212 protein-coding genes, 2 tRNA genes and 9 pseudogenes (1 of these 223 cut by a window edge) are annotated in these 227,395 nt (G+C 70.6%); 88 read left to right on the top strand and 135 right to left on the bottom strand.

Annotated elements, in window-relative coordinates:
* The 3 genes in view from ACZ6TI_RS25590 to ACZ6TI_RS25580 are tightly spaced (at most 46 nt apart) and all read right to left on the bottom strand, a layout consistent with a single transcriptional unit that may run on beyond the window.
* Positions 1-393, bottom strand: partial view of a 4-hydroxy-3-methylbut-2-enyl diphosphate reductase gene (locus tag ACZ6TI_RS25590; RefSeq protein ID WP_465347659.1) — the start only. The gene continues 579 nt to the left of window position 1, outside the view; the window shows 393 of its 972 coding nt (coding positions 1-393); the start codon lies at positions 391-393; its stop codon lies off the left edge, out of view.
* A 39-nt stretch (positions 394-432) separates the two neighbouring features.
* On the bottom strand, positions 433-1,065 hold the full coding sequence (locus ACZ6TI_RS25585) for a hypothetical protein (RefSeq protein ID WP_465347658.1): 633 nt from the start codon (positions 1,063-1,065) through the stop codon (positions 433-435).
* A gap of 46 nt (positions 1,066-1,111) precedes the next feature.
* The gene (locus tag ACZ6TI_RS25580; RefSeq protein WP_465347657.1) at positions 1,112-1,639 is read right to left on the bottom strand and encodes a hypothetical protein; all 528 of its coding nucleotides are present in this window, start codon (positions 1,637-1,639) and stop codon (positions 1,112-1,114) included.
* A 52-nt stretch (positions 1,640-1,691) separates the two neighbouring features.
* On the opposite strand from ACZ6TI_RS25580, the gene xseA reads away from it, so the two are divergent.
* Both xseA and ACZ6TI_RS25570 read left to right on the top strand, forming a co-directional pair.
* The gene (gene xseA, locus ACZ6TI_RS25575) at positions 1,692-2,930 is read left to right on the top strand and encodes an exodeoxyribonuclease VII large subunit (RefSeq protein WP_465347656.1); all 1,239 of its coding nucleotides are present in this window, start codon (positions 1,692-1,694) and stop codon (positions 2,928-2,930) included.
* The gene (locus tag ACZ6TI_RS25570) at positions 2,927-3,133 is read left to right on the top strand and encodes an exodeoxyribonuclease VII small subunit (RefSeq protein ID WP_465347655.1); all 207 of its coding nucleotides are present in this window, start codon (positions 2,927-2,929) and stop codon (positions 3,131-3,133) included. The genes xseA and ACZ6TI_RS25570 overlap by 4 nt, the downstream gene beginning before the upstream one ends.
* Positions 3,134-3,136: 3 nt before the next feature.
* Here the strand turns inward: ACZ6TI_RS25570 and ACZ6TI_RS25565 are convergent, their stop codons facing one another.
* Positions 3,137-3,748 carry a DUF4245 domain-containing protein gene (locus ACZ6TI_RS25565; RefSeq protein WP_465347654.1) on the bottom strand — a complete coding sequence of 204 codons (612 nt, stop codon included), beginning with the start codon at positions 3,746-3,748 and terminating at the stop codon, positions 3,137-3,139.
* A gap of 100 nt (positions 3,749-3,848) precedes the next feature.
* Here ACZ6TI_RS25565 and glpX point away from each other — a divergent pair, with 100 nt between their 5' ends.
* The gene (glpX, locus tag ACZ6TI_RS25560; protein ID WP_465347653.1) at positions 3,849-4,901 is read left to right on the top strand and encodes a class II fructose-bisphosphatase; all 1,053 of its coding nucleotides are present in this window, start codon (positions 3,849-3,851) and stop codon (positions 4,899-4,901) included.
* Between the two features lie 291 nt (positions 4,902-5,192).
* Here glpX and ACZ6TI_RS25555 read toward each other — a convergent pair whose 3' ends face one another.
* The 6 genes from ACZ6TI_RS25555 to ACZ6TI_RS25530 all read right to left on the bottom strand — a co-directional run bounded on the left by ACZ6TI_RS25555 (position 5,193) and on the right by ACZ6TI_RS25530 (position 10,812).
* Positions 5,193-6,752: a hypothetical protein gene (locus ACZ6TI_RS25555; protein WP_465347652.1), complete on the bottom strand. Its 1,560-nt coding sequence runs from the start codon at positions 6,750-6,752 to the stop codon at positions 5,193-5,195.
* A gap of 73 nt (positions 6,753-6,825) precedes the next feature.
* Positions 6,826-7,497, bottom strand: a complete 672-nt coding sequence (locus ACZ6TI_RS25550) for a rhomboid family intramembrane serine protease (RefSeq protein ID WP_465347651.1) — start codon at positions 7,495-7,497, stop codon at positions 6,826-6,828.
* Positions 7,498-7,549: 52 nt separating this feature from the next.
* Positions 7,550-8,314, bottom strand: a complete 765-nt coding sequence (locus tag ACZ6TI_RS25545) for a S1 family peptidase (protein WP_465347650.1) — start codon at positions 8,312-8,314, stop codon at positions 7,550-7,552.
* Positions 8,315-8,391: 77 nt separating this feature from the next.
* On the bottom strand, positions 8,392-9,108 hold the full coding sequence (locus ACZ6TI_RS25540) for an aggregation-promoting factor C-terminal-like domain-containing protein (RefSeq protein WP_465347649.1): 717 nt from the start codon (positions 9,106-9,108) through the stop codon (positions 8,392-8,394).
* A 42-nt stretch (positions 9,109-9,150) separates the two neighbouring features.
* Positions 9,151-9,297: a hypothetical protein gene (locus ACZ6TI_RS25535; protein WP_465347648.1), complete on the bottom strand. Its 147-nt coding sequence runs from the start codon at positions 9,295-9,297 to the stop codon at positions 9,151-9,153.
* 102 nt (positions 9,298-9,399) lie between these two features.
* On the bottom strand, positions 9,400-10,812 hold the full coding sequence (locus ACZ6TI_RS25530; protein ID WP_465347647.1) for a PhoH family protein: 1,413 nt from the start codon (positions 10,810-10,812) through the stop codon (positions 9,400-9,402).
* A gap of 270 nt (positions 10,813-11,082) precedes the next feature.
* On the opposite strand from ACZ6TI_RS25530, the gene otsB reads away from it, so the two are divergent.
* On the top strand, positions 11,083-11,886 hold the full coding sequence (gene otsB, locus ACZ6TI_RS25525) for a trehalose-phosphatase (protein ID WP_465347646.1): 804 nt from the start codon (positions 11,083-11,085) through the stop codon (positions 11,884-11,886).
* Here otsB and ACZ6TI_RS25520 read toward each other — a convergent pair.
* Positions 11,883-12,653, bottom strand: coding sequence for an isoprenyl transferase (locus ACZ6TI_RS25520; protein WP_465347645.1), 771 nt, complete (start codon positions 12,651-12,653; stop codon positions 11,883-11,885). The two genes, otsB and ACZ6TI_RS25520, sit on opposite strands and share 4 nt — an antisense overlap.
* Before the next feature lie 32 nt (positions 12,654-12,685).
* Positions 12,686-13,768, bottom strand: a complete 1,083-nt coding sequence (locus ACZ6TI_RS25515; RefSeq protein WP_465347644.1) for an NAD(P)/FAD-dependent oxidoreductase — start codon at positions 13,766-13,768, stop codon at positions 12,686-12,688.
* Positions 13,769-13,852: 84 nt separating this feature from the next.
* On the opposite strand from ACZ6TI_RS25515, the gene ACZ6TI_RS25510 reads away from it, so the two are divergent.
* Positions 13,853-15,454 carry a methyl-accepting chemotaxis protein gene (locus ACZ6TI_RS25510; RefSeq protein WP_465347643.1) on the top strand — a complete coding sequence of 534 codons (1,602 nt, stop codon included), beginning with the start codon at positions 13,853-13,855 and terminating at the stop codon, positions 15,452-15,454.
* Here the strand turns inward: ACZ6TI_RS25510 and ACZ6TI_RS25505 are convergent.
* Positions 15,422-16,276 carry a hypothetical protein gene (locus tag ACZ6TI_RS25505; protein ID WP_465347642.1) on the bottom strand — a complete coding sequence of 285 codons (855 nt, stop codon included), beginning with the start codon at positions 16,274-16,276 and terminating at the stop codon, positions 15,422-15,424. The genes ACZ6TI_RS25510 and ACZ6TI_RS25505 overlap by 33 nt on opposite strands.
* A 37-nt stretch (positions 16,277-16,313) precedes the next feature.
* Positions 16,314-18,119, bottom strand: coding sequence for a phosphoenolpyruvate carboxykinase (GTP) (locus ACZ6TI_RS25500; RefSeq protein WP_465347641.1), 1,806 nt, complete (start codon positions 18,117-18,119; stop codon positions 16,314-16,316).
* Between the two features lie 289 nt (positions 18,120-18,408).
* Here ACZ6TI_RS25500 and ACZ6TI_RS25495 point away from each other — a divergent pair, with 289 nt between their 5' ends.
* From ACZ6TI_RS25495 to ACZ6TI_RS25485, 3 genes are all read left to right on the top strand, one after another.
* On the top strand, positions 18,409-19,155 hold the full coding sequence (locus ACZ6TI_RS25495; protein ID WP_465347640.1) for a sigma-70 family RNA polymerase sigma factor: 747 nt from the start codon (positions 18,409-18,411) through the stop codon (positions 19,153-19,155).
* Positions 19,156-19,207: 52 nt separating this feature from the next.
* The gene (locus ACZ6TI_RS25490; protein WP_465347639.1) at positions 19,208-19,723 is read left to right on the top strand and encodes a GtrA family protein; all 516 of its coding nucleotides are present in this window, start codon (positions 19,208-19,210) and stop codon (positions 19,721-19,723) included.
* A gap of 62 nt (positions 19,724-19,785) precedes the next feature.
* Positions 19,786-20,355, top strand: a complete 570-nt coding sequence (locus tag ACZ6TI_RS25485) for a GtrA family protein (protein WP_465347638.1) — start codon at positions 19,786-19,788, stop codon at positions 20,353-20,355.
* On the opposite strand, the gene ACZ6TI_RS25480 is transcribed toward ACZ6TI_RS25485, so the two are convergent.
* The 3 genes from ACZ6TI_RS25480 to ACZ6TI_RS25470 form a co-directional block, all read right to left on the bottom strand.
* On the bottom strand, positions 20,352-20,924 hold the full coding sequence (locus ACZ6TI_RS25480) for a PH domain-containing protein (protein WP_465347637.1): 573 nt from the start codon (positions 20,922-20,924) through the stop codon (positions 20,352-20,354). The genes ACZ6TI_RS25485 and ACZ6TI_RS25480 overlap by 4 nt on opposite strands.
* 4 nt (positions 20,925-20,928) lie before the next feature.
* The gene (locus ACZ6TI_RS25475) at positions 20,929-21,747 is read right to left on the bottom strand and encodes a biotin--[acetyl-CoA-carboxylase] ligase (protein WP_465347636.1); all 819 of its coding nucleotides are present in this window, start codon (positions 21,745-21,747) and stop codon (positions 20,929-20,931) included.
* Positions 21,748-21,977: 230 nt separating this feature from the next.
* Positions 21,978-22,916, bottom strand: coding sequence for a hypothetical protein (locus ACZ6TI_RS25470; RefSeq protein WP_465347635.1), 939 nt, complete (start codon positions 22,914-22,916; stop codon positions 21,978-21,980).
* 119 nt (positions 22,917-23,035) lie between these two features.
* Here ACZ6TI_RS25470 and ACZ6TI_RS25465 point away from each other — a divergent pair, with 119 nt between their 5' ends.
* Entirely contained in the window at positions 23,036-24,586 is a 1,551-nt protein-coding gene (locus tag ACZ6TI_RS25465; RefSeq protein ID WP_465347794.1) for an acyl-CoA carboxylase subunit beta, read from the top strand.
* A gap of 67 nt (positions 24,587-24,653) precedes the next feature.
* Positions 24,654-24,938 (top strand): hypothetical protein, encoded by a 285-nt coding sequence (locus ACZ6TI_RS25460; RefSeq protein WP_465347634.1) that lies wholly within the window; start codon positions 24,654-24,656, stop codon positions 24,936-24,938.
* Here ACZ6TI_RS25460 and ACZ6TI_RS25455 read toward each other — a convergent pair.
* From ACZ6TI_RS25455 to ACZ6TI_RS25445, 3 genes and pseudogenes are all read right to left on the bottom strand, one after another.
* A complete protein-coding gene (locus ACZ6TI_RS25455) occupies positions 24,924-25,664 on the bottom strand; it encodes a M50 family metallopeptidase (RefSeq protein WP_465347633.1) in 741 nt (246 codons plus the stop codon). The genes ACZ6TI_RS25460 and ACZ6TI_RS25455 overlap by 15 nt on opposite strands.
* Before the next feature lie 45 nt (positions 25,665-25,709).
* Positions 25,710-25,859, bottom strand: coding sequence for a hypothetical protein (locus tag ACZ6TI_RS25450; RefSeq protein ID WP_465347632.1), 150 nt, complete (start codon positions 25,857-25,859; stop codon positions 25,710-25,712).
* 3,208 nt (positions 25,860-29,067) lie between these two features.
* Positions 29,068-30,225, bottom strand: a pseudogene (locus tag ACZ6TI_RS25445) (serine/threonine-protein kinase); the annotation flags it as partial.
* A 101-nt stretch (positions 30,226-30,326) separates the two neighbouring features.
* Between ACZ6TI_RS25445 and ACZ6TI_RS25440 the strand changes: the two are divergent.
* The 6 genes from ACZ6TI_RS25440 to ACZ6TI_RS25415 all read left to right on the top strand — a co-directional run bounded on the left by ACZ6TI_RS25440 (position 30,327) and on the right by ACZ6TI_RS25415 (position 34,855).
* A complete protein-coding gene (locus ACZ6TI_RS25440; protein ID WP_465347631.1) occupies positions 30,327-30,545 on the top strand; it encodes an acyl-CoA carboxylase subunit epsilon in 219 nt (72 codons plus the stop codon).
* Positions 30,546-30,659: 114 nt separating this feature from the next.
* The gene (locus tag ACZ6TI_RS25435; RefSeq protein ID WP_465347630.1) at positions 30,660-31,079 is read left to right on the top strand and encodes a hypothetical protein; all 420 of its coding nucleotides are present in this window, start codon (positions 30,660-30,662) and stop codon (positions 31,077-31,079) included.
* Complete coding sequence (locus tag ACZ6TI_RS25430; protein WP_465347629.1) at positions 31,072-32,379, top strand: hypothetical protein; 1,308 nt, start codon at positions 31,072-31,074, stop codon at positions 32,377-32,379. The genes ACZ6TI_RS25435 and ACZ6TI_RS25430 overlap by 8 nt, the downstream gene beginning before the upstream one ends.
* Positions 32,379-33,503, top strand: coding sequence for a S8 family serine peptidase (locus tag ACZ6TI_RS25425; protein WP_465347628.1), 1,125 nt, complete (start codon positions 32,379-32,381; stop codon positions 33,501-33,503). The genes ACZ6TI_RS25430 and ACZ6TI_RS25425 overlap by 1 nt, the downstream gene beginning before the upstream one ends.
* An 81-nt stretch (positions 33,504-33,584) precedes the next feature.
* Positions 33,585-34,199 (top strand): Maf family protein, encoded by a 615-nt coding sequence (locus ACZ6TI_RS25420; RefSeq protein WP_465347793.1) that lies wholly within the window; start codon positions 33,585-33,587, stop codon positions 34,197-34,199.
* Positions 34,199-34,855, top strand: a complete 657-nt coding sequence (locus ACZ6TI_RS25415) for an O-methyltransferase (RefSeq protein WP_465347627.1) — start codon at positions 34,199-34,201, stop codon at positions 34,853-34,855. Before ACZ6TI_RS25420 ends, ACZ6TI_RS25415 begins: the two co-directional genes overlap by 1 nt.
* On the opposite strand, the gene ACZ6TI_RS25410 is transcribed toward ACZ6TI_RS25415, so the two are convergent.
* The 3 genes from ACZ6TI_RS25410 to ACZ6TI_RS25400 all read right to left on the bottom strand — a co-directional run bounded on the left by ACZ6TI_RS25410 (position 34,852) and on the right by ACZ6TI_RS25400 (position 37,241).
* Positions 34,852-35,607, bottom strand: a complete 756-nt coding sequence (locus ACZ6TI_RS25410) for an ABC transporter permease (RefSeq protein WP_465347626.1) — start codon at positions 35,605-35,607, stop codon at positions 34,852-34,854. The genes ACZ6TI_RS25415 and ACZ6TI_RS25410 overlap by 4 nt on opposite strands.
* Before the next feature lie 3 nt (positions 35,608-35,610).
* Entirely contained in the window at positions 35,611-36,561 is a 951-nt protein-coding gene (locus ACZ6TI_RS25405) for an ATP-binding cassette domain-containing protein (RefSeq protein WP_465347625.1), read from the bottom strand.
* A 74-nt stretch (positions 36,562-36,635) separates the two neighbouring features.
* Complete coding sequence (locus tag ACZ6TI_RS25400; protein ID WP_465347624.1) at positions 36,636-37,241, bottom strand: PadR family transcriptional regulator; 606 nt, start codon at positions 37,239-37,241, stop codon at positions 36,636-36,638.
* Positions 37,242-37,326: 85 nt separating this feature from the next.
* On the opposite strand from ACZ6TI_RS25400, the gene ACZ6TI_RS25395 reads away from it, so the two are divergent.
* Positions 37,327-39,075 (top strand): acetyl/propionyl/methylcrotonyl-CoA carboxylase subunit alpha, encoded by a 1,749-nt coding sequence (locus ACZ6TI_RS25395; RefSeq protein WP_465347623.1) that lies wholly within the window; start codon positions 37,327-37,329, stop codon positions 39,073-39,075.
* Here the strand turns inward: ACZ6TI_RS25395 and ACZ6TI_RS25390 are convergent.
* From ACZ6TI_RS25390 to ACZ6TI_RS25375, 4 genes are read right to left on the bottom strand one after another with little or no spacing between them, the layout of a single operon-like run.
* On the bottom strand, positions 39,072-39,638 hold the full coding sequence (locus ACZ6TI_RS25390; protein WP_465347622.1) for a TetR/AcrR family transcriptional regulator: 567 nt from the start codon (positions 39,636-39,638) through the stop codon (positions 39,072-39,074). The genes ACZ6TI_RS25395 and ACZ6TI_RS25390 overlap by 4 nt on opposite strands.
* A 4-nt stretch (positions 39,639-39,642) precedes the next feature.
* The gene (locus ACZ6TI_RS25385; protein ID WP_465347621.1) at positions 39,643-40,494 is read right to left on the bottom strand and encodes a transglutaminase family protein; all 852 of its coding nucleotides are present in this window, start codon (positions 40,492-40,494) and stop codon (positions 39,643-39,645) included.
* 1 nt (position 40,495) lies between these two features.
* Positions 40,496-41,434, bottom strand: a complete 939-nt coding sequence (locus ACZ6TI_RS25380; RefSeq protein WP_465347620.1) for an alpha-E domain-containing protein — start codon at positions 41,432-41,434, stop codon at positions 40,496-40,498.
* The gene (locus ACZ6TI_RS25375) at positions 41,428-43,053 is read right to left on the bottom strand and encodes a circularly permuted type 2 ATP-grasp protein (protein WP_465347619.1); all 1,626 of its coding nucleotides are present in this window, start codon (positions 43,051-43,053) and stop codon (positions 41,428-41,430) included. Before ACZ6TI_RS25375 ends, ACZ6TI_RS25380 begins: the two co-directional genes overlap by 7 nt.
* 372 nt (positions 43,054-43,425) lie before the next feature.
* On the opposite strand from ACZ6TI_RS25375, the gene ACZ6TI_RS25370 reads away from it, so the two are divergent.
* Positions 43,426-44,196: a DedA family protein gene (locus ACZ6TI_RS25370; protein WP_465347618.1), complete on the top strand. Its 771-nt coding sequence runs from the start codon at positions 43,426-43,428 to the stop codon at positions 44,194-44,196.
* Here ACZ6TI_RS25370 and ACZ6TI_RS25365 read toward each other — a convergent pair.
* Entirely contained in the window at positions 44,123-45,523 is a 1,401-nt protein-coding gene (locus tag ACZ6TI_RS25365; RefSeq protein ID WP_465347617.1) for an NAD(P)H-quinone dehydrogenase, read from the bottom strand. The genes ACZ6TI_RS25370 and ACZ6TI_RS25365 overlap by 74 nt on opposite strands.
* A gap of 92 nt (positions 45,524-45,615) precedes the next feature.
* On the opposite strand from ACZ6TI_RS25365, the gene ACZ6TI_RS25360 reads away from it, so the two are divergent.
* Positions 45,616-46,077, top strand: a complete 462-nt coding sequence (locus tag ACZ6TI_RS25360) for a gamma-glutamylcyclotransferase (RefSeq protein WP_465347616.1) — start codon at positions 45,616-45,618, stop codon at positions 46,075-46,077.
* On the opposite strand, the gene ACZ6TI_RS25355 is transcribed toward ACZ6TI_RS25360, so the two are convergent.
* From ACZ6TI_RS25355 to ACZ6TI_RS25340, 4 genes are all read right to left on the bottom strand, one after another.
* Positions 46,074-47,039 (bottom strand): GNAT family N-acetyltransferase, encoded by a 966-nt coding sequence (locus ACZ6TI_RS25355; RefSeq protein ID WP_465347615.1) that lies wholly within the window; start codon positions 47,037-47,039, stop codon positions 46,074-46,076. The two genes, ACZ6TI_RS25360 and ACZ6TI_RS25355, sit on opposite strands and share 4 nt — an antisense overlap.
* 41 nt (positions 47,040-47,080) lie before the next feature.
* A complete protein-coding gene (locus tag ACZ6TI_RS25350; RefSeq protein WP_465347614.1) occupies positions 47,081-47,818 on the bottom strand; it encodes an SCO6745 family protein in 738 nt (245 codons plus the stop codon).
* A 65-nt stretch (positions 47,819-47,883) separates the two neighbouring features.
* Positions 47,884-48,813 carry a hypothetical protein gene (locus ACZ6TI_RS25345; RefSeq protein WP_465347613.1) on the bottom strand — a complete coding sequence of 310 codons (930 nt, stop codon included), beginning with the start codon at positions 48,811-48,813 and terminating at the stop codon, positions 47,884-47,886.
* Positions 48,813-49,448: an MBL fold metallo-hydrolase gene (locus tag ACZ6TI_RS25340; RefSeq protein ID WP_465347612.1), complete on the bottom strand. Its 636-nt coding sequence runs from the start codon at positions 49,446-49,448 to the stop codon at positions 48,813-48,815. The genes ACZ6TI_RS25345 and ACZ6TI_RS25340 overlap by 1 nt, the downstream gene beginning before the upstream one ends.
* Positions 49,449-49,560: 112 nt before the next feature.
* Here ACZ6TI_RS25340 and ACZ6TI_RS25335 point away from each other — a divergent pair, with 112 nt between their 5' ends.
* The gene (locus ACZ6TI_RS25335) at positions 49,561-50,502 is read left to right on the top strand and encodes a DUF4349 domain-containing protein (RefSeq protein WP_465347611.1); all 942 of its coding nucleotides are present in this window, start codon (positions 49,561-49,563) and stop codon (positions 50,500-50,502) included.
* Here the strand turns inward: ACZ6TI_RS25335 and ACZ6TI_RS25330 are convergent.
* Both ACZ6TI_RS25330 and ACZ6TI_RS25325 read right to left on the bottom strand, forming a co-directional pair.
* Entirely contained in the window at positions 50,499-51,758 is a 1,260-nt protein-coding gene (locus ACZ6TI_RS25330; protein ID WP_465347610.1) for an amidohydrolase, read from the bottom strand. The two genes, ACZ6TI_RS25335 and ACZ6TI_RS25330, sit on opposite strands and share 4 nt — an antisense overlap.
* An 84-nt stretch (positions 51,759-51,842) precedes the next feature.
* Positions 51,843-53,411: an acyl-CoA mutase large subunit family protein gene (locus ACZ6TI_RS25325; protein WP_465347609.1), complete on the bottom strand. Its 1,569-nt coding sequence runs from the start codon at positions 53,409-53,411 to the stop codon at positions 51,843-51,845.
* A 156-nt stretch (positions 53,412-53,567) separates the two neighbouring features.
* Between ACZ6TI_RS25325 and ACZ6TI_RS25320 the strand changes: the two genes are divergently transcribed.
* From ACZ6TI_RS25320 to ACZ6TI_RS25310, 3 genes are read left to right on the top strand one after another with little or no spacing between them, the layout of a single operon-like run.
* A complete protein-coding gene (locus ACZ6TI_RS25320) occupies positions 53,568-55,445 on the top strand; it encodes a serine/threonine-protein kinase (protein ID WP_465347608.1) in 1,878 nt (625 codons plus the stop codon).
* 27 nt (positions 55,446-55,472) lie between these two features.
* Positions 55,473-57,116 carry a phospho-sugar mutase gene (locus ACZ6TI_RS25315; RefSeq protein ID WP_465347607.1) on the top strand — a complete coding sequence of 548 codons (1,644 nt, stop codon included), beginning with the start codon at positions 55,473-55,475 and terminating at the stop codon, positions 57,114-57,116.
* A gap of 45 nt (positions 57,117-57,161) precedes the next feature.
* Positions 57,162-57,734, top strand: coding sequence for a hypothetical protein (locus ACZ6TI_RS25310; RefSeq protein WP_465347606.1), 573 nt, complete (start codon positions 57,162-57,164; stop codon positions 57,732-57,734).
* Between the two features lie 966 nt (positions 57,735-58,700).
* Here the strand turns inward: ACZ6TI_RS25310 and ACZ6TI_RS25305 are convergent.
* The 3 genes from ACZ6TI_RS25305 to ACZ6TI_RS25295 are packed head-to-tail and all read right to left on the bottom strand — an operon-like array spanning position 58,701 to position 64,758.
* Complete coding sequence (locus ACZ6TI_RS25305; RefSeq protein WP_465347605.1) at positions 58,701-59,384, bottom strand: GOLPH3/VPS74 family protein; 684 nt, start codon at positions 59,382-59,384, stop codon at positions 58,701-58,703.
* Between the two features lie 45 nt (positions 59,385-59,429).
* Positions 59,430-62,744, bottom strand: a complete 3,315-nt coding sequence (locus ACZ6TI_RS25300) for a CDP-glycerol glycerophosphotransferase family protein (protein ID WP_465347604.1) — start codon at positions 62,742-62,744, stop codon at positions 59,430-59,432.
* Complete coding sequence (locus ACZ6TI_RS25295; protein ID WP_465347603.1) at positions 62,737-64,758, bottom strand: bifunctional glycosyltransferase/CDP-glycerol:glycerophosphate glycerophosphotransferase; 2,022 nt, start codon at positions 64,756-64,758, stop codon at positions 62,737-62,739. Before ACZ6TI_RS25295 ends, ACZ6TI_RS25300 begins: the two co-directional genes overlap by 8 nt.
* Before the next feature lie 158 nt (positions 64,759-64,916).
* On the opposite strand from ACZ6TI_RS25295, the gene ACZ6TI_RS25290 reads away from it, so the two are divergent.
* Positions 64,917-65,411: an acyltransferase gene (locus tag ACZ6TI_RS25290; RefSeq protein ID WP_465347602.1), complete on the top strand. Its 495-nt coding sequence runs from the start codon at positions 64,917-64,919 to the stop codon at positions 65,409-65,411.
* 70 nt (positions 65,412-65,481) lie between these two features.
* On the opposite strand, the gene ACZ6TI_RS25285 is transcribed toward ACZ6TI_RS25290, so the two are convergent.
* The 3 genes from ACZ6TI_RS25285 to ACZ6TI_RS25275 all read right to left on the bottom strand — a co-directional run bounded on the left by ACZ6TI_RS25285 (position 65,482) and on the right by ACZ6TI_RS25275 (position 70,721).
* Entirely contained in the window at positions 65,482-66,765 is a 1,284-nt protein-coding gene (locus ACZ6TI_RS25285) for a nucleotide sugar dehydrogenase (protein ID WP_465347601.1), read from the bottom strand.
* A gap of 27 nt (positions 66,766-66,792) precedes the next feature.
* Complete coding sequence (locus tag ACZ6TI_RS25280; protein WP_465347600.1) at positions 66,793-68,364, bottom strand: glycosyltransferase family 2 protein; 1,572 nt, start codon at positions 68,362-68,364, stop codon at positions 66,793-66,795.
* A gap of 140 nt (positions 68,365-68,504) precedes the next feature.
* A complete protein-coding gene (locus ACZ6TI_RS25275; RefSeq protein ID WP_465347599.1) occupies positions 68,505-70,721 on the bottom strand; it encodes a glycosyltransferase family 4 protein in 2,217 nt (738 codons plus the stop codon).
* Positions 70,722-70,912: 191 nt separating this feature from the next.
* On the opposite strand from ACZ6TI_RS25275, the gene wecB reads away from it, so the two are divergent.
* From wecB to ACZ6TI_RS25255, 4 genes are read left to right on the top strand one after another with little or no spacing between them, the layout of a single operon-like run.
* Positions 70,913-71,995: a non-hydrolyzing UDP-N-acetylglucosamine 2-epimerase gene (wecB, locus tag ACZ6TI_RS25270; RefSeq protein WP_465347598.1), complete on the top strand. Its 1,083-nt coding sequence runs from the start codon at positions 70,913-70,915 to the stop codon at positions 71,993-71,995.
* Between the two features lie 12 nt (positions 71,996-72,007).
* A complete protein-coding gene (locus ACZ6TI_RS25265; RefSeq protein ID WP_465347597.1) occupies positions 72,008-73,207 on the top strand; it encodes a glycosyltransferase in 1,200 nt (399 codons plus the stop codon).
* Positions 73,200-73,745, top strand: a complete 546-nt coding sequence (locus tag ACZ6TI_RS25260) for a hypothetical protein (protein ID WP_465347596.1) — start codon at positions 73,200-73,202, stop codon at positions 73,743-73,745. The genes ACZ6TI_RS25265 and ACZ6TI_RS25260 overlap by 8 nt, the downstream gene beginning before the upstream one ends.
* Positions 73,742-75,067 (top strand): glycosyltransferase, encoded by a 1,326-nt coding sequence (locus tag ACZ6TI_RS25255; protein ID WP_465347595.1) that lies wholly within the window; start codon positions 73,742-73,744, stop codon positions 75,065-75,067. Before ACZ6TI_RS25260 ends, ACZ6TI_RS25255 begins: the two co-directional genes overlap by 4 nt.
* Positions 75,068-75,362: 295 nt before the next feature.
* Here ACZ6TI_RS25255 and ACZ6TI_RS25250 read toward each other — a convergent pair whose 3' ends face one another.
* Complete coding sequence (locus tag ACZ6TI_RS25250) at positions 75,363-76,577, bottom strand: DUF418 domain-containing protein (RefSeq protein WP_465347594.1); 1,215 nt, start codon at positions 76,575-76,577, stop codon at positions 75,363-75,365.
* Between the two features lie 145 nt (positions 76,578-76,722).
* Here ACZ6TI_RS25250 and ACZ6TI_RS25245 point away from each other — a divergent pair, with 145 nt between their 5' ends.
* Positions 76,723-77,373 (top strand): TetR/AcrR family transcriptional regulator, encoded by a 651-nt coding sequence (locus tag ACZ6TI_RS25245; protein ID WP_465347593.1) that lies wholly within the window; start codon positions 76,723-76,725, stop codon positions 77,371-77,373.
* 126 nt (positions 77,374-77,499) lie between these two features.
* Here ACZ6TI_RS25245 and ACZ6TI_RS25240 read toward each other — a convergent pair whose 3' ends face one another.
* From ACZ6TI_RS25240 to ACZ6TI_RS25230, 3 genes are read right to left on the bottom strand one after another with little or no spacing between them, the layout of a single operon-like run.
* Positions 77,500-80,103: a glycosyltransferase gene (locus ACZ6TI_RS25240; RefSeq protein WP_465347592.1), complete on the bottom strand. Its 2,604-nt coding sequence runs from the start codon at positions 80,101-80,103 to the stop codon at positions 77,500-77,502.
* A gap of 44 nt (positions 80,104-80,147) precedes the next feature.
* Positions 80,148-81,143 (bottom strand): Gfo/Idh/MocA family protein, encoded by a 996-nt coding sequence (locus ACZ6TI_RS25235; protein ID WP_465347591.1) that lies wholly within the window; start codon positions 81,141-81,143, stop codon positions 80,148-80,150.
* Positions 81,140-82,246, bottom strand: a complete 1,107-nt coding sequence (locus ACZ6TI_RS25230) for a DegT/DnrJ/EryC1/StrS family aminotransferase (protein WP_465347590.1) — start codon at positions 82,244-82,246, stop codon at positions 81,140-81,142. The genes ACZ6TI_RS25235 and ACZ6TI_RS25230 overlap by 4 nt, the downstream gene beginning before the upstream one ends.
* 114 nt (positions 82,247-82,360) lie before the next feature.
* Between ACZ6TI_RS25230 and ACZ6TI_RS25225 the strand changes: the two genes are divergently transcribed.
* Positions 82,361-82,849, top strand: a complete 489-nt coding sequence (locus ACZ6TI_RS25225; RefSeq protein WP_465347589.1) for an NUDIX hydrolase — start codon at positions 82,361-82,363, stop codon at positions 82,847-82,849.
* A gap of 30 nt (positions 82,850-82,879) precedes the next feature.
* Here ACZ6TI_RS25225 and upp read toward each other — a convergent pair whose 3' ends face one another.
* Positions 82,880-83,512, bottom strand: a complete 633-nt coding sequence (upp, locus tag ACZ6TI_RS25220; protein ID WP_465347588.1) for a uracil phosphoribosyltransferase — start codon at positions 83,510-83,512, stop codon at positions 82,880-82,882.
* A 45-nt stretch (positions 83,513-83,557) separates the two neighbouring features.
* Between upp and deoC the strand changes: the two genes are divergently transcribed.
* The 5 genes from deoC to ACZ6TI_RS25195 all read left to right on the top strand — a co-directional run bounded on the left by deoC (position 83,558) and on the right by ACZ6TI_RS25195 (position 90,262).
* Positions 83,558-84,484 (top strand): deoxyribose-phosphate aldolase, encoded by a 927-nt coding sequence (deoC, locus tag ACZ6TI_RS25215; protein WP_465347587.1) that lies wholly within the window; start codon positions 83,558-83,560, stop codon positions 84,482-84,484.
* 6 nt (positions 84,485-84,490) lie between these two features.
* Positions 84,491-85,915, top strand: a complete 1,425-nt coding sequence (locus ACZ6TI_RS25210) for an aldehyde dehydrogenase family protein (RefSeq protein WP_465347586.1) — start codon at positions 84,491-84,493, stop codon at positions 85,913-85,915.
* The gene (locus tag ACZ6TI_RS25205) at positions 85,908-86,714 is read left to right on the top strand and encodes an aldehyde dehydrogenase family protein (RefSeq protein WP_465347585.1); all 807 of its coding nucleotides are present in this window, start codon (positions 85,908-85,910) and stop codon (positions 86,712-86,714) included. The genes ACZ6TI_RS25210 and ACZ6TI_RS25205 overlap by 8 nt, the downstream gene beginning before the upstream one ends.
* Before the next feature lie 73 nt (positions 86,715-86,787).
* Positions 86,788-87,654, top strand: coding sequence for a DNA primase (locus ACZ6TI_RS25200; RefSeq protein ID WP_465347584.1), 867 nt, complete (start codon positions 86,788-86,790; stop codon positions 87,652-87,654).
* Between the two features lie 61 nt (positions 87,655-87,715).
* The gene (locus ACZ6TI_RS25195) at positions 87,716-90,262 is read left to right on the top strand and encodes a transposase (RefSeq protein ID WP_465347583.1); all 2,547 of its coding nucleotides are present in this window, start codon (positions 87,716-87,718) and stop codon (positions 90,260-90,262) included.
* A 426-nt stretch (positions 90,263-90,688) separates the two neighbouring features.
* Here ACZ6TI_RS25195 and ACZ6TI_RS25190 read toward each other — a convergent pair.
* The 9 genes and pseudogenes from ACZ6TI_RS25190 to ACZ6TI_RS25150 all read right to left on the bottom strand — a co-directional run.
* A pseudogene (locus tag ACZ6TI_RS25190) lies at positions 90,689-90,745 on the bottom strand (OapA N-terminal domain-containing protein); the annotation flags it as partial.
* A gap of 706 nt (positions 90,746-91,451) precedes the next feature.
* Positions 91,452-92,084 carry an SAM-dependent methyltransferase gene (locus ACZ6TI_RS25185; RefSeq protein WP_465347582.1) on the bottom strand — a complete coding sequence of 211 codons (633 nt, stop codon included), beginning with the start codon at positions 92,082-92,084 and terminating at the stop codon, positions 91,452-91,454.
* Positions 92,085-92,096: 12 nt separating this feature from the next.
* Positions 92,097-92,291: a DUF4926 domain-containing protein gene (locus ACZ6TI_RS25180; protein WP_465347581.1), complete on the bottom strand. Its 195-nt coding sequence runs from the start codon at positions 92,289-92,291 to the stop codon at positions 92,097-92,099.
* An 8-nt stretch (positions 92,292-92,299) separates the two neighbouring features.
* On the bottom strand, positions 92,300-93,478 hold the full coding sequence (locus ACZ6TI_RS25175; protein WP_465347580.1) for a WXG100-like domain-containing protein: 1,179 nt from the start codon (positions 93,476-93,478) through the stop codon (positions 92,300-92,302).
* Positions 93,479-93,635: 157 nt separating this feature from the next.
* Positions 93,636-94,223, bottom strand: a complete 588-nt coding sequence (locus ACZ6TI_RS25170) for a GTP-binding protein (RefSeq protein WP_465347579.1) — start codon at positions 94,221-94,223, stop codon at positions 93,636-93,638.
* A gap of 1 nt (position 94,224) precedes the next feature.
* Entirely contained in the window at positions 94,225-94,605 is a 381-nt protein-coding gene (locus ACZ6TI_RS25165) for a DUF742 domain-containing protein (RefSeq protein WP_465347792.1), read from the bottom strand.
* Between the two features lie 97 nt (positions 94,606-94,702).
* Positions 94,703-95,107 (bottom strand): roadblock/LC7 domain-containing protein, encoded by a 405-nt coding sequence (locus tag ACZ6TI_RS25160; protein WP_189078622.1) that lies wholly within the window; start codon positions 95,105-95,107, stop codon positions 94,703-94,705.
* Positions 95,104-98,595, bottom strand: a complete 3,492-nt coding sequence (locus tag ACZ6TI_RS25155; protein WP_465347578.1) for a sensor histidine kinase — start codon at positions 98,593-98,595, stop codon at positions 95,104-95,106. The genes ACZ6TI_RS25160 and ACZ6TI_RS25155 overlap by 4 nt, the downstream gene beginning before the upstream one ends.
* A gap of 441 nt (positions 98,596-99,036) precedes the next feature.
* Positions 99,037-100,116: an adenosine deaminase gene (locus ACZ6TI_RS25150; RefSeq protein WP_465347577.1), complete on the bottom strand. Its 1,080-nt coding sequence runs from the start codon at positions 100,114-100,116 to the stop codon at positions 99,037-99,039.
* Between the two features lie 85 nt (positions 100,117-100,201).
* Here ACZ6TI_RS25150 and ACZ6TI_RS25145 point away from each other — a divergent pair, with 85 nt between their 5' ends.
* Positions 100,202-101,050, top strand: coding sequence for a methyltransferase domain-containing protein (locus tag ACZ6TI_RS25145; protein WP_465347576.1), 849 nt, complete (start codon positions 100,202-100,204; stop codon positions 101,048-101,050).
* On the opposite strand, the gene ACZ6TI_RS25140 is transcribed toward ACZ6TI_RS25145, so the two are convergent.
* The 9 genes from ACZ6TI_RS25140 to ACZ6TI_RS25100 all read right to left on the bottom strand — a co-directional run bounded on the left by ACZ6TI_RS25140 (position 100,992) and on the right by ACZ6TI_RS25100 (position 110,474).
* The gene (locus ACZ6TI_RS25140) at positions 100,992-101,672 is read right to left on the bottom strand and encodes a DUF4272 domain-containing protein (RefSeq protein ID WP_465347575.1); all 681 of its coding nucleotides are present in this window, start codon (positions 101,670-101,672) and stop codon (positions 100,992-100,994) included. The two genes, ACZ6TI_RS25145 and ACZ6TI_RS25140, sit on opposite strands and share 59 nt — an antisense overlap.
* Before the next feature lie 6 nt (positions 101,673-101,678).
* Positions 101,679-102,962 carry a thymidine phosphorylase gene (locus ACZ6TI_RS25135; RefSeq protein ID WP_465347574.1) on the bottom strand — a complete coding sequence of 428 codons (1,284 nt, stop codon included), beginning with the start codon at positions 102,960-102,962 and terminating at the stop codon, positions 101,679-101,681.
* Positions 102,959-103,675 carry a cytidine deaminase gene (locus ACZ6TI_RS25130; RefSeq protein WP_465347573.1) on the bottom strand — a complete coding sequence of 239 codons (717 nt, stop codon included), beginning with the start codon at positions 103,673-103,675 and terminating at the stop codon, positions 102,959-102,961. The genes ACZ6TI_RS25135 and ACZ6TI_RS25130 overlap by 4 nt, the downstream gene beginning before the upstream one ends.
* 34 nt (positions 103,676-103,709) lie before the next feature.
* Positions 103,710-105,017 (bottom strand): ABC transporter permease, encoded by a 1,308-nt coding sequence (locus ACZ6TI_RS25125; RefSeq protein WP_465347572.1) that lies wholly within the window; start codon positions 105,015-105,017, stop codon positions 103,710-103,712.
* A 5-nt stretch (positions 105,018-105,022) separates the two neighbouring features.
* Positions 105,023-106,225 (bottom strand): ABC transporter permease, encoded by a 1,203-nt coding sequence (locus ACZ6TI_RS25120; protein WP_465347571.1) that lies wholly within the window; start codon positions 106,223-106,225, stop codon positions 105,023-105,025.
* 50 nt (positions 106,226-106,275) lie between these two features.
* Positions 106,276-107,748 (bottom strand): ABC transporter ATP-binding protein, encoded by a 1,473-nt coding sequence (locus ACZ6TI_RS25115; protein ID WP_465347570.1) that lies wholly within the window; start codon positions 107,746-107,748, stop codon positions 106,276-106,278.
* A gap of 143 nt (positions 107,749-107,891) precedes the next feature.
* Positions 107,892-108,992: a BMP family lipoprotein gene (locus tag ACZ6TI_RS25110; protein ID WP_465347569.1), complete on the bottom strand. Its 1,101-nt coding sequence runs from the start codon at positions 108,990-108,992 to the stop codon at positions 107,892-107,894.
* Positions 108,993-109,187: 195 nt separating this feature from the next.
* Positions 109,188-109,445, bottom strand: coding sequence for an SCO4848 family membrane protein (locus ACZ6TI_RS25105; protein ID WP_465347568.1), 258 nt, complete (start codon positions 109,443-109,445; stop codon positions 109,188-109,190).
* A gap of 33 nt (positions 109,446-109,478) precedes the next feature.
* Positions 109,479-110,474 carry a hypothetical protein gene (locus ACZ6TI_RS25100; protein ID WP_465347567.1) on the bottom strand — a complete coding sequence of 332 codons (996 nt, stop codon included), beginning with the start codon at positions 110,472-110,474 and terminating at the stop codon, positions 109,479-109,481.
* A 101-nt stretch (positions 110,475-110,575) separates the two neighbouring features.
* Between ACZ6TI_RS25100 and ACZ6TI_RS25095 the strand changes: the two genes are divergently transcribed.
* Positions 110,576-111,169, top strand: a complete 594-nt coding sequence (locus tag ACZ6TI_RS25095; RefSeq protein WP_465347566.1) for a TetR/AcrR family transcriptional regulator — start codon at positions 110,576-110,578, stop codon at positions 111,167-111,169.
* 37 nt (positions 111,170-111,206) lie between these two features.
* On the opposite strand, the gene ACZ6TI_RS25090 is transcribed toward ACZ6TI_RS25095, so the two are convergent.
* The 4 genes from ACZ6TI_RS25090 to trpS are packed head-to-tail and all read right to left on the bottom strand — an operon-like array spanning position 111,207 to position 114,110.
* The gene (locus ACZ6TI_RS25090) at positions 111,207-111,605 is read right to left on the bottom strand and encodes a hypothetical protein (RefSeq protein ID WP_465347565.1); all 399 of its coding nucleotides are present in this window, start codon (positions 111,603-111,605) and stop codon (positions 111,207-111,209) included.
* Between the two features lie 10 nt (positions 111,606-111,615).
* Positions 111,616-112,533, bottom strand: a complete 918-nt coding sequence (locus ACZ6TI_RS25085; protein WP_465347564.1) for a YihY/virulence factor BrkB family protein — start codon at positions 112,531-112,533, stop codon at positions 111,616-111,618.
* Between the two features lie 21 nt (positions 112,534-112,554).
* Positions 112,555-113,088 (bottom strand): 2'-5' RNA ligase family protein, encoded by a 534-nt coding sequence (locus tag ACZ6TI_RS25080; protein WP_465347791.1) that lies wholly within the window; start codon positions 113,086-113,088, stop codon positions 112,555-112,557.
* On the bottom strand, positions 113,085-114,110 hold the full coding sequence (trpS, locus tag ACZ6TI_RS25075) for a tryptophan--tRNA ligase (RefSeq protein WP_465347563.1): 1,026 nt from the start codon (positions 114,108-114,110) through the stop codon (positions 113,085-113,087). Before trpS ends, ACZ6TI_RS25080 begins: the two co-directional genes overlap by 4 nt.
* 90 nt (positions 114,111-114,200) lie before the next feature.
* Between trpS and galE the strand changes: the two genes are divergently transcribed.
* From galE to ACZ6TI_RS25060, 3 genes are all read left to right on the top strand, one after another.
* Complete coding sequence (galE, locus tag ACZ6TI_RS25070) at positions 114,201-115,226, top strand: UDP-glucose 4-epimerase GalE (protein ID WP_465347562.1); 1,026 nt, start codon at positions 114,201-114,203, stop codon at positions 115,224-115,226.
* A gap of 12 nt (positions 115,227-115,238) precedes the next feature.
* On the top strand, positions 115,239-116,375 hold the full coding sequence (gene galK, locus ACZ6TI_RS25065) for a galactokinase (RefSeq protein ID WP_465347561.1): 1,137 nt from the start codon (positions 115,239-115,241) through the stop codon (positions 116,373-116,375).
* Positions 116,376-116,463: 88 nt separating this feature from the next.
* Positions 116,464-117,015 (top strand): snapalysin family zinc-dependent metalloprotease, encoded by a 552-nt coding sequence (locus tag ACZ6TI_RS25060; RefSeq protein ID WP_465347560.1) that lies wholly within the window; start codon positions 116,464-116,466, stop codon positions 117,013-117,015.
* On the opposite strand, the gene ACZ6TI_RS25055 is transcribed toward ACZ6TI_RS25060, so the two are convergent.
* From ACZ6TI_RS25055 to ACZ6TI_RS25025, 7 genes are all read right to left on the bottom strand, one after another.
* Entirely contained in the window at positions 117,005-117,913 is a 909-nt protein-coding gene (locus ACZ6TI_RS25055) for a glycoside hydrolase family 43 protein (protein ID WP_465347559.1), read from the bottom strand. The two genes, ACZ6TI_RS25060 and ACZ6TI_RS25055, sit on opposite strands and share 11 nt — an antisense overlap.
* A 131-nt stretch (positions 117,914-118,044) precedes the next feature.
* The gene (locus ACZ6TI_RS25050) at positions 118,045-119,793 is read right to left on the bottom strand and encodes a glycoside hydrolase family 43 protein (RefSeq protein ID WP_465347558.1); all 1,749 of its coding nucleotides are present in this window, start codon (positions 119,791-119,793) and stop codon (positions 118,045-118,047) included.
* Positions 119,794-119,795: 2 nt separating this feature from the next.
* Positions 119,796-120,665 carry a carbohydrate ABC transporter permease gene (locus tag ACZ6TI_RS25045; protein ID WP_465347557.1) on the bottom strand — a complete coding sequence of 290 codons (870 nt, stop codon included), beginning with the start codon at positions 120,663-120,665 and terminating at the stop codon, positions 119,796-119,798.
* 3 nt (positions 120,666-120,668) lie between these two features.
* Positions 120,669-121,592: a carbohydrate ABC transporter permease gene (locus ACZ6TI_RS25040; protein ID WP_465347556.1), complete on the bottom strand. Its 924-nt coding sequence runs from the start codon at positions 121,590-121,592 to the stop codon at positions 120,669-120,671.
* A 2-nt stretch (positions 121,593-121,594) separates the two neighbouring features.
* A complete protein-coding gene (locus ACZ6TI_RS25035; RefSeq protein WP_465347555.1) occupies positions 121,595-122,929 on the bottom strand; it encodes an ABC transporter substrate-binding protein in 1,335 nt (444 codons plus the stop codon).
* The gene (gene arfA / locus ACZ6TI_RS25030) at positions 122,926-124,371 is read right to left on the bottom strand and encodes an arabinosylfuranosidase ArfA (protein WP_465347554.1); all 1,446 of its coding nucleotides are present in this window, start codon (positions 124,369-124,371) and stop codon (positions 122,926-122,928) included. The genes ACZ6TI_RS25035 and arfA overlap by 4 nt, the downstream gene beginning before the upstream one ends.
* Before the next feature lie 69 nt (positions 124,372-124,440).
* Complete coding sequence (locus ACZ6TI_RS25025; RefSeq protein ID WP_465347553.1) at positions 124,441-125,442, bottom strand: LacI family DNA-binding transcriptional regulator; 1,002 nt, start codon at positions 125,440-125,442, stop codon at positions 124,441-124,443.
* 84 nt (positions 125,443-125,526) lie between these two features.
* Here ACZ6TI_RS25025 and ACZ6TI_RS25020 point away from each other — a divergent pair, with 84 nt between their 5' ends.
* Positions 125,527-126,048, top strand: coding sequence for a SigE family RNA polymerase sigma factor (locus ACZ6TI_RS25020; RefSeq protein ID WP_465347552.1), 522 nt, complete (start codon positions 125,527-125,529; stop codon positions 126,046-126,048).
* Positions 126,045-126,782, top strand: coding sequence for a hypothetical protein (locus ACZ6TI_RS25015; RefSeq protein ID WP_465347551.1), 738 nt, complete (start codon positions 126,045-126,047; stop codon positions 126,780-126,782). The genes ACZ6TI_RS25020 and ACZ6TI_RS25015 overlap by 4 nt, the downstream gene beginning before the upstream one ends.
* A 50-nt stretch (positions 126,783-126,832) precedes the next feature.
* Here ACZ6TI_RS25015 and cysN read toward each other — a convergent pair whose 3' ends face one another.
* Genes cysN through ACZ6TI_RS24995 form a run of 4 tightly spaced genes read right to left on the bottom strand, consistent with a single transcriptional unit; the run spans position 126,833 to position 131,379 of the window.
* Positions 126,833-128,131 (bottom strand): sulfate adenylyltransferase subunit CysN, encoded by a 1,299-nt coding sequence (cysN, locus tag ACZ6TI_RS25010; protein ID WP_465347550.1) that lies wholly within the window; start codon positions 128,129-128,131, stop codon positions 126,833-126,835.
* The gene (gene cysD, locus ACZ6TI_RS25005; RefSeq protein ID WP_465347549.1) at positions 128,131-129,042 is read right to left on the bottom strand and encodes a sulfate adenylyltransferase subunit CysD; all 912 of its coding nucleotides are present in this window, start codon (positions 129,040-129,042) and stop codon (positions 128,131-128,133) included. The genes cysN and cysD overlap by 1 nt, the downstream gene beginning before the upstream one ends.
* A 31-nt stretch (positions 129,043-129,073) precedes the next feature.
* Entirely contained in the window at positions 129,074-129,961 is an 888-nt protein-coding gene (locus ACZ6TI_RS25000; protein ID WP_465347548.1) for a 3'(2'),5'-bisphosphate nucleotidase CysQ, read from the bottom strand.
* Between the two features lie 17 nt (positions 129,962-129,978).
* Positions 129,979-131,379 carry a sugar transferase gene (locus ACZ6TI_RS24995; RefSeq protein WP_465347790.1) on the bottom strand — a complete coding sequence of 467 codons (1,401 nt, stop codon included), beginning with the start codon at positions 131,377-131,379 and terminating at the stop codon, positions 129,979-129,981.
* Positions 131,380-131,682: 303 nt separating this feature from the next.
* Between ACZ6TI_RS24995 and ACZ6TI_RS24990 the strand changes: the two genes are divergently transcribed.
* Positions 131,683-132,051: a hypothetical protein gene (locus ACZ6TI_RS24990; RefSeq protein ID WP_465347547.1), complete on the top strand. Its 369-nt coding sequence runs from the start codon at positions 131,683-131,685 to the stop codon at positions 132,049-132,051.
* 300 nt (positions 132,052-132,351) lie between these two features.
* On the top strand, positions 132,352-133,260 hold the full coding sequence (locus ACZ6TI_RS24985) for a hypothetical protein (protein WP_465347546.1): 909 nt from the start codon (positions 132,352-132,354) through the stop codon (positions 133,258-133,260).
* 122 nt (positions 133,261-133,382) lie between these two features.
* On the opposite strand, the gene pth is transcribed toward ACZ6TI_RS24985, so the two are convergent.
* The 5 genes from pth to ACZ6TI_RS24960 all read right to left on the bottom strand — a co-directional run bounded on the left by pth (position 133,383) and on the right by ACZ6TI_RS24960 (position 138,736).
* On the bottom strand, positions 133,383-133,964 hold the full coding sequence (pth, locus tag ACZ6TI_RS24980) for an aminoacyl-tRNA hydrolase (RefSeq protein WP_465347545.1): 582 nt from the start codon (positions 133,962-133,964) through the stop codon (positions 133,383-133,385).
* 78 nt (positions 133,965-134,042) lie between these two features.
* On the bottom strand, positions 134,043-134,687 hold the full coding sequence (locus ACZ6TI_RS24975; protein ID WP_465347544.1) for a 50S ribosomal protein L25/general stress protein Ctc: 645 nt from the start codon (positions 134,685-134,687) through the stop codon (positions 134,043-134,045).
* Positions 134,688-136,042: 1,355 nt separating this feature from the next.
* On the bottom strand, positions 136,043-137,023 hold the full coding sequence (locus ACZ6TI_RS24970; RefSeq protein ID WP_465347543.1) for a ribose-phosphate diphosphokinase: 981 nt from the start codon (positions 137,021-137,023) through the stop codon (positions 136,043-136,045).
* 98 nt (positions 137,024-137,121) lie between these two features.
* Positions 137,122-138,576 carry a bifunctional UDP-N-acetylglucosamine diphosphorylase/glucosamine-1-phosphate N-acetyltransferase GlmU gene (gene glmU, locus ACZ6TI_RS24965; RefSeq protein WP_465347542.1) on the bottom strand — a complete coding sequence of 485 codons (1,455 nt, stop codon included), beginning with the start codon at positions 138,574-138,576 and terminating at the stop codon, positions 137,122-137,124.
* An 89-nt stretch (positions 138,577-138,665) separates the two neighbouring features.
* Positions 138,666-138,736 (bottom strand) — tRNA-Gln (locus ACZ6TI_RS24960).
* A 299-nt stretch (positions 138,737-139,035) separates the two neighbouring features.
* On the opposite strand from ACZ6TI_RS24960, the gene ACZ6TI_RS24955 reads away from it, so the two are divergent.
* Positions 139,036-139,992: an acyl-CoA desaturase gene (locus ACZ6TI_RS24955; RefSeq protein ID WP_465347541.1), complete on the top strand. Its 957-nt coding sequence runs from the start codon at positions 139,036-139,038 to the stop codon at positions 139,990-139,992.
* Positions 139,993-140,081: 89 nt separating this feature from the next.
* Complete coding sequence (locus tag ACZ6TI_RS24950; protein WP_465347789.1) at positions 140,082-140,684, top strand: TetR/AcrR family transcriptional regulator; 603 nt, start codon at positions 140,082-140,084, stop codon at positions 140,682-140,684.
* On the opposite strand, the gene ACZ6TI_RS24945 is transcribed toward ACZ6TI_RS24950, so the two are convergent.
* The 5 genes from ACZ6TI_RS24945 to rsmA all read right to left on the bottom strand — a co-directional run bounded on the left by ACZ6TI_RS24945 (position 140,685) and on the right by rsmA (position 145,321).
* Positions 140,685-141,098 (bottom strand): DUF4383 domain-containing protein, encoded by a 414-nt coding sequence (locus ACZ6TI_RS24945; protein WP_465347540.1) that lies wholly within the window; start codon positions 141,096-141,098, stop codon positions 140,685-140,687. It abuts the gene before it with no gap.
* Positions 141,098-141,574 (bottom strand): DUF4383 domain-containing protein, encoded by a 477-nt coding sequence (locus ACZ6TI_RS24940; RefSeq protein WP_465347539.1) that lies wholly within the window; start codon positions 141,572-141,574, stop codon positions 141,098-141,100. Before ACZ6TI_RS24940 ends, ACZ6TI_RS24945 begins: the two co-directional genes overlap by 1 nt.
* 68 nt (positions 141,575-141,642) lie before the next feature.
* A complete protein-coding gene (locus tag ACZ6TI_RS24935; RefSeq protein WP_465347538.1) occupies positions 141,643-143,424 on the bottom strand; it encodes an ABC-F family ATP-binding cassette domain-containing protein in 1,782 nt (593 codons plus the stop codon).
* A gap of 24 nt (positions 143,425-143,448) precedes the next feature.
* On the bottom strand, positions 143,449-144,393 hold the full coding sequence (locus ACZ6TI_RS24930; RefSeq protein WP_465347537.1) for a 4-(cytidine 5'-diphospho)-2-C-methyl-D-erythritol kinase: 945 nt from the start codon (positions 144,391-144,393) through the stop codon (positions 143,449-143,451).
* Positions 144,394-144,433: 40 nt separating this feature from the next.
* Complete coding sequence (gene rsmA / locus ACZ6TI_RS24925; RefSeq protein ID WP_465347536.1) at positions 144,434-145,321, bottom strand: 16S rRNA (adenine(1518)-N(6)/adenine(1519)-N(6))-dimethyltransferase RsmA; 888 nt, start codon at positions 145,319-145,321, stop codon at positions 144,434-144,436.
* 39 nt (positions 145,322-145,360) lie between these two features.
* Here rsmA and ACZ6TI_RS24920 point away from each other — a divergent pair, with 39 nt between their 5' ends.
* Positions 145,361-145,786: a hypothetical protein gene (locus ACZ6TI_RS24920; RefSeq protein ID WP_465347535.1), complete on the top strand. Its 426-nt coding sequence runs from the start codon at positions 145,361-145,363 to the stop codon at positions 145,784-145,786.
* Here ACZ6TI_RS24920 and ACZ6TI_RS24915 read toward each other — a convergent pair.
* On the bottom strand, positions 145,783-146,640 hold the full coding sequence (locus tag ACZ6TI_RS24915; RefSeq protein WP_465347534.1) for a TatD family hydrolase: 858 nt from the start codon (positions 146,638-146,640) through the stop codon (positions 145,783-145,785). The two genes, ACZ6TI_RS24920 and ACZ6TI_RS24915, sit on opposite strands and share 4 nt — an antisense overlap.
* Before the next feature lie 108 nt (positions 146,641-146,748).
* On the opposite strand from ACZ6TI_RS24915, the gene ACZ6TI_RS24910 reads away from it, so the two are divergent.
* The 3 genes from ACZ6TI_RS24910 to ACZ6TI_RS24900 all read left to right on the top strand — a co-directional run bounded on the left by ACZ6TI_RS24910 (position 146,749) and on the right by ACZ6TI_RS24900 (position 149,051).
* On the top strand, positions 146,749-147,780 hold the full coding sequence (locus ACZ6TI_RS24910; protein WP_465347533.1) for a hypothetical protein: 1,032 nt from the start codon (positions 146,749-146,751) through the stop codon (positions 147,778-147,780).
* A 44-nt stretch (positions 147,781-147,824) separates the two neighbouring features.
* Complete coding sequence (locus tag ACZ6TI_RS24905) at positions 147,825-148,580, top strand: class I SAM-dependent methyltransferase (protein WP_465347532.1); 756 nt, start codon at positions 147,825-147,827, stop codon at positions 148,578-148,580.
* Between the two features lie 105 nt (positions 148,581-148,685).
* Entirely contained in the window at positions 148,686-149,051 is a 366-nt protein-coding gene (locus ACZ6TI_RS24900; RefSeq protein WP_465347531.1) for a VOC family protein, read from the top strand.
* 35 nt (positions 149,052-149,086) lie between these two features.
* Here the strand turns inward: ACZ6TI_RS24900 and ACZ6TI_RS24895 are convergent, their stop codons facing one another.
* Positions 149,087-149,479 (bottom strand): NUDIX hydrolase, encoded by a 393-nt coding sequence (locus ACZ6TI_RS24895; RefSeq protein WP_465347530.1) that lies wholly within the window; start codon positions 149,477-149,479, stop codon positions 149,087-149,089.
* Entirely contained in the window at positions 149,476-150,492 is a 1,017-nt protein-coding gene (locus ACZ6TI_RS24890) for an NAD(P)-dependent alcohol dehydrogenase (RefSeq protein WP_465347529.1), read from the bottom strand. Before ACZ6TI_RS24890 ends, ACZ6TI_RS24895 begins: the two co-directional genes overlap by 4 nt.
* A 120-nt stretch (positions 150,493-150,612) precedes the next feature.
* On the opposite strand from ACZ6TI_RS24890, the gene ACZ6TI_RS24885 reads away from it, so the two are divergent.
* Positions 150,613-151,812 carry a GAF domain-containing sensor histidine kinase gene (locus tag ACZ6TI_RS24885; RefSeq protein WP_465347528.1) on the top strand — a complete coding sequence of 400 codons (1,200 nt, stop codon included), beginning with the start codon at positions 150,613-150,615 and terminating at the stop codon, positions 151,810-151,812.
* 64 nt (positions 151,813-151,876) lie between these two features.
* Here ACZ6TI_RS24885 and ACZ6TI_RS24880 read toward each other — a convergent pair whose 3' ends face one another.
* From ACZ6TI_RS24880 to ACZ6TI_RS24865, 4 genes are all read right to left on the bottom strand, one after another.
* On the bottom strand, positions 151,877-154,153 hold the full coding sequence (locus tag ACZ6TI_RS24880; protein WP_465347788.1) for a bifunctional polysaccharide deacetylase/glycosyltransferase family 2 protein: 2,277 nt from the start codon (positions 154,151-154,153) through the stop codon (positions 151,877-151,879).
* Positions 154,154-154,236: 83 nt separating this feature from the next.
* Entirely contained in the window at positions 154,237-155,109 is an 873-nt protein-coding gene (locus tag ACZ6TI_RS24875; RefSeq protein WP_465347527.1) for a hypothetical protein, read from the bottom strand.
* A 528-nt stretch (positions 155,110-155,637) separates the two neighbouring features.
* Positions 155,638-156,078: a hypothetical protein gene (locus ACZ6TI_RS24870; protein ID WP_465347526.1), complete on the bottom strand. Its 441-nt coding sequence runs from the start codon at positions 156,076-156,078 to the stop codon at positions 155,638-155,640.
* Positions 156,079-156,115: 37 nt separating this feature from the next.
* Complete coding sequence (locus tag ACZ6TI_RS24865; RefSeq protein ID WP_465347525.1) at positions 156,116-157,684, bottom strand: dolichyl-phosphate-mannose--protein mannosyltransferase; 1,569 nt, start codon at positions 157,682-157,684, stop codon at positions 156,116-156,118.
* 50 nt (positions 157,685-157,734) lie between these two features.
* Here ACZ6TI_RS24865 and rsmI point away from each other — a divergent pair, with 50 nt between their 5' ends.
* Positions 157,735-158,580 carry a 16S rRNA (cytidine(1402)-2'-O)-methyltransferase gene (gene rsmI, locus ACZ6TI_RS24860; protein ID WP_465347524.1) on the top strand — a complete coding sequence of 282 codons (846 nt, stop codon included), beginning with the start codon at positions 157,735-157,737 and terminating at the stop codon, positions 158,578-158,580.
* A 161-nt stretch (positions 158,581-158,741) separates the two neighbouring features.
* Here rsmI and ACZ6TI_RS24855 read toward each other — a convergent pair whose 3' ends face one another.
* A complete protein-coding gene (locus ACZ6TI_RS24855) occupies positions 158,742-160,193 on the bottom strand; it encodes a hypothetical protein (protein WP_465347523.1) in 1,452 nt (483 codons plus the stop codon).
* 119 nt (positions 160,194-160,312) lie between these two features.
* Here ACZ6TI_RS24855 and metG point away from each other — a divergent pair, with 119 nt between their 5' ends.
* From metG to ACZ6TI_RS24835, 4 genes are read left to right on the top strand one after another with little or no spacing between them, the layout of a single operon-like run.
* On the top strand, positions 160,313-162,109 hold the full coding sequence (gene metG, locus ACZ6TI_RS24850) for a methionine--tRNA ligase (RefSeq protein ID WP_465347522.1): 1,797 nt from the start codon (positions 160,313-160,315) through the stop codon (positions 162,107-162,109).
* Entirely contained in the window at positions 162,110-163,018 is a 909-nt protein-coding gene (locus ACZ6TI_RS24845; protein ID WP_465347521.1) for a phosphotransferase family protein, read from the top strand.
* A 35-nt stretch (positions 163,019-163,053) separates the two neighbouring features.
* Complete coding sequence (locus ACZ6TI_RS24840) at positions 163,054-164,034, top strand: hypothetical protein (protein ID WP_465347520.1); 981 nt, start codon at positions 163,054-163,056, stop codon at positions 164,032-164,034.
* An 8-nt stretch (positions 164,035-164,042) separates the two neighbouring features.
* Positions 164,043-164,519 (top strand): response regulator, encoded by a 477-nt coding sequence (locus tag ACZ6TI_RS24835; RefSeq protein WP_465347519.1) that lies wholly within the window; start codon positions 164,043-164,045, stop codon positions 164,517-164,519.
* Here ACZ6TI_RS24835 and ACZ6TI_RS24830 read toward each other — a convergent pair.
* The 7 genes and pseudogenes from ACZ6TI_RS24830 to ACZ6TI_RS24800 all read right to left on the bottom strand — a co-directional run bounded on the left by ACZ6TI_RS24830 (position 164,509) and on the right by ACZ6TI_RS24800 (position 171,670).
* Positions 164,509-165,948, bottom strand: a complete 1,440-nt coding sequence (locus ACZ6TI_RS24830; protein ID WP_465347518.1) for a DUF7125 family protein — start codon at positions 165,946-165,948, stop codon at positions 164,509-164,511. The two genes, ACZ6TI_RS24835 and ACZ6TI_RS24830, sit on opposite strands and share 11 nt — an antisense overlap.
* Positions 165,945-166,289 carry a response regulator gene (locus ACZ6TI_RS24825; protein ID WP_465347517.1) on the bottom strand — a complete coding sequence of 115 codons (345 nt, stop codon included), beginning with the start codon at positions 166,287-166,289 and terminating at the stop codon, positions 165,945-165,947. The genes ACZ6TI_RS24830 and ACZ6TI_RS24825 overlap by 4 nt, the downstream gene beginning before the upstream one ends.
* Before the next feature lie 247 nt (positions 166,290-166,536).
* On the bottom strand, positions 166,537-167,601 hold the full coding sequence (locus ACZ6TI_RS24820) for an ATP-binding protein (RefSeq protein ID WP_465347787.1): 1,065 nt from the start codon (positions 167,599-167,601) through the stop codon (positions 166,537-166,539).
* A gap of 636 nt (positions 167,602-168,237) precedes the next feature.
* A pseudogene (locus ACZ6TI_RS24815) lies at positions 168,238-168,564 on the bottom strand (PAS domain S-box protein); the annotation flags it as partial.
* Between the two features lie 143 nt (positions 168,565-168,707).
* Complete coding sequence (locus tag ACZ6TI_RS24810) at positions 168,708-168,893, bottom strand: hypothetical protein (RefSeq protein ID WP_465347799.1); 186 nt, start codon at positions 168,891-168,893, stop codon at positions 168,708-168,710.
* Positions 168,894-168,937: 44 nt separating this feature from the next.
* Positions 168,938-169,533, bottom strand: a pseudogene (locus ACZ6TI_RS24805) (VirB4 family type IV secretion system protein); the annotation flags it as partial.
* A 358-nt stretch (positions 169,534-169,891) separates the two neighbouring features.
* Positions 169,892-171,670, bottom strand: coding sequence for a sensor histidine kinase (locus ACZ6TI_RS24800; protein WP_465347786.1), 1,779 nt, complete (start codon positions 171,668-171,670; stop codon positions 169,892-169,894).
* A 587-nt stretch (positions 171,671-172,257) separates the two neighbouring features.
* Here ACZ6TI_RS24800 and ACZ6TI_RS24795 point away from each other — a divergent pair.
* Together ACZ6TI_RS24795 and ACZ6TI_RS24790 are read left to right on the top strand one after the other, a co-directional pair.
* Positions 172,258-172,381, top strand: a pseudogene (locus ACZ6TI_RS24795) (site-specific DNA-methyltransferase); the annotation flags it as partial.
* A gap of 411 nt (positions 172,382-172,792) precedes the next feature.
* Positions 172,793-173,065, top strand: a pseudogene (locus tag ACZ6TI_RS24790) (site-specific integrase); the annotation flags it as partial.
* 1,187 nt (positions 173,066-174,252) lie between these two features.
* Here the strand turns inward: ACZ6TI_RS24790 and ACZ6TI_RS24785 are convergent.
* On the bottom strand, positions 174,253-174,441 hold the full coding sequence (locus ACZ6TI_RS24785; RefSeq protein WP_465347516.1) for a hypothetical protein: 189 nt from the start codon (positions 174,439-174,441) through the stop codon (positions 174,253-174,255).
* Here ACZ6TI_RS24785 and ACZ6TI_RS24780 point away from each other — a divergent pair.
* Entirely contained in the window at positions 174,352-174,711 is a 360-nt protein-coding gene (locus ACZ6TI_RS24780; protein WP_465347785.1) for a tyrosine-type recombinase/integrase, read from the top strand. The two genes, ACZ6TI_RS24785 and ACZ6TI_RS24780, sit on opposite strands and share 90 nt — an antisense overlap.
* Positions 174,712-174,774: 63 nt before the next feature.
* On the opposite strand, the gene ACZ6TI_RS24775 is transcribed toward ACZ6TI_RS24780, so the two are convergent.
* From ACZ6TI_RS24775 to ACZ6TI_RS24750, 6 genes are all read right to left on the bottom strand, one after another.
* Positions 174,775-174,848 (bottom strand) — tRNA-Ala (locus tag ACZ6TI_RS24775).
* Between the two features lie 65 nt (positions 174,849-174,913).
* Entirely contained in the window at positions 174,914-175,636 is a 723-nt protein-coding gene (sepX, locus tag ACZ6TI_RS24770; protein ID WP_465347515.1) for a divisome protein SepX/GlpR, read from the bottom strand.
* Between the two features lie 103 nt (positions 175,637-175,739).
* Positions 175,740-176,384, bottom strand: a complete 645-nt coding sequence (locus ACZ6TI_RS24765) for a GNAT family N-acetyltransferase (RefSeq protein ID WP_465347514.1) — start codon at positions 176,382-176,384, stop codon at positions 175,740-175,742.
* Positions 176,381-177,691: a molybdopterin molybdotransferase MoeA gene (locus ACZ6TI_RS24760; protein ID WP_465347513.1), complete on the bottom strand. Its 1,311-nt coding sequence runs from the start codon at positions 177,689-177,691 to the stop codon at positions 176,381-176,383. Before ACZ6TI_RS24760 ends, ACZ6TI_RS24765 begins: the two co-directional genes overlap by 4 nt.
* A gap of 2 nt (positions 177,692-177,693) precedes the next feature.
* Positions 177,694-178,596: a UTP--glucose-1-phosphate uridylyltransferase gene (locus ACZ6TI_RS24755; protein ID WP_465347512.1), complete on the bottom strand. Its 903-nt coding sequence runs from the start codon at positions 178,594-178,596 to the stop codon at positions 177,694-177,696.
* A 52-nt stretch (positions 178,597-178,648) separates the two neighbouring features.
* On the bottom strand, positions 178,649-180,643 hold the full coding sequence (locus ACZ6TI_RS24750; RefSeq protein WP_465347511.1) for a sensor domain-containing diguanylate cyclase: 1,995 nt from the start codon (positions 180,641-180,643) through the stop codon (positions 178,649-178,651).
* A gap of 83 nt (positions 180,644-180,726) precedes the next feature.
* Here ACZ6TI_RS24750 and ACZ6TI_RS24745 point away from each other — a divergent pair, with 83 nt between their 5' ends.
* A complete protein-coding gene (locus ACZ6TI_RS24745; RefSeq protein ID WP_465347510.1) occupies positions 180,727-181,317 on the top strand; it encodes a 5-formyltetrahydrofolate cyclo-ligase in 591 nt (196 codons plus the stop codon).
* Between the two features lie 80 nt (positions 181,318-181,397).
* Entirely contained in the window at positions 181,398-181,763 is a 366-nt protein-coding gene (locus tag ACZ6TI_RS24740; protein ID WP_465347509.1) for an FmdB family zinc ribbon protein, read from the top strand.
* A gap of 5 nt (positions 181,764-181,768) precedes the next feature.
* Here ACZ6TI_RS24740 and ACZ6TI_RS24735 read toward each other — a convergent pair whose 3' ends face one another.
* Positions 181,769-181,948: a hypothetical protein gene (locus ACZ6TI_RS24735; protein WP_465347508.1), complete on the bottom strand. Its 180-nt coding sequence runs from the start codon at positions 181,946-181,948 to the stop codon at positions 181,769-181,771.
* A gap of 62 nt (positions 181,949-182,010) precedes the next feature.
* On the opposite strand from ACZ6TI_RS24735, the gene ACZ6TI_RS24730 reads away from it, so the two are divergent.
* Positions 182,011-182,328 carry a translation initiation factor 2 gene (locus ACZ6TI_RS24730; RefSeq protein ID WP_465347507.1) on the top strand — a complete coding sequence of 106 codons (318 nt, stop codon included), beginning with the start codon at positions 182,011-182,013 and terminating at the stop codon, positions 182,326-182,328.
* A 35-nt stretch (positions 182,329-182,363) separates the two neighbouring features.
* Here the strand turns inward: ACZ6TI_RS24730 and ACZ6TI_RS24725 are convergent, their stop codons facing one another.
* Entirely contained in the window at positions 182,364-182,837 is a 474-nt protein-coding gene (locus ACZ6TI_RS24725) for a DUF2231 domain-containing protein (protein WP_465347506.1), read from the bottom strand.
* Positions 182,838-183,019: 182 nt separating this feature from the next.
* On the opposite strand from ACZ6TI_RS24725, the gene ACZ6TI_RS24720 reads away from it, so the two are divergent.
* Together ACZ6TI_RS24720 and ACZ6TI_RS24715 are read left to right on the top strand one after the other, a co-directional pair.
* A complete protein-coding gene (locus ACZ6TI_RS24720; RefSeq protein WP_465347505.1) occupies positions 183,020-183,457 on the top strand; it encodes a Fur family transcriptional regulator in 438 nt (145 codons plus the stop codon).
* A 29-nt stretch (positions 183,458-183,486) separates the two neighbouring features.
* A complete protein-coding gene (locus ACZ6TI_RS24715) occupies positions 183,487-184,341 on the top strand; it encodes an oxygenase MpaB family protein (RefSeq protein WP_465347504.1) in 855 nt (284 codons plus the stop codon).
* A 9-nt stretch (positions 184,342-184,350) separates the two neighbouring features.
* Here ACZ6TI_RS24715 and ACZ6TI_RS24710 read toward each other — a convergent pair whose 3' ends face one another.
* From ACZ6TI_RS24710 to ACZ6TI_RS24700, 3 genes are all read right to left on the bottom strand, one after another.
* Complete coding sequence (locus ACZ6TI_RS24710; RefSeq protein ID WP_465347784.1) at positions 184,351-185,175, bottom strand: RecB family exonuclease; 825 nt, start codon at positions 185,173-185,175, stop codon at positions 184,351-184,353.
* A gap of 70 nt (positions 185,176-185,245) precedes the next feature.
* Positions 185,246-185,860 carry a MarC family protein gene (locus tag ACZ6TI_RS24705; RefSeq protein ID WP_465347503.1) on the bottom strand — a complete coding sequence of 205 codons (615 nt, stop codon included), beginning with the start codon at positions 185,858-185,860 and terminating at the stop codon, positions 185,246-185,248.
* Complete coding sequence (locus ACZ6TI_RS24700; RefSeq protein ID WP_465347502.1) at positions 185,857-186,708, bottom strand: PHP domain-containing protein; 852 nt, start codon at positions 186,706-186,708, stop codon at positions 185,857-185,859. Before ACZ6TI_RS24700 ends, ACZ6TI_RS24705 begins: the two co-directional genes overlap by 4 nt.
* Before the next feature lie 282 nt (positions 186,709-186,990).
* Between ACZ6TI_RS24700 and ACZ6TI_RS24695 the strand changes: the two genes are divergently transcribed.
* The 3 genes from ACZ6TI_RS24695 to ACZ6TI_RS24685 are packed head-to-tail and all read left to right on the top strand — an operon-like array spanning position 186,991 to position 188,610.
* Entirely contained in the window at positions 186,991-187,227 is a 237-nt protein-coding gene (locus ACZ6TI_RS24695) for a helix-turn-helix domain-containing protein (RefSeq protein ID WP_465347501.1), read from the top strand.
* A 12-nt stretch (positions 187,228-187,239) separates the two neighbouring features.
* Positions 187,240-187,536, top strand: coding sequence for a hypothetical protein (locus ACZ6TI_RS24690; RefSeq protein ID WP_465347500.1), 297 nt, complete (start codon positions 187,240-187,242; stop codon positions 187,534-187,536).
* Positions 187,537-187,545: 9 nt separating this feature from the next.
* Positions 187,546-188,610, top strand: coding sequence for a LuxR C-terminal-related transcriptional regulator (locus tag ACZ6TI_RS24685; protein WP_465347499.1), 1,065 nt, complete (start codon positions 187,546-187,548; stop codon positions 188,608-188,610).
* Here ACZ6TI_RS24685 and ACZ6TI_RS24680 read toward each other — a convergent pair.
* The 4 genes from ACZ6TI_RS24680 to ACZ6TI_RS24665 all read right to left on the bottom strand — a co-directional run bounded on the left by ACZ6TI_RS24680 (position 188,607) and on the right by ACZ6TI_RS24665 (position 191,147).
* Positions 188,607-189,470, bottom strand: coding sequence for a PH domain-containing protein (locus tag ACZ6TI_RS24680; protein ID WP_465347498.1), 864 nt, complete (start codon positions 189,468-189,470; stop codon positions 188,607-188,609). The two genes, ACZ6TI_RS24685 and ACZ6TI_RS24680, sit on opposite strands and share 4 nt — an antisense overlap.
* A 9-nt stretch (positions 189,471-189,479) precedes the next feature.
* Positions 189,480-189,638, bottom strand: a complete 159-nt coding sequence (locus ACZ6TI_RS24675) for a hypothetical protein (RefSeq protein WP_189078560.1) — start codon at positions 189,636-189,638, stop codon at positions 189,480-189,482.
* Between the two features lie 101 nt (positions 189,639-189,739).
* Positions 189,740-190,411: a DUF6758 family protein gene (locus tag ACZ6TI_RS24670; protein WP_465347497.1), complete on the bottom strand. Its 672-nt coding sequence runs from the start codon at positions 190,409-190,411 to the stop codon at positions 189,740-189,742.
* 97 nt (positions 190,412-190,508) lie between these two features.
* On the bottom strand, positions 190,509-191,147 hold the full coding sequence (locus ACZ6TI_RS24665; RefSeq protein WP_465347496.1) for a TrmH family RNA methyltransferase: 639 nt from the start codon (positions 191,145-191,147) through the stop codon (positions 190,509-190,511).
* A gap of 438 nt (positions 191,148-191,585) precedes the next feature.
* Here ACZ6TI_RS24665 and ACZ6TI_RS24660 point away from each other — a divergent pair, with 438 nt between their 5' ends.
* The 4 genes from ACZ6TI_RS24660 (at position 191,586) to ACZ6TI_RS24645 (ending at position 195,261) form a co-directional block, all read left to right on the top strand.
* A complete protein-coding gene (locus tag ACZ6TI_RS24660; RefSeq protein WP_465347495.1) occupies positions 191,586-191,957 on the top strand; it encodes a thioredoxin family protein in 372 nt (123 codons plus the stop codon).
* A 119-nt stretch (positions 191,958-192,076) separates the two neighbouring features.
* Positions 192,077-193,999, top strand: a complete 1,923-nt coding sequence (locus ACZ6TI_RS24655) for an intein-containing Rv2578c family radical SAM protein (protein WP_465347494.1) — start codon at positions 192,077-192,079, stop codon at positions 193,997-193,999.
* Between the two features lie 302 nt (positions 194,000-194,301).
* Entirely contained in the window at positions 194,302-194,709 is a 408-nt protein-coding gene (locus ACZ6TI_RS24650) for a CoA-binding protein (protein WP_465347493.1), read from the top strand.
* Positions 194,710-194,808: 99 nt separating this feature from the next.
* Entirely contained in the window at positions 194,809-195,261 is a 453-nt protein-coding gene (locus tag ACZ6TI_RS24645; RefSeq protein WP_465347492.1) for a DUF4190 domain-containing protein, read from the top strand.
* 121 nt (positions 195,262-195,382) lie between these two features.
* Here the strand turns inward: ACZ6TI_RS24645 and ACZ6TI_RS24640 are convergent, their stop codons facing one another.
* Positions 195,383-196,186: an SDR family NAD(P)-dependent oxidoreductase gene (locus tag ACZ6TI_RS24640; RefSeq protein ID WP_465347491.1), complete on the bottom strand. Its 804-nt coding sequence runs from the start codon at positions 196,184-196,186 to the stop codon at positions 195,383-195,385.
* Positions 196,187-196,199: 13 nt separating this feature from the next.
* On the opposite strand from ACZ6TI_RS24640, the gene ACZ6TI_RS24635 reads away from it, so the two are divergent.
* Positions 196,200-196,382 (top strand): hypothetical protein, encoded by a 183-nt coding sequence (locus ACZ6TI_RS24635; RefSeq protein WP_465347490.1) that lies wholly within the window; start codon positions 196,200-196,202, stop codon positions 196,380-196,382.
* Positions 196,383-196,493: 111 nt separating this feature from the next.
* On the top strand, positions 196,494-196,949 hold the full coding sequence (locus ACZ6TI_RS24630) for a DUF4190 domain-containing protein (RefSeq protein WP_465347489.1): 456 nt from the start codon (positions 196,494-196,496) through the stop codon (positions 196,947-196,949).
* On the opposite strand, the gene ACZ6TI_RS24625 is transcribed toward ACZ6TI_RS24630, so the two are convergent.
* Together ACZ6TI_RS24625 and ACZ6TI_RS24620 are read right to left on the bottom strand one after the other, a co-directional pair.
* Positions 196,943-197,383, bottom strand: coding sequence for a hypothetical protein (locus tag ACZ6TI_RS24625; RefSeq protein WP_465347488.1), 441 nt, complete (start codon positions 197,381-197,383; stop codon positions 196,943-196,945). The two genes, ACZ6TI_RS24630 and ACZ6TI_RS24625, sit on opposite strands and share 7 nt — an antisense overlap.
* A gap of 47 nt (positions 197,384-197,430) precedes the next feature.
* Positions 197,431-198,375: a DMT family transporter gene (locus ACZ6TI_RS24620; protein WP_465347487.1), complete on the bottom strand. Its 945-nt coding sequence runs from the start codon at positions 198,373-198,375 to the stop codon at positions 197,431-197,433.
* Between the two features lie 138 nt (positions 198,376-198,513).
* Between ACZ6TI_RS24620 and ACZ6TI_RS24615 the strand changes: the two genes are divergently transcribed.
* On the top strand, positions 198,514-199,212 hold the full coding sequence (locus ACZ6TI_RS24615) for an HAD family hydrolase (RefSeq protein WP_465347486.1): 699 nt from the start codon (positions 198,514-198,516) through the stop codon (positions 199,210-199,212).
* Positions 199,213-199,390: 178 nt separating this feature from the next.
* Entirely contained in the window at positions 199,391-199,891 is a 501-nt protein-coding gene (locus tag ACZ6TI_RS24610; RefSeq protein WP_465347485.1) for a hypothetical protein, read from the top strand.
* Between the two features lie 313 nt (positions 199,892-200,204).
* Here the strand turns inward: ACZ6TI_RS24610 and ACZ6TI_RS24605 are convergent, their stop codons facing one another.
* Positions 200,205-201,083, bottom strand: a complete 879-nt coding sequence (locus ACZ6TI_RS24605) for a PhzF family phenazine biosynthesis protein (protein WP_465347484.1) — start codon at positions 201,081-201,083, stop codon at positions 200,205-200,207.
* Between the two features lie 37 nt (positions 201,084-201,120).
* Between ACZ6TI_RS24605 and ACZ6TI_RS24600 the strand changes: the two are divergent.
* The 3 genes and pseudogenes from ACZ6TI_RS24600 to ACZ6TI_RS24590 all read left to right on the top strand — a co-directional run.
* Positions 201,121-202,356, top strand: a pseudogene (locus ACZ6TI_RS24600) (magnesium transporter MgtE N-terminal domain-containing protein); the annotation flags it as partial.
* A 143-nt stretch (positions 202,357-202,499) separates the two neighbouring features.
* A complete protein-coding gene (locus ACZ6TI_RS24595; protein ID WP_465347483.1) occupies positions 202,500-203,054 on the top strand; it encodes a DUF1003 domain-containing protein in 555 nt (184 codons plus the stop codon).
* A 21-nt stretch (positions 203,055-203,075) separates the two neighbouring features.
* Positions 203,076-204,221 carry an Mrp/NBP35 family ATP-binding protein gene (locus ACZ6TI_RS24590; RefSeq protein WP_465347482.1) on the top strand — a complete coding sequence of 382 codons (1,146 nt, stop codon included), beginning with the start codon at positions 203,076-203,078 and terminating at the stop codon, positions 204,219-204,221.
* A gap of 4 nt (positions 204,222-204,225) precedes the next feature.
* On the opposite strand, the gene ACZ6TI_RS24585 is transcribed toward ACZ6TI_RS24590, so the two are convergent.
* On the bottom strand, positions 204,226-204,636 hold the full coding sequence (locus ACZ6TI_RS24585) for a twin-arginine translocase TatA/TatE family subunit (RefSeq protein ID WP_465347481.1): 411 nt from the start codon (positions 204,634-204,636) through the stop codon (positions 204,226-204,228).
* 54 nt (positions 204,637-204,690) lie between these two features.
* Positions 204,691-205,950 carry a S1C family serine protease gene (locus tag ACZ6TI_RS24580; protein ID WP_465347480.1) on the bottom strand — a complete coding sequence of 420 codons (1,260 nt, stop codon included), beginning with the start codon at positions 205,948-205,950 and terminating at the stop codon, positions 204,691-204,693.
* A gap of 201 nt (positions 205,951-206,151) precedes the next feature.
* Here ACZ6TI_RS24580 and ACZ6TI_RS24575 point away from each other — a divergent pair, with 201 nt between their 5' ends.
* A complete protein-coding gene (locus ACZ6TI_RS24575; RefSeq protein ID WP_465347783.1) occupies positions 206,152-206,772 on the top strand; it encodes an O-methyltransferase in 621 nt (206 codons plus the stop codon).
* On the opposite strand, the gene ACZ6TI_RS24570 is transcribed toward ACZ6TI_RS24575, so the two are convergent.
* Positions 206,762-208,165, bottom strand: a complete 1,404-nt coding sequence (locus ACZ6TI_RS24570; RefSeq protein ID WP_465347479.1) for a leucyl aminopeptidase family protein — start codon at positions 208,163-208,165, stop codon at positions 206,762-206,764. The two genes, ACZ6TI_RS24575 and ACZ6TI_RS24570, sit on opposite strands and share 11 nt — an antisense overlap.
* A gap of 71 nt (positions 208,166-208,236) precedes the next feature.
* Positions 208,237-208,404, bottom strand: a complete 168-nt coding sequence (locus ACZ6TI_RS24565; protein ID WP_189078542.1) for a DUF3117 domain-containing protein — start codon at positions 208,402-208,404, stop codon at positions 208,237-208,239.
* 258 nt (positions 208,405-208,662) lie between these two features.
* On the opposite strand from ACZ6TI_RS24565, the gene ACZ6TI_RS24560 reads away from it, so the two are divergent.
* The 3 genes from ACZ6TI_RS24560 (at position 208,663) to ACZ6TI_RS24550 (ending at position 211,183) form a co-directional block, all read left to right on the top strand.
* Positions 208,663-209,475, top strand: coding sequence for a PaaX family transcriptional regulator (locus tag ACZ6TI_RS24560; protein ID WP_465347478.1), 813 nt, complete (start codon positions 208,663-208,665; stop codon positions 209,473-209,475).
* Positions 209,472-210,263 (top strand): enoyl-CoA hydratase-related protein, encoded by a 792-nt coding sequence (locus tag ACZ6TI_RS24555; protein ID WP_465347477.1) that lies wholly within the window; start codon positions 209,472-209,474, stop codon positions 210,261-210,263. Before ACZ6TI_RS24560 ends, ACZ6TI_RS24555 begins: the two co-directional genes overlap by 4 nt.
* 104 nt (positions 210,264-210,367) lie before the next feature.
* A complete protein-coding gene (locus ACZ6TI_RS24550; protein ID WP_465347476.1) occupies positions 210,368-211,183 on the top strand; it encodes a S1 family peptidase in 816 nt (271 codons plus the stop codon).
* Between the two features lie 42 nt (positions 211,184-211,225).
* Here the strand turns inward: ACZ6TI_RS24550 and ACZ6TI_RS24545 are convergent, their stop codons facing one another.
* The 5 genes from ACZ6TI_RS24545 to ndhC are packed head-to-tail and all read right to left on the bottom strand — an operon-like array spanning position 211,226 to position 213,838.
* A complete protein-coding gene (locus tag ACZ6TI_RS24545; protein WP_465347475.1) occupies positions 211,226-211,729 on the bottom strand; it encodes a hypothetical protein in 504 nt (167 codons plus the stop codon).
* A 24-nt stretch (positions 211,730-211,753) separates the two neighbouring features.
* Complete coding sequence (locus ACZ6TI_RS24540) at positions 211,754-212,335, bottom strand: DNA-3-methyladenine glycosylase I (protein WP_465347474.1); 582 nt, start codon at positions 212,333-212,335, stop codon at positions 211,754-211,756.
* A gap of 33 nt (positions 212,336-212,368) precedes the next feature.
* Positions 212,369-212,857 carry an SRPBCC family protein gene (locus ACZ6TI_RS24535; protein ID WP_465347473.1) on the bottom strand — a complete coding sequence of 163 codons (489 nt, stop codon included), beginning with the start codon at positions 212,855-212,857 and terminating at the stop codon, positions 212,369-212,371.
* Positions 212,854-213,402 (bottom strand): DivIVA domain-containing protein, encoded by a 549-nt coding sequence (locus ACZ6TI_RS24530; RefSeq protein ID WP_465347472.1) that lies wholly within the window; start codon positions 213,400-213,402, stop codon positions 212,854-212,856. Before ACZ6TI_RS24530 ends, ACZ6TI_RS24535 begins: the two co-directional genes overlap by 4 nt.
* A 58-nt stretch (positions 213,403-213,460) precedes the next feature.
* Positions 213,461-213,838, bottom strand: coding sequence for an NADH-quinone oxidoreductase subunit A (gene ndhC, locus ACZ6TI_RS24525; RefSeq protein WP_465347471.1), 378 nt, complete (start codon positions 213,836-213,838; stop codon positions 213,461-213,463).
* 180 nt (positions 213,839-214,018) lie between these two features.
* On the opposite strand from ndhC, the gene ACZ6TI_RS24520 reads away from it, so the two are divergent.
* Both ACZ6TI_RS24520 and ACZ6TI_RS24515 read left to right on the top strand, forming a co-directional pair.
* On the top strand, positions 214,019-215,881 hold the full coding sequence (locus tag ACZ6TI_RS24520) for a 2-oxoacid:acceptor oxidoreductase subunit alpha (protein WP_465347470.1): 1,863 nt from the start codon (positions 214,019-214,021) through the stop codon (positions 215,879-215,881).
* Positions 215,874-216,926 (top strand): 2-oxoacid:ferredoxin oxidoreductase subunit beta, encoded by a 1,053-nt coding sequence (locus ACZ6TI_RS24515; protein WP_465347469.1) that lies wholly within the window; start codon positions 215,874-215,876, stop codon positions 216,924-216,926. Before ACZ6TI_RS24520 ends, ACZ6TI_RS24515 begins: the two co-directional genes overlap by 8 nt.
* Here ACZ6TI_RS24515 and ACZ6TI_RS24510 read toward each other — a convergent pair whose 3' ends face one another.
* Entirely contained in the window at positions 216,927-217,943 is a 1,017-nt protein-coding gene (locus ACZ6TI_RS24510) for a potassium channel family protein (protein ID WP_465347468.1), read from the bottom strand.
* 209 nt (positions 217,944-218,152) lie between these two features.
* On the opposite strand from ACZ6TI_RS24510, the gene ACZ6TI_RS24505 reads away from it, so the two are divergent.
* The gene (locus ACZ6TI_RS24505; protein WP_465347467.1) at positions 218,153-218,692 is read left to right on the top strand and encodes a phospholipase; all 540 of its coding nucleotides are present in this window, start codon (positions 218,153-218,155) and stop codon (positions 218,690-218,692) included.
* 2,354 nt (positions 218,693-221,046) lie between these two features.
* Here ACZ6TI_RS24505 and ACZ6TI_RS24500 read toward each other — a convergent pair.
* Together ACZ6TI_RS24500 and ACZ6TI_RS24495 are read right to left on the bottom strand one after the other, a co-directional pair.
* A pseudogene (locus tag ACZ6TI_RS24500) lies at positions 221,047-221,448 on the bottom strand (adenylate/guanylate cyclase domain-containing protein); the annotation flags it as partial.
* Positions 221,449-222,028: 580 nt separating this feature from the next.
* The gene (locus ACZ6TI_RS24495; protein WP_465347466.1) at positions 222,029-222,241 is read right to left on the bottom strand and encodes an FmdB family zinc ribbon protein; all 213 of its coding nucleotides are present in this window, start codon (positions 222,239-222,241) and stop codon (positions 222,029-222,031) included.
* A 527-nt stretch (positions 222,242-222,768) separates the two neighbouring features.
* Here ACZ6TI_RS24495 and ACZ6TI_RS24490 point away from each other — a divergent pair.
* From ACZ6TI_RS24490 to ACZ6TI_RS24480, 3 genes and pseudogenes are all read left to right on the top strand, one after another.
* Positions 222,769-223,728 carry a lysozyme family protein gene (locus ACZ6TI_RS24490; RefSeq protein WP_465347465.1) on the top strand — a complete coding sequence of 320 codons (960 nt, stop codon included), beginning with the start codon at positions 222,769-222,771 and terminating at the stop codon, positions 223,726-223,728.
* A gap of 77 nt (positions 223,729-223,805) precedes the next feature.
* Complete coding sequence (locus ACZ6TI_RS24485) at positions 223,806-224,825, top strand: GNAT family N-acetyltransferase (RefSeq protein ID WP_465347464.1); 1,020 nt, start codon at positions 223,806-223,808, stop codon at positions 224,823-224,825.
* A 133-nt stretch (positions 224,826-224,958) separates the two neighbouring features.
* Positions 224,959-227,280: pseudogene (locus tag ACZ6TI_RS24480) on the top strand (lamin tail domain-containing protein); the annotation flags it as partial.
* Positions 227,281-227,395: the final 115 nt, after the last annotated feature.

Raw genomic sequence — 227,395 nt, 5'->3', positions numbered from 1 at the left:
CTCTTCGTGCCCCTCGTGCCCGATGAGCAGGATGTCGTAGTCGTCGGCCGCATACCTTTTCGCCTCGTGATGCACCTTCGTCACCAGCGGGCAGGTCGCGTCGATCGCCTTGAGATTGCGCGCCCTGGCCTGCTCGTGCACCTCGGGCGCCACCCCGTGCGCGGAGAACACCACGGTCGAGCCCTCGGGCACCTCTTCGTTCTCCTCGACGAAGATCGCCCCGGCCGCCTCGAGCGTGCTCACCACATGCTTGTTGTGCACGATCTGCTTGCGCACATAAACCGGGGCGCCATAGAGCTTCAGCGCCTCCTCGACCGTCTGCACGGCCCGGTCGACGCCGGCGCAATAGCCCCGGGGCTTGGCCAGCAACACGCGCTTACGAGATTCGCTCACCCGGCCATGGTACGCAGGTCCCGCCGGTCGAGCCCGCCCTCAGGCGCCGTCCCTGACCTGCGGTTGCTCCTGCTCAGCCACGGCACGCCGCTCAGCGTGAGTTGCGCCACCGGCAAGTGCGGCCGGAGCGTCGACGGGAGGCCGCGGGCCGGCCGCGCGGCGCATCAGGGCGACGACCACGAGCAGGAGCAGGCCCGCGTACCCCCAGAAGAGCAGGTCGGCCAGCAGGTGCTGGCTGTCGACATGCCAGCGCGCGGCCGCACCGGCGCCGTCGTCGCGGGCCACGAAAGTGAACGGCCAGCCGTGCCGCACGTCGAAGGCCGGCATGCAGCAGACCGTGTTGTTCACCGGATAACCGCTGATCAGCAGGCCGCCGACCGCCACCAGGCCGCCGACGGCATAGCCCGGCACGCCCGGGCCGCGGCCCAGCCAGGAGACCGCGAGCAGCACCAGACCGCCGACGAAGAGCATCGAGTGGAACAGGACGTACGCCATGTCCGGCTCGCCGGTCGTGCGATCCACCTCGACCAGCAGGTTCAGCACGCCGATCACCACGCAGAACCAGCCGACGATCAGCCGCAGGGCGGTGAAGAAGGAACCCCAGAGGCCGGGCGCCTCCTCGTCGAACTCGTCGTCGTCCTCGTCCACCTCGGCGTTTCCCACGCTGCTCACGGCCCGAGTATCCCGCCGGGAACCCGCCGTATGGGGCGAAACGGACTTACCGCCGCCGGCGCAGCCCGGTGATCAGAGCAACGACCACGATTCCGGCGTACGCCCACACCAGCACGTTCACCAGCAGCGTCGAAACGTCCCAGTGCCAAGCGGCGGCGTCGGCCAGCCGCTGGGCGGTCGCCGGGTCGTCGGCCACCCCACCACGGCTGAGCCACTGGAACGGGAAGCCACGCTGCTCGACGGCGGCATACATGCAACACACCTCGGCGGTGCCGGACAGCAGCCCGGCGGCGCTCCCGGCCAGCCCGACGACCACGGCGGTGAGCCAGGTGAGCTTGACCGGCAGGCTGATCCGATGCGGCATGAGCAGGATCAACCCGCCGGCCGCCAGCACCACCCCGACGCCGAGGTCGACCACCGGCTGCGGCCCGTGCAGGTTGAGCAACATCCAGGTCAGGCCGCCGACCAGGCTGAACGCGCCCAGCACCCCGGCCCAGAACCGACCGGCCCGGCGCTCGTCGACCGCGGGTTCGGGCTCCGCCAGGTCCTGATCTTCGTCCGCCGCGTCAGCCATCGAACGAGTATGCCGCAGCCGCTCTGTCACACCACTTCCGTACGCTGTCGTGGTGACCCAGCCGGACGCCAAACCCCCCGAGCCGCGGAGCTCCGCCGACGAGCCGTGGCCGGTGCGCGTGGTGAGTCAGAAGCTCGGCGCCTGGGTGGCCAAGCTCGGCTGGGTCTGGGTCGACGGCCAGGTCGCCCAGATCAGCCGCCGTCCCGGGTCGACGGTGGTGTTCCTGACGCTGCGTGATCCGTCCGCCGACCTCAGCCTCACCGTGACCGCGCATCGCGACGTGCTCGACACCGGCGCGCCCGAGCTGTCCGAGGGCGCCCGCGTCACGCTGCACGCCAAGCCGGAGTTCTATCCGGCCCGCGGCACGCTCAGCCTGCGCGCCGACGAGATCCGCCAGGTCGGGCTCGGCGAGCTGCTGGCCCGGCTGGAAAAGCTGAAAAAGCTGCTCGGCGCCGAGGGCCTGTTCGCCCGCGAGCGCAAGCGCCGGCTGCCGTTCCTGCCGCAGCGCATCGGCCTGATCACCGGCCGCGCCTCGGCCGCCGAGCGCGACGTGCTGATGAACACGCGCCGGCGCTGGCCGGCCGTCGACTTCCGGGTGATCAACGTGCCGGTCCAGGGCCCGACCGCGGTGCCGCAGATCATCGACGCGCTCAAGGTGCTCGACAACGACGACACGATCGACGTCATCGTGGTGGCCCGCGGCGGCGGCAGCGTCGAGGACCTGCTGCCGTTCTCCGACGAGGCGCTCTGCCGGGCGGTGTTCGCGGCGCGCACCCCGGTGGTCAGCGCGATCGGCCACGAGACCGACGCGCCGCTGATCGATTATGTGGCCGACGCCCGCGCCTCCACCCCCACCGACGCGGCCAAGCGCATCGTCCCCGACCTGGCCGAGGAGCTGCAGCTGATCGAGTCGGCCCGCCGCCGCCTCGACCGCGCGGTGCGCACCCTGCTCGACCGCGAGCGGCACCGCCTCGAGTCGTGGCGCTCACGGCCGTCGCTGGCCCGGCCCGAGCTGCTGATCGACCAGCGCGCCACCGACGTGACCGCGCTGCGCGACCGCGCCGTCCGCAGCCTCGAGCACCGCCTCCGCCGCGCCGACGACGACCTGGGCCACACCGTCGCCCGGCTGCGCGCGCTGTCGCCGAAATCCACCCTCCAGCGGGGTTATGCGATCGTGCAGCGCGCCGACGGCCACGTGGTCCGCGCGGCCGACGAGGTCAAGACCGACGACCGACTACGGGTTCGCCTCTCCGAGGGCGAGTTGCAAGTGACGGTGGGAGAGCACGAGTGACCGACGACAAGCAGTTGAGTTACGAGCAGGCCCGCACCGAGCTGGCCGGCGTCGTCGAGCGGCTGGAGACCGGCGGCAGCTCCCTCGAGGAGTCCCTGGCCCTCTGGGAGCGCGGCGAAAAGCTGGCCGACGTCTGCGAGCGCTGGCTCGAAGGCGCCCGGGCCCGCATCGACGCGGCCCGCGCGGCCCGGGCCGAGGAATAGACCTCAGGAGAGCGCGGCGGCGAGCGCCCGCAGGTTCTTCTCGTCGGTGTTGCCGACCACGATGATCGTGCGGGTCTGGTCGGTCAGCACCAGCGCGGTCTCGTTGGGCCGCGTCAGATAGCTGCGCCACGCCACCTCGCCGTCCCGGAAGGTGCCGCGGGGGGTGGCGTCCTTGCCCAGCTCGACCGGGAGCAGCTGGTCGGCCGGCACGTTGCTCTCCACCACGAGCGCGGCGTCGTCGTCCGGCGCCACATAACCCAGCCGCAGCGACGCGCCCTCCGGCGCCCGGCGGAACGTGGCGGACGTGACGTGCCAGTCGTCGCCGAGGCCGGCCGGCACCGCCACCGGGAAGACCGCGGCCGTCTGTGCCTCCCGGATGGTGTCCGCCGGATCGACGGTGACCGGCGCGTCGCCGCTGAGCACCACCCGATAAAAGGTCAGCAGCAGCGCGATCGGAATCAGCAGGATCGCCAGCGACATCACCATGTCCCGCGGCGAGCGGCCCTCGCGCCGCCCGAGGCGCACCGGCTTGGCCGCCGCCTCGGCATCACTCTGCTCGCCCTCGACCACCACGGGGGCGGGCTCGGCAGGGACTGGCCTGGCTTCGGGTTCCACGTCAACCATTGTTAACCATGTCGCGCGCACGGGACTTTGCGGCTCGGATCGTGTGAGGATCGGGACATCCACACCCGCAGAGTCGCGAGGAGGCCTTCTCATGCCCGGTGCCCGCGTACCGCAGGATCTCGACCGCAACATCGCCCTCGATCTGGTTCGCGTGACCGAGGCCGCGGCCATGGCCGCGGGCCGCTGGGTCGGCCGCGGTGACAAGGAGGGCGGGGACGGCGCCGCGGTCGACGCGATGCGCAAGCTGATCAACTCGATCCAGATGCGCGGCGTGGTGGTGATCGGCGAGGGCGAGAAGGACAACGCGCCGATGCTGTTCAACGGCGAGGAGGTCGGCGACGGCACCGGGCCGGAGGTGGACGTCGCGGTCGACCCGGTGGACGGCACCACGCTGATGAGCAAGGGCATGCCGGGCGCGGTCGCGGTGCTGGCGGTGGCCGAGCGGGGCGCGATGTTCGACCCGAGCGCCGTCTTCTACATGGAGAAGATCGCCGTCGGCCCGGACTGCGCGGACGTCGTCGACATCAACGCGGGCGCGACCGAAAATCTGCGCCGGATCGCCAAGGCCAAGAAGTCGAACATCTCCGACGTCACCGTCTGCATCCTCGACCGGCCCCGGCACGCCGCGCTGGTCAAGGAGGTGCGCGACGCGGGCGCGAACATCCGCTTCATCTCCGACGGCGACATCGCCGGGGCCATCTCCGCGGCCCGGGGCGAGTCGGACGTGGACGTGCTGATGGGCATCGGCGGCACTCCGGAGGGCATCACCGCGGCCTGCGCGCTCAAATGCCTGGGCGGCATGATCCAGGCGAAGCTGTGGCCGCTGGACGACTCCGAGCGCGAGAAGGCGATCGCCGGCGGCCACGACCTCGACCGCGTGCTGACCACCGACGACCTGGTCACCGGCGACAACTGCTTCTTCGTGGCCACCGGCGTAACCTCGGGCGACCTGCTCAAGGGCGTGCGCTACCGAGCCGGCGGCGCACACACCCAGTCGATCGTGATGCGCTCCAAGAGCGGCACCATCCGGGTCATCGACTCCTGGCACCGCCTCGAGAAGCTCGCCCTCTACTCCGCCGTCGACTTCGACGGCCACCTCCCCACGGTCTCCGCCACCCCACTCACCGAACCCGAAATCCCCTGACGTCGCCATTTGCTCCAGAATGCGGGCCCTCCGCTAACCCAAGATCCATGACTTTGCCCAGGTCCGTCGGCGTGCAGACCGTCGCTCCCGCGGAGGTCGGTTCGCTGACGCTCGGCCTCCATCTGCGTGCGTGGTCACCCTCCGCGCTGCGCGCAACCCCTCAGGGCTGACGCCCGCGAGGCCGCGGGCACCCCAGCCGGCAGAAGCGCGCCCGCCCGAACCCACAGTGGTAGCCCAGCCGTGCATCCGGGCAGCGGATGCACGCGCGGGCTACCACTTTTCGGGGATTCCTCAGGAGCGCCACTCCGCGTAGGGCATTGGGGAAGTCGTGGCGCTTGAATCGTGGGGGTGGATTTGGCGGGCGGAGATGGCGGCGATCGCCAGCCCGGCCAGGCACGCCACCGCGGTCGCGGTGAGCCGGGCCCAGGGCGGGAGCGGGAGGAGCCAGGGGACGCCGCCGACGGCGCCGGTCAGCATGCCGGTCGTCCAGAGGCGCAGGGCCCAGGACAGGCGGTCCGGGCCCTTGGCGACGACGCCGACCGTGCCGCCGATCGCGACGGCCAGCGCGCAGACCACCACGACCAGCGGGCTCAGCAGCAGGAACGGATAGAAGATGAAGGTGTCCGGGGCCAGGGCCCGGAAGTCCAGCAGTAGCAGCAGCGCCGAGCCGGCGAGCAGCAGCGGCGGCGCCAGCCACCACGCGCTGATGCGGTTGTTGCCGCGGGTGGCCGCCATCGCCGCGCCGGACGACAGCACCAGACCGATCAGCAGGCTGACCACGATCGCCACCGCGCCGGCGAAGAACGCGCGGTCCTCGCCGCGGGTCTCGCCGATGGCCGGCACGGTCGTGCCGTCCGGCGGGAAACCGATCCGCGTCCACCCACCCGCGGCGTCACGCATCGCGAAACCGTCCCGCCGGTTCGCCGTCAGCACGACGTGGCCGCCGCCGGGCAGGTCGTGCACGGCGACCGCCACGCTCACCAGGTCGGCGTCCACATCGTCCAGTCCGTAGTAGTGCCGGGCCAGCTTGCGGCGGTCGTCCTCGGCGACCCGCCAGTCGGACGCCCAGGTGGCGCCGCCGTCCGCGCTGCGCTCCACCCCGAGCGCGCCCGGCACGACGCGATAGCAGGCCTTCGGGTCGGAAACCGAGCACGACTTCGAGACCGGTTCGGCCCGCGGCGGCGCAGGAGGCGCGGAAACCGAGGGCGACGGCGCCGGGCTGCCGTAGACCGGCGCGGACGGATCGATCGGGCGCTCCGCATCGGCCCCGCGGACCCAGGTCGCGCCGTCGTCGACGCTGGTCACCCAGTACTCGTTGTAGGACTGGTAGACCAGGTAGATCGTGGACGGCGTGGACACCACCCTGGTCGCCATGGTCGGTTCTGCCGGCGCGCTGGTCGCGGCCACGCCGAGCAGCGCCATCGGGAGCAGCACCCCCATGCGCAGCGCGCGCACCCACCGGGAGGCGACCGGCCGGGCCGCCGCCGACCGGCACGCCCACCACGCCACGGCGAGGAACGGCAACGCGATGAGGTCGGTCAGGTCGGCGCGGATCACCGACGGCCCGTTCACCAGGCTCCAGGCCGCGGACGCCTGCTCCGCCGCGTACCCGGAGGATTTGACCAGGGTGAAGCCCACCGCGATGGACCACAACGCGGCGGCGGGCCGCCGCACGACGAGGGCGAGCAGCGGTGGCGCCAGCACCAGGCCGGCCGCGTCGCTGAGCTTCCCGGTGACGAAGCCCGGGTGCAGGTCTTTGAGGATGTGGTCGTTGACCACCAGGATCAGCAGTGCGATGACGGTCGCTGGATGGCCGAGCCACGCGATCGCGGTCTTCCCCCGTGTATTCACTCCGATCACGATCCGTGGCACGGGTCACACCACGATCGCGAGGAAGTCTCGGATGGCCGCCCAGCGGTGGAACTCAGGCGCCGTAGAGCGGCGGGCCACCGCCCAGCAGCGGCTGCGTCTCGGTGCGGGGCTTCCGGCGGCGGAACAGGATCGCGGCGATGGCGCCGGCGAGCAGGCCGAGCAGGTGGCCCTGCCAGGAGATCGGCTGGTCGGTCGGCACGATGTTGTAGAGCTGGTACCAGTAGAGGAGGCCGATGAACGCGGCCACGCCCAGGTTCCACCAGCTGCGCTCGACGAAGCCGCGGGCCACCAGCAGGCCGAGATAGCCGAAGATCACGCCGCTGGCGCCGACCACGACGCTGTTCGGGTTGCCGATGAACCAGACGCCCAGCCCGCTGATCAGCATGATCAGGGCGGTCGACCAGATGAACCGCTTGGCGCCGCCGGCCAGCGCGAACGTGCCGACCAGGATGAGCGGCACCGCGTTGCCATAGAGGTGGTCCCACCCGGCGTGCAGGAACGGGCTGAACAGCACCCCGTCGAGCCCCTCGACGTGGTGCGGGATGATGCCGCCGGCCAGGTCGAGCCGGCCGCGCGCGCCGATGTCGAGCACCTCGATCAGGAACAGCACCGGGATGACCGCGCACATCGTCACGAAGGCCCGGCCCAGTGACGCATAGAACGGAACGGTGCCGAACCTGGTCACCGCCACGTCGTCCGCAGAGCGGTCCCACCCGATAGCCATGAATCCCATGGTGGCAGGCGCACGCACGTCAGGCCACCGGGGAACCTGGCAGTCAGCTGAGCTTGCCGGTGGCCGCCTTGATCGCCTTGCGGAAGGTGCCCACCTGTGTGTAGACGCCGGGGTAGCCGTCCCGGGCGCAGCCGAGCCCCCAGCTCACGATGCCGACCTGCACCCACGACCCGCCGCTGCGGGCCACCATCGGCCCGCCGGAGTCGCCCTGGCAGGTGTCGACGCCGGTGCGCCCGGCGCAGAGCGACTCGTCGGCGACGAGCTTCACCCCCACCTTCTTGTACGCCTTGGCACAAACCGCATCCGGCACCGCGGGCACCGTCGCATAGCGGAGCTTGCGCTGCTGGTCCTCGGCGGTCTCGCTGGTCTGCCCCCAGCCCAGCACGGTGAACGTGCCCTTGGCGGGGTTGCCGCCGGTGAGGTCGAGGGTGGGCAGGTCGAGCGCGCGGTCCAATTTGATCAGCGCCCAGTCGTCGCCGCGGGTCTCCTTGACGAAGCCGGCGGCCCGGATCACCGACACCGAGCGGGCGGTCACCGCATGGGACGACTTGAGATCCGTCACACCCGCGACGACCTTGATGCCGGTCTCCGGTCCGGAGCCACGCACGCAGTGCCCGGCGGTGAGCACCACCCGCGGGGCCGTCAGCGCGCCGCCACAGCCCATCGAGAGCCGCACCATCCAGGGGAACCTCCCGTCCGGCGCGAGCTCGCCACCGACCACGTCACGGGCGGGGGCGACGGCCCCGGCCGGCGCGGCGCCGATCAGCGTCAGAACGAGGACAAGGATGGAAACGGCTTTCCGGACCATGCGGACATTTGATCACTACCACACGAAAAGAGACGGGTACGCGCCGGAGCGCGTGCCCGTCTCTTCCGACGTTCCGGCTAGTACCAGCCCACACTCTGCGAATGCGACCAGGCCTTGCACGGCGAGCCGTAGCGGCCCTCGATGTAGCCGAGACCCCACTTGATCTGGGTCGCCGGGTTGGTCTTCCAGTCACTCGCGACCGAGGCCATCTTCTTGCCCGGCAGCGCCTGGGGGATGCCGTAGGCGCCGGAACTGGTGTTCGCCGCCTTGGTCCGCCAGTTGCTCTCCTTGTTCCACAGCTTGTTCAAGCAGGGGAATTGGTCGATCTTGAAGCCGGCGTCGAGCATCAGCGCGCAGCCGGTCTCCCGGTTGCCGGTGAACTCGTTGCAGGAGGCCGGGATCGGACCGGTGAACGGCACTTCCGCGCCACTCGAACCGGAGGTCGACGACTCCTTGGCCTGCTGCTCCTTGGCCTTCTTGTCGGCGACCTTCTTGGCGATCGCCTTCTTCTCCAGCGCGCGCGCCCGGCCGGCGGCGGCCTTGGCCTCGGCGGCAGCCTTGGCGGCCGCGTCGTCCTCGGCCTGACGCTGCCACGCGCGGGCGGCGGCGTGCTGGCTTTGACGTTCCTTCAGCAGCTGCATCTCGTCCGAGTCCGCCTGGACGACGAGTTGCGTTTCGGCACTCCGCTGCTGGACTGCCCGGCCTTGTCCGAGGTAGACCCCGCCGACGATGCCCAGAACGAGCAATCCGACCGAGGTGGCGCGAACTCCGACCCGGCTCCAGAGCCGATTCACGAAGCGTTCCCTTCGTTGGGGGCAATGACGCGACACGGAGAGTCACCGAAGAATTACTCCGATGGCGGACCGTGCCGCGAGCACCGCGACCCCTGGTGGGCCGTCGCCTCGATCAGCTTCGATCGAGGCGGTGGCCACCACATCGATCTCGATCGGGTGGGCCACGCGATGGCGCTCGCCGAACACCATGGCGCAACGTGAAGTCGATGTGAAACGACGGCACGCTGTTGTGAACTAGCTCACATGGCCTTTCGCATCAAAACCGGTCAGATTCACCCTCCCGGGGAGCCACTACAGGGGGATCTCCTCGAGCAGATCGGTGACCACCTCGGCGATCGGCGAACGCTCCGAACGGGTCAGGGTCACGTGCGCGAAGATCGGGTGCCCCTTGAGCGCCTCGATGACGGCGGTCACACCGTCGTGCCGGCCGACCCGCAGGTTGTCCCGCTGCGCCACGTCATGGGTGAGCACAACGCGTGACCCTTGACCGATCCGGGACAGCACGGTCAGGAGCACGTTGCGCTCCAGCGACTGGGCCTCGTCCACGATCACGAACGCGTCGTGCAGGCTGCGGCCGCGGATGTGGGTCAGCGGCAGCACCTCGAGCATGCCGCGGCCCATCACCTCGTCCATCACGTTGGCGTGCACCACCGAGCCCAGGGTGTCGAAGACCGCCTGCGCCCACGGCGACATCTTCTCGGCCTCGCTGCCCGGCAGATAGCCGAGCTCCTGGCCGCCGACCGCATAGAGCGGGCGGAACACGACCACCTTCTTGTGGCGGTTGCGCTCCATCGTCGCCTCGAGGCCCGCGCACAACGCCAGCGCGGACTTGCCGGTGCCCGCCCGGCCGCCCAGCGACACGATGCCGATCGTCTCGTCCATCAGGATGTCGAGGGCCACCCGCTGCTCCGCCGAGCGGCCACGGAGGCCGAACGCGTCGCGGTCCCCGCGTACGAGTTTGACGGTCTTGTCGGGGTTGACCCTGCCGAGTGCCGATCCCTTGGACGAGTGGATGACCAGACCGGTGTGGCAGGGGAGGTTGTCCGCCTCCTCGAGCTCGAGCTCCTCACCCGCATAGAGTCGGCTCACGTCGTCCTCGGCGAGCTTGAGGTCGGCCATGCCGGTCCAGGTGGGGTCGCTGGCCTGGCCGTGCCGGTATTCGTCGGCGGTGAGACCGACCGCGGCCGCCTTCACCCGCAGCGGCATGTCCTTGCTGACCAGCGTGACGTCGCGGCCCTCGGCGGCCAGACCCAGCGCCACGGAGAGGATCCGGGTGTCGTTGGAGTCGTTGCGGAAGCCGTGCGGCAGCGCGCTCTGGTCGGCGTGGTTGAGCTCGACCCGGACGGTGCCGCCCTCGTCGTTGCAGAGCACCGGCTGGTCCAGGCGGCCGTGCTTGATGCGCAACTCGTCGAGCATGCGCAGCGACTGCCGGGCGAACCAGCCCAGTTCCGGGTGGTGACGCTTGTCCTCCAGTTCGGAGATCACCACGAGAGGCACCACCACCTCGTGGTCGGTGAACCGGCAGAACGCTGCCGGGTCGGACAGCAGGACCGATGTGTCCAGCACAAAAACCCGCCCTCGGGGGGCGGGTTCCTGGTCTGCGTGCCGATCGCGGGCCCTGCGGCGGGCCGGCGTGGCCGAGGTGCTGGAGACGTTGGCGGCCGGGCTATTTGTGGCCCCGGCGTCATTACGGCGAGATGTCACAGGCCTGCTCCAGCGGGCGTGCAACCCGGTCCGCCCGCGGTCCGCCACCTCCGGCGCCCATCTCATGCACGGGGTCGGGATGCGGGCCCCGTGGCGCTCTCTGTCGCAGGTCCGGGCGGCCGTCTGGCGAGGGTTGACCCCTTGCCATGGCTCAAACGCTAGCGGTCATCCGCCCCGGCGGCTAGTGGAAAGCCTTACGCCGCGCCGTCCGGCGAACGCGGAGAACTTCGCGTACCGAAGTTGCCGCCCGATGCGGGTAGTCTGAGGGTCGTGGCAGAAGCGCGACCGATCCATCCGCCTACTCCCGCCGATGCCTGGCGCTTCACCGCTGAGCGCGCCAGGGACACCACCTTCTTCTTCGACTTCGACGGTGTCCTGTCTCCCGTCACGGACGACCCCGACGCCTCCCAGCCGGTTCCGGCCGTGCTGGGCGTGCTCGACGAGCTGGCCGGTGTCGTCAGCCGGGTGGCGATCGTCTCCGCGCGTCCGGTGAGCTTCCTGCGCTCGCGGTTCGAGTCGCTGGCCCGCGTCGACCTCTACGGGCTCTATGGGCTGGAGGTGTGGCACGACGGCGAGGTGGTCACCGAGCCGGCCGCACTGCCCTGGGTGCCGACCATGGCCGAGCTCGCCGAGCGGGCCCGGGCCGAGCTGCCGGACACCATCCTGGTGGAATACAAGAGGCTCTCGGTGGCCCTGCACTACCGCACCGCGCCGCAGCTCAACGAGACGGTGCGCAGCTGGGCGCACGAGCACGCCGAGCGGGTCGGCCTGCGCACCCAGGGCGGCCGCATGGTGGTCGAGCTGAAGCCGCCGGTCGACCAGGACAAGGGCATGGTGATCAGCGAGGGCGTCAAGTCGGCCGGCTGCGCGTGGTACTTCGGCGACGACATGAGCGACATCAAGGCGTTCGACGCGCTGCGGGCCCGCGAGGCGGTGGATCCGCACTTCTTCGGCATGTGCGTGGCGGTGGCCAACCCGGAGACCGGCGCCGAGGTGTCCAGCGCCGCCGACCTGACCCTGGAGTCACCGACCGAGGTCGCCGAGTTCTTGGCCGACGGGCTGCGGAGCTTCTAGGCGCCGTAGCGGCGCTGGCGGTTGCCATAGGACCGCAGCGCCCGCAGGAAGTCGATGCGCCGGAAGTCGGGCCAGTTGGCGTCGTGGAAATAGAACTCCGAGTGCGCCGACTGCCACAGCAGGAAACCGGAGAGCCGCTGCTCGCCGCTGGTGCGGATGACCAGGTCGGGATCGGGCTGCCCGCGGGTGTAGAGGTGCTCGGCGATGTGCTCGACGTCGAGCACCTCGGCCAGTTCCTCGAGCGTGCCGCCGGTGGCCGCGTGCTCGTGCAGCAGCGACCGCACCGCATCGGTGATCTCGCGCCGGCCGCCGTAACCCACCGCCAGGTTGACCTCGACGCCGCCGACCCGCTCCTGGGTGCGCTCCTGCGCGGCCTTCATCGCCGCCGCGGTGGTGGCGGGCAACACGTCGAGCGCGCCGACCAGGCGCAGCGGCCAGGGGTTGCCCTCCTCGGCGAGCTCGGTCGCCAGGTCCTCGATGATCCGCAGCAGCGGGTCGAGCTCGGCGGCCGGCCGCTGCAGGTTGTCGGTGGCCAGCAGATAGAGCGTGACGTGCTTGATGCCGGCCTGGTCACACCAGGCGAGCAGCTCCTTGATGCGGGCCGCGCCGACCCGATGGCCGTCGTTGGGGTCGACATAACCCATCTCGCGGGCCCAGCGACGGTTGCCGTCGCACATGACACCGACATGTTGCGGCACCGGCTTGCCGGCAAGTTTTCCGGCGAGCCGTCGCTCGTAGAACGAGTAGACCAGCGACCGCAGATTCATCGCCCCAAAGACTATCCATCTCGCGCCAGCGCTCAAGTCCGGCGGCACACTTCGCGGCCGATCCGGCCGATCGTGCGAAAGTCGAATGTTCCGTCACCCAGCCCCAGGTCGGTCATTCGGTCGAAGACCGCCTGATCCCGATCGGCCGCCCGGACCGCCGCGTCGACCATCGCGGGGCGCCGGGTGAGAAACGTCGCGAAGCCCGAGTGCCGCAGGTGCCGGCCGAGCCGGGCGCGCAGGGCCCGGCGATAGGTCGCCGCCGGATCGGCGCCGGCCGCGGCCGCGCCGGCCAGCGCTCCGGAGAGCACGGCATAGAAGATCCCCTCGCCGGTCAGCGGGTTGATCAGCGAGAGGGCGTCGCCGGCGAGCAGCACCCGGCCGTGCGCCGGCGGCGGCCGGTGGGTGGACAACGGCAGGTGGTGGGCACGCAGGCGCACCGGTCCGGTCACCCCGAGCATCCGGTCCATCCGCCCCACCAGGTACGCCCGGCTGAGCGCCACCCCGCGAAGGACCTCCCCATACCCCACGTTCGCCGTCCCGTCCCCGATCGGGAAGGACCACGCGTACGCCGGCCACCGCGCCGTCGTGGTGACGATGACCTGCTCGTCCCCGGCCGCCGGCGCATAGCCCCGGATCGCGATCGCCAGGTGCCCGGACGGGTTGGGCCGATGCCCGCACAGCCGCCGGACCGTCGAGCCGGCCCCGTCCGCCCCGATCACCACGCCGGCCGAGCGCAACGGTTCCTCGTCCAGCGACCGCACCGCCTGGCGGCGCATCCGCACGCCCTGCTCGAGCGCCGCCGCCACCAGCCGCGCGTCGAACACCCGCCGCGGCACGGTGTGCGCGGCCCGGGGCAGCGCCCGGGCCACCGCGGCGCCGCCCGGCGCGACCAGCCGCAGCCGCCCGATCGGCGGGTAACCGTCGGTCACCCCGGTCACGCCGAGTCCGGCCAGCACGTCCACCGCCTCCGCCGCGATCCCGTCGCCGCACGGCTTGTCCCGGGGAAACCCGGCCCGGTCCAGCAGCAGCACCTCGGCGCCGGCACGGCGGGCGGCGATCGCGGCCGCGGCGCCGGCCGGGCCCGCGCCGACCACGACTACGTCGAAGCGGCTCATCGGGCCATCGTGGGCCGCCGGGCCCAACCCCGCAAGGTTCCGATTACCGCCCTTTTGCCCGGTGCTCTGACCGATAGTGGTGACATGAATCAGGTCACCCGCTGGTTCGCGGACCTCCGCGTTGGCGCCAAGATCATCCTCGCGTTGACCGTCGCGCTCGTCGCCGGCGCGGTCGCCGCCACGCTCGGGCTGGTCAGCCTGGACCAGGCGGACACCAGTGCGACGGGCATCTACCGCGACAACCTGATGTCGTCGGTGGCATTGACGGAGACCCAGGGCGCCTTCGACGACGAGCTCCTGTCGCTGGCCCTGTCCACCATCGCGGCGACCCCCGCCGAGACGACCGCGAAACACACCGCGGCACTGGCCTCGGCGGACCTGGTCACCAGCGGGATCGCGGCCTATCGCGAGCTCGGCGTGGCGGCCGCCCAGGAGGATCCGCTGGCCCGCCTTCAGCAGGGGCTGACCGACTTCGGCCGGATTCGTGACGATCAGCTGATCCCGGCCGCCACGGCGAGCGACGACGTGGCGTTCTCGCGGACGTTCAACGGCGACGCGGCGGCGCCGGTGGCAGCGGTCAACCAGGCGTTCGAAGACCTGGAGGCGTTCGAGTCGGAAGGGGCGGCACAGACGGCCGAAGCCAACACGGCCGGCTATCACCGCAGCCGGACGCTGGTGCTGACCTGCCTGGCGGTGGGTTTCCTGATCGCGGTGGCGCTGGGCTGGGCCACGATCCGGGCGATCGTGCGGCCGCTGGGCCAGGTCAACGCGACGCTGGCCCGGCTGGCCGACGGCGACCTCACCGGCTCGGTGGCGGTGCGGTCCAGGGACGAGGTGGGCACCATGGCCGGTTCGCTGAACCGGGCCACCGGCAGCATGCGCGGCACGGTGCAGGCGCTCGGCACCGCGTCGCAGTCGCTCTCCACCGCGGCGAGCCAGCTCTCCACGTCGAGCACCCAGATCGCCGGCGGCGCGGCTCGGGCCAGCGACCAGGCCACCCGCATCGCGACCGCCGCCGAGGAGATCCGCCGCAACGTCGACATGGTGTCGGCCGGCGCGGAGGAGATGGGCGCGTCGATCCGGGAGATCGCCCAGAACGCGAACCTGGCCGCCGAGGTCGCCGGGCGGGCGGTGGAGATGGCCCAGACCACCAACCTGACGGTCACCAAGCTCGGCGAGTCGTCGGCGGAGATCGGCAACGTGATCAAGCTGATCACCTCGATCGCCGAGCAGACCAACCTGCTGGCGTTGAACGCGACGATCGAGGCGGCCCGGGCGGGCGACGCGGGCAAGGGCTTCGCGGTGGTCGCGTCCGAGGTGAAGGATCTGGCGCAGGAGACCGCACGGGCGACCGAGGACATCGGCGCCCGGGTCACCGCGATCCAGGCGGACACCGGCACCGCGATCACCGCGATCGGCGAGATCGACGAGGTGATCATGCAGATCAGCGACTATCAGACGACGATCGCGGCGGCGGTCGAGGAGCAGACCGCCACCACCGGCGAGATGAACCGCGGCGTGGGTGAGGCCGCGCACAGCGTCGGCGACATCGCCACCGGCATCGACACACTGGCCACCACGACCCGGGTGACCACCGAGAGCGTCGCCGACACCCAGCACGCGGCCGAGGAACTGGCCCGGATGTCGACCGAGCTACAGACGCTGGTCGGCACCTTCCGCGTGTGAGCTGCCGCGCCACAGCGCATAGAAGGTGAGCAGCACGGCCGCGAGCAGTGGCGCGCCGTCGCGGATCAGGCCGTCGACGCCGAGCAGCAGCCAGCACAGCGGCAGGTCGATGATCAGCACGCCGAGGCCGATCCAGATCAGCCCGGTGCGGGCGAACCGTTTGCCGCGCAACAGGAAGAACGTGCACAGCAGCACGGCATAGCTGGCTGCGATGCCGGCCGCGAACCAGAAGATCACGGCCAGCGTGAACTCCGGCTTGTCGCCGAGCTCGCCGACCGAGATCAGGGCCGGCACCAGGATCAGCGGGCTGAAGGTGAAGGCCGCCACCCGCGCGGTGATCAGCCAGCCGGTCGTCGCCGGCCGGCGCGGCGCGCTCTCCTGCCAGCTCACGCCCTCGCGGCTGACCACCAGCTTGTTCGCGTGCCGCACCAGGTGCCCGGTGACCGCCGGATGCCGATAGAGCAGCACGACGGCCACCAGGCAGAGCACGGTGAGCACGGCGAAGCCGATCAGTCCGGGCAGCGGCGGCGTGCCGGTCCGCGGCACCACGAGCCGGCCCACCGCGAAGATCGTCGTGACGGCGAGGATCAGCCCGAGCGGCCGGGCGCCGGCCCGTCCCCGATTCACATGCCAGATCAAGATCAGCCAACCGAGGGTACGCAGCAGCGCCCAGCCGGTGCGGACGGCCAGCCCGAACCCGTGCTCCGGCGCGTACCGATAGTTGAGGACCTCGACCACGACGGTCGCCGCCGCCGTGGCGACGAGCAGGCCCTTGAGCACCCGCACCGCCGCCGGCCGGCGCACCCCCGCATCGATCACCACCCGCCTCCGATACCCATCCGAGGCGGGTGGCGAACCGTCAGTCGGCGCCCAGGCGCGAGCGCAGGGCGTCCAACTCGGACCACAGGACCGTCGGCAGCTTGTCGCCGAACTTCTCGAACCACTCGGTGACCTGCGGCAACTCGGCCTCCCACTCGGCCCGGTCGACGGTCAGCGCGGCCTCGATGTCGGCGAGCGGCGTCGGCAGGCCGGTCAGGTCGAGCGCCGACGCCGGCGGCACGTGGCCGATCGGTGTCTCCACCGCCTCGCCGCGACCCTCCAGGCGCTCGACGACCCACTTGAGCACGCGGGAGTTCTCGCCGAAGCCGGGCCACAGGAACCGGCCGTCGTCGCCGCGCCGGAACCAGTTGACATAGAAGACCTTGGGCAGCTTGGCCTCGTCGCCGCTGGCCGACTTGGCCATGTCCAGCCAGTGCTGGAAGTAGTCGCCCGCGTGGTAGCCGATGAACGGCAGCATCGCCATCGGGTCGCGCCGCACCACGCCGACCTTGCCGACCGCCGCGGCGGTGGTCTCGGACGACAGGGTGGCGCCCAGATAGACCCCGTGGGTCCAGTCGCGTGCCTCGGTGACCAGCGGGATCGTGGTCTTGCGGCGGCCGCCGAACAGGATCGCGTCGATCGGCACGCCGCGCGGGTCCTCGTATTCCGGAGCCAGGATCGGGCACTGCTCGATCGGCGTGCAGAAGCGGCTGTTCGGGTGGCTGGACGGGCTCTCCGAGTCGGGCGTCCAGTCGTCGCCGCGCCAGTCGGTCAGGTGCGCCGGCGGTTCGCCCATGCCCTCCCACCAGATGTCCCCGTCGTCGGTGAGCGCCACGTTGGTGAAGACCGAGTTGCCGCGGGCGAGCGTACGCATCGCATTGGGGTTGGTGTGGAAGTCGGTGCCCGGCGCCACGCCGAAGAGGCCGAACTCGGGGTTGGTGGCCCACAGCCGGCCGTCGTCACCGAACCGCATCCAGGCGATGTCGTCGCCGACCGTCTCCACCTTCCAGCCCGGCAGGGTCGGCTCGAGCATCGCCAGGTTGGTCTTGCCGCAGGCCGAGGGGAACGCGCCGGCGATGTACTTGACCACTCCCTCGGGCGAGGTCAGTTTCATGATCAGCATGTGCTCGGCGAGCCAGCCCTCGTCCCGGGCGGCCACGCTGGCGATGCGCAACGCGTAGCACTTCTTGCCGAGCAGCGAGTTGCCGCCGTAGCCCGAGCCGAACGACCAGATCTCGCGGGTCTCCGGGAAGTGCGAGATGTACTTCGTCTCGTTGCACGGCCACGGCACGTCCTCGTCCTGCGGCCCGAGCGGGGCGCCGACCGAGTGCAGAGCCGGCACGAACGGCGCGTCGTCGCCCATCGCCTCGAGCACCGCGGTGCCCATCCGGGTCATGATCCGCATCGAGGCCACCACATAGGGACTGTCGGTGAGCTCGACGCCGAACATCGGGTTCGGCGCGTCCAGCGGGCCCATGCAGAAGGGCACCACGTACATCGTGCGGCCGCGCATGCATCCGGTGTAGAGCTCCGACATGGTCGCCTTCATCTCGTCCGGCGCCATCCAGTTGTTGGTGGGGCCGGCGCCGGCCGGATCGGCCGAGCAGATGAAGGTGCGCTCCTCGACCCGGGCCACGTCGCCGGGGTCGGTGCGCGCCCAGAAGGAGTTCGGTCGCTTCGCCGGATCGAGCCGGACCAGCGCACCGGACTCGACCAGCTCGTCGGTGAGCCGGGTCCATTCCGCATCCGAGCCGTCGCACCACACCACTCGATCAGGGGTGGTTCGCGCGGCTACCTCGTCGATCCAGCTCAAGAGTCGTTTGTGGGCGGTCGGGGCATCGTGCACGGTTGATCTCCCTCGGTCGGCTTTGACCAATGACGGAGCAGGCCGGAGGTCCGGCCTGAGTCGTTGGAGTCACGTCAGCCTAAGCCGAATCCACGTTCAGTTCATCGGTGGCTCCTGTGGAGAACCGCACAATCCTCGGCGTTGGTGCTCGTTGACGACCGATCCTTCGCCCAAAGCTGCAACTCCGCGCAGGATCGCTTTTTCGGGCACACCGCCGGGGCCGTCCGGCCGCCTTTCACAAAACGGACTAAACACCCTAAGCTGGAGTTAATCGGCTCAGGGGGCAGGAATGACGACTTCCGACACCGAACTGCTCACGGCCGTCCGGGCCGGTGACACGGCGGCGTACGGCGTTCTCTATCAGCGCCACCGTGCCTCGGCCCGCCAACTGGCCTTCGCTCTGGCCCGGGACCCCGCCGAGGCCGACGACCTGGTGGCGGAGACCTTCGCACGGGTGCTCGCCACCCTCCGTGCCGGCCGTGGCCCGCTGGCCGCGTTCCGTGCCTATCTGCACACCACGCTGCGGCATGTCTGCTATCACCGGGCCCGCCGCGACCGCCGCCTCGAGTTCACCGACGACCTGAGCCGTTACGACCCCGGCGAGCCGTTCCTGGATCCGACCCTGGAGCGGCTGGAGCGCACCTATGCCGCCCAGGCCTTCCACCAACTGCCGGCCCGCTGGCGGGACGTGCTGTGGATGACCGAGATCGAGGGCGCCGGCCCGGCCGAGATCGCCCCCCGGCTGGGCCTGACGCCGAACGCGGTGGCCGTGCTCGCGCACCGCGCCCGCGAGGGCCTGCGCCGTCTCTATCTGCAGCAGCACGTGGCGCCGGCCGACCACCCGGACTGCCGGTGGACCGGCGAGCGGCTCGGCGGGCACGTCCGCGGCCGGCTCGCACCGCGTGACCGCGCCCGGGTGCGCGCACACCTCGGATGCTGTGCGGGCTGCCGGTCAAAGGTCGCGGAACTGGCAGACATGGACGTTGTTCACTACCGTCCGTATCGCCAACGTGACCATGCAGCGCCGACGTGTTAAGACTCGCTCACGAAAACAGCGGGGCGTGAGGGCCGAAGGTACTGTCGTAGCCGTGTCCGACACCTCCCCGACTCTGCGCGCGCGGCTCGCCGCGCTGGTTCGCGAAGTGGGCAAGTTCGGCACCGTGGGCGGCATCGCCTTTCTGATCGACCTCGCCGTCTTCAACGTGCTGTTGCAGACCGGCACCGAGAGCCGCGTCGCCAAGACCATCTCGATGCTGATCGCCACCACGGTCGCCTTCCTGGGCAACCGGTTCTGGACCTGGCGGCGCAGCAGGCACACGCACATGGCCCGGCAATACACCCTGTTCTTCGTGATCAACGGCGTCGGCCTGGGCATCAGCCTGGCCTGCCTGACGATCAGCCACGACCTGCTCGGCGACATCTGGCCGGCCTTGCAGACGCCACTGGCGGACAACATCTCGGGGCAGCTCATCGGCACCGGGCTGGGCACTCTGTTCCGCTTCTGGTCGTACCGCAGGTTCGTGTTTCCCGCCGACGACGTCGGGGATCCCGGATCCCCGGCCTCGTCGCCGCCGTCCGATCAGGCGGCCGTCCCGCGGATGTGACGCTGCTGTCACCCACCCCTTCGTGCGCAGCGTCCCTTCCCTCTTCCCCTTAAGGTTGTCGAATGCCTTCAGCCCGCTCGCTGGCGCTCCGCCTGCGACGTCTCGCTCCCGAAGCTTTCGCGTTCGGTGTGATCGGTGCCGCGAACACCGCTCTCTATCTGGCGATCACCTACGTTGCGCTGCCGATCGGCGCGGTCAAGGCGACCGTCATCGCCACCGTCGTGACGACCACGCTGGCATATTTCGCGAACCGTTACTGGACCTACCGGCACCACACCAAGACGGCGCTGCGACGGGAATACACCCTGTTCTTCGGCTTCAACCTGGTCGGCATGGTGATCCAGAGCGGCTCGGTGGCGATCGCGAAATACGGCGTCGGGCTCAACGAGGCCGACCACCGCTGGACGATCATGGGCGTGACGCTGTTCGCCGCCGGGGTCGCCACGATCTTCCGGTTCTGGGCCTACCGCACCTTCGTCTTCCTCAAGCCGCCGGTGGACGGGCACGAGGCCGCGATGGCGGAGCTCGACGTGGCGGCCGGCCTGGCCGAGCTGAGCACCCACGAGGACCGCGACGACTTCGACGCCGAGGTGGCCGCGCTCGAGGCCACAGAGCGCGCCCCGCGGACCTAGCCCCGCTTCAGGAGACGCCGGATGCCGCGCTGTGGCGGCACCTCCGGCTCGTCCTCTTCCTCGTCGTCATCCTCGGGGCGCAGCTCGCGGTCCGTCTCGATGAGCTCATAGAGCAGCGTCTGGCGCTCCTGCACGTGCGGCACCGCGGACAGCACCACCGCCTGGTCGCCGATCGAGTCGATGGTCAGCGTGCCGCAGCCGAAGATCCGGTCCAGCAGCGACTGGCTCATCGCGTGGTCGTTGATGCGGTTGAGCGGCACGTCCCGCCGCTCCCGCGCGACCACGCCATGCTGCACCAGCACCCGCTCGTCGGTGAACACATAGTGCGTGCAGCGCCAGACGAGCAGCGGCCCGACGCCCCGGATCAGCGCGAACAGCCCCGCGGCGACGCCGACCGCACCGACGCCGATGCGACCGCCGTCGTTGTCCGGCAGCATCACCCAGGCGACGATCGTCACGGCCAGGCTGAAGAGCAGCACCAGCACCGGGCGCACGGCAGCCTTGGCATGCGGGTGCAGATGGAGGACGACCTCCTCCTCCGCGGTCAGGACGTCGTCCGGGAAAGCCACGCGATCAGCGTACGTGCCGCACGTCACCCGCCGAGACCCTGTGCAGCTCACCGTCAGCCGATCGGATCACCAACCGGCCGTCCGCGTCCACGTCGACGGCCTCGCCGGTAAGGTCCGCGCCCACCGGCAGCTCGACCCGCACCTGCCGCCCGATCGTCGACGACCCCTGCTGATAGGCGCCCAGCAGCCCACACATCTCGGCGTCCCCGACCGCGTCCCGCCAGCCCGCATACCACTGCGCCAGCCCGCGCAGCAGCGCCTTGAGCAGCGGCTCGCGATCGGTGCTCTTGGCGCCGGCGATCTGCAGCGACGTGGCGTTCACCGGCGGCAGCTCGTCCACCCGGGTGGTGACGTTGAGCCCGATGCCCAGCACGACGGCGTCCCCGGTCATCTCGGCCAGGATGCCCGCGCACTTGGCGTCCTGCACGAGCAGGTCGTTGGGCCACTTCAGGGTGGCGTCCAGCTCGGTGATCCGATGCACGGCCTCGCGCAGCGCGACGCCGGCCAGCAGCGGAAGCCACCCCCAATGCTTGCTGGGCACGTCGACCGGCCGCAGCAGCACGCTCACGGTGAGGCCGGCCCGCGGCGGCGAGACCCAGTGCCGGTCGCGGCGGCCCCGGCCGGAGGTCTGCTGCTCGGCGACCACGATCAGGCCCTCCGGCTCACCGGAGCGGGCCGCGGCGGCGACGTCGGCGTTGGTGGAGCCGGTTTCGGCCCGCAGGTCGAGCCGGCGCCAGAGCCCGCCGGGGGCGATCAGGGCGCGTTCGAGATTGCGCTGACCGAGCGGCGGACGCTCCAGATCTCCATAGGGCGAAGCGGGCATCAGCCCAGCCTACGACCCGCGTCGGCGTCCTCCGGCCCCCGGCCCGCACGGTTCCCGACCTCGCCCCCGCGGCCCCCTCTGCCGCCGCAGCCTCCGCCGTCCTGGCATCCCGGGCCGCCCTGCCCTGCCCTGGCATCCTGGCCCGCCCTGCACCCTGGCCCGCCCTGCACCCTGGCCCGCCCTGCACCCTGGCCCGCCCTGCACCCTGGCCCGCCCTCTTGATGGCGTCGTCAGTCGTGGTCGGCTGCGTGCCGGCTGCGGTAGACGTTGCTGCGATCGGCCGGGGCCGGCCGCGGCCGTGGGCGGGGCCGGTTCCGTGGCGGCGTCTCGGAGTCGTTCACGGCGGGCAGGGTCTGGGTATCCGGCGTGGGAACCCGCCGCCGCATCGCCGACCGTCGGCGCGGCTCCTTCTCCGCGCCGCTGCGGCCCTGCACATTGCGCGACGCCCAGCTTCGCGGCAACTCGATGCGCTCGGAAGGCTGAGCCGGCGGCCACTGCGGCACCACCGACGTCGCCTCTTCGACGGGCTCGAGATCAAACCCGGACTGCGGAGGGTACGCAGGCACCGGCGGCAACCGCTCAACCGGCACCGGCCAGCCATAGCTCGCGTCCGGAATCGGCGTCCAGTACTCACCGGCCGCCGGCTCCTCGTCGTATTCCGGCCGCACCCAGCCGGCGACCCGATCGCCCTCCCGGGCCCGGAACGGCCGAGGAGCCGCCTCGATCTCTTCCGCGGCCAGACCGAGGCTGGCCAGCGTGCCGGTCTGCGGCTCGTCATCCTCCGCCGCATCGCCGGCAAAGGCCGTGACCACGGCGAGCGGCTCGCCCTCATCCACCCCGGCCGCCGCGGGTGTTGCGTATAGGTGCGCAGAGCTGTCCGGCTCCGGGGACAACGCCGCGCCCTCGAGCGCATCCGCATCCGGTGATGCGTGTTCGGGCTCAGAGCCGGCCACATCGTCGTCATCTGCAACAGCCGGGGCGGCGGCCAGCGACTCGCGGCGGCGGCGTGCCCGGATCTGGGCCGGCACGCTGAAGTCGGCTCGCCGCCCGGGTCGGCGGCGCTCCCGGCGATCGCCCCCGCCACCCAGCAGGACCTGCCGGAACCCGATCAGCACGGCCAGCCCACCGGCGATCAGCGCGAGGCCCGCCGCGGTCATCCAGTTGGTCACGGGGGTTTCAACGAATGGGGCATTAAGTGCGAAACGCTACCGTCACATCGTCCCGGAACCGCGGATACGATCACCCGGTGACCCTCCAGCAGGATGCGCCCGGCACGGGCGAAGAGCGGATCGACGTGCACACCACGGCCGGCAAGCTCGCCGACCTCGAGCGGCGCACCGACGAGGCGGTGCACGCGGGCTCGGCACGCGCCGTCGAGAAGCAGCACGCCCGGGGCAAGAAGACCGCCCGGGAGCGGATCGACCTGCTGCTCGACGAGGGGTCCTTCGTGGAGCTCGACGGGCTGGCCCGGCACCGGTCCACCGCGTTCGGGCTGGAGAAGAACCGGCCCTACGGCGACGGCGTGGTGACCGGGCACGGCACCGTCGACGGCCGGCAGGTGTGCGTGTTCTCGCAGGACTTCACGGTGTTCGGCGGATCGCTGGGCGAGGTCTTCGGCGAGAAGATCGTGAAGGTGCTCGACCTGGCCATGAAGATCGGCTGCCCGATCATCGGCATCAACGACTCCGGCGGCGCACGCATCCAGGAGGGGGTGGTCGCCCTCGGGCTCTATGCCGACATCTTCTTCCGAAACGTACGGGCCAGCGGCGTCATCCCGCAGATCTCGCTGATCATGGGCCCGTGCGCGGGCGGCGCGGTCTACTCCCCGGCGATCACCGACTTCACCGTGATGGTCGACCAGACGTCGCACATGTTCATCACCGGCCCCGACGTGATCCGCACGGTGACCGGCGAGGACGTGGAGATGGAGGAGCTCGGCGGCGCGCGCACGCACAACAGCCGCAGCGGCAACGCGCACTACCTGGCGACCGACGAGGACGACGCCATCGACTACGTGCGGGCGCTGCTGTCCTATCTGCCCAGCAACAACCTGGACGAGCCGGTGGTGTTCGAGGAGACGGCCGTGCTGGAGCCGGACCTCGCGCTGGACACGCTGATCCCCGACTCGGCCAACCAGCCCTACGACATCAAGACCGTGATCGAGACGGTGGTCGAGGACTTCCTCGAGGTGCAGCCGCTCTATGCGCAGAACATCGTGGTCGGCTTCGGCCGGGTCGAGGGGCGGCCGGTCGGCATCGTCGCGAACCAGCCGATGAGCCTGGCCGGCACGCTGGACATCGCGGCGTCCGAGAAGGCGGCGCGGTTCGTGCGCACCTGCGACGCGTTCAACCTGCCGGTGCTGACCTTCGTGGACGTGCCCGGTTTCCTGCCCGGCACCGGCCAGGAGTGGGACGGGATCATCCGCCGTGGCGCGAAACTGATCTATGCGTACGCCGAGGCGACCGTCCCCAAGGTCACCGTGATCACCCGGAAGGCGTACGGCGGCGCCTATGACGTGATGGGCTCGAAGCATCTCGGCGCGGACATGAACTTCGCGTGGCCGACCGCGCAGATCGCCGTGATGGGTGCGCAGGGCGCCGTGAACATCCTCTACCGCGGCGAGCTGGCCGCCGCCGAGGATCCGGCCGCCGCGCGCACCGAGCTGGTCAAGGAGTACGAGGACACGCTCGCCAACCCCTACATCGCGGCCGAGCGGGGCTATGTGGACGCGGTCATCGCACCGTCCGAGACCCGGGCCCAGGTGACCCGGGCGTTGCGCACGTTGCGGACGAAGCGGGAAACCCTGCCGCCCAAGAAACACGGCAACATCCCACTGTGACCGGTCAATATCAACCGGTCCGATCGGGCTAGTGACATGTTGTGCACACATCGGCACTCTGGAGCGCATGACTTCCAGTTCGGTGTCCTTGATCACCGCCATCCTGGTGGGCATCGCGGTGTTCGGCCTGGGATACGTGTACAACAGTTTCCGCGCCGCGCGAGTCGTGCTGAAGGGCGCGAAGGACGGCGTGCCCAAGGCGCGCACCCTCTACTGGGCCAACCTCGGCAAACTGATCCGATGGATCCTGATCGCGGCCGGCATCCTGTTCGTGCTGATCACCTGGACCGCACGGGACGTGCAGGGCAGGGCCGAGCCGGCGCCGTCACCGACCTCGTCAACCGGTCGCTGACACTTCCGGCAGCCACTGTCCGGCCAGCATGAAAGCGCCGATCACCAGCACCGCGACCGTGACGAGATAAAAGAACGAAACCCAGGCGATCGCGGGTACGTGGGTGAGACGCGCCAGCTGGTCCGCGTCGGACTCGGGCATCCGCCCCCGGCGGCGCAACTTCTGCAGCTCTCCGACCGGGCGCACGCCACCGATCAGCAGGAACCACACCCCGACGTACGCGAAAGCGGCCTGCACGTCCGGGGACCCGCGCCAGGAGATGCCGAACACGATCGCGCCGGTGACCAGCAGCGAGACCACACCGAACGCGTTTCGGATGTTGATCAGCATCAGCAGCAGGAGCACGATCGCCAGCCAGAGCAGCAGCGTGATCCGGTTGCCGCCGAGGATCCACGCGCCCGCCAGGCCGACCAGCGACGGCGCGATGTAGCCCGCCATCAGCGTGAAGATCATGCCCGGACCGGTCGGCCGGCCGGCCGACAGCGTCAGCCCCGACGTGTCGAACTCGAGCCGGATGCCGCGCAGGCGACGACCGGTGAGCAGGGCGGCGAGCGCGTGACCGCCCTCGTGGGCGATCGTCACGGCATTGCGCGCCACCCGCCAGATCGGCCGCACCGCCACCGCCAGCAGCGCGATCGCCACGGTGACCAGCACGAGCAGGGGCGGCGGGTCGGGCTGGGCCCCGAGGAGCTGGTCCCAGATGCTGCTCACGTTGTCGATCGACACAGCGAGGGAGCGTAGTCGATCAGCCTAAGACTCTTCTGAACGCGGTCAGGCCCGGCGGCGGCCGGCCTTCGCGGGCTCGCGGCGGTTGATCATCCGCATCCCGGCGAATGCGCCGGTCACGATCACCAGACCGGCGACGACCAGAGCCATCGTCAGCGGACCGGCAGCCGCGGCGAGCAGGGCCACGTCAATCACGGCGACGAGCATCCACAATGCGATCGTGGGCCTACTGCCATGTCGTCGGCGATTCATGGTGCACCTCCATCCGTGTGGATGTCTGGTACCCCACTCATTCGCGACTCACGCATGGTGTGCCGGATTATGCGGGTTTGAACCCCTTGTAGATGGCCTCTAGGGCAGATTTGTTGGCATTCCAGTCCTCCGGCGACGTGTACCAGGAGATCCCATATGCCTTCTTCGCGCTGACGACGAAGCCGCGCTTCTGGGCGTGCTGGTCGTTGCCCGACGTGGTCCGGTAGAGGAACTCCCAGTCGGCAGCCCTCAGGTAGTAGCCGCTGACCGCGTCGATCCGGATCCGCTCGTAGTTCTGGTAGACCTTGCCGCGGCGCTCCTTCTCCTGCTTCTCCCAGTCCTTCACCGGATCGGGCTGCGGATCCGGCCGCTGGTCGATGATCAGCAGGCGGCCGCTGCCGGCGTTGTCCTTGAAGTAGACCTCCGAGCCGGTGCGCCTGGACACCGAGAAGCCCTTGGGCAACGGCACCGAGAAGCCGGTCTCCTTGTCCTTGTAGAGCGTCCAACCGGCCGGTAGCGGGTTCGCCGGGGGCGCCGCGCTGGTCTTCGGCGGCGCGCTGCTGGGCTGGGTCGTCGGGGCGGTGCTCGGGGCCGCGCTGGGCGGCTGGCTGGCGGCGCCGGTCGGCGGCGCGACCACGTTGCCGGACGGCACCACACCTGGCTGACCGTTGCCCTTGTCGTCATCGTCACCGCCGGCGAACGCCACCGGGATCAGGATGCCGAGCAGCAGCACGACGGCGGCCAGGATGGCGACGCCGATCACGGTCTGGCGACGGGTCAGCGTGACGCCGAAGACGGTGAGCCCCCGCGAGCGGGTCACCGGGGCGGCCGTCATCGGCTGCCAGGCCGGACGGTTCGACCGCGGAAAAGAAGGAGTCTGACTGGTACGCGCGGCAGGCACGCCGATGACCGCGGTGCCGGCGGCGGTCTCGCCGTCCGCCGGTTGAGCGCCCTTGGGGTCGGTGGCGGCGAGGGACGCCGTGGTGGCCTTGGTCTCTGCCTTGGTCTCGGCCTTCGCCGGCTTGGTGGTCGCCGGTTTGCGTGTCGCCGGGAGGGAGATGGCGGCCTGGGCGGCGGCCTTCTCCTCCTTGGCGGTGGTGGCGTCGATGGCGGCTGCCACGTCGGCGGCGGCCATCTTGGCGTTGGTGTCGGAGAGCTTCGGTTCCGCCTTGGCCTCGGTCTTGTGCGCTTCGGCCTGTTCGGACGGCTCGGTCGTGGGCGCTTCCTGGGCTTCGGCCGGAGGCGCGGCTGCCTTTGCCGCGGTGGCGCGGGTGCGGGTCTTCTTGCGGGCGGACTTGCTCGTGCCCGAGGCCGGCCTTTTGGGGGTGCCACTGGACGTGGCGTCGGCCGGTTGCGCCTCGGCGTCGATGGACGGGGGTGCGGTGGCTCCGGCCGGGGTGGTGGTGTCGTCGTCGGTGAGCGGGCCGCCGGCTGTGGACGCGGTGCCGGGGGCGGCCGTTTCGGTGGCGGGTGCCTCGGGGTCGGCAGGGGCTGCCGCGGCCTCGGGCTGAGGTGCCGGGGTGGTCGTTGCGGCGGCTGCGTTCGACTCAGCCGCTGCGGGAGCCGTCTTGGACGCGGCAGTTGGGTTCGGCGCGGCGGCTGCGCTCGGCGCGGCGGCCGCATTCGACTCGGCGGCTGCATTCGGCCAGGCGGGTGTGTTCGACCCGGCCAGTGTGTTCGACCCGGCCGGCGCGTCCGACCCGGCGGGTGTATTCGACCCGGCCGGTGCGCCCGACCCGGCGGGTGCGTTCGACCCGGCCAGTGTGTTCGACCCCGCCGGTGCATCCGATCCGGCGGCTGCATTCGGCCAGGCGGGTGCGTTCGACCCGGCCAGTGTGTTCGACCCCGCCGGCGCGTCCGACCCGGCGGGTGTATTCGACCCGGCCGGTGCGCCCGACCAGGCGGGTGCGCCCGACCCGGCGGGTGCGTTCGGCCCGGCGGGTGCGTTCGGCCCGGCGGGTGCGTTCGGCCCGGCGGGTGCGTTCGGCCCGGCGGGTGCGTTCGGCCCGGCGGCTGTGGGAGCTTCGTTTGTCTCGGCTGCTGGCGCTGTTTCGGCCCGGGTTGCTTCGGACTCGGCCTCGACCGTGGGAGTGGTGGCGGCTGGCGATTCGGCTGTGGCTTCGAGCTTTGCCTCGGTGCCGGCCTTGGGCTTCGCTGCGGCTGCGGTCTGGGCCTGAGCGTTGGCCTGGGCGTCAGCCTCGGCCTGAGCGTTGGCCTGGGCGCCAGCCTCGGCCTGAGCGTTGGCCTGGGCGCCAGCGTCAGCCTGGGCGCCAACTCTGGCCTGAGCCTCGACTCCGCCCTGAGCGCCGACTCCGCGATCGCGATGAGCGTCGACTCCGCTCTGAGCGTCATCCCGGGACTGAGCGCCGGCTTCAGCCTGGGCGCCAACTCCGGACTGAGCCTCGACCCCGGACTGACTGCCGACCCCGGACTGACTGCCGACCCCGGACTGAGCGTCAACCCCGGACTGAGCCTCGACTTCAGCCGGGGCGCCAACCCCGGACTGACTGCCGACTCCGCTCTGAGCGTCAACCCCGGACTGAGCCTCGACTCCGGACTGAGTGCCAACCCCGGACTGAGCGCCAACCCCGGACTGAGCGCCAACCCCGGACTGACTGCCGACCCCGGACTGAGCGGCAGCCCCTGACTGAGCGCCGACTCCGGCAGGGGCCTCGGCGTCGGCGTCAGCAGCGACTCCGGCAGTGCCTGCGGCGGGCGCTGTGGTGGCGGCCGGGGTTGTTGGTTCGGATTCCTTTGTCGGGGTGGTCCTGGCTTCGGAATCCGTTGCCGGGGCTGCGGTTGCCTTCGGCTGGACTCTGGTGGGGGGTGCCGTTGCCTGGGGTGACTGGGAGGGGACGACCTGGGTCTTGGTGGCTTTGTCCGGTGCGGGCGGGGCGGGAGCCGGCTGGGACTCGGGGGCCGGGGTGGACCTGCCCGGGCGCTTGATCACCGAGGTGCGGCGGGCCTCCTGGGCGGCCAGGTAGGCGTCCGCGGCGGCGGCCAGGCGGCGCTCGGCTTCGGCCTCCGTTTCCGCGGGAGCCGGCTTTGCCACGGGCTGGGCCGCGGCCCGGGCTCGGGCGGACACCTCGGAGGCGGGGATCGCCCCGTAGGCGCCCCGAGTGCCCTTTGCCAGCGCGCCGTTTGCGCTCGACGACCCGGAACCCGGTGCCACCGGTGGGCCGTCCGGCCCCGATGTTTCTGGTTTCGCTCCGGAGCGCGTACCGGAAGAAGGGTTTTCGATCTTGGTGGGGTTGTCCTGCGTGGCTGGGCGGCCGACCGAGGCCTTGCCGGGCGCGAAGACCGGCCGGCCACTCGGCGTCTCGCCCTGCGGACGCGTGACCGGCGGGCGCGGGCCGGGAACGACCGGCGCGGAGCCCGCGGCGCCCGACGCACCCGGCACGACCGGCGGGGTCGACGGCGGCGCGGGACGCTCGCGGCCGACACCCGGGCGACGCATGGTCGGGCTCATCGGGAAGGTCAGGCGCGACCGGCGGCCGGTGGCCCGCAGCAGCAGGCGCTCGGCCTCCTCGGCGTTGATCCGGTGCGCCGGGTCCTTGCGCAGCAGGCCGTTGAGCACCGGCTTGAGCGGGCCGGCGTTGCGGGCCGGCGGCGGATTCTCGGTGGCCAGCGCGGCCAGCGTGGCGATCGCGGACGGCCGCGCGAACGGCGACGAGCCCTCGACCGCGGCATAGAGCGTGGCGCCCAGCGACCACAGGTCGGCGCCCGGCCCCGCGGTGCCGTCGCGTGCGCGCTCGGGTGCGATGTAGGCCGGCGAGCCGAGCACCAGGCCGGTGCGCGTCACATCCGGGTTGCCGGGCAACGTGGCCAGGCCGAAGTCGGTGAGCACGACCCGGCCGTCCTCGCCGATCAGCACGTTGCCGGGCTTGACGTCGCGGTGCACGACCCCGTTGCGGTGGGCGGCCCGCAGCGCGTTGAGCACCCCCAGGCCGATCTCCGCGGCACGCACGGCAGGGTAGGGCCCGTCGTTGGCCAACCGGTCCTGCAGCGAGCTGGAGGGCACGTACTCCATCACGATCCACGGGTCGGCGTCGGTGCGCAGCACGTCGAAGACGCGGACCACATTGATGTTGTTGAGCCGGGCGATCGCGCGCGCCTCGCGCAGCGAACGCTCCCGCATCTCCTGCCGCTCCTCGTGGGTCAGCCCCGGAGGCGGCACGAGCTCCTTGATGGCGACCTCGCGGTGCAGGACCACGTCGGTCGCCCGCCAGACACGACCCATCCCGCCCTGACCGAGCGGCGCGACAAGCCGGTAACGGTCAGCGACTACGAGCGGGGGGGAAGTAGACATCACGCAGAAAATACCCGGTCATGTCGAGGCACAGCTAATTGACCAACGCAGTGTGGGACGCGTGTCACCGTGGGCAGCCCGGATTGCCGTACGCTCGGTCGATGGATGCGGAACCCCTGGTCAGCGTCGTCCGCGGCACACCGACCGCCGAAGAGCTCGCTGCCTTGGTCGCGGTGGTCGCCGGGCGGACCGCTCAGGGATTCGTGCAGGCCGATTCACGTACGCCCTGGTCGACCTGGGCGAGTAGCGCGCGGCCGGCGCACCGTCCCAGATCCTGGCGATCTTCCGGCCTTCCCGGGGTTATCCACAGGGCACGCTGAAGGGGTCGAATCGACTCGCTGTGACCGACTACTCTCACGGTGGATTCGCGAGGCATCGAAGGATGTCGGTGGATCACCGATGGCGGGTCGGTTCTTCGGGGAGGTTTCGGGGCGATGATTCCAGAGGAAGATCGCGGCCCAGAGTGGCTGCGTGACTACGGGTCGACGAACTTCGGCAACATCGAGGCCGACCTCAGGGCCATGGAGGAGTTCGCCACCAGGCTGCGGTCCGACCTGCTCGACAACTACGTGCCCCATCTCACCGGCGTGACCGAGGCGATGCTGACCAAGCTGCCCCCGCCGGCCGCCACGTTCAACGAGCTGGTCGGGTTCATGTCCGAGCACCAGCTCGCCCAGGACGCCACCCACACGAACGTGTACAACTTCGCCAACGGCACCAACCGCTTCGCCACCGCCGCGCAGACCATCAGTCAGGAATATGAGGGCAGCGACGCGTTCTCCCGAGCCCGGGTGGCAGACGTCCAGCAGGCGTTCAAGACCGCGGAGGCACCGGAGGGTTCGAGCAATGCTTAGCGCGGACGCCGGAGGCGGCGGTGGCACCGACTGGCAGAGCATGTCGATGATCGACATGTGGCTGACGGTGGGTAACCAGGAAACCACCGAGCACTGGACCATGCTGACCGGCTGGCGAAAGTCCTACGAGCTGACGCTGCAGCACCTGTCCGCGGTGCGGAGCTACCGCGACAACCTGATGGCGGCCTGGCCACCGGACCGAAGCGAGGCCTCGGCGGCCTATGTGCAGCGCCTCAACGACCTGATCACCAACCTTGAGCGCACCTATGACGCCGCGGTGGCAAACCACAGCGCATTCAGCAGCGCGACGCTGGCGCTGAGCGCCACGAGGCGCGACCTCGAGGGGATCGTGAACGAATACCAGACGAACGAAGGCCTGATCGCCACCTATCAGGAAGAGAAGGCCAAGCAGACCCAGATCGTGGTGGGCAAGGGCACGGCGGCCATCCCGGTGAAGAATCCGGTCGCGAACGGCCGTCAGGCAGAGTTGCTGGCCCAGGCCCGAAAGCTGATGAGCGGCCTGAGCTCAGAGCTGGTAACGGCCCGATCCCAGCTCCGCCAACCGGCCACCTACAACTCGGGGTTTCGCGGTGACTACGAAAGCGATCCAGCAAATCAGTATCAAGCGCCTCCCATTCCGCCACCGGTGCCTTTCTATCCGGATGGATCTGATTCATCCTCCGGCGGCGGAACTTCTGGTGGCCGCTTGGCAGGACAGCCCACTGGGGCGCCATCTCCCTCCGGAACCGGCACAGGAGTCGGCAAGTTGCCGGGTCTCGTGCTTGGTGGAACCCAGCCGCCGGTACTAGCGCCGCCATCCGCTCCCCCGATTAATCCTCCAACTTTCGGAGGGCCGACGACCCCCATTGGGCCGGTGGCACCGATCGCACCGGGAGTGATCGGCGGCTCGCCTCCTCGGCCGTCGCAAGTCGGGACAGGTAAGCCGATCGGATCGCCTTCGGCGGGAGTGCGCGGACAAATATCGGGTGGTGTGATCGGAGCCCGGCCCGGCCTCGGCACCGGTCAAACCGGAGTGGGCAGGCCGCCCTCAACCGTCAACCCGGTTGGCGGTGTCATCTCACCGAACGCGCAGGGAAGGCCGGGAGCGACTGGCGGGCGCCCCCCTATGCAACCATTCGGAACGGTTGGGAACCGTCCTTCTGACGTCGAAGAAAGCGCGACAGCCACAAAGAAGTGGGATCCCGATAACCCATGGGCGACGGCCCAAGGCGTGAGCCCCGTCCTCCTTCCACCTGACGAGCCGAAAGTGGACCCTGGACCCGCGATCGGGCTGTCATAGTGCCGCCTTTCAGACTCCGAGCCCTCGCCCTTCTTTCACTTTTTGTCCTAACTTCGTCACTAACACCCAGTCCGGCTCTTGCGGACTCCTTCCGCGATAAGCAGTGGTATCTGAAATCTCTCGACATCCCGAAGGTCCACGCGATCACTAAAGGATCAGGTGTTTCGATTGCTGTCATTGACTCTGGGATAGCACGGCATCCAGACCTCGTAAGGAACCTGGAGCCCGGAGTCAATCTCGCATCGAGCGGGTCTCCGGTCGGGCAGTCGGACGAAGACGGGCATGGCACTGCGATGGCCGGACTGATCGTTGGCCACGGCAGGACATCGCGCGACGGCGTGCTGGGAATGGCGCCGGAAGCCAAGGCGATCCCGGTCAAAATATCAAGAGGCAATGATGGCCCGGGAAATAAAGTAAGTCCAGGAATCGAATGGGCGGCACAGAATGGCGCACGCGTAATTAATGTTTCCCTGGGGACCGGCCCCACCGCTGCGCTCGATGAAGCAATCAAAGCAGCAAAGCTAAACGACGTGGTGGTCGTAGCTGCGGCAGGGAACCGACCAGCAGATATTCAGATCGGGTATCCCGCATCCATGCCGGGAGTCCTCGCTGTCGGAGCGACTGACCGATCCGGGAAGCACGCATCGTTCTCCCTCGAAGGTGAGGCTATCCAGATCTGCGCTCCGGGCGTTGAAATAGAAACAACTGGCCGAAATAGCGACTACGTCGTAGGACGCGGCACCTCGGAAGCAGCCGCAATTGTTTCCGGCGCGGCAGCGCTCGTTCGGTCCAAGTTTCCCGATTTGACCGCGTCCCAGGTTGTCAGCCGGCTGACCGAAACCGCCACAGACATTGGGCCTCCTGGGCGGGACAAAGAGTGTGGCTTTGGGGTTCTTAACATTGTTAAGGCCCTGACTGCTGATGTGCCGCCCCTGGAAGGGACCGAGGAAACTGCCTCACCGGCTCCCGACTCCGCCCCCACCCCAGAAGACACCGGCACCGCCGCCGAGCCCTCTCCTGACGAAGGTCTCAACACAGTTGCAGTTGTTGCCGGCACCGTCGGTGGAGTGGTTCTGCTGGGAGCCCTGGTCGCCTTCCTGCTCGTGCGGCGGCGCCGCACCTGAGCCCCCTCCGCAAAAGCCCTTTAGGAGACACACAGCTCAGACGTCGGCTCGCGACTCCACCTGCTTGTAGCGTGCATGACTGTGCTGACCGACATCTCGTACCGTCTGGTTCTCGCCTCCGCCAGCCCGGCCCGCCGCGCTCTGCTCGAGGCCGCCGGCATTGATGCCGACGTGCTGGTCAGCGGGGTCGACGAGTCTGTTGTCGAGGCCGAGGACGCCTACACGCTCAGTCTTGCCCTGGCTCGGATGAAAGCTCGCACCGTCGCCGCTCGGATGCAGGCCGATCCGGGAGTGCTCGTGCTCGGGTGTGATTCCGTGCTCGCGTTCGAGGGTGAGATTCTCGGGAAGCCGGCCGACGCCGGTGATGCGGTCAAGCGGTGGCAGGCGATGCGCGGGCGGTCCGGTGTGCTGCACACCGGGCACCACCTGACCGACCTCGTCACCGGGCGCCAGGCCGAGGACGTGGGCACCACCGTCGTGCACTTCGCCGATCTGACCGACGCCGAGATCGACGCCTATGTGGCCACCGAGGAACCTTTGCACGTGGCCGGCTCGTTCACCATCGACGGTCGTGGTGGGGCCTTTGTGGAGCGCATCGAAGGCGATCCCGGTAACGTCGTCGGTCTGTCGCTGCCGCTGTTGCGTCGCCTGCTCGGCGAGCTCAACGTCTCCATCACCCAGCTGTGGAGAGATTGATGACCTACAAGCCGCTCCAACTCACCCCGGAACTGCACGAATATCTGCTCGCGCACAGCACCCCGGCCGATGAGGTGACCGCCGACCTGATCGTCGAGACGCGGCGCAATCTGCCCGACTCCGCGGGCATGCAGGTCGCCCCCGAGCAGGCCACCTTTCTGCAGATCCTGGCGAGCGTCACCGGCGCGCAGCGGGCCGTCGAGATCGGCACGTTCACCGGTCTGTCCTCGCTGGCCATCGCCCGCGGCATGGGCGAGAAGGGCCGGCTCACCTGTTTCGACATCTCGACCGAGTTCACCGACGTGGCCCGCCGTTACTGGGCACGGGCCGGCGTGGACGATCGCATCGAGCTGCGCATCGGGCCGGCCGTCGAGCTGATCACCGAGCTGCCCGCGGAGCCGCACCTCGACCTGGTCTTCATCGATGCGGACAAGCAGAACTACGCGAACTACTGGAACGAGCTCGTCCCCCGGGTGCGCCCTGGCGGCCTGATCCTGGTCGACAACGTGCTCTGGTACGGCCGCGTCCTCGACCCGCAGAACGAGCGCGACCACGGTGTCGTGGACTTCAACACCGTGGCCGCGAACGACCCGCGCGTCGAGCTCGTCATCGTCCCGATCGGCGACGGCGTGACGATGGCCCGCAAGCTGAGTTAGCGCACGCTGCGGGCGAACAGCCGCGCCGCCCAGAACACCGCCAGCACGGCCAGCACCGCCATGATGGTCAGGCCCTGCCACACGTCCGGCGAGCCCAGATCACCGTTGAACAGCGCCCTCGTGCCGTCCACCGCCCATGAGAACGGGTTCCAGTTGGCGATGCCCTGCAGCCAGCCCGGCGCATAGGTCAGCGGCAGCAGAATGCCAGACAGCAGCAGCACCGGCTGGGCCACCGTGTTCATCAGCGGCGCCAGCGCGTCCTCGCTTTTCACGGCCAACGCAACGCCATAGCTCACTGCCGACGTCATTAGCGATATGAGCGCGAGCATCAAGAAGGCCAACAGCAGGTTCCCGATGAACACCCGCAGGTCGAAGAGCAACGCCAGCAAGGTGATGATCACCGCCTGGGAGAGCAGCGAGACGACGTCGCGCAACGAGCGGCCGAGCAGCAGGGCGAGCCGGCTGACCGGGGTGACGCGGGATCGCTCGATCACGCCGGCGCGCAACTCGGCGATCAGACCGAAGCCCTGAAACAGGCCGCCGAAGATGGCCAGCAGCACGAGCAGGCCGGGCACGAAGATCTTGTAGGCCTCGGCGTTCGTGCTGACCCCCAGCGCCGGCTTGAGCAGCGGCGCGAAGAGCAGCAGGTACATCACCGGCTGGAAGACCCCGACCAGGATCCAGACCGGGTTGCGCAGCAGCATCTGCAACTGACGCTCGAAGATCAGATAGGTGTCTCGGACCAGTTTCACAGCTCAGCTCTCCCGCAGCGATCGGCCGGTTTTGGTGAGGAACACGTCGTCGAGGCTCGGCCGGTGCAGCTCGATCGTGCCGAGCTCGACCGACGCGCCGTCGAGCGCGCGGAGGATCAACGGGATGGCGGTGGCGCCGTCGTCGACATAGAGCCGCACGTTGTCGTGGTGCGTTTCGAGCTTGGTGACGAACGGCTGGGCATCGAGAATCTCGGCGGCGGCGGCAACCGACGTCGTGCCGACCCGGACGACGTCGCCGGAGATGTCGCGCTTGAGGGAAGCTGGTGAACCAGAGGCGACGATCTCGCCGTGATCCATGATGGAGATGCGGTCGCACAGCGCATCCGCCTCGTCCAGGTAGTGCGTGGTGATGAAGACGGTCATGCCCTCGTCGCGCAGCCGCCGCACCTCGTCCCACATGTGGGCACGACTCTGCGGGTCGAGGCCGGTGGTGGGCTCGTCCAGGAAGACGACCTTGGGCTCGTGGATGATGCCGAGCGCGATGTCGACCCGGCGCCGCTGACCACCCGAATAGGTCTTGCACTTGCGGTCGGCGTATTCCGAGAGCTGGAAGCTGTCCAGCACGGCGGCGGCCCGGGCCAGCGCCGCCGCCTTGCCGACCCCGTAGAGACGGGACTGCAGGACCAGCTCTTCACGGGCCGTCGACTCCTCCCAGGTGCTGCCGCCCTGTGCCACGTACCCGATGCGCCGACGCACCTCGCCGGGGTCGCGCCGCAGGTCGGCGCCCGCGATGGTCGCGCTGCCGCCGTCCGGCTCGATCAGCGTGGCCAATATCCGCAGCGTGGTGGTCTTGCCGGCCCCGTTCGGGCCGAGGAAGCCGAAGATCTCGCCCTCGGCCACATCCAGGTCGACGCCGCGCACGGCCTCGACAACCTTTTTCTCGCGGCCCTGCCGGGTCGTGAAGGACTTGGTGAGCCCTCTCGTTTCGATCATGATCAATCCCCTCGTGACGACACGAGGAGGCTAGTCCACTAAAGTTGGACTAGTCAAACTTGATTAGTGCGGCCTTATTTGTGCCATCCGTTCGGCGCTTCCGGGGCGCCCTCGGCCGCCATGAAGTCCGGCCCGATATAGGGAGTGCCGTCCTCGATCAGCTTGGCGATGCGCTCGCACCAGCGGATCTCCGCCTCCGAGCGCTCGATGGTCAGCTCCCACATCCAGCTCACGAAGACCGGCTTGTTCTTCATCCAGCCGGACGACGCCGAGGCCTTGAGCTGCTCGACGCCGGCCTGCAGCTGGACCGCCCGGTTGCGCAGCGCCGCCGCGGCCTCGTCGCGCGGCAGAGCCGGCAGGAAACAGAACGAGGCCATGAACGGGTCCGGCGGCGTCGCGAGGGTCCACCAGTTGCTCCGCAACAGGCTGTCGAACTCGTGCACGCCCTTGGCGGTGATCTCGTAGGTGGTCCGGGCCGGCCGCGCGCCCACCTGCTCGGTCGCCACCTCACGCAGCAGCCCTTCCTGCGACAGCTTGCGCAGGGCGTGATAGATCGAGCCGGGCTGCACGTTGGCCCACTTGTCGGCGTCCCAGCTCAGCAGCTCACGGCGGACGTCATATCCGTGCACCGGCTGCATCCACTGCACCAGGCCCAGGATCATCATGCGGGTCGCGGACATGCCGACGAGTTTAATAGACAAGTTTGACCAAAGGTTATCCACAGGGTCCGAGCGCTTGTGAGCCCGGCTCATCTAGGCTCGTCCCGTGCGCAAGGTATTGATCGCCAACCGTGCGGAGATCGCCGTCCGGGTCATCCGAGCCTGCCGCGACGCCGGCCTGAGCAGCGTCGCCGTCTATGCGGAGAGTGACCGCGACGCGCCCCACGCCAGGCTCGCCGACGAGGCGTTCTCGCTGCAGGGCGAGACCGCGGCCGACACCTATCTGCGCATCGACAAGCTGCTCGACGTCGCGAGCCGCAGCGGGGCCGACGCCGTGCACCCGGGTTATGGCTTCCTGTCGGAAAACGCCGACTTCGCGCAGGCGGTGATCGACGCGGGGTTGATCTGGATCGGCCCGTCCCCGCAGTCGATCCGCGACCTGGGCGACAAGGTCACCGCCCGGCACATCGCCCAGCGCGCCGGCGCGCCACTGGTGCCCGGCACCGCCGAGCCGGTGGCCGGCGCGGACGAGATCGTGGCGTTCGCCGAGGAGCACGGGCTGCCGGTGGCGATCAAGGCGGCGTTCGGCGGCGGCGGCCGGGGGCTCAAGGTGGCCCGCACGATCGAGGAGATCCCGGCGCTGTTCGAGTCGGCGACCCGCGAGGCGGTGGCGGCGTTCGGTCGTGGCGAGTGCTTCGTCGAGCGTTATCTGGACCGGCCACGCCACGTCGAAGCGCAGGTTCTGGCCGACACGCACGGCACCGTGGTGGTGGTCGGCACCCGCGACTGTTCGCTGCAGCGCCGGCATCAGAAGCTGGTCGAGGAGGCGCCCGCGCCGTTCCTCACCGACGAGCAGCGCGCGCAGATCCACGAGAGCGCCAAGGCGATCTGCCGGGAGGCGGGTTATCACGGCGCCGGCACGGTGGAATACCTGGTCGGGCAGGACGGCACGATCTCGTTTCTCGAGGTCAACACGCGGCTGCAGGTCGAGCACCCGGTCAGCGAGGAGACCGCCGGCATCGACCTGGTCCGCGGGCAGTTCCGCATCGCGTCCGGCGAGCACCTGGAGATCAGCGACGACCCGGTGCCGCGCGGCCACTCGATCGAGTTCCGCATCAACGGCGAGGATCCGGGCCGCAACTTCCTGCCCGCGCCCGGCACGGTGACCGCCCTGACCTGGCCGTCCGGGCCCGGCGTGCGGGTCGATGCCGGCGTGGAGCGTGGCAACGTGATCGGCGGCAACTTCGACTCCCTGCTCGCCAAGATCATCGTGACCGGTGCGACCCGCGAGGAGGCCATCGAGCGCGCCCGCCGGGTGCTGGACGAGACGGTGGTCGAGGGCATCGCGACGGTGCTGCCCTTCCACCGGGCCGTGGTCCGCGATCCGGCCTTCGCCACCGACTTCACCGTCCACACCCGCTGGATCGAGACCGAGTGGAGCGGCGTCGAGCCCTTCGCGGCCACGGCCGCAGAGCCGGCGGCCGCGCCCGAGCGGGAGACCATCGTGGTCGAGGTCGGCGGCAAGCGCCTGGAGGTCTCCCTCCCAAAAACCCACTTCTCAGATACGCGCACACCACAGTCCCGTCCGTCAGCGCGCCGGGCAGGCGGTGGTCAGGCGTCGTCCTCCGCTGCCGGGCCGGGTGGGCTGACCGCGCCCATGCAGGGCACGATCGTCAAGGTCGCCGTCCAGGACGGCGACGAGGTCGCCCAGGGCGACGTCATCGTCGTGGTCGAGGCGATGAAGATGGAGCAGCCGCTGACCGCGCACCGAGCCGGCACGGTCTCCGGCCTGACCGTCGAGGTCGGCGCGACCATCACGGCCGGCACCACCATCTGCCAGATCGACGAGGCTTAACTCTCGCCGCGGAGCTGCGCGAGCACTCGGCGGGCCGCCTCTTCGGCCGTCGGGCCCGCGTCGGGGAGCGCGCCGCTCAGCCACAGCGTCGCGAAGCCGTGCGCCAGCGCCCACCCTGCCAGACCGGTCTCCCGCACGCCGCCCGGATCGCCCGGGGACAGTTCCTCGGCGCCGGCATAGAGCTGGGCACCGGTCCGGTCGCGCGCCTCCGCCACCGCGGGGTCGTCCGCGTGATAGAGCTCCGGCCGGAACATCACCTCGAAATGCGCCCGGTTGTCCACCGCGAACCGCACATAGGAGACTCCGGCCTCCAGGAAGCTGTCCGCCGACGCCAGGTAGACCGCGAGCCGCTGATATCCCTCGACGGCGAGCGCGGTGAGCAGCCCGGCCTTGTCGCCGAAGTGGTGCGTCGGCGCGGCGTGCGACACCCCGGCACGCCGGGCCAGGTCACGCAGGCTGAGACCGGCCACCCCGGACTCCTCGATCGCCCCGGCCGCCGCGACCAGCAGCGCCCGGCGCAGGTCACCGTGGTGGTAGGGCTTGGCGGAGGCAGACGAGGTCACCGGTTCAACGTAGCCGGGTGATGGTCACCTCTACGCCCTGGCCGGTGCTCTTCGGACCGGCATAGACGCCCTTGAGCGGGGGCACGTCGCCGTACTCCCGGCCGCGGCCGACCACCACGTGCCGCTCGCCGACCGCCACGCCGTTGGTCGGGTCGAACGCCGTCCACCGGCCGACCCACCACTCCACCCAGGCGTGGCTCTGGCCGACCACGCTCTCCCCGATGCCGGCCGACGGCTTTGGGTGCAGGTAGCCGGAGACGTACCGGGCGGGCAGGCCCATCTGCCGCAGCATGCCGACGGTCAGGTGGCTGATGTCCTGGCAGACGCCCTTGCGCTGGGCCCAGGCATGCAACGCGTCGGTCTGCACGCCGGTCGCGCCGGTCTGATAAGTCACCTCACCCCGCACGAACTCGCAGGTGGCGAGGGCGGCCGCGTGCGGGGTGGCGTGCGCGGCCTTGATGTCGGCGACGATGCCGTCGAGCTCGTCGTCCAGGGTGGTGCGATTGGTCGGCAGCAGCAGCTCGTACCAGCGGTCGATGCCGAGCGCCATGTCCGCCCAGGACGCCCCGGAGCCCGTCTCGATCAGGTCGCCGGGCGGCAGCGTCTCCACCGTGGAGGTCGCGGTGACGGTCAGCGCCTCGTGCTTGGCGTGCACGTCGAACGCGGTCACCACGGTGCCCCAGTAGTCCTCGTAGCGGTAGGTCCGGGCCGGCGGCCACACCTCGACCCGCGCGTCCAGCACCGCCTGCCGGGAGCCGTTGCGCGGCCACATGCGCGCCTCGTTGTAGGACGACGACACCGGCCCGGCGTAGTCGAAACCGCTCTTGTGCTGCACCTTCAGTCGCCAGCTGTCCACCTCAGGCCACCGCTCCTCGCACCCAGTTGACCGCCGTGGTCTGGCGGAAGTAGCGCCGCGACACCGCGTCGTTGACCTGCTTGCAGGTGCGTTCCAGGCTGCTCAGCACCGGCCCGAGGTCGTCGATCAGCTCGTCCGCGCCGCGGAACTCCAGGTTGGTGCGGGCCCGGCCGACGATGCGCTGCGCGTCGGTGGCGACGCCGGCCCGGCCCGGGTCGGGCTCGAGGTCGGTGAGGCAGCCTTCGGCGGTGGAGAGCGCGGCGAAGACCGAGCGCGGGAAGAGACGGTCCAGCAGCAGGAACTCGGCCGCGTGCCGATCGTCCAGCGACCCACGGTACGTCCGCAGGAACGTCTCCCAGGCCCCCGACGACCGCAGCAGCGTCAGCCAGGACGGAATGCTCCCACCGGCCCGCTCGTGCGTGCGCAGCAACCGCGCGGTCATGTCCACCCGCTCGACGCTGCGCCCGAGCACCAGGAAGAGCCAGCCCTCGTCGCGGCTCATGGTCGCGTCGGTCAGCCCGCCCATCATCGCGCAGCGCTCCCGCACCCAGCGGAAGAACGCGTGCACCCCCTGCTGCTCGACCCGCCGCCGGGCGTTCGGCAGCCCGTGCCAGGTGGCGTTGAGGCACTCCCACATCTCGGAGGAGACGGTCTCGCGGGCGCCGCGGGCGTTCTCCCGGGCCGCGGCCAGCGAGCCGACCACCGAGCTGGCGTTCCGGTCGTCGAGCCCGAGCAGGTTCACCACCTGGGCGGAGGTGACCGCGCCATCGTCGGAGGGCTTGCCCATCACCGCGAGCAGCGACCGGCAGGCCGAGTCCTCCTGGGTCCACGGGTCGGCGAGCATGCGCTGCAGGTGCACGTCGAGGATCCGGGAGGTGTCCTCGGCCCGCTCCACATAGCGCCCGATCCAGTAGAGCGACTCGGCGATGCGGCTCAGCATGTAGCCTCTCCAAGGCTCGGGATCTCCGCGCCGTCCGAAGGACCAGGCGCCGGCAGCAGGCACTGCTGCTGTTGCTGCTGCTGTTCCTCCCCGGCCACCGCGCCGGGGCCCAGGTCGGGGCTGGTGGCGGCGGGCAGCGGGGCCGGATCGGCGGGCAGATGCGGCAGCTCGTACGGAAGAAGGTCGTCCGACCCGGCCAGCACCCAGGTGTCCTTGGACCCGCCGCCCTGGCTGGAGTTGACCACGAGAGCGCCCTCGGGCAACGCGACCCGGGTCAGGCCGCCGGGCAGCACCCAGATGTTGTCCCCGTCGTTCACCGCGAACGGCCGCAGATCCACGTGCCGCCCGCGCAGCCGGTTCCCGATCAGCGTCGGCACCATGGACAGCTTCACCTCGCGCTGCGCGATCCAGCCGCGCGGGTTCGCCACGGCGAGCGCCCGGGCGGCGTCCAGCTCCTGCTCGGTGGCCTGCGATCCGATCACGATGCCCGCGCCGCCGGCCCCGTCCACCGGCTTGAGCACCAGCTCGGACAGCCGCGGCAGCACCTCCTCGAGCACCCCGGGCTCGTCCAGCCGATAGGTATCCACGTTCGGCAGCAGCGGCTCCTCGTTCAGGTAGTACCGGATCAGATCCGGCACGTACGTGTAGAGCAGCTTGTCGTCCGCGACCCCGTTGCCCACCGCGTTGGCGATCGTCACCCGCCCGGCCCGCGCCGCGTTGAGCAGCCCGGCCACCCCGATCACCGAGTCGGCCCGGAAGTGCACCGGGTCGAGGAAGTCGTCGTCGATGCGGCGGTAGATGACGTCCACCCGCTGCTCGCCGGCCGTGGTGCGCATCGCCACGTCGTTGCCCACGCAGACCAGGTCACGGCCCTCGACCAGCTCGACGCCCATCTCGCGGGCGATCAACGCGTGCTCGAAATAGGCCGAGTTGTAGACCCCCGGGCTGAGCACCACCACGGTCGGCTCGTTCACCCCGATCGGCGCGGCCGCCCGCAGCGCCCGCAGCAGCATCGCCGGGTAGCCCTCCACCGGCAGGATCCGGGTGGCGGCGAACACCTCGGGGAGCACCTGGGCCATCGCCCGGCGGTTCTCCATCACATAGCTGACCCCGGACGGGATCCGCACGTTGTCCTCGAGCACCCGGAAGGTGCCCTGCTCATCGCGGATCAGGTCGACCCCGGCGACGTGGATGCGCACGCCGTTGGGCGGGTTGATGCCGGCCGCCGCGCGCAGGAAGTGCGCGCTGGTCGCGATGATCCGGCGAGGCACCACGCCGTCGGCGAGCACCTGCCCGGCGCCGTAGACGTCGGCCAGAAACGCCTCCAGCGCCCTGATCCGCTGGGCCACGCCGCGCTCGACCGCACGCCACTCGGCCGCCGCGATGATCCTCGGCACGATGTCCAGCGGAAAGGGACGCTCGACCCCTTTGAGGGCGAACGTGATCCCCTGGTCGAGGAAGGCACGCGCCAGCACCTCGGCCCGCACACCCAGCTCGGCGCTCGACAGCGGCTGCAGCGTCGCGTGCAGCGCCTCGTAGCTCTCTCGGGGCATGCCCAGCTCGGCGAACATCTCGTCCCAGCCGGGGCCGAGGCGGTACTCCTCGAATAGATCCGCCATGGTGTGAATCTACGCAGAAGTCGTTGCGCACGGGTAACAAGCGTCACCACTGTGACCTTGAGAAAGACCATGCAAAAAGATTGCGAGAAAGGGCCGTCGGCACGGGACCCGCCGACGGCCCACCGGCCGCCCGATGGAACGGCCACCTTCACGGTACGCCGACCCTCCGTAATCCGGCTGCCGAGCCGACCGAGGTGCGCGACACTGAGGGGAAACGCTCGCCGAACACCTAGATCGCACCGTCCAGCACGTAGCGTGTCGGGCATCACCGTTACGCGCGCCCGTTGGAGGCGCATCCTGAACTCAGCCCTTTCACAGGGGCCGCCACGCAGAATGTCGTGAGCCCATTCAGCCCGCGAGGTGCCGCACCCGATGACCGACCTGTTGACCGCGATGGCAACTCCGGCTTGGGCATACCTTGCTCTCTTCGGATTCCTCGCCGTCGACGCGATGGTTCCGGTGGTGCCGATCCAGGCGATCATGATCACCACGGGCGCACTCACCGTGTACGGCGGCCTCGAACTCCCCCTGGTGATCGCTGTGGGTGCGCTCGGCATGTTCACCGGTGACGCCGTCGCGTTCGTGCTGGGCCGCACGTCGGGGAACGTCGGCAACCACTGGCTGACCTCGCGGCTGACCGCGCTGCGTAACCGGTTCGGGCCGAAGCACGACGACGGCGAGCACACCGAGTCCAAGACCAGGCGCGCCGCCGAGCGGTTCACCCGAGGCCTGCGCAAACCCGGCCCGCTGGTGCTGCTGCTCTGCCGTTTCGTGCCCGGCGGGCGGATGGCGGCCGGTTACCACGCCGGCCGGTCCGGTTACCCGATCAAGCTGTTCACCGCCTATGACGGCGGCGCCGCGCTGGCCTGGGCCACCTATGGCGGGCTGGTCGGCCACATCGGCGGCACCGCGGTGACCCAGTCGGCGTGGCGGCTCTTCGCGATCGCCGCCACCGCCGCGGTGATCTTCGGCACCTCGGGCTGGATCCTGGCCCTCTTCGGCGGGCGCAACAACAACGAGGCCGAGGAAGCCGAAGCGCCGAACGAGGCCCAGGAGACCACCGACGAGGCTACTGAAGCTCGTGCTGCATCAACTGCCGTGCCGCCTCAGCAATCGAACCAGACAGCGACGGGTAGATCGTGATCGTGTGGGCCAGCTGGTCCACGGTCAGGTTGTTCTCGATCGCCATGGTGATGGGCAGGATCAGCTCGCTCGCCTTCGGCGCCACCACCACGCCGCCGACGATCTGACCGGTCGCCGGGCGGCAGAAGAGCTTCACGAAGCCGTCCCGCAGCCCGGCCATCTTGGCCCGGGCATTGCCGGTGAGCGGCAGCATCACCTGGCGGGCCGGCACCTTGCCGGCGTCCACGTCGTTCTGCGAGACCCCGACGGTGGCCAGCTCGGGGTCGGTGAACACGTTCGCCGAGACGGTCCGCAGCCGCAGGGGCGCCACCGCCTCGCCCATCGCGTGCCAGATCGCGATCCGGCCCTGCATGGCGGCCACGCTGGCCAGCGGCAGCACGCCGGTGCAGTCGCCGGCCGCATAGATGCCCGGCACGTTGGTGCGCGACACCCGGTCGACGGTCACGTAGCCGCCCTGGGCCACGTCCACCCCGTATTCGCGCAGGCCCAGTTCGGCCGTGTTCGGCACCGCGCCGACCGCCATCAGCGCGTGCGAGCCCTCGACCACCCGGCCGTCGGAGAGCGTGACCTGCACGCCCTCACCGGTGTTGGTCACCGACTCGGCCCGCGACTGGTTGAGGATGGTCATGCCACGCTCACGGAAGACCCGCTCGATCGCCATCGCGGCGTCCGCGTCCTCGTGCGGCATCACCCGCTCGCGGCTGGACACCAGCGTCACCGGCACGCCCATCGCCAGATAGGCGCTGGCGAACTCGGCGCCGGTCACACCCGACCCGATCACGATCAGGTGCTCGGGCAGCTCGGTCAGGTCGTACACCTGCCGCCAGTCCAGGATCCGCTCGCCGTCCGGGACGGCGGTGGGCAGCACCCGCGGGGTGGCGCCGGTGGCCAGCAGCACGGTGGCGGCGTCCACCGCGTAGGCCTCGCCACCCTCGGGGGTGATCAGCACCTGGTGGGTGTGGCCGAGGGTGTCCTCACCCATCCGCGCCCGGCCGGTCACCACGTCCACCCCGGCCTTGATCAGCTTGGCCTGGATGTCGCCGGACTGGGCCAGCGCCAGCTTCTTCACCCGGTCGTTGACCGCCACCGCGTCCACCTCGACGCCGGCCAGGCCCGCGCTGCGGATCCCGAAGCGCTCGTTGGCCCGGTAGCCGGTCACCACCTCTGAGCTGGCGATGAAGGTCTTGGAGGGGACGCAGTCGGAGAGCACGCAGGCGCCGCCGGCCCCATCGGCCTCGACGAGGGTCACGTCCGCATCGAGTTGGGCGGCGACCAGTGCCGCTTCGTACCCGCCGGGTCCACCGCCGATGATCACAATCCGGGTCACAGGGCTCAAACCTCCATAAAAAGCGTGCTGTGCGTGTCAACACGCACCCCTCATATTCTCCCTCACCCGCGACTGCGGTTATCGTCATCGCCGTGCGTCATTACGCCGCGTATGGCTCAAACCTGGATCCGGCCCGCATGCGGGCCTACTGTCCGCACTCGCCCATGGTCGGCGTGGGGTGGATAGAAGGCTGGCGGCTGACCTTCGCCGGCGAGGGCGACATGGGCTGGGAGGGGGCGGTCACCACGATCGTCGAGTCGCCCGGCGACCGGGTCTTCGTGTCGCTCTACGACGTGCATCCGTGGGATGCGGCGCAACTCGACGAGGTCGAGGGCGTGACGGCGGGGGCATACCAAAAGCTCACCGTGCGTGTTGTCTCGCTCGAGGGTGAGTTCAGCGCGTGGGTCTACGTCTTCGACGGCTACGAGGGCGGCATGCCCACGGCCTGGTATCTCTCCGAGATCGCGAACGCGGCGGAGAAGGCCGGCGCGCCCGACGATTACGTCAACGAGCTGCGCCAGCGCCCCACCCACACCGCGAAGCCCGACGTCTAAGCAGCCGTCCGCACGGTGCGCTGATAGATGTTCGCCTCGTACATCGCGTGCATGCCCACCGCGAGATAGAGCCGCACCGCCTGGGTCGGGTTCTCCATGTCCACGCCGAGACCCGCCCGGCTCCGGCCCTTCCCGGCATAGATGGCGAAGGCGCGGCGCAGGAGCGCCTCACCCACACCCCTTTTCCGGTACGCCCGGAGCACGCCCAGGTAGCGCACGAAGCCCTCGTCGTCCTCCGCCCCGCCGTCGGTGGACTGCAGCGCCCCGACGATCCGGCCGTCCACCTCGCCGACCAGCCATTCGTCCCAGGACACCGACGACTCCGCCGCCACCCGCGCACGCCACGTCTCGAAATCGGTGGACCGGTGATCGGAGTCCTTGAAAGCCTCCTCGATGACCGTGTGGAACGCCCGCAGCTCGTCCTCGTCGGCCGCGTTCACCGGCCGGATCGTGACCCCGGCCGGTGGCTCGGGCGGGACCGGCGAGACACCCTCGAGCGACATGGCCATCCGGGCGTTCAGCTTGATGAACTCGAACCCGGCATCGGTCAGCGCCGCGATCCACGGCTTCTCGGTCGGGATCGCCCCGGCCCGCACGGTGTAGGGATCGATGCCGAAGCGCGCCCCCCGCTCGGCGGCCCGCTCCAGCAACAGCGCGAGCAGTGGCCGCTGAGCCGGCACGCCGCGCTCGGGCCATACGTAAACCTCGATGAACTCCCGCTCTCCGGCGGTGGTGTTGTCCGGATAAGCCCAGCCCACGATGTCGCCGTCGGCGTCCAGCGCGACCCAGCAGTCGACCGACATGTCGGTGTTCGGCGCGGTCAGCGCCTCCCGGACCTCCTCGGCCGTGAAATCCGGTTCGCCCACCGCCGCGATGTCACTGGCATGCACCAGCTTGAGCAGCTCGGGAACGTCATCGATGGTGGGTCGCCGGATGCTCCAACCGGCCGGAAGCTCGCTCACCCTGGCATCCGACCACAATCGCGGACGGCTCGGAAGCGGTTTTACCGGGTCAGGCGCGTGCTCAGCGACTCGAGCAGCCCGCACAGCTCGACCCGCTCCTCCCGGCCCAGGCTGCCGTACGCCTGACCGGCCAGCGCGTCGGCCACCGACTCCGCCCACATGAGACGGCGGACGATCGGGCCGGCCGGCGGATAGGGCGGCTGCCAGCCGAACGCGACCGCGCCGGTCTCGCCCTCCGGCCCGGCGATGATCGCCTCCAGCGGGGTCAGCCCGCTGGCCCGGATCGCCACCACCTGCACGCCCATCCGGTGCTCGTGCAACAGATGCAGCTGCACCGCGGCCAGCGCGCCGGGCGCGGTGTCCGGCACCGGCATCGCCCGCCACGCGGCGAACAGCGGCAACCCGGCGGCGTCCACGGCGGACACCACGCGACGCGACAGCTCGAGCAGCCGGCCCACTCGCGGGAAGCCGCCGACCTGGTCGGCGCCCCAGCGGCAGAGCTCGTGCAGGTGCCAGGTGGCGACCTCCATCGGCTCCGAGGTCTTCGCGGTGGCCTCCCAGCCGTCGGTCACCGCCTCGGGCGCGATGAACCCGATCGCCGCGGTCACCGTCTCCGGCCGCACGTCGCCGAGCGCGCCGGCCCGAGCCGACACGTGGTAGGCCCACCCGGACAGCCCGAGCAGCCGGGCCCGGCGCAGCGTCTGGGGCGATTCGGCGAAAGCGCCCACGAGCTTGGCGAGTCCCGGTTTGGCGTTGGCGGCGGCCTGTTCGGGGGTCACCAGGCGATTCTGCTCTCCCGGCTCGAATCTGAAAAACCGCACTGTCCGAATATGAAAATGCCCTGTCAGTCGGCGAGGGTCGCGTCCAGGTCCTCGATGGCCGCTTCGGCGTCACCGACCCGGCGCCGCGCGGCCGCCGCCTCGCGTTCCGCCGCACGTCGGGCCAGCTTTCGCCGGCCCACCTCGGCCTGCGCCTCGGTGCGCCGGCGTTCCAGTTCGGCCAGTTCGTTGTCGATGTCCTCGACGGCATGACCTGCGTCACGTTCCGCGGACTCCGCCCTGTCCAGTTGATCGTCAGCGCGCTTCTCGGCGGACTGCGCGGCGGTCAGCTCCCGCTTCAGCTCGCGACGGCGCTCGGCGGCCTCCCGGCGGCGCTTCTCCGCGGCCGCCCGCTCGCGTGCGGTCGGCCGGTCCGGGGCGCCGTCCTCGACCTCGTCCTCGTCCTCGTCGGCCTCGGGCTCGTCGTCGACCGCGGTGTCGTCGCCGCTGATCAGCCGCAGGCGGGGCCGGGGCACCTCGCCGAAGCCCGCGTACGTCGCCGCGCGCACCAGCCGCCCGCTGCGCACCTGCTCGGCGACCTCGGGCTCGGACATGGCCGCGGTCAGGGTCGCCTCGACCTCGTTCAGCGGCAGCTTGCCGGCCAGCCCGCGGTCCTCCTTGACGGCTAGTTTGCGTGCCTCGTTGACCAGTGCGGAGACGATCTGGCGGCGTTGCGTGGACAGCTCCCGCAGGTCGTCACCCTGCAGCGTGCGCTGGGCCACGCGCAGCGCCTCGGCCAGCTCGACCAGCTGGTCGATCAGCTCCGGCTTGCGCTGGGCGAGCAGGTTGACCAGCCAGGCCGCCACGGTGGGTTTGCGCAGGGCGGTCAGCTGCTTCACGGCCTCCTTGTCGCCGGCCTTCTTGGCGTCGGCGATCGCGGCGGACCGGGCCGCCACGAAACCGTCCGGCGGCGCCTCGTACATCCGCCGGATGATCAGATCGGTTGCGGCGGGCATCAGTCGATCGTGGTGCCCGGCGCGACGCGCGCGAAACTGGTGCCGGACAGCCGCTCGAGATGGCCGGCATAGACACCCGCGCCGGTTTCGGTGACCAGCGCGTCATGCAGGGCGAAGGCGCGCGCCGGGGCCACCGTACGGGTGAAGTCGATCGACTCGGAGAGCTTGGCCCACGGGGCGTTGAGCGGGACGAACAAGGTCTCCACCGCGGCGCCCTCGGGCGCCACGAACGAGTCGCCCGGGTGATAAAGGTTGGCCGAGCCGTCCGAGATCAGAAAACCGAGGTTGGCGATCTGCGGGATGTCGGCATGGATGATCGCGTGCCGTCCGCCGAATGCCCGGACGGTGAACCCGGCGGCGGTGAATTCCGCACCCGATTCCACCGCGGTCACCTGCGCCCCGGTCTCGGCCAGTTTCGCCACCACATCCGGATGGGTGACCACCCGCAGGTCCGGATTTTCCGCCACCGCCGCGGTGAGCGCGTCCAGATCGATGTGGTCGAAGTGCTCGTGGGTGACCAGCACGGCATCCGCGCCGGTCAGAGCCTCCCGCTCACTGAACGCGCCCGGGTCGACGACCAGCACGCCGTCGCCCTCGATGCGCAGACAGGAATGCGTGTACTTGGTGACGCGCACGATATCCCTCCGTCGCCGAATCGTGACTCCCCAACCCCGAGTCTGCCGGAACCGAAGGTCGCGCGCCGCGCGTCTGACCGGGGCATGCCGAAACGGGGTTCGGGAGGAAGCAATGCGTATCACACGAATGATCGGGGCCGCTCTGGTGGCCGGAGTCTTCTTATTGTCCGGTTGCGGTTCCGGCGACGACAGCACCCAGAGCTCGTCCGCGGCCGAGCCCGCGATGGGCCAGGACGCCGGCGGCGCGCCGGGCGCCGGGGCGCTCAACGAACAGGCCGCGCCGGACGCGGCACAGGGCAAGAACGAGCCGGCCCAGGCGCCCGACCTCAGCATCGACCAGCGCTCGATCATCTACACCGGCTCGATCACCGTGCGCGTCAAGGACGTCGGGGCGGCGGCCGCCCAGGCCACCGGTTACGCGACCGGCGCCGGCGGGTTCATCGGGGCGGACAACCGCAACAGCGGCGCCGGCGGCAGCGATCACGCGTCGCTGACCCTGCGGGTGCCGGCCGCCAAGTTCGGCGCCGTGGTGGATCAGCTCGCCGGGCTGGGCGAGCCGTCCGAGCGCACCATCAACACCGAGGACGTCACCGAGCAGACCGTCGACCTGGACGCGCGCATCGTCGTGCAGCAGGCCCGGGTGGACAGCGGCCGCAAGCTGCTGGCCCGCGCCAACTCCCTGGAAGACCTGGTGATGCTCGAACGGGAGGTGGCGACCCGGGAGTCCGATCTGGCCTCTCTGCAGGCCAAGAAGCGGCGGCTCGCCGACCTGACCGCACTGTCCACGATCACCGCCGTGCTGCTCGGGCCGACCGCGCAGACTCCGGCTGGTGACGACGACCCGGCGCCGGGCTTCCTGGCCGGCCTGCGCGGCGGCTGGGACGCCCTGGTCGCGTCGCTGTCGGTGCTGGTCACCGTGCTGGGCGCGGTGCTGCCGTGGCTGATCGCCCTCGGCCTGCCGGTGTGGGCGGTGCTGTGGATCTATCGCCGCTACCGGCCGAAGCGCCCCGCCGCCCTCGCGCCCGCCGCCCTCGCGCCCGCCGAGAAGGACTAGAAAGCGCCGGTGGAGAGCGCTGCCAGGGCGGTGTGCACCATGACCCGCACGCCGTAACCGATGCAGCGCTCGTCCACATCGAAGTTGCTCTGGTGCAGGTCGTATCGGACGTCGCTGCCCGGGGTGCCGGTGCCGAGCCGGATCATCGCGCCCGGCACGTGCTCCAGATAGAACGAGAAGTCCTCGCCACCCATGCTGATCTCGGCCTCCACGACGCGGTCGGCGCCCAGCGCGGCGCCGGCCGCACCGGCCACCACGGCCGAGGCCATCCGGTCGTTGATCACCGGCGGCACGCCGCGGGTGTATTTCACGTCCACCTCGGCGCCGGTGGCCGCGACCACGTCCCGGACCAGCCGGGTGACCAGCTCGGGGGCGTCGCGCCAGGCGTCGCGGTTGAGGATCCGGACGGTCCCGCGCAGCACGCCGGTCGCCGGGATCGCGTTGAACGCCTCGCCGGCGTGCACCGCGCCCCACACCATCGACACGCCGGCCCGCGGGTCGGTGCGCCGGTCGAGCAGCGCCGGCACGTCCACGATCACCCGGCCCAGCGCGTGCACCAGGTCGGCGGTCAGATGCGGGCGGGCGGTGTGGCCGCCGGGGCCGTGCAGGGTGACCTCGACCGTGTCGGCCGCCGCGGTGAACGGCCCGGACCGCACCCCGACCAGCCCGGCCGGCAGCTGCGGGTAGCAGTGCAGCGCATAGATCGCGGCGACGTCGCGCAGCGCGCCGGCGGCGATCGCCTCGGGAGCGCCGGACGGCACCGTCTCCTCGGCCGGCTGGAAGATCAGCCGCACCCGGCCCGGCAGCTCGCCCTGCTTGTCCAGCTGGGCCAGCGCGAGCCCGAGGCCGAGCAGCACGGTGGTGTGCACGTCGTGGCCGCAGGCGTGCGCCACGTTGTCCACGGTGGAGCGGTAGGGCACGTCCTTCGTGTCCGGCAGCGGCAGCGCGTCCAAGTCGGCGCGAAAGGCGATCACCCGGTCGCCGCGGCCGACGTCGCAGATCACACCGTTGCCCTTGGGCAGCAGCTCCGGCTCGAGGCCGGCCGCGGTCAGCTCCTTGAGCATGCGGGCGGCCGTCTCGAACTCGTGGTGGGACGGCTCGGGGTGCGCGTGGAGGTGCCGGCGGATCGCCACGAGCTCGGCGCCACGAGCCGCCAGCCAGCGGTCGAGCTGGCCGGGCAGTGGGTCCGCGCCGGGCGGCGGGCCGGGGAAAGTTGCCACGTCGATGCCCTCCGGCACCCTCAAAGCACTGGTCACGTCGTTTTCACTGTCACTTTCGATCATCACGGCTCGGCGAGCCTAGACCGTTCAACGCTATTGGATCGTGGAGGTTACCCCGGCTCAGAACCGCTCGACCGGGCGGTAGACGCCCCAGACCCCACGCAGCGTGTGGCAGACCTCTCCGACGGTGGCACGCAGTCGCAACGCCTCGCGCATGAAGGGCAGCACGTTCTCCGTACCCTGGGCCGCCTTTGCCAGGTCGGCCAGCGCGGCCTCGACCGCCACGCCGTCCCGCTCGCCGCGCAGCGTGGCCAGGCGGGCCACCTGGCCCGCCTCGATGGCCGGATCCGCGCGCAACGCCTGATATTTCTCCTCGCCGTCGGTCGCGAAGCGGTTCACCCCGACCACGACCCGGTCGCCGCCGTCGATCTCGTTCGCGATCCGATAGGCCGAGGTCTCGATCTCGTGCTTCTGGAAGCCCTGCTCGATCGCGTCCACCGCGGAGCCGAACGAGAACACCCGCTCGATCAACTCGGTGGCGATCCGCTCCACCTCGTCGGTCATCGCCTCGATCGCATAGGACCCGGCGAACGGGTCGACGGTGCCGGTCAGCCCGCTCTCGTAGGCGAGCACCTGCTGGGTCCGCAGCGCCAGCCGCGCGGACTTCTCGGTGGGCAGCGCGAGGGCCTCGTCATAGGCGTTGGTGTGCAGCGACTGGGTGCCGCCGGCCACCGCGCCGAGCGCCTGGATCGCCACCCGGATCAGGTTGACCTCGGGCTGCTGGGCGGTGAGCTGCACGCCCGCGGTCTGGGTGTGGAAGCGCAGCATCATCGACTTCGGGTCCTTGGCGCCGAAGTCGTCGCGCATGATCCGGGCCCACATGCGCCGGGCGGCCCGGAACTTGGCGATCTCCTCGAGCAGGGTGGTGCGGGCCACGAAGAAGAACGACAGGCGGGGGGCGAAGTCGTCGACCGCCAGGCCGGCGTCGATCGCGGCGCGCACATATTCGATGCCGTTGGCCAGGGTGAACGCGATCTCCTGCGCGGGCGTCGCGCCGGCCTCGGCCATGTGGTAGCCGGAGATCGAGATGGTGTTCCACTTCGGAATCTCGGTGCGGCAGTACGCGAACGTGTCCGCCACCAGCCGCAGCGACGGCTTGGGCGGAAAGATGTAAGTGCCCCGGGCGATGTACTCCTTGAGGATGTCGTTCTGGATGGTGCCGCTCAGCGCGCTTGCCGGCACCCCGTGCTCCTCGGCGACCAGCTGATAGAGCAGCAGGAGCACCGAACCGGGCGCGTTGATCGTCATGGACGTGGACACCTGGTCCAGCGGGATGCCGTCGAAGAGGCGGCGCATGTCGTCGATCGAGTCGATCGCCACGCCGACCTTACCGACCTCACCGTGCGCGATCGGGTCGTCCGAGTCGTACCCCATCTGGGTCGGCAGGTCGAACGCCACCGAGAGACCCATCGTCCCGGCGGCCAGCAGCTGGTGATAGCGGGCGTTGGACTCGGCCGCCGTGCCAAATCCGGCATATTGCCGCATAGTCCACGGGCGCTTGGTGTACATGGTCGGGTAGACGCCTCGGGTGTAGGGGAACTCACCCGGCGCCCCGGCCGCTGCGTCGGAGCCGCTCAGCGACGCGGCGTCGTATACCGGTTTGATCGGGAAACCCGATTCTGCATCCACGTTTCCGATCCTAAGTCCGCACGGTGTGCGACGGCTTGCGCACCCTTCGCTGTGTGGCCTTATCGAAAGCGACACCGACTTTCCGAAAAGGGGTCGGAAGCGGCAAGATAACGGGGTTCGGTCCCCCGGCCCCTACATCCCCTCGGTGGCATCTCTGTGACTCAGATTCCGACGTGGAGCAGTGGCAACATGGCTCCTCCCAGCGGACGCGCAGCTCCAGGCACGCTCATCGGTGGGCGATACACCCTGCGGGCAGCGGTCGGCCACGGGGGCATGGGCACGGTCTGGCGGGCGGCCGACACCCTCCTGCGACGAGACGTCGCGATCAAGGAGGTCATCCTCCCGCCCGGGCTGGCGCCGAGCGACCGCGACTCGATGTACGAGCGCACCATGCGCGAGGCCCGTGCCGCCGCCGCGCTGCAGCACCCGGCGGTCGTGCAGGTCTACGACGTGGTGCACGAGAACGGCCGCCCGTGGATCGTGATGGAGCTGCTGGACGCCCGCAGCCTGGCCGACATGATCATCGAGGACGGCCCGGTCGCGCCGCGGGTGGTCGCCAAGATCGGCATCGCGCTGCTGGGCGCGCTCGAGGTCGCCCACGCGCACGGCGTGCTGCACCGCGACGTGAAGCCGGCGAACGTGCTGATCTGCTCCGACGGCCGCTGCGTGCTGACCGACTTCGGGGTCGCCCGGATGCCCACCGACGTGCAGCTCACCACGCCCGGCATGGTGCTCGGCTCGCCGCACTTCATCTCGCCCGAGCGGGCCATGGGCCACGAGTTCGGCCCGCCCAGCGACCTGTTCTCGCTGGGCGTGACGCTCTACACGGCGGTCGAGGGCCGGCCGCCGTTCGACAAGGGCGACCCGATCGAGACGATGCACGCCGTGGTCGAGGACCCGCCGACCCCGACGGTCCGGGCCCTGTCGCTCGACACCGTGCTGATGGGCCTGCTGGAAAAGGACCCGGCCCGCCGCTTCGACGTGCAGACCGCGCGCACCATGCTCCGGCAGCAGCTGGCCGGGCCGCTGGCCAGCAAGTCGCCGCCGCACATGATGACCGACCCCTATTCGGTGGTGCCCAGCCAGCGCCCGCCGGCCGCGGAGACCCAGCAGATCCCGCCGGCGCCGCGCCCGAGCGGGCAGATCGGCGGGCGGGCCATGCTCGCGCCCGGCGAGTCGCTCAGCGGCCACCTGGCCAAGATCAAGCAGGGCAAGCGCCGCGCCCCGGGCCAGACCGAGACCATGGCCGGCGTCCCGGCCGCCGGCTCGGACACCACCGCCGTGGTCCCGCCGCGCGCGGCCTGGGACGGCAACCGCGCCGCCCACGAGCCCTGGGGCGGCGGCACCGTGGTGCAGTCGCCGGCGGCGAAGCGGCGCGCGATGGTCAACAACGCGGCCGGCGCGGTGCGCGACACCACGGCGCGGGCGGTCACCACGGTCAAGGGCTGGTCGCGTAACCAGCAGTTGATCGCGGGCGGCGGCGCGCTGGCCGTGGTCGTGGTGCTGGTGCTGGTCTTCGCGCTCTCCGGCGGGGACGACCCGGCCACACCGGCGCCGGCGGCCGGCCCGAGCGAGGCGCCGGTGGCCGCCGCGTTCCCGACCCAGGAGTACAAAGAACGCGGCATCAACGTGAACGTGCCGAAGGGCTGGAGCAAGAAGGCCTCCGGTGTCTGGGTGGACTACGTCGACCCCGACGACAAGCTGCGCAAGGTCCGCATCCTGGTGGAGAACTCCAGGTCGACGCCGGAGAAGTTCCTGGGCGTTGCGGAGAGCACCCTCAAGAACCGCTCGACCAGCTGCCCGAAGCCGTACGACCGGGTCGACCTCAAGCCGATGTCGATCGCCGGGCGCGACGGCGCGGTGCTGGAGTACACCTGCGGCACCGGCCCCGACGCGCGGCACGGCCTGTGGGGTGCGGTGATCGAAAACGGCAAGGCGTACTCGTTCTACCTGACCACCAAGGAGTCCCGGTTCGCCGACAGCAAGGCGATCTTCGACGAGATGGCCTCGTCTTACGCCCTGGAGAAAGCCTGATCACCTCCGGCGTGATATTCACGGGGGATGACTGACGACCTCCGCGCCGCGGGCGAAGCCTGGCTCGCCGACGATCCCGACCCGGCCGCCCGCGCGGAGCTCCAGGCACTGCTCGACGGGCTGCCCGGCACGGCCGATGAACTGCGTGATCGGTTCGCCGGCCCGCTGACCTTCGGCACCGCCGGGCTGCGCGGCCAGCTCCGGGCCGGCCCGAACGGCATGAACCTCGCGGTGGTCACCAGGGCGGCGGCAGGCTTGGTCGGCTGGCTCGAGGCCACCGGTGGGCAAGGTCCGTTGATCATCGGGTACGACGCCCGGCACGGTTCGAAGGCCTTCGCCGAGCGCACCGCCGAGGTGGCGACCGGCGCCGGGCGGGCAGCCCGGCTGCTGCCCGGGCCGCTGCCGACGCCGGTGCTGGCCCATGCGGTGCGGGCCCTCGACGCGGTCGCCGGCGTGATGGTCACCGCCAGCCACAACCCGCCGCAGGACAACGGCTACAAGGTCTATCTGGGCTCGCAGCTGGGCGGACTGTCCGGCGCCGGCGCGCAGATCGTGCCGCCGGCCGACGCCGAGATCGAGGCCGCCATCCAGGCCGTCGGCCCCCTCACCGACATCAAGCTGGGCCCGCCCGGCGAGGTGCTCGACCAGTCGATCGTCAACGGATATGTCGACAGCGCCGTCGCGAGCACGTCGTGGTCTCCGGTTGACCGGCGGGACCTGACGGTGGCGTACACGCCGTTGCACGGTGTCGGCGGCGACGTCCTGGTGAGCGCCTTCGAGCGGGCCGGCTTCCGCGCCCCGAGCGTGGTGCGCGAGCAGGCCGCACCCGACCCGGACTTCCCGACAGTGCCCTTCCCGAACCCTGAGGAGAAGGGCGCGATGGACCTCCTCCTGGCGCACGCCACGCTGATCGACGCCGACCTGGCGATCGCCAACGATCCGGACGCCGACCGCTGCGCCGTGGCGGTGCGCCGCCCCGGCGGCTGGCGCGCCCTCACCGGCGACCAGCTGGGCGCCCTGCTGGCCGACCACCTGATCAGCCGCGGCGTGACCGGCACCTATGCCACGACCATCGTCTCCTCGACCATGCTGCGGGCCGTCTGCGCCGCCCGGGGTGTGCCCTACGGCGAGACGCTGACCGGCTTCAAGTGGATCGTCCGGGCCGCCGAGGACCTGGCGTTCGGCTACGAGGAGGCGCTCGGCTACTGCGTGGCCCCCGCGATGGTCCGCGACAAGGACGGCATCACCGCGGCCCTGGTGCTGGCCGACCTGGCGGCGTCCCTGCGGATGACCGGCCGCACCATCGCCGACCGCCTGGACGATCTGGACGTCGAGTTCGGCATCCACAAGACCGACCAGCTCTCGGCCCGCGTCGACGACCTCACCAAGATCACCGCAGCGATGTCCCGGGTCCGGGCGAACCCGCCGGAAGAGCTCCTGGGAATGCCGGTCACCTTCGAGGACCTGCTCCCGGAGAACGACATCCTCCGCCTGACCACCCTGCGTGCCCGGGTGGTGATCCGCCCGTCCGGCACCGAGCCCAAGCTCAAGGCCTACCTGGAGGTGGTCCACCCCACCACCCACGAGACCCTCGCCGAGGACCGCGCAACGGCAGACCAGTCCATGGCCACCCTCCGAGCCGAGACAGCCACCGCCCTGGGCCTGGCCTGACGGAAAGGCCGCGCCAAGCGTGACCAGGTCGGTAATCTCCGGACAATGGCTGCTATCTTGCTCTGCCCGGTGTGCGGTTGGGCCGACGACGTATCCATGGAACGGGTCGGCGATCTGATCCGCTACACGTGCGCGGGACGGCATCCCGACGGGCACGAGTTCATCTGGGAGATGACGCCGGAGCGGGCCGCGGGCGGCGGAGCCGTTGGACCGGGCGGCGATGGAGTGACCGCGGACCTCTTCGACCCGATGCTGGAGTGCGTCATCCCCGGCGAGCCGTTCGTGGAATACGGAATCGTCGAACACCGCCTGTCCCAGAGATATCCCGACCTCTACCGCGCACACATCGCCGAGCGCGGCCACGTCATGCTGGCACCGAGCCGCGTGACCGCCTCGAACTCACGCTTCGGCCCCACCCTCGTCCGCCTGGCGGCGAGCGGCCTGGTCGTCCGAATCTTCGAACGAGCAACCGGCGCCTGGTCTCCCAACGGAAAGACCACCTACTGGGCACGCCCCGGCACGCCGGCCAACCAGACCCGCACGTGGGCCGACTATTGCCAGGAAATCGGCCGCCCAGCCGGCTGGACCGACGAGGACCGCGCCGCAGCCTCCACCTGACACCGCCCGCCGCAAGGCCAAAATCCACCCTGGCGTCACGGCCTCCAGCCGTCACGGCCTCCAGGCGTCGTGGCGGGCGCGGCGGCGTGGGGTCGTGGCGTCCAGCCGTCGCAGCCTCCAGGCGTCGTGGCGGGCGCGGCGGCGTGGCGTCCAGCCGTCGCAGCCTCCAGGCGTCGTGGCGGGCGTGGCGGCGTGGCGTCCAGCCGTCGCAGCCTCCAGGCGTCGTGGCGGGCGTGGCGGCGTGGGGTCGTGGCGTCCAGCCGTCGTGGCGGGCGTGGGGTCGTGGCGTCCAGCCGTCGTGGCGGGCGTGGGGTCGTGGCGTCCAGGCGTCGTGGCGTCCAAGCCCAAGCGTCACGGCGTCACGGCGTTCAAGCGGCGCGGCGTCCAAGCGGCGCGGCGGCGCGGCCTCGAGCCCGCCGAACCAATGCCCTGCCCAGGTCAAGCCAGCCCAGCCGAGGCCAGCACCGCGTGGCTCAGCAGCCCGCGACGTCCTGATTCACCGATGAATCGGAAGGCCTGACTCAGGACGTCGCGGGCTGCTGGGACGCAGGGGTTTGCCTCGTGGTGAGTCTTCCGTGAATCAGGTCTATAGCGCCCGCAGAAGGTCACCCCCGAGGCCGCAGGTGCCGCGCAGCCGCCGGGGGTGCCGCGCAGAGCCGCGCGGCCGCCGCAGAGCCGCGTAGCGGCCGAATACCGCAGCCGCCGCAGAGCCGTGTAGCGGCTGAAATGCCGCGAAGCCGCCACGGTGCCGCGTGGCCGCCGGAATGCCGCGTGGCCGCCGGAATGCCGCGTGGCCGCCAGAGTGGCGCGCAGCGGCCAGGGGTGCCGCGCAGCGGCGGGGGTGAGTGGGCACGGGCGTCGCCGTGCGGGTGCATTGGGTTGGACGCGCAGCGGCCTTGATGTGCCCGTGCGGTCCTCGGCGGGAGCGGCGGTCCGCACCCACCACCCGGCTACGACATCGAAGTTCTATGCCTGCTTGGGGGCGCCCAACGCCGCGGAGATCGCCCGGCCCAGTGTGGCGACGACCAGCGCCACCGACGGGCGGACGATCGAGTCCTCCAGGTTTGCGGTGCCGCTGAAGCCCGCGCCGTTGGCGATCTCCTCGAGCCGGCGGTGGGCCTCCGCCGCCTCCGACGGGGGCAGGCGCAGCGCCGGCTCCATGCGGGTCGCGGTCAGCAGGGTGGCCAGGGCGGCTGTGCGCTCGTCCGGCGCCTCGTGGGTGATCAGTGCCTCGGCCAGGCGCTTGCGGATCTCGGCCTCCACCGCCGGGTCCGTGGTCGGGTAGCGGTGCACGTGGATGACGCCCATCTGGGTCTCGTCCACGTCGCGCACGACGCCGCGGGCGACCAGGTCGGCCAGGACGCGGGCGCGGAGGCCGTGGCGCAGGCGCTGCAACCACTGGGCCGGCGTGTGCGGGTCGTCCGCGGCCGCCTTGGCCAGCACCGCGTCGGCGATCGACTCGCCGATCGGAGTGGGGTCGTTGACCTTGAGGAACCCGTCGACATACGCGATCCGGCCGGCCAGCGCGAGGTCGATCATGACGGCCGCAGACATGGCGAGGTCGAGTCCGATCCGGGACCCGGTGGCCTTGCCGGTCTGGTCGTCGTACGCGAGGAGGAGAAGTTCCTCAGCGAGCGCGATGGAGGTCATGCCTCTGAACCATAGTGGCCGCAGTCACCAATGAAAGCCCCGAGGTCAGCGGCCGGCATCGAGCAACCAGTCCACAAGCCGGGCGGCGGCGCGCCCGTCACCCGTATGGGCGTGCGTCTCGGCGAAGCGCTTGGCGGCCGGTTCGTGCTCGGCAGCAACGGTCTCCAGGTCGCGCAGCGCCGCCACCACCTCGTCCGTGGTGCGCAGCAACGGGCCCGGCGCGGCTGTCGCCAAGTCGACATTCAGCCCGGGCGACGCTTCGAACTCCTCGAGGTCCGGCACATAGAGCAACACCGGCCGGCCGGTCACCGCGTGGTCGGCGAGGATGCCCGAATAGTCGGTGATCAGCACGTCCGCGGCCAGCAGCAGGTCGGCCATGCTCGGGTAGTCCGAGACGTCCAGCACCGCGGGCGCCAGACCCATCACGTCGTCGGCCAGGCCGGGGTGGCGGCGCACCAGCAATTCCTGGCCGGGTGCCAGGGCGGCCGCCACCCTGGGCAGGTCGAGCAGGCGGCCGGGGTCACTCCAGCCGCGCTTGCGCAGGTCCATCGGGCGGCGGGTGGGCGCATAGAGCACCAGGCGGGTGTCCGCGGGCAGTTCCAGCCGGCGCACCACCTCGGCCCGCGCGGCCTCGGCGTCCTTACCGTGCAGCGCGTCGGCCGACGGGCGGCCGAACTCGAGCACCTGGCCGTTGAACTTGAGCTCCCCGCGCAGCAGCGCGGAGGCCGAGTTGTCCGGCGAGGCCAGCGCCGTCCAGCTCTTCGCGTCGGACTGGATCTGCTTGATCAGGTCCTTGCCGAGCGGGTGGGACCGGGCGCGGGTGCCGATCCGGGCGATCGGCCAGCCACCGCCGAGCCGCAGCACGGTCTGGCCGGACTTCGGCTTGAACCAGAGCGGCAGGTCGTCGTTCGCCACGATCCAGCGGCTGGTGGCCAGGGCTTCGTACCAGGCCTCGCTGTGCAGGGCGACGCGCTCGGCGCCGGGCGGCACCAGCTGGCCCTGCTCGGAGGTCCACAGCGCGGGCGGCGCGTCCGGCCGGCGGACCAGCTCGGCGAGCACCGCGGCCGGGTCGTCCAGGAAGCGGCGGCCGGGCGCGGCGTCGAAGAGCACCACGTCGCGCAGCGGGCCCCAGCCACGGGTGCGCAGCGACTCGTCGGCGACCGGCTCTGGGTCGACGGTCAACGCGGCCCGCTCGATGGTGATGCGCCGCAGCACGCAGCGCACGCCGCCGGACTCGCCGGTGGCCGGCAGGGCGTGCAGCGCGGCCGTGGTGAACGCCAGCGGCACGATCGTGTCGTGGTGCCGCCCGGCGCTGTGGAACGAGAGGTCCCAGGTGCCCGCCACCAGCGGCAGCGGCCCGGCCAGCGTGGGCACGGCGGCCGGATCGACCACCACGGTCCACGCGCCGTCCGTGGTGCGCAGCGGCAGCCGCAGGTCGCGGCGGCGGCCGCGCAGCCGCAGCATCAGGTTGCCGTCCAGCGGGCGCGGGCTGTCCCCGGTGAGCACCAGGGCGCCGTCCGCGCGCCACTGGACCGAGGTCACCACCGGGCCGGTCGGGCGGGTGGCCAGCAGCGCCAGTCCGGCGACCGTCGCGGCGGTGAACACCTCGTCGGTGCCGACCACCGTGCGGGTCTGCGCGTAGTCGTCGCCGGCCGCCAGGTGCGCGGGCTTGTCCTTGATGATCAGGTCCAGCGAGAACTGCTGCGCGTAGAGGCCGGTGGCGTGGTTGTCCGAGTGGTCGTCGAGGGCCAGGCCGACCAGTGGGATCCGGGCGACGAAGCCCCGGTCCGCGGTGACCTCGACCGGCACCGAGCGGGCCGGCACCTGCTTGCCGCGGCGCAGCTCGAGCCGCACCGGGCCGGACGGCTTGCCGCGCAACTTGCCCCGCAGCACCAGGTCGTCGCCGTCACGGTGGCTCGCGGTCAGCCAGCCGGCCGCCTTGAGCACCTGCAGCCGCAGCCGGCCGCGCTTGGTGGCCGACGGGGTCACCCAGATGCCGTCGTCGACCCGGTGCCGGCCCAGCGTGGCGGCCAGCTCGGGGGCGAGGCGCAGGCCGTCGCGGCGCAGCTTGACGCCGCGGGTGGCGGCCACCGCGACGGTCCAGCGGCCGTTCTTCCACTGCCCGCCGGACTTCAGCGACTGCGGGTCGACGGCCACGGTGAAGCCGCCGGCGTCGCGCGGACGGCTGCGCAGCGGCACCTTGCGCCCGCCGTCGTCGGGTGACAGCCAGAGCATGCGCAGTGACGGCCACGGCCGGGGCACCGAGCCGCCCGGCACATAGGCCCAGCCGGTCAGCTCGAGCTTGCCGTCACGCCAGGTCACGTCCTGCACGCCGGACTCCAGCTCGGGCGGCGGCGCGGGCTTGGCCGGCCGGAAGCTGCGGTCGATGTTCTCCAGCAGCTCGTCGACCCGGCGCTCGCGGATCAGCTCCCACTGCCGGCGCACCTTGACCGGCTGCCGCTCGATCGCGCCCGGGTCGACATCGTCCAGGTAGGCGGTGGCCAGGTCCATGAAGGTGAGCCGGAACTCCTCGGAGGCGGCCGGCAGGAACTTCAGGTAGCTGCTCAGCTTGTCCCAGATCGCCTGCTCTTCATAGACCTGCCGGAGCTCGTGGTGGCCGGACTCGGTGAGCATCTTGCGCACCAGGTTGACCGAGTAGAACCGGTCGACCAGGTTGCGCAGGTCGTTGTCGGACTGGGTGATCGAGCGGACCGCGCCCTCGCGCACCCGCCAGAAGTAGATCGTCTCGTTGACCACCGCGACGCTCTTGGCCCGGGCGTGCGCGGGCACGCAGACCGGCACGTCCTCGAAGAGCCGGCCGGGCGGGAACTGGAAGCCGTGCCGGTCCCAGAACACCCGGCGGAACAGCTTGTTCCAGATGGTGCGGTCGCGCAGCAGCTTGGGCTCGACCGACACGTGCGCGTGCAGATCGGTGGTGGAGATCGCCTCGTTGTGCGGGTAACCCCGGTGATGCCCGCGCGAGGTGAACCGGTGCACGCCGCCGCTGGCGAAGTCGGCGCCGCCGGCCAGTGCCTGCAGCAACGTCTCATAGGCGTGCGCGGCCAGCACGTCGTCACTGTCCACAAAGGCCAGGAACTCACCGGTGGCGTGCGGGATGCCGGCGTTGCGGGCGGCGCTCAGCCCGGCGTTCTCCTGCCGGATCAGCCGGAACCGATCGTCCGCCGCGACGAACTCCTCGGCGATCGCCACGCTGCCGTCCGTCGCACCGTCGTCGACCATGATGACCTCGATCTCGCGGTGCGTCTGCCCGCGGATCGAGTCGAGACAGTCCCGCAGGAAAGCCTCGACGTTGTAGATCGGCACGATCACACTGACGAGCCCTGGAACGAGCTCAGGCATCGATGGGTACCTTCCGGTCATCGGTGGGTGACTTCTCGCCGAGGAAGACCCGGCGGACGACTCTCTCGGCCGCGTGGCCGTCCTCGAGCGAACAGAAACGCCGGCGGAACCGGGCCCGGGCCGCCGCCGCGGTCTCATCGGCGATCGCGCCACTGCGGAACGCCGCGAGCAACTCCTCATATGACCGCGCGAACACCCCGGGGTGCTCGGTGGCCAGGTCGAACGTGACGCCCCGGACGGCTTTGTAGATCTCCCAGTCCGGCGCGAAGATGACCAGCGGCTTGTCCAGCACCGCGTAGTCGAACATCACCGAGGAGTAGTCGGTGATCAGCACGTCGGCGGCCAGATAGAGCGTCTCGACCGACGGGAACGAGGACACGTCGGTGACCCTCGGGTGCCGCGGCGGGAAGCCGATGCCGCCGTAGAAGTAGTGGCCGCGCAGCAGCACCCGGGTGTCCGGGCCGAGCGCCTCGGCCAGCGCGTCCACGTCCAGCACCGGGGTGAAGGCGGCGTGCCACTCGCGGTGCGTCGGCGCATAGACCACCACCCGCTCACCGGGCTCGATGCCGAGCTCCGCGCGGGCCGCCGCCACGTCGGCCGGGGTGGCCAGGGCGAGCCGGTCGTTGCGCGGATATCCGGTCTCCAGCGTCTCCCCCGGCACCGGGAACTGGCGGTCCCAGAGCAACGTGTTGTGCCGGTTGGCGGTGATGCTGAAGTCCCATTTCTCGATGTTCCGGCGCAGCCGATTGGCGTCGTATCCGACCGTGGAGGCGGGGAACTTCGGCTGGTCCAGGCCCATCGTCTTGAGCGGCGTGCCGTGATGCGTCTGCACCTGCAGCTGGCCCGGGCGCTTGACCACGTCGGGCGGGAAGGTGGCGTTGTTGACCAGCCACTTGGCCCGCGCGACGGTGCGCCAATAGGCACGGCTTCCGGCGATCACGAACGGCACGCCCCTGGGCAGGTCTTTCTGCTTGCCGGGCTTGACCACCCAGACGCCACGCACATTAGGCGCGAGTTCCTTGGCCTTCTCGTAGATCGCCGCCGGATTGCACGCATAACCGCGGTACCAATACGCCGCGTAGACCGCCAGATGTTCATCGATCGGCCGGCGCAATTGCATCGCGTAATAGGACTTCATCAGGCGTTTGCGCAACCCCGCACGGACTCGCGCCGGGGTGCGGCGCAGCGCGCCGAGCGCGCCTTTCACCCGCCGCTTCGCCTGATGCACCGGGTACGCGGGCAGCGCCGGCCCGTGGTGCTCGGCACTGAGCGCGCCGACCCGCTCATAGAAGGCCCGCCGCTCCCCGGCCGGCACCCGCCGCCCGTCGTGCAGGATGCGCAGCAGGGCGCCGACCGCCGCACCGGGCTTGGCCGCGCCCTCGGCGAGCACCGCCGCCCACTGGTCGACGGCCTCCACGTGGCGCTTCGAGCGGGTGCCGCGGATCGAGCCCCGGCGGTCCAGCCGGTGGATCACGCAGACCGCGTCGAGCTTGGTCACCTTGTCCACCCGGGCCAGCACCAACCGGGTGAAGCTGACGTCCTCGTACCACCCCGGGCGGAACCGGATGCCGCCGGCCAGCAGCCACTCACGGCGGATGACCAGCGCGGAGATCGGGGCGGCGGACGGCGTCCACGGCTTGACCGACCGGTTCCAGCGCTCCTGCGCCAGGCCGACCTGCAGCACGTCGGCACCCGTCTCGGCCAGCTCGCGGAGCACCGCGTCGAGGGCGCCGGGCACCAGCCGGTCGTCACCGTCGACGAACCAGACGTAGTCGCCGGTCGCCGCGTCGAGACCTGTGTTGCGCGCCGGGCCCGGACCCGCGTTGCGCTCCAGGTGCACCACCGAGAGGCGTGGATCGGCCGCCGCACGCTCGTCCAGAACCTCGCCGCTGTGGTCGGGTGACGCGTCGTCGACCCCGATCACCTCGGCGTCCGCGGTCTGGTCGCGCAGGATCGAATCCAGGCACTCCGAGAGGTAGCCCTGGACGCCGTACGCGGGCACGACGACGCTCATCGTTTTCGCCATTTACCTGCGTGAACCGTCCGTGCTGAAGCCGTCAGGGAAGGCGAAAGCGTAACACCGACCAACGAACCGATGACTTCCCGGTTACTGTGTCCCCCGCCTCACGGGTCGGTTACGCGCGCACGCGCGAGGCTTGCCACACTGCCCGCATGGATTTCTTCGTGCACCCCACGGCGGACGTCGAGGACGGCGCTGAGGTCGGGTCCGGGACCAAGGTCTGGCACCTCGCGCACATCCGTTCCTCGGCCACGGTCGGTGCGGATTGTGTGATCGGGCGCAACGTTTATGTCGATGCGAACGCGGTGGTCGGCAGCCGCGTGAAGATTCAAAACAATGTTTCCGTATATCAGGGTGTGACGATCGAGGACGACGTGTTCGTCGGGCCCTGCGCGGTCTTCACCAACGACCTGCGGCCGCGCGCGCACAACGCGGATTGGAAGATCACTCCGACGCTGGTGCGGCACGGCGCGTCGATCGGCGCGAACGCCACGCTGATCTGCGGCATCGAGGTCGGCGAGCACGCGATGATCGCGGCCGGCTCGGTGGTGACCAAGGACGTGCAGCCCTACCAGCTGGTGGCGGGCAATCCGGCCCGGCCTCGCGGCTGGGTCAACGAGGCCGGGGAGATCGTGTCGCGGAGCTGACTGGCTCCGCTTCGCTCCGCGGCGATCGCCTTGTAACCGGTGATCGCAGCAGTTACGTGGCGACGACTAGTTACCCGCCGATGACGATGCGGCGGATTCCGGGCAGCCGGTCCGGGTCCGTCGTGCGGCGGCCGTCAACCAGCACCTTGACGCCGGGCAGGTCGTCGCTGGTCAGGGTGCGATATTCGGCGTGGTCGGCCTGCAGGATCGCGGCACCGAGGTGCTCGCCGCGATGCGCCGGCAGGTCATGCGCCTCGAGTTCGGCGACGGAGTACATCGGGTCCGAGACATACGGTGTCGCGCCGCGCTTGCGCAGCTCGTCGACCGTGCCGAAGACGCCGGAGAAGGCGGTCTCCTTGACTCCGCCGCGATAGGACGCGCCGAGCACCAGCACGCCCACCCCGGTCAGGTCGCCGAGCGCCGCCGCCAGCAGGTCGACCGCGTAGGCCGGCATCGCGGCGTTCGCCTCGCGGGCCGACCGGACCACCGTCGCCGCCGGGTCGTTCCACAGGTAGAGCCGCGGGTAGACCGGGATGCAGTGCCCGCCGACCGCGATCCCGGGCCGGTGGATGTGGCTGTACGGCTGCGTGTTGCAGGCGTCGATGACCAGGTTGACGTCCACGTCGATGGTGTCCGCGTAACGCGCGAACTGGTTGGCCAGCCCGATGTTGACGTCGCGATAGGTGGTCTCGGCCAGCTTCGCCAGCTCCGCCGCCTCGGCCGAGCCCAGGTCCCAGACGCCGTTCGGCCGGTCGAGGTCGGGCCGGTCGTCGAAGTCGAGGACGGCCTCGTAGAACTCGACGCCGCGCCGGGCCGATCCGGCGTCCACGCCACCCACCAGCTTCGGATATTTCCGCAGGTCGGCGAAGACCCGTCCGGTGAGCACCCGCTCGGGGCTGAAGACCAGCTGGAAGTCGCGCCCGGCGACCAGCCCGGAGCCCTCCTCGAGCAGCGGCGCCCAGCGGCTGCGGGTGGTGCCGACCGGCAGCGTGGTCTCATAGCTGACCAGCGTGCCGGGGCGCAGGCCGCGGGCGATGTCCCGGGTGGCCGACTCCATCCAGGCGAAGTCCGGCACCCCGGCGCCGTCCACGAAGAGCGGCACCACCACCACGACGGCGTCCGACTCGGCGACCGCGGCCGCGGTGTCCGTGGTGGCGGTCAGCAGCCCGGCGCCGACCACCTCCTTCAGCTTCACGTCCAGGTCGGCTTCGCCGGGGAAGGGCGCGATGCCGTCGTGCACGCTGCGGACGGTCGGCTCGGACACGTCCGCGCCGAGCACGGTGTGCCCCTTGGACGCGAACTGAACGGCGAGCGGCAGCCCGATCTTGCCCAGGGCGACGACACAGATCTTCATGCGGGGGTCATTCCTCCTTGGCGGCGGTCACCGGATTCGCAACCGGCGCAGCACGGCGCCGGCCAACCGGCGGGGTGTGATGGGGGTGACCGCGATGCGCAACTGATCATCGCGGCCGGTGTCGGTGCCCACCGACCACAGGCGCAGACCCCGCCGGTGCAGGACACGGCGCACCGGGTCGGGGCCCGGCCGGGTCACCGGCAGGTTGTGGAACTCACCGCCGACGGTGCGGGTGAACCGCACCTTGCGGCGGCACTGTTGCGGGCGGTCGGCCAGCAGGTCGTCGAGCACGAACTGGGCGCGCACGTCGCCCGCCGGGCCGATCTCGGTGCGCGCGGCCGGATGGTCGCCGGCGAACGCGCGCGGCGGCGGCTCGTCGGTGCGGTGCAGGTCGCCGAGCAGGCTCTGCCAGCGAATCTCCACGGTCCGCTGCCCGGTGTCGGTGCATCCCCATCGGACGGTGGCCGAGGTGGCCTGGTGCGGCGCCGGCGCGAACTTGGCGGTGCCGTCGAACCAGTCGTCCGGGAAACCCAGCCGCGCGTCCCGGAAACCCGGGTACGCCAGGTAGTGCCGCCCGTCGTCGACCAGCACCGGCTCCAGCCGATGCGCCTGGTGATGCCGGATCACCGCGAGCAGGTCGTCCAGCGTGCCGAACTGGGCGACGCTGATCAGCACTCGCTTGTGCACCTCGATGCGCCGGCGGATGTCCTCGGTCAGATAGGCCTCGGCGAGTTTGCGCACGCCGTCCTGCACCCGGCGCTGCTCGTCGCGGCCGGCGGCCAGGAACCGCTCGCCGAGCAGCTTGGCCACCTCCCAGGAGAAGTGCCGGTGGATCACCCGGGCGTGCGCGGCCCGGTCGTCGAGCAGGTCGGCGGTCCGGTCCATGATCACCGCGGCGTCGTCTGCGAAGTCGTGCAGCGCGGTGTTGTAGGTGATGTTGCTGGAGTCGTCGCGGCGTACCGCGTAATAGAACTTGTAGTCCGAGCGCACCGCGACCCGGCGGGCGTGCACGATCGCCCGCAGCGTGAACGGCTGGTCGCTGCCGGACCGCAACTCCTCCGGGTAGCGGATGTCGTGCTCGGCCAGCAACGACCGCCGGAACAGCTTGGTGTTGGACAGCGCCATCGGCAGCGCCGAGTTGGTCAGTGTGATGTCGTCGCGGTCGCCGGGGTCGTAGACGCACTGGTTGACCACCCGGCCGCCGGCGCCGACCAGCCGCCCGAGCACGATGTCCGCGTCCAGCCGGTCGGCCGCCGCGACCAGGCGGGACAGCGCCTGCGGGCCGAGCCGGTCGTCGGCGCCGACGAAGAACACGTACCGGCCGGTGGCCATCGCCAGGGCGCGGTTGCTCGGGCCGGCCGGGCCGCCCGAGTTCTCCTGGTGCACCACCCGCAGCGTGCCGGGGTGCTTCGCCTGCCAGCGGTCGAGCTCGGCGCCGCTGCCGTCGGTGGAGCCGTCGTCGACGGCGATCACCTCGAGCCGGTCCCGGCCGATGGTCTGGCCGAACACCGAGGCCAGACAGCCGCGCAGGTAGGGCATCGTGTTGTAGACGGCGACGATCACCGTCACGTCCGGCACGCCCGGTGCGCTCGAACTCACGCGCCGCACGTCGCCATGTCGCGTTCCGCCCTGTCTCATCCCATGCCACCAGCCGAGGAATCGTATGGCAGCCGGGTCCACGATCAGTGCTGGTTAGCTGCCTTCCAGGTGAACGTTCGGCTGCCTCTCGGGGTTGCTCCTCAGCGGCCGGATTCACCAACCTGAGCTGACTCGGCCGGCAGGGTCTGGTCGGTGCCGACGGTGATCGACGGGTGCTTGCGGGCCAGCCCCCAGCCGATCGTCACGCCGGGCACGCCGAGCACGACGACCCGCTTGGTGCGCGTCAGATCGAGCCGCGGCAGCACCCGCTTGCGGGTGATCCGCCACAGGATCCGCGGCCGCACCACGGCGTAGTACGGGCCGTAGAGCCGCTTGTGGAACAGGTCCGCGGCGGCCTTGTGCCCGCGCTGGGCGGTGATCGCCAGCGCCTCCGGCAGCGGCGACGACAGGCTCCGGGTGCGCGCCCGCAGGAAACCCAGCGCCCACCGCGGGAACGTCGTGACCAGCCCCTGCTCGAGGCGCCGGGGCAGCCGCCTGTTCTCGGCGGCGCCGATGCCGTGCATCCGGATGCCCTCGTCGGCGGCGAATCCGGGCCAGCTCTCCGGCTCCAGCGTGATCAGGTCCACGCCGTAGCCGCGGGTGCGGGCCTCGGTGACGAACCGCCGGGTGGCCCGGCTGCCCGGCGGGTTGATCGCCACCACCGCGATGCGCTCCGCATCGGCCCCCGGCACCGGCGGCAGCTCGAGCGCCTCCTCCGCGGCCGTCACCACCGGCGCCTCGGCCAGCACCTCGCGGTAGACCTCCCGCAGCTGGGCGCCGACCGCTTCGCGGCCGTATTTGGCCCGGAGCGTCTGGCGCGCGGCGGTCAGGTCCAGGCCGTTCCACCCCTCCACCAGCCTGCGGTACGCGGCCACGATCGCACCGGGATCGTCGGTCACCTCGAACAACTGCCCCGCGACGTGGTCCAGCCCGTGAAGCGTCTCGGCCGGCCCCTGGCTGCGCGCGGCAAGCACCGGCGTCTCCGTGGCGATCGCCTCGACCAGGGTCATCCCGAAGGTCTCCGACGTGCTCGCGTGGGTCAGCACGTCGTGCTCGTGCATCAGCGCCGCCACCTGCTCGGGCCGCACCGGCGGCCGCTGGGTCACCCGGTCACCGAGGCCGAGCTCGGCGATCCGGTTGCGCAGCGGCTTCTCCAGCGCGCCGTTGCCGACCAGCGTGAGGGTCACCCGCGGATCCTCCGCGGCCACCTTCGCAAAGGCTTCGAGCAGCGTACGCACGCCCTTGTGCTCGAGCATCCGCCCGACATAGAGCCAGCGCAGCGGCGCGGCCGGCGGCTCGGGGCGCACCGCGAACCGGTCGAAGTCCACCGGGTTGGGCACGATCCGCAGCTTGCCCTCGTGCTGCGGGAACCGCTCGACGATCTGGTCCCGCAGCGCCCGGCCGACGCACAGCACCCGGTTGGCCCGATCGAGCACGGCGCCGTATTCGCGGCGCGCCGCCGGATGCGCGAAGACCTGCTCCAGGAACGTGGCGTGCTCGGTGACAACCAGCCGGGCGTCGTCGCGGCACAGCGCCGCGGCCACCACCCCGGCGTAGTGCCCGGTGTGCGCGTGCACCAGCGGAGCCTCGATCCGCCCGGTGGGCAGCACCGCCCGCAGGCGCTCGGCCTGCGCCCGGGCCCAGAGCGCGTAGTTGCCGTTGGTCGCCTGCGGCACCACCACCCGGGTCAGCTCGCCCTCGGGCACGTCCAGCACGGTCACGCCCGGTTGCCGGTCGAGCTCGCGTTCGACGGTGACGCCGATCAGCTTGCCGGTGACGCCCTTCGGCGAGTGGAACCAGTTCTCCGTGTGCAGCGTCGCCACCCGGCCCACTCCGTCGCCGACGGCCAGCGTGGTGGCCTGCACAAAGGCTCCGGCGAACGGGTCGTTGGGCGACGGATACCAGGGCGTGACGACGGCGATGTCCGCGGCGGCGGGCGAGCGGTCCGGCTCGGTGGTGACGTCGGTGCGCACCTCCAGCCCGGGAAACCGGCGGCGGGCCGCCTCGGCGATCGGCATCGCCTCCGGGTCGACGGCGATCAGCAGGCTCGCGCCGGCCAGGGCGCCGGCCCGGCCGAACAGCAGCCGGCGGGCCGCCCGGATCGCGTCGCGCGGGTCGGCCGAACCCACCTCGCGGATGGTCACATCCACCGGTCTGTCCGATTCTGACCATGCGACAGCGGTCCACTCGGGGCGCTTCGCGACGACCAGCAGCACCGGCCGCCCGGTGGCCGCGACGGCGGCGGCGAGGGTCCGCGCGGCACGCATCCGGCGCGCGCCCAGCGCAACGTGAACGACCGGGGAAGGGGAGGTGCTCAACGGAACTCCTTAGCGTGAACGATGGCGCAACCGGCCCGATGAGGCTCGCCAAGCAGGTCGGCGGCTAAGAGTATGGTGCCGGTTTCATCGTCGAAACGGGACTGGCGGAATGTCTCCCAGAACCCGGCACACCCCCGGTGTGCTGCGGCGGAGACCTCCCGGAAATTGTCACCGAGGCAAGGAGCAACTCTGTGAAGGTCTTGAGTGTCGTGGGCGCCCGCCCGCAGCTCGTCAAGCTGGCGCCGATCGCGGCCGCCTTCGCCGGCACCGAGCACGAGCACGTCATCGTGCACACGGGCCAGCACTACGACGCGGACCTGTCGGACGTGTTCTTCACCGGCCTCGGCATCCCGGACCCGGACGTGCACCTGGGTGTCGGGTCGGGCAGCCACGGCGTGCAGACCGGTGCGGTGTTGTCCGCTATCGACCCGGTGCTGGAGCGCGCGCGGCCGGACTGGGTGCTGGTCTACGGCGACACCAACTCGACGCTGGCCGGGGCGGTGTCCGCGGTCAAGCAGCACTTCAAGGTGGCGCACCTGGAGGCCGGGCTGCGCTCGTTCAACCGGCGGATGCCCGAGGAGCACAACCGGGTGCTCACCGACCACGCCGCGGACCTGCTGCTCGCCCCCACCGAGGAGGCCATGCGGCACCTCGCGAGCGAGGGCCTGGCCGGGCGCTCGGTGCTGGTCGGCGACGTGATGGTCGACGTCTGCCTGCGGGTGCGCGAAGACGTGCTGGCCGGCCGGCACGTCCACCCGGAACTGCCCGGCGGCATCGAGGCCGGCGAGCCCTATCTGCTGGCGACCCTGCACCGGGCGGAGAACACCGACGACCCCGAGCGGCTGTCCGCGCTGCTGGACGCGCTGGCCGGGCTGCCGGTGCCGGTGGCGCTATTGGCCCACCCGCGGCTGGTGGCGCGCGCCGAGAAGTTCGGGCTCAAGCTCAACCAGGGCGCGCTGCACTCCGGGCGTTCGCTGCCGTACGCCGGGATGGTCGCCGCCGTGCTCGGCTCGACCGGCGTGGTGACCGACTCGGGGGGTCTGCAGAAGGAGGCCTACCTGCTGGGCCGCCCGTGCACGACGTTGCGCCCGGAAACGGAATGGCCGGAGACGCTCGCGAATGGGTGGAACAATCTGGTTCCGGAGCCTTGGTCGCTCGGTGCCGATTGGCCGACCTTGGCGACCCGTCCCGCACCGGCCGCCGAGCGCGGGTCTCCATACGGCGACGGTCGCGCGGCCCAGCGGGTCGTGCGAGAGCTGAGCACATCGAGCTGACGAGGATCATCCGTGACCAACCACCCCTCATCGGTCGCGGTCGTAACGCCCTGGTACCCGACCGCGGAACACCCCTTCCGCGGAGCGTTTGTGCAGGCCATGGTGGACGCCACCGGGCCCGGCACAGACATGTCCGTCTACCACTGCGACGAGTGGGGACACCGGCAGCCGGCGGGGCCGATCGACGCCGCATACCAGAAACTCGTGCGCCGGGTGCACCGCCCGCCGCACTTCGTGCCGACCGTCGGCGGCGCCCGGGCGACCTATGTCCCGGTGCCGCTGCCGGTCGGCCCGAGCTATGCCCTGGTCGCGCGCAAGCACGCCGAAGTGCTCGGCACAGTGCTGGACGGCCGGCCGCTGGACGCCGACGTGGTGCACGCGCACGTCGGCCTGCAGGGCGGCTGGGGCGCGCTGTCGAACGTCCGGTCGGACACCCCGGTCTACGTCACCGAGCACGCCACCTTCCTGGACAAGGTGCTCGAACAGCCCGACGCCCGCGAGATGTACGACGAGCTGCTGCACCGGGTGGCCGGCTTCTTCGCGGTCGGCGAGGCGGTCAGCCGGCCGCTGATCGACGTGTTCCCGCACCACAAGGACCACATCGCGGTGCTGCCCAACCCGATCTCCTTCGACCACCCGCGGCCGGCCCCGGTCACCGGCCTGCGCCGCTGGCTCTACGTGGGCAGCCTGTCCCCGCGCAAGGGGGTGACCTGGTTGCTGGAGGCGTTCGCCCGGTGCCGCGCCGAGGACGAGTCGTTGACCCTGACCTTCGTCGGCGACGGGCAGTTGCGGTCCGACCTGGCGAAACAGGCGGCCGCGCTGGGCGTGACCGGCGCGGTCACGTTCGCCGGGATGCTCGCGCCGGACCGCGCGCTCGAGCTGATGCGTGAGCACGACCTGCTGGTGCACCCGAGCCGGTTCGAGACCTTCGGGATGACCGTCGTGGAGGCCTCCGCGGCGGGCATGCCGGTGCTGGTCACCCGCTGCGGCGGCCCCGAGGAGACGCTGGCCGGCATCGAGTCGGACGCCGGCGAGCTGGTCGAGGTCGAGGAGGCGAGCGACGCGCTGGTGGCCGGCTACCGGCGGCTGCGCGACCGCTTCCCGGCCGGGCTCGACCTGGCCCGGTCCCGCCGCGAACTGGACACCCGCTACGGCTACGCCGCCACCGCCCGGGCGCATCATCGAGTGTGGTTCGGAGACGGTCATGACTGAGCACGTGCTGTTCCTCGCCGAGGGCGGCACCCGCAAGCGCGCGGCCGTCGCCGACGCCGAGCGGGTGCTGGCCGCGGGTGGCCGCGCCACCCTGGTGATCCGGCAGGTCTCGAAGTGGCGCGACGAGCGGGTCTCCGATCGGATCCGGGTGATCGACCTGCACGAGCTGGAGAAGGGCGAACGCTGGATGCCGGTGGAGTGGCTGCTGCTGGTGCGGCTGCCGCGCTTCGCCTTCCGGATCGTCGGGGTGGGCCCGGTCAAGGGCGTCGCCGACCGCGCGTCGCGGGCCTGGCGCAACCGGGTCGCGAACCCGCTGCACGCGCGGGTGTTCCTGCCGCTGATCCGGCGTCGCGAGCGGTCGCGGCCCGAGTCGCTGCTGGAGCGCGGCCTCGGCGCGGACACTTCCGTCGACCTGCTGGTCATCACCGATCCGGCCTCGATGCCGACCGCCGCCGAATTCCTGGAGGGCCACGACGTGCCGCGTGTCGCCTACGATCTGGACCACGCCGCTCCGGCGGCCGCGATGGGAGTGCGATGACCGCCCGCCGTCCGCGCGTGCTCTACCTGTCTTTCTACTTCCCGCCGTCCCGGGCCAGCGGTGTCTACCGCGCCCGGGCCACCGCCAACCACCTGGTCGAGGACGGCTGGGACGTGACCGTGTTCGCGGCGCCGCTGTCGTTCCTCTACGACGCGATCGGCTCGGTGGACGAGAAGCTGGCCGAGACCATCGATCCGCGGGTACGGATCGAGCGCCCGAGCCTCAACCAGTTCGTCTGGGCGCAGGACATCCGCCGGTTCAGCCGGTTCCGCCGCCAGGTCCCGATGCTGGCGCTGGCTCTATACAACAAGACCCACTCGCTGTTTCCCGAGCACTACCACAGCTGGGGTCTCGCCTCGGTGGCCAAGGCGCTGCGCCTGCACGCTCGCCGCAAATTCGACGTGGTGGTGGCGACCGGCAACCCGTTCGCGGCGTTCGCGGCGGCCTACCTGTTCCACCGGCTGACCGGCGTGCCCTACGTGGTGGACTACCGCGACGCCTGGACGCTGGACCTGTTCGCCGACAAGCCGCTCTATCCGGACGGGCACGTGGCGTGGGGCTGGGAGCGGCGGGTGCTGCGCCGCGCCTCGGCGGTGATCTTCGTCAACGAGGCGCTACGGCAATGGCATGCGGAGCGCTACCCGGCCGACGCCGCGAAGATGATGATCGTCCCCAACGGCTGGGACTCCGACGTGCTCGAGGAGGGCGTCCCGCCGCATCGGACCACAAGACCACTGCGTTTCTCGTACGTGGGCACGGTGACGCCGGCGCAGCCGGTGCAGGAGATGGTCGAGGCGTTCACGGCGGCGCGCGCCCATCCGTCGCTCGCCGGCGCGACCCTGAACATCCACGGTCACCTGGGCTTCTTCCGCGGCGGGCACCTGCGGCTGATGCAGATGCTCGGCATCGACGGGGACAACCGGGTCGGCGGCGAGGACACCGGCATCTTCTATCGCGGCCCGGTGTCCAAGACCGAGGTCGCGCACACGTACGCGGAGAGCGACGTGCTCGTCTTCCTGGCCGGCGGCGCGAAGTACGTCACCTCCGGCAAGATCTTCGAGTACATGGCGAACGGCAAGCCGATCGTCTCGGTGCACGCGCCGGGCATCGCCGCGTCCGAGGTGCTGGCCGGCTATCCACTGTGGTTCAACGCGGACAGCCTCGACCCGATCGACGTGGCCCAGGCCATGATCGCCGCCGGCAAGGCCGCCGAGGATCTGACGCCGGAGACCCGGGCGGCCGCGATCGCGCACGCCGAGCAGTTCACCCGGGACCGGGTGCTGATCCCGTTCCAGCAGAAGCTGCGTTCCCTGGTCAGCTAGCGGTAGTTTGTCGCCTTCGTAACCTTCTTGCGCTCTGCGGCGTTGCACCGGCTGGCGCCGGGTCGAGTGCTTGGAGTGCTGGTGGTTCGTGCGGTGTGTCCGCCGGCCGCGGGTTCACGCAAGTCACCCGTCCGGTCTGCCCCTCACCCGTGACCTCCCCGATGGGATGGAGATCCTTTACCTCGTGTCGCAACGGCAGATCAGTGCGTTCTGGCTTCGCCGGAGCTTCTTCCGGCTTGGTGGTCAGGCGACGGATCCTGCGCGGCACCGGTCGGGCCGCGTTGCGGGTGGCGGACTACCGGATGCTCGGCTCGCGCAGCGGGGTCGATCGACGAGCGGTGTACGTCAGCCGACGAAGCAGTTGCTCGGCCGGTCCGCGCCATCCAGCCCGGCGCATCTGCTCGGCCAGTAGCACGGTTGTCAGCCAGGTGCCGATTGCCAGCGCTGATGCTCCGGCGTCGCCGAGCCGCCCGCCCAGTCCAAGGGTGAACGGTGCGAAGAGCGCCACGAATGCGACGGATTGGAGCAGATAGCAGGTGAGCGACCGCTGCCCGCAGGCGGCGAGCGCGGTGGTCACCCGTCCTGGCGCGTCGGCGAAGCGGTGCGCGATGAGGCCGGCCAATGCGGCGTAGGCGAGCCCGCCGGCGATGCCGGTCACGCTGTGCACCGCATATGCCAGCACTGCGGCACCCGTCGTCCAATCCGTCCAGAGCCGTGAGTCGATCAGTGCTAGCGGGGCACCGCCGAGGATCGTGATGGTGATTCCGGCCGTTGCGACCCGTGCCAGCAGGACTCGATGCCGGCCCGGTTCGTCGAGTAGCCGGCGCCGGGCCGCCCAGATGCCGAGCAGGAACGGGGTGACGATGTCCAGGGCCAGCATCGGTCCGAGTCCGGCCCAGACTGCCAACCGCTGGCCGACCGCCTCGATCGGTGACTCGACGCTGGTGGGCAGCGGCGGCGACCCCTCAGTGATGAGGGCCCAGGCCGGCACCATGGCAAGCGCGGCGAACACCACGATCCACAAGCCGGCTACCCAGAGCAGCACCCGGTCGCGGGCCCGCACCATGCCAACGAGGATCAGTGCCAGCAGCCCGTAGGTGACCAGGATGTCGCCGAAGAACAACAGCAGCGCGTGGGCGAAACCGAACGCGATCAGCCAGCGGCCGCGGCGGCGCAATAGGCGGCGCACGTCCGGCCATCCGGCTCCGGCCGCGAGTTGCCTGTTGGCTAGCTGGACCAGTCCGTAACCGAAGAGCGCGGCGAACATCGGCAGCGCGCGGGCGTCGACCATCAGCACCTGAAAGCCGGCGACGACCCGGTCGATCGGGCCGCCGGTCAGGTCGTAGCCGCGAAAGCCGGTGGGGTGGCCGTAGAGGTACATGTGTGCGTGGGCCAACGCAATGAGCAGCAGCATCGCCCCGCGAGCAAGGTCGGGGGCGAGCGATCTGGCGGGCAGGCTGACTGCGGTGCCGAGCGGACCGGCGGCGGGCTCGTTGACAAGCTTGGACACCTGACACCCCATTTTCGGAGTTGGACCTTGATTGAGGCGCGGCAGAATGGCCGGGGGCCGGCGGCACACCCGGTCGATTAGCTACGCAAGCGTATCTAACCTTGCGCACTTAAGCTACGCAAGCGTTTCTTAGACTGGAGCCGTCTTGGACGAGAAGCCACAGGTTCTGACACCGCGACGCTCGCGGCGACGGGGAGACGACCTGGTCCAGGCCGTCTACGCCGCAGTGCTCGCCGAGGTGGCCGAGCTGGGGGTCGGCGGGCTCACCATGGAGGGCATAGCCAAGCGCGCGGCGACCGCGAAAACGTCGTTGTACCGGCGCTGGCCGTCGCCGCGAGAGCTGTTGCTGGACGCGCTGTACGAGGCGCATCCCCAGGAGCTGCCGTCGCCGGGCGCCGACGACCTGCGCGGCGACTTGATCCAAGCGCTGGAGCAGCTCGTCGGTTGGATGGTCGCACCGGCCGGGATTGCCGTCATGGCCGTCATGGCCGAACGGCAACGCCATCCGGACCTGGTCGAGGCGCTGTACGACCGTGTCTTCGACGCCCGTGGCGGCACCTTCACCTACACGGTGCTGCGCCATTACGCCGCGCAGGGACAGATCGACCCTGACCTGATAACGCCGGTGGTACGCGACATCGGGGAGGCCCTGGTGTTCAAGCACGTCACGGACGCCGACGACCTGCCGGATGACGAGAAGCTCGCCGCGATTGTCGATCAGGCGATCCTGCCGGCGATCGGCATTCTGCCCGCCCGCAAACAACGGTCGCAGACGTCGGACAGCGCCTCCAGGTAACCCGGACAAATAGACGTCGAGGACCACTCGGCTGAAGAAATGCTGTTCCACGTCTGGTCGGCAAAGGGTTGCGATACCCCGGATGCTGGCAGGGCTCCGAATGGCGCGGCCGGCGAGAAACTCGGCTCAGCCGGCGAGAAAGTCGGCGAACGCCTGCGCGGTCTGCCGGCCGTCGTGGGTGGTGCGGGCGAAGAGCGACGACTGCAGGCCGATCTTGACGGTGCGCGACGGGTCGTCGAGCAGCGACTCGATCGCCTCGCCGAGGGTCTCCGGGGTGGCGTTCACGATCGGCGGCTCCACCCCGGCCACCGCGTGCACCCGCTGGTCGAGATAGCCGACCACCGGGCGGCCGGCCGCCATCGCCTCCACCGCGCAGGTGCCATAGCTGCCCACCGCGAACTGGTCGACCACGAGGTCGCAGGACTGCACCAGTTCGCGCATCCGGGTCCAGCTGACCCGTTCGGCCAGGACCAGCTCGATGGCGCCCCGGTCGTGCAGGGACCGCAGGGTGGGCAGGATCCGCTCGGTGCCCTTGGTCCAGCGCTGCGACGGCGCGTGCAGCACCCGGGGACGCACCCGTTCCATGATCGGGTTGTCGGTGGCCCAGGCGTCCACGTCCACCACGACCGGCGCCCAGGTGGCGGTGGGCAGGTCGTCGAGCAGGTCCGGGGTGGTGACGAAGAGCGGCAGCCCGGCGGCCTCGGCGATCCTGCGGTTGCGGTCGGCGCGGGCCGTATAACGCGCCACGATGCCGTCCGGCGCGTCGTGGAAGAGCGAGTGCTCGTGCCGCTTCAGATGCCGGCCGGGATGCCGGATCTCGCTGCCGTGGGCCAGCAGCGCCACCGCGATCCCGGCCCGGCGCAGTGCCGGCAGGTCGCCCTCGATCGTTTCGCCGTTGAGGTGGCCGAGCACCGGCAGGAAGGCGTCCACGATCAGGTGGGTGCAGCGTCCGAGGATCCGCCCGGCCTGTTCCAGCTGCACGGCGACCTCGTCCTGCCGCTCGGTAGGCAGATAGACGTCGGCGGGGAAGAGCAGGGTCTCGTGGTTGTGCCGCATGGTGACCTCGGCCGAGACGTCCGGGAAGTCCCGGCAGATGGCCTGCGCGAAGGTGGCCAGCTGACCGGCGTAGTTGGCCGGGCCCAGTCCGAGCCGCACCCGGGTGGACGGGGTGAGCGGACGCCACCGGCCCAGCGCGCCGGGCTCGGTGCGCACCGGTCGGGGCCCGCTCGTCTCGTGCACCGACCAGCTCAGGTCCGGGGCCGGCGCGGCCGGCACGCGTGGGGCGATCCGGGCGTACAGATCGGTCAGTGCTTCGGCCTGCGCCTCCCAGCAGAGCTCGGCCAGCAGCGGTTCGACGATGTGCGCGCGCAGCTCGGCGCGGCCGGCCAGCGCCGTGCGGACCGCCGCGGCGAAGGTCACCGGGTCGTCCGGCTCGAACACCTCGCCGACGCCGTGCCGCCGGATGAACCGGCCGAGCGTCAGCACGTCGCTGGCCACCACCGGCACCCGCGCGTGCAGGTATTCGGCGAGCTTGGTGGGCAGCGAGATCTCGTAGTTCAGGGTGCGCTGCGAGCAGATCAGGCCGAGGTCCGCGGTGGACAGGTAGTCGGGCACCGCGTGCTGCGGCACATAGGGCACCACGTGCACCCGGTCCGCGACGCCGAGCTCGCCCGCCCGCTCCAGCAGGCGCTGCCGCTCCGGGGTGTCCCGCCCGGACACGATGGCCAGGTGCACGCCGGGCAGGCCGGGCAGCGCGGTGACCGCCGTGCCCAGCCCGCGCTCGGGCGCCAGCCAGCCGGAATACACCAGCAGCGGCACGTCGTCGGCGAGCCCGCAGTTCGCCCGCACCGACGGCATCGGATCGGTCGCGCCGACCGCCGAGCGGATCGGGGTGTTCCGCACCACCAGCGGTGTCTCCGGCAGCCGGTAGTCCCGGCGCAGCAGGTCGGCGATCTCCGGGGAGACGGTCACCACCGCGTCCGCCCGCTTGATGAACTTCTTCTCGACGGTGCGATAGGCCCGGCTCTCGGCCGGCTTCCACGAGTCGATGCCGGGCACGTACTCGTGCGCGTCGTAGAGCCAGGCCACCCGCTCGCCACGCGCGCGCATCCGGGCCACGCTCAGCGCCGCCGTGTGGATCATGGTGATGTCGTTGGCGTGGATCAGATCCGGCCGCAGTTCCTCGATGACCGGCCCGAACACCAGGTCCAGGTCGACCAGCGGCGGCCAGTCCCGGCGCCAGTTCCCGGTCGGCCGGCCGGTGCGGCTCTGCTCCCAGCCGAAGGCCCGCAGCCGCAGCCGGTGCACCGCCCGGCGGCCGCGGACCACCACGCCCAGCGCCTTGCCCAGCGGCCTGCCGACCGCCGCGGCGGGACCGTCGATGGTGCGCAGGGTCCCGATCCGGGCCGTGGTCCGGCGCACCCAGGCCTGGTGCGCCGCACGGACGCCGGCCAGGTCCTCCCGGTTGGCGATGCCGGTCCGGGTGAGCAGCCGGCGCACCGGGTGGCCCTTGCTGCGCGCCGCGAAGTTCGCCGTCATCGGCAGCCGGACCACCCGCACGGCGCCCATCATCGACTCGTCCCGGCGGCCCTTGCGGCCACCGGCGCCGAGCAGGGTCACCCGCCATCCGGCCCGGGCCGCGGTGATCGCCACCTTCTGCACACGGGAGTCGCCCGTGATGCCGTTGGCGACGATCACCAGCAGGTGCGGCGCCGTGCCCGGGGTGTTCACATCGGAGCCTTTCGCGCTCGGGGATGCCGAACGCCGAGGCGGCTCTACCTCGTGTGCACCGCCACGGTGGCACCGTCGACAGCCGACTGAAGCACGGCCTCAGCAACTTCAACGGTACGCATTCCCTGACGTAACGTGACGATATCGTTCTCTTTGCCCTCGACCGCGTCACGGAAGCGCTCGTGCTCCACCAGCAGCGGTTCCCGCTTCGGGATCGCGTACCGGATCATGTCGCCCTCCGCGACCCCGCGGAAAGCGCGCAGCGCCTCCCACTCCGTGCTCATCGCCGCGTTGGCATAGAAGGTGAGGTCGGCGGTGAGCGTGTCGGCGACGAAGCTGCCCCGCTCGCCGGTGATCACGGTGGACCGCTCCTTGAACGGGCTGAGCCAGTTCACCAGGTGGTTCGCCACCAGGCCGTCGGTCAGCGAGGCGACCGCCGAGACCATGTCCTCGTGCGGGCGGCCGCTGCGCGAGACCGTGCGCGCCGCGACGTCCAGGTAGTCCCGCCCGGTCACCCACGCGGTCAGGTCGATGTCGTGCGTGGCCAGGTCCATCACCACGCCGACGTCGGCGATCCGGCCCGGGAACGGGCCCTGCCGCCGGGTCACCACCTGATAGATGTCGCCCAGCTCGCCGGCCTCCAGGCGGGTCCGCAGGCTCTGCAGCGACGGGTTGTAGCGCTCGATGTGGCCCACCGCGCCGACCAGCCCGGCCGCCTCGAAGGCCTCGGCCAGCTTGGTCGCGGCCGGCACCGACGGGGCCAGTGGCTTCTCGATCAGCGCGTGCACGCCGGCCGCGGCCAGCCGCAGGCCGATCTCCTCGTGCAGCGCGGTCGGGCAGGCCACCACGGCATAGTCCAGCCGCTTGCCGAGCAGCAGGTCCAGGTTCGGCACCACCGGGATGCCGGCCGGGCCGACCGCGTTCGGCGCCGGGTCCATGATGCCGACCAGTTCCACGCCGTCGAGCAGGTTCAGCACCCGCGCGTGGTTGCGCCCCATCGCGCCCAGGCCGATCAGACCGGCGCGCAGCCCCCCGCTCATGCCCGGGCCGCCACGGTGTTGACGCCCTCGACGATGCGGTCGAGCTGCGCCTGGGTGAGGCTCGGGAAGATCGGCAGCGAGACCACCTCGGCCGCGGCCTTGTCGGTCTCCGGCAGCTTCCAGTCGCCGACGTTGCCGTCCTTGTCCAGGAACGGCTTGAGCCGGTGGATCGGGGTCGGGTAGTAGACCGCGTTGCCGATGCCCAGCTCCTTGAGCCCGGCCTGGAACGCGTCCCGATCGCCGGGCACCCGGACCGTGTACTGGTGATAGACGTGCTCGGCGCCCGGCGCGACCGGCGGGACGGTGACCCCGGTCAGGTTGGCGTCCAGGAAGGCGGCGTTCGAGCGGCGCTGGTCGGTCCAGCCCCCGAGCCGGCCGAGCTGCACCCGGCCGATCGCCGCGGCCACGTCGGTGAGCCGCATGTTCGCGCCCACGATCTCGTTCTGGTAGCGCTGCTCCATGCCCTGGTTGCGCAGCAGCCGCAGGGTGCGGGCCACCTCCGCGTCCGGCGTGCTGATCATGCCGCCCTCGAGCGAGTGCATGTTCTTGGTCGGATAGAAGCTGAAGCAGCCGGCCACGCCGAAGGCGCCGACCGGAGTGCCGTCCAGCGTGGCGGCGTGCGCCTGCGCGGCGTCCTCGACGATGGCCAGGCCGTGCCGGTCGGCCAGCGGCACCAGGCGGTCCATCGCGGCCGGGTGGCCATAGAGGTGCACCGGCATGATCGCGACGGTGCGCGGCGTGATCGCGGCGGCGACCGCGTCCGGGTCCAGGCAGAACGAGCCGGGCTCGATGTCCGCGAAGATCGGGGTCGCGCCGACCAGACGGACCGCGTTCGCCGTGGCGGCGAACGAGAAGGACGGCACGATCACCTCGTCGCCCGGGCCGAAGCCGAGCCCGAGCAGGGTCAGCTGCAGGGCGGACGTGCCGGAGTTGACGGCCACGCAGTGCCGGTCGCCGACCAGCGCGCCGAACTCCTGCTCGAACGCGGCCACCTCCGGCCCCTGCACGACCATGCCGCTGCGCAGCACCCGGACGGCGGCCTCGATCTCGGCTTCGCCGATCACGGGACGGGCGGATGGAATGGCGTCCTCGGGCCCGGACATGGGCGTCCTCCTGGGAATAGCAATGGATCGATTTCGAGCAGGTAAACCCCGTCCATGGCGAGGCGGCGCGGACAGTACCCCATCAAGGTGACGTCATCGCCTATCGTCATTCCGGTGCAAGCCGTACTCGCAACCCTCGGTTATCTGTTGTCGCCGGATCGACGGAGCGTGTTGTTGATCCAACGCAACGCCCGTCCGGACGACATCCACTTCGGCTACTACAACGGGCTGGGCGGCAAAGTGGAGACGGACGAGGACGTGGCTTCCGGGATGCGCCGGGAGGTCCGCGAGGAGGCCGGTCTGGAGTGCGGCGAACTCGACTTCGCGGGGACTATCTCCTGGCCAGGCTTCGGTCGGGACGGCGCGAACTGGTTCGGATTCCTGTTCCGGATCCCGTCCTGGACGGGGACCGCGAAGGTATCGAACGAGGAGGGCAGCCTGCATTGGATGCCGGTCGCGGACGTGCTGGCGGGCCGGCTCCCGATGTGGGAGTCCGACCGTCACTTCCTGCCTCTGGTGTTCGCCGCGGAGCCGCGGCCGTTTCACGGAGTGATGCCGTTCCGGGCCGGCCGGGCCATTTCCTGGTCCTACACCGCCCTGTAGTCAGCGGCGGTTTCCATAGAATTCAACAAATCAAAATCTGGGCATGCCGCCGAACTGTCGATCGCCGGCGTCGCCGAGTCCCGGAACGATGTACTTCTTCTCATTCAGGCCGTCGTCGATGGACGCGGTGATCAGCCTCAATGGCAGGCCCGAATCGGCCAGCGCGGCGACCCCCTCGGGGGCGGCCAGCACGCAGCAGACGATGACGTCGGTGCAACCCCGGTCGACCAGCAGCCGGCAGCAGTGCAGCAGCGAACCGCCGGTGGCGAGCATCGGGTCGAGCACCAGCACCGGCAGCCCGTTCAGGTCGCCGGGCAGCGACTCCATGTATGCCCTGGGCTCGTACGTCTGCTCGTCGCGGGCCAGGCCGACGAAGCCCATCGACGACTCCGGCAGCAGGGCCAGCGCGGCGTCGGCCATGCCCAGCCCGGCGCGCAGCACCGGCACGATCAGCGGTGGGTTGCCCAGGCGGGTGCCCTCGGTCGGCCCGACCGGCGTGGTGATCGGGAACTTCTCGACCGCGAAGGAGCGCGCCGCCTCGTACACCAGCATCGTGGTGAGCTCGTGGAGCGCGGCGCGGAAGGCGCCGCTGTCGCTCTCCGCGTCGCGCATCGCGGTGAGTCTCGACTGAGCCAGCGGGTGATCAACCACCAGTACGTCCACGGCGATCAACCTACCGTGCCGCCGTCGACGCCTAGAATCGTTCTCATGACTTCCACCCTGCTCCCGGCCGCGACGTTACGGTCCGTTCTGCATGGATTGCCGGGGGTCGACAAGGTCGGCGTCGAGGCCCGGGCGGCCACGCTCGGCACCCGTTCGATCAAGACCACCAGCAAGGCCGCCGCGATCGACCTCGCCATCCGGATGGTCGACCTGACCACGCTCGAGGGCGCGGACACCCCGGGCAAGGTGCGCGCGCTGGCCGCCAAGGCGCTGCGCCCCGACCCGGCCGACGCCACCTGCCCGCCGGTCGCCGCGGTCTGTGTCTATCCGGCGATGGTCCCGCACGCGGCCGCGGTGCTGGCCGGCTCCGGCGTCCACCTGGCCAGCGTGGCCACCGCCTTCCCGTCCGGGCAGGCGCCGCTCGACGTCAAGCTGGCCGACACCCGCGACGCGGTTCGGGCCGGCGCCGACGAGATCGACATGGTGATCAGCCGCGGCGAGTTCCTGTCCGGCCACTACCAGGCCGTCTTCGACGAGATCGTCGCGGTCAAGGAGGCGTCCGGCGAGGCGCACCTCAAGGTGATCCTGGAGACCGGCGAGCTGGGCACCTACGACAACGTCCGGCGGGCGTCCTGGCTGGCGATGCTGGCCGGCGCCGACTTCATCAAGACGTCCACCGGCAAGGTGCCGGTGGCGGCCACGCTGCCGGTGACGCTGATCATGCTCGAGGCGGTGCGCGACTTCCGGGCCCGCACCGGTCGGCAGATCGGGGTCAAGCCGGCCGGCGGCATCCGCACCACGAAGGACGCGATCAAATACCTGGTCATGGTCGCGGAGACGGCCGGCGACGACTGGCTCAGCCCGGACTGGTTCCGGTTCGGCGCCTCCTCGCTGCTCAACGACCTGCTGATGCAGCGCACCAAGCTGACCACCGGCCACTACGCCGGTCCCGACTACTTCACGCTGGACTGATACGCGATGTCCTTCCTTGACTACGCTCCCGCCCCCGAGTCCCGTTCGATCGTCGACCTGGCCCCGTCCTACGGCCTGTTCATCGACGGCGAGTTCACCCCCGGCAAGGACACCTTCAAGTCGGTCAACCCGGCCACCGAAGAGGTCCTGACCGAGGTCGCCACCGCCAGTCCCGAGGACGTCGATCGGGCCGTCGCGGCCGCCCGCCGCGCCTTCAAGGGCTGGGCCAAGCTGCCCGGCAGCGAGCGGGCCAAATACCTCTTCCGGATCGCCCGGATCATCCAGGAGCGGTCCCGCGAGCTCGCCGTGCTCGAGTCGCTGGACAACGGCAAGCCGATCCGGGAGTCCCGCGACGTCGACCTCCCGCTGGTCGCCGCGCACTTCTTCTACTACGCGGGCTGGGCCGACAAGCTGGCCTATGCGGGCTTCGGCCCCAAGCCGCGCCCGCTCGGCGTGGCCGGCCAGGTGATCCCGTGGAACTTCCCGCTGCTGATGCTGGCCTGGAAGATCGCGCCCGCGCTGGCCACCGGCAACACGGTGGTGCTCAAGCCGGCCGAGACCACGCCGCTGTCCGCGCTGTTCTTCGCCGACGTCTGCCGCCAGGCCGAGTTGCCGCCGGGCGTGGTGAACATCGTCACCGGCGCCGGCGACACCGGGCGCTACCTGGTCGAACACCCGGATGTGAACAAGGTCGCCTTCACCGGCTCCACCGAGGTGGGCCGGCAGATCGCCCGCTCGGTGGCGGGCAGCGGCAAGCGCCTCACCCTCGAACTGGGCGGCAAGGCGGCGAACATCGTGTTCGACGACGCCCCGATCGACCAGGCCGTCGAGGGCATCGTGAACGGCATCTTCTTCAATCAGGGCCACGTCTGCTGCGCCGGGTCGCGGCTGCTGGTCCAGGAGTCCATCTCCGAAGAACTGCTCGATTCGCTGAAGCGGCGGATGGCCACGCTGCGGGTCGGCGATCCGCTGGACAAGAACACCGACGTCGGCGCGATCAACTCGGCCGCCCAGCTGGCCCGCATCACCGAGCTCTCCGACGCGGGCGCGGCCGAGGGCGCCGAGCGCTGGTCGGCGCCGTGCGAGCTGCCCAGCCAGGGCTTCTGGTTCGCGCCGACGATCTTCACCGGGGTCACCCAGGCACACCGGATCGCCCGCGAGGAGATCTTCGGGCCGGTGCTGTCGGTGCTCACCTTCCGCACCCCGGCCGAGGCGATCGAAAAGGCCAACAACACGCCGTACGGGTTGTCCGCCGGCATCTGGACCGACAAGGGCTCGCGGATCCTCGCGGTGGCCGACCAGCTCCGGGCCGGCGTGGTCTGGGCCAACACGTTCAACAAGTTCGACCCGGCTTCGCCGTTCGGCGGTTACAAGGAGTCCGGGTACGGCCGCGAGGGTGGCCGGCACGGTCTGGAGGCCTACCTTGTCTGAGTCATCGCGCCTCGCCGTGCGAAAGACGTACAAGCTGTACATCGGCGGGAAGTTCCCGCGCAGCGAGTCAGGACGGACCCAAGTGGTGGACGGCGACAACGTGGCCCTCGCCTCCCGCAAGGACGCCCGCGACGCGGTGGTCGCCGCTCGCAAGGCGCAGCCCGGGTGGGCCGGAGCGACCGCGTACAACAGGGGTCAGATCCTCTATCGCGCGGCCGAGATGCTGGAGAGCCGCCGCTCGTCGTTCCCGGCCGCGGGCGATCTGGACGCCGCGATCGACCGCCTGGTCTGGTACGCGGGCTGGGCCGACAAGCTGGCCCAGGTGACCGGGGGCGCCAATCCGGTCTCCGGGCCGTTCTTCAACATCTCCGCGCCCGAGCCCACCGGCGTGGTCGGCGTGATCGCCCCGGCGTCGCTGCTCGGCCTGGTCAGCGTCATCGCACCGGCCATCGTCACCGGCAACACCGTGGTGGTGGTCAGCACCGGCCCGCAGACCGCGATCACGTTCGCCGAGGTGCTGGCGACCTCCGATCTGCCCGGCGGGGTGGTGAACATTCTCACCGGCAAGCCGGCCGAGATCGCGCCCTGGCTGGCGTCGCACGACGACGTGAACGGACTCGACCTCACCGCCGTGTCCGAGCCGGAGCTCGCCGCCGACCTGGAAAGAGCGGCGGCGGGCACGCTCAAGCGGGTGTTGCGCCCCTCGTCCGGAACGCCGGATTTCGCCGACGATCCCGGACTGCGGCCGATGACCGCATTTCTGGAGACCAAGACCGTCTGGCACCCCAAGGGCTTTTGAGCCCGGACGCACCCTCTAGGGTGTGTGCTCGGAGTCACCCGCCCAGCCAGCTAGAGATCACCCGGAGGTCACCGTGGCCACCCAGTCCGACGAGTCCGAGGCCGAGGCCACTGCCGGCCTGTCCGGACGTGAGCTCTGGGACGAGGTCCGCATCTCCCCCGTGGAGATCGCCATGCCCGGCGGCGTGGGGCTGACGCTGCGGGCATACCGGAAGTCGTCCGAGCTGACCCCGACCGAGATCGACGTCGACGACGAGGACCCCTTCGACGCGCGTGAGCGCCTGGCCGCCGAGGCGCGGGACAGCGAAGAGGAAGAGGTCATCGTCGACCCGGAGTTCCAGGCCCTGCTGGCCGAGGACGACGACAAGGACGAGGTCAAGGGCAAGAAGGACGCCGACGCCGACGAGCCGGACCCGGAGGACTTCGCGGACGAGGCCGAGGACGAGCCGGAGGACGAGGAGGTGCCCGTCTTCCTCAGTCACCGTGGACGGTTGCTCACCTTCAAGACCCCCGAATCGCTGGTCTCCTTCATTCGTTCGGGTGCTCCGCACGATATGGCCCAATTGGACAGCTGGCCGACGGTCGCGGAGCGGGTAGAGTCGTCCGACGTCGACCCGCAGGCGGACGATCGCTACGAGCTGGATCTCGTGGTGGAAAACCTGCGCGGCGGGCATGACACGTGGGACCTGCCGTTGCTGATCGCGGCCGGCGAGGTCGCACGTGATCTGGGTCACGCACTCCGGCTCAAGCCGGTGATCTTGGCATTGGCGCCGGGTTCGCCGCTGGACGACCTGGACGAGTCGCTTCGCAAGGCCGAGAGCGGCGGCATGGGTGGCTATTTCGGCCGCCGCCGATTGAAGAAAATCGGGGCACAACAGGCAAGTCTCGGATGGCGCTCCATTATCGGCAAGATCTCTGCCGCTGTGGACTGGCGCGACTGACCCCTCACCAGGGACCATCAGTGATTGGCACACGACAGCTCCCGGGGAGGAGGACGACGCCGTGGCGCTCGTGCGCGTGTACTGCGGTCTGGCGTCGGCTGATGAATCGGTGCGTGCGGGTGCTTCCGCACAGCTGACCATCGCCGTGGTGGACGACGCGGGGCGGCTGCTCGGTGTCCATGAGATCAGCGACGACCCGTCGGGCTATGCCCAGCTGGGGACGCTGCTCGTGGAACGCACCACCGGGTTCAGCGATGCCGCGGTTGCCGCGGACAGCGACGACCACATGGTCACGTCGCTCCTCACCGCCGCGGGACGTCCCCTGGTCGTGACCGATGACGACGCCACCGATGATTTCGCCGAGCGCTTCGCCGACGATGACTCCGTCGAGGAGATGAACGCGCCGCCCGCGGCCCGTCGTGCCGTGGGCCTGGCCCGGGCGTTGCAGGCCGGCGCCATCGCCGCCGCCACCGTGCCGGCCCCTCGCGAGCTGACCAGTTACAAGCCCGTCCTGGCCGCCCACGTGGCGATGCTGGGCGGACGGCACAGTGCCGCGATCGCGCTGCGCGAGGTGCTGCGCGAGCTCTATCCGGCGGCGCTGCGGGCCTATCCGGACCCGGCGCACCCGCTGGCCATGGCGGTGCTGGACGCGCTGCCCGAGCCCGGCCGGCTGACCGGCCGCGGCAGTGACCCCGAGCAGATCGCCGTCGACGTGGTGGCCGAGCTGACCCGTGCCGGCGCCGGCACCGAGGACCAGGTCGCCGCCGCGGTGACCGCGCTGGTCGTGGCGATAGGCGAATCCCCGCGCCGTGGTGGCGTGAACAAATCGCTGGCCCCCTCCGCGGCCGACACCGTCCGTCAGGCGATCGGGGCGGTCCGCTGCTCCGACAACGCCTGCGAGGCGTTGATCGGCACCCTCGCGGCCCGGGTCACCCCACCCGCCTCCGCCGGTCGTCGTGCGGCCGGTTCACGCCGCGCGCCCGAGCCGGTGGCCGCGGCACCGCAGACCCGGCCCGGCGACACGGCCACCCGGATGACCCGGCCCGGCGACACCGCCACCCGGATCACCCGGCCCGGCGACACCGCCACCCGGATCACCCGGCCCGGCGACACCGGCACCCGCATCGGCCGTCGGGGCCGCCCCGAGCCGGCCGCCGGCAACAGTCCCGCCACGCCGCGCCCGATGACCTCGCCCGCGGTGGCGCCCGACCCGATCGCGCCGCCGCCGATGGCTCCGGCGCCGTTGTCGCCGCACCCGTCGAACACCCCGATCGCGCCGGCGGCCAGCTTGCCGTCGCGCAACGGCCTCGGCGACCTCCCGTCGCGCAACGGCGATCTCCCGTCGCGCACCGGCTTCGGCGATCTGCCTTCCCGCAACGGTGGCGGCGGGCTCGGTGACCTGCCTTCCCGCAACGGTGGCGGCGGGCTCGGTGACCTGCCTTCCCGCAACGGTGGCGGCGGGCTCGGTGACCTGCCCTCGCGCAACGGTGGTGGGCTCGGCGAGCTGCCGACGCGCACCCGTGACCTCGGGGATCGCCCGTCCCGCACCGGCCAGATTCCGGGCAGCCAGATCCCAGGCGGCCAGATTCCAGGCGGCCAGACGCCGGGCAATCGGCCGGTCTCCGTGCCTCCGCCGCCGCCCGGGATGACGCCGATCGTGCCGGGCGCCCGCCCGGTGTCGCCGGCCGACTCGGGTCGGGAGTTCCGCCCGACGATCACCGACGCCGCGATGACCAAGGCACGTGCCGAGCGGCAGCGCTCGGTCATCCCGCCGCGGCCCAGCACGCGCCCGCAGTCCCCCGCGGCGAACGGTGCGACCGACTACTCGCTGCCGATGCCCACCCAGCGCCCGGCCGAGGACGCTCCGGCGCCCGGCTCCCGCGCCAACTGGCCGCTGCTCAACACCAGCGACGACGCCGCGGTCCAATCTCCGGCGGCTTCGGCCGGCGACGGCCGGGTGCGCCCGCCGTGGCAGGACATGCCCAAGGAGCCCCCGGCGCTGCGCCTGGTCGAGTCGCTGAGCGGCCTGGAGAACATCGCGGCCGACGTCACCGCCGTGACCGAGCCCCCGCCGCTGCGCCTGGTCGACGGCCCCGGCGGCCGTCCGGGCAGCGGCGGCACCGGCCGGATGGCCCGGCGCACCACGCTGACCGCGCTCGACCGCAGCACGCAGCCCCCGGTGCCGGCCGAGGGCGACGGCGACCTGCTGATCTTCGCGGCCGCCCGCTCGGCCTGGTTCACCGGCCAGAACGAGTCGGCCGACCTCGACTGGACCAACCCGAACGACACGGGCTGGCAGGCAGCCGAAAAGGCGGCAACGCCGTCGGTGGCCGCGCAGACGTCGGCGGGCCTGCCCAAGCGGGTCCCGCAGGCAAACCTGGTGCCCGGCTCACCGCTGCGCGACGAGCGCCCGCTGCGCATCGTCCGCGACGCGGCCAGCATCGCCGCACACACCACGGGCTACTTCCGCGGTTGGCGGCGAGGCCAGGAGATCGGCGGTTACGCGATCGGCGGCCGCCCGGGCCGCGAGTCAGCCGGCGGCTGGGACTTCAGCCGAGACGGCCAGCCCGCGGACGACTACCGCAACAGCGCCAACTACCGCACCTGATCGCCCTGAACCCACCGGAGACGGCCCGCCGGCCGTTTCTGGTGGGTCGCGGCCTATGGATGGCGGGGGCCGGCCGGCAGCTGGACCGTCGACAAGCCCGCAGACGCCAATCGCAAAGGCGCCGGCAACAGCAGCTTGACCCGGGCCGCGGCCCGAGGCCGCCAAGGACGGCCGAGTGTCGGTTCCCGCTGAGAGTCGAGACCCAAGACGACCTTGGCAGGCGACGAAGCGGAACAGCCACCCGGCCAGCGGCTTGAACCCAGCTGGGACGGTCGGCCCAGAACGGCTGCCGCGACAGCTCCAGCAGCCGTGTGTCTAGGCCCACCCAGCGGCTCGAGGCCGCCGAAAACGGCCGAGCCAAGGCTCGAGGCCGCCGAAAACGGCCGAGCCAAGGCTCGAGGCCGCCGAAAACGGCCGAACCAAGGCTCACATGCCGAGAATCAGGACGACCGTGGCAGGCGATAAGACGGAAAACCACCGGCGAGCGGCCTGGACTCAACCAGGACGGTCAGCTCAGAACGGCTGCCGCAATCAGCTCCAGCAGCCGTCTCTAGGCCACCCAGCGGCTGAGCCGCCGAAAACGGGAGAGCCAGGGCTCAAGCCGGAGTCAAGACCACCGTGGCAGGCAATCAAACGAAACAGCCACCGGTCAGCGGCCTGGACTCGACCGGTGCGGTCAGCCAGAACGGCAGCCGCAACAGTTCTGGCAGCCGCCTCCGGGCCCCCTGCAGCGGCCTGAGGCCGCCCAGAGCGCCCGAACGGCGGCTTCTGGTGGGTCGGGGGCTCGCCAGCGCTGCCCGGGGCTGTCGTCAAGCGATGAGCCCAAACAGATCGGCCGGCGCTGGACCATCGCATGGGCGGGCATCATCGTGCTCATCGGCGCCTTTCGGTCGGGACGGTCAGCCGACGACGACCATCGCGGCGGCCCGCTGAGTGCCTAGCCCCGCTTTGGCCGAGTCGCCGTCACAGGATGGCTGCCGCCTCTGGGCCCAAGCAGCGACCCCGAAGCCGCCAATAACAGCCGAACGGCGGCTCGGGTCCGTCTCAACGCGGCGGCGCTGCACCGGCGGGCAGTCAGGCAATGAGCCGAAACAGGCCGGCCGGCACCGGCGCTTCGACCGGGATGGTCCACCCGCAGACGACCACCGCAACCGCCCGCCAATGGGCGACGCCGCTCGGCCGGTTGCCGTCAGGCGGTGAAGTGGAAGAGGCTGCCGGGGGTGAGTGGCCTCGGCCGGCCGTGGAATTGGTGCACGCCCACCGAGAAGAGCACGTCCTCGGGCGCGTCGAAGCCGACCTCCTCGAACCCGGCTTCGGCGAACCACCCCCGGATCGCCGGCGTCAGATCCGGGGCGCGGCGGGTGCGGGTCCAGACCACGGTGGCGTCTTCGGCGCAGAGCTGCGGCAACGCGGCGATCGTCCGCCGCACGTCCGCGTCGCTGATGTTGCCGAAGACACCGGCCATCAGCACCAGGTCCGCGGGGACCGCGCCCGCATAGGAGGCCGGGTCGCCGGCGTCGGCACAGTGGACGGTCAGGCCGGAGAGCCCGGCGGCGGTGATGTGCTCGCGGGCCGCGGCGATGTTTCGCTCGTCGTATTCGATGAGGCGGCCGCTGACCCGGCCGGCGTCGGCGCGGGACTCCAGTACGCCGATCAGGTCGTGGCCCTGCCCGGCGCAGGCGCTGACGACCCGGAGTTCGCGGTCGGGCCGGCCGTCGAGCCACTCGTCGATGCGGGCGCGGACGATGCGCAGGCGCCGCGACAGCGCCGAGGTCTCATCCGCGTAGGGCGAATGCCAGTCCACCCAATCCTTGCCGGTCACCACCGGATGCTGTCACACCGGGCGGGCGCGGAGCTGGTCCTCGTGCAGGGTCACCAGGGCGATCGTCCGGCCGTCGGCGTCGGTGATCTCCACCTCGTAGGCGACGTCCGGCTTGGTGAAAACGTGGACGATCGTGCCGGTCGCCCCGGCTGCGACACCCTCTTCCGGCAGGTCCGTGGTCACGGTGACGACGTCTAGCAGCTTCATGTGCATCCTCACGGGAAGGAGATGGTCACCAGTCTGGGGTTGCTGGAGCCGACGTCGACGATCCACGCGGTGCGGACCGTGATCTGTCCGTTGGGGCCGTTCAGCGGGACGTCGACGTTCCAGCGCTGACCGTACTGGTCCTCCCGGCCGATCTGCGGTGTGCCGTTGGCGGCGCCCTCGCGGATCTGCTCCTCGACCTCCGCCGCGTTCTCCGGCCCGAGACCGGTCGCAGAGTTGATCACGCGGTACTTGTTGCCGCCGACCGGGTGGTCGGGGTTCAGGGCGTACCCGCCGATCTTGTTGGGGTCGATCTCCGGGTCGGTGAAGTCGGGCGGGTCCACCGGGACCGGGACCTGACCGCCCGGGCCGGGCTCCTCCTCGGGCGCGGGTGATCCGGTCGGGCCGGGCTGCTCGCCGGCGCTGTCGGCGTTGATCAGCGGGCCCAGCGGCTCGCCGGCCGGCCCGATGCCCGGCCCAGCACCGGGCAGACCGGGGGTGCCGCCCGGGAAACCCGGCCCACCGCCGGGGAAGCCCGGCCCGCTGCCGGGCAGACCGGGAATGCCGGCGCCCGGCACCTGCACCAGCGGGCCGCCACCGGTCTGCCCCACCAGCGGACCCTGGTCGATCACCGTCGTCGGGTCCTCTTCGCCCAGCAGGCCGCCGAGCGTTCCGCCGGGCGTGCCCACGTTGATCGGCAGCTCGGTGGGCAGCAGGCCGAGACCGCCGATCTCCCGCACGCAGCCGCCGATCCGGTCGTTCACCATGGTGATCACGGCGGTCCGGATGTTGGTCGCGTCACTCTCACGCAGGCCGGTCGGCAGATTGCGGGCGGTGACGAAGCCGGGGATGTTCAGGTCGATGATCCGGCCGATGTCGATCTTGCAGCCGCGCACCGAGGCGGCGAACGCGTCGATCCGGTCGGCCAGCATCTCCATGCTGTCGGCCGTGGCCATGACGTTGACCAGCGTGCCCTGCGCGCGCTCATTGGTGGCCTCGCCGGCCGGGTCGGGCCACAGGCCGCCCAGCGTGGTCAGGTCGAACGTGCCGCCGTTGGTGAACTGCCGCGCCCCGGATCGCCAATCCCGGGACAGCATCTCGAGGCGGTCCTCGTCCGTCTCCGGCCACCCGGTGACGTTGCGCACCTCGGCCCAGAGACCGCCCTCGTTGGACGGTTCAGGAACGGGCATCGCCGTCCCCCCTTCCCAGCGCGACACGATTGCTGGGATCAGGGTGGCGGCAGCCCATGCCGCCGGACGTCGCTTGACCGGTTGCGGTCAACGGAGGCGGGCGGACACACGAAAGGCCCCACCCGGCTCAGGCCGGGCGGGGCGTTTCGGCGTTATGTCAGGCCGGGGCGACCGCGCGCGAGCGGCGCATCGTCAAGACGTACTCGACCAGGGAGATCAAGACGTTCTTGGTCGACTCGCGGTTGCGCGCGTCGCAGCTGACGACCGGAACCTCGCTCGAGATGGCGAGGGCGTCACGGACGTCCTGCGCGTTGTGGTATTGCATCCCGTCGAAGCAGTTTATGGCCACCAGGTATGGCAGCCGGCGGTGCTCGAAGAAGTCGATCGCGGCGAAGCAGTCCGCCAACCGGCGGGTGTCCACCATCACGACCGCACCGATCGCGCCCCGCACCAGCTCGTCCCACATGAACCAGAAACGCGTCTGGCCCGGCGTTCCGAACAGATAGAGGATGAGGTCTCGGTCGATGCTGATCCGGCCGAAGTCCATCGCCACCGTGGTCGTCGTCTTGCCCGGCACCTGCCGGTTGTCGTCGACGCCCACACCGGCCGAAGTCATGATCGCTTCGGTGGTCAGCGGGGTGATCTCGGAGACGGACCCCACCAGCGTCGTCTTACCGACGCCGAACCCACCAGCGATGACGATCTTCGCCGATGTGACGCGCCCGGCGGTCGGGCGGCGCGACATGTCAGAGCCTGCGAAGTCCACTCAGCACCCTTTCCAGCAGTTCCGTGCCCACCGCATCGGTCTCGTCGTCCAGCGACGTCGGCTCGTACACCGCGACCAGGCCGTCTGAGGCCATGTCGGCGACCAGCACTCGGGCCACGCCAAGCGGCAGTTGCATGCGTGCGGCGATCTCAGCCAGCGACTGAACTCGGCCGCCGTCACACATCGCCGCGATGTACTGATGCTCGCTTCCACCGCCTGCACGGCCCGTCCCGGTCGAACGACCTCGGACGGTGGTTTCCACGAGCGCTTCGAGCGCTATCTCGAGCTTGGGCCGGGTCCGGCCGCGGGTAACGGCGTACGGCCTCACCAGCGCACCGGTTGGTTCATCACGTTCGGGCATCGTCACCGCTCACCTCCACCCCTTGCTCGACCCGGTCAAGTGTCTCTTGTAATTCATGATCTGGACAACCGCCGACCTGTTTCGGCGGCGTGCCCGTTCAGCCGAGCACTCCGGCTGTGGACCTCGGCGCCGGCGTCAGCGCTTCGCCCACCCGGTCGACCAGCAGGGCCATCTCGTAGCCCACCTGCCCGACGTCACAACTGCGTGCGGCCAGGACCGCGAACGACGAGCCATCCGAGATCGACATCAGGAAAAGGAACCCGTTGTCCATCTCGACGACCGTCTGCAGCACCGCACCGCCCTCGAAACACCGGGCCGCGCCCTGCGTGAGGCTGACCAGGCCGGAGGCGATCGCCGCCAGCTGGTCCGCCCGGTCCCGCGGGAGATCCCGCGAGGCCGCCAGGAGCAGACCGTCGGCTGAAACCGCGATCGCGTGAGCGACCCCGGGAACGCGATCGGCGAAGTTGGCCAGGAGCCAACCGAGATCCTGCGTAGATGTCATGCCTCATGCTCCTTGCCAGCCTGGGAAGACTGTTGCCCGCCCGAAGTCTCCTCCGGGTTGGTCGACTGTTCCTTGGTGCGGCCGCGCTGGACGCCGCGGTGGTATGCGGACAACAGACCGCGAACCGCCTCGGGAGTCCGGCGCTGTGTGGAGTTCTCTGCCCGGTCGACACCACCGGGCACGAGCTGTGCCATCGGCTTGCGCTTGGGCAGACCGGCGGTGGTGGTCGCATCGACCGGTGTCTCGGCCGCCGCCCGGGCCGCCTGCCAGCCCTCGTCGGCAGCGGTCTGCCACGGGCTGTTCGGCGCCCCGCTCATCGCGGGGGCGTTCGCACCAACCGTAGCCGGGTCGAGGTCGCGGGACTCGGGCGAGGCGGCCTGCTGCGGCACCCCGGCGGTGCGGCTGGCCGGCTCGCCGGTCGGGAACCGCTGCGAGATCGCGCCGTCGTCGCCGTTGGGCGCCGGTGCCGGGGTCGGCGTGGGCTGCTTGGCCGTGGTGAACCAGGCCGACTCGAGCTCCCGGAAGATCGGCAGCTCCATGGTCTCGTCGGCGTACTGGTTCTGCCCGTCGCCGGCCCGCTGCCGGGCCTGCGCCGCGGCGATCTGCGCGGCCGCGGTGGCCTGCGCCTCGGCGGCCTGCTTGGTCGCCGCCTGGTGGGCCGCGGCGGCGCGCTCGGCGTCGTTTTGCGGCGCCGAGCCGGGCCCCGGAGGCGCGGACTGCGGGTTGATCGGCCGGTCCACGGTCGGGTTGCTGCCGGTGCGGTCCGGACGGTAACGCGGCAGCTCCGCGGTCATGTCCAGCGCGGCGGCCAGGCTCTCCGGCACGTGCGGCGCGTCCCGGTCGGGTGCGACCGGCGGCCAGGCCGGCGGCGCCGCGGCGCCGTTGGTCGGGACCGGCGGATATTGGTCCTGCTGCGCGGGGCGATCGTACGGCGAGGCCGGCGGCGCCGAGGTCGGAGGCAGCGGAGGCGCGGAGACCGGCGGCACGAACCCACCGCGGCCCTGGCTCTCCGGGTTGGCGGGCAGCTGACGCGGGATCGTCGGGCCGAAGCCGTTCATGGTGTCGGCTTCGCGGTAGTTCTCGCCGTTGCGACGCTGCGGCAGGTTGTCGCCACCGGAGAAGCCCTGCGGGCCCTGCGGCGCCGGGCGCTGCGGCGGGTCGGGCAGCGGCGGGATGACCTCGTTGCTGCGCGGCCCATGGAAGCCGTTGCTCCCGTTGCTGCCGTTGTTCCCGTTCGAGCCGTTGGTGTAGCCACCGCTGGTCGGGGCGCCGGTCAGGTCGGACCAGGCCGGCACGGAACGGCCGCCGGTGCCGAGCATGCCACCGGCGGGCATCGGCGGGTTCGGGTCGAACGGGCGTCCGCCCTGGTATCCGTTGCCACCGCGGCCGCTCTCGAGCGCCAGCGGCTCGGCGAAGGCCGGACGGGACTGGGTCTGCGCGGGGTCGCCACCGAAGGAGACCGGCGAGGGCGAGCTGCCCGGCAGGCGTCCCGGCGTGCCGGGCCCGGTGACCAGCACCGCGATCGGCAGGCCGACCTCGGCGACGGTGCCGCGCTCGGCGCCGGCCGGCCGGAGCTCGACCTTGACGGCGTGCCGGTTGGCCAGCCGGGCGACCACTACGAGGCCCATCATCCGGGAGACCGCCACGTCCACCATGGGTGGGTTGGCGAGTCGCTCGTTGAGGTCGCGCAGCTGCTCGTGGCTGATGCCGATGCCGCGGTCCTCGACCGACAGGATCGCGCCGTCGCCGAGGCGGCGGGCCTCGACCAGCACCGTCGAGTTGGGCGGGGAGAACGCGGTCGCGTTGTCGAAGAGTTCGGCGACCAGGTGGACCATGTCGTTGACCGCGTGCGCGGACACCTCGATGTCGCGGTCCACCATGCCGAACTCGATGCGCGTGTAGTGCTCGACCTCGGACTGCGCGGCGCGGAGCACGTCGATCAGGGCGGCCGGTTCGCGCTGCACGCGGGTGGAGTCGGCGCCGGCGAGAACCAGGAGGTTTTCGTCGTTGCGGCGCATCCGGGTGGCCAGGTGGTCGAGCTGGAAGAGCTCGGCCAGCCGGTCCGGGTCCTCCTCGCCGCGCTCCAGCCGGTCGAGGTGACCGATCAGCCGGTCGACCAGGATCTGCGAGCGGCGGGCCAGGTTGACGAACATGGTCGCGACGGAGGACCGCAGGGCGGCCTGCTCGGCGGCGGTGCGGACGGCTTCCAGGTGGACCGCGTTGAACGCCTCGGTCACCTGCCCGAACTCGTCCCGGCTGCGCACCGGCAGCGGTTCGGCGACCTGATCGGCGATCTGGGCCGGGGTGAGCGAACTGGACAATGACGGGTCACGCAGCCGGTTGACCGCGTGCGGCAGGCCGAACTGGGCCACCGAGAGTGCGCCCTGACGCAGTTCGCGCAGCGACCGCGCCATCGAGCGGGCGACCAGCCAGGCGAACAGAATGGCCAGCAGCAGCATGCCGAGCAGCGCGCTGGTCTCGATGAACACCCGGCGCTGCACACCGTCGCGCAGATCGGTCGCCGAGGACACGATGTCCGCGTCGAACGCGGTCTCGACCTGACGGAAGAGCTTGTTGTAGCCCACCATCGCGGATTCCCACTGCTGCTGGTCGAACGGGATCTGCTTGGTGTTCTCGCCCTGCAGCGCGGCCAGTGGCACGGTCAGGTTGGTGGCCTCGGTGAGCGCCGGGCCGGCCACCGTGCGCTTGAAGAGCTGCTGCTCCTCGCCGGTGCCGGACTGGCCCAGGTTTTGCAGCGCGATGGTGTAACCGGTGACCGTGAGGTCGAACTCGCGGCGCAGCGGGACGGTGAACTCCTTCTCGTCCACCACCTTGAGGCCGACGTCACGCTGCTGCGCGATGTAGTCCTTGGCGCGCGCCACCGCGGCGGCCGCACGCATGTGGTCGCTCAGCTCGGTGTCGGCGGCCAGCTGTGCGGAGGCGTCACGCATGGTCAGCAGGTCGGTGATGATCAGGCCGTAGGTCTTCTCGACGTCGGCGGTGTCGCGAGCGCCGTTGGCCACCTGGCTGCGCACCGCGGGCAGCTCGCCGAGGTTGTTGTCGAGGCGGGCGAGCAGCGTGGTCATGTTGTCCGGGACCTCGTCCAGGGCCGCCTTCTGCTGCGCATAGGGCACCTTGGCGGCGTCCACCGCGGGGTGCTCGGTGCCGTAGAGCTTGACCGCGTTCGCCTTCTCGGCGGAGCCGGCCGCGGCACGCGAGATCATGACGCCGTAGGCCCGCTCGTTTTGCAGGTGATCGACCAGGCCACCAGCGGCCTGGGACAGCACTGCGAGGGTGCGGGCGCGCTCGGCGTTGCTCGCCTCTTCGATGTGGTCGACCAGGCCGCTCACGCCGACGATGATCGTCGCGAGCGTGGGGACCAACATGATCAGGCCGAGTTTCGACCAGATCGGAAGATCGCGCAGCCGTCCGGCCGGCCGGCGGAGACGCGACATGACCGCGTTCGCCGGCTTGGGGCGCTTGCTCACGTCACCGTCCTCCTGATTCGGGCCCGTCGTCGACTCGACCGGACCCCGCACACGGCCACCACACGGGGTCGGGCCCCCGAGATTCCATCACGACGAGTGTCAAAGAGAAAGAGCAGCCGGACCCGGACCACTTGTGTGATGCGATGTTGCTCCTCAGGAGTTGGACATCGCGGGTCCGTCGTCACTGCACGTGCATCTAAGCGTCTCTTAAAGTCACTCCGGACGACCGGTCATACGCGGGGGGTTTCGCACACCGGTCGTGCTCGATCCACTCGGATCGTGGCAGGACAGACGATTGCGCGGTCATCGGCGGACGGCAAGGTGAGATGCCGTATTTCGCAGCTTTTGTAGACACCAATGTGGCCGAACGGTTGATGCCCCTGGCCGAATCGGACAGTTTCGCGGGCCGAAAGTACGTCCGATTCGGTCATGGGGCAAAAATCAGGACAACAGCTTCGCGTACGCGGGCTTGATCACATCGGTGATGATGGCGAGTCGCTCGTCGTACGGGATGAAGGCGCTCTTCATCGCATTGATCGTGAGCCACTGCAGTTGCGCCCAGCCCCACCCGAACGCCTCCACGAGCAGCGTCATCTCGCGGGACATCGAGGTGCCGCTCATCAACCGGTTGTCGGTGTTCACGGTGACCCGGAAGCGCAGGTCGTGCAGCAGTCCGATGGGGTGCTCGGCGATCGACGGCGCGGCGCCGGTCTGCACGTTCGACGACGGGCACAACTCCAGCGGGATGCGCTTGTCCCGGACATAGGCGGCCAGGCGGCCCAGCAGCGGGTCGGTACTCGTACCCGAGATGTCGTCGACGATGCGCACCCCGTGGCCGAGCCGGTCCGCACCGCACCATTGCAGCGCCTGCCAGATCGACGGCAGGCCGAAGGCCTCGCCGGCGTGGATGGTGAAGTGGAAGTTCTCCCGCTGCAGGTACTCGAACGCGTCCAGGTGCCGGGTGGGCGGAAAGCCCGCCTCGGCGCCGGCGATGTCGAAGCCGACCACCCCGGTGTCGCGGAACTGCACGGCGAGCTCGGCGATCTCCTGCGACCGGGCGGCGTGCCGCATCGCGGTCAGCAGCGTGCCCACCCGGATGTGCTGTCCCAGCGCAGCGGCCTCGGCGCAGCCCTCCCGGAACCCCGCGTGCACCGCCTCCACCACCTGCTCGAGGGACAGCCCGCCCTCCAGGTGCTGCTCCGGGGCATAACGCACCTCGGCATAGACCACGCCGTCCGCGGCCAGGTCGAGCGCGCACTCGCGGGCGACCCGGTGCAGCGCGGCCTCGGTCTGCATCACCGCGACGGTGTGCGCGAAGGTCTCCAGGTAGCGTTCCAGCGACCCGGAGTCGGCGGCGGCGGTGAACCAGCGGCCGAGCGCCTCCGGATCGGTTTCGGGCAGCGTGTGCCCGACGTCCGCGGCGAGTTCCACGATGGTCGCGGGGCGCAGGCCGCCGTCCAGGTGGTCGTGCAGCAGAGCCTTGGGAGCCTTGACGATGTCGGCTGATGAGATGGCGACCATCAGGTGACTTTATGCCTGGTTTCAAAATCCATGGTGAACACGGGACTCAGGAGGCGAATTTGGAACTGGGCATGGGGAGACACCTTTGATCGACGGCGCATTGCCGTTCCTTCGCTGCCCGGTGTGCACGGACCCGCTCGGGCTCGGTGCGCCGCGCACGCTGCGTTGTCCTCGCGGTCACCACTTCGACATCGCCAAGCAGGGGTACGCCACGCTGACCCGCGGCCGGATGCCGCACACCGGCGACTCGGTCCCGATGATCGAGGCCCGCGCCGAATTCCTCGCCGCCGGCCACTACCGCTTCATCGCCGACGCCCTCGCCACCTCGGCCCCGGCGGCCGACGGCCTGATCCTGGACGCGGGCGCCGGGACGGGCTGGTACCTCGCCGGGCTGCTCGACGACCGGCCGGATGCGGTGGGCCTCGCGGTGGACGTATCCAAACCCGCCCTGCGCCGCGCCGCCCGGGCCCACCCCCGGGCCGCCGCCGTGCTCGCCGACCTGTGGCAGCGCCTGCCGATCGCGGACGGCGCCGCCGACCTGATCCTGAACGTCTTCGCGCCGCGCAACGCCGCCGAGTTCCACCGCGTGCTGCGGCCCGGCGGCGCGCTGCTCGTGGTCACCCCCGCAGCCGACCACCTGCACGAGTTGATCGCCGCGCACGGCCTGCTCACCGTGGACCGGGACAAGGCCGGCCGAACCGTGGACAAGCTCAGCGCGGGATTCGCCGCCGAGCACTCCACCACCCACCGGCGGCGGCTGACGCTGACCGGCGCGGAGGTGCGCACCCTGATCGGCATGACGCCGAGCGCCCGGCACGTCGATCCCGGCGCGGTGACGGATCAGGTGGTGACCGCCGCCGTCGACGTCACCCTGTTCAGACGCTCAGATCGACTTCTTCCCACTCCGGCGGACGATCGTGATAGGGCCCGGTGAACACCACCGCCCACTCCAGCGCCCAGCGCCGCTGCCCGATCGCGTTCGCGTTGATCTCCCCCGGCGGCCGCACCCCGGTCTTCTCCGCCTCCTGGAAGGCCCAGTCCAGGCAGTAGTAGAGGTCGAGCAGCACGGCCGCCTCCACCGGGTCCCGCGGCGACATCAGCGACCGCGATCGCCAGCTGCCGAAGCTCTCCCCGGAGGGCAGGTCCGGCATCTGCTGCATCAGGCGGTCCTCGGGCGGTGCCGTCGGATCCAGGTGCCGGGCGAGGCCGAGCAGCCAGGCCAGCGCGAAGACCGCGTCGTGGTGCAGCACGAACGAGCGGTGGTCGCCCTTCGCCCCGATCACGAACTGCCACTCCGGCGGGGTGACCACCTCGACCAGGTGCGAGCCGAGCAGCCAGTGCATGGCCGCCTCGGTCGGCATCCCGAAGCAGCGGGCCACCACCACGTGCAGGATCGCCGCGCGCGCCTCGATATCCGCGGTGGCGCGCAGTTCCACGGCGTCGCCCGCCTCCCACACCAGCGGGAAGCTCGGTGGCGGCAGCGGCAGGCCGAGCCGGTCGAGCTCGTCCAGGCTGGCCTCGCGCACCGCACGAGGATCGGGGGCGGCCTTGTTCATCGGTGGTCAGGCGATCCGATCGATCAGCAGCCGGGCCGGTGCGGGCGGCGGACCGGCGGACACCACGATCGCCGACTCCACCAGCTCGCGGGCGGCCGGGATGCGATCACCCTCGTCGGCGCGCAGCTCGGCCAGCGGGTCGCCGGCCCGCACCTCGGCGCCGGGCTTCACCCGCAGCACCACGCCGGCCCCGAAGCTGACCGGGTCCTCCTTGCGGGCCCGGCCGGCGCCGAGCCGCCAGGCCGCCACCCCGACCCCGTACGCGTCGACGGCCTGGACCACACCGTCGGCCGCGGCCCGCACCACCTCGGTCTCCCGCGCACCGGGCAACGCCGCGTCCGGGTCGCCGCCCTGCGCCCGGATCATCGCCCGCCACACGTCCATCGCGGCGCCCGATTCCAACACCTTGGCCGGGTCGGCGTCCGGCAGCCCGGCCGCATCGAGCATCTCGCGGGCCAGCGCCAGGGTCAGCTCGACCACGTCCGCCGGGCCGCCACCGGCCAGCACCTCGAGCGACTCGGCCACCTCGACCGCGTTGCCCACGGTCAGGCCGAGCGGGGTGCTCATGTCGGTGAGCAGGGCGACCGTGCGCACGCCGGCCGATGCGCCCAGCTCGACCATGGTCCGGGCCAGCTCGGCGGCGGACTCGACGTCCTTCATGAAGGCGCCGGAGCCGACCTTCACATCGAGCACCAGCGCGCCGGTGCCCTCGGCGATCTTCTTGCTCATGATCGAGCTGGCGATCAGCGGGATCGCCTCGACCGTGCCGGTCACGTCGCGCAGCGCATAGAGCTTGCGGTCGGCCGGGGCCAGCTCGGCGCCGGCCGCGCAGATCACCGCGCCGACGTCGCGCAGCTGGGTGCGGAACTCGTCATTGCTCAGTGCCGCACGCCAGCCCGGGATCGACTCGAGCTTGTCGAGGGTGCCGCCGGTGTGGCCGAGCCCGCGCCCGGAGAGCTGCGGCACGGCCGCGCCGCAGGCCGCCACCAGCGGGGTCAGCGGCAGGGTGATCTTGTCGCCGACGCCGCCGGTGGAGTGCTTGTCCGCGGTCGGCCGGCCGGCGCCGCTCAGGTCCAGCCGCTCCCCGCTGGCGATCATCGCGGCGGTCCAGCGGGCGATCTCGGCCGGCGTCATGCCGCGCAGCAGGATCGCCATGGCGAGCGCGGACATCTGCTCGTCGGCCACGATCCCTTTCGTGTACGCGTCGACCACCCAGTCGATCTGCGCGTCCGACAGCACCTGCCCGTCCCGCTTGGCCCGGATCACGTCGACCGCCGCGAAGCCGCTCACGAGCCGTCCTCCCAGCGCGCCGGAATGCCCTCCGGCGGTTCGCCCTCACCGGCCCAGGAGAGCTTGCCGTCGGCGTCCACCACCACGATCCGCGGGGTCCGCACCCGGCCCCACTCGATGGCCGCGCCCGTGGTCGGGAAGTTCGGCCCCTCCTCGAGCACGCCCTTCTCCGCGTCGGCCGGGTCCGGGGTGCCCGCCGAGCGCTCCCAGTAACCGGTCCACACCTGCTCGCCGCCGGCCAGGTCGGGGTGGACGAAAACGGTCCCGCGGCCGCGCCACTTGGCGAGCGCGGTGGGCACCTCGGGCACCGGCGTCGCGCCGGTCACCTTTTCGATGTCCTCCGGCCCGAACGCGTGCGGCAGCAGCTCGGACATCCGCAGCGGCCGCGGCACCGCCTCGACCAGGCAGTCCGGGCCGCCGTGCTCATAGAGCAGCTGGCGGCAGCGGCCACAGGGCATCAGCGGCGAGCCGGTGGCGTCGACGCAGGACACCGCGATCAGCCGCCCGCCGCCGGTGGCGTGCAGCGAGGTGACCAGGCCGCACTCGGCGCAGAGCCCGACGCCATAAGAGGCGTTCTCGACGTTGCAGCCGACCACCACCCGGCCGTCGTCCACCAGACCCGCGACTCCGACCGGGAAATCGGAGTAGGGCGCGTACGCATGCCGCATGGCCTCGATCGCGGCATCCCGCAACGTGACCCAGTCGATCTCCATAGGCTCTGATTCTGCCTCAGAACGCTGAGTGGCCTCAGCTCTTCACATACGGCTGGCCGTCGGCGGCCGGCGCGCGCACCCGTCCGACCAGCCCGGCCACCGCGATGATGGTCGCGATGTAGGGCAGCATGTTCAGGAACTGACTCGGCACCGGGCTGCCGATCGCGCTCAGATAGGTGGCGAGTTTCTGGGCGAAGCCGAAGAACAGCGCCGCGCCGAGCGCCCCGATCGGCGTCCACCGGCCGAAGATCAGCGCGGCCAGCGCGATGAAGCCGGCGCCGGCCGTCATGTTCTTGGTGAACGACCCGGTCGCGACCAGCGTGAAATAGGCGCCGCCGGCGCCGGCCACCACGCCGCCGAGAAGGACGTTCAGGTAACGCAGGCCGCGCACCCGGATGCCCACCGTGTCGGCCGCGGTGGGGTGCTCGCCGACCGCGCGGGTGCGCAGTCCCCAGCGGGTGCGGGACAGGCCGAAGTGGATCGCGGCGACCAGCAGCAGCGCCGTCCACACCAGCAGGTTGGTCTCGAACAGCACCGGCCCGATCACCGGGATCTCGGCCAGTCCGGGCACCCGCCAGGTCGGCATCTGCGGCGGCGTGTTGTAGCTCTGCGCGTCGGGCTGCATCAGCCGCTCGTAGAGGAAGCCGGTCACGCCCAGCGCGAACAGGTTGAGCACGATGCCGACCACCACCTGGTCGACCAGGAAGCGGATGGCCAGCACGGCCAGCATCGCGGCGATGATCACGCCACCGACGGCGGCGCTGACCAGGCCGGCCCACACGCTGGTGGCCATCGTGCCGACCAGGGCGGCGAAGAACGCGCCCATCAGGAACTGGCCCTCGATCGCCACGTTCACCACGCCGGACCGCTCGCCGAGCACTCCGGCCAGCGCGCCGAGGATCAGCGGCAGCGCCAGCTCGAGGCTGCCGTCCACGGTGTCCACCAGGGGCAGGAACTGGCCCGCCACCTGCCAGCACAGGAACGACATCACGAAGCCGAAGATGCCGATGCCGAGCAGCGCGGTCTGCCACTTCTTGGCCACGCCGGCCAGCAGCGTGCCGCCGGCCGCGATGGTGACGACGCCGAAGAGGATCGCGCCGAACCGGCCGTTGATCGAGAAGGCCGCGCCCGCGCTGTCCTCACTGAACGTGAAGCGGGCGGGCAGCGACTTGGCCAGCGCGCCGAAGACGACGGTGGCCAGCACGCCGATCAGCAGCAGCGCGGCGCCGAGCCGTCGCTGCCGATCCCAGAAGCGCGACGGGGCGAGGACCTCGCTCAGGTCTTCTGCGGTTGCCACTGACGAAGTTTTCTGGGGTTTTCCGCCGCGGGTTGGCTCAGTCATCCTGCTCACCAGCCCTTCGCCATGGAAGCTCCGAGCCGCGCGGTGCGGGCGGCGCGCAGGTGGAAGATCGTTTTCACCAGGGCGGGCGCGGCGATGAAGATGACGATCAGCGCCTGCAGCACCGTCACCAGCTCGAGCGAGATGCCGCTGAACGACTGCATCCGGTTGCCGCCGGCCCGCAGCGCGCCGAACAGCACCGCGGCCAGCAGCGTGCCCCACGGCCGGTTGCGGCCGAGCAGCGCGACCAGCAGGCCGTCGAAGCCGATGTTGCCGGCCACCGCGGGGGTCAGGGTGTGCGCGGTGCCCAGCACCTGGGTCGCGCCGCCGAGCCCGGCGAGGCCGCCGGCCACCACCATCAACATCGTGTAGGTCTTGCCGACGCTGATCCCGGCGGTCTTGGCGGCGGCCGGGTTGGCGCCCACCGCACGCAGCTCGAAGCCGAACGCCGACCGGTTGAGCAGCCAGGCCACCCCGGCGGTGACCAGCACGGCCAGCACGATGCCCAGGTGCACCCGCAGCGCGCCGCCGAACGAGGCCAGCTCGGCGGAGCTGTCCACCGGCTTGCTGATCGCGTCCGACCGGTTCGGGTCCTGCACGCCGTTCTGCAGGATCAGCCAGGTCAGGAAGAGCCCGGCGGTGTAGTTCAGCATGATCGTGGTGATCACCTCGTGGGCGCCGGTGCGCGCCTTGAGGATGCCCGGGATGAAGCCCCACAGCGCGCCGCCGAGCAGGCCGGCCACCAGCGCCACCAGCACGTGGATGACGATCGGCAGGGGCAGCGCGAAGCCGGCGATGGCGGCGGTGATGCAGCCGATGATCGCCTGGCCCTGACCGCCGATGTTGAACAGGCCGCCCCGGAACGCGATGGCGACCGAGAGACCGGTGAAGGCCAGCGGCGCCGCATAGGTCAAGGTCTCCGAGATCGGGGTGAACGCCGCCTGCCAGGTGCCGGATCCGCCGGCCCAGGCCGAGATCGCCTCGGGGTCGAAGATCGCGCCCTTGAACAGGTTGGCGTACGACTCGCTGACCAGCTGCCAGCTCGCGGTGAACGCGTCGCTCGGCCGCGCGGTCAGGTAACCGAAGGTGGCGAGCACGTCGGCGTCCGACACGATGATCAGGATCGCGCCGATCAGCAGGGCGAGCACGATCGACAGCACCGTCACCACGACCGTGTTCGCCGACCACAGGTTATGCAGGAACGTATTCAAAAATGAAGGCTGCGTCTTTTCGGAAGACGGTTTCTCGGTGGCGGTGGCGGTCACTCGGCGTCCTCTCCCACGATGCCCGCCATCAGCAGGCCGAGCTCCTCGCGCGGGGTGTCCGGCGACACGATGGCCAGGATCTTCCCGCGGTACATCACCGCGATCCGGTCGGCCAGCCCGACCACCTCGTCCAGCTCGCTGGAGACCACCAGCACCGCGGTGCCGATGTCGCGCTCGTGCACGATCCGCCCGTGGATGAACTCGATCGAGCCGACGTCCACCCCGCGGGTCGGCTGGGCCGCGACGAACAACCGCAGCGGCCGGGACATCTCACGGGCGACGACGACCTTCTGCTGGTTGCCGCCGGAGAGCGTGCTCACCGCGGCGTCCGGCGAGGACGTGCGGATGTCGAACTGCTCGACCCGCTCGCGCGCCGACGAGGCGATCTCGCCCGGATTGAGCCGGAAGGCATTGCCATAGGGCGGCCGGTCATAGGTGTCCAGCACCAGATTTTCCGCCACCGAGAATTCCTTGACCACCCCGTCCAGGCTGCGGTCCTCGGGCACATAGCCAACCCCGGAGCGCAAGATCTGTTTGGTACGCATGCCCGCGAGGTTCTCGTTGTCCAGCGAGATCGACCCGGCCCGCACCGGCCGCAGGCCCATCACCGCCTCGACCAGTTCGGTCTGCCCGTTGCCCTGCACGCCGGCGACGCCCAGCACCTCGCCGGCCCGCACCACCAGGTCGACGCCGTCCACCGCGCGCACCCCGCGGTCGTCCTCGACCACCAGGCCGGAGATGGTCAGCACGTCCCGGCCGGGCTCGGCGTCGGTCTTGGTGACCTCGAGGCTCACCGCCCGGCCGACCATCAGCGCGGCCAGCTCGTCCTCGGGGGTGTCCGGGGTCGCGACGCCGACCGTGCGGCCGCGCCGGATCACGGTGATCCGGTCGGCGATGGCCTTGACCTCGCGCAGCTTGTGCGTGATGAAGACGATCGACTTGCCCGTCTCGGCCAGTCCGCGCATCACCGCGAGCAGCTCGTCGGTCTCCTGCGGGGTGAGCACCGCGGTCGGCTCGTCCAGGATCAGCAGGTCGACGTCGCGGGTCAGCGCCTTGACGATCTCCACCCGCTGCTGCGCGCCGACCGGCAGGTCCTCGACCAGCGCGTCCGGGTCCACCGGCAGGCCGTATTTCTTCGACGTCTCCAGCACGTCGCGGCGGCTGCGGCGCTGGTCCAGCCAGCCCAGCGGGCCGCCGCGGGTCTCCTCGGCGCCGAGCGCGATGTTCTCCGCCACCGTGAAGACCGGGACCAGCATGAAGTGCTGGTGCACCATGCCGATGCCGGCCGCGATCGCGTCGCGCGGGCTGCGGAAGACCTTCGCCTCGCCGTCCACCAGGATCTCGCCCTCGTCCGGCTGCAACAGGCCGTAGAGCTGGTTCATCAGCGTGGACTTGCCGGCGCCGTTCTCACCCAGCAGCGCATGCACCTCGCCGGGTTCGACGGTCAGGTCGATGTGATCGTTGGCCACCAGGTCGCCGAAGCGCTTGGTGATGCCGCGCAGTTCGAGTCTCAGCGGAATCTCCCCCGGAGGCGTGGAGGTGCAGAGCCGCCGCCCGGCCGTGAACTGGTGCTCACGGCCGCGCGGCGGCCTGGATGTTACCTAGCTATCGATCACTTCGGGGAGTTCGCGGACTCCACCTTCACGGTGCCCGCGATGATGTCCGCCTTCAGCTTGTCGACCTCGCCCTTGAGCGTGGCGTCGACCTTGCTGTCGAAGCTGTTGTACGGCGCCAGCGACACCCCGTTGTTCTCCAGCGTGCCCAGGTAACCCGGGTCCGCGGCGAGCGGCTGGCTCGCGGCGCCGGCCGCGACGGCCTGCTCCACGGCGTCGGAGATGTTCTTGACCACGGTGGTCAGGAAGACGTCGCAGTACTGCGCGGCGCTCTTGCAGCCGTCCTGGTCGACCCAGATGACCGAGGTCTTGCCACCGGACGCCTTGGCCACGTCGGCGGTGCCCAGCCCGGTGCCACCGGCGACCGGCATGATCACGTCGGCGCCCTGGGCGACGAACGTGCTGGCGATCGACTTGCCCTTGTTCTGGTCGATGAACGTCTCGGCGAAGGTGCCGTTCTGCGTCGCCTTGGCCCAGCCGAGCACCTGCACGTTCTTGCTCTTCTGCTTGTTGTAATAGGCCACCCCGTCGACGAAGCCGTCCATGAACACGGTGACCGGCGGGATCTTGAGGCCGCCGTAGGTCGCCACCTTGCCCGACTTCGAGTAGCCCGCCGCCAGGTAACCGGCCAGGAACGCGGCCTGGTCGGTGGCGAACTGCATCGGGTAGACGTTGCTCGCGCCGTCGATCGCACTGTCCACGATGCCGAACTGCTGCGACGTGGACTCGGCCGCGACCTTCTTGGTGGCGTCGCCCATCAGGCCGCCGACCGCGAGGATGAAGTTGCACTTCTTGGTGACGTAACCGCGCAGGTTGGGCTCGTAGTCGGCCTCGGCGGTGGACGCCACGTATTCCGGCTCGACGTTGCTCTGGGCGGTCTTGGCCGCCTGCACGCCGGCCCACGCCGACGCGTTGAACGAACGGTCGTCGATGCCGCCGACGTCCGTCACCATGCAAGCCTTGTATGGGGCACCGGCGGCGGCACTGCTGCCGCTGCCGCTCGGGGTTTCCTCGGGGGCGTCGCCACAGGCCGCGGCGGCGAGCGTCAGCCCACCCGCCGCGAGAATCGCAACGATTCGCTTCCCACGTACTGGGCGCAAGACGCCCTCCTTCCACAGCACACCGGCACACGACGGTGAGTTCTCGGACGGGAGCGTACGCGCAGGCCAGGGCCGCGTCAGGAAATCCGGCCGTACTGTTGGCGCACCGTTACCTCCCCGCAACTGCATCGCTCGCCGGTTGCGGCTTTAGGTGGATTCGGCGAGGAAATGCCCGGCGTCTCGCGAAACCTGCCGTTAATCTTTCGGCGCCTCGACCGATGTGCCCGCAGTTTTTAAGGCGCGCCACGCCCGGACGCCGAGCACGCCGGCGGTGCTGCCGATGGCCAGCGAGGCCGCGATCAGCAACGCGTGCACCCACAGGAACGAGGTCGGCGCGCCGTCCGCGAAGGACCGGTCGTCCCGCCAGATCGCCAGCCCGAAGCGCGGCCAGATCAGCCAGGTCCAGACACCGACCAGCACGAGGAAGACCGCCCACCGGCGCGTGATCACCACGCGCCAAGTATGGGCGGTCTCCCCGTCGCGGGTTCAGCGGGCCGCGACCGGCTCGCGCTCGGCGGGCGTCTCCGCGGCCACCGGGGTGGTCGCCGCGATGCCGCGCCGACCGGCCGCGACCAGGACCAGACCCACCATCGCGTACGCCGCCAGCACACCCGCCGCGGCCAGCCCGCCGTGCCCGTCGAAATACGTGACCGAGCGCAGCAGCGTGGCGCCGGCGCCGATCGGCAGCCACTGCCCGGCCTCACCCCACGGCTGCGGCAGCAACTCCGGGGCGGACGCCACCGCGGAGAGCGCGTTGCCGATCAGGAAGACCACCAGCGCCCCCAGGCCCAGACCGGCCTCGCCGAGCACCGCGGCCAGCCCGCTAACCGTGGCCGACACGGCCAGCGCGAAGAGCGCCAGCACCCCGGCGGCGGCGAGGTAGCCGCCCGGCAGGACGTCGAGCCAGTTCTGCAGCACCGCGGCGCCGGCCAGCCCGGCGGCGATCGAGAAGGTGGCCAGGGCGGCGAGCCGGGCCGGCCGGGCCCGGACCACCAGGAAGATCAGCACGCCGGCCAGCAGCGCGGTGATGGCCAGCGGCAGGAAGCCGGCGCCGAATCCGGCGCCGCGCGGGTCGCCGCTGTGCACGGGCACCACGTCGACCACCGTGGCCGGGACGCCGAGGCCAGTGGCGGCCTGGGTCAGCAGGGTGGACACGGCCGGGCTCGCCGCGGACGCGACGTGCACCTCGGCCCCGCCCGGGGTGACCACGATCGCGCCGTACACATCACGGTCCTTGATCGCGGCGTCCGCCGCGGCGGCGTCGGCGACCTGGCTGACCTCGAAGGCGCCGGGGTGCTCGGCGGCGAGTCGGCCGGCGATCGCCGCGGTGGCCGGAGGTGGACCGGCGAGCGCGATGGGCAGATCGCGGGGCCCGATGTTGGCGGCCGGCGCCGCGAAGAGCGGCACCAGCAGCGCTTGGACGGTGACGATGAAGAGCGCGACGAGGATGCCGAGGGTGAGTGGGGAGCGACGCTTCTGCATGATCTTCTCCTAAAACGAATGCTCGTTCTCTTTGACTCACACAGGATGCTCCCAGCTGTCCGATGACGTCAAGAACGAGCGTTCGTTTTACACTGTGGGACGTGCCACGTGTCTCGGAAGATCACCTCACCGCCCGCCGCGACCAGATCCTCGCCGCGGCCCGCGCCTGTTTCCTGCGCAATGGCCTGCACAACACCTCGATGCAGGACCTGATCCGCGAGGCGGACCTGTCGGTGGGTGCGGTCTACCGCTACTTCAAGTCGAAGAACGAGATCATCAACGCGATCGCGGAGAACGTGGCCGGCGGCATCGCGGCGGCGCTGCAGGAGGTCGCCGATCGGGAGCCGCCGCTGCCGGTGCCGGAGGCGATCGGCGCGGCGCTGGACATCGTCGATACCCAGCTGGGTCCCGGCGGCTCGTTTCCGCTGGCGGTGCAGATCTGGGGCGAGGCGACGCTCGATCCGGCGATCGGCGCGATCGTGCGGGAGCGCTACCGCGCGCTGCAGGCGGCCTTCCTGACCATCGCCCAGCGCGCGCACGAGCGCGGCGAGCTGCCCGCGGACAGCGATCCCCGGGCGGTCGCCTCGGTGCTGTTCACCATGGTCCCGGGCTACGCGCTGCAGCGGATGCTGATCGGCGGCGTGGACAAGGAGACCTTCAAAGCGGGCATGCGGGCGGTGCTCAGCCGGGCGTGACCCTCAGCCGGGCGTGACGCTCAGCCGGGTGTGACGCTCAGCCCGGCGCGACACCGGGCAGGCGGGCGGCCAGCCGGGCGAAGCCGGCGCGTACCTCGGTCGCGGTCGGCGCCGGCCCGGGCTCGACCCGCTCGCCGTCCCACTCGTCGTCGTCGTCGAACGCCTCGACCGCGGGCTCGGCCGCCGCCCGGGCGGTCTCGATCTCCTCGCGGATCGCCTCCGCGTCGACCAGCGGCAGCAAGGGCTCGACCACCGCCAGCAGAGGTTCGTCCGCCACCACGGCCTGGGCGAGGGCGAGCGCGTGCCCGCGTTCGTATGGTCCGCAGACCACCGGCTCCCAGTCCTCGTCGTCGCCAAGCGCGCCGACGGTGATGACCCACGGCAGTTCGGCCACCGGCGAATCCGGCGGCAGGCTCAACGTCACAAGATTGCCCACGCGGACATCATTACGGGCTGTGGTGTCGAATCCAGGTATTTTGCCCCACCGGGGCATTTTTATCGTCAGCTGCGAGGTCCACCACGCGACCGTGCGGACTGGTCGCCGCCCAGGCCGCTCCGAAGAGCAGGAGCTGGTTGAACGCGTAGAGATAAACCAGCACGCCGACCGCGCTGGCGACCAGACCGTAGGCCGGATTGCGCTGCACGAGATCGACGAAGAACCTACCCACCGTGTTCAGCAGAGTGATGCCGACGCCGACCTGCAGCACCGGCGGAATCATCCGCCGCGCGGTCATCCGCAGCCGCGGCACGGCGGCCAGCAGGGCCGCGCCGAGCAGCATGTTGATCGCCACGGTGGCGATCCAGCTGACCGTGGTGAGCAGCCAGGAGGCGTGCCCGTCGCTGAGCCAGGCGAGCAGCCGCTCCAGCCCGTTCACCGCGCCCACCGACAGCGCGATCAGCACCAGGATGCCGAGCATGATCGCGAGATCGACGACCTGGCGCAGCACGATGTAGCCGGGGTGTTCGTTGAGCCGCCAGATCAGCCGCTGCGACGACCGGATCGCCTCGACCCAGCCGATGCCGGTGAACATCAGGCCGATCAGGCCGACGACGCCGACCGTGCGGCCGCTGTCGAGGATCTGCTGCAGTTTGAGGAACGGCAGATTCTGCCCGAGGAAGTCGCGGACGATGGCGAACAGCTCGGGGTTGTTGTCCAGCAGGATGCCGAAGATCGAGTAGCCGATCAGCAGCAGCGCGAAGACCGCGAAGAAGCCGTAATAGGCGATCGCGGCGGCCAGCCGGCCGCCGTTCACCTCGTCGTACCGCAGCCAGGCGCGGCTGAAATGGTCGAAGTACTTCGACCGATAGCGCCACCGCATGATGCGCGCCTCGGCCGCGTTGTAGACACGGTCCACGGCGTTCACGCCGTGACCGTACCCAATGTCTTAGCCGCCCAACGGGAAGTCACGCCGTGGCCGCCACGGGCCTTCGCCGCCGTGGGTGAACAGCGTGAACGACGGAACGTCGAAGCGTGCGGAGAAGTCCGAAAGGTCCTCGAAGGCCGCGTCCAACGCCTCGGCCGGCACGTCCTGGGCCACCGTCACGTGCGGGTGATAGGGAAAGCGCGCGTCGCGGTGCACACCCTCGGCCGCGACGATCGCTGCGGCCAGCAGCTCGCACTCGCTGATGCCGACCGCGAGCGTCACGAACACCACCTCGGTGATCGGCCGGAAGGTGCCGGTGCCGCGCAGGTGGATGGTGAACGGCGGATGCCCGCAGGCCACGTCCTCGAGGTGCTTCTCGATCGCCGGCAGCAGCTCCGAGGCCACCTCGGTGGGGCCGAGCAGCGTCACGTGGGCGGGCGTGAACGCCGCCTGCGGATCGCCCGCCTCGGCACGCCGCCGGGTCAGCAGCGACCCCCACGGCTCGGGGATGTCGATGGCGACACCGATCTTGGTGGTCGGAGCCACGCGGGTCAGGCTCCGCGCGCCGGGCTCAGAAAACCGATGTTCTGGTACGCGTGCCCGAGCGTCACTGCCGACACCGCCCGAGCCTTCTCCGCGCCCACCGCCAGCACCTTGTCCAGATAACCCGGGTCCTCGAGGTACATCCGGGTGCGCTCCTGGATCGGCTTGACGAACTCGACGATCACGTCGGCCAGGTCCTTCTTGAGGTCGCCGTAGCCGCGCCCGTCGTAGTGCTCGAGCAGCTCGTCGATGGTCCGCGTGGTGAGCGCGGCATAGATGGTCAGCAGGTTGCTGATGCCGGGCTTGTTCACCTCGTCGTAGAGGATCTCGCGGCCGGTGTCGGTGACCGCGGACTTGATCTTCTTGGCCGACCGGGACGGCTCCTCGAGCAGCTCGACGATGCCGTTCGGCGACGACGCGGACTTCGACATCTTGCTGGTCGGGTCCTGCAGATCGGTGATCTTCGCGGTGTCCTTCACGATGTACGGCGAAGGCACGGTGAACGTCTTGCCGTATCGCGTGTTGAACCGCTGCGCGAGGTCGCGGGTGAGCTCGAGGTGCTGCCGCTGGTCCTCGCCCACCGGCACCTGGTCGGCCTGATAGAGCAGGATGTCCGCGGCCTGCAGGATCGGGTAGGTGAACAGCCCGACGCTGGTCGAGTCCTGCCCCGACTTCGCCGACTTGTCCTTGAACTGGACCATCCGGCCGGCCTCGCCGAAGCCGGTGATGCAGTTGAGCACCCAGGCCAGCTGGGCGTGCTCGGGCACGTGCGACTGGACGAAGAGGGTGCAGCGGTCGGGGTCGAGCCCGAGCGCGAGCAGCTGCGCCGCGGAGAGTCGTGTGCGATTGCGCAGCGCGACCGGCTCATGGCCCATCGTGATGGCATGCAGATCGACCACACAGTAGAACGCGTCGTGCGTGTCCTGCAGCGCCACCCAGTTGCGCACCGCGCCCAGATAGTTCCCGAGGTGGAACGAGTCGGCGGTGGGCTGGATCCCGGAGAGCACCCGTGGGCGAGGGGCGGCGTCGGACATGAGCGCCATTGTGACAGTCTCGGCCCACTTCTCGTAAACCGCCCGGGCGTGGGATGTCAGATGTTTGAACGTGTTGACTTTTGAGCGTTCATGGTGGAACGTAGAATCCGGTATGACACCTATGGGAGGGCGCACACCGTGAAACTGCTCGTCACCGGAGGAGCCGGCTATGTCGGCAGCGTCACCAGCCGGCTGTTGCTCGACGCCGGACACGAGGTGACGGTGCTCGACAATCTCAGCACCGGCTTCCGCGCGGCGGTAGCGCCCGATGCGACCTTTGTCGAGGCCGACATCGCCGATGCCGGCACCATCCTGACACCCGATGCCGGCTTCGACGCGGTGCTGCACTTCGCCGGGCTGATCGCGGCGGGCGAGTCGATGGTGCGGCCGGAGATCTACTGGGACCACAACGTGCAGCGGTCGCTCCAGCTGCTCGACGCGGTGCGGGCCGCCGGGGTGCCCAAGTTCGTGTTCAGCTCCACCGCGGCGGTCTACGGCAACCCGAGCGAGCTGCCGATCACCGAGTCCGCGGTCAAGCAGCCGACGAACACGTACGGCGCGACCAAGCTGACCTTCGACCACGCGCTCACCTCCGAGGCGTTCGCGCACGGGCTGGCCGCGGTTTCGCTGCGCTACTTCAACGTGGCCGGCGCACTGATCCGGCCGGACGGCACTGAGATCGGCGAGCGGCACGACCCGGAGACCCACCTGATCCCGATCGCGCTGCAGGTGGCCGCGGGCAAACGGGCCAAGCTGGCGCTCTTCGGCGACGACTACCCGACCGCCGACGGCACCTGCGTGCGCGACTACATCCACGTGGAGGACCTGGCCCGCGCCCACCTGCTGGCGCTGGACGTGGCCACCGCCAAGGAGCACCGCATCTACAACCTGGGCACCGGCAGCGGGTTCACCAACCGCGAGGTGGTCGAGGTGGCCCGCGAGGTGACCGGGGCCGAGCTGCCGGTGGAGATCGCGCCGCGCCGCGAGGGCGACCCGGCCAGCCTGGTCGCGTCCTCCGCGCTGGCCCGGGCCGAGCTGGGCTGGGTGCCGCAGAAGGCGACGCTGCGCGACATGATCGGCGACGCCTGGGCGTTCTACCGCACCCACGTCGCGTGATCTGATCTGCTGATGACCGACGTCGCATCGACCTTCCGCGATCAGTACGGCACCGAGCCGGAGGGCCTCTGGGCCGCGCCGGGACGGGTCAACCTGATCGGCGAGCACACCGACTACAACGACGGTTTCGTGCTGCCGTTCGCCCTGCCCGAGCGGGTGGTGGCGGCGGCGTCCCGGGCCGACGCGGGCTGGCAGGTGAGCTCCGACCTGCAGGCCGAGCCGGTGTCGTTCGACTCGCCCGGCGAGCCCGGGTCGGTGACCGGCTGGGCGGCATATGTGGCCGGGGTGGTCTGGGCACTGGGCGAGGCGGGCCACGACGTGCCGCCGGCGAGGCTCGCGCTGACCTCGGAGGTTCCGCTCGGCGCCGGGGTGTCCTCCAGCGCCGCGCTCGAGTCGGCGGTGCTCACCGCGTTGGTCGACCTGGGCGGGCTGGACATCCCGATGGCCGAGCGGCCGGCCATCGCCCAGCGCGCGGAGAACATCTATGTGGGCGCGCCGACCGGCATCATGGACCAGTCCGCGTCGATCCGCTGCCAGGCCGGCCGGGCGCTGTTCCTGGACTGCCGGTCGCTCGAGGTCGAGCAGATCCCGTTCGACGTGGCCGCCGAGGGCCTGGCCGTCCTGGTGATCAACAGCAACGCCCCGCACCAGCACGTGGACGGGGAGTACGGAGCCCGCCGCAAGTCCTGCGAGGAGGCGGCGCGGCTGCTCGGCGTGCCGGCCCTGCGGGACGTCTCCGCGGACGGGCTGGACGAGACGCTCAAGCAGCTCGACGACGACGTGATGCGGCGCCGGGTGCGGCACATCGTCACCGAGAACCAGCGCGTGCTGGACACCGTGGCGCTGCTGCGCTCCGGCCGGATCCGCGAGATCGGCCCGCTGATGACCGCGTCGCACGCGTCGATGCGCGACGACTTCGAGATCACCGTGGACGAGGTGGACACCGCGGTCGAGGCGGCGCTGCGGGCGGGGGCCTATGGCGCCCGGATGACCGGCGGCGGCTTCGGCGGCTGCGTGCTGGCCCTGGTCGACGCCGACCGCGCGGACGAGACGGCGGCGGCGGTCGCCGACGCGTACTCGAAGAAGGGTTTCGCCTCTCCGACGCCGTTCGTGGCGGTGCCCAGCCAGGGTGCGACCCGGCTGGGATGACACAGGCGGTATGAGCGATTTAAATCGATGATCTTCTCTTTCTGGGTACGGTCGGCCGGCAGGCTTTCCGACCCCCAGGAGGGCATCGATGATGTTCCGCAGGATTGCGGCGGCACTCTGCGCCGCCGCGCTCATCGCCGGAGTTCAGCTCGCCGGCGCATCCCCCGCCCAGGCCGCGCCGCGCGTGCTCTATTACGACGCGTCCACGGCCCAGGAGTTCATCGCCGTGGTCAACCAGGGCGCCGAGATCTGGAACGCCCGGGTGGCCAACGTCCGGCTGCTGCCGGTGCCGGCCGGGCGCACCCCCAACATCCGGGTGTACGCGGACAACGGCTGGCCGCGCACCTACCGCACCTCGCTCGGCAACGGCCGCTGGTACATGGGCCGTGAGGCGGTGAACGAGGGCTACTACCCGCCGCGCATCGCCGCGCACGAGTTCGGGCACATCCTCGGGCTGCCCGACCGGCGCACCGGTCTGTGCGCCGACCTGATGTCGGGCAGCAGCGCGCCGGTCTCGTGCACCAACCCCAACCCGAACACCGCGGAACGCACCCAGGTCGACGCCAACTTCCGCAGCACCGTCACCGCCGGTCCGCAGACCTATGTCTGGGACGGCGACCTTGCCGGAGTCAGCGGCTAGGCAGGGGCTGAGGGTCGGCGGTGGGCCCACGCACCACCGGCTTGCCGTCGACCCAGTCCACCCTGTCCAGCCAGAGCTGCCGCCCCGGGCTCACGCTGCCGATCGCGTCCGGCGGCCAAGCGTGATAGAGCAGCCAGGACTCCCCGGCCGGGGTGGTCACCAGGAAGCTGTGCCCGGGCCCGGCGGCGGCCGGCGACGACTCGAGGATCGGGTTCTCCGCGGCCTTGCGGCACGGCCCGAGCGGGCTGTCGCACACCGCGTAGCCCATCGCGTAGACGTCCCGGTCGAAGGCGTTGGCCGAATAGAACAGGTAGAGCTTCCCGTCGTGCGCGACCAGCTGCGGCGCCTCGATCACGTGGTCCTCCCACGCGGCGTCGTTGACCAGCAGCTGCTTGGGCTCGCCGGTCAGCTCGCGGCCGTCCGGGCTCAGCTCCGAGCCGTAGAGCCAGGTCGGTTGCCCGATCGCGTTGCCGTCGTTCTTCCAGTAGAGGTAACGCCTGCCGTCCGCCGCCGTGTACGGGCTGGCATCGATCGAACCGCCCTCGTCGGCCTGGCAGATCAGCGGCCGGTCCGACTCGTCGGCGAACGGGCCCTCCGGCTTGGCGGAGAACGCCACCCCGATGCACTGCCGCCCGGTCGCCGCCGAGCGGGCGGTGTAATAGAGCAGGTAGCCGCCGTCGCCCGCGATCACCTCGGGCGCCCAGGTGTTGCCCGGCTCGGCCCAGCTCCCGATGGCGGGCATCGAGTCGCCGGCTCCGGTCCAGTGCACCAGGTCGGGCGAGGTCAGCACGGGCACGTTGGCGGCGGCGTTGTTGGTGCCGTAGGCGTACCAGGTGCCGTCGACCGCGATCACCCCCGGGTCGGGGAAGTTGTCCGCGAAGACCGGGTTGGTGAACATCGCCGCCTCCTTCGGGGCTGTTGCCGGCTCGGTCCCGCCACACCCGGCCAGCACAAACAAAACCACAAGCAAGTGGTAGCCCACGCGTGCATCCGGGAACCGGATGCACCGGTGGGCTACCACTTCGGTCTTCACCACCGGCTGAACCTCAGGTAGTCAAAGCTCGCCGTGACGGCCGGGGCGGCGCCGCCGTGGGCGACCAAGCCGACCCGCGGGGTGGTGTCCGCAGGCATCGTCCACACGCCACCCCAGGTCCAGGTGCGGCCGTCGCGGCTGACCCCGGCGCGGTACTCGTGCTCGCCGCTCGCGTCGGTGCGGTGCGCGAGCCGGAGCCAGGTGGTCTGCTCCCCCGGCGTGCCGGCGATCGTGCCGCCGTAGGACAGTGCGCCCGCGTACGGGATCTCGTAGCCGAACTCGACCTGCCTGGTGTTCCAGATCGACACCACGGACAGTCGCGCGAAGCGGTCGTCGTCCACATAGGCGATCAGGCCGGCCTGCTGGTAGTTGCGTACGGTGTCCTCGCCCAGCGGCAGCGTCAGCTTCGTCTCGGCGATCCACCGGCCGGGCGGCGCGTCGCGCAGCAGCACGCCGGCGTCGTTGCCGGTGCCGGTGAGGTCGGCGCCCTGCACCGGCCAGGTGAGCTTGCCCCGGGCGACCGCGACGGCCGGGTCAGGCCGCACGAATTCCCAGCTCAGCGGGGGTGTTGCGCCGGTGTGTGCAGAGACCCTCTGCACACCTGTACGCAACGGCCTGGCGAACTCGTCCGAGTACCGCGGCAACGCGCGCCCCGGCGACGGCACCGGCACCGGCTCGACCGCTGTCGGCGGCTTGGTGCCGGGCCGATCCCGCAACACGTCGGACGCCCACGCCCCGGCCCGCACGGTCGGCCAGCCGTCGATCCAGTCGAGACGGTCGAGCAGCATCGGCCGCTCGTTGATCCCGAACGGCTCGTCCAGGTAGGGATCGTTGCGGTCGATCGCGTGGTAGACGAACCAGTCCTGCCCGACCCGGTCGGTGACGATGCCGTTGTGCCCGGTGCCGACCCAGCGGTTGCCGTTCGCGGCGATCACCGGGGTGCCACCGGCCCGCGACACGTTCAGCGACTGCCCGGTCCGGTCCACGAACGGCCCGCGCGGATCCCGCGAGCGCCCGGCCGACACCGAGTAGCCCGTGGTCGGCCCGGCGCAGCAGTTCGCCGACGACGCGAACAGGTAGTACCAACCGGCCTTGCGCACCACGTAGGCGCCCTCGAACTTGTTGTCGATCGCGACCCGGGTGGCGGCGCCGGTGGTGTGCAGGCCGTCCGCGGTGAGCTCGCTGACCCAGATGCCGCCGAAGTAGCTGCCGTAGTAGAGGAACTTCCGGCCGTCCGGGGTGGCGAGCAGATCGGGGTCGAAGGTCCACAGCCAGCCGCCGTCGCCACTGGGCCGGGGTGCCACCACCGGCTCGTCCACGAAGGTCCACGGGCCGGTCGGGGTGGGCGCGGTGGCGGCGCCGATGGCCGAGGCGCCGGGCGCGACGGTGGTCTCGGTGACGGTCACGTACATCACCCAGCGATTGCCGATCCGGCGGACGTCGGGCGCCCAGAAGGCGGCGTTGGAAGCCGCGAAGGCGGGTCGTTGCGCAGCGGTGAAGGCGTCGCCGACATAGGTCCAGTCGACCAGGTTGCGCGACTTGCCGATCGGGATCCGATGCGGCACCTTCTCGCCCTCACGCAGTGGATCCGTGGTGCCGTAGGCGTAGTAGAAGCCGTCGCCGCCAGGCACGATCACCGGGTCCGCGAACGTGTCCGCGAAGCTCTCGGAGATCGGGTTCGCGTGCGCCACGGCCGCGGGAGCCAGGACAAAGAGGACAGCGAGCAGAGACACTAATCGGCGCATGATCATCCTTTCAACCCGGACCGGGAGACGCCCTCGATGATGTACCGCTGACAGACCACGAAGAGGATCAGAACGGGAATGCTGGCCAGCGCCGCGCCCGCCATGATCACCGGATAGTCGGTGGTGTACGCGCCCTGCAGCGTGGCCAGACCCGGCGGCAGCGTCAGGTTCTCCGGGCTGAACAGCACGTAGACCGGCCAGATGAAGTCGTTCCAGTTGGTCAGGAAGGCGATCACGGTCAGCGTCGCGAGCGCCGGCTTGGACAGCGGCAGGATCACCTTGGTGAAGATCTGCCACGCGTTGGCGCCCTCGATCAGCGCCGCCTCCTCCAGCTCCCGGGGCAGCGCGGAGAAGAACTGGCGCAGGAAGAACACGCCGAACGCGCTGGCCGCACCCGGGACGACCAGCGCCCAGATGCTGTCCAGCCAGCCCAGCCGGTCGACCATCAGGAAGTTCGGGATCAGCATCACGAAGCCCGGCACGAACAGCGTCCCGATGATCACCGAGAAGATCAGGTTCTTGCCGCGGAACTGCATGCGGGCCAGCGCGTAGGCCGCCATCGACGCGACGATCAGCACCAGCAGCGCCTGCCCGGTCGCGGCCACCATGCTGTTCAGGAACCAGCGCAGCACCGGGGTCTGGGTGTTGCCGGCGAAGAGCGCCTCATAGGCCCGGGTGCTGGGGTCCGCGGGCAGCCACGCCGGCGGCACCGCGGTGGCCTCGCTGGTGGTTTTGAACGAGGTCAGCAGCATCCACACCAGCGGCGCGACGAAGACGATGCTGATCCCGATCAGCACGGTGTACCAGGCGATGCCCTTGATTCCGGAGGCCTTCAGTCCGCTTTTGGGCGGCGGCGGGGCGGTGGAGGTCATTGGTTAGTCCTTCTCCCGGAACAGCCGGAACACGATGACGCTGACCAGCAGCAGACCCAGCGTCAGGAAGTAGCTCATCGCGGCCGCGCTGCCCATCCGGTAGCTGCGCAGGCCCTCCTCGGCGATGTACATGATCGCCGTGCGGGTCTCCACGCCCGGCGCGCCCTGAGTGATCAGGTACGACTGCCCGAACATGTTCGCCGCGGCCAGGATCGTGTTGATCACCACGAAGGTGAGCACCGGCCGCAGCCCGGGGAGGGTCACGTTGCGGAACTCCGCCCAGCGCCCGGCGCCGTCCACCCGGGCGGCGTCGTAGAGCTCCTGCGGGATGTCCTGCAACCCGGCGAGATAGATCACCGCGTTGAAGCCCAGCGTCCACCAGACCGTGACACCGACCAGCGAGATCCAGGCCCAGGGCAGACCGGTGGTCCACGGCGTCTCGGTGCCGAGCACGGCGTTCACCATGCCCAGGTTCGGATCGAGGAGGAACCGCCAGAGCAGGCCGATGACCGCGACACCCAGCACATAGGGCGCGAAGTAGACCGCGCGGAAGAGCGTGCGGCCGGGGAAGGCCCGGTTGAGCATCAGCGCCACGCCCATCGGCACCACGATCAGCAGTGGCACGCTGAGCACCGTGAAGATCCCGGTGGCCTGCATGCTCTGCCAGAAGAAGTCGAACACCGGCGAGGCGCTGTCGAAGAGCGCCGCGTAGTTGGCCAGGCCGACGAACGGCTTCCCGGGCAGCAGATAGTCCCAGTCGTGCAGGCTGATCCAGATGCCGTAGACCGCCGGCAGCAGCGTGAACGTCGTGAAGATGACGACGTAGGGCAGCAGGAAGAGATAGGGCGTGAGGCCCCGATGACTCCGGGCCTTCCCGCCACCCTGCACCGCTGCCTGCGGCTGCCGGACTTCCTCCAGGACCGCCATGGTCAGCTGCCGTACTTCTTGCGGTTCTGCTCGAGGATCTGATCGGCTTTCTTCGCCGCGTCGGCCAGCGCCTTGGCCGGCTCCTTGCGCTGCAGGACAGCCTCGTTGACCGCGGTGTCGATGGTGGCCATGGCGTCCGCGATGCCCGGCACCGACGGCGGGAAGTGCAGGTTGTCGATCTGCGAGCCGATCGCCGACTGCTCCTTGAGCGCCGCGAACTCGGGGCTCTCCCGGACCTCCTTGCGGGCCGGCACCTGCCCGCCCTTGGCCCACTCGATGGACTGCTGGCTGATGAAGTTGATGAAGACCTTGCCGGCTTGCAACTTGTTGGGGTCGTTGGCCTTCTGCTTGAACTGCACGAAGTTGTGCGAGCCGGCCCAGGCGGCCTTCTGGGTGCCGATCTGCGGCAGCGCGGTGACGCCCCACTCCAGGCCTTTCACGCCGTTGAGCGTGTTGATGTTCCAGATGCCGTTCCAGTTGAACGCGGCCTTGCCGTTCTGCAGCGCGATCGCGTCCGCGTCCTGGGCCACGTTCTTCGGGCTGTAGCCCTTCTTGACCAGGTCGACCAGCCAGGTCAGCGCCTTGACGCCGGCGTCCTCGGCGAACATCGACTTGGTCGCCGCCTCGTCGAAGGTCTGGCCGCCGAACTGCCAGTTGAGCGCGTGGAACTGCAGCACCCCGGTGAACGGGAACGGGCTCGCCCAGTGCCCCTGCACGCCCTTGCCCTTGAGGGTCTCCAGGGCGGCCAGGTAGTCGTCGTTGGTGGTCGGCGGCTTCTCCGGGTCCAGGCCGGCCGCCTCGAACACCTTCTTGTTGTAGAACATGCCGAGCGGGTGCACGTCTAGCGGGATCGCGTACCGCTTGCTGTTGTAGACGCCGGCGCGCCACACCGGCGGCGAGAAGTCCGCCTCCTTGAGCTGCAGCGAGGCGGCCAGGTCGTCGAGCGGCAGCACCACGCCACGGGCCGCGTTGGTGGCGACCTGCTCGACGTGCATGATGCCCAGGTCCGGGCCGTTGCCGGTGGACACCGCGGCGGGCACCTTCTGGTAGTAGTCGGCCCACTCGTACACGTTCATCGTGACCTTGATGTTGGGGTTGGCCGCGTTGAACTTGTCCACCAGCGACTTCATCACCGGGCCGTCGCCGCCGGTGAAGCCGTTCCAGAAGGTCAGCGCGACGTTCGGGCCGGTGTAGTTGGTCGCGGCCGGCTCGGCGGCCGAGCCGCCGCCGTTGACCACCGGGTTGGGGCCGTCGTCGCCGCAGGCGCTGAGCAGGACGGCGCCGCCGGCGCCGACACCGAGGCCGAGCAGGCCACGGCGGGAAAGGGGGTGAGTCACGATCGCTCCTCGAAGGTCAGGGCGTGCCAGGAGGTGGGGGGAAGGGTGAGTGCGGCCGCGCCGGCTTTTCTCTCGGGTACGGCCGAAGCCAGCGCGATGTGTTCGCCGGCCCGATGGTTGGGAAACGCCCGCAGGTCCAGCTCGAGCCGGACCTCGTCGGTGCTCCGGTTGACCGCGAAGACGACGAGCGCGCCGGTCTCCGGGTCGTGGGTGGCGACCGCGTCCACCGCGGGCACGTCGCCGTAGCGCCCGGTGGCCATCAGCGGCGCGGTCAGGGCGGTGCGCAGGACCGTGCCCCGGGCCAGCCGGGCGGTGTGCGCGAACGGGTGGAACGTGGTCTGCCGCCAGGCCGGGCCGCCGGCCGTGGTGCGGATCGGGGCGATCACGTTGACCAGCTGCGCCTGGCAGCCGATGGTCAGCCGGTCGGCGTGCCGCAGCATGCTGATCAGCAGGTTGCCGACCACCATCGCGTCGGTGACGGTGTAGTCGTCCTCGATCAGCGCCGGCGTCTCCTCGATGCCGCGGTCCTCCGGCTCGGTGAAGCGCGACTGGTACCAGACGTTCCACTCGTCCAGCGAGAGGTTGATGCGCTTCTTCCGGCGCAGCTTCGCGCGCACGTGGTCGGCGGTCGCGATCACGTCGTCGATGAACGAGTCGAGGTCGACGGCGGCGGCCCGGAAACTCGGCTCGTCGTGCTTGTCCGGGTCGTAGTAGGTGTGCAGCGACACGTAGTCGACCTGGTCGTACGCCTCCTCCAGGACGGTCGCCTCCCAGGCCGCGAAGGTCGGCATGTCGGGGTTCGAGCTGCCGCAGGCGACCAGTTCGATGCCCGGGTCGACGCGCTTCATGGCCTGGCCGGCGCGGGCGGCGAGGCGGCCGTACTCGCGGGCGGTGAGCCGGCCGATCTGCCAGGGGCCGTCCATCTCGTTGCCCAGGCACCAGAGCCGGACGTCGTGCGGCTTGGCGACGCCGTGCGCCCGCCGCAGATCGCTGCTCGCGGTGCCCTCCGCGACGTTGCAGTACTCGACCAGCGCGGTGGCCGCCTCGATGCCACGGGTGCCGAGGTTGACCGCCATCATCGGCTCCACCCCGGCGGCCGCGGCCCAGCGCATGAACTCGTTCAGCCCGAACGCGTTGCTCTCGATCGACCGCCAGGCCAGATCGAGGCGCCGCGGGCGACCGGCGGCCGGGCCGACCCCGTCCTCCCAGCGGTAATTCGAGACGAAGTTCCCGCCGGGGTAGCGCACCGTCGTCACGCCCATCTCCCGGACCAGATCGAGCACGTCGGTGCGCAGACCGTCGGCGTCCGCCTCCGGGTGACCGGGCTCGAAGATGCCGGTGTAGACGCATCTGCCCATGTGTTCGACGAACGAGCCGAAGAGCCGGGGGTCAACCGGGGCGACGGTGTACGCCGGGTCGAGAGTGAGCTGCGCCACTGACATGAATCCTGTTTACAACGTTGGAATCAACGTTGTAAAGACGTCATGGTCAATTTGTTACGTGCAGATTTCTCAGGACGTCGTGGATTCGCGGACCACGAGACGGTGCGTCACGCGTACCTCACGGGGTGGTTCCGTGGTCTGTCCGATGCGCTCGGCGAGCAGGTCCACGGCGATCTGCGCGATGGCCGCCATGTCCGGCTTGACGGTGGTCAGGGTGGGCGTGCTGAACTGCCCGTCCTCGATGTCGTCGAAGCCCGCCACGGCGACGTCGGCCGGCACCCGGCAGCCACGTCGCAGCAGCGTGCGGATCGCGCCGAGGGCCAGCAGATCGTTGAAGCAGAACACCGCGTCCGGCGGCTCGGGCGCGTCCAGCAGCCGGGCCATCGCGGCCGCGCCGTCCGCCCGGTGGAAGCTCTCCACCTCGGCGACCAGGCCCGGATGCGCGGGCAGCCCGGCGTCGGCCAACGCCCGGCGGTAACCGGCCAGCCGCTGCTGCGCGGTCACCGCGGACGGGCTGTCCTGGGCGCCGATCGCCGCGATCCGGGTGCGGCCCAGCGAGGCCAGATGCCGGGTGGCGTCCGCCGCGGCCACCTCGTTGTCGATCACCACGTGGTCCGCCGGCCCGTGCGAGACCCGCTCGCCGAGCAGCACCATCGGGGTGCCGTCGCCGCGGGTGAGCTCCTCGCCGGCCAGTGCCAGCGGGCTGAAGATGAGCCCGTCGATGGCGTGCCGGCGCAACCCGGCCACCAGGTTGCGCTCCCGGTCCGCCTGGCCGTCGGTCTGGTCGATCAGCACCGTCCAGGACCGGCGCTCGGCGGCCTGCACGATCAGCCCGGCGATCTCCGCGAAATAGGGCGACTGCAGCTCGGGCAGTGCCAGCGCGATCACCCCGGACCGGCCGCTGCGCAGCTGGCGGGCGGCGACGTTCGGCTTGTAACCCAGCTCGTCGACCGCGGCCTGCACCCGGGCACGGGTGTCGGGCGCGACGTGCACATATCCGTTGACCACGTTTGACACGGTCTTGATGGACACGCCCGCCAGCGCCGCAACGTCTTTCAGGCCGGGCGGCATAACGCGGACTATAACAACGTGGCCCGATGCAACCTCGATCGAGCGCGAGCCGTCAGGGAGCTGTGAGACTTCAGGAGGCTCGTGATGAACGAGCGAGATGAGCAGTTCCACGACTTCGTGCTGGCCCGCAGGGCCGGTCTGGTGCGCACCGCGACGCTGTTGACCGCGGGCGACAAGCACCTCGCGGAGGACCTCGTCCAATCGACGCTCACCAAGCTCTACGTCGGCTGGCCATCCTTCCGCAAGGCGGACAACCCCGAGGGGTACGTGCGCCGGGCGCTGGTCAACGCACTGACAGACGAGCGCCGCCGGCTGTGGCGACGGCGCGAGCGACCGGTCGCCGACCTGCCCGACGTCCCGTTCCAGCCCGGCAGCGTGGAGGCCGAGGGCGCCGAACGGCTCCGCCAGGCGCTCCGCGAGTTGCCACCGAGAATGCGCGCCGCCGTGGTGTTCCGTTACTTCTACGACCTGGGTGTCGCAGAGACCGCGGACGCCCTCGGCTGTTCCGAGGGCACCGTCAAGAGCCAGACCGCCCGTGCCCTGGACCGGCTCCGTGCCGTCCTCGAACCCCACACCCCGTTTCTTCGGCAAGGAGTGAACTCGTGATGGACCTGCGTGACGAACTCGACCAGCTGGCCGGTCGCCCGGACGCGCCCAGCACGGCGCAGCTGGACGCCGACCTGGCCCGCGGCCGCAGCGCCCTGACCCGGCGCCGGGTTCTGCAGGCGGGTGGCGGCTCGGTCTTCGTGATCGCCGCCGCGGTGGCCGCGATCTCGCTGGCCTCGACCGGCACCGCGCCGGCCGACCGGGGCGTCACCGCGACCGGTGACCGCCCGTCGGCGACCGCACCCAGGGACGCCGCCATCAAGCTGGTCGCCTACAAGGGCGAGCAGCCCCAGGGCTTCACCATCGACACCGTGCCGGACGGCTGGTTCGTCCAGGACAGCGCGGAGTACGGCCTGGTGATCGCGCCGATCAGCGCGAAGAACCCCGGCCCGGACGTGGACCCGTCCAAGTCGCCGATCTACGACCCGCAGAACTACACCGGCAAGATCGCGATCTTCCTGCAGAGCAAGGACCAGACGGGTCCGGGCGACGGCGAGAAGGTCGACGTCGGCGGCAAGCAGGGCGTGCTGGTCAAGAGCCCGCCCGCGCAGATCCCGGGCGAGAAGCCGAGGGACCCGAGCGAGGACAACGGCTGGACGCTCTGGGTCGAGCAGCCCAACGGGGTCTCCGTGCTCGTGCAGTTCTGGGAGGACCTGGGCATGACCAAGGACCAGATGGTGGAGATCGGCAAGGGCGTGCACGTCCATAAGGACGCCAAGCAGGGCGTCGGCTGATCAGCTTCTGAATGAGAAGGGGGGCGGGCCATTCGGCCCGCCCCCCTTTGCTACTGGGCTTCGATGATCATCCCGGCGCCGACCGTACGGTTGGACGCCTCGTCGATCAGGATGAACCCGCCGGTCGTCCGGTTCCGCCGGTATTCGTCCGCGAGCAGCGGCACCGTGGTGCGCAGCTTGACCCGGCCGATCTCGTTGAGCCCCAGCCCGTCCGCGCTCTCGTCCCGGTGCAGCGTGTTCACGTCCAGCCGGTATTGCAGGCCGCGGACCACCGCGCGGGCGGTGCGGGTGGTGTGCTTGATCGCATATTTCGCGCCGACCCGCAGCGGAGCCGTCTCGTCCATCCAGCAGATCATCGCCTCGACGTCCTGGGCGACGGCCGGCTTGTTGTTCGGCCGGCAGATCATGTCGCCGCGGGAGATGTCGATCTCGTCGGCCAGCCGCACGGTCACCGACATCGGCGGGAACGCCTCGTCGACCGGGCCGTCGGCGGTGTCGATGCCGGCGATCGTGCTGGTCATGCCGGACGGCAGCACCATCACGTCGTCGCCCGGCTTGAGCACGCCGGAGGCCACCTGACCGGCGTAGCCGCGGTAGTCGGTCACCTTGGTGGACTGCGGGCGGATCACGTATTGCACCGGGAAACGTACGTCGACCAGGTTGCGGTCGGACGCGATGTGCACGTGCTCCAGGTGGTGGAGCAGCGACGGGCCCTCGTACCACGGGCTCTTGTCCGATCGCGAAGCGATGTTGTCGCCGTTGAGCGCGGAAATCGGGATGACCGTGAGATCCGGCGCGTCGAGCTTGGCCGCGAAGGACGTGAACTCGTCCGCGATCTTCTCGTAGACGTCCTTGTCCCAGTCGACCAGGTCCATCTTGTTGACGCAGAGCACCAGGTGCGGCACCCGCAGCAACGACGTCAGGAACGCGTGCCGGCGAGACTGCTCGACCAGGCCCTTGCGCGCGTCCACCAGGATCAGCGCCAGGTCGGCGGTGGACGCGCCGGTGACCATGTTCCGGGTGTACTGGATGTGCCCCGGGGTGTCGGCGATGATGAACTTCCGTCGCGGCGTCGCGAAGTAGCGGTAGGCCACGTCGATCGTGATGCCCTGCTCGCGCTCGGCGCGCAGGCCGTCGGTGAGCAGCGCCAGGTTGGTGTATTCGTCGCCGCGGGACGCGCTGGCCAGTTCGACCGACTCGAGCTGGTCCTCGAAGATCGTCTTGGTGTCGAAGAGCAGCCGGCCGATCAGCGTCGACTTGCCGTCGTCCACGCTGCCGGCGGTGGCGAACCGCAGCAGGTCCATGCCGCGCGAGGGGATCGCCTCGGGCTCGAGAACTGCCTGGGACATCAGAAGTAACCCTCTCGCTTGCGGTCTTCCATCGCGGCCTCGCTGACCTTGTCGTCGCCGCGGGTGGCGCCGCGCTCGGTGATCCGGGTCGCCGCGACCTCGTCGATCACCTTGTCCACGGTGTCCGCCTCGGAGGCCACCGCGGCGGTCTGGGAGGCGTCACCGACCGTGCGGTAGCGCACCCGGCGCACCGACGCGGTCTCGCCGTCCTTGAGCTTGATGAACTCGTTCACCGCATAGAGCATCCCGGCGCGCTCGACGACCTCGCGGTCGTGCGCGTAGTAGATGCCCGGCAGCGGGATCTTCTCCTTGGCGATGTAGTGCCAGACGTCCAGCTCGGTCCAGTTCGACAGCGGGAAGACCCGGATCGACTCGCCCGGGTGGTGCTTGCCGTTGTAGAGCGACCACAGCTCGGGGCGCTGGTTCTTCGGGTCCCACTGGCCGAACTCGTCGCGGAAGCTGAACATCCGCTCCTTGGCCCGCGCCTTCTCCTCGTCGCGGCGAGCACCGCCGAAGAGGGCGTCGAAGCGGTATTTCTCCACCGCCGCGAGCAGCACCGGGGTCTGGATCCGATTGCGGGTGCCGTCCGGCAGCTCGCGAACCAGACCGGTGTCGATCGCCTCCTGCACGCTCGCCACCACCAGGTTGAGGCCGAGTGTGGCGACCCGGGTGTCGCGGTAGTCCAGCACCTCGGGGAAGTTGTGCCCGGTGTCGACGTGCATCACCGGGAACGGGATCTTGCCGGGGGCGAACGCCTTCTCCGCCAGGCGGAGCATCACGATCGAGTCCTTGCCGCCGGAGAACAACAGCACCGGGCGCTCGAACTCGGCCATCACCTCGCGCATCACGAAGATGCTCTCCGCCTCGAGGGCGTCGAGATGTGACACACGGTAGGGCTTCGTCTGACTCATCGGTTTCTTTCTGGCTCGCTCTGCTCGGGGGTCAGGTTACCGGGAGGTGCCGCTGCAACGCTGCGAGCAGGCGGGGCGCGAGATCCTTGCGGCAGACCACCAGATCGGGCAGCTTCGGGTCGGCCTCGTTGTATTTCAGCTCAGATCCGTCGATCCGGCTAGCGTGCAGGCCGGTGGCGGCGGCCACAGCGACGGGTGCGGCGCTGTCCCACTCGTACTGGCCGCCGGCGTGCACGTAGGCGTCCGCGTCACCGTTGATCACGGCGGCGATCTTCACCCCCGCGGATCCCATCGGCACCAGGTCGGCCCCGATGTCCGCGGCCAGGTCGGTGACGAAGGCGGGCGGGCGGGTGCGGCTCGCGGCGATCCGGATCGGGCCGCCGGTGGCGGCCGACAGAGGCAACGGGGGGTACGCGGGCGGGTGATCCGTCGCGATCGTCCGGTGCTGCGCCGGCATCGCCACCGCGCCGGCCGCCAGGCAGCTCGGGCTGGAACAGTCCGCCGTCCAGAGCGCCACGTGCACGGCCCAGTCGGTGCGGCCCTCCTCGGAGAACTCGCGGGTGCCGTCCAGCGGGTCGATGATCCAGACCCGCGAGGCGTCCAGCCGGTCCGGCCTCGAGGTGTTTTGCTCGCCGTCACTCCAAGCCAACCGAGAGTGATCGTCTTCCTCGGAGAGCACCGCGTCCGCGGGCCGCCACCGGGCGAGCTCGCCGCGCATCAGGTGGTGTGCGGCCTCGTCGCCGGCGGCCTTGAGCGCCTTGGCGTCCGCGTATCCCACATCCGCACGGACCTGCAGCAGGAGCTGACCGGCACGGTCCGCGAGCCAGCGGGCGAAAGCCGAGTCGATCACCGGTGGGGTGCCGCCCTCGGCGTGGTCACGCTGCCCCACGATGCGCGCCGAGGTTTCTGCCTCGCTCATCCGCTCGCTCCCTCTCATCAGTACGCTCCCGACGAGCGCACCACCGCGGTCATGGTCCGCAACAGGATCACCAGGTCCAAACTGAGTGACCAGTTCTCCACATAGCGCAGGTCGAGCCGGACCGTTTCCTCCCAGGACAGCTCCGATCGCCCGGAAACCTGCCAGAGGCCCGTCATGCCCGGCTTGACCGCCAGCCTGCGACGGACGTCGTCAGCGTAGGCGGCGACTTCCGTCGGCAACGGCGGGCGGGGCCCGACCAGCGACATCTGTCCCGTCACCACGTTGAGCAACTGCGGCAGCTCGTCCAGCGAGAACCGGCGCAGCCAGCGACCGATCGGGGTGACTCGCGGGTCGTCGCGCATTTTGAAGAGCACACCATCGTGCTCGTTGAGATGCCTCAGCTCGGCCAGCCGCGCTTCGGCGTCGACATACATGCTGCGGAACTTGAAGATGCGGAACTCGCCGCCGTCCCGGCCGACGCGAACCTGCCGAAAGAGTACCGGCCCGCGGCTGGTGATCCGGACGCACAGTGCGACCGCCAGCAGCACCGGCCCGAAGAGGGCCAGCAGGAACACCGCGCCCAGCCGGTCCACCAGTTCCTTGACCAGCCGGACGCCGCCGTGCAGGCGGGGATGCTCGACGTGCAGCATCGGCAGGCCGTCGAACGGGCGGATCGTGGTGCGGGCGCCGGCCACGTCGATCAGCGCGCTGGCCACCACCAGGTCGACCTCGTCGCGTTCCAGCCGCCAGGCCAGCCGGCGCAGCACGACGCCGTCGAGTTCGGGGCAGCTCAGCACCACCACGGTGTCCGCGTCGGCGGCGTCCACCGCGGTCGCCACGTCGTCGAAGGTCCCGTAGACCGGCAGGTCCACCACGCCGTCGTGCTGCGGCGGCAGGCAGCAGCCGACCACCTCGAGGCCGTGATAGCGCTCGCGGCGCAGCTGACGGGTGATGCCGATGACGCTCAGCTCGTGGCCGACCACGATCACCCGGCGCAGTCGCTCGCCCCGGCTCCGGGCCCGATGCAGCCGCTTGCGCAGCGCAAACCTGAGCACGCCGGCCGTGACGATCGCCAGCGGCAGTGCCACCAGGACATAGGACCGAGCAAGATCCAATTCCAGCGCGTACGAGAGTACGGCCGCCCCCGCGATCAGCCCGATCCCGCCGCGCATCACCCGCTGGTACTCGTCCGTCCCGACGAACAGGAAGCGCCGCTCGTAGGCCCGGCTCACCGCCAGGACCAGCAGCAGCACCATCGGCAACAGCGCGGAGAAGAGCAGATACCACCGGTTGTAGGCGGTGACCTCGTCCCCGAAGCGCAGCCCGAAGGTCGCGGCCCCGGCGGAGACACCGGCGAACAGATCGGACAGCACGAGCGCCCGCACATAGCTGCGTTCCCACCGCTGCCGCCGAGACATGGCGGCGTGCCGGCCCCGGACCCGCACGAAGGGCCGGGAGGCCGGCCGAACCGCGGCCGAACGGTTGGGCTCGGCGGTCCAGTGACGTTCGACCGCCCGGTTGCGGGCCCGGTCGGCGGGGATCCGGCCGACCAGGGGCGGCGCGTTGAGCTCGCCGGTGGCCGGTTCGCCCGCGCGGGGCGGCGCATTGAGGTCCGCGATGCCGGCGGGCGGCGGGCTGGTCGGCACGGCCGGCGACGGAATCTTGGCCCGAGCCTGCCGAGGTGACGGCCGGTTCGTGCGGGGCCCATGGTTGGCCGGCGGGTGGTTGGCCGCCGCCCTGGTCTCCGGATTCGCCTCCGGCTGGTCCGCCGAGCCGCCGCCGCGCTGTGGCCGAACGCCGGCCGGCGAAGACTGCACGTCTCGGCCGGTCAGGTCAACGCCGCGACCGGCATCGTCTGCCGCACCGTCGCCGCGGCGTTGCGGTCCTGGGCTACCGGGATGCGGCCGGCCGAGGACCGGCGCGATCCCGGCGACGCCGGGCTGCGCATCGCGACCGGTCCAACCGGACAGATCACGGCTGCGACCCGCATCGCCCGCCGGACCGTCGCCGCGCCGCTGCCAACCAGGACCGCCGGAGTGCGGCCGGACCACCGAAGACTCGCCGACGCCGGCCTGTGGATCCCGGCCTGACATGTCTCGGCGGCGGCCGGCGTCGTCCACCGAGGCGTCGCTGCGGCGGTGCGGCCCAGGAGCACCGGAATGCGGCCGGTCACCGACCTGCGTGGTCTCGCCGACGTGCGACTGCGCGTCCCGGCCGGACCAGCCGGACAGGTCACGGCTGCGGCCGGGGTCGGCCGAATTCCGGTGCGGCATCTTGAGATCGCCGGTCGGCGGGCCACCCTCGGACCACAACCTCGGGCCGGGGCGGCGATCGCCCGCACCGTTGTCCCGTCGCTGCGGACCGAGCGCGAGACCACCGTCGCCGTCTTCGTGCCCACGCACGCCGTCGCCCTGCCGCCCCGCGCCGCCCTTGCCGCTCTCGCCCTTCCGCGGGCCGCCGTCGCGGTTCTCGTCCTTCCGCGGGGCGCCGTCCCTGTTTCCATCGCGCCGCAGCCCGTCGCCGCTCCCATCACGGCGCAGCCCGTCGCCACCGCCATCGCGCCGCAGGTCGCCGCCACCGCCATCGCGCCGCAGCCCGTCGCCACCGCCATCGCGCCGCAGCCCGTCGCCACCGCCATCGCGCCGCAGGTCGCCGCCACCGCCATCGCGCCGCAGGTCGCCGCCATTCCCATCGGCCTGCCGCCTTGGGAAAACCTTGCCGTCTTGGTCCCGCCGCAGGCCGCCGGCGCCGTTGTCCTGCCGCCGCGGGCCGTTTTCAGGCCGGGCCGGGACGCCACTGCCGTTCTGCTGCCGCGGGCCGCGCTCGCCGTTTTGCTGAAGCCGCAGGCCATCGGCCCGCCGAGGGCCGACCTCGCCATTTTCGGGGTGCCACAGGCCATCGGGCTGACGCACCGGGCCGCCTTTGCCGTCATCGCGCCAACGCGAGCCGTCGGCCGGCCGCCCCGTGAGACCCTCGCCGTTGTCGAGCCGCGGCGGGCCATCAGCCCGCTGCTCACGACCACCCCTGCCGTTCTCGAGCCACCGCGGGCCGTCGGCCTGGCGCGGCGGACCGTCGGCCCGGTAGATGATCACGCCGGAGGGATCGGTGTCGTCGTTCGCGCGGTGGATCACTTCGCGCGGATCGGGCCGACCTGCTGCGGGGCCTCGTCGCAGGGCGGTCGGCAGCGCCGGGCGGTGGTCCGGACGCGGCGCGACGGTGGGGAGGGTGACCGTCGGTTCGGTGACCGCCCGGTCGCGTTCCTCGGAAAGGTCCCGTTGCACCCGAAACCTCCCCCGTGACGCCGACCAACTCCGCACCGTGCGATGCGTTCGAGTGACCAACGCGCGACGCCGGGGAGCGTCACGGCATGGATAGACGGACAAAAAGGTCTAAAGGATCTATCCAATCAGGTCATATCAGGCTAGGAGCCGTGGTATTTGTTCTGCGCCCACTCCACGCCCTCGAGCACGATCGCCTCCGCCACGTCGGCCGCCCGGTCGACCAGGAAGTCCAGCTCCTTGCGCTCCGCCGAGCCGAAGTCGGACAGCACGTAGTCGGCCGGATCCTGCCGACCCGGCGGCCGTCCGATGCCGAAGCGGACGCGGGCGTATTCCTTGGTGGACAACGACTTCGACATCGAACGCAGCCCGTTGTGACCGCCCTCACCGCCGCCGCGCTTGGCCCGCACATCGCCGAACGCCAGGTCGAGTTCGTCGTGCAGGGCCAGCACGTTCTCCACCGGCACCTTGAAGAACTGCGCGAGCTGGGCGACCGGGCCGCCGGACAGGTTCATGAAGGTCAGGGGCTTGGCGAGGATCAGCTTGGGCCCGTTGAAACCCAGCCGGCCCTCCGCGACCTCGGCCTGCGTGCGCTTGGACCGGCTCAGCTTCGCGCCGATCCGCGAGGCGAGGAGCTCCGCGATCAGGAAGCCCACGTTGTGCCGGTTGCCGGCGTACTGCTTGCCCGGGTTGCCCAGGCCGACCACCAGCCAGGGCTCGGTCATCGTCGCTCCTCATAGACGAGATCAGGGAAAGTGCCCAAGGCACTTTCCCTGATCTGTTTCAACGGTCTTGCGGGACGGTCAGGAAGCGGCTTCCTCGGAAGCCTCGCCCTCGCCGCCCTCGGTGGTCTCGGTCTCGCCCTCGCCACCCTCGGTGTCGCCCTCGAGCTGCTCGGCGGTCTGCGCCTGGCTGACCAGCGCGAGCACGAAGTCGGGCTCGACGGCCAGCTCGGAGCCCTGCGGCAGCTCCACGTCGGCGGCGGTGATCTGGGCGCCGGCCTCGAGGCCCTCGATGGACACCTCGAATCCGGACGGCAGGTGCATGGCCTCGGCGACCACGGCCAGCGTGGTCGACTCGGACACGACGAGCGTGTTACGAGCGGCCTCGCCGACCAGCGTCACCGGGACGTCGACCTGGACCTTCTCACCACGCTTCACGATGATCAGGTCCACGTGCTCATACGTGTCCTTGATCGGGTCACGCTGGATCGCCTTGGGCAGGGCGAGCGTGGTGCCCGAGCCACCGACGATGTCGATGGTGAACACCTGGTTGAGCCCGCCGTGGCGAATCGCGGCCGCGAACTCACGCGCCGGCAGGGCGATGTGCTGGGGCTTCTCGCCGTGGCCGTACAGCACGGCGGGCACCTTGCCGGCCCGGCGCGTGCGGCGGGCACCACCCTTGCCGAACTCGGTGCGGGGCTCGGCGCTGATCTTTACCTCGGACACGGGGAAACTCCTGAAACTCTTTTGATCGGCTGCGTCATAGTCGGCGGGCTGCGGGCGTCGGCGGTGCCGGGCGAGGGAGGGCGCGCTGGGCACAAGCCCGGAGCACCGCGTCGATAACGGCGCCTCCATGTGGACTGCGAAACTCAGCAACCCACGGGGCACCCTCGCCGTGGCAACCGCACCAGCTTACCTGCCACCGCGAACCGATCCCGACCCGGTCCCACCCAACGCCAAAAATCCACCCCCACGACGCAACTTGCACGCCCCCAAAGCACCGAGCCCCCACAAACCAGCCCAAACCCAAGCCAACGCTGTGCCCACACCCACTCAAGCCCCCAACGAAAGCCCACGCCGAGAACGCCCTGCCAATGCCCGGCCGCGCGACCGGGCGAGCGAACCTGGGAGAGGCAGGCGCGACCGGGCGGACAAACCGGCAGACCGCCGAGCGGACGAACCTGCGGACAGGCAAGCGCGCGACCGGGCCGGCAAACCGGCAGGCTGCCGGCCGGCCAACCGGCAGATGGGCACGCGGCCAGGCCGGCGCGCGACAGTGCGGGCAAACCTGCGGGACAGACAGGCACGCGACCGGGCAGGCGAACCGGCAGACCGCCGAACGGACGAACCTGCGCACAGACAGGCGCGCCCGGGCGGGCAAACCGGCAGGCTGCCGGGGCCGGCCAACCGGCAGACGGCCCGTCTGCCGGGCCGGCCAACCGGCAGACGGGCAGAGATCGGGGCGGCCTGCCAGGGATCGGGGCCGACACGTCGCTGCCAACGATTGGGAGCGGGCCGGAGCGCCAACGGCCGGGTAGGGAAAGGCTCTGCCGAATATCTGGCCAGCAGACTCCGCCAACCACCTGGGACGAGACGACCTCTGCCGACCATCAAGGCGACCCAGCCCCGGCCAACCATCCAGGGCAGACCAGCCACGCCGAAGGTCAGGGCCGAGACGGCGGCCTTCCGAACGTCGGATCTGCCCCGCCAACAACCGGCGGCCAAATACCCCTGCCAACAGGTAAGGGACGCTCTGCCAAAGGTCGGAGCCGAGACAGCCTTGCCCAGATCAACACCCTCGCGACAAACCGGCGAGATAGCCCTCAGGCAGGGCCGCCGAGCACTGATGACCCAACGCCTGCCCGTTCATCACCACGCCGCTAACGCGATCGCCGCCGGTGTGATGGCCCGTGGTTTTTCGACGCCCGCGGGGTTTGCGGGTGGCGGAAAACCGCGTGTCATCACACCGGTTACAAGGCGATCGCCGCGGAGCGAAGCGGAGCCGGTTGGCTCAGCTCGCCGCGGAGCGAAGCGGAGCCGGTTGGCTCAGCTCGCCGCGGAGCGAAGCGGAGCCAGCTAACTCAGCTCAGCCCGCCAAAGAGAGTGGTCACCGAGCCGTCGTCGAAGACCTCTCGGATCGCTCGCGCCAGCAGCGGCGCGATCGACAGCACGGTGATCTTGTCGAGGCTCTTCTCCGGGGTCAGCGGCAGCGTGTTCGTCACCACGAGCTCACTGATCCGGCTGTTCTTCAGCCGCTCGGTCGCCGGGTCGGACAGCAGCGCATGCGTCGCCGCCACCACCACGTCGGCCGCGCCCGAGTCGAAGAGGATGTCGGCCGCCTTGGCGATCGTGCCGCCGGTGTCGATCATGTCGTCGACGACCAGGCAGACCCGGCCCTCGACCTCGCCGACCACCCGGTTCGCCACGACCTGGTTGGGCTTCAGCGGGTCGCGGGTCTTGTGGATGAACGCCAGCGGGCAGCCGCCCAGCCGGTCCGTCCACCGCTCCGCGACGCGCACCCGCCCGGAGTCCGGCGCGACCACCGTCATCGGCCGGCCCTCGAACTTGCGCTGCACGTGCTGGGCCAGGATGTCCATCGCGAACAGGTGGTCGACCGGCCCGTCGAAGAAGCCCTGGATCTGGGCGGTGTGCAGGTCGACCGTGAGGATCCGGTTGGCGCCCGCGGTTTTCAGCAGATCGGCCACCAGGCGGGCGGAGATCGGCTCGCGGCCGCGGTGCTTCTTGTCCTGCCGCGAGTACGGATAGAACGGGATGACGACCGTGATCCGTTTCGCCGATCCGCGCTTCAACGCGTCGATCATGATGAGCGTCTCCATGACCCAGGTGTTGATGCCTGCCGTCATGGACTGGACCACGAACGCGTCGGAGCCCCGGACCGAGTCCTTGAATCGCACGAAGATCTCGCCGTTGGCGAACTCGTACGAATCCGAACGGGTCGGGGCCACCCCCAGCACCTGGCCGATCTCCTCGGCCAGCTCCGGGAAGCCGCGTCCGGAGAAAAGCATCAAACTTTTACGGTTCTCCGCGACGATGCTGCCCATCGGCTCGTCTGCTCCCGTGGGTCGAGGGGAATCTTCGCTTGAAGTATCACCCTAGGCCGGGCGAACGCCACCAGCCGATGGCTTTCGGGTGGGACGACTCACTCGGCTTCGGCGTCTTCCGCGGCGGCGGCGCGCTCCGCGGCCTCGGCCGCCGATGCCGAGACCGTGCCGGGACGCTTGCGGGCGGTCCAGCCCTCGACGTTGCGCTGCGGCGCCCGGGTCACCCCGAGGTTCCCGGCGGGCACGGCCTTCTGAATCGCGCTACCGGCCGCCACATAGGCCCCCGGGCCGATCTCCACCGGCGCGATCAGCACGGTGTCGCTGCCCACGAACGCGCCCTCACCGACGGTGGTGTGGTGCTTGTTCACCCCGTCGTAGTTGGCGAAGATCGTGCCCGCGCCGATGTTGGCCTTCGCCCCGATCGTCGCGTCTCCCACATATGTCAGATGCGGCACCTTGGCACCGTCGCCGAGCTCGGCGTTCTTGGCCTCGACGAACCCGCCGATCTTCGCCTTACGCCCCAGCCTGGTGCCCGGCCGCAGGAAGGAGAACGGCCCGACGGTCGCGGCCGGGCCGATGTGGGCGCCGATCGAGTGCGTGCGCAGCACCACCGCGCCCTCCTCGACGATGGTGTCGATCAGCGTGGTGTCCGGCCCGACGATCGCGCCGCCGGCCACGCTGGTGGCGCCGATGAGCTGCGAGTTCTGGTCGATCTCGGCGTCCGGCGACAGCTCGACGGTCACGTCGATCCAGGTGGTGGCCGGGTCGAGGATCGTGACGCCGGCGCGCATCCAGGCCGAGTTCACCCGGTCGCGCAGCCGGGCCCGCAGCCCGGCCAGCTCGGCCCGGTCGTTGCAGCCCAGCGTCTCCGCCGCGTCCGCGGCCACGTGCACGCCGACCGGGTGCCCGGCCTCGGCGAGCAGCCCGAAGACGTCGGTCAGGTATTCCTCACCCTGGTCGTTGTCGGCGGACAGCCGGCTCAGAGCGTCGCGCAGCAGCGCCGCGTCGAACGCGTAGATCCCGGCGTTGATCTCGCGGATCGCGCGCACCTCGGGCGCCGCGTCGCGCTCCTCGACGATCCGCTCCAGCCGCCCGCTGGCGTGCCGCACGATGCGGCCGAGGCCGGTCGGGTCGTCCACCTCGGCGGCCAGCACGGTCGCGCCGGCCTTGCCCTCCTCGTGCGCGGCGAGCAGCGCGTCGACCGTCTCGGGCCGGAGCAGCGGGACGTCGCCGTTCAACACCACGACGGTGCCGGCCGCGTCGGGCGCGGCCTGCAAGGCGATGCGTACGGCGTGCCCGGTGCCGTTCTGCTCGGCCTGCAGCACCGGGGCGGCGCCCGGCGAGATCTCCCCCAGATGCGCCTCGACCAGCTCGGCCTTGTGCCCCACCACCACGATCGTGTGATCCGCCCGCGCCGCCGCCGCCGCGCTCAGCACGTGCCCGAGCAGCGTGCGGCCGAGCAGGGGGTGCAGCACCTTGGGCGTGGCGGACTTCATCCGCTTGCCCTCACCGGCGGCAAGAACGACGACGGTACGACGAGGGGTCTGGCTCACGCGTGACTCCAGTGCTCGCAGGTGTGAACTCTTGAGAGTGGAAGCGGCGCCAACTCAGCCACTGAACAAGCAAGGCCATCGATAGCCAGCTCCCGGAAGAGGATTCGAACCCCTATAAACGGCACCAAAAGCCGCGGTCCTACCATTAGACGATCCGGGACCACCTTTGCGCCCAACATCTTAACGGCAGCCTGGTAGCCGTTTTGGTCCTGGTGTGCCGGCGCTCATCGCGCGCGTGAACCTGCCGATGGGTAACCCGGGTCCGCAACCGCGCGGCAACCATCCCACCAGCACCGATACGCCTCGTTTCGGCCCCGTGCGGAGGACCGGCGAATGTTCGGCAGAGGTCAGAAGCGTTCTCGTGGTGGGCAACTTACGGAAGCGTAGGTTACGGTGACGTAGGCGTAAGTTTGATTGTCCCCCTCCCCGAAGACCCTCCCCGAACACCTGTGAGGTGCCATGACATCCGTGCTCACCGAGTCCACCGCGTCCACCGGTCCCAAGCCACTCACCGAGGGCCCGCAGTCCCGCTCGATCCTGGTCGCGCTCTACCTGTTCGTGGTGGTGCCCTTCCTGGCGGTGCTGGCCGCGGTCCCGGTCGCCTGGGGCGGCTGGCTGTCCTGGACCGACATCGGGATCGGCGCGGTTTTCTACCTGATCTCCGGTCTCGGCATCACGGTCGGTTTCCACCGCTACTTCACGCACGGCTCGTTCAAGGCGAAGCGGTGGCTGCGGGTGACGCTGGCGCTGGCCGGCTCGCTGGCCATCGAGGGCAACATCATCCAGTGGGTGGCCGACCACCGGCGCCACCACGCGTTCAGCGACCAGGAGGGTGACCCGCACTCGCCGTGGCGCTTCGGCACCGGCTTCTGGGCGCTCACCAAGGGCCTGTTCCACGCGCACATGGGCTGGATGTTCAGCCGTGAGCTGTCCAACCGCGCCCGGTTCGCCCCCGACCTGCTGGCCGACAAGGACATCCGCCGGGTCGACAACTTCTTCCCGCTGATCGTGATCGTCTCGACGCTGGGCCCGGCGCTGGCCGGCGGCCTGATCACCATGTCGTGGCAGGGCGCGCTGACCGCCTTCTTCTGGGCCGGCATCGTGCGCATCGGCCTGCTGCACCACATCACCTGGTCGATCAACTCGGTGTGCCATGTCTACGGCGAGCGCCCGTTCGAGGTGCGCAACGGCGACAAGGCCTCCAACTTCTGGCCGCTGGCGATCGTGTCCATGGGCGAAAGCTGGCACAACCTGCACCACGCCGACCCGACCTGTGCCCGGCACGGTGTCCTGCGTGGTCAGATCGACATCTCCGCCCGGGTGATCTGGCTGCTGGAGAAGGCCGGCGCGGCATACGAGGTGAAGTGGCCCAAGCCCGAGCGGCTGGCCTCGAAGATGGCAAAGGCGACGAACTGAGCACCACCGCCGCGCGTCCGTCCTGGCAGGATGGCCGGGTGACAGAGCTGAACGACACTCCGGCCCGGCCCAAGAGCGCGAGGGTCCGGATGTCCGCGGCCCAGCGACGCGAGCAGCTGATCGCCATCGGGCGTCAGCTGTTCGCCGAGCGTGGCCTGGACGGCACGAGTGTCGAAGAGGTGGCCGCGCGGGCCAAGGTCTCCAAGCCGGTGGTCTATGAGCACTTCGGCGGCAAGGAGGGCCTCTACGCGGTCGTGGTGGACCGTGAGGTGCGCTCGCTGCTCGACCGGATCGCCGCCGCGCTCACCGCCGGCCACCCCCGCGAGCTGCTCGAGCAGGCCGCGCTGGCGCTGCTGGACTACATCGAGGACGAGCCGCACGGCTTCGGCGTGCTGGTCCGCGAGTCGCCCGCGCTCTCCCCGACCGGCAACTTCTCCAGCGTGATGAACGACGTGGCACACCAGGTCGAGCACATCCTGGGCGACGAGTTCAAGCAGCGCGGGCTGGACCCGAAGTTCGCCGAGCTCTATTCCCAGGCGCTGGTCGGCATGGTCGCGCTGGTCGGTCAGTGGTGGCGGGAGGCGCGGAAGCCGAAGAAGGAGATGGTCGCCGCGCACCTGGTCAACCTGGCCTGGAACGGCCTCTCGCACCTCGAGGTCAAGCCCACCCTGATCACCCGCAAGGTGCGCTAGTCAGCGGCCGACCTTGCCGTAGAGCCCCGCGGTCAGCACGATCAGCCCGAGCGCGCTGACCACGACCACGTTGACCATCGAGACGTTCAGCACGTTGGCGTCGGTCTGCAGCATGGTCATCACGATCATCGCGAAGACCATCAGGCCCCAGCCGAGCACCAGGTTGACGCGATGGTGCACGTTGCCGCCGGCGAGCGCGGCCAGCGTCACGACGGCGCCGAGGAGCAGCAGCAGCCAGGACGCGGCCTGGTTGACCCGCAGGCCGAGCGCCCAGTCGGCGCCTCGGTGCAGGAACGGGTCGCCCCAGGTGGAGATCAGGCCGATCACGCCGACCAGGACGAGGTAGGTCCCGGCGGCGGCGGCGAGGAGCCGGTATGTCTGACGCAGGTGATGGTTCAGGGGGTAGTGCGCCATCAGGCCGTGCGACCCTCCCTCACCTGTCGCGGCACGCCGGCCTCGGCCGACGAGCCCACCTTCGTGTAGAGCCCGGAGGTGACCAGGATCAGGCCGACCAGATAGACCACCACGACGGTGGCGATCGTGAACTTCAGGAAGTTCGCGTCGGTGCGGCTGACCGCCAGCTCATAGGAGCCGATCACCAGCAGCGCCCAGCCGAGCAGCCACTGCGCCTGGTTGGCGATGTTGCGCCCGGCCAGAGTGGCGAGCACCACCACGGCGCCGATCGCCAGCGAGATGATCGACCAGAGCAGGTTGCCGCCCTGGCCGAGGATCCGGTCGTCGGGACGGTCGAGCAGGCCACTGCCGCTGGACACGATCAGGCCGACGATGCCGAACAGGATCAGATAGGCCCCGGCGGCCAGGGACAGCAAGTTGTAGATCGGCCGCAACGGGTGGTTGACCGGGTTGTGCGCCATCGTGTCCGTCTCCAACGTCTCGCCGGTGGTCTCGTGCTCGATTCTGGCTTATCCGCCCGGACGGCGCTGGACCACCCCCGAGATCAATCCTCGGGTACGCGCTCGGCAAGCTCCAGCCAGGCCTCTTCGGTCTGCGCCCGCTCCGCCTGCACCACCTTGAGCTGCGCATCCAATTCGACGATCTTGTCGTAGTCGCTGCCGTGCTGCGCCAGGCTCTCGTTGATCTTGACGATCCGGTCCTCGTGCTTGGCCAGCTGCCGCTCGAGCCGGGCCAGCTCCTTCTTGGCGGTGCGCAGCTCAGCGGCCGACACCCCGGTCCGGACGATCTTGCCGGGAACGAACGGCGCGGCCGGCTCCGGCGCGCGGGCTAGGTATTCCTCCACCCCGCCCGGCAGATGCACCAGCCGCCCGTCGCCGAACATCCCATATGCCGTGTCGGTCACCCGCTCGACCAGGTAGCGGTCGTGCGACGCCACGATCATCGTGCCCGGCCAGGAGTCGAGCAGATCCTCGAGCGCGGCCAGGGTGTCGGTGTCCAGGTCGTTGGTCGGCTCGTCGAGCAGCAGCACGTTCGGCTCGGCGGCCAGCAGCCGCAGCATCTGCAACCGCCGCCGCTCGCCACCGGACAGGTCGCCGACCGGCGTCCACAGCCGCTTGTCGGTGAACCCGAACACCTCGGCCAGCTGCGTCGCGGCCAGCTCGCGGTCGCCGAGCCGGACCCGCTTGGCGACCTCCTCGACCGCCTCCAGCAGCCGCAACTGGCCGGGCAGTTCCTTCAGCTCCTGAGACAGGAACGCCGGCTTGACCGTCGAGCCACGCACGATCGAGCCGCCGTCCGGCTGGCTGAGCCCGGCCAGCAGGCGCAGCAGCGTGGTCTTGCCGGCTCCGTTCGCGCCCAGGATGGCCAGCCGGTCGCCCGGCCCGACGTGCCACGTCAGGTCGTCCAGGATGGTCTTCGGCCCGGCCTTGAGCGTGACGTGCTCCAGGTCGTAGACCTGCTTGCCGAGCCGCGAGGTGGCCAGTTTCTGCAGCGTGACCGTGTCGCGCACCGGCGGCACGTCGGCGATCAGCGCGTTCGCCGCGTCGATCCGGAACTGCGGCTTGGAGGTGCGAGCCGGCGGTCCCCGGCGCAACCAGGCGATCTCCTTGCGCAGCAGGTTCTGCCGGCGGGCCTCGACCTGCTGGGCCACGCGTTGCCGCTCGGCCCGGGCGAGGGTCCAGGCCGCATAACCACCCACGTACGTCTGCACCGACTCGTCCACGACCTCCCAGGTGGCGGTGCAGACCGCGTCGAGGAACCAGCGGTCGTGGGTGACCACGACCAGCGCGCCACGCCGGGTCAGCAGGTGCCGGGCCAGCCAGTCGACGCCGGCCACGTCCAGGTGGTTGGTGGGCTCGTCCAGGATCAGCAGCTCGGCGTCGCGCACCAGCAGCGCGGCCAGCGCGACCCGGCGGCGCTCGCCACCGGACATCGGACCGACCGGGCTGTCCAGCCCCAGATAGGACATGCCGAGGCCGTCCAGGATCGTGCGCACCCCCGCGTCGCCGGCCCACTCGTGCTCGGCGCCCATCCCCTCGCCCAGCCAGGCGTCGCCGAGCACCACGTCGCGCACGGTGAACCCGGGGTCGAGGTCGAGCGTCTGCGGCAGGGCGGCGACCGGCAGGTCACGTCGATGGGTGACCCGGCCGGAGTCGGGCTCCTCGGTCTTGGCGAGCATCCGCAGGAGGGTGGACTTGCCGGCGCCGTTCAGACCGACGATGCCGACCCGGGCGTCGTCGTCGAGCCCCAGGGAGACGTCGGTGAGCAGGCGCCCGGCAGCGCCATAGCCCTTGCTGACCCGGTCGAGATTGACGATGTTAGCCACGATGCCTCAACGGTAGCCGGAAGCTCAGGGGATGCGGGCTCCGGGCATCGGACCGCGCGCGGTGCGGGCCTCGCGGCACACCCCGGCGCTGGTCAGATCGGCCGCGACCCGCTCGGCGTGTGCCGCGTCGGTGGTCAGGAAGACGCAGCTCGGCCCCGAGCCGGAGACCAGGCCGGTGACCGCGCCCGCCTCCTCGCCGGCCTTGAGCACGTCGGCCAGCTCGGGCCGCAGCGACAGCGCCGCCGCCTGCAGGTCGTTGCCGAGCGCGTCGCCGAGCACCTCGGGCTTGCGCTGGCGCAGCGCCGACATCAGGCCGTCGGCGGTGTCCAGGGCGGGCGGCGCCGCATCGGCGTCTCGCAACCGGTCGAGCTCGCGATAGACGTCCGGCGTCGCCAGCCCGCCGTGCGCGATCGCGACCACCCAGTGCCAGGTGGTCGGCCGGGCCAGGATCGGGCTGATCGCCTCGCCCCGCCCGGTGCCCAGCGCGGTGCCGCCGTGCAGCAGGAACGGGATGTCCGAGCCCAGCGTGGCGCCGATCTCGGCGAGCTCCTCGCGCGGCACTCCGGTGCCCCACAGCGCGTCGCAGGCGAGCAGCGCGGCGGCCGCGTCCGCGCTGCCCCCGGCCAGGCCGCCGGCCAGCGGGATGGACTTGCGCAGGTGCAGGCGCGCATAGGCCGGCACCCGGGAGTGCGCGGCCAGCGCGCGGGCGGCCCGCAGCACCAGGTTGGTCTCGTCGAGGGCCAGCTCGCCGGTCCCCTCGCCCTCCATGGTCAGCGTGAGCGTGTCGCCGGGGCTGGCCCGCAGCTCGTCGAAGAGGCTGATCGCGTGATAGACGGTGGTCAGCTCGTGGAAGCCGTCGGGGCGCAGCGGCCCGACGCCGAGATGCAGATTGATCTTGGCGGGCACGCGCACCCGGACCGGCCCGGTCGGTCGTCGCGCGCCGTCGTCCGGACCCCACGCCTCCGTCACGCGGCGGCGCTTCTGCGCAGGGAGGTGCCGGTGTCGTTGCTCACTGGTCGACCTCCTCGGGCTGCTCGACGGACGCGGTGAGCTTACCGCCGTACCGCGAGGAATCGGCCGCGGCCGCGATCGCGGCGAACTCGCGCACGGACAGCGACTCACCTCTCACCTGGGGTTTTATCCCGGCTGTGAGCAGCACCTCCTCGGCCTTGGCCGGACTGCCGGCCCATCCGGCGAGGGCCGCGCGCAAGGTCTTGCGCCGCTGCGCGAAGGCCGCGTCGACCACCGCGAAGACCGCTTTGCGGTCCACCCGGGCAGGCGCCGGGTGGCTGGTGAAGGCGACCAGCCCGCTGTCCACGTTGGGCACCGGCCAGAAGACGTTCGGCGGTACGCGCCCCGCACCGCGCGCGTCCGCGTACCAGGCCAGCTTCACCGACGGGATGCCGTACACCTTGGAACCCGGCGGCGCGACCAGCCGATCCGCCACCTCCTTCTGCACCATCACCAGCCCGCCGCGCAGCGTGGGCAGTTCGGCCAGCAGATGGAGCACCACCGGCACGGCCACGTTGTAGGGCAGGTTGGCCACCAGCATGGTGGGCGCCGGCTCGAAGTCGGCCGCGGTCACCCGCAACGCGTCGGCCGGATGCACGGTCAGCCGCTCGGACGTCACCGTGCCGGGCAGGGCGGCGGCCAGCGCCGGATCGATCTCCACCGCGTGCACGCGAGCAGCCGCCCCGACCAGCCCGAGGGTCAGCGACCCGAGCCCCGGCCCGACCTCGAGCACCACGTCATCGGGTCGCAGACCGGCCGCCGCCACGATCCGACGCACGGTGTTGGGGTCGTGCACGAAGTTCTGCCCGAGCTTCTTGGTGGGCGCGACCCCCAGCCGGGCGGCGAGCTCCCGGATCTCCACCGGGCCGAGCAGTGCGTCAGCCATGGGGCCACAGCCTACGGGTCACTTGATACAACCATTCTCATGAGCGAGCTGCTGGAGTTGCGTGCCGTCGTGGAGGCGCCGCCGGACGCCGTCGCCGCCATCCTGCTCGACGTCCGTCCCGGCGGGCGGTCACCGCTGGCCACCGAGGGCGACGCCCAGCCGGTGGACGGCGACGAGTTCACCGTGACCCGTGACGGCAGCCGGATGACCGTGGTGGTGGATCCGGTCGCGCGCTCGGTGAGTCAGCAGGGCGAGTGGTGGTACCGCGGGGTGACCGCCGTCGAGCCGGACCCGCGCGGATCCGTGGTGGTGCACCGCGTCTTCAACGTGGCGCCCGGCAACCGCTGGGCGGTGCGGTTCGTCTCGCGCGGGCCGCTGAACGCCGCGCCCCGGACCTTCGCCGCGCAGATCGAGAAGCTCGGCACCGCGCTCGGCGTGCCGGCCCGGGTGCTGGACCAGCCTTAGCGCCAGGGCCCGAAGACCCGCTCGCCGGTGGCCGAGATGGCGGCACAGAGCTCGTCCAGGTCGGCGCCGGTGGTCTCGGCCAGCGCGCGCACGGTCACCGGGATCAGATAGGACGCGTTCGGCCGGCCGCGATAGGGCGTCGGCGTCAGATAGGGCGCGTCGGTCTCCACCAGCATCTGGTCCGGCGGCGTGATCGCGGCCGCCGCGCGCAGGTTGCCGGCGTTGCCGAAGGTGACCGTGCCGGCAAAGCTCAGCAGGTAACCGCGCCGCACACACTCGGCGGCGAACTCGGCGTCGCCGGAGAAGCAGTGCAGCACCACGGTCTCCGGCGCGCCCTCCTCGTCGAGCACCCGCAGCACGTCGGCGTGCGCGTCGCGATCGTGGATGACCAGCGCCTTGCGATGCCGCTTGGCGATGGCGATGTGCGCCCGGAAGCTCGTCTCCTGCGCGGCGCGGCCGTCGTCGCCGGTGCGGAAGGTGTCCAGGCCGGTCTCGCCGATGCCCCGCACCCGCGGCAGCGCGGCGAGCGCCTCGATCTCGCGCAGGGCCTCGTCGAGGTCGGCCAGCCGCGGCGCGTCGTTGGGGTGCAGGGCCACCGTCGCCAGCACGCGCTCGTCCCGCCCGGCCAGCTCGGCGCCCCACTTCGACGAGGGCACGTCGACACCGACCTGGATCAGGCGGTCCACCCCGGCCTTGACCGCGGCGGAGATCAGATCGTCGACGCCGGTGTCCGGCGCCTCCTGCACGGTGATGTCCAGGTGGGTGTGCGAGTCGAAGACCGGCACCGCGAGCGGCTCGGGCGGCGGCGGAAACTCACCCGCGCGGCGAGATGCCCTTTCCTTACGTGTAGTCATCGCGACAAGCCTGACACACGCGTGCGGAAGGTGAGACATTCTGCACTCGGAGTCCTGAGGTAACCGGGTGTTCACCTCGATTCCATTGTCGGAAAGTAGCTTGCGCGCGTGACCGTGACCGGTGAGGAAAGCGCGGTCGGCGTCGATCCGCTGGAGCCGCCGCTGATGGCGCCGCTCACCCGCGACCTGGGCTGGCACCAGGTGCAGCGGATGAGCCAGGCCGCCACGCATCGCGACGATCCACTGCTGCGCCGAATCCGCGAGACCGCCGCCGTCGTGCGCGGCACCCGGATGACGAAGGTCCTGTCGGCCGCGCAGGTGGCCGGTCATCTGGGCGGCTGGCTGCCGTACGGCTTCTGCTACCGCTCGTGCGACCTCGCGCACCTCACCCGGCCCGAGGACCTGGCGCTGCTGCGCACCGACGGCACCACCGACGAGGTGGCGTACGCACTGCGCTGGCGTGCGATCGATCCGATCGACTACGAGATCCCCGGTGGCCCGGCCCAGCCCGGTCTGGCCGCGATGCCGGCGCACGAGCGGGTCGGCGCGATGGTGCTCGGCACCGGGTTCAGCCCGAGCACCGACGACCTCGTGCCGGAGTTCGTGACGGCCGGCTTCGCGGACCTGCCGATGCCGGCGAACGCGCAGATCGTCGCCTATCCGTCGGACGGCGAGGAGGTCATCCTCTACACCTACCAGCCGGAGCAGCACGGCTGGCTGCGGCTGGCCGGTCCGAGATACCGGCGCCTGCTGGAGGGGCTGCCCGGCGTGACGCCCGACCGGGAATACCTGCCGTGCACCGACGCGCCCACCGCCCAGCTGGTCGGCCGGATCAACGACCACGAATATCAGGCGATCGCGGATCCGCCCGACGAGTTCCGGGCGCGCGCGCTGACCCGCGCGGCCCGATACCCGGTGCAGACCCTGAGCCGGCGGGCCGAGCAGGCGCTGTGGCGCGGCAGCCCGTGCTGGGTGCTGCAGCGCGACGACCGCTGGGCCCGGTTGCGCCTGACCCGGCCGGACAGCGACGCGATCGCGCGGACCGGCGCCCGGTGCTACGAGCGCGGTGTCTACGAGAGCTGGGCGCCACTGTCCGAGCTGGTCGATCACCACATCCTCGACCTGCCCTACGCGCTGTAGAAAAACGTTTGCCCCGGCCTCGCCGGTCGGCGATCGTCGTCGGCATGTCCGATCCCGTGGTGGCCACCTTCGACCGCGTCGCCGCGGCCTATGACACCGAGATTCCCTTCTTCGCCGCGATGGGCGCTCAGCTGGTCGACCGGCTGCCGGCGCCCGCGGCCGGCGCGACCCTGCTCGATCTGGGCGCCGGTGCGGGCGCGATCGCGGTGCCCGCGGCCCGATCGGGTTACGCGGTGTCCGCCGTGGACGCCGCGCCGGCCATGGTGGCCCGGCTGTCCACAGTGGTGTCGGCGCACGTGGCGGACGCCACCGCACTGCCATTCCCGTCCTCGTCGTTCGATGTGGTGACGGCCGGCTTCCTGCTGCACATCGTCTCCGACGCGGGCGCCACGCTGGCCGAGATCAAGCGGGTGCTCCGCCCCGGCGGCCTGCTCGCCTGCACGATCGTGGGTTCCTGGCCGGAGGGCTTCGAGGCGGCCGACGGCGCGAACGCCATCTTCGGCGAGTTCGCGGCCCACCTGCCGCCGGGCGGCTCGATGGGCAGCCCGTTCGACGCGCCATCCGCTCTGTCCGCGGCCGGCTTCCGCGAGATCACCGGCGACCATCTGTGCGTCGATCTGCCGGTCGACTCCGCGGAGACGATGTGGCGGTGGTACCTGTCGCACGGCAGCAGCAAGTTCATCGAGGAGCTGCCGGCCGACCGGCGCGCCGAGTTCCGGGCCCGCATCCTGGCCGATCTGCGGGGCCGTGCCCCGCTGAGATTGCGTCGCGCCGCCGAGTTCTGGACCGCCCGCACGTGATCGACCTGTTGCCGAATCGCGAAGAGCGGTAAGCCGATGGAGAACGGATCAAGGATTGTCGTACCCCGGGTCTAGTGTTCTTGGTAGGCCACGAAAGGGGACGCGATGATCGACCACGTGGTGCTCGGCGTGCATCATCTCGACGCGAGCAGGCATTTCTACGAGCACGCCCTGCGGCCCCTGGGCCTCAAGATCGTGCGCGACGAGCCGGAGTTGATCGGATTCGGCGACGCGAACGGCCGCCCGTTCTTTTGGCTGGCGCTGCGCGAGCCGACGCATCGGGTGCACGTGGCCTTCCCGGCAGCCGATCGGGCCACAGTGGACGCTTTCCACGCGGCCGCCCTGCGCGCCGGCGGCGTCGACAACGGGCCGCCCGGCCTGCGCCCGCACTACCACGAGAATTATTACGGGGCGTTCGCCTTCGACGCCGACGGCAACAACATCGAGGCGGTCTGCCACCTCCCGGAGTGACCGCCGGCCGGGCCGGGCGCGAAAGGCATCGCCGGTCAGGCCAGCGCGCCCGACTCCGCGAGCAGGGCCAGCACCGGTCGCAGGGCGGGCGCGCATTGCTCCGCATCCGCCCTGGTCACCCAGCCGATCTCCTCGATCTCCGCATCCGCCTTCGGCACGTCGTCGCTCGGCGCGGTGAAACAGACCAGGCGCACGTCGCCGGGCCGGCCGACGGCCGGCCCCACCACCTCGGTGAAGAGCCGCATGTCCGCGGGGTCGAGCCGGATACCGACCTCCTCCGACACTTCGCGGGCGGCGGTCTCGGCGCGGGTCTCGCCGGGCTCAGGCGTGCCACCGGGCAGGAAATAGAGCTCCTGCCCGCGCGGCCGCACCACGAGCATGCGCTGATCACGCACGCAGACCCAGACCGCGGCGACGATCTCGGTCACTCCTGCACCTGGACCAGGGTCTTGAGCACCGCGGGGTCGGTGTGGCCCATCTTCAGGGCGGCCTCCGACTCGGCCAGCGGCAGCCGCGCGCCGACCAGCGCGTCCAGGTCGATCCGGCCCGACGTGACCAGGGCGATCGCGTCCGGATAGGTGTGCGCGTAACGGAAGGTGCCGGTGACCGTGAGCTCGCGGTTCTGGATCACCGCGACCGGCATCGGCTGCTCGCCGACCGGGCCCATGCCGACCAGCACCGCCCGGCCGAGCGGCTGCAGCGCCCTGATCCCGGCCACCACGACCGGCGGCACGCCGGTGCACTCGAGCACCACGTCCGGCCGGAAGGACCCGTAGTCCACCCCGGTCCGGGCGTCGATCACGTCGTCGACCGGGAAGCCCGAGGCCACCTTCAGCCGGTCCGGATGCACGTCGGCCAGGCCGACCCAGGCGGCTCCGGCCACATTCGCGGTCAGCGCGCACAGCACGCCGATCGGCCCGGCGCCGGTGACCAGCACCCGCGAGCCCAGGCCGGTGCCGGCCTTCCGATTCGCCCACAGGCCGACCGACAGCGGCTCGATCAGGGCCGCCGCGTCGTCGCTCATCGAGTCGGGCACCGGGTGCGCGAAGGCCTCGTTCACCGCGACGTAACGCGCCAGCGAACCGTGCACCGGCGGCGTCGCGAAGAAGACCACGTCCGGGCAGAGGTTGTAGGACCCGCGGCGGCACTGCTCACAGTGGCCGCAGGGCACGCCGGGCTCGATCGACACCCGGGTGCCGACCGCCATCGACGTCGCGCCGGAGTCGACCACCACGCCGGACGACTCGTGGCCCAGCACCATCGGCGCGTTCACCACGAAGTCGCCGATCCGGCCGTGCTCGTAGTAGTGCACGTCGGAGCCGCAGATGCCCACCGAGCGGATCTCCACGATCACCTCGCCGGGCCCGGGCGACGGCGTGGGTTGCTCCTCGATCCGCAGGTCACCGATGCCGTGCAGGACCGCTGCGAGGTTCTGTGCCATGCCCTGAGCCTGCCTCAGTGGAAACGTCTCGGCAACAGTTGGTGAAACGCGAAGATTGCTACCTTTGGGTGGTAAACCTAGACCATGGATGCACCGCTGCCCAGCAATGAGACTGACCGGTTGGCCTCTCTTTACGCCCTCGACGTCCTGGACTCCGAGCCCGAGAAGGACTTCGACGACATCGTCCAGCTGGCGGCGAGCGTCTGCGGCGTACCCATGTCGTTGGTGTCCTTGATCGATGCCGACCGGCAGTGGTTCAAGGCGCGGCTCGGCACCGACCTGACCGAGACGCCACGCGATCTGTCGTTCTGCGCGCACGCGATCCTCGGACGCGACCTGCTCGTGGTGCCGGACGCGAGACAGGACGCCCGCTTCGCGGACAATCCGGCGGTACGCGCGGAGGACGGCATCCGCTTCTATGCCGGCGCTCCCCTGCTCACCACCGACGGATTCGGCCTCGGCACCCTCTGCGTGGTCGACTCCGAACCGCGCCGCCTCGAGGTCGAGCAGCTTCAGGCCCTGCGCGCGCTGGCCCGGCAGGTCACCTCCCAGCTCGAGCTGCGCCGCTACGCGGTGGCGCTGGCCAACACCACCGCCCGCCTGCAGGAGCTGGAACGCCGCAAGGACGACCTGGCCGCGCTGGTCGGCGGCGAGCTGAAGGCTCCGCTGCGGCTGATGGACGCCTATCTGGAAGGCCTGGGCCGCACCGGCTTCCACGACAAGGAAGCCGCCGATCTGCTCGGCCACGCCGCCTCGGCGCACGTCCGCGGCATGCGTGACCTGCTCGATCACCTGCTGCGGCTGGCCGACGCCGGCCACGGCAGCGACAGCCTGCACATGCGCCAGATCGACCTGACCCGGCTCACCCAGCGCGCGGTGGAGGCGATCCGGCCGATCGCGGCGACCAAGCAGATCTGGATCCTGAACCAGGCCGGCGGCCCGTCGCTGCCGATCGTGGCCGACCCGGTGCGCCTCGAGCAGGTCCTGATGCACCTGCTGTTCGCCGCGGTGAAGTACACGCCGCCGGGCGGCCGGGTGCGGGTCGGCACCGAGGTCGAGTCCGGCCCGACCGTGGTGCTGGACGACATGGACATGCCCGACGGCGTGCGTCCCGATCTCTTCCCGCACCTGTATTACGGCGCGATCGCCAACCCGTCGACCGTGCCCGGCCCGGACCGCGGGCTGGCCGTCGCGAAGCGGGTGCTGGACGCCCACCACGCGACCGTGGCGCTCTCCGACCGGCCCGGCGACGGCACCTCGCTGCACGTGGTGTTCCCGTTCGCGGTGGCCGAGGGCGACCGCGAGCTGGTCGCCGCCTGATCCGCTGAGAAAGTACGTCGGCCCGCACCGCCCGGCTGCAGTTCGGGCGGTGCGGGCCGACGCTTCACCCGGTGCGTACCGGGCCGGAGCCGCCACCCGGGGGCGAGCCGGCGGACGGCAGGTCCTTGTCTTGCAGGCGGCCCTGGCTGGGCACGAACGCGCGGCCGGCGGCCGGATGGTCCGGCACCCGGACCTCCTGCAGGGTCGGCGGCCACGAGTCGAGCTGCGGCGCCACCGGATCGGACGGCAGGACCGGCGGGGCGGCGCGCACCAGACCGGCGCGGCGCAGCTTGTGCCAGCCCAGCCGGCCGCCGGTCAGCGCCGTGGTGGCGGACTGGATCAGCACCAGATACATCAGCTGCCGATAGGCGAACTGCTGCAGTGGGAGCCGCCAGAGCGGGCCCATCGGCTCGCGGTCGAACCGGAACGCGACCGCCGCGGTGAGCATCTGCAGGGCCAGCATGCCGGTCCAGGCGATCACCGTCTCCTCGAGCTCCCAGAACACCAGCCCGTAGACCAGCATGATGTCCACCACGGGTGCGAGCAGCGGCAACGCCACCCCGAAAAGCGCCAGGAAGGGCAGCCCGCGGCGGCCGAACCGGCCCGAGTCGCCGCTGTCGGTGAGCGACTTGCGATGCTTCCACATCGCCTGCATGGTCCCGTAGCTCCACCGGTACCGCTGGCGGTAGAGCTGCTCGAGGGTGGCCGGCGCCTCGGTCCACGCCTTGGCCCGCTCCTCGTAGACCACCCGCCACCCGGCCCGGCACAGCGCCATGGTGATGTCGGTGTCCTCGGCCAGCGTCTCGTCGCTGAAGTCGCCGGCGTCCCGCAACGCCTGCCGGCGGAACGCGCCGATCGCGCCCGGCACGGTGGGCATGCAGTTGAGCACCTCGTAGAGGCGGCGGTCGAGGTTGAAGCCGATCACGTACTCGATGTGCTGCCAGAGCGCGACCAGGCTGCGCCGGTTGCCGATCTTCACGTTGCCGGCCACCGCACCCACGTCCGGGTCGGCGAACGGCTGCACCAGCAACCGGATCGAGTCCGGCTCGAAGATGGTGTCCCCGTCGACCGTGACGATCAGGTCGTGCTTGGCCAGCGCGATCCCGGTGTTCAGCGCGTTCGACTTGCCGCCGTTGGGCACCCGCACGACCCGCACGTTGGGCAGGCCGAGCCGTTCCACCAGGGCGGCGGTGCCGTCGGTGGACCCGTCGTCCACGACCACCACCTCGATCTCCGGGTGGTCGCCGCCGGCGAGTGACCGGACCGCGGCCTCGATGCCGGCCTTCTCGTTGTAGGCCGGCACGATCACCGACACCGGATCGGTCACCGGCGCCCCCCAGCTCCACGCCGGGTCGCGGCGCTGCCGGGCGTGCCGGCTCGCCAGCAGGAGCAACAGACCGGTACGCGCGATCGTCAGCAGTCCGACCACCAGGAACATCCCGGCGATCAGATAGACCAGCCCATCCGCCAGCCGTACGGTCCACAGCACCGCGCTGCCCCGCAACTTGTCCGCGCCCGGCGCCGGCGCATTGAACGCCATCGGCGGCGGCGCGTCCGTCTTCGCCTCGGACAGCCCGACGTTGAGCCCCTCGGTGACGGTCGTGAAGCGGTACCCGCGCTCCTTCATCATCGGGATGAACGTGCGCAGTGCCTCGACCGTCTGCGACCGGTCACCACCGGCGTCGTGGAACAGGATCACCGCGGAGGCGCCCTGGTTCGGCGTCGCGTTCCGCACGATCCGGGGCACCCCCGGCCGCTGCCAGTCCTCGCTGTCCAGGTCGTTCACGACGACCAGATAGCCCTGGTCGCCGGCCTCCCGGATGAGCGCCCAGTTGGTCTCGTCGATCGCCTGCGGCTTGGACGAGTACGGGTATCGCACCAGGTTCGTGTGCACGCCCGCGGCCTGCGCGATCGACACCTGCGTCTGGGACAGCTCGAGCTTGCGCCGCCACGGCGCGAGCCGCTGCATGTTCGGGTGCGTGAACGTGTGCAGGCCGAGCTCGTGCCCGCCCGCGGCGATCCGGGCGGCGACCTCCGGATGGCGGGCCACCTCGGAGCCCACCACGAAGAACGTGCCGTGCGCGTCGTTCTCCGCCAGCACCTGCAGGATCTGCGGGGTCCAGACGGGATCCGGGCCGTCGTCGAAGGTGAGCGCGATCGTCTTGTCCGGCAGCCGGTTGGAGCTGACCTGGCCGCCGGTGGTGTTGATCACCGGGCCGCCCTGACGGATCGCGGCGGGCACTCCGGCCTGGTCGCCGACCTCGGTGTCCACGTGGTCGGCGGAGAACTCGGCGTTCACGTACGCCTGCACCACCAGCACGCCGACGAACAGGGCCAGCATCAGCGTGCCGAGCAGGATCCGGGGGCGGGGCAGCAGGCGGCGGCGGGCCCTGGTGCGGCTGCGGGTGCGGCTGCGGCCGCGGCTCACATCTGACCCCCGTCGGCCGCATCGGGCTCCACGCTGATCTCGACGACCGGAATCGCCTCCACAACGGTTGCCGTGGGCCGCGGGGCCGGCGAGGGCTCGGAGGCCGGTTCGGGCTCCGGCTCCGGATCGGGGGCGCGGGTGACCGGCGGGTCGGCCGGCTTCGGCGGCGGGGCGTCCCCACCGCCGGCAGATCCGCTGCCACCGCCGCCGCCGGAGCTGCCGCCGTTGGTACCGGCCCCGGAGCCGCTGTCCTCGGCGCCGCCTCCCGTGCCGCCGCTGGGCGGAACGGGCGGGACCGGCGGCGCCTTGGTGGGCGGTTCCGGGGCCGGGGCTGGGGTGCTCGGCGAGGCCGAGTCGGAGGTGCTGGGTTCGGGCTTGGTGGTCGTCGACTCGACCGGCTTGGGGGTCGCGCTCGCCGACGGGCTGGCCGACGGCTTCGTCGTGGACTCCAGCACGCGGGCCTTGGTGGTGCTGGGTCGCGGCGCCTCCGCACGCCGCGGGTCCTGGGTCTCCGGCCGGCGCACGGCGTCGGTGATCAGTCTCGGCTGGGGCGCGACCGACCGGGTGGGCGTGGGCATCGGCTGCGGCGCCGGGCGGGCCTCCACAGTGTCGTCCTCGCCGTTGTCCTGCAGGTCGGGCAGCGGCAGCACGACGCTCGAGCTGACCGGACCGCCGGCCAGGCTGACGCTGACCAGGCCGCCGTAGACCATGCACAGCGCACCGAACCCATAGGCGAGCCGACGGAGAAACCGGCGGCGGCGACCGGTCGCGTCGACGAACACCGGCACCGGCAGCGACACCTGGATCACCTCGGTGTCGGGGATGCCGGAGTCTGCGGAATGCGGATTTTCTCGCTGGTGCGAAGTCACCCGGCGAGCTTAAGAACATCTTTTGAGATCTTGATCGGCGTCACTCCATCGAGCGACCGATGATCGTCGCCGGAAAGTCATCCGAATCGGTGACGATCAGCGTTTGACCTGATGGCAATGCGTGTGAATGAGCGCTGGAGAGATCGCTGTGAGCTGCACGCGAACCGTCGGGGAAAAGAGGTTACGCGAAATGAAGAACAATTTCGGTGTCATTTTCGCGACTCATCCGCAAACGCCATTCTCGAGCCGCATTCACGAAACGGCGGACGCCATAAATACCAATATAGTCTTTTGTCCGAATTGCCACAGGGACCCGCCGACGCTTGATCATCGGGGTCTCGCCGCAACCGCTCGGACGGGAACCCGACCGCAAGTCTGCCCATTAATCGCGGCGATTGAGTATGGACAGCCGTTGTGCGCAACTGGAAGGCCGTTTAAGCTTCGTGTTGCGCGCTCCTATCGCCCGCTTCCCCCGTGGCAGGCGATCGGAGCGCGCTTTACTGTCTCCACACCGTCCTGACCTGCGGATCAGACCTCTTCCAGCAGGTGCGCGGTGGGGGCGTAATCGATCTTCCAGTCGGTGTAGACGCCGAGCGTCCCGTCGGTCAGGCAGCGCAGCGCCACGCTGATCCACCGCACCTCGTCGCCCGGCTCCTGGGTGGCGAATCCGACGGCCACCGCGAACTCCTCGCCGCCGCACGGGCAGGCACAGTCATCGAGCTCGGCCTCGTCGAGATAGTCGCCGCTGTCCGCGATCGGCGCGCCGGTGCCGCAGCCCAGGCAGGTCGTCACCGCGCAGCCCTGCTCGTCGTCCACCAGCATCCGGAACGTCGTGCCCTGACAGGTGCGGCAGATCCGCTCGCGGACGTGCGCGACCGGGTAACCCCCGGCCCGATGACTGCGCACATAGGTCGCGAGGTCCTCGAAGTTCTCGCCACGCCACCGCTCGCCGCTCGCGTCGATCGCCATGCTCGCCTCCCAGGCCTCGGGCGGCCAAGTTACCCCGCTAGATCCAGCGACCGCCCAGCCACATGCGCGCCTGCCACGACTGGTAGGGGATCAGATCACCCACGAAGACCGGATAGAAATAGGCGAAGCACAAGGCCACGATCAGCACGTATGCGCCCGCGACGACGGTGCCGACGAGCTGCCGGTCGGAGCGTTTCTCGCCGGTCGCCGTCCCACCAACGGGTGTCATGATCGCGCCCAGCGCATAGGTCACCGCGAGGATCAGGAAGGGCAGCGCGGGCAGCACGTAGAAGGCGAACATGGTGCGGCCGTCGGCGATCGCGTAGTAGAACCACGGCAGCAGGCCGCCGGCCAGGCAGGCGCCGATCGCATAGGCCCGCCAGTCGCGGCGGGCCACCCCGAACCAGATCAGCGCGGCCAGCGCGGGCAGGAACGACCACCACAGGATCGGCGTGCCCAGCAGCAGGATCTCGGACGCGCAGCTCGGCGCCCCGCAGGAGCCGGTGCTGTTCCAATAGAACGCGACCGGCCGGCCGAGCAGCAGCCACTGCCAGGGCCAGGACTGATAGACGTGCCGGTCGTCCAGGCCGCTGTGGAACGAATATGCCTGCTGGTGGTAATGCATCAGGTTGAGCAGCGCGCCCAGGATCGGCGGCTCGCTCATGTTGTTCGCCTCGCGGTAGTGCCGGAAGTAGCCGCTGTTCGTGACGAACCAGCCGGTCCAGGTGGCGAGGTAGAAGATCACGGTCAGCGTGAAGCTGAGAAGCAGGTAGCCGATGTCGCCGTTGAGCCGGGAGCTGATCGGGCGCCGGACGCCGGCCGAGCGCCGCGCGCCGATCCGCCAGGCCACCACCAGGATGGCGAAGAACGGCGCGAAGAACAGCGCACTCCACTTCACCCCGCAGGCCAGCCCGAACATCACCCCGGCGACCAGCATCCACCACGGCACGAAGTGCGGCAGCCGGCGCGCGGTGTCCGGGTCGAATCCGCCCTCGAGCGCGCGCAGCCAGCGTCGCCGATAGGCGTCCCGGTCGATCAGCAGCGCCGCGAAGGTGGCCAGGATGAACAGCCCGAGGAAGATGTCCAGCAGCGACGTGCGGGACAGCACCAGATGGAAGCCGTCCAGCGTCATCAGCATGCCCGCGGTGCCGGCCAGCACCACCGAGTGGAACATCCGGTAGGCCACCCGGATCAGGATCAGGATCATCAGGATGCCGGCGATCGCGGCCGGGAAACGCCAGCCCAGCTCGGTGTTGCCGAACGCCTTCTCACCCAGCGCGATCAGCCACTTGCCCAGCGGCGGATGCACCACGTACGCCGGGCCGTTGGTCTTCTCGTCCCACTCCACCCCGTGGGTCAACATGTCCCAGGCGTCGGTCGGGTAGTAGACCTCGTCGAAGATGTAGCCCTTGGGATGACTGATCCCGACCAGCCGCAGCACCGCCGCGATCGTCACGACCACGATCGTGACCAGCCAGGAGTGCGGGTCGAGCCAGTTGTCCAGCGTCGACAGGCGGCGCCGGACGGCGTCGGGCACCCGGCGCACGCCGGAGGGCCCGTTCGCGGTCTCGACCGGAATGGGCGCGATGTCGGTCGCCAAACTCACCCCGCGATCGTAGGCCGTGTTGCCGAGACGCGTGTGATGCACTTCCGGGTGTGGAAGAGACCAACGGACTTGTGGTGCTCGTCGGCGCCCCTCTGGGCAACTCCGCCGACGCCTCGGAGCGGTTGCGCACCGCCCTCGCCTCGGCGGACGTGATCGCGGCCGAGGACACCCGGCGCCTGGCCCGGCTCACCCGTGACCTGGGGATCACGCTGTCCGGGCGGGTGGTGTCGTACTTCGAGGGCAATGAGGAACGGCGTACCCCGGAACTGGTGGAGGCCCTGCGGGACGGCCGCACGGTCGCGGTGGTCACCGACGGCGGCATGCCGAGCGTGTCCGACCCGGGCTACCGGCTGGTGCGGGCCGCGCTCGACGCCGGGTTCCCGGTCACCGCGGCGCCCGGGCCCAGCGCGGTGACCACCGCCCTGGCGCTCTCCGGCCTGCCCAGCGACCGGTTCGTCTTCGAGGGCTTCCTGCCGCGTTCCGGCTCGGGGCGCCGATCGCGACTGCGCGAACTGGCCGCCGAGCCGCGCACGCTGGTGCTCTTCGAGGCGCCGCACCGGGTGGCCGACGCGCTGGCCGACCTGGTCGCGACGTTCGGCGGCGACCGGCCGGCCGCCGTCTGCCGCGAGCTGACCAAGACCTACGAGGAGATCCGCCGGGCGCCGCTCGCCGAACTGGCCGACTGGGCCGCCACCGGCAACCCGCGCGGCGAGATCACCCTGGTGATCGGCGGCGCCCCGGCGACGGCGGCCGAGCGGCCGGCCGACGAGGACCTGCGCGCGGCGGTGGCCCGGCGGGAGGCGGCCGGCGACTCCCGGCGGGACGCGATCACCGCGGTGGCCGGCGAGTTCGGCCTCCGCAAGCGCGAGGTCTATGCCCTGGTGCACCAGAACTAGGGTCTGTCTCGTGGATCAGCCATGTGCGAGGCAAGGTCCAGAGTGTGGCTGGCATCGGGCGCGGGGCGCCCGAATACCGGTGTTGTATTCGGGTGTTTCGCGGCCGCTGTCAGGCGCGCTCTGGGCCCCGCCGCAGCCCTGGTTGATCCACGAGACAGACCCTAATAGGCGGCGGCCAGGAAGCCGGCCAGCAGCAGGACCGGTCCGGCCAGGCTGATCAGCACGGCGTTGCGCCGCGCCCGGGAGGTCTCCAGCTGCCGGGCGCCGGTCAGCCCCGCGATGCCATAACCGCAGAGCATTACCAGCACGAAGCCGAGCACCCAGCGCAGTTGCAGCATCCAGCCGGTGTTGCCGGCGAAGGCCTGGGTGCTGTCCGGGCTGACCATCCGGGCCGGCGTGATCGCGCCGGTGTCGCGGGCGGCCACGTCGACGCCGAGCAGCGTGACCCGCTCCACCGCGAAGCCGCCGTCCGCCGAGGTGAACGCCCCCCGGCAGCGCTGCGTGACCCCCTCGCCGGTGCACTGCGCGACGGTCGCCACGCCGCGATCGCCGTGCCCGACCGCCAGCCAGAAGGGTTCCGCGCTCACCCACGAGAAGAACGACGCGATCAGCGCCAGCGAGACGAGTCCGAGCAGGCCGGCCACCGGTCCGCGGGGCTTGCGCGGCCGGCGCAGCGGTGGCTGGCCACGGCGTCCGTCGGCCGGGCCCGGCGCCTCGGCCAGGCGCTGCCGCACACCCGGGGCCGGCCAGGCGTTTCCGGCCGCGGCGCGCTCCTCCTCGTTCAGCCAGAAGGGGTGGTTCTCCATCCGCTCGCGGCGGGCGTCGGCGGCCGCCCGGCCGAGGCGGGTGTGGCCGGCGGCGCCCTGCCCGGGCAGGGCCACGGTGGGCCGGTTGCGGTCGGGTTCGGGCAGGACCATGACATCGGGTACGCCGTCCGCACGCTCGCCCGCGTCCGGCGGTTCGGTTTCTTCCCGGGCGGGCACCTCCGCGACCGGGTCGGCGGGTGCGTCGGCTCGGGCGTCTTCGGCGGCGCTCACGGCGTACCCCTCATCGGTTGTGAATCGGTCTTCGACAGGTGGCAGGTACCGGTCGCGGGGGCGGCGCTGGTGATCACGCTCGATCGGCGCGGGCGCTGCTTGCTCTGCTTCCGCCGCTTGCTCTGCTTGCTCTGCTTCCGCTGCTTGCTCTGCTTCCCCTGAGGGAGCGGAACCCGTGGCGGACGTGCCGGCCACCACCGCCTGGGCTGCCGCCACCGCCTCGGCGAGCTCGATCCGGGGCTCCTGCTCGACCTCGACCAGCAGAGCCGGTGGCGTCTCCGGCGACCGGTCCAGGATCTGTGCGGTGTCCTGAGCGCCCGCCGCGTGCGCATCCAGCGCCTCCGGGGCGAAGGCGAGCTCCGAACCCCCGTAGGCCGGCGGCAACGCGTTCGCGGGCGTGGTGGACGTGGGCCGGCGACGGGGATGACGCGGACGGGCGGCGGCCGCCTCGGCGAGCGCCTCCTGGTGCTCGCGCTCCTCCTCCACCCGCCACCAGGCGGTGTTGGGGTCGGGGAGGGACCACGGCTCGCTCTCGTTCCGCGGCGTTTCCCCTGGTTGCGGCGCGTCTCCGGTCACCGTCCCAGTAGACGGCAGATCTTCATGGAGATCACTCACAAAAGCCGCGTGTCGCAACAAAAGCCGTCTCTGCTATGTCGTTCGCACGTGTCCGAGGCCTATCACTACGCTGGGGAACCATGAGCCACGTTCTCGCCGCGGTCGCCTGGCCCTATGCCAACGGCCCGCGCCACATCGGTCATGTCTCCGGCTTCGGAGTGCCCTCCGACGTGTTCAGCCGGTACATGCGGATGGCCGGTCACGACGTGCTCATGGTCTCCGGCACGGACGAGCACGGCACCCCGATCCAGGTGCAGGCCGACGCCGACGGAGTCACGCCGCGTGAGCTCGCCGACCGCTACAACCGGGTGATCGTCGAGGACCTGCACGGCCTCGGGCTGTCCTACGACCTGTTCACCCGCACCACGACGCGCAACCACTACGCGGTCACCCAGGAGATGTTCACCGGGCTGCTGACGAACGGGTACATCGTCCGCAAGACCACCCTGGGCGCGATCTCGCCGTCCACCGGGCGCACCCTGCCCGACCGTTACATCGAGGGCACCTGCCCGATCTGCGGATACGACAGCGCCCGCGGCGACCAGTGCGACAACTGCGGCAACCAGCTCGACCCCGAGCAGCTGATCAACCCCCGGTCGAAGATCAACGGCGAGATCCCCGAGTTCATCGAGACCGAGCACTTCTTCCTCGACCTGCCGGCCTTCGCCCAGGCCATCGGCGCCTGGCTGGACCAGCGGGAGAACTGGCGGCCGAACGTCCTCAAATTCAGCCGCAACCTGCTCGACGACCTGCAGCCCCGGGCCATCACCCGCGACCTCGACTGGGGTGTGCCGATCCCGCTCGAGGAGTTCACCGACCGCAACGACAAGCGGATCTACGTGTGGTTCGACGCGGTGATCGGTTACCTGTCCGCGTCCATCGAGTGGGCCCGCCGCTCCGGCGACCCGGAGGCGTGGCGCCGGTGGTGGGCGGCGGACAGCGAGGGCAAGGACGCGCTGGCCTATTACTTCATGGGCAAGGACAACATCGTCTTCCACTCGGTGATCTGGCCCGCCATCCTGCTGGGTTACTCGGGCGAGGGCGACAAGGCCGGCGAGCCCGGTTCCTACGGCCGCCTCAACCTGCCCACCGAGGTGGTCAGCTCGGAATACCTGACGATGGAGGGCCGCAAGTTCTCCTCGTCCCGGCGCGTGGTGATCTATGTGCGCGACTTCCTGGAGCGCTATGACGCGGACGCGCTGCGCTACTTCATCGCGGCGGCCGGACCGGAGTCCAACGACACCGACTTCACCTGGGCGGAGTTCGTCCGGCGCAACAACGACGAGCTGGTCGCGGGCTGGGGCAACCTGGTCAACCGGTCGATCTCGATGGCCGCCAAGAACTTCGGCTCGATCCCCGAGCTCACAGATCCCACCTCCGACGATCTCCGCATGCTGGACATCGCCCGCAACGGCTTCGCCACGGTGGGCGACCTGATCGGCAAGCACCGGCAGAAGGCGGCCATCGGCGAGGCGATGAAGGTCGTCGCCGAGGCGAACAAGTATCTGTCCGACCAGGCGCCCTGGAAGCTCAAGTCCGCGGAGGAGAAGCCGCGGATGGGCACCGTCCTGCACGTCGCGCTGCAGGTCGTCAGCGACGCGAACACGCTGCTCACGCCGTTCCTGCCGCACTCCGCGCAAAAGGTGCACGAGCTGCTCGGCGGGTCCGGTGTGCACGCCCCGATGCCGTCGATCGTCGAGGTGGACGACCTGGACGGCGGCCCGTCCTACCCGGTGCTGACCGGCGACTACACGACCGGCGCGCGCTGGAAGTCGGTGCCGCTGGTGGCCGGCACGCCGCTGGACGCCCCGAAGCCGGTGTTCAAGAAGCTCGACCCATCGGTGATCGACGAGGAGCTGGCCCGGCTGGCCGGCTGAATGTTCTCCCCCGAGATCCGATCCGTCGGCGCGGCCCTCGACCAGGAGGTGCTCGCGGCGACGGCGCTGGCCGGCGGCTTCTCCCACTCGACCTGGCTGGTCACGCTGACCGGCGGCCCGGTCGTCGCGCGCTTCGGCGGCGGCGACCCGGCCATCGAGGCCGCCGTCATGGCGCGCGCCCCCGGCCCGGTCCCGGCCGTCCTCTCGATCAAACCCATGATCATCGAGTACGTGCCCGGCACGCCGCTGAGCGAGGTGCTGGCATCCCCCGCACCCGACCTGGCCGGCCTGGGCGCCGCGGTCGGCCGTGCGGTGGCCGGCGTGGCGACGGTGCACCTGGACCGGCCCGGCTTCTTCACCGGCCCCGACCTGGGCGTCGGCCCGCAGCCACCGTGGGCGGCCCAGCTGCCCGGCTTCGCGGCGAGCAGCATCGACAAGGTCCCGCCGTCCCGTCTGGACACCGGCACCCTGCGCGCGTGGGCCGCGCTGTGCGCGTCGGAGGCCCCGGCGCTGGCCGCCGTCGAGGATCAGGCGAGGCTGGCCCACGGCGACGTCAACCCGAAGAACATCCTGGTCACCCACACGAGCGACGGCTGGCGGGTGGACGCGCTGCTGGACTGGGAGTTCAGCTACTCGGGCTCGCCCTATGCGGACGCGGCCAACATGGCCCGCTTCGGCGCCGACTACCCGCCCGGCTTCCTGGCCGCGTTCGCGTCCGGCTTCGCCTCCGGGTTCACCGATCTGCCGCTGGTCGACGACTGGGCCCACATCGGACGGGTCTTCGACATGTTCGCGCTGACCGACCTGGTCACCCGCCCGGCCGGGCACGAGGTCGCCGACCAGGCCGCCACGGTGATCAGCACCTGGGTGGCCGGCGGTGTCCCCCGGCACCTTGGCGAATCTTTATAGACTGCCGTCAACCAGTCACGACTCGGGGTGCGCTTGTGCCTTCGCAACGACGTACCGGCTTCATTGTCACCACGGCGCTGAACGTCTTCCTGACCCTGCTGTCCGCATATCTGTCGCTGGTCGCCACCGACGGCGACATCTTCAGCACCGTCGTGCTGTCGCTGCTCGTCTTCCTGATCGGCCTCTGCATCACGATCCTGGTCGAGGTGCAGTCCCGCGCCGAGACCCACCTGACCGAGGTGCGCGACCGGTCCGAGTCCACTCTGGCCGAGCTGCGCGCCCGCACGGACGCCCTGGAGCAGCGGCTGACCCGGCAGCTGTCCGATTCGGACCGGCTGGGTGAGCTGCTGATGACCATCGCCGAGGGCGCGAGCTATGGCCGGGCGCTGCTGGACATGTCAAAGTCGGCGCGCGCGGTGGTCGGGAAGTTCGGCGGCACCGCGGTCGAGGACGAGGCGCTGCGCCTGATCTTCGAGGTGCGCGAGGACCTGGCCGAGCTGTCCAAGGGCGTCCTGCTGGTCGACTCCTTCGACCCGAGCCTCAAGGTGCGCCTGCTGAACACCTCGGACCTCAGCCTCTTCACGACCAGCCTGACCCGCACCGACCTGGCGTTCTATCTGCACCCCGACGGCCGCCACTATTGGACCGAGCAGAAGCGCGCCCTGGCCGCCCGCCGCGACACCGAAGACGTGGTGATCGAGCGCATCTTCATCTGGGACTACTGGTCGGCCGAGCTGGTCAACATGATCAACGAGCACTTCGAGGCCGGCGTCCGGGTCTTCCTGGTGGAGGAGTCCCGGCTCCCGATCAGAGACCGCGTGGACGTGACCCACTGGGGCGACAAGTACACGTTCCGCCAGCACCACACCGAGCGCCCACCGGGCAGCGGCAATTGGTACGACCGCTTCTCCATCAACTATTCGGACATCCGAGAAGCCCAGAACCAGTACCGCCGAATCCGCCGCCTCGCCCACCCGGTGACAAAGCCGGTCCCGCCAATCACACCGAATGGCTAAGGCGGCTGGTGCTGCTGGACATCCGGTTGCCGCCGGGCTTCACCGACGAGGGCAGCCGGGCCGCGGAGCGGATCCGCCGCGACCGCCCCGGCATCGCCTTCGCGGTGCTCAGCGCCCACTGCGACGCCACCCTCGCCGAGCGCCTGCTCAGCATCGACGGCCGGTCCAGCGCGATCGGCTACCTGCTGAAGGACCGGGTCACCGGCCTCGATCACCAGCAGCCAGCGCCGCCACAACAAGCCCAACCAAAAGTCTTCCCTTACGCATACTTCCTCCTCCACCACGCGAGACCCGACAGCAACCAGCCTGTCGCCCCACAAAGCAGAGAACATCAATGCTTCCCAACCCCCGGCATTGCAGGAATCAGGGGGCAGAGAACGCCGGTTTCCCCAACGCCCAGCGACAGAACGCGACGTTGCCCCAACGCCCGGCCTGCGTCGTTGCCGACTGGCATCCGATGGACACCGTTCGGTTTCAGGATGTGAGGGTGGGGGTTCGTAGCGCGCTCCAGCCGAGGACCCCGGTGACTGATTCCAGGCGACGGCCGACCACGAGGCCGTCTGCGCCGATGGTGAAGCAGCAGACGTCTTTGCTGTGGTCGCTGTTGCGCATCTTCGCGATGTTCAGCGCCCGGCCGGTAGAGGAGTTCATCTCGATGTAGCGCAGCAGGATCACGTTGTGGAACAGGAACGTGACTCCGCCGATGGGTTCCGGGCTGGGCCCCAGCGTGGTGGTTTCGCTGGTGATGACCAGGGTGGCGCCGGCGGCGCGGATCAGGCCGGTCAGGCTGCGGGCGTAGGCGGGGAACCGGTCGGATTCGCGGGCGGCGAAGACCATCTCGGCGAGGCTGTCGATCACGACGCGGCGGATTGGGCCCTGGGCGAGTTCTTGACGGATGCGGGCGGCGAGCAGGTCCAGGTCCAGTTCGCCGAGCGGCACGTGGTGGAACACCAGGTGTCCCTTCTCGCGGGCGGCGCCCAGATCCCAGTGGAACGTCGCTGCCATCTTGACGAGTTGATCGGCGGTGTCCTGGAAGGTGACGTAGAGGCAGCCTTCGCCATGGACGATGCCCTCCGCGACGAAGCGCAGCCCGGCGATGGTCTTGCCGACCCCGGAAGGCCCCAGGATGACGGTGGCTTCGCCGGCGCCGATCCCACCGCCCGTGAGGTCGTCGAGGCCGGGAATCCCGCTGGGGATTCGTCCGGTGACCTCTTTCGCCGGACCGGTGTCGAGGGTCTCGATGCGGGGGAACACCTCGAACCCGATGGGGCTGATGCGGAAGGTGTGCTTGCCTTCCAAGTGGTGGGTGCCGCGCATCTTCACGACCCGCAGCCAGCGCCGGTCGATCGGCTCCCGGGGCTCGTACGCGAGGTGGATGATGGTGTCGGCCAGGGAGAACTCGACCCCGGCGGCCATCTCGGCGGGGGTGTACTCGCCGAGCAGTAGCAGCGCGGCGTCAGTGTGCGCGAGGCGGCTGGTCAGGTCGTAAAACGCCATCCGCAGCTCGCGTTCGCCGGTGAAGTCCCGCAACGCCTTCGAGCTGTCGATCACCACCAGGGCGGGATGTTCGTCCATCGCCTTGCGTGCCACCTCGTCGACCAGGGGTCCCATCCGGCCGGGCCGGTCGTCGCGGATGAGATCGCCCAGGTGCAGGTACTCCACCCGTGGGCCCAACGCTTCGGGGTCGAAGAAGTCGAACGGGTCCAGGTGCCGGACGAGTTTGGAGTGCGGCTCCGACAGGGTTGTGTAGTACACGGCCCGGCTCTGCGGTGTGGCGTTGGCGAAGCACATCTGCTGGGCCAGGATCGTCTTACCGGTGCCAGGGGCGCCGGCGAGCACCGTGACCGAACCGGGCTCGAGCCCGCCGCCGAGCACGACGTCTAGTCCGGGGACACCAGTTGCCAGTCGTTTCACGTTCGGTCCGCCTTCTGTGCCATGAGTTCGGTCGCCGCGGCCAGCAGCTGTCGCGATTTCCAGGGCTTACTCAGCACCGCGTCGGCGCCCCTTGCGAGGTGGGCGTCGCCGGTCACGGCGAGTATCGGAAGGAGTGCGGTGGCCGGATCGGCGCGCAGCCGGCGGATGAGTTCGGCCCCGCCCATCACCGGCATCATCATGTCGGTCACCATCAGGTCCGGCAGCGACCGGTGCACGGCCTCCAACGCGGCAGCCCCATGACCGGCGTCCGCCACCTCATGGCCGGCCCGCTCGAAGATCCGCCGCAGGATGTAGCGCAAGTCCGGCTCGTCATCAACCACCAAGACCCTGAACAACGAGACCCCTCCCGGGCCGTGAACGCCACGGCACCCACTCGGTCGGCTGGACACCTCAGCCATCCCAGGGTCTAGGGGATAGATAGCGAGCGGCCAGGAAGCTCTGAGGCAACCAAACGGCTCGAACTAATTTTATACTTTATACCGACTTCAGGGACTTGATGCTGAGCAGTCAGACCGCTTGGCTGGATCGAGGCGAAGATCCCGTGAGCACGTCGCCACAGCAACGGGGTCATTGGCCGCTGAGGAGGCGCCCGGCCTTCTCGATGATCGCCGCTGCGGAGAAGGGCTTTTCGATGAGGTTGACGTCGGGTTCGAGTCGGCCTTGTGAGGCCAGGACCGGCTGGGCGTACCCGGACATGAAAAGGACTTCGATGTCGGGTCTGGCCTGACGGATCTTCTCGGCGACTTCCTTTCCGAGCATGTTGGGCATGACGACATCGGTGAGCAGCAGGTGGATGTCGCCGTCGTACTGGGTGGCGAGGGTGACGGCTTCGGCGCCGTTCGCTGCGGTGATGGTGTGGTAGCCGCCGCGGGTGAAGATGCGTTCGGTGACCTCGCGCAGCGCCTGCTGGTCCTCGACGATGAGGACCGTCTCGCCGGCCGGGGTGCGCTCATAGGGCAGCGGGTCATCGGCTGGGGCGGCGGTTTCGGTGGTCACGGGGATCAGGATGGTGAACGTGGTGCCGGTGCCGGGTTGTGAGTGGATGGTGACCGTGCCTCCCGACTGGGCGACGATGCCGTACACGGTCGACAGGCCCAGCCCGGTGCCCCCACCGTCGCGTTTGGTGGTGAAGAACGGTTCGAAGGCGTGTTCGATGACCTCGGCCGACATGCCGGCGCCGGTATCACTGACTCGCAGCCGCACGTAACGGCCGGCCTGGAGCAACGGGTCGGTGTGGGTGTCGATGACGACGTTGGCGGTGCCGATGCTCAACGTCCCACCATCGCTCATCGCGTCACGCGCGTTGACCGCGAGGTTGACCAGGATCTGCTCGATCTGGCCGGCGTCGGCCAGCACGAGCCACAGCTCCGGGGCCAGGTTCGTGGACAGATCGATGTCGTCGCCCATCGTGCGACGCAGCAGAATCCCTACGTCCACGACGACGTGGTTGAGGTCGAGCGGCCGTGGTTGGACGACTTCCCGGCGGGCGAAGGCGAGCAGTTGGTGGGTCAGCTCGGCGGCCCGTTCCGCGGCCCGCTGGATCTGCCCGACGTCACGGCCGGCCGCCTGCAGACGCTGTTCCGGTTCGGCGGCGAGTTCCTCGGCGACGAACGCGGCGTAGTTCAGGATCACGCCGAGGAGATTGTTGAAGTCGTGAGCGACTCCACCGGCGAGTTGCCCCAGAATCTCCAGGCGCTGGCCCTGGTGCAGCTGGGCCTGCAGACGCTCGCGGTCGGCTCGAGCCTGGGTGCGTTCCTCTCCCATCCGCAGTTGGAACTGGTCCTGGGCCTGCTCGACCTGGATCCTCTCCTGGGCGCGTTCCTCACTCATCCGCAGTTGGAACCGGTCCTGAGCCTGCTGCACCTGGACCTTCTCCTGGGCGCGTTCCTCTCCCATCCGGAGTTGGAACCGGTCCTGAGCCTGCTCGACCTGGACTCTCTCCTGGGCGCGTTCCTCTCCCATCCGGAGTTGGAACCGGTCCTGAGCCTGCTCGACCTGGACTCTCTCCTGGGCGCGTTCGTCACCCATGACGACCTCGAACCGGTCCTGGGCGTTGGAGACTTCCAAGCGTTCACTAGCGTATTCGGCGTCGATGTGAGTCTGAAACCGCCGGTCCTGCACCTCCTGGTCGCGGTGGCCGGCATCGTCGGCAGGTTGTCCGCTGCGGTTCACCACCTCATGCGTGTCGGCGTCATCGCGGACGTTCTGTGGTTCGCCGACCTGGTGCGCGATAACGGCAGCTCCGACGACGGCGCCGGCGAAGTCGAAGATCGGCGAGAAGGTCAACACCACGGGCACCACGGCCCCATCACGGCGCAGCCGGTGCGTGCGGTGACTCCCGAGAGTCTCACCTGCCGCGACGCGTCGCAGGATGACAGATTCCGCTTCCTGCAGCTCCGGCGGAACGAGCACCTGCGCGTCGACGCCGACCAGATCGGGCCCGCGATAGCCGTACAGCAGCGCTGCCGCCCGGTTGCAGTGGGCGATCCGACCAGAACTGGTGATGGCGATGATGCCGTCATCGGAGGAGTCGATGATCGCGCCTAGGTCGACCCGGTAGGCCTCGATCCGGGTGGAATCCGATATCGCAACCATGAGCCACCAACCAAGACCGCACATCGGGTCGTGTCCGGTGAAGCGGTCACCATCCATCGACACGTCAGAGACCTCTGAGACGATCCCTCCAAATACGGTATCGCCCGCTGTAGTGACTTATCGGTGAAGCGAGAATCTGGTCGCTACGTCCCTGTGGGCACGCCGGGTGAGCGGGGATCAGTCGACGGGTGCGGCGGCGGCCGGGCGTTGGGCCGGTAGCCGTCGGCGTTGGTGGCCAGGGTCAGGCACCACATCTGCTCGGACTGCTGCTCGTGGTGCCGGCGCCGCAGCGCCCCGACCCCGACGCACCCCCACCAGCGCTCAAACATCCCGGAATTCCTTCACAATCTCGCTGAGAAGCGGCGAACTCCAGGCCATCGACGACGAGTTGATGCTCGTCGTCGTCGGCGACGCTGGGAAAGCGACCCGGCTGTTTCCGCAGGCCAAGAGGGCATCTCCGCGTGCCGCGGACAGCAGGAACGTCTTCTCACCCTCGGTGAGCCCGAACGCCTCCGCGACGGCGTGGATGGCTTGCGGGGCTTGCCGCAGCAGCACCTGCGTGGCCGCGTTGGACACCACGGCCCGGCCGACCTCGGTGCCCAGCACGTCGGCGGCGTCCTGGGTGACCACGGTCAATCCGGCCCCGTACTTGCGAGCGGACTTGGCCAGGCGGAACAGGAACATCTCACCGAGCCCGGCGCGCAGCATCAGCCACGCCTCATCGACCAGCACCATCCGGCGCACATCCGGCGAGGAGCTCGCGACCTTGCGCCAGCTCGCATCCAAGGTCAGCAGGGTGCCCACCGGTTTTAGCTCGTCCGGCAGGTCCTTGATCGCGTACACCACCAGGTGCCCTTCCGGGGCGGTGGTGGTCGGCCCGTCGAACAGCCCGGCGAACGACCCGGCCACATATGGATGCAGCCGCGCGGCGAGGGTCCGCCCGGCGTCACCCATCTCGGCCAGCGCCTGCGCAGCACCTACGGCCACCAGGCAGGTTGAACACATCGCGAACACTGATGATCTTGTTTCAGGTGAACACAGCGTGCTCGGCCGAGGTCGCGATGACGGCCCTCGATGCGGGCAATCAACCGGCGTGCCACCGGTGTTCACGGCCTGTGCAACCTCGTAGCTGCCTGTTCAACCCCGGCGCCCGACGTGTTCACCGGCCGCCTTGTTCAAGCCGCGTCCGCCGTCGAGTGATCTTGTTCAAGCACTGAGTCGATCTTGTTCATGACGGCCGACGCAGCGCCGCAGTTACCCGGCACGCCGCCGTGCGCGCCCATCAAATGAAAGCCACGACCATCATGGGGGTCGTCCGATCCCTGTTTTATGCCTGACCTGCGTCTTCAACATCGGATGGATCTTGTTCATGGTGGTGGAGCCCCGATGAAGATGGCAGCCCGTGTGCGCTGGGATGCCGCTGTAAGCAGTCAGGCGGAGGCTTGGCGGGCAGGCGGATCAGGAAGGTGGTGCCGGGGCCGTCGTGGTCGGCCAGGGTGATGGTGCCGTGGTGTCGATCAATGATGGCCCGGGTGATGACGAGTCCGAGACCGGTGCCGGGGATGCGATTGGCGATGGCGGTGGTGGCGCGGTAAAAGCGGCGGAACAGTCGGGATCGTTCGGCGGCGGGAACGCCGATGCCGGTGTCAGCGACGCTCCAGGTGATCGCGTCTTCGTCGCTGAGGTGCGCGGTGATCGTGATGGTGCCGCCCGCAGGGGTGTATTTGATCGCGTTGCCAAGCAGATTGTCGGCAACTTGCAGCAGGCGTTCCGCGTCGCCCCGCAGCGGCAGTTCACGACCGATGTCGAGGGTGACGGTGAGCCGTTTGTCGGCGGCGCCGGCCTTCGCCGTGTCGACCGCCTGGTTGATCACCTCGGCGAGGTCGATCGGCGCGGGATAAATAGCGAGGTGGCCGGATTCCAGCCGCGCCAGGTCGAGCAGGTCACCGCTCATCGCGGCGAGACGTTCGGCGCTACGGGTGATGGTGTGCAGGTACTCGCGCTGCTGGGCGACGGACAGCTCATCGAGTTCGTCGTTGAAGAACGCGGCCGTGCTGGTGATCACCATCAGCGGATTGCGCAGCTCGTGGGTAACCATGGCAAGGAACTCGTCTTTGGTCCGGGCGAGTTCGAGCGCCAGTTCTTCGGCTCGCCGCCGTTCCAGGTACTGCCCGACGCGCGCGGCGACCCCAGAAAGCAGGTTGATCAGGCTGTCCTCGGGATCCTCGACGTGGTCACCGTAGATGGCCAGAGCGCCGCTGACATGTCCGGCCGAGTGGATCGGGACGCCGACTGCTACATGCAGGCCGTGGCGAGCCGCGGCCCGGTTGCGCAGATAGGACGTGTCAGTTGCCAGGTCGGGGATCCATCGAGGGCGGACGTCACGGCACACCGCACCGGGCAGGCCGATGCCGTACTCCAGCTCATCAACGATGAACTCGGTCACGTCACGACCGGTCCACCGTGCAGTGCAGGTCAGGACCTGCCGGGTGTCGTCGATTGACCACCACTCGACCACCGGCCAACCCATGCTCAGCCCCAACGCCTCTACAACCTTCGTACCAGCTTCCTCGCTGCCGGTAGCATCGATCAGGCAGCGAGAGACAGCGGCCTCCACCGCAGCGAACCGCTGGGCCCGGTGAGACACGGTGACGTCGTGGGCGAAGGCGTGGAAGAGCCGCCCGGTCGGACCGTCGGTCGTCGTCAACGTCATCTCGATCGGAAACTCGTGACCGTCCCGGTGCCGGGCCTCGAGGCAGAGCCGCTGCCCGAGTACGCGCCCCGGCCCTCCGTCGAGCAGGCGCTGCATGCCGGCGAGGTGCGGAGCATGCCACCGCGGTGGAATGATCAGATCTTCGATCGGCTGGCCGCATGCCTGCTCTTGGGTGTAGCCGAAGGTGGTCTCGGCTGCCGGGTTCCACGCCGCCACACGCCCGTCCACACCGATGCTGACGTACGCCTCCAACGCGGCGGCCAGGACCCCATCGGTCACGTTCAGAGTCCGCCCCGTGCAGCTCACCTGGCTTTGTGACTGCTGCTCCATCGCGCTCCCTGCCGTCGCGCGGTCGTCAAGCGCTTCCGCGGCCTCGATGGAGACCCCGTTCATCGTCACCGTAGCCAGCGTCGGTAGCCATGCGACCCGTTCCGACGATTCACTCGAACGGCTGCTTCTTGAACGCCCACTCGCATCAACGCCGCACCGAATCAACCGGGCCGAGGCATCAAATCTTTGGTCCCGGATGGGAGTGGCGTGTTCAATCCTTGACCTGCGTGTTCAACCCATGATGGATCTTGTTCGTCGTGGGTTGAACGGACCGCCCGGGGCGATCGGCGGCCGGTGGGCCAGTCGGTCAGACTCCAAGTCGAGGCCCGGATTTGTATTCCCTCAGTGTCAGCGCTTGTCGGCGGACGTGGCCCACCACCCATGCCGCAGACCTCCCCGCACAACCCCGATCCCAGCACCGAACGCCCGCGTGTCGGGCTCGTCGCCAGTGCCGCCCGGTACTTGCACCGCCACCCGGCCACCGTCACCACCGGCGGTGACCACACCCGGGTTCGGTTCACAGATGACCGGCCCGCCCGCGCCCGGCACCTCGCAGAAGACGGCGTCGCACTGCTTCTGGCCGGGTTACCCCGGCCCGGCGGCTGCGACCGTCCAGGGGTCCTCGCCACCACCGAGGCGATGCACCAGGAGTCCGAGACGGAGTGCTGGTACCGCGGGCCTCGTTCTTCCAGAGAAAGAACGTCCACGACGCCGTCAACGCCGGTGACCCGCAATGGCTCATCCAGCACGAGGACTTGCTGGTGTTCCGGCTCGGCGGAAACTCCACGAGTTCGGCTGAACCCACGCACTCGCAACGCAAATCCATACTCGACAAGCCGGAGGCTCGCCGGCACCACTCGGCATCGAGCTGGTCAGACACCGGCGACGCGCGCCGGCCCCACAGACTTGATGTTTCCACCCCGGCACGCGTGGATCGGCGTCCAAAACCGGCCCCCGGCCAACGCAGATCCTGCGGTGGCGCCATTGCACCCCTGGCGCGCCTGGGCCAGGACGCTGAAAGGACACCCGACCCGTGCCCGCGCCATCCACACCCCAGGCTGGGGGCCGTATCGGCAGATACCGATGACCGCCAGCGGTCCGCCGACCACGACACGTCGCCCCGTTTGCCCGATGCGGCACGCCAGCGATGACTCCGACGCCCACACCGACCAGGAGCGCTGACCCATGGCCCGACCTCCCCTGCCCGTCGGAACCTGGGGCAACATCCGCACAGAAGAACTTGGCCGCGCTCGGTTCCGCGACTACGACGGCAAGACCCGCGATGTCGAAGCCACCGACACCACCGGGCCAGCCGCCATCCGGGCGCTCAAGGAGAAGCTCCGTGACCGCGTCGCCCCCAACGACGACGAGATCACCAGGGAAACCCACGTCAGCACGCTCGCCGACCTGTGGATCGAGGAGATCACCGCAGAGGAACGAGTCGCGCCGCAGACCATCACCTACAAGATGTACACGTGGCCGGTAAGCGGTCCGCACAGCCGTGGACGCCAGCGATCCGGGAACGTCGTGCCCCATGGCCGTGACACCGCAAGATTCACAAGCCACCCGACAACATTCTCCGAACGGGAGTTCTGAAGTCTGGTCGTGAAGGCATTCGGGATGCTGGCTGACCTAGGCGTTGTGCCCGAACCTGCCCGACGAACGTGGTCGCCACAGGCGTTTGTGGGGGGGGTTTCGGGGGGCGATTCAAAATCGCATAGACAAACATCAAGGCCCTGACCGACGTTTCCGCTGGTCAGGGCCTTAAATATGTGGAGCTGAGGGGATTTGAACCCCATAGACCCTGCGACCTGCGGAAACGTGAGAAGTCGGGCACATAGATCACCTGACCAGCGCGAGGATTTCAACACCTGACACCCGTTGACCACGCTGTACGTGTTCTGTTGTGCCGGATCTGTGCCCGATGATCTTGCTGGATGGGTCTGGCTGGGTGCCACCTCACATTCGCCTCGACCTTCCGGGACGCCCTGCGTGGCATGTACTGGGCCTGATCCCTCTTTTAGGGTCGTCCGACTTGGCAAGAGGCGCATCGTGCGAGCCGATACGGCATCCGTCAGGTCGATGGCGCTGCGTAGTGCACATTTATACGTTTCGTGTATCCAATTTCCTCAACCACGGAGTGGACACGTGAGGATCAACATCAAGAGTCGCGCAAAAGCTGGGCTCGTCGTGCTGGCAATCGCGGGTGCGACGTTGGCCGTAGCTGAGCCAGCATCGGCCGCACCCACTGGGTGTGGAAACGGATGGGCAGGCCAGGGCATCACCTACACCAGCGCCTGGTGCTCAGGAGGCACCGGCACGTTCAACGTGTGGGCGCAGTGCAAGTCGAGCGTCTGGCCGTACCCGTACTCGTTTGTGGAGAGCAGTTGGCGCAGCCCTGGGGGGACGGCGTTGACCAACTCGGCGTATGTCCAGTGCCCCTTCCCCATGAGCATCATCAACCGAGGAATCGGCCGAAGGAACTGATTAGGCCCACCGTCGACGCCTGGGGCCCGCAGCCAAAGTGCGCTGGGGCCCCTACCCCCGACTGTTAGCTTGAGAATCGCCTTGAGTAGCGCCCGAAACCAGCTACGGAGCAGGCCGGACGACAGGCATACGGAGGTTTCTACGTCGCTCCACCCAAGTCAGGATCGACCGGAGAGATCGACCTGGACGACGCTGTTGCCCAGGCGCTGGCCGACCACACCCACCAGTTCCCGCCCGTCACCGTCGAGCTGCCCGACATCACCCGGGGCACGCCCGATCCTGGCAAGCCTGCTCTCAGGCGTCCGGTCGCGCTGCTGTTCACAGACCACCTCGGTCGGCCGATTCACGACCAGGCATGGTCCAAGCTCTGGAAGGGATGGCGCAACGACGCTGGGTGGCCCGAGGAAGGAACTTTCCACTCTCTGCGTCACTACTTCGCCACGGCGCTGATCGCGGCGAACGTGGACCCCACTGACGTCCAGAACGCACTACGGCATTCAAGCCTGCGGATCACCCTGGAGACGTACGTTCACTGGTGGCCAAAGAAGGAACGCCTTCGGAACGTGATCGGTTCCGCGCTGCGTTCGGCTGCCACCAAGAACTTGAATCAGCCCTGAGCTGTGCCAGATCTGGGCCAATCGATCATCGCCGCGAGTATCCGCAGGTCAAAGCCATATGGGTGGAGCTGAGGGGATTTGAACCCCTGACCCCCTCGATGCGAACGAGGTGCGCTACCAGTCTGCGCCACAGCCCCATGGCCCTCGGAAGGGCCTCGACAAGGCTAACAGGTCGTCCACAACGGGTGCGAACGGGATACCCCTAGGCCGTGAACGACCGGCCGCCCGCCTGATAGGCCCGCCCGCGCAGTCCGCCACCCCGGCGATAGGACACCGACCCCCCGCTCGCGACGGCCGGCAGGTCGGTCTCGGCCGGTTCCCGGTCCAGCCCCATCGCGGTACGCCGGACAGCCTCCCGCTGCGCCGCAAGCCGCCGCTGCGCCTCGCGCCGAGCCGCTGCCCGCCGCGCCTGTTCCCGCCGCACCTCGGCCTGCCGCGCGGCCAGCCACACCGCCTCGCGGGCTTCGATCCGGCGCCGCCGCCGGTCCGCCAGGGCCCGGTTCCGCAGGTGGATCAGATAGACCCCGAGCAGCGACCCGGTGACCGCGAAGCCGATCCAGAAGCCCGGCCCGACCGCCAGCACACCGACCAGCTCGATGGTGTTGAGCAGCAGCAGCGCCGCGAAGACCCGCCGTCGGCGCACGACCGCGGGAGTGTGCGGCGTCCGGCGTGGCGGGCGTCGGGTGGCGGTGACGAGTTGCAGATTGGGGGCGGCCGAGACCGTAACCGTGACCTTGCGAGGCAGGTTTACCGGTCGGCGCCCGGGCACAGTGCGGATCCGGCGGCGGCGGGAGAGCACCCGCGCCGTCGAAAGCGCCCGTTCGTGGGCGAGTCGTTCCGTGGCGTCGTACCTGCGCACGAGGGCCGGCGCGAGGGCCAGCAGCCCGGCCGCGGCGAGGACGGCAAGGAGCACCGAGGTCGGCACCCGGTTCCTCCCGTCAACCTCGTGAAATACGCAATCTTTTCGAGGTTAAGGGCGAGAGCTGCGGAAATAGGTGCGGCGCGCCGGGCGCGTCACACTGAGTTGATCATTTAGCCGTGGTACGGATCCGGCGCCAGCGGGCCAGCAGGCCACCCTCCGCGGCGATTTCCTCGCTCGTCATCGCGTACCCGAGGTGGTCTCGCCATTGCCCGTCGATGTGCATGTAGCGCGGGTGGTAGGCCTCTTCGCGGAAGCCGAGTTTCTCGACCACCCGCCGGCTGGGCGCGTTTTCCGGGCGGATGTTCACTTCGACCCGGTGCAGGCCGCCGGCTCCGAACGCGTGGTCCACGGCGAGTGCCATCGCGGTCGGGATGACGCCGCGGCCGGCCACCCGCGAGTCGACCCAGTAGCCGACGTACGCCGAACTGAACGCCCGCCGCACGATGTTGCCCAGGTTGATGTGGCCGACCAGCCGGTCCTGCCCGGCGTCGTCGCGCAGGCAGACCGCGAAGGGCATGCTCTCGCCGCGCCGGGCGGCCCGCTTCATGTCGCGGTAGACATACATGTAGGCGCGCGGGGAGTTCATCTCGATCCACGGCCCGGGCGGCGCCGACTCCCAGGGGGCCAGCCATTTCTGATTGGCGATCCGCACCTCGGACCAGGGCCGCGCGTCGGACCGGCGGTAGGCCCGCAGCGTGACGGGTCCGTCCGCCAGGACGGCAGGCCATCCGGGCACGGACCCCAGCATCATCGCCTCCGGTCAAGCAACAGCACGTCGACGGTCGACCCGGCCGCGGCCGAGGTGACCCGCTCACCGAGGACCAGCAGTCCGTTGGCTTCGGCGAGGCCGGAGAGAGTGTACGGCCCACCGGCGAGGGGTTGCACCGTATACCCGCCGCCGCGCCGCTCGGCAACGTGCGCCGGCCGGAATTCGCGCAGGCCACCGGGCGAGGAGATGGTTTCCAGCAGGTGGGCCTTCACGCTGGGACGGAACACCGGCTCGGCCCCCGCCAGTAATTGGATCACCGGCCGGGCCAGCACCTCGAAGCCGATCAATGCGGCGCCGGGCTCGCCGGGCAGGCACACCACCGGCACCTCCTCGCCGCCGACCGTGCCGAAGCCGAGCGCGGTGCCCGGCGAGAGCGCGACGTTGGTGAACTCCACGACCCCACGCCCATTGTCCCGCCTGGACAGCACCCGCCGCAGCATGTCGCCCGGCCCGGAGCCGGTGCCGCCGGTGGTGATGATCAGGTCGGCGCGCAGCGTCTGGTCCTCCAGCAGTCCGCGCAGGCCTTCCGGGTCGTCGTCGCAGATGCCGATCCGATAGGCCAGGGCGCCCGCCTCGACGGCCGCGGCGGTGAGCGCGTGCGAGTTGGCGTCCACCACCTGACCGGGCTGGCTCGGCCGGCCCACGTCCACCAGCTCGTCGCCGGTGGCCACCACGACCACCCGCGGGCTGGGCCGGACCACCACGTGCCCGATGCCGGCGGCGGCGAACACGGCGACCATTGCCGGTGTCACGTAGGAGCCGGCCGGGGCGAGCACCTGGCCGACCGCGACCTCGTCACCGGCCCGCCGCACCCCGGAACCGCGCTTGGGGGCGTGCATGATCTCCACCGCGGCCATGCCCTGGTCGGTCCAGTGCACCGGCACCACGACGTCGGCGCCGATCGGCAGGGGTGAGCCCGCCGCCACCGAGAAACAGGTGCCGGGCGTGAGGCGTACCGGTCGCCAGCTCGCGGCGCCGAGGTCGCCGACCACATTGAGCCGCACCGGGCGCGGACCGCCCTCGAACCGGCCGAAGGACGGGTGCGAGCCGATGCGGCCGGCGGCCGCGAGATCTTCCCAGCGAGCCGCATAACCGTCGATCGCGGCCTGGTCGAAGGCCGGGAACGGATGCGGGGCGAGCACGTCACCGGAGAGCACGTTGCCGTGCGCCTGGGTGAGGTCGAGGTCGAGCGGGGGCAGCGCACGGAGCCTGCGCAGCACGCTGCCCAGGTATTCCGCGAGAGGCATCAGCTCGTTGGCGGCCGCCTCGGCGTCGGCCGTTGCGGTCATCCCTACTTGCTCCCCACGAACTCGCGCAGCCAGCCGAGGAATTCGGGACCCAGGTCGGGACGCTTGACCGCGAGCTGCACGACGGCCTGCAGGTAGCCCAGCGGCATGCCGGTGTCGTAGCGGTGGCCGCGGTAGATGATGCCGTGCACCGGCGTGCCGTCCGCGAGGAGCTGGGCCATCGCGTCGGTGAGCTGGATCTCGCCGCCGCTGCCGGGCTTGGTGTTGTCGATCGCGTCGAAGATCGACGCGGGCAGCACGTAACGCCCGAGGACCGCCAGGTTGCTCGGCGCCTCGGCCGGCGACGGCTTCTCCACCAGTCCGGTGACCTCGACGACGTCGGTGGTCTCGGTGGGCTTGATCGAGGCGATGCCGTAGCGCGAGGTCTCCGAGGGGTCCACCTCGACGAAGGCCAGCACGATGCCCCCGGTCTGCGCCTGCAGCTCGAGCATCGACGGCAGCAGCGGCTCCTCGACGTCGACGAACTCGTCGCCGAGCAGCACCGCGAAGGCGTTGTCGCCGACGTGCGACGCGGCGGTGCCGACCGCGTGCCCGAGCCCGAGCGGCTCACCCTGACGGCAGGTGTAGATGTCCGCGAGCTCGCTGGTGCGGCGCACCGCGGCCAGCCGCTCGAGGTCGCCCTTCTCCTCCAGGCGGGCCTCCACGTCGGGACGCCGGTCGAAGTGATCGACCATCGACGTCTTGCCGCGACCGGTCACCAGCAGCACGTCGGTGATCCCGGCGGCGGCCGCCTCCTCGACGATGTACTGCAGGACCGGCCGGTCCACCACCGGCAGCAATTCCTTGGGCACGGCCTTGGTGGCCGGCAGGAATCGGGTGGCCAGACCGGCCGCGGGAATCACGGCCTTCACCGCCCGGCGGTTGCCGGTGGGGGCGTTGGTCGTCATGGGAAAGGTCACCGCACCTTCGCTCGGATCGTGCCCGGACATGCAGCCGAGACTATCGGCCGCGACTCTGCCGCGGCGGCTGCGGCCCGCCGAGCGCCGTGCCAGCTTGATCGAACTGCCCATCCGCCCGGGTGCGCGAAACCACCTGGGCCAGACGGTACGTGTCCCGGCCCGCGTTCTTGGCCGCATAGAGAGCGTCGTCGGCGGCGTCGAGCACGGACTGCGCGGTCACACCGTGTTCCGGATAGACCCCGATGCCGATGGAGACGCTGATCGGGATCCGGTCGACCATCCGCCCGGTGACCGAATCGGTCCGCCGTCCATCGATCGGCACCGGAATGTCCCGAATCGCGGAGCCCAGCCGCTCGGCGACTATCGCACCGCCGTACGCGTCCGTCTCCGGCAGCAGCACCACGAACTCCTCGCCGCCCTGCCGGAACGCCACGTCCACCTCGCGCAGCCCGATCCGCAGCCGCCGCGCGAACTCCGCCAGCACCGCGTCCCCGGCCGCGTGCCCGTACGTGTCGTTGACGTCCTTGAAGTGGTCGAGGTCGAGCACCAGCACGGTGAGCATGCGCCCGAACCGGCTGGCCCGCTCCACCTCGCGGCGCAGCGACTCACGCAAACAGCGGTAGTTCCACAGCCCGGTCAGCGGGTCGGTCAGCGACAGCCGCTGCGCCTCCTCGTGCACCCGCACGTTGTGCACGGCCACCCCGGTCTGCCCGGCGAAGGTGCGCAGCGTGTGCAGGTCGGCGTCGTCGAACTCGTCCGAGCCCAGCCGGTCGTAGAGCGCCAGCACCCCGAGCGGGGAGATGCCGCCGTCCGGTTCGTCCGGGTCGGCCGGTGGGCAGATCGGGACCGCGACATACGTACGGCAGGCAGGCTCGTCCAGCGCCGGCCCGCCCAGCCCGCAGATCCCCCGCCGCGGCTCCCCGGTGGCCGCGACCGCGCCGAGCACGCCCTCGCCGAGCGGCACCCGCAGCCGATGCAGTTCCGACTCCGGCACGTCCCAGCGGCCGGTCAGCCCCTCCGCGCAGCGGGCCACCAGCCGCCCGTCCTTCGGGTCGATGAGCAGCACCAGTCCGGCCCGGGCGCCGGTCGCGGAGAGCGCGGTCTGCAGGATCACCTGCAATATCCGGTGCAGGTCGTGGGTGCTGGACAGGGTGTCGCCGAGGATCGCCAGGTGGCCGCGCAGCTGGTCGCGGCTGGCGGTCAGCGCCTGCACATAGGCCTGCAGCTCACGGGTCATCCGGTTGAACGCGCCGCCGAGCCGGCCCAGTTCGTCGTCGCGGGTCAGCGGCACCCGGGTGTCCAGTTCGCCGCCGGCCACCCGGTCGGCGGCACGGGCCAGCTCGGCCAGCGGGCGGGTGGTGGACCGGGCCAGCCAGCGGGCCACCAGCACGGCGCCGGCGGCCACCACCAGCACGCCCATGGCCATCAGCGCGTACAGGCCGCGGGGGTCGTCGGCGGGCGCGCTGACCGCGAGTGGCAGGGGCTGGCCGGGGCCGCTGGGCAGTCGCTTGATCTCGCCGGTGCGCCCGCCGCCGGCGCCCAGGGCCTGGGTGGTCTGCACGGTGGCGGCGTCCGCGCCGTCGTGGGCGAGCAGGATGACGTCCGCGCCGCTGGAGGCGGCCAGCCGGTCGACGAACCCGGCGTCCAGTTCCTGCGCGGCGACCACCAGCAGTCCGTCGGCGGCCTCGGAGCTAGCCGAGATCGCCGCGACGCCGCCGGCCGGGTTCGCGCAGTCCCGCCAGTCCGGGCTGCCACCCGCGGTGATCTCGGTGGCCAGGCCGCGGGCGACGAGCTGGCGGGCGGCGTTGGCGCGCTGGTCCGGCGGCAGCACGGCGACGGCGTCGGCGGTGGCCTGCAGCTGGCGGCAGACCGCGCCGATGGCCGTGCGGACCGTCGTGGCGGCATGATCGAGCCGTTCGGCGGCACGATCGCGGTTCACCGTGGTGACCGTGAAGCCGACGAAGAAGGATCCGAGCAGCACCGGGCCGAGCACGACCGCCAGGAAGGCGGTGGTGAGCCGGCCGCGAAGCGTCACGCATCCTCCTGCACAAATGGCCCTCTTTGAGGGGATGCTGACATGATGTGCACCGTTTGCCGGTTTTTGGAAGGGGGTGTTGCATGTCCGATTTCGCCCTAGACGCGGAACGATCAAACGGAGGAAAAGTTGCGCTCCGCAATCGACTGCTCACAGCGCGCCGATCATTGCCCGAGGCCGTCCGCCGCTCGGCGGACGCGTCGGTCCAGGCTTCCACCATCACATGGGTACGCACCCGGCAACCGACTGTTTGTGCGGCATACGCCCCGGTCGGCCGCGAACCGGGCGGCGCCGACCTGCCCGAGCGCCTCGCCGAACTGTGCACCGTGCTGCTGCCGATCCTGCTGCCGGACGGCGACCTCGACTGGGCCGAATTCGACGGCAGCGCCACGCGTTCGACGCGGGGTCTGATCGAACCGACCGGCCCGCGGCTCGGCGTCGACGCGGTGCGCGAGGTGCCGCTGATCATCGTGCCCGCGCTCGCGGTGTCGCGCGACGGCCTGCGGATGGGCCGCGGCGGCGGCTCCTACGACCGGGTGCTCGCCCGCGCCCGCGCCGCCTACTCGGTCGCCCTGCTGCACGACGGTGAACTGCTCGACGAGGTGCCGGCCGAGCCGCACGACCAGCGCGTGCACGCCGTCGTCACACCCGCGGGAGGCCTCAGTGCGGTCTGAAGAGTGGACGAAATAAACTCCGATGACGCAGCATTGGCACTCGTAGCCACGGAGTGCCAGACGACTTCCCCGGAGGACCAGTGCCGACCTACCAGTACGCGTGCACCGAGTGCGGCGAGCGCCTCGAGGCGGTGCAGTCGTTCTCCGACCCCGCGCTGACCGAGTGCCCGGTCTGCCAGGGCAAGCTGCGCAAGGTCTTCAACTCGGTCGGGATCGTCTTCAAGGGCACCGGCTTCTATCGCAACGACTCCCGCAAGACGCCCGCCGAGGCGTCGTCGACCAACGAGTCGAAGTCGGAGACCAAGACGGAGACCAAGACCGAGTCGAAGTCCGAGACGAAGTCCGAGTCGAAGTCCGACTCGAAGTCCGACTCGGCCCCGGCGAAGTCCACGGAGTCGAAGCCGGCCTCCACATCCGCGAAGCCGGCGGCCACCACGACCAGCTGATCCCGCTAGTCCCAGTGCGGCGGGCGGTCCTCGAGCAGACGGTCGTCGTTCGAGGTCTCGACCTCGCCCCACCCGCGCTCGGTGTCGTCGCGGGTCTGGTCGGGCAGCAGCGGAGCCTCTTCGGGGCCGAAGTCGACAGTGCGCTCGCCATCAGCGTCGTGCTCAGGCTGATCCAGAATGTCCACGAAAACAGGGTAAGCCGCGTCGCCGCTCTCGTCTTCCCCCAGTCGCTGTACCGTCGGTGAACGTGAGCACCCCCACCGGCGGCGACGACGCATTCTGGCAGCGGCCGGACGATGCCTCGGCCGCGAGCCGCCCGGCCTCCCCACCACCGGTGCCCGAGCCGGCATATCCGGGGCCGCCGCGCACCGACCCGCCTCCGCCGCACTGGCGGCCGCCGACGATCGCCCAGCCTCCGCCGCCGCGCACCATGCCGGGGCAGGACCTGGACGCGCTGGCCGAGGCCGAGGGCTCGGCGCGCACGGTGACCTACGGCGTCGGCCTGGTGGCCGGCGCGATCGCGTTGATCGTGATGTGCCTGCTCTGCGCCCGCATCGTCTTCTGACGACGACGCCTGGTGACGACACGGGCGGCAGGCTTCTAGTACTGACCCCAGACGGCCATCGCGCCGGAGTCGCCGGTCTGGAAGACGTAGTAGCCGGCGGCCGCGGACAGCGCGACCATCACCACGGCCAGGCCGATGTCGGCGACCTTGGGCAGCGATCCGGGCTTGCGCACGGTGGCGACCACCAGGATCAGGGTGACCACGCCGAGCGCGAGCGAGAGCCAGAAGGTCATCGTGCCGTAGTCCATGTGATCACTCAGGATCACCGCGCCCTCGCCCTTGAGCCCCTGGGCGATCAGCCGATCGTAGAGCTCCTCGCCGGAGAGCCTGGCGACCAGCGCGGTGATCGGCGCGATCACCGCGAGCAGCCCGACCGCCCACCAGATGCGTGATCGCAAGCGGGCAACGAGCGCGTAGACGATCGCGCCCAGCGCGAGCAGGGGAACGAACACCACGGCCGCGTGCACCACGAGGGCATGCACCGGCAGGCCGTTGATCTGGTCGAACACGGACGCCTCCTCAGTTATCGGGATCGGACGCAGGCGGCAACGCTGGGCCCGCAATGATCCCCCTGCGTGCGCCTACGCCGGGCCCGCCCGAACGGTTCACCGAATCGCTCAAAACTTCAATAACCTTGACCCGTCAACCCGCCGGGTTGAGCACCGCGGGCCTCGCATGCTGTCATGGAGCGATGTCGACAGGTGCGGAAATGCTGCGGGCGTGCGGCCTTCGGGTCACCCGGCCCCGGCTGGCCGTGCTGGAGATCCTCACCGAGGGCGGCCACCTCGAGGTCGACGAGATCACCCGGCGGGCCCGGGCGCGTCTCGACTCGGTGTCCACCCAGGGGGTCTACGACGTGCTCGGCGCCCTGTCGCGGGCCGGCCTGGCGCGCCGCATCGAGCCGGCCGGCAGCCCCGCCCGCTTCGAGGCCCGGGCCGGTGACAACCACCACCACATCGTCTGCCGCGGCTGCGGCTCGATCGAGGACGTCGACTGCGCCGTCGCCGAGCGCCCCTGCCTGCAGCCCGGCGCCGGGCTGCAGGGCTTCGAGCTGGACGAGGCGGAGATCACGTTCTGGGGCCTGTGCCCGTCGTGCCAGGCGCTGCGGAGTGCCGACGCGACGAGCTGAACACGTTCAAGTTGTGGCACGCTGGAGGCATGGACGCGGACTTCGGCCTCTTCGGCCCCGGATCGGTGACCTGGAAGGTCCATCAGGAGCCGATCGTCACGATGGGCGGGCTCCGGTCGCTCTATCTGCAGGCCCTGCATCCCCGTGCGGTGGCCGGCGTGGTGCAGAACTCGTCCTACCGGTCCGACCCGTGGGGGCGCCTGGACCGCACGTCGATCTATGTCGGGACGGTGCTCTACGGCACCACCGCCGAGGTCGAGCAGGCGGCGAGCCGGGTGCGGCGGCTGCACTCGCGGATGACCGCCACCGATCCGAAGACCGGTGAGACGTTCCGGATCGACGAACCCGACCTGCTGCGCTGGGTGCACGTGGCCGAGGTGGAGTCGTTCGTGACCACCGCGCGCCGGGCCGGGCTGCGGCTCACCGACGACGAGGTGGACGCCTATTACACCGAGCAGGTGCGGGCGGCGGAGTTGGTCGGGCTCGACCCGGCGACCGTCCCGGCCACGGCCGCCGAGGTGGAGGCCTACTACGCCGAGATGCGGCCCGGTCTCGAGCTGACCAGGGACAGCGTCGAGACGGCCTATTTCCTCACCGTGCCGCCGGTGCCGTCAATCTGGGGCGGCTCGGCGATGCGGCTCGCGCTCAACCTGAGCCCGGCACGGCTCGGCTATTTCGGGGTGGCGGGCACGGCGATCGCGTTGCTGCCGAGCTGGGCCCGCAAGATGTATGGCGGCCTGGGCTGGCCGACCACCGATTTCACCGCCGACCTGTCGGTGCGGGCGATGCGGCTGCTGATCCAGGGCGTGCTGGCCGCGGTGCCCAAGGAATATCGCGTCCCGCCGATGCGCAAGGCCGCCCTGGAACGCGCCGGCCTGGCCTGACCAGTCGGCCTAGGCCGTGAGGTGCGCGACGGCCGTCCACGGCTCCTTGACCGGGGCCTCGGCGCCGCCCGGGCAACTGCGCTTGAAGTCGCAATAAGAGCAGAGCGAGCTCGGCTGCACCGGGAACTCCACGTCGGGATCCGCGCCGGCGGCCACCGCTTTCTCCGCCGCCACGATGTCGCGTGCGGTGTCCTCCGCCCGCGCGACGTGCCGGGCCAGCGACTCCTCGGTGTGCTCGTGCGCCGCCACCGTGCCGGTCGGCAGATGATGCAGCTCGACCCGCCGGCACGGGCGCCGGAACACCCGCTCGGCGGCGAACGCATAGAGCGCGAGGGCCCGGGATCCCCGCGCGTCGTCGGCGTCGAGCCCGGTGCGCCCGGTCTTGTAGTCGACGATCACCGCCTCCGGGCCGTCGTCGCCGCGCCGCCCGTCGATGCGGTCGGCCCGGCCGTTGAAGGCCAGCACGGCCGTCTTGGTCGCCACCACCCGCTCGACGCCCAGCGGCTCGTCGCCCGGGTCCAGGGAGCCGACATAGCCCTCGAGCCACTCCAGCGCCCTGAAATAGGTGGCCCGCTCCTGGTCGACGTCGCGGTAGCCCTCGCGCACCCAGGTGGCCTTGAGCAACGTGGGCAACGCACCCGGCTCGCGCCGATCGGCGGGCAGCGCATACCAGTTCTTCAGCGCCGTGTGCACGCTCGCGCCCAGCGAGTTGTGCGCCCAGGCCGGGCCCTTGGCCGGGGCCGGCCGGTCGACATAGGAGAACCGGTAGCGTCGCGGGCAGTCCTCATAGGCCGCCAGCTTGCTGGGCGTGCAGACGAAGAGTCGCTCGGGCATCCCGGCGAAACCCAGCTGCTCGGAGATTACGGGCACGAACCCATCTTGCCAGCGGGGTACGACAAAACCGTCAGCCGGCCGTGTACAGCTTGACGAACGAGGCCACCGCATCGGCGATCAGCTGCACCGCGATCGCCGCCAGCAGCAGGCCCGCGATCCTGGTCAGCACCTCGATGCCACCCGGCCGCAGCAACCGCACGATCAGCCCGGAGAAGCGCAGCACCAGCCAGACCAGCACCATCACCGCGACGATGCCGAACGCGATCACCAGATATTCGCCGAACCCCTCGGCCCGCTGCACGAACAGCATCGTCGCGACGATCGCGCCGGGGCCGGCCAGCAGCGGCGTGCCCAGCGGCACCAGCGCCACGTTGCTGGTGCCGACCTGGTCCTCGGGCTCGTCCGTCTTGCCGGTGAGCAGCTGCAACGCGACCAGGATGAGCAGCAGACCGCCGGCTCCCTGCAGCGCCGGCAGCTGCACGTGCAGGTAGTCGAGCAGGGTCTGCCCGGCCACCGCGAACACCACGATCACGCCGAGCGCGAGCAGCACCGCCTGGGTGCCCGCACGGACCCGCTGCCTGGCCGGCAACGCGCCGGTCAGCGCCAGGAACACCGGCACCATGCCGGGCGGGTCGACGATCACCAGCAGGGTGACGAAGACCTCGCCGAACAGTTTGAGGTTCATGCGATCACCGGCACGCCGGCGGCTTCGGCCACGATCTTCTCGTACGCCTCGGGAGCGGTCCGGAAGGCACCCAGCCGGACCGTCTTGTGCGCGCCGTGGAAGTCCGACGACCCGGTCACCACCAGTCCGAGCCGCCCGGCCAGCGCCCGCATCTCCGCGCGCTCGGCCGGCGAATGGTCCTCGTGATCCGCCTCCAGCCCGAACAACCCCGCCTCGGCCAGGTCCTCGATCAGGCTGTCCGGCACCACCCGCCCCCGCTTGGTCGCCCGCGGATGCGCGAAAACGGGCACTCCACCAGCCGCTCGCACCGCCCGCACCCCTTCGAAAACATCAAGATCGGCCTTGGGTACGAAGTACCGCGAGCCCAGCCATCGCGACTGGAAGGCCTCGTCGGTGGTGTCCACCAGACCGGCCCGGATCAGCGCCTGGGCGATGTGCGGGCGGCCCACCGAACCGCCGGCCGCATAGTCGCGCACCTCGGCCCAGGAGATCGGCACACCGTCTTCGCGCAGCAGCTCGACGATCTGCTCGGCCCGCTGCTCGCGGTCGTCCCGTAACCCCGCGAGGTCGGCCGCCAGCCGCGGCTCGCCCGGGTCGAACAGGTAGGCCAGCAGGTGCAGGGCGATCGGCCAGCCCGGGCCGTGCCACCGGCAGGAGAGCTCGGCGCCGCGCACCAGGCTCAGGCCGTCGGGCTTGGCCGCGGCCGCCTCGGCCCAGCCGCCGGTGGTGTCGTGATCGGTGATCGCCATCACGTCGAGTCCCGCTGCCGCACCCGCCCGGACCAGCTCAGCGGGCGTCAAAGTGCCGTCGCTGGCGGTCGAGTGGCAGTGCAGGTCGATTCGGGTCACCCGACGACGTTACTAGTCGCGCGGGGCCGGCTCCGACATCCCCCGTTTGAATGTCGGAACCGGCCCCGCGGCATTCCCCCGTTCGGCTCCCCGAGCGCCGAAGCCCAGATTGCTGATCCGCGGCGAGGTGGTCAACGTGCGCCGGGAGCTGCCACGGGAAATTGCGGGATACCGAAACGCGCCGTTGCGGGATACCGCAAACGGCGCCGGAGTCCATCGACGCCGTGACCCGATTGTGGTTGCATTCCCGGCACCGCCACCTGTTCACTGTTGGAGCTCCACGTGCCGAAGATCACCCTGACCGGACGCGAGCGCGAGCTGATCGCGCTGCTCGCTGAGGGCCACACGGACGTGAGCGCGGCAGAGCACTTGAGGATCAGCCCTCGCTCGGTTACGAATATTCTCCGTAACCTGATGGACCGTCTCGGCGTGGAGAACCGGTTCCAGCTCGGCCTCGCGCTGGGTTTCCTCCGTAAGGCACACGTTCCAGCTCCGACACTCGAGAAGCCAGATCTCTGAAAAGGAACTCTGATGGCGCGCCGTCTCCCGAAGCTGCTCGTGCCCGTGCTGGTCGCCCTGGTGGCGATCGTCATCGCGATGTGGGCAGTGCTCCCGAGCTCCGCAGCCCAGGTCACCCCGCCGGCCGACGGTGGCCCGCAGCCCGCGACCAGCACCAGCGCGCCGGTGAAGGGCGAGTCGAGCACGCCGGCCACCACCCCGCCGTCGCCGCCCAAGCCGACGAACACCACCTCGGGGCCGACGACCGGTGGCCCCGGCGCGAGCCTGGGCCCGAAGGACTGCGTCGGCTGCGGCGTCGACCCCGCCTGACCGGCTGACATGACCACGACGGTTCTGCCGGTCAGTGCCCCCATCCCGTCCCTGGCGCGGTGGGGGCTCACCAGCGATGCCGACCTGGTGTTCCGCACGCTGGCCACGTTCGGCGCGCAGCAGGCGCGCACGCTCGCCACCGAGCTCGGACTGGCCCGCCAGCGGGTGGAGAGCGCGCTGGCCGAGTTGCACGAGTGCGGCGCCGCGGCGGCCGAGACCGGCGGCGGGCGCACCATGTCCTGGCACAGCCGCCCGGTGGACGAGGTCGTGCACGTGCTGCGGACCCGGCGGATGCGCCCGTCCGACAGCACCCGGGCGGTCCGCCGGCACCGAGCCGTGTTCCACCTGATCAACCAGCGCCTGGCCGGCGTCGGGCTGCCCCTCGACCCGAGGGCCGCGGGGCCGGTCGCCGACCAGATCCGCTACCACCCCGACCGCCGTCTGGCACGGCAGCGCATCGCCGCGGCGATGGATCGGGAGCGCCACGAGCACCTGGTCATCAACAACGAGGAGTCGGAGCACGCGGATGTCGCCCGGTTCCCGTACAACGACGATCTCTTCTCGCGCGGCATCTCGTTCCGGGTGATCGGGCAGCCCCCCGGCGACGGCGACACCGTCGCTCCCGAGCGGGCGAACAAGGCGGCGGGATACTCGTTCCGCGAGACGCCGGACACGCCGCTGAAGCTCTTCGTCTGTGACCGGCAGACCGCGTTCATGCCCGCCGACCCGGCCGACCTGGAGCGTGGTTACTTCGAGATCAGCCACCCGGCGGTGATCCGCACGCTGATCCAGCTCTTCGAGTCCCGCTGGGCGGACGCGGTCGACCCGGCGGTCACCGGGGTGCCGCTGATCGCACTGTCCACCCGCGAGCTCGACCTGGTCAATCTGCTCGCCGCCGGGCACACCGACGTGACCGCGGCGCAGGAGCTGCTGATCAGCGCGCGATCGGTGACCAACACGCTGCGGGCGCTGATGGACCGTCTCGGCGTGGACAACCGCTTCCAGCTCGGGCTGGCCCTGGGCGCGATGGACGTGACCGTGCCGCCGTCGCTCGCGTCGTCCTCGGAGGACTAGGCGTCGTCGCCGCCGTCGCCGTCCTTGCCCAGCCGGGCCTCGACCGCCTGCGGCTCGTACATCTCCTCGACCACCCGCAGATAGAGCTCGTTGGGGTTGGGCAGGTGCTTGACCTCGCGCAGCGCCTGATCCTGACCGGCCGACTCGAGCACGAACGTGCCATAGCTCAGCATGCGGCCGAGCGCGCTCTGCTCGTATTTCATGTCCGTGACCCGCAGCAGCGGCATCATGGCGACCTTGCGGGTGATGATCCCGTTGACCACCATCACGCGCTTGTTGGTCAGGATGAACCGGTCGAAGTACCAGTCGAAGACCTTCCAGGCCACCCAGCCGATCACCGCGAGCCAGATCAGCACGGCGGCGGTCACCAGGCCGTCGATCTCCTGCCGGGTGAGGAAGCCGGCCAGATATCCGAGCAGGAGGGTGGCGCCGGCGCCGATGCCCAGCGGACCGGAGAGGTGGATCCAGTGCCGCTTCCACTCGCCGCGGTAGCGCTCGGTGGGGAACAGGTAGCGGGAGACCAGTGTGGTCGGTTCGTCTTCGAGCGGAAGCACCCGCCGCGATCCACCGGGGACACCGGGTCCGTCCGGGCCCAGGCCCTCCAGCTCCTCCTCGGTGAACTGAGGACGCTGGTACTCCCGGGTCGCGCGGTCGTCGCCGTCGTAGGTCCCGTATTCGCTCTCCGGGTATTGCTCGGCGTATTGCGCATCGTCCGCATAGGCCGTGCCCTGTGCGTACTGCGGGCCCTCGGGATATTCCGGATCGGCGAAGGCCGGATCGTTGTATCCAAAGGTCTCGTCATCCTCGCGAGGGCGGCGGGCGCCCTCGCTCTGCGGTTCGCGCGGCTCGCCTGGACCCATCAGAAGATGTTAAGCGACGAGGTTCGTGAAGAACGTTCCAAAACCCTGCGCGATGTCGCCGATTGTGCTGCCCAGTGACGAGAAGACCTGGGCCGCCGAGTTCGGGTTGAAGGCGATGAAGAAGATCAGGAAAGCGATGCCAAGCCAGGTGAGAACCTTCTTGATCATGGCGGGCCTTCTCCTCCGTTGCGGGTGACGGCTCATCCCGCGGTATACCGACGGTATCAGTAACACTGCGCTGTGTGAACGTTTTGTGCCCGAAAGGTCCGCTACGAACCGATCAGGAACGGTGACGGCGCTCCATACACGAGCTCGGGCGGGATCCCGTCGGACAAGTCATGCAATACGACGTGTTCGGCTAGGAAGTAGCCCGCGCTCGCGGGCCAGGCTACCGCATAGAGCCACATGCCCTTCGCCTCGGATACGTAGGCCGATCGATCCGCCGGGCTCTTCACCGACCAGAGTGGGATCCGATGCCCGCCGGCCTTGATCTTCGCGTGTGGACCACCGTGTCCACCACCGTCACTGAGGCACTCGGCGATGAGATAACCCGGGTCGATCCCGGGGATGCCACCGAACCTGGTGCCGAGTCCGACGCCCGGTTGCTCCGCGATGAGCACCACGTCTGCCGGTCCACCGCCGAGCGGATCGGGACCGCTGCACGCCAGTGCCGTGGCGCGCACGCCGAGCCGTTCGTCGCCGGCCCATCCCACTCCGGTCACCATCCACCCGGGCGGCAACGGCCAGGGGCACCAGAGCGGCATGTGGTCCACCGTGGGCGCGGATTGGCGCAGCACGCTCTCCACGATCTCGGCGCTGATGTGCCTGGCGACCCGGAACGGAGGCACGTCCCCGCAGCTGTCACAACGCCACTCGCTGTGCATCAGGTCCGGCGGCCGGACCTGTGCAGCACATCGGGGGCAACTTACTGCGACACCCACCCCCTTACCGTGGGGCCCGGCTGGTCCCCCGTCAAGCGGATCCGCCGAACCCGCGTCCCCTGAAGAGGTTCATTCAATTCAACTTCAAACCTTCACTTCACGGGTACGGGGGCGGGCCGGCGTGTGCCTGGATCCAGGCGTGCATGGCGATGCCGCTCGCCACGCCGGCGTTGATCGAGCGGGTCGAGCCGTACTGGGCGATGGAGAAGAGCTGGTCGCACGCGGCCCGCGCCGGATCGGAGAGACCGGGCCCCTCCTGGCCGAAGAGCAGCGCGCAGCGCTCGGGCAGGGTGACCGTCTCGATCGGGCGAGAGCCGGGCAGGTTGTCGATGCCGATGATCGGGAGCTGCTCGCCGGCCGCCCAGCCGACGAACTCCTCGATGGTGGAGTGGTGCCGCACGTGCTGGTAGCGGTCGGTGACCATGGCGCCGCGGCGGTTCCACCGGCGCAGGCCGACGATGTGCACCTCACGGGCGAGGAAGGCGTTGGCGTTGCGGACGACCGCGCCGATGTTGAAGTCGTGCTGCCAGTTTTCGATCGCGACGTGGAAGTCGTGCCGGCGGGTGTCCAGATCGGCCACCACGGCCTCGCGGGTCCAGTAGCGGTAGCGGTCCACCACGTTGCGGCGGTCACCGTGCTCGAGCAGCTCGGGGTCGAAGTGCTCACCGACCGGCCAATCGCCCTGCCAGGGGCCGACGCCGACCTCGATCCGGTCCGCGGCCTCATCCACCGTCATGGGCTGTGAGGCTAGCCGCTGCGGATGGGGGCTTGCTCCGTGACTATCTGCAGACGCAATGAGCGGCGGGGCCCTCCCCGGCACCCGCCGCCCACGCTCTGTTGGCCTCTAAGTCTGCCTTACCGTCCGTATTGATGTGAAGGGCTTTTCAGGTGACCCAGGTCACTTTTTAAGTTTGTTTCCAGTTGAATCCTGCATTCACGACACCGTCAGCCATCTGCAGGAGCATGTATCGAGCATGTACCTTGCCCGCTCGCATGCTGCCACCTGGCTGTTCAGGTGCCACGTCTTCGCTGGTCACGGTGCGTGAACGTGCACTTCAGGTGCACTCCACGAAAGGTGCCCTAGCACACGTTCCAGCCTGCGGAGCGTCGGGAATTGACTACCGTGAAGTGGGGTTTCAACCGGCGTACGACTTTTCCCGTGGACGGAGAGATCATGGCCACCGTTGCGCTGACCGCAGAAAACTTCGATGAGGTCGTCGGCAAAGAGGGCATCACCCTCGTCGACTTCTGGGCCAGCTGGTGCGGTCCTTGTGTGCGCTTCGCCCCCACCTACGAGCGCTCCTCCGAGAAGCACTCGGAGATCACGTTCGCCAAGGTGGACACCGAGGCCGAGCAGGAGCTCGCCCTTCGCTTCAAGATCAGCTCGATCCCGACGATCATGGCCGTCCGCGACGGCGTCGTCGTCTTCTCCCAGCCGGGCGCCCTCCCCGAGTCGGCGCTCGAGGCGCTGATCGGCAAGGTCGAGGAACTCGACATGGAGGACGTGCGCAAGGCGCTCGAGGAGCACCAGCACACCGCCGGCTAGCCGCATTTCGCAGGAGTTTCTGGTGGGGCGCCGCGGACCTCGGGTCCGCGGCGCCCTTTCGTGTGCGGCTTCGTGTCGCGGGTGGACAAGGTCATCGAACGTGTGTTCGAATCTTCGCCATGCGATGGTCTCACCTGTCGGCCCCCGGCGCCGACCACGACTCGCTCCCTGACAGGGCAGCGCCGGCGGCGCCACCCCTGCCGCTGGCGCTGCCCGGCGCGACCGTGCGCACCTTCGACACGCCGGCCTTCCGTGGCATGACGTTCTTCGAGGTGCGGGCCAAATCGATCATCAACAAGGTGCCCGGCGCGTCCCGGGTGCCGTTCGAGTGGACGATCAACCCCTACCGGGGCTGTTCGCACGCCTGCACCTACTGCCTGGCCGGCGACACCCCGGTGCTGATGGCCGACGGCGGCACCAGGCCGATGGCCGAGCTGCGACCGGGTGACGCGGTGATGGGCACGATGGGCGCCGGGCCGCATCGGCGTTATGTGCCGACCACCGTGCTCGACCACTGGTCCACCAGCAAGCCGGCCTTTCGCGTCACGCTCGCCGACGGCACCCGCCTGGTGTCCAGCGGCGAGCACCGCTTCCTCACCGACCGCGGCTGGCGGCACGTGGCGCCGGCTCAGGCCTCCTGCCCGGCGCTGGCCGTCGGCGACCGCCTGCCCGGGGTCGGGCGCTTCGCCGATCCGCCCAAGGAGTCCCCCGACTACCAGTCCGGCTTCCTCTGCGGGCTGATCCGCGGCGACGGCGGCCGGGCCCGCGAGGGCGACGCCTGGGTCCGCGCCGACGGTTATCTCGACGAGGTCAAGCTGCACGACGCGCTGCGCTGGCCGGAGTCCCCGAGCGAGGCCTGGTTCCGGGGGTTCCTGGCCGGCGCGTTCGGGTCCACCGGGCGCAGCGACCGGCTGTCAGTGATCTTCACCAGCCGCGACGAGATCTTCCTCAGCCACGTCACCGAGGCGCTCAGCCGGCTCGGCATCGCCAGCCGCATGCCCGCCGGCCGGGCGCTGGGCGCCGCACCGACCGTGGAGACGGCCCGAGACCTGTGGGCCGCGCTGCGCTTCCGGCACCTGACCGGCGTCACCGACGCGCCCCTGGACGCGTCCGGGGTCGGGGTGCGCAGCGAGGGTCAGCTGACCGTGGTGGACATCGAGCCGCTCGGGCTGACCCTGCCGCTCTTCGACATCACCACCGGCACCGGCGACTTCGTGGCCGACGGGGTGGTCAGCCACAACTGCTTCGCCCGCAACACGCACAAATATCTCGACCTCGACGCCGGCCAGGACTTCGACTCCAAGATCGTGGTCAAGGTCAATGCGGGCGAGCTGGTCCGGCGTGAGCTGGCGGCGCCACGGTGGACCGGCGCGCACATCGCCATGGGCACCAACGTGGACGTCTACCAGCGCGCCGAGGGCCGTTACCGCCTGATGCCACAGATCCTGGCGGCGCTGCGGGATTTCGCAAACCCGTTCTCGATCCTCACCAAGGGCACCCTGATCCTGCGCGACCTCGAGCTGCTCAAGCAGGCGGCCGAGGTAACCCGCGTCGGGGTGTCCTTCTCGGTCGGTTTCCTCGACGAGCGGGTGTGGCGGTCGGTGGAGTCCGGCACTCCGAGCCCGCGCCGCCGCCTCGATGCGGTGCGCACGCTCACCGACGCCGGCTTCTCGGTCGGCGTGCTGATGGCGCCGATCCTGCCCGGGTTGACGGACGGCGACGAGTCCATCGACGAGACGGTGGCCGCGATCGCCGCGGCGGGCGCGACCAGCGTGACCCCGCTGCCGTTGCACCTGCGGCCGGGCGCAAAGGAGTGGTATGCGTCGTGGCTGCGCCACACCCACCCGGAGCTGGCGCCGCGCTACCGCGAGCTCTACGGCCGAGGTTCCTATCTGCCGAAGACCTTCCAGAGCGACGTCACGGCGCGAGTCCGCATGGCCGCCCGCAGACACGGCCTGCACCGGCCCGAGCTCGGCGAGGCCCGCAATCTCGCCGTCCCGGAAACCCCCGAGCCCGAAACCACCCAGCTAACCCTTCTCTGACCGCCCGCGCCGCACCCTCACCGCCCACGCCCCGCCGCACCCTCACCGCCCACGCCGCACCGCACCGCACCGCACCCCCACCGCCCACGCCGCACCGCACCCCCACCGCCCACGCCGCACCGCACCCCCACCGCCCACGCCGCACCGTGCCGCGCCCTCACCGCCCACGCCGCACCGCACCCCCACCGCCCACGCCGCGCCGCGCCGCGCCCTCACCGCCCGCGCTGTGCCGCGCTCTGACCGCGCGTGCCGAGTTTCTTCTGGGCACCGTCGGGGGTGCGCTGCCTGGCTACAGTCGTGGGATGCGGAGTGCGGAGCAGATCCTGCGGGATGCCGAGGTCATCGCGGTTGTCGGCGCCTCTCGCGAGGCGTGGAAGCCGTCGCACTCGGTGCCGTTGCAGATGCTGCGGCACGGGTGGCGGATCATTCCGGTGAATCCGTTCACGGACGAGATCTTCGGGATCAAGACGGTGCCCACGCTGGCGGATATCGGAGAGCCGGTCGACCTCGTGGACATCTTCCGGCCCGCGGCGGACGCCGTGGAGATCGTGCGGCAGGCGGTCGCGATCAAGGCGCCGGCCGTGTGGCTGCAGTCTGGCATCGTCTCCGCCGAGGCGCGGCAGATCGCGACCGAGGCGGGCATCGACTACGTCGAGGACCGCTGTCTGGCCGTGGAGCGGGCCGCCGCGGGGCTCAGCCGATCCCGCTGATCGATCGCAACATCGACACAAGCACGGAACACACCAGCATCGGGGTGTCCGGTTCTTCCCCGCGACTAGTACGGTGCCGGGTGAACGAGGAGGACCGACATGACCTATCCGCCTTCCGGCGGCTCGCCCGACCCCTATCAGCCACAGCAGCCGTACGGGCAGCCCTACGAGCCGTCGCCGTATTCGCAGGATCCGTACTCGCCGTCCAGTGGCGCACCGTCCAGCGGGCAGCCCTATCCGCCGCCCGCCTATGGCGCGCCGCAATACGGTCAGACCGGGCCCGGCTTCCAGCAGCCCTATGCCCCGCAGGTCGCCACCACGAACACGATGGCGATCCTGGCGCTGGTCTTCGCCTTCATCTTCTCGCCGGCCGCGATCATCCTGGGCCACGTGGCGAAGAAGCAGATCCGGCAGACCGGCGAGCAGGGCGAGGGCCTGGCCACCGCCGGACTCTGGCTGGGCTACATCATCACGATCGCCTATGTGGGCTTCTGCGCGTTCGCAGTGCTCGCCGGCATCCTGGGCGCGAGCTCGGGCAGCAGCAGCTACTAACGGCCCAGCACCTACCAGCAGCCCAGCACCTACCAGCGGCCCAGCAATTCGCCGGCCCAGCACCTTTTCGCCGGCTCAGTGCCGGTCGACCGTGGCATCGCCCGGTCGACCGGCGCCGCCGTCAGCGAAACTCGGCCTCGCGCACGCTGTTGCCGCCGTCGACCACCAGCATCTGCCCGGTGATATAGGAAGCAGCCGGCGAGCAGAGGAAGGCGATCGCGGCCGCGACCTCGTCCGGCGTGCCCGGTCGCCCTATGGGCGTGCCCAGGCCCTGCTTGATCTCGGTCACCGTCGACGCGGCGGTATAGATCGTGCCCGGTGCGACGCAGTTGACGTTCACGCCGTCGGCGACCAGCTCCATGGCCAGCGCCCGGGTCAGGCCCACCACGCCGGCCTTCGCGGCGGCATAGGCCGCCTCGGTGGGCAGCGCGTTGATCGCCCCCGCGGTGGCGGCCAGGTTCACGATCCGGCCCCAGCCGCGCTCCGACATGCCGCCCACGAAGGCGCGGCTGCAGAGGAACGCCGTGCTCAGGTTGCGGTCGATCTCCGCGCGCCACTCGTCATAGGTCAGCTGCGCGACCGGGCGGAGCACCTCGGGGCTCGCCCGGCTCGCCAGGCCGGCGTTGTTCACCAGCACCTCGACGTCGCCCAGCGAGTCGGCCACGGCGTCGGCCAGGGCGCCCACCTCGGACTCGTCGGTCAGATCGGCGACGAAGCCGGTGACGCCGAGCTCGGAGGCGCGCTCGTGGATGCGGCGCGTGGTCGACACGATGGCCACCCGGGCGCCCAGGTCGCGCAGCCGGCGGGCAGTGGCATAACCGATGCCGTCCGGGCTGCCGGCGCCGGTGATCAGCGCGACCTTGCCGTCCAGCCGCAGGGTGACGGGAAACTCTTCCGTCTCGTTCTCGGGGTCGTCGAAACCCATCTCGGCCTCCGGCGTGGACTCGGTGCTGGTGCTGGACGTGGAGCTGCGTGGCCGACGGCCGGGCGGCGCGGGACGCGTCGCGTCCCGCCTCGACCGGCTGCCGCTGCGGGAGCGGGCGTCGAAGACCATGCGGCGATCCTGCCCGGTCGCGCGGGCCGGGGCAAACATGGGGGTCGACGTGCCGTCTCCCGAGTGATGCCGATATGTGCCCTCGCGGATATGTGCCGCTGTGTCCGCGACGGGACGGTCACGGATGACAGCCCTGGCTATCCTGACGGACTAAGCGATCCGCCGGACGGAGAACACCATGACCTACCCTCCACCGCCGGGCCCGGGCAGTCCGTTTCCGCCGGATCCGATCCAGCCGTACCAGCAACCTCAGGGCTATGCGCCCGAAACCTACGGCCAGGTGCAGCAGCCATATGGATACGACTACGGCTATGGGTACGGCAGCCCCTACAGCCAGCTGAACTATCCGCCGCCGCGGCACACCGAGGGCCTGGCCATCGGCTCCCTGGTGGTCTCCTGCGTCTCGGTGCTCGGCCTGTGCACCTGGGGCATCGGCGCGGTTCTCGGCCTGGTCGGGGCGATCCTCGGCCACGTGGCGCAGAAACGCATCCGGGCCCACGGCTCGCAGGGCGCCGGCATGGCCCTGGCGGGCATCATCGTGGGCTGGTCGGTCTTCGCTCTCGGCCTGGTCATCGCCGGCTTCCTGATCTTCGCGATCGTGCTGAGCGAGACCACGGACCCCTCGACCTATTGACGCTTCGGGCCGAAGGTTCGCACCGGAGCCTGGCTCTCCACGATCAGCGGAGCGTCCACGCCGTAACGCTCGCGCAGCCGGTCGGCGACGGCCGGATCAGCCACGCCGACCTCCACCCCGGCGCCGTCGTGCCGGGCGCCGACCGTCCTGATCTCCACGCCGGCGTTCGACCAGTGGGGCAGGTCGGCGACCACCCGGTCGTGCCATCCGGCCAGCTCAGCGGCGCTGTGCGCGGCATCCCGGAACAGCAGCTGGGCGCCTTCCGCGGCACGCTCGGCGGCCTCGTCGAACGCCGCCGACGGCACCCGATAGACGACGGCCAGCGCGCGCTCCTGGTCGACCTCGAGCCCGGCGAAGGAGTCGGCGAACTCGGTCTGTCCGAGCCGCTCGATCCGGCCCATGGCGGCTTGCAGTTCCGGCGGCGTGACCAACATCCCTCTTCTCTAGCGCGTCGCGGCCCGCCCCGCCATTCGAGCGTCGGTCAGGGGGTCGGGTCCGCCGCGTCGGCCAGGGACGGGGTGGGGTTACGGGCGGGTGGGGGGCGGCGGGACGTGAGGATGAAGGCGGCCACGCCCAGGAGGATCAGGAACAAGCCGGGCAGCGAGGCCAGGCGGGGCTGCTGATGCAGCCAGACCCAGGCCAGCAGGGCTGCGCCCGGGGTTTCCAGGAGGATCAGCACGCTCACCGTGGTGGCGGTCGTGTGGTGCAGGGCGTAGTTGAACATGGAGTGGCCGAGGAGCTGGGCGCCGGCGACGATTGCCAGGATTGCCAGCCAGGTGCTCAGGGCGTACCCGGTCAAGGGGGCTTTGAGGGTGACGCAGACGACCAGCAGGACCACCGCGCAGGTGCCATAGCAAGCCCACGTGTAGGTGGTGGTGCTGAGGCGGGCGCGGACGCGCTCGCCCAGGGCGGTGTAGACCGCCGCGGCGATGGCGCCGATCAGGGCCAGCACGTCGGCCAGGACCGCGCGGGGGGAGACGCCGATATCGGCGCCGGTGGCCCAGGCCGCGCCCGCTACGGCCAAGCCGATGCCGACCCACGCGCCGGGCGACGGGCGCCGGCCCTGAGCCGCGGCGATCAGGCCCTGCCAGACCGGCTGCGTGGCGACCAGGGCGGTGGCCGTCGCCACCGAGCCGAGCTGGACGCTGGGCATCCAGGTGGCGAAATGCGCGGCGAGGGCGACGCCGGCCAGGACGCAGAAGAGGCCGTCGCGATGTTTGTCGCGCAGCAGACCGTGGAACTCCGCCCGGCGCGGACCCAGCGTGATCGGCGTCAGCACCACGGACGCGAGGGCATTGCGCCAGAAGGCGATGGCCAGGGCGGGCGCCGCGGCGAAGGCGATCAGCGGCGCCGAGGACGAGACGGCGAGGACCGCGATCGTCAGCGCCGCCACGGTGAGCAAAGCGCGGTTTGAACGCATATTCATCCCTCGCCGTCGCTTCTTGCCCCATCAGGCGTCACAGTTTGTCGACCAAGGTTGAGCGGAAAGTGAAGCCATCGTTACGCTCACCGCCGACTTGCCCGCTGTTCACTTCCCTTTCCATGCCCGGGAGGCTGGTGCACCTTGTCCGCATACCGCGCGGTCGTCTTCGACTTCTTCGGCACCCTGACCCGGTCCGTCAAACGCGGACCGCAGCACGCCGAGATCGCCCGGAAGCTGGGCTGCGACCCCGAAGCCGTCCGTGGCGTCCTGGATCGCACGTTCCACTCCCGCGCGCGAGGCACGTTCGGGTCCGCCGAGGCCACCCTACGATGGGTGACCGAGCAGGCCGGCGGCCGACCGGGGGCGGCGCAGGTGCGGGCCGCGGTGCCGGCCCGGGTGGATGCGCTGAAGGCGGACACCCAACTGCGCGGCGACGCGGTGAGCACGCTGATCGCATTGAAGGCGCGCGGCCTGGCGACCGGCCTGATCAGCGACTGCACCCACGAGCTGCCGGCGTTTCTCCCGAGCCTGCCGGTCGCGGCGTTGCTGGACGCACGCGTGTTCTCGGTCGAGGTCGGCTTCTGCAAGCCGGACCCGAGGATCTATTGGACGGCGTGCAACATGCTCGGGGTCCGGCCCGGGGAGTGCGTGTATGTGGGCGACGGCGGCAGCCGGGAACTGACCGGGGCGGCGGCGGTGGGGATGACGCCGGTGCGGCTCAATGCCCCGGACCTGGCCGATCATTTGGTCTTCGACCGGGACACCGGCTTCGACGGGCCGGCGGTCGGCTCACTGACCGACCTGCTCACCCTGATCGACCGCTCTCCGGCCCTGGTCTGACGCGAGGTTTTCGGTCGGCTTCCAAGACAGTCGCTCCAGTGCGCGGCTGGCGGTTGCCGGACTGGCCTGGGCCGAGCGAGACGGACGGACACGCTGCGCACGGTGGCGTTCGGGGCCGGCGGTGGGAGTGGGGCGTCGTCGGCGGGCTGGGGGTTGGTGGACGTGGCAGGATGAGCGCGTGGGGTCTGAGCTTGTCGATGAGGCGGTCAAGAAGGCTGCGATCGCCTGGGTTGCGGTCGAGGGTGGGGCCTCGGTCGGGCTCTGGTGCATGCCGCTCGACGGGGCTCTGATCCTGGTCAGCGGGCCGGGCGAGCAGAGCGCGCCCGGGCTGGCCGACGCCGCCCGGGCGAGCGTGCGGCTGCGCGGGGACACCGGTGGGCTCATCGTGATCTGGGAAGCCGACGTGGAGCGCCTGCAACCGGGCACCGAGGACTGGACGACGGTGGCGCCGCAGCTCGCCGGCAAGCGGCTCAACGGATCCGGCACGGCCGAGGAGCAGGTCGCGCGGTGGGCCGAGACGGGTTGCGCGGTCGTCCGGCTGACTCCGGCCGACAAGGCCGCGGTGTCGTCGCCCGGTCTGCCCGACGACGGTGGCGCCGAAACGCCCCGCGAGACGCCGGCGCGGAACAAGACCCGCCGGCCGTTCCGCCTGCACCGGGTCCGCCGCCCCCGCAAATAGGCACGCGTCCGCCGCCGCCCTTCGCAAATAGGCACGCGAAACGACCGCCCGCACAACAAACGCCTACACAGGCCGGCTGATCACGGCCGCCCCGGCCGTTTGCGGCGCCACGACATTTCCGAGCGATCTCATCAGGTCGTCCGCCGGACCGACATGGGCGGTCACGGCGGACGGTCGCCGATCTTCGACAGCGCCGTCTGACGGCAGCGTGGGAAGGCGATCTCACCCCTGGCGATCGCAGATGCCTGGCCGGTAACCATGGCCTCGCCCGCCCAGAGACTCTGCGTTTCGGCCGGGCGGGCACACGGGCGGGTCAGCCGATGAAGGGTGGGACGGCTATCTCGCCTCGGGCGATGGGGACCACGTGGCCGGTGACCGTGGCGCTTGTCGTCCTGGTGGCGATGGCCGTCACCGTGCAGGCCAGCGTTGCCGGGCGGCCCATTTCGATGCCCTGGTGGACCGTGTAGGCGGTGGTGCCGTCCGCGGGAAGCCAGCCCGCGTTGGTCAGCCAGACGCCTAGGCCGAGGGCCGCTGAACCCGTTGCCGGGTCCTCCGGGACCGCCACCCCTGGGCAGAACACCCGGGCCTGGGCCGTCCGCGCGGTCTCGTCCCAGGTGAAGACGCTCATCTGGGACACGCCCTCCTTGGCCGCCGCGACCGGGTCCAGGGTTGACGCGCGGGACAGGGCTTCTCGGCGTACCGGAAGGAAGATGAACTCCAGGCCGCAGCCGGCCGGACCTGGGGCAGCGGCCGGACCACCGGCGAAGTCGTCTTCTGACAGGCCAGCCAGGGTCAGGAGCGGGAGTGGGTCCAGGGCCGCTCCCCACGTCGGTTCGCCGCCCGTCAGCGTGGCCGTTCCGGACTCCTGCACCTCGATCGGCAGCAGGCCCGCGCCGCACTCCTGCATCACCCGCCCCGCGGCGAAGAGGCCGCGGCGCATCGCCGTCACCGCCACGCCCACGCTGGGGTGGCCGGCGAACGGCAGCTCCTTTTCGGGGGTGAAGATCCGGGCTCGATAGGTGGCCTCGGCGGACGGGAGCAGGAACACCGTTTCGGACAGGCGGAACTCTTTGGCCAGCGTCTGCATCTGATCGCCGCCCAGGGATTCGGCTCCGAAGACGACTGCCAGGGGGTTGCCGGCGAAGGGGCGATCGGTGAAGACGTCAACGATCTCGTACGCCACGGTGGACATGCCCGGACCCTAACCCAGAGGGCCTAGGCTGAAGACCGTGACCATGGGGACGAGGGTTTTTCTGGCGCGCCTGGCCGCGCTGCCCGTGTTCGACCCCAACGGCGACCGGGTCGGGCGGGTACGCGACGCCGTGGTCCGCCTGCGCACCACCAACCGCCCGCCGCAGGTCGTCGGCCTGGTCGCCGAGATGGCGCTGCGCCGGCGCATCTTCCTGCCGATCGGCCGGGTCACGAGCATGGACTCCGAGGCGGTCGTGCTCTCCAGCGGCACGCTCAACCTGCGCCGCTTCGAGAAGCGGCCGAACGAGCTGCTGGTGCTCGAGGACCTGCTCGACCGGCGGGTGACGATCATCCCGGAGGAGACCCCGGGCACCGTCGTCGACCTGGGCATGGAGCTGCACCGCAACGGTGAATGGCTGATCACCCGGGTGGCCGTTCGTGAGCACACCGGGCGGCTGGCCCGGCGCGGGCACGTGTTCCAGGCCGAGCTCGACCGGATCCGCGGTCTGGTCGGACCCACCGACACGCAGGGCTCGGCCAACCTGATCGCGCTGCTCGAGCAGATGCGGCCGGCGGACATGGCGAACGCGCTGCAGGATCTGCCGGACGCCCGGCGCAACGAGGTGGCCGCGGCGCTGAGCGACCGCACGCTGGCCGACGTGCTCGAAGAGCTGCCCGAGCACGACCAGGTCGAGATCCTGATCAAACTGGACCGGGAGCGGGCCGCGGACGTGCTCGAGCGGATGGAGCCGGACGACGCCGCCGACCTGCTCGCCGAGCTGCCACAGGCCGACCAGATGCTGCTGCTCGACTTGATGGAGCCCGACGAGGCGGCGCCGGTGCGGCAGCTGATGAGCTATTCGCCGGGCACCGCGGGCTCGGTGATGACCTCGGAACCGGTGATCATGACGCCGGACGCGACAGTGGCCGAGGCGCTGGCCCGGATCCGCGAGCCGGAGCTGCCGCCGGTGGTCGCCGCGCAGGTCTTCGTGGCCCGGGCGCCGAGCGCCACGCCGAGCGGGAAATATCTGGGCATGGTCCACTTCCAGCGACTGCTGCGCGAGCCGCCGGCCTCGATCCTGGGCGGGCTGGTGATCAACGACATCGACCCCCTGCACCCGGACACCGACCTGAAGGACATCACCCGGCGGATGGCGACCTACGACATGGTGGCGATGCCGGTGGTGGACAACGCGCACCGGCTGGTCGGCGCGGTCACCGTGGACGACGTGCTGGACCACTCGCTGCCCCGCGACTGGCGCGACCGCGACGCGGAGGACGAGGAGCAGGGGATTTTGCCCGGCGCAGAACGAAAAAGCGCGGAACGAAAAAATGCAGAACGAAGAGGCGCGGAACGAACAGCCGCGGAACGGACAGCGACGGAACGGACAGGGACGGACAGAAGAGGCGCTGAAGCATGACCGAGCCACGCCGGGACCGACTGGATCAGCCGATCGAGCCCGGTCGCGTCCGCCTCCCCCGCTTTGATCCGGAAGCGTTCGGCCGCTGGTCGGAGAGCATCGCCCGGGGCATGGGGACGGCGAACTTCATCGTCTACATGACGATCCTGATCGCCGCCTGGTTCGCCTGGAACACGCTGGCCCCGGAGAACCTTCGCTTCGACCCGTACACCTTCACTTTCCTGACCTTGATCTTGTCTTTGCAGGCTTCCTATGCGGCGCCGCTGATCCTGCTCGCGCAGAATCGCCAGACCGACCGCGACCGCCTGGCGATGGAAGAGGATCGCCGCCGCGCCGCGCAGCAGAAGGCCGACACCGAATACCTGGCCCGCGAGATCGCCTCCCTGCGCATCGCGCTGGGCGAGGTGGCCACCCGCGACTTCCTGCGCAGTGAGCTGGCCCGGCTGGCCGACGAGCTGGACGAGGCCTCCAACCGGCGGCACAAGCGGGAGCTCAAGGACGAACGGCGGCAGGAGAACAAGCGCAAGGAGTGGGACGAAGAGCAGGCCTGACCCCGAAGTAAGCTCGAACGCATGTCTGCACCCGCCCCCACCATCGAGGACGCGATCCAGTCGGCCCTCGCCACCGTCGACGATCCTGAGATCCGCCGCCCGATCACCGACCTGGGCATGGTCAAGGGCTTCTCGGTCGCCGAACACCTGGTCCGGGTCGAGTTGCTGCTCACCGTCGCCGGCTGTCCGCTGCGCGACAAGCTGACCAACGACATCACCGCGGCGCTCACCAAGATTCCCGGCATCACCACCGTCGAGATCGACTTCGGGGTGATGAGCGAGGAGCAGCGCAAGGCGCTGCAGACCACGCTGCGCGGTGGCCAGGCCGAGGAGCCGGTCATTCCGTTCGCGCAGCCGGGCTCCCGGACGAGGGTGTACGCGGTGGCCAGCGGCAAGGGCGGCGTCGGCAAGTCGAGCGTCACGGTGAACCTGGCGGCGGCCCTGGCCCAGCGCGGTCTCTCGGTCGGCGTGGTCGACGCGGACATCTATGGCCACTCGGTGCCCCGGATGCTCGGTGTGGACGGCCGCCCGACCCGGGTGGAAGACATGATCATGCCGCCGCAGGCGCACGGCGTGAAGGTCATCTCGATCGGCATGTTCACCGCGGGCAACGCCGCCGTGGTGTGGCGCGGGCCGATGCTGCACCGCGCGCTGCAGCAGTTCCTGGCCGACGTCTATTGGGGCGACCTCGACGTGCTGCTGCTCGACCTGCCGCCGGGCACCGGCGACGTGGCGATCTCGCTGGCCCAGCTGCTGCCCAACGCGGAGATCCTGGTGGTCACCACCCCGCAGATGGCGGCCGCCGAGGTGGCCGAGCGGGCCGGCGCCATCGCGATGCAGACCCACCAGCGGCTGGTCGGTGTGATCGAGAACATGTCCTGGCTCGAGCTGCCGGACGGCTCGCGGATGGAGGTCTTCGGCGCGGGCGGCGGCGAGACCGTGGCCCAGTCACTGACCAAGACGGTCGGCGCCTCGGTGCCGCTGCTGGGTCAGGTGCCGCTGGACACCCGGGTGCGCGAGGCCGGCGACGACGGCATCCCGATCGTGCTGGCCGCGCCGGACGCCCCGGCCGCCAAGGCGCTGGACGCGGTGGCGGCAAAGCTGGCGGTGCGCCGGGATTCGCTGGTCGGCAAGCCGCTGGGCCTGAGCGTCACGACCAAGGGCTAAGCCCTCAGGTCGCATCCATGTCGATGGCGTGCTGCTCCTTCTTCGCGGAAGCCGCGGGAGCAGCCGCCGGCGTCTTGATGTCCGCGGCCTTGGCGACGTCGGAGAGATCGGACTTCACGCCGTTGATGTCCGACTTGACGTCCTCGAACAGGCCCTGAAGGGGCTTCCGCAGCGCGTCCTCGTCCTCCTCGGAGAGCAGGTGCTTGCGGATGAACGCCTTGGGATGCAGGTCCTGCAGCTGAATGTCGGTGCCCAGCTCACGGCTGAGGTCCGAGGTCGCGTTTTGCGCCATCGCCCGCAGCCCGCGCAGCATCCGCAGGCCGTCGCCGATCACCTTGGGCAGCCGCTCGCCGAAGATGAGCAGGGCGAGCATCAGCAGCGCGCCGATCTCCCACCAGTTCAGGTTTTCGAACACGGGCGGCCTCCCCCTAGATCCCGGCCCAGCCTAGCCACCAAAGCTGTGTGGCGGCTATTTCGCGTCGGCGGCCAAAGTCACCGAGGCACTCTCGTTCTTCGTGCCCCGGCGGAACTCCACCGCGACCGTGGCGCCCGGAGCGTATTTGCGCACCAGCGCGATCAGGTCGGTGCCGTCCTCCAGCACGTGCCCGTCGATCTTGGTGATCACGTCGCCCGCCTTGAGCCCGGAGGCCGCCGCCGGTCCGGCCGCGTTCACCGAGCGCAGCCGCGCGCCGGTGCCGGCGCCCGCACCGCCCGTGGTGACCTCGGCGCCGATCACGGTGCGCCGGGCCTTGCCGGTGTCGATGATGTCCTCGGCCACCCGCCGCGCCTGGTTGATCGGGATGGCGAAGGCGAGGCCGATGTTGCCCGCCTCGGTGTCGGTGCCGCCGACCGAGCGGATCACCGAGTTGACCCCGACCACCCGGCCGGCCGCGTCGACCAGCGGGCCACCGGAGTTGCCCTGATTCACCGCGGCGTCGGTCTGGATCGCCGCGTAGTAGCGCGTGGTGCCGCCCGGCTCGCCCGCCTGGATGGTGCGGTCGAGGGCGCTCACGATGCCCGACGTCACGGTGTTGACCAGGGCCAGCGGCGAGCCGAAGGCGAGCACCGGGTCGCCGACCGCGATCTGGTCGGAGTTGCCGAACTGGACCGCGGGCAGCCCGGACTTGGCGACCTTGATGACCGCGATGTCCGACTCGGGGTCGCGCCCGACCAGGGACGCCGCCGCGGTCGAGCCGTCACTGAACGCCACCGAGAGCGTGTCGTCGGTGGCGCCCTCGACGACGTGGTCGTTGGTGATCACGTATCCGTCCGGGGTGGCCACGAAGCCGGAGCCGATCGCGCCGGTGACCCGGACCGTGACCACGCTGGGCAGGACGGTCTTGGCGACGGCGGCCAGTGACTCGGGGGCACGCTGGGCGGCCGCCGGAGCGTCCTGCTGCGGGGTGCCGAGCGTGGTGCCGGCCCCGCCGACGCCGCCGCGGACCGCGAAGACGTAACCGAGGGTGCCGCCGAGCCCGCCCGCCAGCAACGCCGTGACCAGGCAGATCACCAGCACCGGGCCGAGCCCGCGACGAGGGGCGTCGGGGTTGGGGATGGCCTCGGGCTGCGGTCCGGTGCTCACCGGCGCGGTGTTGACCACCACCGCCGACGGGGCCCGCGGGTCACGCCACGGATCCTGCAGCGCATCGTTCGTCCACCAGGGCGAAGCCACCGGTGACGTCGGCTGTCCAGGGCCGGGCGGCGGGGCCCAGTTCCGGCCGTCGGTCACGTCGATGCCTCCACTCGTCCCGGGAGCGTCCCATCTCCCCGCTCCAGGATGACACGGATCCGCTGGACCGTTCAGGCATCGACGGCCCGATGCGCACCCCGGCGACATCACTTCTACTCTCATACCCGATGTGCACCCGTTCCGGGTCGCGCATCCCGCTTGGAGGGGGTCGTCATCGTCACCGCCGCGCGTTCATCCGGTTTGCCCGACAAGGCAGAGTTTGCCGAGGCCTACGCCGCCGAGGACGTGGTGCTGCAGACCGCCCGCAGCCTCGCCGCCGAGCTCGGCCTGACCGCCGTCTCCCCGGGCGCGGGCTCGCTGCTGCGCCTGCTGGCTGCCGCGGGCAACGCCAAGGCGGTGGTGGAGATCGGCACCGGTACGGGCGTCAGCGGCACGTGGCTGCTGCGGGGCATGCGGCCGGACGGCGTGCTCACCACCATCGACGTGGAGAACGAGCATCAGCGCATCGCCCGCCGCATCTTCGTGGAGGCTGGATTCGCGCCGTCGCGCACCCGGATCATCGCCGGCCGCGCCCTGGACGTGCTGCCGCGCCTGGCGGACGGGGTCTACGACCTGATCTTCGTGGACGCCGACGCGACCGAGTCGAGCGCCTGCTCCGACGCCGCACTCCGGCTGCTGCGGCCGGGCGGCATCCTGATCATCAACGGCGCGCTGGCCGGCGGCCGGATCGGCGACCCCTCGGCCCGCGACGCCGAGACGATCACCATCCGGGAGACGCTCCGGACCTTGCGCGAGGCCGAGGAGTGGATCCCCGCGGTGGTGCCGACCGGCGCCGGGCTGCTGGCCGCGGTCAAGCGGTAACGGCGCTCAGGTATCGCACCAGCGTCCGCACGCCCCAGCCGGTGGCGCCCTTGACCAGCTCGCCCGAGGTCTTGTCGGACCAGGACGGCGCGGACATGTCCAGGTGCGCCCAGCTGTCCGCCTTGTCGCCGAGGAAGTCGCGCAGATAGAGCGCGGCCACCACCGAGCCCGCGCCCTGGGCCGGCGAACTGTGCCGGTCGGCGATGTCCGAGCGGAGATATTCCGTGTAGTCGTCGGGCAGCGGCATCCGCCACATCCGCTCGCCGGCCGCCTCGCCCGCGCCGATCAAGGCCGCCGCCAGGTCGTCGTCGTGGCTGTAGAGCGCGGCCATGCCCTTGCCCAGCGCCACCATGTTGGCGCCGGTCAGCGTGGCCAGGTCGATCACCACGTCCGGGGCCAGCTCGGCCACCGCGTAGCCCAGCGCGTCGGCCAGGACCAAGCGGCCCTCGGCGTCCGAATTGGTGCTCTCGCTGGTGCTGCCGTCCCAGTGGGTGATCACGTCACCCGGCCGGTAGGCCGAGCCGCTGACCGCGTTTTCGGCGAGCGGGGCCAGGGCGGTCACCCGTACCGAAAGGTCGAGGTCTGCCGCGGCCAGCGTGGCCGCGATCACCGCGGCCGCGCCACCCATGTCCTTGCGCATCAGTTTCATGCCGTCGCGGGTCTTGATCGAGATGCCGCCGGTGTCGAACGTGATGCCCTTGCCGACCAGCACCACGTGCCGGGTCGCACCGGCCGGCTGCCAGCTCAGCTCGACCAGCCGCGGCGGGGTGGCCGAACCGCCGCCGACCGCCAGGATCGCGCCGAAGCCCTCCGCGGCCAGCTGGTCGGGCTCGCGCACGGTCACGGTCAGACCCGGGCGCATCGCGGCCTCGGCGACCACCTGGCCGGCGAACCAGGCCGGATTTTTCACCGAGGACGGCATGTTGGTCAGGTCGCGGGCCAGCCACACGGCCGCGGCCAGCGCCTGCGCCTCGGCGACCGGCTCGCGGTGGTCCGTGCCGGTGACCAGGTCGACCGCCGCCGTCCGCGGGCCCTCGGGCGCGTCACGGAAGCGGTAGCCGGCCAGCCAGGCGCCCTCGGCCAGGTCGCGCACCTGCTCGCCGGTCGCCCCATCGGGCACGATGACCTGCACTTCCTCGTCGCGGGCCACGGCGGCGACCGCGGCCGCGCCGGCCGCGCGGTAGTCACCCTCGCCCAGACCCACGATCAAGACCTTCGCCGGGGTGCGCAACGGACGCGGCAACACCTGCACGGCCCCCGCACGTCCCGGGTCGTCGGCGGTGCGGCACCAGGCCGCCACCTCGTCGTCCCCGCCCAGCGGCGTGCCGTCCGCGCCGGCCAGCACCGCACGGGTCGGCTGTCCGGCCTCGTCAACCAGCCTGATCGCGAACACGTGGCCTCATTCCATGGACGTGGAAAGCCCGCCGGTGCGGATATCCACACCGGCGGGCTTCAGTTAACACGTCAGCCGACGATCGCCTTCAGCGCGTCACCAAGTGCGTTGGCCTCGTCCGGAGTCATCTCAACGACGAGACGGCCACCACCCTCCAGCGGAACGCGCATCACGATGCCGCGCCCTTCCTTGGTGACCTCCAGCGGACCATCGCCCGTCCGCGGCTTCATCGCCGCCATCTTGTCTCCCCTCAGACCTACATCAGGGTCGGTGGGTTGCCCCACAGCCACTACTCAACGCCACGAGCTCAGCCCCACGTGACGCCGTTTTCTCATATCCGACCAGTGGCCGTGCGGGCCCTGCCGCGCGTCACCGCGGCCCGGCCCACCGTGCCGATCAAACATTTTCCCTGATGAACACCGGCGAACCCAAACCCAGCCCGGGCGGATGTGACACCGTCTAGCATATCGCCTTTCCCGGTGTCACAATGTGCGCTCATGCGGGCGCGGCCGGCACTCTTCGACCTCTACGGCGATTACCTGCGCCCGCGGGGCGGCCGGGCACCGGTCGCCGTGCTCGTCAAACTGCTCGCCCCGCTCGGCATCGCGGCGCCCGCGGTGCGCACCGCGATCTCCCGGATGGTCCGCCAGGGCTGGCTGCGACCGCTGCGCCTGACGTCCGGGCCAGGTTATTCGCTCACCCCGCAGGCGGCGCGCAGGCTCGACGAGACCTCCGCGCGAATCGCGCGCACCGGCCGGTCCGCCTGGGATGGCCGGTTCGACCTGATTCTTCCGTACGCGCCGGTCGGCCGCCCGGAAGCAGCGTTTCTGGCCACCCTCGGATACGGACGACTCGGCGACCACGCCTGGGTGTCCCCGCGCGGCACCGACGAGGTGGACGCCATGCTGACCGCCGCCGGGGTCCGCTACGAACGCTTCAGCGCCGGCCACGTGAGCGGCTCGGCCAGCGCCGCCGACGTGGCCCGCCAGGCCTGGGACCTGCCCGTGATCGGCCGGGCCTACGAGGACTTCGTCAGCACCCAGCGCCCGATCGTCTCCGCCGTGACCGTGCGCAGCACCGACGAGGAGGCGTACACCGCGCGGTTCGCTCTGGTGCACGCCTGGCGCGCTTTCCTGACCAGCGACCCGCACCTGCCCCCGGCCCTGCTGCCGCCGCGCTGGCCGGGTGTCCGGGCGGCGAACTTCTTCGACCGGCACGCCGCGCGCCTGCGCCCGGCGGCGGAACGCTATGTCGAGCGCTGCCTCACGTCGGCCACCCGCGGCGGTCGTGTGGGATTCTCTGATTCATGACCGACGCCCTCCTGGTGGACCGCACCGACGCCGTAGTGACGCTCACCCTCAATCGGCCCGCGGCGATGAACGCGCTGGACGTGGATCTCAAGGTCGCGCTCCGGGACACGCTGACCGAGCTCGAGTCCGACCGGTCCTGCCGCGCGATCGTGCTGGCCGGCGCCGGTGACCGGGCGTTCTGCGTCGGTCAGGACCTGCGTGAGCACGCGGACCTGCTGACCAGGGGGCACACGGAGATCAACACCGTCCGGGAGCACTACAACCCGATGGCGCAGCGGCTGGCGAACATGCCGAAGCCGGTGATCGCGGCGGTGCGTGGCGCCGCGGCGGGGGCCGGCGCCGCCCTGTCGCTGCTGGCCGACTTCCGGATCGGCGGGCCGGGCACCACCATGCTGATGGCGTTCGCGAACGTGGGACTGGCCGGCGACACCGGCGTGTCGTGGTCGCTGCCGCGCATCGTGGGCCACGCCCGGGCGCTCGAGCTGCTGCTGCTCGCCGAGCCGGTGAAGGGCGCCGAGGCGTACCGGATGGGTCTGCTCTCGCGGTTGACCGAGGATGACGAGCAGGTGCTGCCGGTGGCGCAGGAGCTCGCCGCCCGGCTCGCCGCGGGTCCGACGGTCGCCTACGGCGCGATCAAGCGCGAGTTGTCCGTCGGGGATGCCGGCACGCTTTCCGACGCGCTCGCCGCCGAGGCCCAGGCGCAGTCGATCTGCGGCGCGACCAGCGACCACCAGGGCGCCGTCGAGGCTTTCCTGGCGAAGCGGAAGCCCAGCTTCCAGGGCCGGTAACCGGTTGCAAGGTGGTATGAGCAAGCTGGGATAGAGACATCCACCTGAATGAATGCTTAGGCTCTCCCCAACAACTCGGTGTGGTTCGTCTGGGGAGGACTCGGATGGCAAGGTGGCGCAATCTTCTGGGCACGGCGGCGGCCGCGCTCACGGTGGCGACGATGGGCGCGATCGTGAACGCAGCGCCGGCCGCGGCCGCACCGCCCGACCCGGGCGGCGGCACGGTGACCCCGCAGGTCGTGGGTGGCACCCGGGCCGCGCAGGGCGAGTTCCCGTTCATGGTGCGACTCTCGATGGGCTGCGGCGGCGCGCTCTACAGCCCGACGCTGGTGCTCACCGCGGCGCACTGCGTGAGCCGGACCGGCACGGTCACCAACATCACCGCCACGCTCGGCGTGGTGGACCTGAACTCGGGCAGCCGGATCACCCGGCGGTCGAACTACGTCCTGCGGGCGCCGGGCTACAACGGCAACGGTGACGACTGGGCGCTGATCCGCCTGGCCAGCCCGGTGACCGGCCTGGCCACGCTGCCGATCGCGACCAACTCGAGCTTCGACTCCGGCACCTTCACCATCGCCGGCTGGGGTGCGGCGAGCGAGGGCGGCGGCCAGCAGCGTTACCTGCTGAAGGCGACCGTGCCGTTCGTGAGCGACATGACCTGCAACTCGCGCACGATGTACAACGGCCGGATCATCCCGGCCGAGGAGATCTGCGCCGGCTACACCCAGGGTGGCGTGGACACCTGCCAGGGCGACTCGGGCGGCCCGATGTTCCGCCGGGACGCGGCCAACGCCTGGATCCAGGTCGGCATCGTGAGCTGGGGCGACGGATGTGCCCGGCCGAACAAGCCCGGCGTCTACACCCAGGTCAGCTACTTCTCCTCGTCGATCGCCTCGGCGGCGGCAAGCCTCGGCGGCTGACAGCTCCTCGCTCTGAAGCCCGCGGTCTTCCGGCCGCGGGCTTCATTCATCCTCTTCTTCTTCGGGGTCTTGGTTGGCCTCGACCCCGAGGACGAAGGCCTGCATGGCCAGCTCGTCGCCGGACGGCCAGACCAGGGCGGGCAGCTCGGCCGGGCCGAGCTCCGCCACATAGGTCCAGAACTGCCGGACCGCCTCGGCCGGGCTCGCCGCCTCGATCGGCATGGCGACGCTGACCAGCCAGGGCTTGCGCGACCGCGGGCCGGTGATCCGCTCGGCGAAGCGCCGGAACGCCTCCTGCTCGAGCGCGGTCAGCGGCTCGGTGAGCGCCAGGTCGCCGGTCGGCGCCGGCTCGTCGAAGGCGCGCTTCAGATAGGTGATCTCGCCGGGCGCGGTGAAGCGGCCGAGAGCGACCGCCCGGTCGTCGGCGACCAGCACGACGTCGTCGCCCGGCTGCGCCGCGCTCGGCGGCAGCGTCAAGGTCTCGTGCTCGAACAACCGCTCGGTCGCCCAGCGATCAGCCGGAATCGTCACCGCCCAGTGCGCCATGGGCACCATCGAACCACGTGGCTTTCAGCGCTCGATGGGTGGGACGCAGCACCCCGCGATGTGGTCGTCGGCCATGCCGGTGGCCTGCATCAACGCATATGCCGTCGTGGGGCCGATGAACTTGAACCCGCGTTTCTTGAGGTCTTTGGCCATCGCGGTGGACTCCGGCGTGAGAGCCGGCACCTCGGCCCGGGAGGCCGGACGTGGGCGCGGCGGCGGCGCATAGGACCACAGCAGCGCGGCCAGGCCCTCCGGCAGGTCGGCGGCCACCCGGGCGTTGTGCAGGGCGGCGTCCACCTTCATCCGGTTGCGCACGATGCCCGGGTCGGCCATCAGCCGCACGGCGTCGGCCTCGCCGAACGCCGCCACCTTGCCGATTGCGAAGCCGTCGAAGGCGGCCCGGAAGGACTCGCGTTTGCGCAGGATGGTGATCCAGGCCAGACCCGACTGGAACGCCTCGAGGGTCATCCGCTCGAACAGGCCGTCGTCGGTGCGGACCGGTTGGCCCCACTCGGTGTCGTGATAGCGCTGGTATTCCGCCGTGGAGGCGCCCCAGAAGCACCGCAGCCGTCCATCCGCGCCGGCCACCAGGCCCGTGTCTGTCATGGGTCCAACGGTAGGCAGGGGGTACGACAGAACTCAGGCGGGGAGCTTGCCCTGCTCGACCATCCGGGCGAACCGCTTGAGCGCGGCCTTGAAGCTAAGCTTGGACCCCGGCCACAGCACCGGCCAGGCCAGCTTGCCGGCCGGGCCACCGGGCAGGTGGAACCACTCGTGCATGACGATCTGGGTGCGGTCGCCGGCCATCGGCGTGCACCGCATCGAGCCGGGCCCGCGCAGCACCTTGCCGCAGTGCACGACCCGCACCTCATAGGGCGCGTCCACCCGGACCACCCGCATCTCGTCGCGCAGCGACGCCGGACCGAGCCCGGTGATCGCCTCGACCAGGCTGCCCTCGCCGCCGTCGCCCTCGACCACCCGCACCTTGGTGAACGGGATCCACTCGGACTGGCCGGGCCAGTCCATGAACGCGGCGAACACCTTGGCCACCGGCGCGTTCACGATCACCGTGGCGGTGACCTCGCCGGTGCCGGGCTCCGCGGCGTCGTTCAGACTGCCGTCGGTCACCGTCGCTCGGCCTTCTCCTCGGCGGACGCCGGTTTCCCGGCCGCCGAGTTTTCGGCCGTCGAGCTGTCGGCCGCCGAGTTCTCGGTCGACGCCGCCGGGTCGGCGGGCTTCTGCGCCGGGACCTGGTCGGACGGCGGCGGCAGGTCGGCCACGATCGCCATCGCGTCGTCCCCGGCGGGCGGCGGCGCGATCGCGGCCTCCCGGGCACGGCGGAGCGTGTCGGCGTCCCCGATCCGCCCCTCGCGCAGTGCGATCACTTCGGCCTCCAGCACACCGATCAGCTCACCCTTGTAGCCGATGTCGTACGCCGCCCGCTGCAGCGCCTGGTCGACCTGCGACATGCGGTACCCGCGGAAGGCGATGTCGAACCGGGCGTGGACCACGTCGTCCTCGCCGAGCGGACGATCGCTGGGCAGCGGCAATGCGCGGCCGTCGGGTTCGACCGGGGTCAGCCCGGAATCCCCGCCGCTGACCATCACGGTCACCCCGAAGACGATCGCCGCGACCACCAGCGCGACGACCAGGAAGAGCAGAAGCTGACCCATGGGTCAGATCGTGGCACGACGGACGCCGGGCCGCGAACCCGCCACCCTCATCTCGAGGTCAGGTCCACGTCAGGATGCGCTTACGCCAGGCGTACAGGATGCCCAGGGCCAGGACGGCGACAAAAATGCCCATTTCGGCCACGGTGACCAAGCCGTAGCCCGGACGGTCGAAGATGACCGCCCACGGGAAGAGGAACACCGCCTCGACCGCGAACAGCACGTAGAGGTATGCGTACACGTAGTAGCGGATCTGGGCCTGGGCCCAGTCGCCGCCGACCGGGTCGACGCCGCTTTCATAGGAGATGCGCTTGCCCGCGGGCTCGGCCGGATGCGCCGGGCTGAGCAGCCGGTTCGTGCCGAAGGCGGCGACGAAGAGCAGCACCCCCGCCGCGAAGACCAGCCCCAGCGTGGCGTACGTGCCCAGATAGCCGTCCACGCCCGGGAGCCTAGCGAATGACGTGACGAGCGTGACCCATCCAGGGAGTGGACTCGGTTGGTTCAGGCAAGCCTTGCCTGGCTACTGTGGTCAACGGTCCGCGATCGGACAGCCCCCTTCTCCGGCAGGGGTAAGGAGTGCCGACGTAGGCTGGAAGTGACACACGGGAGGGTGAACGAAGTGGCCGAGGTCGATGCGCCCATAAAGCGGCTGGAGCAGCTGGATCGCGTGGTCATCCGCTTCGCCGGTGACTCCGGCGACGGCATGCAGCTCACCGGCGACCGGTTCACGTCGGAGACCGCCCAGCTCGGCAACGACATCTCCACGTTGCCCAACTTCCCGGCCGAGATCCGCGCGCCCGCCGGCACCCTGCCCGGCGTCTCCAGCTTCCAGGTGCATTTCGCCGACTACGACATCCTGACCCCCGGCGACGCGCCGAACGTGCTGGTCGCGATGAACCCGGCCGCGCTCAAGGCCAACGTGTCCGACCTGCCGCCCGGCGCCGACATCATCGTCAACACAGACGAGTTCACCAAGCGCAACCTGGCCAAGGTCGGTTATGCGGCGAACCCGCTCGAGGACGGCTCGCTGGACGGGTTCGTGCTGCACCCGGTCGCGCTGACCTCGATGACGATCGGCGCGCTGGCCGACCTCGGGGTGGCGAAGAAGGACGCCGAGCGGGCCAAGAACATGTTCGCGCTCGGGCTGCTGAGCTGGATGTACTCGCGCCCGTTCGAGTCCACCCTGCGGTTCCTGGAGCGCAAGTTCGCCAAGCGGCCCGACCTGGTCGCGGCGAACAAGGCGGCGTTCCAGGCCGGCTGGAACTTCGGCGAGACGACCGAGGACTTCTCGGTGCGTTACGAGGTGAAGCCGGCCAAGATGCGGCCCGGCACCTATCGGAACATCACCGGCAACGCCGCGCTCGCGCTCGGGCTGGTGGCCGCCGCCGTGCGGTCCAAGCTGCCGCTGTTTCTGGGGGCCTACCCGATCACGCCGGCGTCGGACATTCTGCACGAGCTGTCCAAGCACAAGCGGTTCGGCATCACCACGATGCAGGCCGAGGACGAGATCGCCGCGATCGGGGCGGCGCTCGGCGCTTCCTATGGCGGCGCGCTCGGCGTGACCACCACCTCCGGGCCCGGCGTGGCGCTCAAGGGCGAGACCATCTCGCTGGCCATCGCGCTCGAGCTTCCGCTGGTCGTGGTCGACGTGCAGCGGGCCGGCCCGTCCACCGGCATGCCGACCAAGACTGAGCAGGCCGACCTCAACATGGCGCTCTACGGCCGGCACGGTGAGGCGCCGCTCGCGGTGATCGCGCCGAAGTCGCCGTCCGACTGCTTCCACGCGGCGCTCGAGGCGGCCCGCATCGCGCTGACCTACCGCACGCCGGTCATCCTGCTCAGCGACAACTACGTGGCGAACGGCTCCGAGCCGTGGCTGCTGCCCGAGGTCGCCGACCTGCCCGATCTGTCCGTCGAGTTCGCCACCTCGGCAAACGCGGAGGACGGGCGCTTCCTGCCCTACCTGCGCGACCCGGAGACGCTGGCCCGCCCGTGGGCGATCCCGGGCACCCCCGGGCTCGAGCACCGCATCGGCGGTCTGGAAAAGGCGGACAAGACCGGCGACATCTCGTACGACCCGGCGAACCACGAGTTCATGGTGCGCATGCGCGCCGAGCGGATCGAGTCGATCCCGGTGCCGGACATCGAGGTCGAGGACCCGGACGAGAGCTCGCGGGTGCTGGTGCTGGGCTGGGGCTCGACCTACGGCCCGATCGGCGCCGCCTGCCGGGCGCTGCGCCAGCGTGGGCTGCCGATCGCGCAGGCGCACCTGCGGCACCTCTCGCCGCTGCCGGCCAACCTCGGCGAGGTGCTCGGGGCATATGACAAGGTCGTCATCCCGGAGATGAACCTGGGCCAGCTGGCCCACGTGATCCGCGCGAAGTACCTGGTCGACGCGGTCCCCTTCAACCAGGTCAGCGGCCTGCCGTTCACCGCCGCGACCCTGGAGAACATGCTCGAGGACGTGGTCAAGAATGGCTAGCCCAACACTGAGTTCCCGCAATTTGGCCATCACTCCGGTGAAGCTGACCGCCAAGGACTTCAAGTCCGACCAGGAAGTCCGCTGGTGCCCGGGTTGCGGTGACTACGCGATCCTGGCGGCGGTCCAGCAGTTCATGCCGGAGCTGAACATCCCGCGGGAGAACACGGTCTTCATCTCCGGGATCGGCTGCTCGTCGCGATTCCCGTACTACATGAACACGTACGGGCTGCACTCGATCCATGGCCGCGCACCGGCGATCGCGACCGGCCTCTCGGCCTCGCGCCCCGACCTCTCGGTCTGGGTGGTGACCGGTGACGGCGACGCTCTGTCGATCGGTGGCAACCACCTGATCCACGCCCTGCGGCGCAACGTGAACCTGAAGATCCTGCTGTTCAACAACCGGATCTACGGGCTGACCAAGGGGCAATATTCGCCGACCTCGGAGATCGGGAAGATCACCAAGTCGACGCCGGCCGGCTCGGCGGACTCGCCGTTCAACCCGCTCTCACTGGCGCTGGGCGCGGAGGCGACGTTCGTGGCCCGCACCATCGACTCGGACCGCAAGCACCTGCAGTCGGTGCTGCGCGCGGCGGCCGAGCACGAGGGCTCCGCGTTCGTGGAGATCTATCAGAACTGCAACATCTTCAACGACAACGCCTTCGAGCTGATCAAGGACCCGAGCAGCCGCGACGACCACCTGATCCGGCTCGAGCAGGGCCAGCCGATCACCTTCGGCCCGGAGGGCAGGTTCTCCGTGGTCCACCCGGAGGGCGGCTTCGGCCTCGAGGTGCGCGAGGGCGCCTCCGAGCAGGCGCTGGTGCACGACGCGACGATCGACGACCCGGCCTATGCGTTCGCGCTGTCCCGGCTCTCCGGCTCCGACCTCAGCACCACGCCGATCGGGGTGTTCCGCTCGGTCGCCCGGCCGTCCTATGACGAAATCGTGCAGAAGCAGCTGCAGGACGCGAAGGCGCAGGTCAACGGCACCCCGGACGAGATGCTGGCCGGCCTGCTGACCGCCGGCGACACCTGGACGATCCTGTAACTAGACGCTGACTCCGGCGACCGTCGACTCCTCGTCGCGGATGTAGACCAGCATGTCGCCGGTCTCGATGGCGACCTGCGCGGTGCCGCCGAGCGGCAGCACCTTGCCGCGGCGGATCAGCGCGACCACCAGGGTCTGCAGCTGCCGCGGGTTCTGACCCACCTCGGAGCGCTCGGCCGAGCGCATCGCCAGCGCCATGCCCTGGCCCGGGGTGAGCAGGTCCTCGACCACGTCGATCAGCGGCGGCGCGGTGGTGGTCAGGCCCAGCAGCCGGCCCGCGGTGGCCGAGCTGACGATCACGTGGTGGGCGCCGCTCTGCTTGAGCAGCGCGGCGTTCTCCTGCTCGCGGACCGACGCGATGATCCGCACCTGGCCGGCGGTCAGCTGCCGCACGGTCAGCGTGATCAGCACGGACGCCTCGTCGCTGTCGGTCGCGATGATCACCGACTTGCAGTTCTTCACGTCCGCCTGCAGCAGGATCGCGGATCGGGTGGCGTTGCCCTCGATCACCACCAGGCCGTTCGCGGTGGCCTGGCGGACCGCGTCGTCACGGTTCTCGATCACCACGATGCGGGACTTGTCGTAGCCCGTCTCGAGCAGCGCGCTCACGGCGGCCCGGCCCTTGGTGCCGTACCCGCAGATGATGATGTGGTCCTTCAACTTCCGCCTCCACCGCGTGACGCGCAGGCTGTTGCGGTACTGATCGGTCAGTACCTCGAGGGTGGTGCCGACCAGGATGATCAGGAAGAGCACCCGGGCGGGCGTGATGAGCAGGACGTTCACCAGGCGCGCGTTCGGGGTGCTGGGCGTGATGTCGCCGTATCCGGTGGTGGAGAGCGAGACCACCGCGTAGTAGAAGCAGTCGAGCAGAGTGAGGCCGTCGTCGTTGACGTCCCGGTAGCCGTCCCGGTCGAGGTAGATGATCGTGACCGTGGCCAGCACCAGAGCGACCGCGAGCGCCATCCGGATGGCCAGCGCCCGCAGCGGCCCCTGCCGGGTCAGGGGGAGACGGATCACCGGTAGCCCGCTTGCACGTGCTCACGATAGCCGTCTGATCGTTGGGCCATTTATCAGGACAGCACAAGAAGTCCGGGGCGGGAATACCCGCCAGTAAGTTACGGCGAAGTTTCGCAAAAGGACATCGACTTGCTTGTATGCCGCCAGGTGCCGCTCGAAGACTGGCCTCCCCGGCCCCCACAAGGGGCCGCGCCGCTGGAGGTCGACGAATGATCCGGTACGCCCGCCGCGCGCTGGTGGTTCTCGTGTCCGTCCTGGCCCTGCTCGCGCCCGCCGCCGTCGCCAACGCGACCGCGGCGAGCAAGCCCGAGGTGCTCAGCAACTGGACCCAGACCACCGCCGCCAGCTACAACGCCTGGAACTCCGCCCGCCAGAACCAGGCGGCGTGGCGTGAATACGGCTTCGACTGGTCCACCGACTACTGCTCGAGCAGCCCCGACAACCCGCTCGGCTTCAACTTCGAGCTGTCCTGCTGGCACCACGACTTCGGCTATCGCAACTACAAGGACATCGGCACGTTCAACGCCAACAAGGCGCGGGTGGACTCGATGTTCTACGCGGATCTCCGGCGCAAGTGCGCCACCTACAACGTCCTGCTGCGGCCGGCCTGCTATGCGCTGGCCTGGATCTACTACGAGGCCGTTTCGCTGTTCGGCTCGGTCGCCTTCGTGCAGGACGCGGACCTCGAGCGCGCCCGGCAGATGCTCCCGGCCAAGGAGCGTGCGCAGTACGCGGGATCGTTCGCCTAACCCCGCAGCGCGAAGCGGGCCGACCCGTGCTCCAGGTCGGGATGCTGCACCGCGAGAGCGGTCGCGACGATCCGGTCGAAGCCCTGGTCGGCCCCTTCCGCATAGGCCGTGTCGAAGGCCGCGTCACCCAGCGACGCGCGCAGGGCGGCCTGCTGCTGCGCCCAGAAGCCTCCGAACATCTCGGTGCGCCGCGCCCCTCGCACGCCCTCCGACCCACCGAAGAGCAGCGTCGCGGTCCGCTGATCGTCGCCCATCGCGCAGCGCACGGCCAGCGCGGCCACGGCGTCGGCGGCCGCACCCCGGAAGCCGTGCCGCAGCCGCGAGCGAAGGGCGACCACCAGGTGGTCATGCGCGGCGACCAGGTCACCGCGGCGGAGCGCGATCAAACCCAGGAGCCAATCGACGGTACGCCGCCCGCGGTCCTCGGGCCGCCCGGCTTCCAGATGTCGCGCGCCGCCGAGCAGTTCCGCGGCCTCGTCCAGGGCGTCGCGGCGCCACAGCAGCTCGGCGAGCGCCACCACGGCCGGCAGCGCCGCATCGGGCACGCCGGTGCGCTCGGCCCGCGCGATGACGTCGCGGCAGAGCTGTTCCGCCTCGGCCTCGCGGCGATGGGCGAGCAGTCCGATCCGGCCGCCGGCCAGCGCGCGGACCAGCAGGGCGGGGTCGTCGGCGCGGCGGGCCACGTCCTCGGCCCGGCCCAGGAAACGCGCGCGCTCGTCGTGGTCGTCGGCGAGACCGGCGTGCACCAGATAGGCGCCGGCCAGCTCGGCCGGGGCGATGTGCTCGCCGGGCACCCGGCCGTACAGCCGGAAGAGCAGGTCACGACCCTCGCGGGCGCCGCCGTGCTCACGCCACCACGGGTCCAGCGCGCCGGCCAGCTTGAGCCCCGCGCGCACGCTGCCACCGGTCGCCGCCCAGCGCAGCGCCGCCTGCCACTCGTCGACGTGCGGCGCCACCTCGGTCAGCGAGACCGTCCTGGGCTGACCGTCGGTGTCCACCGCGACACCGTCCAGGGTGTGCAGTGCCCAGGCCACGTGCCGGTTGCGGGCGGCCCGCTCGTCACCGGCGGCGGCCAGGTGCTTGGTCGCGTACCCCCGGATGGTTGCCGAAAGCCGGAAGCGCGAGCCGGGCAGGACGTCCACCAGGGACTTGTCGGTCAGTTCGGTGAGCCCGGCCAGCGCGTCGTCGCCACACCACTCGACCGCGCGCAGGTCAACCGGCCCGGCGAAGACGGACAGCCGGCGCAGCAGGCCCATCGCGTGCTCGCCGAGCGTGCGGCAGGACCAGTCGATGGTGGCGGTCAGGCTGCCGTGCCGGTCGGTCGTGCCCTCGCGCCCAGCGTCGAGCGCGGTCACCGGGTCGTCCAGCCGGCCGGCCAGCTGGGCGCCGGACAGCAGCCGCAGCCGGGCCGCGGCGAGCTCGATGGCCAGCGGGGAACCGTCCAGTCCGGAAGCCACCCGGGCCAGGTCCGCATTTTCCGCCAAGCTCACCGCCAGACCGCCGCGCGCCTCCCGCGTGCGCGCGCTGAGCAGATCGAACGCTTCGACCGGCGGCATCGCCGGGATCCGCCAGACGACCTCGCCGGGAATCCCGAGCGGCTGCCGGCTGGTGGCCAGCACGTCCAGTTGCGGGCAGAGCGCGAGCAGCCGCCGGATCGCCGCGGCCGTGTCGTCCAGGGCCGCGTCGCAGGTGTCCATCACCAGCAGCATTCGCCGCCCGGCACACTGCTCGGCGATCGTCTCGGTCATCGCGCGCCCCGGCTCGGCGCGCAACCCGAGGGCGGCGGCGATCGCGGCCGGCACGCTCTGCGGCCCGCTCACGCTCGCCACATCGACCAGCCAGACCCCTTCCGGGTACGCGGTCAGCAACGCCTCGCCCACCGCCAGCGCGAGCCGGGTCTTGCCGGCGCCACCCGCACCGGCCACCGTGACCAGCCGATGCCCAGCGATCAGTTCGGTCACGTCGGCGAGCTCGGTGCGGCGGCCCACAAAGGAGGTCAGTGCGGCCGGGAGGTTGTTGGTCGGGGCGCCCGGGGTTCGCGGCCGGGGAAACTCGCGCTCGAGACCCGGCGCCACCAGCTGGAACAGCCGCTCGGCGTCGTCGAACCCGCGGAGCTTGAACACCCCCAGGTCGAGCAGGTCGATCCCGGCCATCGACCCGCTGCCGTGCTGACCCTCGCCCGGCTGACCCTCGCCCGGCTGACCCTCGCCCGGCTGACCCTCGCCCGGCTGCCCCTCGCCCGGCTGATCCCCGCCCTGCCCGGCCTCGCCCTGCCGGTCCGCGCCCTGCCGGTCCTCGCCCTGCCGGGTCTCGTCTTTGCGCGCCGACCAGGCGGAGGTGCCGGAGATCGCGGCGGGCCAGGTGGTCGCGGCCAGTGCGGTGGCCTCGGAGCAGAGGACCTGGCCGCCGTGCGCCGCCGCGGCGACCCGGGCCGCGCGGTGCACCTCGGCGCTGACGTATTCGTCATTGGCCGGGCGGGCCCAGCCGGTGTGCAGTCCCATGCGGACTCGCGGGCGGGCGTCGGGGCTCGGCCAATCGTGCGCGGCGAGTGCACGCTGTGCAGCGACGCACGCCGAGATCGCGGCCGACGCGTCGCCGAAGGCAACGAAGAATGAGTCACCCTCAGTGAACAGCTCGTGTCCACCGAAGTAACTCAGCGCAGCACGAAGCACTCTCCGATGTGCGCCGAGGACTGCGCCATACGATTCTCCGAGCATCCGGGCCAGTCGCGTCGAGCCCTCGATGTCGGTGAACATAAAGGTCACCAGCCCACTCGGCAGCTCGGTCCGACCCGACACGGTTAGAGCCCTCCGCCCTTGGGATATCGCATTCGATGCTGCCGCACCGTGATTGGTTACCACCATCGTAGAAACGGTCGGTAACCATCTTCCCGCCACGGCCGACCCCGGACGAGCGACTCACCCGGTCATCGACGGTTACGCACGGCACTACGCGTGACGTAACGAGGCGGTTCACTTCCGGTTGCGCGGCAAGCGGATCGATCCGGCCGCCCGTTCGGACGGCCCCGCAGGAGTGTCCCTGCGGATTTCACCCATCCAGCACGTCGAATCGCTCCTCCGCTCCGTCGCCGGTCGCCCATCGCTGTCTCGTCACCACAGCCGGGTGAGGCTCCACCCAGGAGATCTCGCGACGTACCCGTCGATGACGGGACCAATCGCCCCGTCCCCCGAACGGCGACAAGCACTCACCCTCGGCAACCGGCCGACGACGCAGACGCATCACCGGCCACGACGACAAGACCGCGAACGAGCTTCCCTCCCACCGGGAGGAAAGAACAAGAACGCGGCCGCGAGGTTGATCCAGAGAGCGTCGAGCTCAGCAGCCGCAGGCGCCGCCACAACAGCCACCGCCGGCGGCGGGAGCCGGCGAGCTGCCGCCGCCCCGGCCGGTGACGGCGACTGTGGACAGGAGCTTGACCGTGTCCGCGTGCCCCTGCGGGCAGGCGGCGGGGGCCGTGGCCTCAGCCATCGGGCGGCTGACCTCGAAGGTGTCTCCGCACGCGCGGCAGCGGTAGTCATAGCGGGGCATGGGAAGAGGGTAGGCCTCGGCACCGGCGATCCGGTGCCCCGTGTGGCTCGCCGTCGCCGGGTAGTGTCGGGCGGGTGGCGGAGCGGCACGAGAACCCATCGAACCTGCCCCCGGACGGTTCTGCGCCGGAGGTCCGCCCGCCCGCGCCTCATCTCGGTGGGCCGCTGGGCAGTTCCGGAGCGGCTCCCGAGCGCCCGGCCACGCAGAAGGCGCCTGAGCCGGCCGCAAAAGCCCCAGCGGAGCCCAAGCCGGACGCGGCGGCGCCCGCCGAGCCCAAGCCGTCGACACCTGAGGCCAAGCCGTCGACCCCTGCGGCCAAGCCGTCGACACCTGCGGCCAAGCCGTCGACACCTGCGGCCAAGCCTGAGCCGACCGCCAAGGCCGAGCCGACGCCCACGCCCGTGGCTGCCATGCCCGAGCCCGCTGCCAAGCCCGAGCCTGCCGCTAAGCCTGAGCCTGCCGCTAAGCCCGAGTCCGCCGACAAGACTGAGCCGACCGACAAAGGCGACGCCAAGCCCGCCGGGGACGTGAAGATCGATCTGGACAAGCCGGTCGAAGTCGTCACCACGGCCGCTTCGGGACGTCGGGTCACCCGGGTGCTCCGGCACGCCAACCCGATCCGGGCCGCCAAGACCGCCACCCGCTCCACGCACGCCTGGGCCAAGCGTCCGACCGGCCGCCTGCTGGTGCCCGCCATCGCCGCGGTGCTGCTGATCGGTGTCGCGGGGACGGCCGGCGCTTATCTCGTACCCAAAGCCTTGGAATCCGGGACGGCACCCAGCGCACGCCCCGCCTTCCCGCTGGAGCAGGCCGCCGGCGCGCCGTCCGCGCCGAGCGGCGCGGCACTGCCCGGCGTGCCCTCCGGCGGATTCAGCAACCCGCCCGTCCTGCCGGGGAACAACGTCGGCGGTGCGCGTCCGGCAGACGCCCTGCAGGGCTGGGCGCAGGGTGTGGGCACGCGGGTCGGCATTCCGGTGGTCGCGGTTCAGGCCTATGGGTACGCCGAGCTGGTCGCCGCCCGCACCGCCCCGAACTGCCACCTGAGCTGGACCACCGTCGCCGCCATCGCCAAGGTCGAGTCCTCGCACGGCAGTGCGAACGGTGCCGTGCTGGGGGCGGACGGCTCGGTGCAGCCACCGATTTACGGTCTGCCTCTGGACGGCAAGGGCGGCCGGCAGCTGATCCGGGACACCGACCAGGGGGTGGTCGACACCGACACCACCTTTGACAAGGCGGTCGGCCCGCTGCAGTTCATCCCGGCGACCTGGAAGACCATGCAGGTGGACGCGGACAACAGCGGGTTCGCCGACCCGAACGACATCGACGACGCGGCGCTGGCGGCGGCCCTCTATCTGTGTCAGGGCGGGCGGGACATGTCCAAGGCGGACGCCTGGTGGGACGCGATCCTGTCGTACAACGCGGTGCGGCCGTACGCGCAGAAGGTCTTCGAGGCGGCCAATGACTATGGCCAACGCAGCCGGGTTTGACAACTCATCGTTACCGGGCCCGTACAAAAGAGCAACTTGCACTTCCCGTTCCTGCCTTCTAACGGCAAGCTGTACGGGTGAGAGTGCGGGAATGGGATCCGCGGGCGGCCACGGATGGTGAGATCCAGTCGCTCGTGGAGACGGTGAACGCGGTCCTGGCCGTGGATCTCCCGGATGATCCACCATGGCGGGCCGTGCAGGTCCGGGATTATCTGGCCGAGACGATGCCGGGTGAGCGCCGGATCAGCTGGGTGGCCGAGGACGATCGGCTGGCCGAGGGCGACAGCGGCATCTTCGCGCATGTCAACCTGCTGCTCCTGGGCGACATCGGCGTGCTCGAGGTGCTGGTCCACCCGCGGTTGCGGCGGCGCGGACTCGGTCGCGAGCTGGTGGCGGTCGCCGTAAGACGGGCATACCTGGAGGGTTTTTCGTCTATCGGGGTTGAGGCCATCGGGAACACTCCGGCGATCGCGTTCTACGAGTCCCTCGGTTTCGAGAAGGAGTATGTCGAGACGCGCAGTGTGCTCGTGCTGTCCAAGGTGGACTGGTCGGCGCTGGGTGACATGTCCCGCGGCATCAGCAGCGGCTACCGGGTGGAATACTTCCCCGGCGGGCCGTCCGACGAGCTGCTCGAGGCCTATGCGCAGGCGAAACTCGAGGCCCAGTCCGACGACAACGACACCGACCTGCAGCCGCGCAGCTCCGACCCGCAGCGGTTGAAGGACAGCCTGCAGACCTTGCACAAGCGTGGCCTGAAGCCGTACGTCGTGCTGGCCATCCACGAGCAGAGCGGCGAGGTGGCCGGCCTGACCGAGGTGGTGGTGCCGGCGCAGCACCCGGAGCGCGCCGATCAGTACGACACGATCGTCGTGCGCGACCACCGCGGCTACGGCATCGACCGGGCGATCAAGGCGCGCATGCTGTTCGAGCTGCGCACCGCCGAGCCGGACCTGCTCGAAGTGCAGACCTGGAACGCGCAGCACAACGAGTCGATGCTCAAGGTCAACGCGGATCTGGGCTTCCAGTCGGACCGGGACTGGTTCGAATACACGGCCGACGTTGCGCAACTGGTACAGAGCCTGGAACCCACGGACTGAGCTGGGGATTTAGGGTCTCCCCTTAACCCTGGTTCAGCTCCGCTGTGGAGGCTTCGTGCGTTACCCCCGCATATTGCCCTTGATCACTGCGCCGTTACTCGCGGCTCTCCTCTTTCCCGGCGCCGCGCTGGCCGCCGACGAGCCACTCGCCATCGGCTCCGTCCAAGGCAGCGCCGCCCGATCACCGCTCGCGCCGGCTTCCGGCAACGGCACCAGCGCGACGCTCTACGACGTGCGCGGCGTCATCACGCAGAAGACGCTGGCCCGCACCTCGGCCGGCGCCAATCAATACGGCTTCTTCCTGCAGAGCCGGCTCGGCACCGAGGACGGCGACGCGGCCACGTCGGACGGCGTCTTCGTCTTCATGGGCGGGTTCACCTCGCTGATCGGCGGCTACGTGCCGACCGTCGGCGACGAGGTGGTGATCCGGGCGCGGGTGTCGGAGTTCTTCAACCTCACCCAACTGTCCGGCGCGTCCCTGGTCAGCGAGCTGGCCTCGGACGTTCCAGCCGGCGAGTGGGCGATCACCGACGCGGCTCCGCCGGCGTCGCTCACCGAGGCGCTGGCTTTCTGGGAGCGGCACGAAGGCGAGCAGATGCGGGTACGCGCCGGCGCGCAGGCCGTGTCCGGACGCAACGTGTTCGGCAGCACCGCGGACGCCGAGATCTACCTGATCGACCGGGACGACCCGTTGCTCGATCGCACGGACGCCTATGCGCGGCGGGTCTTCCGGGACGCGCACCCGCTGGACGACCAGCCCGGCCTGGTCGACAACGGCAACGGCAACCGCGTGCTGGTCGGCCCGATGGGCCTCAAGGCGCTGGCCGGCGACAACACCGTGCTGCTGCCGCCGGCGAAGACGTTCGACCTGCTGTCCGGCGACGCGGTGGGCGGCGTCTACTACGCCTTCAACAAGTACGGGATCCAGCCGTCCTCGCTGGCCTTCACGACCGGCGCCGACCCGTCCCGGAACAACCCGCCGTCGCCGGCCCGCCGATCGTCGGAGTTCGCGGTGTCCACCTACAACGTGGAGAACCTGTACGACTTCCGGGACGACCCGTTCGACGGCTGCGACTTCCTCGGCAACACGGGCTGCCCCGGCGTCTCGCCGCCGTTCGACTACGTCCCCGCCTCGGCCGCGGCATATGAGCGGAAGCTGGCCGACCTCGCGGGCCAGATCGCGACCAAGATGCACGCGCCGGACCTGATCCTCGCCCAGGAGGCCGAGGACCAGGACATCTGCTCGGTCGTCGCAAGCGCGCTGAGCTGCGGCGCGACCGACAACGCCGACGGCAAGCCGGACACCCTGCAGGAGCTGGCGCTGACCATCCAGGCGGCCGGCGGACCCGCGTACGACGCCGCTTTCGACCGCTCCGGCGCGGACGCCCGCGGCATCGTCGCGGCCTTCCTGTTCCGCACCGACCGCGTCGCACTGGCCACCCCGTCGCCAACCGACCCGGTGCTGGGCGCGACCCCGGCGGTGGTCTACCGCAGCGAGCCGCTGCCGACGAACTCCGACGTCTCGAACCCGAAGACGCTGAACGCCGTGCTGCCCGCCGACGTGGACCGCTCCACCGGCGTGGACGGCGTCAACGTCTTCACCCGGGCGCCGCAGGTGGGCCTCTTCAACGTGCGCGTGGCGCCGGGCGCGGCCGAGTCGTTCCCGGTGTGGGCGATCAGCAACCACTTCTCATCGGGCCCCGACGGCCGCGTCGGCCAGCGCCGCGAACAGGCCGCCTACGGCGCGGCGATCACCACCGCGATCTCCGCGGGCAACGCGCACGCGCGCATCGCGTACGGCGGAGATCTGAATGTCTTCCCCCGCCCCGACGACCCCGTGCCGTCCAACCCGGGCGACCAATTGGGCCCGCTCTATCGGGCCGGCCTGAGCAACCTGTGGGACGACCTGGTCGCCGACGTGCCCCAGTCGGCATATTCGTATGTCTTCGAGGGCCAGGCGCAAACCCTGGACCAGCTCTTCGTCAACAAGGCGCTGCACGACGACCTGATCCAGATCCGAGCCGCCCACATCAACGCGGACTGGTCCGCCGACGACGAGACCAACGGTTCGATGGGTTCGAGCGACCACGACCCCCAGATCGCCCGCTTCCACTCGAAGGCAGCCCTCTCGGTCGGCGACGCATCAGCCAACGAGGGCGACCGCGGCACCACCGCGCTGACCTTCCCGGTGACCCTGTCCCGCCCGGTCTCGGTCCCGATCACGGCCTGCGCCACCGCCACCCCGGTAACGGCCCTGCCGCTGATCGACTTCGACCTCTTCTTCGGCTGCCAGACAATCCCCGCCGGCAAAACCACAACATCCTTCACGGTCCGCATCCGAGGCGACCGCTTCGTCGAACGAAACGAAACCCTGACCCTCCAAGCGGGAGCACTGTCCCCCGCCCTGCGCACCACGGCCGTAACCGCAACCGGCACCATCAAGAACGACGACTGACCCCGCGCGGGGGGGGGGGGGGGGGGGGGGGGGGGTGGGCACTCTCCTTCCCCCCCGCCCCTCGAGTGCCGGCGCGGGGCGTCCGGACGCCCCCGCCGTCGCCACCCCGCCCTCT

The organism is Actinoplanes sp. NPDC051388 (genome assembly GCF_055586225.1).
Note: the sequence above shows the minus strand (reverse complement) of the source record. Positions and strands in the feature narration are given on the sequence as shown.

Coding starts and splice junctions, on each gene's coding strand:
- ACZ6TI_RS25580 (WP_465347657.1), bottom strand. CDS start 1,639: ATGGCTGACGCGGCGGACGAAGATCAGGACCTGGCGGAGCCCGAACCC.
- glpX (WP_465347653.1), top strand. CDS start 3,849: ATGCCCGGTGCCCGCGTACCGCAGGATCTCGACCGCAACATCGCCCTC.
- ACZ6TI_RS25550 (WP_465347651.1), bottom strand. CDS start 7,497: ATGGCTATCGGGTGGGACCGCTCTGCGGACGACGTGGCGGTGACCAGG.
- ACZ6TI_RS25545 (WP_465347650.1), bottom strand. CDS start 8,314: ATGGTCCGGAAAGCCGTTTCCATCCTTGTCCTCGTTCTGACGCTGATC.
- ACZ6TI_RS25535 (WP_465347648.1), bottom strand. CDS start 9,297: ATGGTGTTCGGCGAGCGCCATCGCGTGGCCCACCCGATCGAGATCGAT.
- ACZ6TI_RS25520 (WP_465347645.1), bottom strand. CDS start 12,653: ATGAATCTGCGGTCGCTGGTCTACTCGTTCTACGAGCGACGGCTCGCC.
- ACZ6TI_RS25515 (WP_465347644.1), bottom strand. CDS start 13,768: ATGAGCCGCTTCGACGTAGTCGTGGTCGGCGCGGGCCCGGCCGGCGCC.
- ACZ6TI_RS25510 (WP_465347643.1), top strand. CDS start 13,853: ATGAATCAGGTCACCCGCTGGTTCGCGGACCTCCGCGTTGGCGCCAAG.
- ACZ6TI_RS25495 (WP_465347640.1), top strand. CDS start 18,409: ATGACGACTTCCGACACCGAACTGCTCACGGCCGTCCGGGCCGGTGAC.
- ACZ6TI_RS25485 (WP_465347638.1), top strand. CDS start 19,786: ATGCCTTCAGCCCGCTCGCTGGCGCTCCGCCTGCGACGTCTCGCTCCC.
- ACZ6TI_RS25475 (WP_465347636.1), bottom strand. CDS start 21,747: ATGCCCGCTTCGCCCTATGGAGATCTGGAGCGTCCGCCGCTCGGTCAG.
- ACZ6TI_RS25460 (WP_465347634.1), top strand. CDS start 24,654: ATGACTTCCAGTTCGGTGTCCTTGATCACCGCCATCCTGGTGGGCATC.
- ACZ6TI_RS25440 (WP_465347631.1), top strand. CDS start 30,327: ATGGATGCGGAACCCCTGGTCAGCGTCGTCCGCGGCACACCGACCGCC.
- ACZ6TI_RS25435 (WP_465347630.1), top strand. CDS start 30,660: ATGATTCCAGAGGAAGATCGCGGCCCAGAGTGGCTGCGTGACTACGGG.
- ACZ6TI_RS25430 (WP_465347629.1), top strand. CDS start 31,072: ATGCTTAGCGCGGACGCCGGAGGCGGCGGTGGCACCGACTGGCAGAGC.
- ACZ6TI_RS25415 (WP_465347627.1), top strand. CDS start 34,199: ATGACCTACAAGCCGCTCCAACTCACCCCGGAACTGCACGAATATCTG.
- ACZ6TI_RS25405 (WP_465347625.1), bottom strand. CDS start 36,561: ATGATCGAAACGAGAGGGCTCACCAAGTCCTTCACGACCCGGCAGGGC.
- ACZ6TI_RS25400 (WP_465347624.1), bottom strand. CDS start 37,241: ATGTCCGCGACCCGCATGATGATCCTGGGCCTGGTGCAGTGGATGCAG.
- ACZ6TI_RS25380 (WP_465347620.1), bottom strand. CDS start 41,434: ATGCTGAGCCGCATCGCCGAGTCGCTCTACTGGATCGGGCGCTATGTG.
- ACZ6TI_RS25375 (WP_465347619.1), bottom strand. CDS start 43,053: ATGGCGGATCTATTCGAGGAGTACCGCCTCGGCCCCGGCTGGGACGAG.
- ACZ6TI_RS25370 (WP_465347618.1), top strand. CDS start 43,426: ATGACCGACCTGTTGACCGCGATGGCAACTCCGGCTTGGGCATACCTT.
- ACZ6TI_RS25345 (WP_465347613.1), bottom strand. CDS start 48,813: ATGCCCGCCGCAACCGATCTGATCATCCGGCGGATGTACGAGGCGCCG.
- ACZ6TI_RS25335 (WP_465347611.1), top strand. CDS start 49,561: ATGCGTATCACACGAATGATCGGGGCCGCTCTGGTGGCCGGAGTCTTC.
- ACZ6TI_RS25315 (WP_465347607.1), top strand. CDS start 55,473: ATGACTGACGACCTCCGCGCCGCGGGCGAAGCCTGGCTCGCCGACGAT.
- ACZ6TI_RS25310 (WP_465347606.1), top strand. CDS start 57,162: ATGGCTGCTATCTTGCTCTGCCCGGTGTGCGGTTGGGCCGACGACGTA.
- ACZ6TI_RS25305 (WP_465347605.1), bottom strand. CDS start 59,384: ATGACCTCCATCGCGCTCGCTGAGGAACTTCTCCTCCTCGCGTACGAC.
- ACZ6TI_RS25300 (WP_465347604.1), bottom strand. CDS start 62,744: ATGCCTGAGCTCGTTCCAGGGCTCGTCAGTGTGATCGTGCCGATCTAC.
- ACZ6TI_RS25295 (WP_465347603.1), bottom strand. CDS start 64,758: ATGAGCGTCGTCGTGCCCGCGTACGGCGTCCAGGGCTACCTCTCGGAG.
- ACZ6TI_RS25290 (WP_465347602.1), top strand. CDS start 64,917: ATGGATTTCTTCGTGCACCCCACGGCGGACGTCGAGGACGGCGCTGAG.
- ACZ6TI_RS25285 (WP_465347601.1), bottom strand. CDS start 66,765: ATGAAGATCTGTGTCGTCGCCCTGGGCAAGATCGGGCTGCCGCTCGCC.
- ACZ6TI_RS25260 (WP_465347596.1), top strand. CDS start 73,200: ATGACTGAGCACGTGCTGTTCCTCGCCGAGGGCGGCACCCGCAAGCGC.
- ACZ6TI_RS25255 (WP_465347595.1), top strand. CDS start 73,742: ATGACCGCCCGCCGTCCGCGCGTGCTCTACCTGTCTTTCTACTTCCCG.
- ACZ6TI_RS25235 (WP_465347591.1), bottom strand. CDS start 81,143: ATGAGCGGGGGGCTGCGCGCCGGTCTGATCGGCCTGGGCGCGATGGGG.
- ACZ6TI_RS25230 (WP_465347590.1), bottom strand. CDS start 82,246: ATGTCCGGGCCCGAGGACGCCATTCCATCCGCCCGTCCCGTGATCGGC.
- deoC (WP_465347587.1), top strand. CDS start 83,558: ATGACTTCCACCCTGCTCCCGGCCGCGACGTTACGGTCCGTTCTGCAT.
- ACZ6TI_RS25210 (WP_465347586.1), top strand. CDS start 84,491: ATGTCCTTCCTTGACTACGCTCCCGCCCCCGAGTCCCGTTCGATCGTC.
- ACZ6TI_RS25180 (WP_465347581.1), bottom strand. CDS start 92,291: ATGAAGCTGCTAGACGTCGTCACCGTGACCACGGACCTGCCGGAAGAG.
- ACZ6TI_RS25175 (WP_465347580.1), bottom strand. CDS start 93,478: ATGCCCGTTCCTGAACCGTCCAACGAGGGCGGTCTCTGGGCCGAGGTG.
- ACZ6TI_RS25170 (WP_465347579.1), bottom strand. CDS start 94,223: ATGTCGCGCCGCCCGACCGCCGGGCGCGTCACATCGGCGAAGATCGTC.
- ACZ6TI_RS25165 (WP_465347792.1), bottom strand. CDS start 94,605: ATGCCCGAACGTGATGAACCAACCGGTGCGCTGGTGAGGCCGTACGCC.
- ACZ6TI_RS25160 (WP_189078622.1), bottom strand. CDS start 95,107: ATGACATCTACGCAGGATCTCGGTTGGCTCCTGGCCAACTTCGCCGAT.
- ACZ6TI_RS25150 (WP_465347577.1), bottom strand. CDS start 100,116: ATGGTCGCCATCTCATCAGCCGACATCGTCAAGGCTCCCAAGGCTCTG.
- ACZ6TI_RS25140 (WP_465347575.1), bottom strand. CDS start 101,672: ATGAACAAGGCCGCCCCCGATCCTCGTGCGGTGCGCGAGGCCAGCCTG.
- ACZ6TI_RS25130 (WP_465347573.1), bottom strand. CDS start 103,675: ATGGAGATCGACTGGGTCACGTTGCGGGATGCCGCGATCGAGGCCATG.
- ACZ6TI_RS25125 (WP_465347572.1), bottom strand. CDS start 105,017: ATGACTGAGCCAACCCGCGGCGGAAAACCCCAGAAAACTTCGTCAGTG.
- ACZ6TI_RS25100 (WP_465347567.1), bottom strand. CDS start 110,474: ATGCAGAAGCGTCGCTCCCCACTCACCCTCGGCATCCTCGTCGCGCTC.
- trpS (WP_465347563.1), bottom strand. CDS start 114,110: ATGTCCGACGCCGCCCCTCGCCCACGGGTGCTCTCCGGGATCCAGCCC.
- galE (WP_465347562.1), top strand. CDS start 114,201: ATGGTGGAACGTAGAATCCGGTATGACACCTATGGGAGGGCGCACACC.
- galK (WP_465347561.1), top strand. CDS start 115,239: ATGACCGACGTCGCATCGACCTTCCGCGATCAGTACGGCACCGAGCCG.
- ACZ6TI_RS25060 (WP_465347560.1), top strand. CDS start 116,464: ATGATGTTCCGCAGGATTGCGGCGGCACTCTGCGCCGCCGCGCTCATC.
- ACZ6TI_RS25055 (WP_465347559.1), bottom strand. CDS start 117,913: ATGTTCACCAACCCGGTCTTCGCGGACAACTTCCCCGACCCGGGGGTG.
- ACZ6TI_RS25050 (WP_465347558.1), bottom strand. CDS start 119,793: ATGCGCCGATTAGTGTCTCTGCTCGCTGTCCTCTTTGTCCTGGCTCCC.
- ACZ6TI_RS25045 (WP_465347557.1), bottom strand. CDS start 120,665: ATGACCTCCACCGCCCCGCCGCCGCCCAAAAGCGGACTGAAGGCCTCC.
- ACZ6TI_RS25040 (WP_465347556.1), bottom strand. CDS start 121,592: ATGGCGGTCCTGGAGGAAGTCCGGCAGCCGCAGGCAGCGGTGCAGGGT.
- arfA (WP_465347554.1), bottom strand. CDS start 124,371: ATGTCAGTGGCGCAGCTCACTCTCGACCCGGCGTACACCGTCGCCCCG.
- ACZ6TI_RS25025 (WP_465347553.1), bottom strand. CDS start 125,442: ATGCCGCCCGGCCTGAAAGACGTTGCGGCGCTGGCGGGCGTGTCCATC.
- ACZ6TI_RS25020 (WP_465347552.1), top strand. CDS start 125,527: ATGAACGAGCGAGATGAGCAGTTCCACGACTTCGTGCTGGCCCGCAGG.
- cysN (WP_465347550.1), bottom strand. CDS start 128,131: ATGTCCCAGGCAGTTCTCGAGCCCGAGGCGATCCCCTCGCGCGGCATG.
- cysD (WP_465347549.1), bottom strand. CDS start 129,042: ATGAGTCAGACGAAGCCCTACCGTGTGTCACATCTCGACGCCCTCGAG.
- ACZ6TI_RS25000 (WP_465347548.1), bottom strand. CDS start 129,961: ATGAGCGAGGCAGAAACCTCGGCGCGCATCGTGGGGCAGCGTGACCAC.
- ACZ6TI_RS24995 (WP_465347790.1), bottom strand. CDS start 131,379: ATGTCTCGGCGGCAGCGGTGGGAACGCAGCTATGTGCGGGCGCTCGTG.
- pth (WP_465347545.1), bottom strand. CDS start 133,964: ATGACCGAGCCCTGGCTGGTGGTCGGCCTGGGCAACCCGGGCAAGCAG.
- ACZ6TI_RS24970 (WP_465347543.1), bottom strand. CDS start 137,023: ATGGGCAGCATCGTCGCGGAGAACCGTAAAAGTTTGATGCTTTTCTCC.
- ACZ6TI_RS24955 (WP_465347541.1), top strand. CDS start 139,036: ATGACATCCGTGCTCACCGAGTCCACCGCGTCCACCGGTCCCAAGCCA.
- ACZ6TI_RS24950 (WP_465347789.1), top strand. CDS start 140,082: ATGTCCGCGGCCCAGCGACGCGAGCAGCTGATCGCCATCGGGCGTCAG.
- ACZ6TI_RS24945 (WP_465347540.1), bottom strand. CDS start 141,098: ATGGCGCACTACCCCCTGAACCATCACCTGCGTCAGACATACCGGCTC.
- rsmA (WP_465347536.1), bottom strand. CDS start 145,321: ATGGCTGACGCACTGCTCGGCCCGGTGGAGATCCGGGAGCTCGCCGCC.
- ACZ6TI_RS24920 (WP_465347535.1), top strand. CDS start 145,361: ATGAGCGAGCTGCTGGAGTTGCGTGCCGTCGTGGAGGCGCCGCCGGAC.
- ACZ6TI_RS24915 (WP_465347534.1), bottom strand. CDS start 146,640: ATGACTACACGTAAGGAAAGGGCATCTCGCCGCGCGGGTGAGTTTCCG.
- ACZ6TI_RS24905 (WP_465347532.1), top strand. CDS start 147,825: ATGTCCGATCCCGTGGTGGCCACCTTCGACCGCGTCGCCGCGGCCTAT.
- ACZ6TI_RS24900 (WP_465347531.1), top strand. CDS start 148,686: ATGATCGACCACGTGGTGCTCGGCGTGCATCATCTCGACGCGAGCAGG.
- ACZ6TI_RS24890 (WP_465347529.1), bottom strand. CDS start 150,492: ATGGCACAGAACCTCGCAGCGGTCCTGCACGGCATCGGTGACCTGCGG.
- ACZ6TI_RS24880 (WP_465347788.1), bottom strand. CDS start 154,153: ATGCTGGCCCTGTTCGTCGGCGTGCTGGTGGTGCAGGCGTACGTGAAC.
- ACZ6TI_RS24870 (WP_465347526.1), bottom strand. CDS start 156,078: ATGGCGATCGACGCGAGCGGCGAGCGGTGGCGTGGCGAGAACTTCGAG.
- metG (WP_465347522.1), top strand. CDS start 160,313: ATGAGCCACGTTCTCGCCGCGGTCGCCTGGCCCTATGCCAACGGCCCG.
- ACZ6TI_RS24845 (WP_465347521.1), top strand. CDS start 162,110: ATGTTCTCCCCCGAGATCCGATCCGTCGGCGCGGCCCTCGACCAGGAG.
- ACZ6TI_RS24810 (WP_465347799.1), bottom strand. CDS start 168,893: ATGTTTGAGCGCTGGTGGGGGTGCGTCGGGGTCGGGGCGCTGCGGCGC.
- ACZ6TI_RS24800 (WP_465347786.1), bottom strand. CDS start 171,670: ATGAACGGGGTCTCCATCGAGGCCGCGGAAGCGCTTGACGACCGCGCG.
- ACZ6TI_RS24765 (WP_465347514.1), bottom strand. CDS start 176,384: ATGATGCTGGGGTCCGTGCCCGGATGGCCTGCCGTCCTGGCGGACGGA.
- ACZ6TI_RS24760 (WP_465347513.1), bottom strand. CDS start 177,691: ATGACCGCAACGGCCGACGCCGAGGCGGCCGCCAACGAGCTGATGCCT.
- ACZ6TI_RS24755 (WP_465347512.1), bottom strand. CDS start 178,596: ATGACGACCAACGCCCCCACCGGCAACCGCCGGGCGGTGAAGGCCGTG.
- ACZ6TI_RS24745 (WP_465347510.1), top strand. CDS start 180,727: ATGTCCGATTTCGCCCTAGACGCGGAACGATCAAACGGAGGAAAAGTT.
- ACZ6TI_RS24720 (WP_465347505.1), top strand. CDS start 183,020: ATGTCGACAGGTGCGGAAATGCTGCGGGCGTGCGGCCTTCGGGTCACC.
- ACZ6TI_RS24715 (WP_465347504.1), top strand. CDS start 183,487: ATGGACGCGGACTTCGGCCTCTTCGGCCCCGGATCGGTGACCTGGAAG.
- ACZ6TI_RS24710 (WP_465347784.1), bottom strand. CDS start 185,175: ATGCCCGAGCGACTCTTCGTCTGCACGCCCAGCAAGCTGGCGGCCTAT.
- ACZ6TI_RS24705 (WP_465347503.1), bottom strand. CDS start 185,860: ATGAACCTCAAACTGTTCGGCGAGGTCTTCGTCACCCTGCTGGTGATC.
- ACZ6TI_RS24690 (WP_465347500.1), top strand. CDS start 187,240: ATGGCGCGCCGTCTCCCGAAGCTGCTCGTGCCCGTGCTGGTCGCCCTG.
- ACZ6TI_RS24685 (WP_465347499.1), top strand. CDS start 187,546: ATGACCACGACGGTTCTGCCGGTCAGTGCCCCCATCCCGTCCCTGGCG.
- ACZ6TI_RS24680 (WP_465347498.1), bottom strand. CDS start 189,470: ATGGGTCCAGGCGAGCCGCGCGAACCGCAGAGCGAGGGCGCCCGCCGC.
- ACZ6TI_RS24675 (WP_189078560.1), bottom strand. CDS start 189,638: ATGATCAAGAAGGTTCTCACCTGGCTTGGCATCGCTTTCCTGATCTTC.
- ACZ6TI_RS24665 (WP_465347496.1), bottom strand. CDS start 191,147: ATGACGGTGGATGAGGCCGCGGACCGGATCGAGGTCGGCGTCGGCCCC.
- ACZ6TI_RS24660 (WP_465347495.1), top strand. CDS start 191,586: ATGGCCACCGTTGCGCTGACCGCAGAAAACTTCGATGAGGTCGTCGGC.
- ACZ6TI_RS24655 (WP_465347494.1), top strand. CDS start 192,077: ATGCGATGGTCTCACCTGTCGGCCCCCGGCGCCGACCACGACTCGCTC.
- ACZ6TI_RS24650 (WP_465347493.1), top strand. CDS start 194,302: ATGCGGAGTGCGGAGCAGATCCTGCGGGATGCCGAGGTCATCGCGGTT.
- ACZ6TI_RS24645 (WP_465347492.1), top strand. CDS start 194,809: ATGACCTATCCGCCTTCCGGCGGCTCGCCCGACCCCTATCAGCCACAG.
- ACZ6TI_RS24640 (WP_465347491.1), bottom strand. CDS start 196,186: ATGGGTTTCGACGACCCCGAGAACGAGACGGAAGAGTTTCCCGTCACC.
- ACZ6TI_RS24630 (WP_465347489.1), top strand. CDS start 196,494: ATGACCTACCCTCCACCGCCGGGCCCGGGCAGTCCGTTTCCGCCGGAT.
- ACZ6TI_RS24625 (WP_465347488.1), bottom strand. CDS start 197,383: ATGTTGGTCACGCCGCCGGAACTGCAAGCCGCCATGGGCCGGATCGAG.
- ACZ6TI_RS24620 (WP_465347487.1), bottom strand. CDS start 198,375: ATGAATATGCGTTCAAACCGCGCTTTGCTCACCGTGGCGGCGCTGACG.
- ACZ6TI_RS24605 (WP_465347484.1), bottom strand. CDS start 201,083: ATGTCCACCGTGGCGTACGAGATCGTTGACGTCTTCACCGATCGCCCC.
- ACZ6TI_RS24595 (WP_465347483.1), top strand. CDS start 202,500: ATGACCGAGCCACGCCGGGACCGACTGGATCAGCCGATCGAGCCCGGT.
- ACZ6TI_RS24590 (WP_465347482.1), top strand. CDS start 203,076: ATGTCTGCACCCGCCCCCACCATCGAGGACGCGATCCAGTCGGCCCTC.
- ACZ6TI_RS24565 (WP_189078542.1), bottom strand. CDS start 208,404: ATGGCGGCGATGAAGCCGCGGACGGGCGATGGTCCGCTGGAGGTCACC.
- ACZ6TI_RS24560 (WP_465347478.1), top strand. CDS start 208,663: ATGCGGGCGCGGCCGGCACTCTTCGACCTCTACGGCGATTACCTGCGC.
- ACZ6TI_RS24555 (WP_465347477.1), top strand. CDS start 209,472: ATGACCGACGCCCTCCTGGTGGACCGCACCGACGCCGTAGTGACGCTC.
- ACZ6TI_RS24550 (WP_465347476.1), top strand. CDS start 210,368: ATGGCAAGGTGGCGCAATCTTCTGGGCACGGCGGCGGCCGCGCTCACG.
- ACZ6TI_RS24545 (WP_465347475.1), bottom strand. CDS start 211,729: ATGGCGCACTGGGCGGTGACGATTCCGGCTGATCGCTGGGCGACCGAG.
- ACZ6TI_RS24540 (WP_465347474.1), bottom strand. CDS start 212,335: ATGACAGACACGGGCCTGGTGGCCGGCGCGGATGGACGGCTGCGGTGC.
- ACZ6TI_RS24530 (WP_465347472.1), bottom strand. CDS start 213,402: ATGGGTCAGCTTCTGCTCTTCCTGGTCGTCGCGCTGGTGGTCGCGGCG.
- ACZ6TI_RS24515 (WP_465347469.1), top strand. CDS start 215,874: ATGGCTAGCCCAACACTGAGTTCCCGCAATTTGGCCATCACTCCGGTG.
- ACZ6TI_RS24505 (WP_465347467.1), top strand. CDS start 218,153: ATGATCCGGTACGCCCGCCGCGCGCTGGTGGTTCTCGTGTCCGTCCTG.
- ACZ6TI_RS24495 (WP_465347466.1), bottom strand. CDS start 222,241: ATGCCCCGCTATGACTACCGCTGCCGCGCGTGCGGAGACACCTTCGAG.